General features: G+C 62.1%; 221 protein-coding genes and 6 tRNA genes (2 of these 227 cut by a window edge). 73 read left to right on the top strand and 154 right to left on the bottom strand.

Annotation, left to right across the window (positions count from 1 at the left end; genetic code table 11):
* Positions 1 to 888, bottom strand: partial view of a phosphopyruvate hydratase gene (eno, locus tag AB7813_RS02865; protein WP_439063784.1) — the 5' portion only. Its footprint begins 396 nt before the window's first position; the window shows 888 of its 1,284 coding nt (coding positions 1–888); it begins with the start codon at positions 886 to 888; its stop codon lies beyond the left edge, outside the window.
* Positions 889 to 1,016: 128 nt separating this feature from the next.
* Here eno and queF point away from each other — a divergent pair, with 128 nt between their 5' ends.
* On the top strand, positions 1,017 to 1,496 hold the full coding sequence (queF, locus tag AB7813_RS02860) for a preQ(1) synthase (RefSeq protein ID WP_439058247.1): 480 nt from the start codon (positions 1,017 to 1,019) through the stop codon (positions 1,494 to 1,496).
* Here queF and AB7813_RS02855 read toward each other — a convergent pair.
* The 3 genes from AB7813_RS02855 to AB7813_RS02845 form a co-directional block, all read right to left on the bottom strand.
* Complete coding sequence (locus AB7813_RS02855; RefSeq protein WP_439063783.1) at positions 1,493 to 2,668, bottom strand: MFS transporter; 1,176 nt, start codon at positions 2,666 to 2,668, stop codon at positions 1,493 to 1,495. The two genes, queF and AB7813_RS02855, sit on opposite strands and share 4 nt — an antisense overlap.
* Before the next feature lie 37 nt (positions 2,669 to 2,705).
* Positions 2,706 to 3,563, bottom strand: a complete 858-nt coding sequence (gene kdsA / locus AB7813_RS02850; RefSeq protein WP_116663696.1) for a 3-deoxy-8-phosphooctulonate synthase — start codon at positions 3,561 to 3,563, stop codon at positions 2,706 to 2,708.
* A gap of 164 nt (positions 3,564 to 3,727) precedes the next feature.
* Positions 3,728 to 4,054 carry an NIPSNAP family protein gene (locus tag AB7813_RS02845; protein WP_089264511.1) on the bottom strand — a complete coding sequence of 109 codons (327 nt, stop codon included), beginning with the start codon at positions 4,052 to 4,054 and terminating at the stop codon, positions 3,728 to 3,730.
* 131 nt (positions 4,055 to 4,185) lie between these two features.
* Between AB7813_RS02845 and AB7813_RS02840 the strand changes: the two genes are divergently transcribed.
* Both AB7813_RS02840 and AB7813_RS02835 read left to right on the top strand, forming a co-directional pair.
* On the top strand, positions 4,186 to 4,500 hold the full coding sequence (locus AB7813_RS02840; RefSeq protein WP_439063782.1) for a PAAR domain-containing protein: 315 nt from the start codon (positions 4,186 to 4,188) through the stop codon (positions 4,498 to 4,500).
* 12 nt (positions 4,501 to 4,512) lie between these two features.
* On the top strand, positions 4,513 to 7,215 hold the full coding sequence (locus AB7813_RS02835; protein ID WP_439063781.1) for a CHAT domain-containing protein: 2,703 nt from the start codon (positions 4,513 to 4,515) through the stop codon (positions 7,213 to 7,215).
* Between the two features lie 57 nt (positions 7,216 to 7,272).
* Here AB7813_RS02835 and AB7813_RS02830 read toward each other — a convergent pair whose 3' ends face one another.
* Entirely contained in the window at positions 7,273 to 8,319 is a 1,047-nt protein-coding gene (locus AB7813_RS02830; protein ID WP_439063780.1) for a histone deacetylase family protein, read from the bottom strand.
* On the opposite strand from AB7813_RS02830, the gene AB7813_RS02825 reads away from it, so the two are divergent.
* A complete protein-coding gene (locus AB7813_RS02825; RefSeq protein ID WP_158596801.1) occupies positions 8,318 to 8,473 on the top strand; it encodes a hypothetical protein in 156 nt (51 codons plus the stop codon). The two genes, AB7813_RS02830 and AB7813_RS02825, sit on opposite strands and share 2 nt — an antisense overlap.
* Before the next feature lie 68 nt (positions 8,474 to 8,541).
* Here the strand turns inward: AB7813_RS02825 and AB7813_RS02820 are convergent, their stop codons facing one another.
* The 5 genes from AB7813_RS02820 to AB7813_RS02800 form a co-directional block, all read right to left on the bottom strand.
* Positions 8,542 to 10,173 carry a CTP synthase gene (locus AB7813_RS02820; RefSeq protein WP_068730833.1) on the bottom strand — a complete coding sequence of 544 codons (1,632 nt, stop codon included), beginning with the start codon at positions 10,171 to 10,173 and terminating at the stop codon, positions 8,542 to 8,544.
* Between the two features lie 166 nt (positions 10,174 to 10,339).
* On the bottom strand, positions 10,340 to 10,720 hold the full coding sequence (secG, locus tag AB7813_RS02815; protein WP_068730834.1) for a preprotein translocase subunit SecG: 381 nt from the start codon (positions 10,718 to 10,720) through the stop codon (positions 10,340 to 10,342).
* 151 nt (positions 10,721 to 10,871) lie between these two features.
* Positions 10,872 to 11,645: a triose-phosphate isomerase gene (tpiA, locus tag AB7813_RS02810; RefSeq protein ID WP_439063779.1), complete on the bottom strand. Its 774-nt coding sequence runs from the start codon at positions 11,643 to 11,645 to the stop codon at positions 10,872 to 10,874.
* Between the two features lie 57 nt (positions 11,646 to 11,702).
* On the bottom strand, positions 11,703 to 12,290 hold the full coding sequence (locus AB7813_RS02805) for a general stress protein (RefSeq protein ID WP_439083576.1): 588 nt from the start codon (positions 12,288 to 12,290) through the stop codon (positions 11,703 to 11,705).
* A gap of 16 nt (positions 12,291 to 12,306) precedes the next feature.
* Positions 12,307 to 12,636 carry a hypothetical protein gene (locus AB7813_RS02800; protein WP_439083577.1) on the bottom strand — a complete coding sequence of 110 codons (330 nt, stop codon included), beginning with the start codon at positions 12,634 to 12,636 and terminating at the stop codon, positions 12,307 to 12,309.
* Positions 12,637 to 12,869: 233 nt separating this feature from the next.
* Between AB7813_RS02800 and AB7813_RS02795 the strand changes: the two genes are divergently transcribed.
* The 4 genes from AB7813_RS02795 to moaC all read left to right on the top strand — a co-directional run bounded on the left by AB7813_RS02795 (position 12,870) and on the right by moaC (position 17,259).
* Positions 12,870 to 14,783 (top strand): SurA N-terminal domain-containing protein, encoded by a 1,914-nt coding sequence (locus AB7813_RS02795; RefSeq protein WP_439088897.1) that lies wholly within the window; start codon positions 12,870 to 12,872, stop codon positions 14,781 to 14,783.
* A gap of 118 nt (positions 14,784 to 14,901) precedes the next feature.
* Complete coding sequence (gene trpD, locus AB7813_RS02790) at positions 14,902 to 15,921, top strand: anthranilate phosphoribosyltransferase (protein WP_439083579.1); 1,020 nt, start codon at positions 14,902 to 14,904, stop codon at positions 15,919 to 15,921.
* Positions 15,922 to 15,928: 7 nt separating this feature from the next.
* Positions 15,929 to 16,735 (top strand): indole-3-glycerol phosphate synthase TrpC, encoded by an 807-nt coding sequence (gene trpC, locus AB7813_RS02785; protein ID WP_175367073.1) that lies wholly within the window; start codon positions 15,929 to 15,931, stop codon positions 16,733 to 16,735.
* A 2-nt stretch (positions 16,736 to 16,737) separates the two neighbouring features.
* The gene (gene moaC, locus AB7813_RS02780) at positions 16,738 to 17,259 is read left to right on the top strand and encodes a cyclic pyranopterin monophosphate synthase MoaC (protein ID WP_175367074.1); all 522 of its coding nucleotides are present in this window, start codon (positions 16,738 to 16,740) and stop codon (positions 17,257 to 17,259) included.
* A 6-nt stretch (positions 17,260 to 17,265) separates the two neighbouring features.
* Here moaC and AB7813_RS02775 read toward each other — a convergent pair whose 3' ends face one another.
* The 5 genes from AB7813_RS02775 to AB7813_RS02755 all read right to left on the bottom strand — a co-directional run bounded on the left by AB7813_RS02775 (position 17,266) and on the right by AB7813_RS02755 (position 20,986).
* Positions 17,266 to 17,631: an H-NS histone family protein gene (locus AB7813_RS02775; RefSeq protein ID WP_309944031.1), complete on the bottom strand. Its 366-nt coding sequence runs from the start codon at positions 17,629 to 17,631 to the stop codon at positions 17,266 to 17,268.
* Positions 17,632 to 17,863: 232 nt separating this feature from the next.
* Positions 17,864 to 18,040 carry a hypothetical protein gene (locus tag AB7813_RS02770; RefSeq protein ID WP_231080800.1) on the bottom strand — a complete coding sequence of 59 codons (177 nt, stop codon included), beginning with the start codon at positions 18,038 to 18,040 and terminating at the stop codon, positions 17,864 to 17,866.
* Positions 18,041 to 18,224: 184 nt separating this feature from the next.
* Positions 18,225 to 19,439: an ABC transporter substrate-binding protein gene (locus AB7813_RS02765; RefSeq protein WP_439063776.1), complete on the bottom strand. Its 1,215-nt coding sequence runs from the start codon at positions 19,437 to 19,439 to the stop codon at positions 18,225 to 18,227.
* Between the two features lie 67 nt (positions 19,440 to 19,506).
* Complete coding sequence (locus tag AB7813_RS02760; protein ID WP_231080802.1) at positions 19,507 to 19,830, bottom strand: 2Fe-2S iron-sulfur cluster-binding protein; 324 nt, start codon at positions 19,828 to 19,830, stop codon at positions 19,507 to 19,509.
* A 7-nt stretch (positions 19,831 to 19,837) separates the two neighbouring features.
* Positions 19,838 to 20,986 (bottom strand): cytochrome P450, encoded by a 1,149-nt coding sequence (locus AB7813_RS02755; RefSeq protein WP_439064618.1) that lies wholly within the window; start codon positions 20,984 to 20,986, stop codon positions 19,838 to 19,840.
* 233 nt (positions 20,987 to 21,219) lie between these two features.
* Here AB7813_RS02755 and AB7813_RS02750 point away from each other — a divergent pair, with 233 nt between their 5' ends.
* Both AB7813_RS02750 and AB7813_RS02745 read left to right on the top strand, forming a co-directional pair.
* On the top strand, positions 21,220 to 21,768 hold the full coding sequence (locus AB7813_RS02750) for a MarR family winged helix-turn-helix transcriptional regulator (protein ID WP_439063775.1): 549 nt from the start codon (positions 21,220 to 21,222) through the stop codon (positions 21,766 to 21,768).
* A 244-nt stretch (positions 21,769 to 22,012) separates the two neighbouring features.
* The gene (locus tag AB7813_RS02745) at positions 22,013 to 22,639 is read left to right on the top strand and encodes an HAD-IA family hydrolase (protein ID WP_439063774.1); all 627 of its coding nucleotides are present in this window, start codon (positions 22,013 to 22,015) and stop codon (positions 22,637 to 22,639) included.
* Here AB7813_RS02745 and AB7813_RS02740 read toward each other — a convergent pair.
* The 3 genes from AB7813_RS02740 to AB7813_RS02730 form a co-directional block, all read right to left on the bottom strand.
* Positions 22,636 to 23,361 carry a CbtA family protein gene (locus tag AB7813_RS02740; RefSeq protein WP_439063773.1) on the bottom strand — a complete coding sequence of 242 codons (726 nt, stop codon included), beginning with the start codon at positions 23,359 to 23,361 and terminating at the stop codon, positions 22,636 to 22,638. The two genes, AB7813_RS02745 and AB7813_RS02740, sit on opposite strands and share 4 nt — an antisense overlap.
* Positions 23,362 to 23,364: 3 nt before the next feature.
* The gene (locus AB7813_RS02735) at positions 23,365 to 23,547 is read right to left on the bottom strand and encodes a CbtB domain-containing protein (RefSeq protein ID WP_089264725.1); all 183 of its coding nucleotides are present in this window, start codon (positions 23,545 to 23,547) and stop codon (positions 23,365 to 23,367) included.
* A 63-nt stretch (positions 23,548 to 23,610) separates the two neighbouring features.
* A complete protein-coding gene (locus tag AB7813_RS02730; RefSeq protein WP_439063772.1) occupies positions 23,611 to 23,895 on the bottom strand; it encodes a hypothetical protein in 285 nt (94 codons plus the stop codon).
* A gap of 108 nt (positions 23,896 to 24,003) precedes the next feature.
* Between AB7813_RS02730 and AB7813_RS02725 the strand changes: the two genes are divergently transcribed.
* The 4 genes from AB7813_RS02725 to lexA all read left to right on the top strand — a co-directional run bounded on the left by AB7813_RS02725 (position 24,004) and on the right by lexA (position 29,344).
* The gene (locus AB7813_RS02725; RefSeq protein WP_120289987.1) at positions 24,004 to 25,212 is read left to right on the top strand and encodes a molybdopterin molybdotransferase MoeA; all 1,209 of its coding nucleotides are present in this window, start codon (positions 24,004 to 24,006) and stop codon (positions 25,210 to 25,212) included.
* A gap of 158 nt (positions 25,213 to 25,370) precedes the next feature.
* On the top strand, positions 25,371 to 27,728 hold the full coding sequence (locus AB7813_RS02720) for an Orn/Lys/Arg decarboxylase N-terminal domain-containing protein (RefSeq protein WP_441227880.1): 2,358 nt from the start codon (positions 25,371 to 25,373) through the stop codon (positions 27,726 to 27,728).
* A 21-nt stretch (positions 27,729 to 27,749) separates the two neighbouring features.
* Entirely contained in the window at positions 27,750 to 28,319 is a 570-nt protein-coding gene (locus AB7813_RS02715) for a GNAT family N-acetyltransferase (RefSeq protein ID WP_256461303.1), read from the top strand.
* Between the two features lie 302 nt (positions 28,320 to 28,621).
* Positions 28,622 to 29,344 carry a transcriptional repressor LexA gene (gene lexA / locus AB7813_RS02710; protein ID WP_068730850.1) on the top strand — a complete coding sequence of 241 codons (723 nt, stop codon included), beginning with the start codon at positions 28,622 to 28,624 and terminating at the stop codon, positions 29,342 to 29,344.
* Between the two features lie 18 nt (positions 29,345 to 29,362).
* Here lexA and AB7813_RS02705 read toward each other — a convergent pair whose 3' ends face one another.
* Together AB7813_RS02705 and AB7813_RS02700 are read right to left on the bottom strand one after the other, a co-directional pair.
* The gene (locus AB7813_RS02705; RefSeq protein ID WP_439063771.1) at positions 29,363 to 31,645 is read right to left on the bottom strand and encodes a ComEC/Rec2 family competence protein; all 2,283 of its coding nucleotides are present in this window, start codon (positions 31,643 to 31,645) and stop codon (positions 29,363 to 29,365) included.
* A gap of 102 nt (positions 31,646 to 31,747) precedes the next feature.
* Positions 31,748 to 33,418 carry a glutamine--tRNA ligase/YqeY domain fusion protein gene (locus AB7813_RS02700; protein ID WP_439083580.1) on the bottom strand — a complete coding sequence of 557 codons (1,671 nt, stop codon included), beginning with the start codon at positions 33,416 to 33,418 and terminating at the stop codon, positions 31,748 to 31,750.
* A gap of 199 nt (positions 33,419 to 33,617) precedes the next feature.
* Here AB7813_RS02700 and gltX point away from each other — a divergent pair, with 199 nt between their 5' ends.
* Positions 33,618 to 35,042, top strand: coding sequence for a glutamate--tRNA ligase (gene gltX / locus AB7813_RS02695; protein WP_175367087.1), 1,425 nt, complete (start codon positions 33,618 to 33,620; stop codon positions 35,040 to 35,042).
* A gap of 154 nt (positions 35,043 to 35,196) precedes the next feature.
* Positions 35,197 to 36,501, top strand: coding sequence for a citrate synthase (gene gltA / locus AB7813_RS02690; protein ID WP_089264726.1), 1,305 nt, complete (start codon positions 35,197 to 35,199; stop codon positions 36,499 to 36,501).
* Positions 36,502 to 36,593: 92 nt separating this feature from the next.
* Here gltA and lpxB read toward each other — a convergent pair whose 3' ends face one another.
* The 15 genes from lpxB to dnaE form a co-directional block, all read right to left on the bottom strand.
* Positions 36,594 to 37,748, bottom strand: a complete 1,155-nt coding sequence (gene lpxB, locus AB7813_RS02685; RefSeq protein WP_439063770.1) for a lipid-A-disaccharide synthase — start codon at positions 37,746 to 37,748, stop codon at positions 36,594 to 36,596.
* Entirely contained in the window at positions 37,745 to 38,626 is an 882-nt protein-coding gene (locus AB7813_RS02680) for an LpxI family protein (protein ID WP_089264538.1), read from the bottom strand. The genes lpxB and AB7813_RS02680 overlap by 4 nt, the downstream gene beginning before the upstream one ends.
* 23 nt (positions 38,627 to 38,649) lie before the next feature.
* Positions 38,650 to 39,453, bottom strand: a complete 804-nt coding sequence (lpxA, locus tag AB7813_RS02675) for an acyl-ACP--UDP-N-acetylglucosamine O-acyltransferase (RefSeq protein WP_439063769.1) — start codon at positions 39,451 to 39,453, stop codon at positions 38,650 to 38,652.
* A 191-nt stretch (positions 39,454 to 39,644) separates the two neighbouring features.
* A complete protein-coding gene (fabZ, locus tag AB7813_RS02670; RefSeq protein WP_068730861.1) occupies positions 39,645 to 40,124 on the bottom strand; it encodes a 3-hydroxyacyl-ACP dehydratase FabZ in 480 nt (159 codons plus the stop codon).
* Entirely contained in the window at positions 40,121 to 41,206 is a 1,086-nt protein-coding gene (lpxD, locus tag AB7813_RS02665) for a UDP-3-O-(3-hydroxymyristoyl)glucosamine N-acyltransferase (RefSeq protein WP_439063768.1), read from the bottom strand. Before lpxD ends, fabZ begins: the two co-directional genes overlap by 4 nt.
* A gap of 32 nt (positions 41,207 to 41,238) precedes the next feature.
* Positions 41,239 to 43,797: an outer membrane protein assembly factor BamA gene (bamA, locus tag AB7813_RS02660; RefSeq protein WP_439063767.1), complete on the bottom strand. Its 2,559-nt coding sequence runs from the start codon at positions 43,795 to 43,797 to the stop codon at positions 41,239 to 41,241.
* 173 nt (positions 43,798 to 43,970) lie between these two features.
* Positions 43,971 to 45,122, bottom strand: a complete 1,152-nt coding sequence (rseP, locus tag AB7813_RS02655; RefSeq protein WP_439063766.1) for an RIP metalloprotease RseP — start codon at positions 45,120 to 45,122, stop codon at positions 43,971 to 43,973.
* 43 nt (positions 45,123 to 45,165) lie between these two features.
* Positions 45,166 to 46,389, bottom strand: a complete 1,224-nt coding sequence (gene dxr, locus AB7813_RS02650; protein ID WP_093758765.1) for a 1-deoxy-D-xylulose-5-phosphate reductoisomerase — start codon at positions 46,387 to 46,389, stop codon at positions 45,166 to 45,168.
* Positions 46,390 to 46,393: 4 nt separating this feature from the next.
* Positions 46,394 to 47,104, bottom strand: coding sequence for a phosphatidate cytidylyltransferase (locus AB7813_RS02645; RefSeq protein WP_439064617.1), 711 nt, complete (start codon positions 47,102 to 47,104; stop codon positions 46,394 to 46,396).
* A gap of 5 nt (positions 47,105 to 47,109) precedes the next feature.
* Positions 47,110 to 47,865: an isoprenyl transferase gene (locus AB7813_RS02640; protein WP_068730865.1), complete on the bottom strand. Its 756-nt coding sequence runs from the start codon at positions 47,863 to 47,865 to the stop codon at positions 47,110 to 47,112.
* 90 nt (positions 47,866 to 47,955) lie between these two features.
* A complete protein-coding gene (gene frr / locus AB7813_RS02635) occupies positions 47,956 to 48,513 on the bottom strand; it encodes a ribosome recycling factor (protein ID WP_374725665.1) in 558 nt (185 codons plus the stop codon).
* A gap of 70 nt (positions 48,514 to 48,583) precedes the next feature.
* A complete protein-coding gene (pyrH, locus tag AB7813_RS02630; RefSeq protein WP_068730867.1) occupies positions 48,584 to 49,300 on the bottom strand; it encodes a UMP kinase in 717 nt (238 codons plus the stop codon).
* Positions 49,301 to 49,367: 67 nt separating this feature from the next.
* On the bottom strand, positions 49,368 to 50,291 hold the full coding sequence (gene tsf / locus AB7813_RS02625; RefSeq protein ID WP_093758766.1) for a translation elongation factor Ts: 924 nt from the start codon (positions 50,289 to 50,291) through the stop codon (positions 49,368 to 49,370).
* Between the two features lie 200 nt (positions 50,292 to 50,491).
* A complete protein-coding gene (locus tag AB7813_RS02620) occupies positions 50,492 to 51,484 on the bottom strand; it encodes a 30S ribosomal protein S2 (RefSeq protein WP_068730869.1) in 993 nt (330 codons plus the stop codon).
* A gap of 201 nt (positions 51,485 to 51,685) precedes the next feature.
* Positions 51,686 to 55,168: a DNA polymerase III subunit alpha gene (gene dnaE, locus AB7813_RS02615; RefSeq protein ID WP_089264548.1), complete on the bottom strand. Its 3,483-nt coding sequence runs from the start codon at positions 55,166 to 55,168 to the stop codon at positions 51,686 to 51,688.
* Between the two features lie 714 nt (positions 55,169 to 55,882).
* On the opposite strand from dnaE, the gene AB7813_RS02610 reads away from it, so the two are divergent.
* Complete coding sequence (locus AB7813_RS02610) at positions 55,883 to 56,182, top strand: DUF3551 domain-containing protein (RefSeq protein ID WP_175367092.1); 300 nt, start codon at positions 55,883 to 55,885, stop codon at positions 56,180 to 56,182.
* 59 nt (positions 56,183 to 56,241) lie between these two features.
* On the opposite strand, the gene AB7813_RS02605 is transcribed toward AB7813_RS02610, so the two are convergent.
* The 26 genes from AB7813_RS02605 to AB7813_RS02480 all read right to left on the bottom strand — a co-directional run bounded on the left by AB7813_RS02605 (position 56,242) and on the right by AB7813_RS02480 (position 80,211).
* On the bottom strand, positions 56,242 to 56,940 hold the full coding sequence (locus AB7813_RS02605) for an ABC transporter ATP-binding protein (RefSeq protein WP_068730961.1): 699 nt from the start codon (positions 56,938 to 56,940) through the stop codon (positions 56,242 to 56,244).
* 9 nt (positions 56,941 to 56,949) lie between these two features.
* A complete protein-coding gene (locus AB7813_RS02600; RefSeq protein WP_439058219.1) occupies positions 56,950 to 58,230 on the bottom strand; it encodes a lipoprotein-releasing ABC transporter permease subunit in 1,281 nt (426 codons plus the stop codon).
* A gap of 76 nt (positions 58,231 to 58,306) precedes the next feature.
* Positions 58,307 to 59,626, bottom strand: a complete 1,320-nt coding sequence (proS, locus tag AB7813_RS02595) for a proline--tRNA ligase (RefSeq protein ID WP_439058218.1) — start codon at positions 59,624 to 59,626, stop codon at positions 58,307 to 58,309.
* A gap of 570 nt (positions 59,627 to 60,196) precedes the next feature.
* Positions 60,197 to 60,577: a hypothetical protein gene (locus tag AB7813_RS02590; protein WP_089264551.1), complete on the bottom strand. Its 381-nt coding sequence runs from the start codon at positions 60,575 to 60,577 to the stop codon at positions 60,197 to 60,199.
* Between the two features lie 56 nt (positions 60,578 to 60,633).
* Positions 60,634 to 60,909: a DUF1467 family protein gene (locus AB7813_RS02585; protein WP_175367093.1), complete on the bottom strand. Its 276-nt coding sequence runs from the start codon at positions 60,907 to 60,909 to the stop codon at positions 60,634 to 60,636.
* A 7-nt stretch (positions 60,910 to 60,916) separates the two neighbouring features.
* Complete coding sequence (gene mce / locus AB7813_RS02580) at positions 60,917 to 61,339, bottom strand: methylmalonyl-CoA epimerase (protein ID WP_068730877.1); 423 nt, start codon at positions 61,337 to 61,339, stop codon at positions 60,917 to 60,919.
* A gap of 31 nt (positions 61,340 to 61,370) precedes the next feature.
* Positions 61,371 to 63,035: a ribonuclease J gene (locus AB7813_RS02575; protein WP_089264553.1), complete on the bottom strand. Its 1,665-nt coding sequence runs from the start codon at positions 63,033 to 63,035 to the stop codon at positions 61,371 to 61,373.
* Positions 63,032 to 63,850 carry a biotin--[acetyl-CoA-carboxylase] ligase gene (locus AB7813_RS02570; RefSeq protein ID WP_120290019.1) on the bottom strand — a complete coding sequence of 273 codons (819 nt, stop codon included), beginning with the start codon at positions 63,848 to 63,850 and terminating at the stop codon, positions 63,032 to 63,034. Before AB7813_RS02570 ends, AB7813_RS02575 begins: the two co-directional genes overlap by 4 nt.
* Positions 63,851 to 65,287, bottom strand: a complete 1,437-nt coding sequence (gene nuoN, locus AB7813_RS02565) for an NADH-quinone oxidoreductase subunit NuoN (RefSeq protein WP_439083581.1) — start codon at positions 65,285 to 65,287, stop codon at positions 63,851 to 63,853.
* 25 nt (positions 65,288 to 65,312) lie between these two features.
* The gene (locus AB7813_RS02560) at positions 65,313 to 66,818 is read right to left on the bottom strand and encodes an NADH-quinone oxidoreductase subunit M (RefSeq protein ID WP_414716891.1); all 1,506 of its coding nucleotides are present in this window, start codon (positions 66,816 to 66,818) and stop codon (positions 65,313 to 65,315) included.
* Between the two features lie 14 nt (positions 66,819 to 66,832).
* Positions 66,833 to 68,917 (bottom strand): NADH-quinone oxidoreductase subunit L, encoded by a 2,085-nt coding sequence (gene nuoL / locus AB7813_RS02555; RefSeq protein ID WP_439083582.1) that lies wholly within the window; start codon positions 68,915 to 68,917, stop codon positions 66,833 to 66,835.
* Positions 68,918 to 68,924: 7 nt separating this feature from the next.
* Positions 68,925 to 69,233, bottom strand: coding sequence for an NADH-quinone oxidoreductase subunit NuoK (gene nuoK / locus AB7813_RS02550; protein ID WP_068730883.1), 309 nt, complete (start codon positions 69,231 to 69,233; stop codon positions 68,925 to 68,927).
* A complete protein-coding gene (locus AB7813_RS02545) occupies positions 69,230 to 69,868 on the bottom strand; it encodes an NADH-quinone oxidoreductase subunit J (protein WP_068730884.1) in 639 nt (212 codons plus the stop codon). Before AB7813_RS02545 ends, nuoK begins: the two co-directional genes overlap by 4 nt.
* A gap of 9 nt (positions 69,869 to 69,877) precedes the next feature.
* Positions 69,878 to 70,366, bottom strand: coding sequence for an NADH-quinone oxidoreductase subunit NuoI (nuoI, locus tag AB7813_RS02540; RefSeq protein ID WP_089264557.1), 489 nt, complete (start codon positions 70,364 to 70,366; stop codon positions 69,878 to 69,880).
* A 7-nt stretch (positions 70,367 to 70,373) separates the two neighbouring features.
* Positions 70,374 to 71,399, bottom strand: a complete 1,026-nt coding sequence (nuoH, locus tag AB7813_RS02535) for an NADH-quinone oxidoreductase subunit NuoH (RefSeq protein WP_089264558.1) — start codon at positions 71,397 to 71,399, stop codon at positions 70,374 to 70,376.
* Between the two features lie 4 nt (positions 71,400 to 71,403).
* Positions 71,404 to 73,473 (bottom strand): NADH-quinone oxidoreductase subunit NuoG, encoded by a 2,070-nt coding sequence (gene nuoG, locus AB7813_RS02530; protein WP_439064616.1) that lies wholly within the window; start codon positions 73,471 to 73,473, stop codon positions 71,404 to 71,406.
* Between the two features lie 11 nt (positions 73,474 to 73,484).
* Positions 73,485 to 74,810, bottom strand: coding sequence for an NADH-quinone oxidoreductase subunit NuoF (gene nuoF, locus AB7813_RS02525; protein WP_439063762.1), 1,326 nt, complete (start codon positions 74,808 to 74,810; stop codon positions 73,485 to 73,487).
* An 11-nt stretch (positions 74,811 to 74,821) separates the two neighbouring features.
* A complete protein-coding gene (locus tag AB7813_RS02520; protein WP_439063761.1) occupies positions 74,822 to 75,037 on the bottom strand; it encodes a hypothetical protein in 216 nt (71 codons plus the stop codon).
* Complete coding sequence (nuoE, locus tag AB7813_RS02515; protein WP_231080814.1) at positions 75,034 to 75,840, bottom strand: NADH-quinone oxidoreductase subunit NuoE; 807 nt, start codon at positions 75,838 to 75,840, stop codon at positions 75,034 to 75,036. The genes AB7813_RS02520 and nuoE overlap by 4 nt, the downstream gene beginning before the upstream one ends.
* Before the next feature lie 10 nt (positions 75,841 to 75,850).
* The gene (locus AB7813_RS02510) at positions 75,851 to 76,819 is read right to left on the bottom strand and encodes an FkbM family methyltransferase (RefSeq protein WP_439063760.1); all 969 of its coding nucleotides are present in this window, start codon (positions 76,817 to 76,819) and stop codon (positions 75,851 to 75,853) included.
* Positions 76,816 to 78,009: an NADH-quinone oxidoreductase subunit D gene (locus AB7813_RS02505; protein WP_089264562.1), complete on the bottom strand. Its 1,194-nt coding sequence runs from the start codon at positions 78,007 to 78,009 to the stop codon at positions 76,816 to 76,818. The genes AB7813_RS02510 and AB7813_RS02505 overlap by 4 nt, the downstream gene beginning before the upstream one ends.
* Positions 78,006 to 78,620 (bottom strand): NADH-quinone oxidoreductase subunit C, encoded by a 615-nt coding sequence (locus AB7813_RS02500; protein ID WP_439058211.1) that lies wholly within the window; start codon positions 78,618 to 78,620, stop codon positions 78,006 to 78,008. Before AB7813_RS02500 ends, AB7813_RS02505 begins: the two co-directional genes overlap by 4 nt.
* A 26-nt stretch (positions 78,621 to 78,646) precedes the next feature.
* Positions 78,647 to 79,234 carry a NuoB/complex I 20 kDa subunit family protein gene (locus AB7813_RS02495; protein ID WP_089264564.1) on the bottom strand — a complete coding sequence of 196 codons (588 nt, stop codon included), beginning with the start codon at positions 79,232 to 79,234 and terminating at the stop codon, positions 78,647 to 78,649.
* Positions 79,225 to 79,590 carry an NADH-quinone oxidoreductase subunit A gene (locus tag AB7813_RS02490; protein WP_068730894.1) on the bottom strand — a complete coding sequence of 122 codons (366 nt, stop codon included), beginning with the start codon at positions 79,588 to 79,590 and terminating at the stop codon, positions 79,225 to 79,227. Before AB7813_RS02490 ends, AB7813_RS02495 begins: the two co-directional genes overlap by 10 nt.
* A gap of 232 nt (positions 79,591 to 79,822) precedes the next feature.
* On the bottom strand, positions 79,823 to 80,032 hold the full coding sequence (locus AB7813_RS02485) for a hypothetical protein (RefSeq protein ID WP_439063759.1): 210 nt from the start codon (positions 80,030 to 80,032) through the stop codon (positions 79,823 to 79,825).
* Complete coding sequence (locus AB7813_RS02480; protein WP_320443975.1) at positions 80,020 to 80,211, bottom strand: hypothetical protein; 192 nt, start codon at positions 80,209 to 80,211, stop codon at positions 80,020 to 80,022. Before AB7813_RS02480 ends, AB7813_RS02485 begins: the two co-directional genes overlap by 13 nt.
* 74 nt (positions 80,212 to 80,285) lie before the next feature.
* Between AB7813_RS02480 and AB7813_RS02475 the strand changes: the two genes are divergently transcribed.
* Positions 80,286 to 80,561 carry a DUF3072 domain-containing protein gene (locus AB7813_RS02475; protein ID WP_439063758.1) on the top strand — a complete coding sequence of 92 codons (276 nt, stop codon included), beginning with the start codon at positions 80,286 to 80,288 and terminating at the stop codon, positions 80,559 to 80,561.
* Positions 80,562 to 80,670: 109 nt separating this feature from the next.
* Here AB7813_RS02475 and AB7813_RS02470 read toward each other — a convergent pair.
* Positions 80,671 to 80,747 (bottom strand) — tRNA-Asp (locus AB7813_RS02470).
* Between the two features lie 254 nt (positions 80,748 to 81,001).
* Between AB7813_RS02470 and AB7813_RS02465 the strand changes: the two genes are divergently transcribed.
* The 6 genes from AB7813_RS02465 to AB7813_RS02440 all read left to right on the top strand — a co-directional run bounded on the left by AB7813_RS02465 (position 81,002) and on the right by AB7813_RS02440 (position 84,674).
* Positions 81,002 to 81,322, top strand: coding sequence for an HU family DNA-binding protein (locus AB7813_RS02465; protein WP_068730898.1), 321 nt, complete (start codon positions 81,002 to 81,004; stop codon positions 81,320 to 81,322).
* Between the two features lie 96 nt (positions 81,323 to 81,418).
* Complete coding sequence (gene pepT, locus AB7813_RS02460) at positions 81,419 to 82,678, top strand: peptidase T (RefSeq protein WP_439063757.1); 1,260 nt, start codon at positions 81,419 to 81,421, stop codon at positions 82,676 to 82,678.
* Positions 82,679 to 82,882: 204 nt separating this feature from the next.
* Positions 82,883 to 83,617 carry a helix-turn-helix transcriptional regulator gene (locus tag AB7813_RS02455; protein WP_089264570.1) on the top strand — a complete coding sequence of 245 codons (735 nt, stop codon included), beginning with the start codon at positions 82,883 to 82,885 and terminating at the stop codon, positions 83,615 to 83,617.
* An 82-nt stretch (positions 83,618 to 83,699) separates the two neighbouring features.
* Positions 83,700 to 84,314: an acyl-homoserine-lactone synthase gene (locus AB7813_RS02450; protein WP_158596803.1), complete on the top strand. Its 615-nt coding sequence runs from the start codon at positions 83,700 to 83,702 to the stop codon at positions 84,312 to 84,314.
* Entirely contained in the window at positions 84,314 to 84,499 is a 186-nt protein-coding gene (locus tag AB7813_RS02445; protein ID WP_089264572.1) for a hypothetical protein, read from the top strand. The genes AB7813_RS02450 and AB7813_RS02445 overlap by 1 nt, the downstream gene beginning before the upstream one ends.
* Before the next feature lie 98 nt (positions 84,500 to 84,597).
* Positions 84,598 to 84,674: transfer RNA gene (locus AB7813_RS02440), tRNA-Val, on the top strand.
* 16 nt (positions 84,675 to 84,690) lie between these two features.
* Here the strand turns inward: AB7813_RS02440 and AB7813_RS02435 are convergent.
* The 6 genes from AB7813_RS02435 to AB7813_RS02410 all read right to left on the bottom strand — a co-directional run bounded on the left by AB7813_RS02435 (position 84,691) and on the right by AB7813_RS02410 (position 92,202).
* A complete protein-coding gene (locus tag AB7813_RS02435; protein ID WP_439064615.1) occupies positions 84,691 to 85,107 on the bottom strand; it encodes a GFA family protein in 417 nt (138 codons plus the stop codon).
* Positions 85,108 to 85,203: 96 nt separating this feature from the next.
* On the bottom strand, positions 85,204 to 87,630 hold the full coding sequence (gene lon, locus AB7813_RS02430) for an endopeptidase La (RefSeq protein WP_093758782.1): 2,427 nt from the start codon (positions 87,628 to 87,630) through the stop codon (positions 85,204 to 85,206).
* 306 nt (positions 87,631 to 87,936) lie between these two features.
* Positions 87,937 to 89,211, bottom strand: a complete 1,275-nt coding sequence (gene clpX, locus AB7813_RS02425) for an ATP-dependent Clp protease ATP-binding subunit ClpX (RefSeq protein ID WP_089264575.1) — start codon at positions 89,209 to 89,211, stop codon at positions 87,937 to 87,939.
* Between the two features lie 446 nt (positions 89,212 to 89,657).
* Positions 89,658 to 90,293: an ATP-dependent Clp protease proteolytic subunit gene (locus AB7813_RS02420; protein WP_089264576.1), complete on the bottom strand. Its 636-nt coding sequence runs from the start codon at positions 90,291 to 90,293 to the stop codon at positions 89,658 to 89,660.
* Positions 90,294 to 90,603: 310 nt separating this feature from the next.
* Entirely contained in the window at positions 90,604 to 91,956 is a 1,353-nt protein-coding gene (tig, locus tag AB7813_RS02415) for a trigger factor (RefSeq protein ID WP_439063756.1), read from the bottom strand.
* 161 nt (positions 91,957 to 92,117) lie between these two features.
* Positions 92,118 to 92,202: transfer RNA gene (locus tag AB7813_RS02410), tRNA-Leu, on the bottom strand.
* 150 nt (positions 92,203 to 92,352) lie between these two features.
* On the opposite strand from AB7813_RS02410, the gene AB7813_RS02405 reads away from it, so the two are divergent.
* Positions 92,353 to 93,669: a multicopper oxidase family protein gene (locus tag AB7813_RS02405; protein WP_439063754.1), complete on the top strand. Its 1,317-nt coding sequence runs from the start codon at positions 92,353 to 92,355 to the stop codon at positions 93,667 to 93,669.
* 7 nt (positions 93,670 to 93,676) lie between these two features.
* On the opposite strand, the gene AB7813_RS02400 is transcribed toward AB7813_RS02405, so the two are convergent.
* Positions 93,677 to 95,173: an NAD(P)H-hydrate dehydratase gene (locus AB7813_RS02400; protein ID WP_439063753.1), complete on the bottom strand. Its 1,497-nt coding sequence runs from the start codon at positions 95,171 to 95,173 to the stop codon at positions 93,677 to 93,679.
* A 442-nt stretch (positions 95,174 to 95,615) separates the two neighbouring features.
* On the opposite strand from AB7813_RS02400, the gene AB7813_RS02395 reads away from it, so the two are divergent.
* A complete protein-coding gene (locus AB7813_RS02395; protein WP_068730910.1) occupies positions 95,616 to 95,954 on the top strand; it encodes a P-II family nitrogen regulator in 339 nt (112 codons plus the stop codon).
* A gap of 187 nt (positions 95,955 to 96,141) precedes the next feature.
* Positions 96,142 to 97,551, top strand: coding sequence for a type I glutamate--ammonia ligase (gene glnA / locus AB7813_RS02390; protein ID WP_068730911.1), 1,410 nt, complete (start codon positions 96,142 to 96,144; stop codon positions 97,549 to 97,551).
* A 72-nt stretch (positions 97,552 to 97,623) separates the two neighbouring features.
* Here the strand turns inward: glnA and AB7813_RS02385 are convergent, their stop codons facing one another.
* The gene (locus tag AB7813_RS02385; RefSeq protein ID WP_439063752.1) at positions 97,624 to 98,310 is read right to left on the bottom strand and encodes a hypothetical protein; all 687 of its coding nucleotides are present in this window, start codon (positions 98,308 to 98,310) and stop codon (positions 97,624 to 97,626) included.
* Positions 98,311 to 98,432: 122 nt separating this feature from the next.
* Here AB7813_RS02385 and AB7813_RS02380 point away from each other — a divergent pair, with 122 nt between their 5' ends.
* Complete coding sequence (locus AB7813_RS02380; protein WP_439063751.1) at positions 98,433 to 99,572, top strand: AI-2E family transporter; 1,140 nt, start codon at positions 98,433 to 98,435, stop codon at positions 99,570 to 99,572.
* A 140-nt stretch (positions 99,573 to 99,712) separates the two neighbouring features.
* Here AB7813_RS02380 and AB7813_RS02375 read toward each other — a convergent pair whose 3' ends face one another.
* The 6 genes from AB7813_RS02375 to AB7813_RS02350 all read right to left on the bottom strand — a co-directional run bounded on the left by AB7813_RS02375 (position 99,713) and on the right by AB7813_RS02350 (position 103,373).
* A complete protein-coding gene (locus tag AB7813_RS02375; protein ID WP_439063750.1) occupies positions 99,713 to 100,009 on the bottom strand; it encodes an antibiotic biosynthesis monooxygenase family protein in 297 nt (98 codons plus the stop codon).
* Positions 100,010 to 100,087: 78 nt separating this feature from the next.
* A complete protein-coding gene (locus tag AB7813_RS02370) occupies positions 100,088 to 100,324 on the bottom strand; it encodes a hypothetical protein (protein WP_093758790.1) in 237 nt (78 codons plus the stop codon).
* 36 nt (positions 100,325 to 100,360) lie between these two features.
* The gene (locus tag AB7813_RS02365; RefSeq protein WP_439063749.1) at positions 100,361 to 101,605 is read right to left on the bottom strand and encodes a diguanylate cyclase; all 1,245 of its coding nucleotides are present in this window, start codon (positions 101,603 to 101,605) and stop codon (positions 100,361 to 100,363) included.
* A gap of 244 nt (positions 101,606 to 101,849) precedes the next feature.
* A complete protein-coding gene (rpsI, locus tag AB7813_RS02360) occupies positions 101,850 to 102,326 on the bottom strand; it encodes a 30S ribosomal protein S9 (RefSeq protein WP_089264585.1) in 477 nt (158 codons plus the stop codon).
* Positions 102,326 to 102,790: a 50S ribosomal protein L13 gene (gene rplM, locus AB7813_RS02355; protein ID WP_089264586.1), complete on the bottom strand. Its 465-nt coding sequence runs from the start codon at positions 102,788 to 102,790 to the stop codon at positions 102,326 to 102,328. The genes rpsI and rplM overlap by 1 nt, the downstream gene beginning before the upstream one ends.
* A gap of 151 nt (positions 102,791 to 102,941) precedes the next feature.
* Complete coding sequence (locus AB7813_RS02350) at positions 102,942 to 103,373, bottom strand: PaaI family thioesterase (protein ID WP_068730919.1); 432 nt, start codon at positions 103,371 to 103,373, stop codon at positions 102,942 to 102,944.
* Positions 103,374 to 103,449: 76 nt separating this feature from the next.
* Here AB7813_RS02350 and AB7813_RS02345 point away from each other — a divergent pair, with 76 nt between their 5' ends.
* From AB7813_RS02345 to AB7813_RS02335, 3 genes are all read left to right on the top strand, one after another.
* A complete protein-coding gene (locus AB7813_RS02345) occupies positions 103,450 to 104,271 on the top strand; it encodes an enoyl-CoA hydratase (RefSeq protein WP_439063748.1) in 822 nt (273 codons plus the stop codon).
* A 5-nt stretch (positions 104,272 to 104,276) separates the two neighbouring features.
* A complete protein-coding gene (locus AB7813_RS02340; RefSeq protein ID WP_231080828.1) occupies positions 104,277 to 104,873 on the top strand; it encodes a CoA-binding protein in 597 nt (198 codons plus the stop codon).
* Positions 104,874 to 105,021: 148 nt separating this feature from the next.
* Entirely contained in the window at positions 105,022 to 106,302 is a 1,281-nt protein-coding gene (locus AB7813_RS02335; protein WP_439083584.1) for an O-acetylhomoserine aminocarboxypropyltransferase, read from the top strand.
* A gap of 182 nt (positions 106,303 to 106,484) precedes the next feature.
* Here AB7813_RS02335 and AB7813_RS02330 read toward each other — a convergent pair whose 3' ends face one another.
* Entirely contained in the window at positions 106,485 to 107,294 is an 810-nt protein-coding gene (locus AB7813_RS02330) for an FTR1 family iron permease (protein ID WP_439063746.1), read from the bottom strand.
* A 119-nt stretch (positions 107,295 to 107,413) separates the two neighbouring features.
* Positions 107,414 to 108,505 carry a COX15/CtaA family protein gene (locus AB7813_RS02325; RefSeq protein ID WP_439063745.1) on the bottom strand — a complete coding sequence of 364 codons (1,092 nt, stop codon included), beginning with the start codon at positions 108,503 to 108,505 and terminating at the stop codon, positions 107,414 to 107,416.
* 141 nt (positions 108,506 to 108,646) lie between these two features.
* Here AB7813_RS02325 and AB7813_RS02320 point away from each other — a divergent pair, with 141 nt between their 5' ends.
* Positions 108,647 to 108,871, top strand: a complete 225-nt coding sequence (locus AB7813_RS02320) for a DUF2842 domain-containing protein (RefSeq protein WP_175367111.1) — start codon at positions 108,647 to 108,649, stop codon at positions 108,869 to 108,871.
* Here the strand turns inward: AB7813_RS02320 and AB7813_RS02315 are convergent.
* Positions 108,868 to 109,845, bottom strand: a complete 978-nt coding sequence (locus tag AB7813_RS02315; RefSeq protein WP_439064614.1) for a polysaccharide deacetylase family protein — start codon at positions 109,843 to 109,845, stop codon at positions 108,868 to 108,870. The genes AB7813_RS02320 and AB7813_RS02315 overlap by 4 nt on opposite strands.
* 186 nt (positions 109,846 to 110,031) lie before the next feature.
* On the opposite strand from AB7813_RS02315, the gene AB7813_RS02310 reads away from it, so the two are divergent.
* A complete protein-coding gene (locus AB7813_RS02310) occupies positions 110,032 to 111,213 on the top strand; it encodes a GNAT family N-acetyltransferase (protein ID WP_439063744.1) in 1,182 nt (393 codons plus the stop codon).
* Positions 111,214 to 111,344: 131 nt separating this feature from the next.
* Here AB7813_RS02310 and AB7813_RS02305 read toward each other — a convergent pair whose 3' ends face one another.
* Positions 111,345 to 113,648, bottom strand: a complete 2,304-nt coding sequence (locus tag AB7813_RS02305) for a GumC family protein (RefSeq protein WP_439063743.1) — start codon at positions 113,646 to 113,648, stop codon at positions 111,345 to 111,347.
* 234 nt (positions 113,649 to 113,882) lie between these two features.
* Between AB7813_RS02305 and AB7813_RS02300 the strand changes: the two genes are divergently transcribed.
* The 3 genes from AB7813_RS02300 (at position 113,883) to AB7813_RS02290 (ending at position 117,994) form a co-directional block, all read left to right on the top strand.
* Positions 113,883 to 115,016 (top strand): glycosyltransferase family 4 protein, encoded by a 1,134-nt coding sequence (locus AB7813_RS02300; RefSeq protein WP_439063742.1) that lies wholly within the window; start codon positions 113,883 to 113,885, stop codon positions 115,014 to 115,016.
* 108 nt (positions 115,017 to 115,124) lie between these two features.
* On the top strand, positions 115,125 to 116,663 hold the full coding sequence (locus tag AB7813_RS02295) for an undecaprenyl-phosphate glucose phosphotransferase (RefSeq protein ID WP_439058192.1): 1,539 nt from the start codon (positions 115,125 to 115,127) through the stop codon (positions 116,661 to 116,663).
* A gap of 62 nt (positions 116,664 to 116,725) precedes the next feature.
* Complete coding sequence (locus AB7813_RS02290; RefSeq protein ID WP_439063741.1) at positions 116,726 to 117,994, top strand: O-antigen ligase family protein; 1,269 nt, start codon at positions 116,726 to 116,728, stop codon at positions 117,992 to 117,994.
* 64 nt (positions 117,995 to 118,058) lie between these two features.
* Here the strand turns inward: AB7813_RS02290 and AB7813_RS02285 are convergent, their stop codons facing one another.
* Entirely contained in the window at positions 118,059 to 118,301 is a 243-nt protein-coding gene (locus AB7813_RS02285; RefSeq protein ID WP_439083585.1) for a hypothetical protein, read from the bottom strand.
* Between the two features lie 184 nt (positions 118,302 to 118,485).
* Here AB7813_RS02285 and AB7813_RS02280 point away from each other — a divergent pair, with 184 nt between their 5' ends.
* Positions 118,486 to 118,656, top strand: coding sequence for a hypothetical protein (locus AB7813_RS02280; RefSeq protein WP_439063740.1), 171 nt, complete (start codon positions 118,486 to 118,488; stop codon positions 118,654 to 118,656).
* A 345-nt stretch (positions 118,657 to 119,001) separates the two neighbouring features.
* A complete protein-coding gene (locus AB7813_RS02275) occupies positions 119,002 to 119,283 on the top strand; it encodes a hypothetical protein (RefSeq protein WP_184516113.1) in 282 nt (93 codons plus the stop codon).
* On the opposite strand, the gene AB7813_RS02270 is transcribed toward AB7813_RS02275, so the two are convergent.
* The 8 genes from AB7813_RS02270 to AB7813_RS02235 all read right to left on the bottom strand — a co-directional run bounded on the left by AB7813_RS02270 (position 119,280) and on the right by AB7813_RS02235 (position 124,837).
* Entirely contained in the window at positions 119,280 to 119,534 is a 255-nt protein-coding gene (locus AB7813_RS02270; RefSeq protein ID WP_441227879.1) for a hypothetical protein, read from the bottom strand. The two genes, AB7813_RS02275 and AB7813_RS02270, sit on opposite strands and share 4 nt — an antisense overlap.
* A gap of 446 nt (positions 119,535 to 119,980) precedes the next feature.
* A tRNA-Pro gene (locus tag AB7813_RS02265) sits at positions 119,981 to 120,058 on the bottom strand.
* Between the two features lie 80 nt (positions 120,059 to 120,138).
* The gene (locus AB7813_RS02260) at positions 120,139 to 120,951 is read right to left on the bottom strand and encodes a MerR family transcriptional regulator (RefSeq protein ID WP_184516111.1); all 813 of its coding nucleotides are present in this window, start codon (positions 120,949 to 120,951) and stop codon (positions 120,139 to 120,141) included.
* Positions 120,952 to 120,988: 37 nt separating this feature from the next.
* A complete protein-coding gene (locus AB7813_RS02255; protein WP_068730933.1) occupies positions 120,989 to 121,324 on the bottom strand; it encodes an integration host factor subunit alpha in 336 nt (111 codons plus the stop codon).
* A gap of 145 nt (positions 121,325 to 121,469) precedes the next feature.
* Positions 121,470 to 122,447, bottom strand: coding sequence for a beta-ketoacyl-ACP synthase III (locus tag AB7813_RS02250; protein ID WP_068730934.1), 978 nt, complete (start codon positions 122,445 to 122,447; stop codon positions 121,470 to 121,472).
* Positions 122,444 to 123,505, bottom strand: coding sequence for a phosphate acyltransferase PlsX (plsX, locus tag AB7813_RS02245; RefSeq protein ID WP_093759130.1), 1,062 nt, complete (start codon positions 123,503 to 123,505; stop codon positions 122,444 to 122,446). The genes AB7813_RS02250 and plsX overlap by 4 nt, the downstream gene beginning before the upstream one ends.
* Before the next feature lie 202 nt (positions 123,506 to 123,707).
* Entirely contained in the window at positions 123,708 to 124,298 is a 591-nt protein-coding gene (locus tag AB7813_RS02240) for a YceD family protein (RefSeq protein ID WP_441227878.1), read from the bottom strand.
* On the bottom strand, positions 124,295 to 124,837 hold the full coding sequence (locus AB7813_RS02235) for a ubiquinol-cytochrome C chaperone family protein (protein WP_184516102.1): 543 nt from the start codon (positions 124,835 to 124,837) through the stop codon (positions 124,295 to 124,297). Before AB7813_RS02235 ends, AB7813_RS02240 begins: the two co-directional genes overlap by 4 nt.
* Positions 124,838 to 124,977: 140 nt before the next feature.
* On the opposite strand from AB7813_RS02235, the gene AB7813_RS02230 reads away from it, so the two are divergent.
* A complete protein-coding gene (locus AB7813_RS02230; protein WP_170849688.1) occupies positions 124,978 to 125,448 on the top strand; it encodes an outer membrane protein assembly factor BamE in 471 nt (156 codons plus the stop codon).
* Positions 125,449 to 125,605: 157 nt separating this feature from the next.
* Positions 125,606 to 126,610 carry a Bug family tripartite tricarboxylate transporter substrate binding protein gene (locus AB7813_RS02225; RefSeq protein WP_441227877.1) on the top strand — a complete coding sequence of 335 codons (1,005 nt, stop codon included), beginning with the start codon at positions 125,606 to 125,608 and terminating at the stop codon, positions 126,608 to 126,610.
* Positions 126,611 to 126,684: 74 nt separating this feature from the next.
* Here AB7813_RS02225 and AB7813_RS02220 read toward each other — a convergent pair whose 3' ends face one another.
* The 4 genes from AB7813_RS02220 to AB7813_RS02205 form a co-directional block, all read right to left on the bottom strand.
* Complete coding sequence (locus tag AB7813_RS02220) at positions 126,685 to 126,927, bottom strand: DUF2171 domain-containing protein (protein WP_089264607.1); 243 nt, start codon at positions 126,925 to 126,927, stop codon at positions 126,685 to 126,687.
* 82 nt (positions 126,928 to 127,009) lie between these two features.
* The gene (locus tag AB7813_RS02215) at positions 127,010 to 127,165 is read right to left on the bottom strand and encodes a hypothetical protein (RefSeq protein ID WP_165826963.1); all 156 of its coding nucleotides are present in this window, start codon (positions 127,163 to 127,165) and stop codon (positions 127,010 to 127,012) included.
* A gap of 88 nt (positions 127,166 to 127,253) precedes the next feature.
* Positions 127,254 to 128,087: an arylamine N-acetyltransferase family protein gene (locus tag AB7813_RS02210; protein ID WP_441227876.1), complete on the bottom strand. Its 834-nt coding sequence runs from the start codon at positions 128,085 to 128,087 to the stop codon at positions 127,254 to 127,256.
* Between the two features lie 980 nt (positions 128,088 to 129,067).
* Positions 129,068 to 129,868 (bottom strand): hypothetical protein, encoded by an 801-nt coding sequence (locus tag AB7813_RS02205; RefSeq protein ID WP_093758807.1) that lies wholly within the window; start codon positions 129,866 to 129,868, stop codon positions 129,068 to 129,070.
* A 158-nt stretch (positions 129,869 to 130,026) separates the two neighbouring features.
* Between AB7813_RS02205 and AB7813_RS02200 the strand changes: the two genes are divergently transcribed.
* From AB7813_RS02200 to AB7813_RS02190, 3 genes are all read left to right on the top strand, one after another.
* Positions 130,027 to 130,509: a YaiI/YqxD family protein gene (locus AB7813_RS02200; RefSeq protein ID WP_439083587.1), complete on the top strand. Its 483-nt coding sequence runs from the start codon at positions 130,027 to 130,029 to the stop codon at positions 130,507 to 130,509.
* Between the two features lie 9 nt (positions 130,510 to 130,518).
* A complete protein-coding gene (locus AB7813_RS02195; protein WP_184516090.1) occupies positions 130,519 to 132,330 on the top strand; it encodes an ABC-F family ATP-binding cassette domain-containing protein in 1,812 nt (603 codons plus the stop codon).
* Positions 132,331 to 132,443: 113 nt separating this feature from the next.
* The gene (locus AB7813_RS02190; RefSeq protein ID WP_439063692.1) at positions 132,444 to 133,523 is read left to right on the top strand and encodes a D-TA family PLP-dependent enzyme; all 1,080 of its coding nucleotides are present in this window, start codon (positions 132,444 to 132,446) and stop codon (positions 133,521 to 133,523) included.
* 127 nt (positions 133,524 to 133,650) lie between these two features.
* On the opposite strand, the gene AB7813_RS02185 is transcribed toward AB7813_RS02190, so the two are convergent.
* The 9 genes from AB7813_RS02185 to AB7813_RS02145 form a co-directional block, all read right to left on the bottom strand.
* Positions 133,651 to 134,835 (bottom strand): TIGR03862 family flavoprotein, encoded by a 1,185-nt coding sequence (locus AB7813_RS02185; protein WP_439064613.1) that lies wholly within the window; start codon positions 134,833 to 134,835, stop codon positions 133,651 to 133,653.
* Positions 134,836 to 134,919: 84 nt separating this feature from the next.
* A complete protein-coding gene (locus AB7813_RS02180; RefSeq protein ID WP_439063691.1) occupies positions 134,920 to 135,837 on the bottom strand; it encodes an SDR family NAD(P)-dependent oxidoreductase in 918 nt (305 codons plus the stop codon).
* Between the two features lie 12 nt (positions 135,838 to 135,849).
* The gene (locus AB7813_RS02175; RefSeq protein WP_439063690.1) at positions 135,850 to 136,311 is read right to left on the bottom strand and encodes a MaoC family dehydratase; all 462 of its coding nucleotides are present in this window, start codon (positions 136,309 to 136,311) and stop codon (positions 135,850 to 135,852) included.
* A 106-nt stretch (positions 136,312 to 136,417) separates the two neighbouring features.
* On the bottom strand, positions 136,418 to 138,160 hold the full coding sequence (locus tag AB7813_RS02170) for an AMP-binding protein (protein WP_439063689.1): 1,743 nt from the start codon (positions 138,158 to 138,160) through the stop codon (positions 136,418 to 136,420).
* 13 nt (positions 138,161 to 138,173) lie between these two features.
* Positions 138,174 to 139,061: a 3-hydroxyisobutyrate dehydrogenase gene (gene mmsB / locus AB7813_RS02165; RefSeq protein ID WP_439063688.1), complete on the bottom strand. Its 888-nt coding sequence runs from the start codon at positions 139,059 to 139,061 to the stop codon at positions 138,174 to 138,176.
* Between the two features lie 82 nt (positions 139,062 to 139,143).
* Positions 139,144 to 140,214: an enoyl-CoA hydratase/isomerase family protein gene (locus AB7813_RS02160; RefSeq protein WP_439063687.1), complete on the bottom strand. Its 1,071-nt coding sequence runs from the start codon at positions 140,212 to 140,214 to the stop codon at positions 139,144 to 139,146.
* Positions 140,211 to 141,356 (bottom strand): isobutyryl-CoA dehydrogenase, encoded by a 1,146-nt coding sequence (locus AB7813_RS02155; protein WP_309944179.1) that lies wholly within the window; start codon positions 141,354 to 141,356, stop codon positions 140,211 to 140,213. The genes AB7813_RS02160 and AB7813_RS02155 overlap by 4 nt, the downstream gene beginning before the upstream one ends.
* 88 nt (positions 141,357 to 141,444) lie before the next feature.
* A complete protein-coding gene (locus AB7813_RS02150; RefSeq protein WP_120290210.1) occupies positions 141,445 to 142,941 on the bottom strand; it encodes a CoA-acylating methylmalonate-semialdehyde dehydrogenase in 1,497 nt (498 codons plus the stop codon).
* A gap of 163 nt (positions 142,942 to 143,104) precedes the next feature.
* A complete protein-coding gene (locus AB7813_RS02145; protein WP_439063686.1) occupies positions 143,105 to 143,800 on the bottom strand; it encodes a TetR family transcriptional regulator in 696 nt (231 codons plus the stop codon).
* A 176-nt stretch (positions 143,801 to 143,976) separates the two neighbouring features.
* On the opposite strand from AB7813_RS02145, the gene AB7813_RS02140 reads away from it, so the two are divergent.
* The 4 genes from AB7813_RS02140 to fabF all read left to right on the top strand — a co-directional run bounded on the left by AB7813_RS02140 (position 143,977) and on the right by fabF (position 148,724).
* Positions 143,977 to 144,747 (top strand): enoyl-CoA hydratase, encoded by a 771-nt coding sequence (locus AB7813_RS02140; protein WP_089267272.1) that lies wholly within the window; start codon positions 143,977 to 143,979, stop codon positions 144,745 to 144,747.
* 109 nt (positions 144,748 to 144,856) lie between these two features.
* The gene (locus AB7813_RS02135; RefSeq protein ID WP_439063685.1) at positions 144,857 to 146,053 is read left to right on the top strand and encodes an acetyl-CoA C-acyltransferase; all 1,197 of its coding nucleotides are present in this window, start codon (positions 144,857 to 144,859) and stop codon (positions 146,051 to 146,053) included.
* 74 nt (positions 146,054 to 146,127) lie between these two features.
* Positions 146,128 to 147,411 carry an MFS transporter gene (locus AB7813_RS02130; protein WP_175366060.1) on the top strand — a complete coding sequence of 428 codons (1,284 nt, stop codon included), beginning with the start codon at positions 146,128 to 146,130 and terminating at the stop codon, positions 147,409 to 147,411.
* A gap of 50 nt (positions 147,412 to 147,461) precedes the next feature.
* A complete protein-coding gene (gene fabF / locus AB7813_RS02125; RefSeq protein WP_439063684.1) occupies positions 147,462 to 148,724 on the top strand; it encodes a beta-ketoacyl-ACP synthase II in 1,263 nt (420 codons plus the stop codon).
* A gap of 1 nt (position 148,725) precedes the next feature.
* Here the strand turns inward: fabF and AB7813_RS02120 are convergent, their stop codons facing one another.
* Together AB7813_RS02120 and AB7813_RS02115 are read right to left on the bottom strand one after the other, a co-directional pair.
* Positions 148,726 to 150,282 (bottom strand): acyl-CoA carboxylase subunit beta, encoded by a 1,557-nt coding sequence (locus tag AB7813_RS02120; protein ID WP_439063683.1) that lies wholly within the window; start codon positions 150,280 to 150,282, stop codon positions 148,726 to 148,728.
* Entirely contained in the window at positions 150,212 to 151,180 is a 969-nt protein-coding gene (locus AB7813_RS02115; protein WP_320443935.1) for an IclR family transcriptional regulator, read from the bottom strand. Before AB7813_RS02115 ends, AB7813_RS02120 begins: the two co-directional genes overlap by 71 nt.
* Positions 151,181 to 151,418: 238 nt before the next feature.
* On the opposite strand from AB7813_RS02115, the gene AB7813_RS02110 reads away from it, so the two are divergent.
* The 3 genes from AB7813_RS02110 (at position 151,419) to AB7813_RS02100 (ending at position 155,220) form a co-directional block, all read left to right on the top strand.
* Entirely contained in the window at positions 151,419 to 151,640 is a 222-nt protein-coding gene (locus AB7813_RS02110; protein ID WP_068730696.1) for an acetyl-CoA carboxylase biotin carboxyl carrier protein subunit, read from the top strand.
* A 178-nt stretch (positions 151,641 to 151,818) separates the two neighbouring features.
* The gene (locus tag AB7813_RS02105; RefSeq protein WP_439063682.1) at positions 151,819 to 152,970 is read left to right on the top strand and encodes a TAXI family TRAP transporter solute-binding subunit; all 1,152 of its coding nucleotides are present in this window, start codon (positions 151,819 to 151,821) and stop codon (positions 152,968 to 152,970) included.
* A 45-nt stretch (positions 152,971 to 153,015) separates the two neighbouring features.
* Entirely contained in the window at positions 153,016 to 155,220 is a 2,205-nt protein-coding gene (locus tag AB7813_RS02100; RefSeq protein ID WP_120290224.1) for a TRAP transporter permease, read from the top strand.
* Positions 155,221 to 155,255: 35 nt separating this feature from the next.
* Here AB7813_RS02100 and AB7813_RS02095 read toward each other — a convergent pair whose 3' ends face one another.
* Both AB7813_RS02095 and ilvA read right to left on the bottom strand, forming a co-directional pair.
* Positions 155,256 to 155,708: a hypothetical protein gene (locus tag AB7813_RS02095; RefSeq protein WP_439063681.1), complete on the bottom strand. Its 453-nt coding sequence runs from the start codon at positions 155,706 to 155,708 to the stop codon at positions 155,256 to 155,258.
* A gap of 160 nt (positions 155,709 to 155,868) precedes the next feature.
* Positions 155,869 to 157,386: a threonine ammonia-lyase, biosynthetic gene (gene ilvA, locus AB7813_RS02090; protein ID WP_439063680.1), complete on the bottom strand. Its 1,518-nt coding sequence runs from the start codon at positions 157,384 to 157,386 to the stop codon at positions 155,869 to 155,871.
* Between the two features lie 228 nt (positions 157,387 to 157,614).
* On the opposite strand from ilvA, the gene AB7813_RS02085 reads away from it, so the two are divergent.
* Entirely contained in the window at positions 157,615 to 158,688 is a 1,074-nt protein-coding gene (locus AB7813_RS02085; RefSeq protein WP_439063679.1) for an acyltransferase family protein, read from the top strand.
* Here AB7813_RS02085 and AB7813_RS02080 read toward each other — a convergent pair.
* On the bottom strand, positions 158,685 to 160,115 hold the full coding sequence (locus tag AB7813_RS02080; protein ID WP_439083588.1) for an O-antigen ligase domain-containing protein: 1,431 nt from the start codon (positions 160,113 to 160,115) through the stop codon (positions 158,685 to 158,687). The genes AB7813_RS02085 and AB7813_RS02080 overlap by 4 nt on opposite strands.
* Before the next feature lie 105 nt (positions 160,116 to 160,220).
* Here AB7813_RS02080 and AB7813_RS02075 point away from each other — a divergent pair.
* Positions 160,221 to 160,297 (top strand) — tRNA-Arg (locus tag AB7813_RS02075).
* A gap of 46 nt (positions 160,298 to 160,343) precedes the next feature.
* On the opposite strand, the gene AB7813_RS02070 is transcribed toward AB7813_RS02075, so the two are convergent.
* Positions 160,344 to 161,267, bottom strand: a complete 924-nt coding sequence (locus AB7813_RS02070) for a hypothetical protein (RefSeq protein WP_439063677.1) — start codon at positions 161,265 to 161,267, stop codon at positions 160,344 to 160,346.
* Between the two features lie 275 nt (positions 161,268 to 161,542).
* On the opposite strand from AB7813_RS02070, the gene AB7813_RS02065 reads away from it, so the two are divergent.
* The 3 genes from AB7813_RS02065 to AB7813_RS02055 all read left to right on the top strand — a co-directional run bounded on the left by AB7813_RS02065 (position 161,543) and on the right by AB7813_RS02055 (position 162,614).
* A complete protein-coding gene (locus AB7813_RS02065) occupies positions 161,543 to 161,854 on the top strand; it encodes a pilus assembly protein PilZ (protein ID WP_089267262.1) in 312 nt (103 codons plus the stop codon).
* Positions 161,855 to 162,012: 158 nt separating this feature from the next.
* Positions 162,013 to 162,231 (top strand): hypothetical protein, encoded by a 219-nt coding sequence (locus AB7813_RS02060; protein ID WP_093759133.1) that lies wholly within the window; start codon positions 162,013 to 162,015, stop codon positions 162,229 to 162,231.
* Between the two features lie 44 nt (positions 162,232 to 162,275).
* Complete coding sequence (locus tag AB7813_RS02055; RefSeq protein ID WP_320443929.1) at positions 162,276 to 162,614, top strand: hypothetical protein; 339 nt, start codon at positions 162,276 to 162,278, stop codon at positions 162,612 to 162,614.
* Here the strand turns inward: AB7813_RS02055 and AB7813_RS02050 are convergent.
* Positions 162,583 to 162,822, bottom strand: a complete 240-nt coding sequence (locus AB7813_RS02050) for a hypothetical protein (protein WP_093758827.1) — start codon at positions 162,820 to 162,822, stop codon at positions 162,583 to 162,585. The genes AB7813_RS02055 and AB7813_RS02050 overlap by 32 nt on opposite strands.
* 497 nt (positions 162,823 to 163,319) lie before the next feature.
* On the opposite strand from AB7813_RS02050, the gene AB7813_RS02045 reads away from it, so the two are divergent.
* Positions 163,320 to 164,519, top strand: coding sequence for an MFS transporter (locus AB7813_RS02045; protein WP_439063676.1), 1,200 nt, complete (start codon positions 163,320 to 163,322; stop codon positions 164,517 to 164,519).
* 4 nt (positions 164,520 to 164,523) lie between these two features.
* Here AB7813_RS02045 and AB7813_RS02040 read toward each other — a convergent pair whose 3' ends face one another.
* Positions 164,524 to 164,976 (bottom strand): hypothetical protein, encoded by a 453-nt coding sequence (locus AB7813_RS02040; protein ID WP_439063675.1) that lies wholly within the window; start codon positions 164,974 to 164,976, stop codon positions 164,524 to 164,526.
* Between the two features lie 402 nt (positions 164,977 to 165,378).
* On the opposite strand from AB7813_RS02040, the gene AB7813_RS02035 reads away from it, so the two are divergent.
* On the top strand, positions 165,379 to 165,738 hold the full coding sequence (locus AB7813_RS02035) for a GrlR family regulatory protein (protein WP_089267259.1): 360 nt from the start codon (positions 165,379 to 165,381) through the stop codon (positions 165,736 to 165,738).
* A 9-nt stretch (positions 165,739 to 165,747) separates the two neighbouring features.
* On the opposite strand, the gene AB7813_RS02030 is transcribed toward AB7813_RS02035, so the two are convergent.
* Positions 165,748 to 168,429, bottom strand: a complete 2,682-nt coding sequence (locus AB7813_RS02030; protein ID WP_439058168.1) for a PAS domain S-box protein — start codon at positions 168,427 to 168,429, stop codon at positions 165,748 to 165,750.
* A 102-nt stretch (positions 168,430 to 168,531) separates the two neighbouring features.
* Positions 168,532 to 170,592 (bottom strand): PQQ-dependent dehydrogenase, methanol/ethanol family, encoded by a 2,061-nt coding sequence (locus AB7813_RS02025; protein WP_439063674.1) that lies wholly within the window; start codon positions 170,590 to 170,592, stop codon positions 168,532 to 168,534.
* 363 nt (positions 170,593 to 170,955) lie between these two features.
* On the opposite strand from AB7813_RS02025, the gene AB7813_RS02020 reads away from it, so the two are divergent.
* The gene (locus AB7813_RS02020; protein ID WP_441227875.1) at positions 170,956 to 172,524 is read left to right on the top strand and encodes a long-chain-fatty-acid--CoA ligase; all 1,569 of its coding nucleotides are present in this window, start codon (positions 170,956 to 170,958) and stop codon (positions 172,522 to 172,524) included.
* A gap of 9 nt (positions 172,525 to 172,533) precedes the next feature.
* On the opposite strand, the gene AB7813_RS02015 is transcribed toward AB7813_RS02020, so the two are convergent.
* The 9 genes from AB7813_RS02015 to AB7813_RS01975 form a co-directional block, all read right to left on the bottom strand.
* Positions 172,534 to 173,334 carry an NUDIX hydrolase gene (locus AB7813_RS02015; protein ID WP_439063672.1) on the bottom strand — a complete coding sequence of 267 codons (801 nt, stop codon included), beginning with the start codon at positions 173,332 to 173,334 and terminating at the stop codon, positions 172,534 to 172,536.
* A 161-nt stretch (positions 173,335 to 173,495) separates the two neighbouring features.
* A complete protein-coding gene (locus tag AB7813_RS02010; RefSeq protein ID WP_439064612.1) occupies positions 173,496 to 174,452 on the bottom strand; it encodes a dihydrodipicolinate synthase family protein in 957 nt (318 codons plus the stop codon).
* Between the two features lie 79 nt (positions 174,453 to 174,531).
* The gene (locus tag AB7813_RS02005) at positions 174,532 to 175,410 is read right to left on the bottom strand and encodes an SDR family oxidoreductase (RefSeq protein WP_439063671.1); all 879 of its coding nucleotides are present in this window, start codon (positions 175,408 to 175,410) and stop codon (positions 174,532 to 174,534) included.
* Positions 175,411 to 175,602: 192 nt separating this feature from the next.
* Positions 175,603 to 176,463, bottom strand: a complete 861-nt coding sequence (locus tag AB7813_RS02000) for a MaoC/PaaZ C-terminal domain-containing protein (RefSeq protein WP_439083590.1) — start codon at positions 176,461 to 176,463, stop codon at positions 175,603 to 175,605.
* 143 nt (positions 176,464 to 176,606) lie between these two features.
* A complete protein-coding gene (locus AB7813_RS01995; protein WP_089267252.1) occupies positions 176,607 to 176,996 on the bottom strand; it encodes a Zn-ribbon domain-containing OB-fold protein in 390 nt (129 codons plus the stop codon).
* Positions 176,996 to 178,144 (bottom strand): thiolase domain-containing protein, encoded by a 1,149-nt coding sequence (locus tag AB7813_RS01990; RefSeq protein ID WP_068730675.1) that lies wholly within the window; start codon positions 178,142 to 178,144, stop codon positions 176,996 to 176,998. The genes AB7813_RS01995 and AB7813_RS01990 overlap by 1 nt, the downstream gene beginning before the upstream one ends.
* Positions 178,145 to 179,182: 1,038 nt before the next feature.
* Positions 179,183 to 179,620, bottom strand: a complete 438-nt coding sequence (locus AB7813_RS01985) for a DUF1489 family protein (RefSeq protein ID WP_068730674.1) — start codon at positions 179,618 to 179,620, stop codon at positions 179,183 to 179,185.
* A 50-nt stretch (positions 179,621 to 179,670) separates the two neighbouring features.
* Complete coding sequence (locus AB7813_RS01980; RefSeq protein ID WP_439058160.1) at positions 179,671 to 180,624, bottom strand: hypothetical protein; 954 nt, start codon at positions 180,622 to 180,624, stop codon at positions 179,671 to 179,673.
* 228 nt (positions 180,625 to 180,852) lie between these two features.
* A complete protein-coding gene (locus AB7813_RS01975; protein ID WP_120290250.1) occupies positions 180,853 to 181,509 on the bottom strand; it encodes a glutathione S-transferase family protein in 657 nt (218 codons plus the stop codon).
* Between the two features lie 128 nt (positions 181,510 to 181,637).
* On the opposite strand from AB7813_RS01975, the gene AB7813_RS01970 reads away from it, so the two are divergent.
* A complete protein-coding gene (locus AB7813_RS01970; RefSeq protein WP_081421764.1) occupies positions 181,638 to 182,354 on the top strand; it encodes a DUF599 domain-containing protein in 717 nt (238 codons plus the stop codon).
* Here the strand turns inward: AB7813_RS01970 and AB7813_RS01965 are convergent.
* On the bottom strand, positions 182,329 to 183,231 hold the full coding sequence (locus tag AB7813_RS01965) for a hypothetical protein (protein ID WP_439083591.1): 903 nt from the start codon (positions 183,229 to 183,231) through the stop codon (positions 182,329 to 182,331). The two genes, AB7813_RS01970 and AB7813_RS01965, sit on opposite strands and share 26 nt — an antisense overlap.
* Positions 183,232 to 183,347: 116 nt before the next feature.
* Between AB7813_RS01965 and AB7813_RS01960 the strand changes: the two genes are divergently transcribed.
* The gene (locus tag AB7813_RS01960; protein ID WP_175367311.1) at positions 183,348 to 183,659 is read left to right on the top strand and encodes a DUF3253 domain-containing protein; all 312 of its coding nucleotides are present in this window, start codon (positions 183,348 to 183,350) and stop codon (positions 183,657 to 183,659) included.
* A 4-nt stretch (positions 183,660 to 183,663) separates the two neighbouring features.
* Here the strand turns inward: AB7813_RS01960 and AB7813_RS01955 are convergent, their stop codons facing one another.
* The 7 genes from AB7813_RS01955 to mgtE all read right to left on the bottom strand — a co-directional run bounded on the left by AB7813_RS01955 (position 183,664) and on the right by mgtE (position 190,504).
* A complete protein-coding gene (locus tag AB7813_RS01955) occupies positions 183,664 to 184,467 on the bottom strand; it encodes a YdcF family protein (RefSeq protein ID WP_439083592.1) in 804 nt (267 codons plus the stop codon).
* An 86-nt stretch (positions 184,468 to 184,553) separates the two neighbouring features.
* Positions 184,554 to 185,372 (bottom strand): aldo/keto reductase, encoded by an 819-nt coding sequence (locus tag AB7813_RS01950; protein ID WP_439083593.1) that lies wholly within the window; start codon positions 185,370 to 185,372, stop codon positions 184,554 to 184,556.
* 96 nt (positions 185,373 to 185,468) lie between these two features.
* Positions 185,469 to 185,801 carry a helix-turn-helix domain-containing protein gene (locus tag AB7813_RS01945; RefSeq protein ID WP_089267244.1) on the bottom strand — a complete coding sequence of 111 codons (333 nt, stop codon included), beginning with the start codon at positions 185,799 to 185,801 and terminating at the stop codon, positions 185,469 to 185,471.
* Positions 185,802 to 186,153: 352 nt separating this feature from the next.
* Positions 186,154 to 186,507, bottom strand: a complete 354-nt coding sequence (locus AB7813_RS01940) for a hypothetical protein (RefSeq protein ID WP_439083594.1) — start codon at positions 186,505 to 186,507, stop codon at positions 186,154 to 186,156.
* A 173-nt stretch (positions 186,508 to 186,680) separates the two neighbouring features.
* Entirely contained in the window at positions 186,681 to 187,073 is a 393-nt protein-coding gene (locus AB7813_RS01935; RefSeq protein ID WP_439083595.1) for a hypothetical protein, read from the bottom strand.
* Positions 187,074 to 187,602: 529 nt separating this feature from the next.
* Positions 187,603 to 188,826, bottom strand: coding sequence for a CaiB/BaiF CoA transferase family protein (locus AB7813_RS01930; protein WP_439083596.1), 1,224 nt, complete (start codon positions 188,824 to 188,826; stop codon positions 187,603 to 187,605).
* Between the two features lie 247 nt (positions 188,827 to 189,073).
* The gene (gene mgtE / locus AB7813_RS01925) at positions 189,074 to 190,504 is read right to left on the bottom strand and encodes a magnesium transporter (protein ID WP_175367319.1); all 1,431 of its coding nucleotides are present in this window, start codon (positions 190,502 to 190,504) and stop codon (positions 189,074 to 189,076) included.
* Positions 190,505 to 190,639: 135 nt separating this feature from the next.
* Between mgtE and AB7813_RS01920 the strand changes: the two genes are divergently transcribed.
* Positions 190,640 to 191,449, top strand: a complete 810-nt coding sequence (locus AB7813_RS01920; RefSeq protein WP_439063660.1) for a polysaccharide deacetylase family protein — start codon at positions 190,640 to 190,642, stop codon at positions 191,447 to 191,449.
* A 117-nt stretch (positions 191,450 to 191,566) separates the two neighbouring features.
* Positions 191,567 to 192,865, top strand: coding sequence for a polysaccharide deacetylase family protein (locus tag AB7813_RS01915; protein ID WP_439063659.1), 1,299 nt, complete (start codon positions 191,567 to 191,569; stop codon positions 192,863 to 192,865).
* A 27-nt stretch (positions 192,866 to 192,892) separates the two neighbouring features.
* On the opposite strand, the gene AB7813_RS01910 is transcribed toward AB7813_RS01915, so the two are convergent.
* Positions 192,893 to 194,005 carry an alkene reductase gene (locus tag AB7813_RS01910; protein ID WP_439063658.1) on the bottom strand — a complete coding sequence of 371 codons (1,113 nt, stop codon included), beginning with the start codon at positions 194,003 to 194,005 and terminating at the stop codon, positions 192,893 to 192,895.
* A 43-nt stretch (positions 194,006 to 194,048) separates the two neighbouring features.
* Here AB7813_RS01910 and AB7813_RS01905 point away from each other — a divergent pair, with 43 nt between their 5' ends.
* Positions 194,049 to 194,180 (top strand): hypothetical protein, encoded by a 132-nt coding sequence (locus AB7813_RS01905; protein WP_439063657.1) that lies wholly within the window; start codon positions 194,049 to 194,051, stop codon positions 194,178 to 194,180.
* A gap of 34 nt (positions 194,181 to 194,214) precedes the next feature.
* Here AB7813_RS01905 and AB7813_RS01900 read toward each other — a convergent pair whose 3' ends face one another.
* Positions 194,215 to 194,601 (bottom strand): nuclear transport factor 2 family protein, encoded by a 387-nt coding sequence (locus AB7813_RS01900; protein ID WP_175367321.1) that lies wholly within the window; start codon positions 194,599 to 194,601, stop codon positions 194,215 to 194,217.
* 132 nt (positions 194,602 to 194,733) lie between these two features.
* Between AB7813_RS01900 and AB7813_RS01895 the strand changes: the two genes are divergently transcribed.
* Positions 194,734 to 195,366 carry a TetR/AcrR family transcriptional regulator gene (locus AB7813_RS01895; protein WP_175367322.1) on the top strand — a complete coding sequence of 211 codons (633 nt, stop codon included), beginning with the start codon at positions 194,734 to 194,736 and terminating at the stop codon, positions 195,364 to 195,366.
* A gap of 25 nt (positions 195,367 to 195,391) precedes the next feature.
* Here AB7813_RS01895 and AB7813_RS01890 read toward each other — a convergent pair whose 3' ends face one another.
* A complete protein-coding gene (locus tag AB7813_RS01890; RefSeq protein WP_175367323.1) occupies positions 195,392 to 195,766 on the bottom strand; it encodes a hypothetical protein in 375 nt (124 codons plus the stop codon).
* Positions 195,767 to 196,214: 448 nt separating this feature from the next.
* Between AB7813_RS01890 and AB7813_RS01885 the strand changes: the two genes are divergently transcribed.
* A complete protein-coding gene (locus tag AB7813_RS01885) occupies positions 196,215 to 197,411 on the top strand; it encodes an MFS transporter (protein WP_439063656.1) in 1,197 nt (398 codons plus the stop codon).
* A 124-nt stretch (positions 197,412 to 197,535) separates the two neighbouring features.
* Positions 197,536 to 197,964 (top strand): hypothetical protein, encoded by a 429-nt coding sequence (locus AB7813_RS01880; RefSeq protein ID WP_184515913.1) that lies wholly within the window; start codon positions 197,536 to 197,538, stop codon positions 197,962 to 197,964.
* Between the two features lie 27 nt (positions 197,965 to 197,991).
* On the opposite strand, the gene AB7813_RS01875 is transcribed toward AB7813_RS01880, so the two are convergent.
* From AB7813_RS01875 to AB7813_RS01865, 3 genes are all read right to left on the bottom strand, one after another.
* Positions 197,992 to 198,399: a hypothetical protein gene (locus tag AB7813_RS01875; protein ID WP_139285848.1), complete on the bottom strand. Its 408-nt coding sequence runs from the start codon at positions 198,397 to 198,399 to the stop codon at positions 197,992 to 197,994.
* A 366-nt stretch (positions 198,400 to 198,765) separates the two neighbouring features.
* Positions 198,766 to 198,850, bottom strand: a tRNA-Leu gene (locus AB7813_RS01870).
* 101 nt (positions 198,851 to 198,951) lie between these two features.
* Positions 198,952 to 199,194, bottom strand: a complete 243-nt coding sequence (locus AB7813_RS01865) for a FliM/FliN family flagellar motor switch protein (RefSeq protein ID WP_068730739.1) — start codon at positions 199,192 to 199,194, stop codon at positions 198,952 to 198,954.
* Between the two features lie 81 nt (positions 199,195 to 199,275).
* On the opposite strand from AB7813_RS01865, the gene lipB reads away from it, so the two are divergent.
* The gene (gene lipB / locus AB7813_RS01860) at positions 199,276 to 200,004 is read left to right on the top strand and encodes a lipoyl(octanoyl) transferase LipB (RefSeq protein ID WP_175367326.1); all 729 of its coding nucleotides are present in this window, start codon (positions 199,276 to 199,278) and stop codon (positions 200,002 to 200,004) included.
* A 15-nt stretch (positions 200,005 to 200,019) separates the two neighbouring features.
* Here lipB and AB7813_RS01855 read toward each other — a convergent pair whose 3' ends face one another.
* The 3 genes from AB7813_RS01855 to AB7813_RS01845 are packed head-to-tail and all read right to left on the bottom strand — an operon-like array spanning position 200,020 to position 203,198.
* Complete coding sequence (locus AB7813_RS01855; RefSeq protein ID WP_175367327.1) at positions 200,020 to 200,319, bottom strand: acylphosphatase; 300 nt, start codon at positions 200,317 to 200,319, stop codon at positions 200,020 to 200,022.
* Positions 200,320 to 201,126 (bottom strand): isocitrate lyase/PEP mutase family protein, encoded by an 807-nt coding sequence (locus AB7813_RS01850; protein WP_175367515.1) that lies wholly within the window; start codon positions 201,124 to 201,126, stop codon positions 200,320 to 200,322. It abuts the gene before it with no gap.
* Between the two features lie 56 nt (positions 201,127 to 201,182).
* Entirely contained in the window at positions 201,183 to 203,198 is a 2,016-nt protein-coding gene (locus tag AB7813_RS01845) for an acetyl-CoA carboxylase biotin carboxylase subunit (protein ID WP_439063655.1), read from the bottom strand.
* Positions 203,199 to 203,354: 156 nt separating this feature from the next.
* On the opposite strand from AB7813_RS01845, the gene AB7813_RS01840 reads away from it, so the two are divergent.
* The gene (locus AB7813_RS01840) at positions 203,355 to 205,184 is read left to right on the top strand and encodes an alkaline phosphatase family protein (protein ID WP_439083597.1); all 1,830 of its coding nucleotides are present in this window, start codon (positions 203,355 to 203,357) and stop codon (positions 205,182 to 205,184) included.
* Between the two features lie 48 nt (positions 205,185 to 205,232).
* On the opposite strand, the gene AB7813_RS01835 is transcribed toward AB7813_RS01840, so the two are convergent.
* From AB7813_RS01835 to AB7813_RS01820, 4 genes are all read right to left on the bottom strand, one after another.
* Complete coding sequence (locus AB7813_RS01835) at positions 205,233 to 205,604, bottom strand: helix-turn-helix domain-containing protein (protein WP_439063653.1); 372 nt, start codon at positions 205,602 to 205,604, stop codon at positions 205,233 to 205,235.
* A 10-nt stretch (positions 205,605 to 205,614) separates the two neighbouring features.
* Positions 205,615 to 205,917 carry a type II toxin-antitoxin system HigB family toxin gene (locus tag AB7813_RS01830; RefSeq protein WP_439083598.1) on the bottom strand — a complete coding sequence of 101 codons (303 nt, stop codon included), beginning with the start codon at positions 205,915 to 205,917 and terminating at the stop codon, positions 205,615 to 205,617.
* Between the two features lie 95 nt (positions 205,918 to 206,012).
* A complete protein-coding gene (locus AB7813_RS01825) occupies positions 206,013 to 206,579 on the bottom strand; it encodes a hypothetical protein (RefSeq protein WP_089267327.1) in 567 nt (188 codons plus the stop codon).
* 100 nt (positions 206,580 to 206,679) lie between these two features.
* Positions 206,680 to 206,895 carry a hypothetical protein gene (locus AB7813_RS01820; RefSeq protein ID WP_231080894.1) on the bottom strand — a complete coding sequence of 72 codons (216 nt, stop codon included), beginning with the start codon at positions 206,893 to 206,895 and terminating at the stop codon, positions 206,680 to 206,682.
* Positions 206,896 to 206,962: 67 nt separating this feature from the next.
* Here AB7813_RS01820 and AB7813_RS01815 point away from each other — a divergent pair, with 67 nt between their 5' ends.
* Entirely contained in the window at positions 206,963 to 207,622 is a 660-nt protein-coding gene (locus tag AB7813_RS01815) for a peroxiredoxin (protein ID WP_089267220.1), read from the top strand.
* 99 nt (positions 207,623 to 207,721) lie between these two features.
* Here the strand turns inward: AB7813_RS01815 and AB7813_RS01810 are convergent, their stop codons facing one another.
* Positions 207,722 to 207,943, bottom strand: a complete 222-nt coding sequence (locus AB7813_RS01810; RefSeq protein ID WP_309944384.1) for a hypothetical protein — start codon at positions 207,941 to 207,943, stop codon at positions 207,722 to 207,724.
* Positions 207,944 to 207,966: 23 nt separating this feature from the next.
* Here AB7813_RS01810 and AB7813_RS01805 point away from each other — a divergent pair, with 23 nt between their 5' ends.
* Positions 207,967 to 209,463 carry a cryptochrome/photolyase family protein gene (locus AB7813_RS01805; RefSeq protein WP_441227874.1) on the top strand — a complete coding sequence of 499 codons (1,497 nt, stop codon included), beginning with the start codon at positions 207,967 to 207,969 and terminating at the stop codon, positions 209,461 to 209,463.
* 74 nt (positions 209,464 to 209,537) lie between these two features.
* Complete coding sequence (locus AB7813_RS01800) at positions 209,538 to 209,900, top strand: hypothetical protein (protein WP_068730647.1); 363 nt, start codon at positions 209,538 to 209,540, stop codon at positions 209,898 to 209,900.
* Between the two features lie 82 nt (positions 209,901 to 209,982).
* On the opposite strand, the gene AB7813_RS01795 is transcribed toward AB7813_RS01800, so the two are convergent.
* The gene (locus AB7813_RS01795) at positions 209,983 to 210,870 is read right to left on the bottom strand and encodes a DMT family transporter (RefSeq protein ID WP_439063650.1); all 888 of its coding nucleotides are present in this window, start codon (positions 210,868 to 210,870) and stop codon (positions 209,983 to 209,985) included.
* A gap of 101 nt (positions 210,871 to 210,971) precedes the next feature.
* Here AB7813_RS01795 and AB7813_RS01790 point away from each other — a divergent pair, with 101 nt between their 5' ends.
* Positions 210,972 to 212,099, top strand: a complete 1,128-nt coding sequence (locus tag AB7813_RS01790; RefSeq protein WP_120291114.1) for an S-(hydroxymethyl)glutathione dehydrogenase/class III alcohol dehydrogenase — start codon at positions 210,972 to 210,974, stop codon at positions 212,097 to 212,099.
* Between the two features lie 80 nt (positions 212,100 to 212,179).
* On the opposite strand, the gene AB7813_RS01785 is transcribed toward AB7813_RS01790, so the two are convergent.
* Positions 212,180 to 213,190, bottom strand: coding sequence for a bile acid:sodium symporter family protein (locus AB7813_RS01785; protein ID WP_439083599.1), 1,011 nt, complete (start codon positions 213,188 to 213,190; stop codon positions 212,180 to 212,182).
* 98 nt (positions 213,191 to 213,288) lie between these two features.
* Here AB7813_RS01785 and AB7813_RS01780 point away from each other — a divergent pair, with 98 nt between their 5' ends.
* Positions 213,289 to 214,152 carry a LysR substrate-binding domain-containing protein gene (locus AB7813_RS01780; protein WP_320443890.1) on the top strand — a complete coding sequence of 288 codons (864 nt, stop codon included), beginning with the start codon at positions 213,289 to 213,291 and terminating at the stop codon, positions 214,150 to 214,152.
* A 42-nt stretch (positions 214,153 to 214,194) separates the two neighbouring features.
* On the opposite strand, the gene AB7813_RS01775 is transcribed toward AB7813_RS01780, so the two are convergent.
* From AB7813_RS01775 to AB7813_RS01735, 9 genes are all read right to left on the bottom strand, one after another.
* Complete coding sequence (locus AB7813_RS01775; protein WP_439063649.1) at positions 214,195 to 216,273, bottom strand: acetate--CoA ligase family protein; 2,079 nt, start codon at positions 216,271 to 216,273, stop codon at positions 214,195 to 214,197.
* A complete protein-coding gene (locus tag AB7813_RS01770) occupies positions 216,270 to 216,638 on the bottom strand; it encodes a Zn-ribbon domain-containing OB-fold protein (protein ID WP_439063648.1) in 369 nt (122 codons plus the stop codon). The genes AB7813_RS01775 and AB7813_RS01770 overlap by 4 nt, the downstream gene beginning before the upstream one ends.
* Entirely contained in the window at positions 216,635 to 217,771 is a 1,137-nt protein-coding gene (locus AB7813_RS01765; protein ID WP_439083601.1) for a thiolase family protein, read from the bottom strand. The genes AB7813_RS01770 and AB7813_RS01765 overlap by 4 nt, the downstream gene beginning before the upstream one ends.
* Before the next feature lie 166 nt (positions 217,772 to 217,937).
* Positions 217,938 to 219,104: an acyl-CoA dehydrogenase family protein gene (locus AB7813_RS01760; RefSeq protein ID WP_439063646.1), complete on the bottom strand. Its 1,167-nt coding sequence runs from the start codon at positions 219,102 to 219,104 to the stop codon at positions 217,938 to 217,940.
* Between the two features lie 3 nt (positions 219,105 to 219,107).
* Positions 219,108 to 220,331: a CaiB/BaiF CoA transferase family protein gene (locus AB7813_RS01755; RefSeq protein ID WP_439063645.1), complete on the bottom strand. Its 1,224-nt coding sequence runs from the start codon at positions 220,329 to 220,331 to the stop codon at positions 219,108 to 219,110.
* Positions 220,332 to 220,475: 144 nt separating this feature from the next.
* Positions 220,476 to 222,029 carry a class I adenylate-forming enzyme family protein gene (locus tag AB7813_RS01750; protein ID WP_439063644.1) on the bottom strand — a complete coding sequence of 518 codons (1,554 nt, stop codon included), beginning with the start codon at positions 222,027 to 222,029 and terminating at the stop codon, positions 220,476 to 220,478.
* A 21-nt stretch (positions 222,030 to 222,050) separates the two neighbouring features.
* Positions 222,051 to 223,220, bottom strand: a complete 1,170-nt coding sequence (locus AB7813_RS01745) for an acetyl-CoA acetyltransferase (RefSeq protein WP_439063643.1) — start codon at positions 223,218 to 223,220, stop codon at positions 222,051 to 222,053.
* A gap of 49 nt (positions 223,221 to 223,269) precedes the next feature.
* Positions 223,270 to 223,932, bottom strand: a complete 663-nt coding sequence (gene eda, locus AB7813_RS01740; protein WP_439063642.1) for a bifunctional 4-hydroxy-2-oxoglutarate aldolase/2-dehydro-3-deoxy-phosphogluconate aldolase — start codon at positions 223,930 to 223,932, stop codon at positions 223,270 to 223,272.
* Positions 223,933 to 223,945: 13 nt separating this feature from the next.
* Positions 223,946 to 223,960, bottom strand: partial view of a sugar kinase gene (locus AB7813_RS01735; RefSeq protein WP_439063641.1) — the final stretch only. It continues 909 nt past the right edge of the window; the window shows 15 of its 924 coding nt (coding positions 910–924); its start codon lies off the right edge, out of view; the stop codon is at positions 223,946 to 223,948.

Below are 223,960 nucleotides of genomic sequence, written 5' to 3'. Positions count from 1 at the left end.
CCAGCCGTCCATGTCGTCTTCCGACATACCGTCCTCGATGGAGACGATCGGATAGTTTGCGACGAGCTGGGCGAGATACTTGGCCTGCTCGGAGATGTTGCGGGTCTTGTTCTCGCCGCCATAGACGTAAGCGCCGTCCTTGAAGAATTCGGTGGCCGCACAGTCCATCGCCAGCATCACGTCCTTGCCGGCGGAGTAGCCGGCCTTGCCGATGGCGGCCATAACGAAATCGAGTGCTGCTTCGGCCGAGCCGATATTGGGCGCGAAACCGCCTTCGTCGCCCACATTGGTGTTGTGGCCGGCCTTCTTCAGCTCGCCCTTCAGCGTATGGAAGATCTCGGCGCCGCAGCGCAGGCCTTCGGCGAAGGAGGATGCGCCCACCGGCATGATCATGAATTCCTGGAAGTCGATCGGATTGTCGGCATGCATGCCGCCATTGATGATGTTCATCATCGGCACCGGCAGCGTGCGGGCTGACGTCCCGCCGACATAGCGATACAGCGGCATATCGAAGGATTCAGCAGCCGCCTTGGCAGCGGCCAGCGAAACGCCGAGGATCGCATTGGCGCCGAGGCGCGACTTGTTCGGGGTGCCGTCGAGCTCGATCATGATCTCGTCGAGCTGGACCTGGTTCTCCACGTCCATGCCGCCGATGGCGTCGAAGATCTCGCCATTGATGGCATCGACCGCTTTCTGCACGCCCTTGCCGAGATAGCGGGACTTATCGCCGTCGCGCAGCTCGACCGCCTCATGGGCGCCGGTGGAGGCGCCCGACGGAACCGCGGCGCGGCCCATCGACCCGTCTTCGAGGACGACGTCGACTTCAACCGTGGGATTGCCGCGGCTATCGAGAATTTCGCGGCCGATGATGTCGACGATGGCGGTCATGAATGCCCTCTTTGTGCTGGGGGTGGGTCGTTGGCGCCGCTTCTACAGCAAGCCTCCCGGCGGGAAAACCCCGCCTGACGTGACGACTGGCCCGGGATTGGCTATGAACCGCCATAACGGAGATATTTATGTCAAAAACACCCCGCAAATCCCCGAAATTGCCAGATGACCTGCAGCTCGGCCGCGCTGTGGAATGGCCGACCTCCCCCGAACAGGCCAAGCTCGACCGTGTACCGAACCCGCAGAAGGACACCAATTACGTGGTGCGCTTCACGGCTCCGGAATTCACCTCGCTGTGCCCGATCACCGGCCAGCCGGATTTCGCCCATCTGATGATCGACTATGTGCCCGGCCAGTGGCTGGTCGAGTCGAAGTCGCTCAAGCTGTATCTCGCCTCGTTCCGCAATCACGGTGCCTTCCACGAGGATTGCACCGTGGAGATCGGCAAGCGCGTCGCCTCCACCATTAAGCCGAAATGGCTGCGCATCGGCGGTTACTGGTATCCGCGCGGCGGCATCCCCATCGACGTGTTCTGGCAGACCGGAACGCTGCCCAAGGGCGTCTGGGTGCCCGAGCAAGGTGTCGCGCCGTATCGTGGGCGGGGCTAGGCCTTCGCGTCCGTGGGCTTCATCGGCCTCAGCAGTTTTGCGGCGGCGAAACCGAGCGCAAAGACAATCGCGGCGCTGATCAGCAGCGTCGGCATCTTGCCCGCGTGCGCCAGACCGAAACCATAGGCGATCGGGCCGACCGACTGGCCCATGAAAAAGCAGAAGGCGTGCAGCGACATGGCGCTGGCGCGGGCTTCCTGCGAGAGCTCCGTCGAGAAGATCTGCAGCGAGCCATGCAGCATGTAGAAGCCCCAGCCCATCAGCAGCAGGCTCAGTGCCTGGATCTGCCAGTTTGGGCTGAAGGCGGTGGCGGCAAGCTGGATCGCGATCACGATGCCGCCATAGATCATCATGCCGTTGATGCCGAGGCGCGCCAGCATGCGCGACACAGTCGCCGTATAAAACAGGCCGCCGACGGCAAAGCAGGCGATCACGAGGCCCGCGATCGAGAGACTTGTGACGCCGCGGTCGAACAGGAACGACGAAATATAGGGAAACAGGCCGAGGATGCAGCAGCCTTCGACGAACACGGCGCTGTAAACGATCAGCGTGTTCGGATTACGGAAAATGACCTTGTAGCCCTGGGCAAGCTTGCCGAAGTCGGCCTTCACGGTCGGCTTGATGATCGCGGCGCCCTTGAAGCCATACGCCACCGCGACCGATGCGACGATCGCGAGGCCGCCGAGGATGACCAGCACGCCGCGCCAGCCGAAGAAATCGCCGATCACGCCGGATGCAGTCGAACCCAGCAGATTGCCGGTCATGGCGCCGGCCATCACACGGCTCAGCGCCACCTGACGCAGCTTCGGCCCGACCAGATCGCTGGTGAGACTGAGGGTCACCGGAAACACCCCGCCTGCCCCGATGCCGGCCAGCACGCGTGTCGCCAGCAGCAGCGGATAGTCGGTTGTGATGGCGCCGAGAATATTGGCGACGCCGAGCAGCACCAGACAGACGATCATCAAACGCGGCTTGCCGAACAGGTCGGCGGCAGCACCGAGCGCCGGCTGCACAATGGCGAAGGTAAAGGCCAGTGCGGATGCCAGACCGGCGGCAATTGCCACCGTAATGGACAAATCGTCGGCGACATGCGGCAGCACCGGATCCAGCGCGCGCATCGACAACGCGGCGGCAAAGGATGCCAATGCGATGATATTGAGGACCGGAGGCATCAGCGCGCCACCAGCGCCGCGGCAGAGGGCTGCATGATCAGGCCTTGGCCGCCGTCTCTTTGGCCAGCGCGTCGAACGCCATCAGGTTCTTCACCAGCGCCTCGAAATCGCGGAGCGGCACCATGTTCGGCCCATCGGACGGCGCATTATCCGGATCGGGATGGGTCTCGATAAAGACACCGGCGACACCGACGGCCACAGCCGCACGCGCCAGCACCGGCACGAATTCGCGTTCGCCACCCGATGATGTCCCTTTGCCGCCCGGCTGCTGCACCGAATGGGTCGCGTCGAAGATCACAGGCGCGCCGGTGGTCCGCGCCAGGATCGGCAGTGCGCGCATGTCGGAGACCAGCGTGTTGTAGCCGAAGGACGCACCGCGTTCGGTGACCAGCACCTTGTCATTGCCTGACGATGTCAGCTTGCTGACGACATTGGCCATGTCCCAGGGCGCCAGGAACTGGCCCTTCTTCACATTGACCACCTTGCCGGTGGCAGCCGCGGCCAGCAGCAAATCCGTCTGCCGGCACAGGAAGGCCGGGATCTGCAGCACGTCCACTGCCTCGGCAGCGCGGGCGCATTGATCGTTCTCATGCACGTCCGTGAGAACAGGCAGGCCAAGCGTCTCGCGGATCTCGGCAAAGATCGGCAGCGCGTCGTCCAGGCCGATGCCGCGCGCGGCGGAGGCGCTGGTGCGGTTGGCCTTGTCGAACGAGGTCTTGAAGACGAGACCGATCTTGAGCCGCGTCGCGATCTCCTTCAGTGCCTGCGCCACTTCGAGCGCATGAGCCCGGCTTTCCAGCTGGCATGGCCCGGCGATCACCGAGATCGGCAGAGCATTGCCGAAGCGGACGGTGCCGAGAGCGACGACGGGCGCGGCTGTGGAGGATGCGGTCAAAATGGTCTCCTTATGCCGGCGACCATGACCGCAGGACCGGGCGGGATGCAAGCCGGATCAGGCCCATCCCGCCGGTCGGAATATCAGGGTTGCGGCGGGAGCCGCCTCCAAACTGACCAGGGCGGCCTCCGCACCGGGCGGACCGGCCTGCCCCGGGACCAGGCTTACTTCAGCGCCGAGAAGGCCGTCGGCGCCAGCAGCTGGCTGACGATATTGCCAACGATCTGGCCGTCCTCTTCGGACTTGGCGCGCGCCGACATCCATTCCGGGTCGGACATGAAGGCGGTCCACACCTTCTCGCGCTCGGCGAGCGATTCCCATTTGAGGATGTAGGTCAGTTCCTGATTGGATTCGCCGATCACCGTGGTGAAGAAACCGGACTGCCGGATGCCGTGCTTCTCCCAGAGCTTCAATGTGACAGATTCAAATCGCTTGATCAGCGCCGGCAAACGTCCCGGCAAACAGCGATAGACGCGTAATTCATAGATCATCGGCTTTGGTTCCTTCCCTTTTTGTCAGCCTTGAAAGACTCTAACGCATGGCTTGTTGCGGCATCGTCCCTTGCCTGCGCAACGTCAGGCTTACATCATGCCGCCTGTGACGCAACCGACTTGGATCCACGATGCAAAAGCCCCTTTTGTCGCTAGTCGCCCTGATGACACTGACCGTGTCTGCCACCGCTCAACAGCCCGGCAAGATCACGTCGGGCGCCACCGGCGTGATGGTCGATGGCAAGCCGGCGGCACGCGTCGGTGACACCACCACCGACGGCAAGATCATCGAGGGTGCGAAGGGCGTCTACATTAACGGCAAGCCTGCAGCCGTCGTCGGCGGCAGCACCGAATGCGGCGGTAAGACCATCTCGGGCAGCAACGGCGTGTTCATCAACGGCAAGCCGATGGCCCGTGCCGGAGATAGCACATCGGGCTGCAAGTAGGACTTGCCGGACATGTCTTTGTCATCCCGGGTGCAATGGGCAGCCGGCGTTGCCGGCCGGCTGGCCATCGCTATCGCCGGTGGCCTCATCGTGCTGCCAGTCCTCCCCCCTGTCGCCGAAGCGCAAAACAGCCGCGCACCCAGCGAGCGTGAACTCACGGCGAAGATCCAGGATGCGTTCAACGCGCTGCGCGCAGGCAATGATGGTAGTGGCCGCGAACGGCTCAAAAATGCACTGCGCGAGGTCACGCAAAGCAACTATTACAGCCTCACGATCACGGCCTATCTCAATGCCGCCAGTTCGTTCGAGCGGCGGCGCGACAACGCGACCGCGTCGGAGCTTTTTGCCGAAGCGGCCAAGACCCGTGCCGCACGCGACGGCGGCCGCGATGCGGTTACATTCTGGTTCGAATATGCGCGCTTCCTCGAACGCAGCAATCAATACGATCTCGGCATCCCCGTGGCGACCGAAGCTCGCAAGCGCATGCGCGCGGAATACGGCCCGAACTCAGCGCAGGACATTGCCGGGGGCGACATCCTCGCGACGCTGCTGACCAATAACGGCGCCGTCGCATCCGGCCTCAATCTGTCCGAAGAGACTTACCTCAACGCACGAAAGGCACTTGGCGACAGGGAGCCGCTGACGTGGCGCACCGAGAATAATTATGCCGAAGCGCTGCGCATGGTCGGGCATCCCGACGTCGCCGCGGGGATCGACGAACCACTGCTGCGCAAGCGCATCGCGCATTACGGCTATGGCAGCATCCAGGCGCTGGTGAGCGCCAGCAATCTCGCGCTCAACCATCTGGCCATGGGCAACGAAGCCGAAACGCTCCGCGCGCTCGACTTGCAAAAGCGCTGCGCGACCGAACTCGCCGATCCCCGCTCTGAACATGTCCAGCAGGCCAATGTCTGGATCGCCTATACAAAAGCCTATTTCCATCCCGACCAGCAGATGAGCCGCCCTGATCTGGAAGCCATGGCCAAGGTCAAGGACTGGAACGGCGCACCGGATCTCCTGCGCATCAAGGCGGCACAACTCGCTGCCGATCAGTATGAGACACATGGCGAGACCGACCGCGCCCTGGCGCTGCGGATCGACGCCTATCACCGTTCGCAGACGACCATTGCGCGTCAGCATCCGATCACGTTTGATGCCTTGCTCGGTGTCGCGATGACTCGAATGAAGCGCGGCGACAAGGACACGCTGGCAACCTTCAAGGACGTCGAGCAGCAGGCGTTCCGCTGGATGCTGCGTGAGGTCGGCACTGCCGGCAACCGTTACGTCGCCGAGACCATGCGCAAACTGGCCGATGATATCCTGTATGAGTTCGGCCGCTACGCACTGGTCGAACCAGCCGCCGCCATCGCCTATGCCGACGCAGTGTCGCGCTGGAAGACGATGGAAGATGGCGAACGCACCATGCTGCGCCTGACGGCCGACCGGCTGCCTGACGACGCCACCAAGGCACTGGCACAGACCGTGCTGCGACTGTCCGGCCAGCAGCAGGAATTGCTGTCGTCGGGCAAGATCGATGACGACGCGCGCGACGTGCTCAGGCAGTTGCAGGACGCGCGGCAGGCGCTTGCGGCGAAGATGGGTAACAAGGCGCCGACCGATCTCCAGCTCCCATCCATCGAGGAAAGGCTCGAACGCAGCGACGCGCTGGTCGACTTCTTCGTCAGCGGCCGCCGTAACCGCGTCAATCCGATCGCGCCAAAACCGGAGATGCGGCTGCAGGCCGTGATCCGCCGCCACGACACCGCGCCAGCACTGTTCGATCTCGGCCCGCTCGACAGCTTCCTCGCAGTCGATGCGACGTCGCCGGATCATGCAAAGCTCTTCCGTCGCCTCCATGACACGCTGCTCGAACCGCTGAAGCCGCAGCTCGCCGACGTGAGACGACTGTTTCTTGTCCCCGATGCCGAACTCTACAGCCTGCCCTTCGCGATGCTGCAGGATGCGGGCGGCCGCTATCTCGACGAGATTTACGACACCCGGATCATGACGCGCGCCGACGCGCTGTTCTTTGCGAACAACGACAACAGGCTTGCATCGGGCGACAAGGCGCTGTTGGTCGGCGGGCTCGACTATGCCGGCGCCGCCAATGAGCTACCCTCGACGAAGACCGAAGTCGATACGGTCAGCGCCGACCTGAAGAAGCGCAACCTTGTCGTTACCACCCTCTCGGGCAGCGACAGCGGCGAAGCGACGATCCGCGCCGACGCCAAAGGCGCGTCCCTGATCCATCTCGCCACCCACGGCTTCTACAAGACCGCCTCTAACCGCACCGACGCGCTCTGGCGCAGCGGCCTCGTTGCCTCGCGCCCCAATCTCAGCCGCCCGCCGCAGCGCGACGACAATGACGGCGTACTTTATGCGCACGAGCTGATGAACTGGGATTTGTCGTCGGCCAACCTTGTCGTGCTGTCCGCCTGCCAAACCGCGCTCGGCGATCCCAGCCGGATTGGCAGCGTGCGCGGCTTGCCCACCGCCCTTGCCATCGCCGGCGCCCGGCGTTCGCTGCTGACATTGTGGGAGGTCGCAGACGAAGGCACCGCCAACTTCATGGCGCGGTTCTATCAGGTGCTGGCCGACGAGAAACTCGATTACGCCAGCGCGCTCCGGAAGGTCCGCATCGAAGCGATCCAGGGCAAGATCACGGCCGCCAAAGACCCGTCGGTCTGGGCGGCGTTTGTATTCTTCGAGAGCTGAAACCTGTGGCTGAGCCGTAGGGTGAAGCATAATCCGCCCTACGTGATCCCATCCGAACTACGCTTGCCTGAAGCCAGTCAGGAAGGAATCGAGGCAGTCCTGGATCGCATCGATGCCGTATCCGCCTTCCTGAACGACGAGCGTCGGCAGACCCAGCGATTGCATCTTGGCCCCGACGCTTCCGAAGTCTTTTGCATGCAGCTTCAGGATGCCGATCGGATCATCCCGATGGGCATCGAAGCCGAGCGCCACCACAAGGGCCTCGGCGCCAAATGCGCGAACGCGTTCGATCGCCGTGTCGAGCGCTGCATTCATCTCAGCGCCACCGGCACCGGGCGGTAAGGGTAGATTGAGATCGAAGCCCTCGCCGGCACCATGGCCGGTCTCGCTTGCATAGCCCGTATAGAACGGCACGAAATTCGTGGGGTCGCCGTGGATCGAGATCGTCAGCACATCTGGACGATTATAGAAAATCTGCTGCGTGCCATCGCCGTGATGAACATCGACATCGATGATCGCCACCTTTCCAAAGCGACTGCGCAATCGCTGCGCGGCAATCGCGCTGTTATTCAGGTAGCAGAAGCCTGTGCCGCGATCGGCGCGCGCGTGATGGCCCGACGGCCGGCACAGCGCATAGGCAGCGCGGTCCCCGCCGACGATAGCGTCTGCGCCAGTGACCGCTGTTTCTGATGAGCGCAGGATGGAACGCCAGCTATCGGGGCCCATCGGCACCGACAGATCGCCGAGATACCAGCCCACCTGAGCGATAAATCCGGTTGCCGGGCAATCCCGCCGTGCAGCCTCTTCCGGGCGCCCGCTCCAATACGGGAAATATTGCGGCCACACTTCCGGTCCGTGGTCAGGCAGTTGCGCCCAATTATCCCACGCGGTTTCCAAGAAGCGTACGTAAGCCGGCGTATGCACCGTCAGCGCGGGCGCAGTGCCGTACTCCGCCGGCTTTTCAGGCGTGATCTCGTGCCGCGCCAAAGCGCCGATCAGTCGTTCGGTGCGAACCGGCGAATCCTTGATGGGCACGAAGCGGCCGTAACGCATGAATTGCTGCGGCGAATGAATTGCCTGATCCGGGTGATAGAAAGCGCGCATGGATCATCCCTCTGTCCGTTCGGCCGGTCAGAAGACCGACGCCTCAGGGATCATTCGCATGATTGGTTTCTGCCGATCAATCGGCAGTCTGCGCAGCCCTTATGAGCGCAGCGACATGGGCAACTCGGTCGTAGGGCGGATTGATGAAGCGTGATCCGCCATCCTTCCGTCCCACACACGCCGACGGCGGATTACAGATTCGCCAAATCCGCTCCTCCGGTCTCACACCAGCCGGCTCTGCGCCGCCGCAGCCTTGATAAACGACGCAAACAGCGGGTGCGGTTCGAACGGGCGCGACTTCAGCTCGGGATGATACTGCACGCCGATGAACCACGGATGGTTCTCGTATTCGACGATTTCGGGCAGCACGCCGTCCGGCGACAGGCCGGAGAACTTCAACCCATGCTTTTCAAGACGGTCTTTATAGGCCGTGTTGACCTCGTAGCGATGGCGATGGCGTTCGGAGATTTCGGTGGCGCCGCCATAGACGTCCGAGACCTTGCTGCCCTTGGTCAGCGTCGCCGGATAGGCGCCGAGCCGCATGGTGCCACCGAGATCGCCGGCATTGTGGCGCTTCTCGAGTTCGTTGCCGCGCAGCCATTCGGTCATCAGGCCGACGACTGGCTCCTTGGTCTCGCCGAACTCCGTGGAGTTGGCGTCCTTGATGCCGCCAAGGTTTCGCGCCGCCTCGATCACCGCCATTTGCATGCCGAAGCAAATTCCGAAGTAAGGCACGTTACGCTCGCGCGCGAACTGCGCCGCGCGGATCTTGCCTTCGGCGCCGCGCTGGCCGAAGCCGCCCGGGACGAGGATGCCGTTGACGTGTTCGAGGAACGGCGCCGGATCCTCGTTCTCGAAGACTTCGCTTTCGATCCAGTCGAGATTGACCTTCACCTTGTTGGCGATGCCGCCATGAGACAGCGCTTCGGTCAGCGACTTATAGGCGTCCTTCATGCCGGTATATTTGCCGACGATCGCGATGGTCACTGCGCCTTCCGGATGGCGGATACGCTCGTTGATGGTGTTCCAGGTCTTCAGCTCGGGCAGCGCCTTCGGCGTCATGCCGAATGCGGCCAGCACTTCGTCGTCGAGCCCGGCGACGTGATAGGCCTCGGGCACCGCATAGATGTTGTCGACGTCGCGGGCCTCGATCACGGCGCTTTCGCGGACGTTACAGAACAGGCCAAGCTTGCGGCGCTCTTCCTTGGGAATATCGCGATCGCAGCGGCACAGCAGAATGTCCGGCTGGATACCGATCGAGCGCAGCTCCTTGACGGAGTGCTGGGTCGGCTTGGTCTTCAGCTCGCCGGCGCTCGGGATGTAAGGGAGCAACGTCAGATGCACGAACACGGTGTCGCCGCGCGGCAGATCATTGCGCAACTGGCGGATCGCTTCGAAGAACGGCAGGCCTTCGATGTCGCCGACAGTGCCGCCGATCTCGACCAGCACGAAGTCGTAGCCGTCATTGTCCGACAGAACGAAGTCCTTGATGGCGTTGGTGACGTGCGGGATCACCTGGATGGTAGCGCCGAGATAGTCGCCGCGGCGTTCCTTGGTGAGGATGTCCTGATAGATTCGCCCGGTGGTGATGTTGTCCTGCTTGGTGGCAGGCCGTCCGGTGAAACGCTCATAATGGCCGAGATCGAGATCGGTCTCGGCACCGTCATCGGTCACGAACACTTCGCCGTGCTGATACGGCGACATCGTTCCGGGATCGAGATTGAGATAGGGGTCAAGCTTGCGAAGCCGGACCTTGTAGCCACGCGCCTGCAACAGCGCGCCTAACGCCGCTGAAGCCAGACCTTTACCGAGCGAGGAAACCACGCCGCCGGTGATGAAAATGTACCGCGCCATGGGACTTAACCTTTAAGGCTCCGAAACCGATTCGCCAAAACGAATCGCAGCCGTCAGCCGAGAATCGGTGAGGCTGTGGGTGACTTGAAAAACGAAATGATTGCAGCCCCTTGATGGGATCTGCTGATGCAGGACGGTAGTCCCCGTCCTGCATGGCGCCTCTGCTTTATTGCGAGCGTGGCGGTGCCGGGGCTGCAGGAGCCTGCTGTTCGTCGGATTTCTTCAGCGTATCCAGCAGGCCGCCCGAGGTTGGCGGAGCCAGCGGCGAGCCCGGCTGCGACACCGGCGCAGTATTGCCCGGCAGGATCGAGGTCGGCTTGCGCTCATAGGTGGCCAGCCAGGACAGGAACAGACTGGTCAGGAAGAAGCCCACCGCAAGAACGCCGGTGGTGCGTGTCAGAAGGTTCGCCGTGCCGCGGCTGGACATGAAGCCGCCACCGCCGCCGCCACCGACGCCCAGGCCGCCGCCTTCGGATTTCTGCAGCAGCACCGTCCCGATCAGAGCCGCGACGATCATGAGGTGGATAACGATAATGACGCTTTGCATCGTGTCCTTCCATCGCAAGCACGCCGCGCCGATCGCCGGCTGCAGTCATGGCTTGCGGGGTTTGAATCCAGCGGTGTCTACACGATCGAGCGGGGGATTGTCACCCCCGCGCCGACCGGTCTGGACCGCAAATTCCAGCATTCCGTGGGAGTTAGGGACAGCCCGCCGCGATCGCAAGGAAATCGGCGGCCTTCAGGCTGGCGCCGCCCACCAGCGCACCGTTCACATGAGGAACCGCCATCAACTCCGTGGCGTTGGATGGCTTGACCGAACCGCCATAGAGTATCCGGATCGAGGCCCCCTCGTTCTTAAAGCGTTCAGTCAAACGATCCCGGATAAACTTATGAACTTGCTCGACATCTTGAGCTGTCGGCGTCAGTCCGGTGCCGATCGCCCAGACCGGTTCATAGGCCACGATCAGGTTGCCTGAGGTGGCATCGTCCGGCAGCGAGCCCTGGAGCTGGGTGCCGCAGACATCGAGCGTCTTGCCGGCATCACGTTCGGCCTGGGTCTCGCCGATGCAGACGATCGCGGTGAGCCCGGCGCGCCAGACGGCCAGCGCCTTTTCGCGAACCACGGCATCGGTCTCGCCGTGATCGGCGCGGCGCTCGGAATGTCCAACAATAACAGCGGTCGCGCCGGCATCAGCCAGCATTTCGGGCGCAATATCGCCGGTATGCGCGCCTGAGACGTTCTTGTGACAATCCTGCGCCCCGACTGAGACGACGTGGCGGCCCTCCTGCCCGAAGCTCGATGCCTTCGACGCGAAACTCGCCAGCAGCGTGACCGGGGGACAGACCAGTAGGTCGACCTTGTCCAGCACATCCGGCGCGCCGCGCAGCATCGCTTCGAACTCGGTCATCGACGCCTTGAGGCCGTTCATTTTCCAGTTGCCCGCGATCAGCGGCCGAACGGCATCAGTCATGAGGATATCCTGTCATTTGAAAGAGGTTATTTGAGCTAACAGAGGCGATCCATCAGCTCAAGCTGGCTTGGCGCCACGCTGGCTCCGCTCCCGTTTGATCTCATCGGCGGTGAGGTCAGGCGCCGAGGGATCGAACTTGCTCCAGCCCGAGGACGCGAGGTCGCTGCGGCGCTTGGCGATATCGACCGAGGATGGGTGCAGCAACGCCTCGAGGCGGTCCTTGTCGGCCGCCTCGACCTTGGCACTGACGAGGCTACCGCCGCGGCGGATGCTCTCGGCGTAGACCTCGGCATCGTTCACGGCGACCCCCGCTTCCGCCAACATCCCGATCACGCCACCGGCCGCGCCTGCAGCCACCGCGCCCGCCGCTGCAGCGGCGAGCCATCCGGCTGCGACCACCGGCCCTAGGCCGGGAATCGCCAACAGGCCAAGGCCTGCGAGAAGTCCACCAAAACCACCGAAGCCCGCACCAATCGCGGCGCCCTTGCCGGCGCCCGCGGCATAGTCGGGCGCGTACCATTTGTCGGCGTTGTTGGCGATGATGCTGATGTCGTCCTCGGGCACACCGGCTTCACGAAGGTTGATAACGGCCTTCTGCGCGTCGGCGTAGTCGTCGAACAGCCGGGAGATCGTCACCTTGCTCATCGCGCTATCCCCACGGTCATTCCGGCTTCGCCGAGACGTTGCCCTTGTAGTCGACGCTGACATGGACCTTCTTGGATCCGCTCATCGCAGTGCCGCGCCAGATCCCCTGGCTGTCGTTCACCAGCGGCGACACGTCGACATAGCCTTGTGACTCCAACGACTTGCGAGCCTGACCTTCAGTGAAACTATTGGCGCCGGGAAGTGGCGGCGTTTCTGTTGTCGGCTGCGAATTCGTCGACTTCGTCACCGTGGGATTCTGCATCGCCGGATTTGGCTGCGCGCCTGCCGGCGCGAGCGCCATCCAGATGCCCCAGGCGGCAACTCCCGATCGCCAACCGATGCGCATGATGTCTCCCGGCAGGCCTGAACGCCCGCTCAACAAAGCAGCAGCGGGCCGGAAAGTTCCATCTGCCGTTAATGCCTCGCGGTAGCGCCGGAAACCGCTTCAATCCGCCCCGCCCCAGCCGGTTGCGACCCGGCTTTTGCCACTTTATGATGCGCCTCCTATTTGGCGACGCCCTCCGGCCCCATGGGCTGCTGGTGCGAGCCGATTCCCCTCCTGACAGATAAGAAGACCCTATGCTTCGAGGAATGCGCAAAGCCTCATCCAACTGGATTGGCAAGACGATTATGGCCGTCGTGATGGGCGTGCTGATTGTCAGCTTCGGCATCTGGGGCATCGCCGACGCGTTCAAGGGCTATGGGCAATCCAAGCTCGCCACCATCGGCTCGACCGAGATCACGACCGAGCAGTTCCGCCAGCTTTATAACGACAAGCTGCAGCAGATCGGCCGCCAGTTCGGCCGCCCGCTGACCTCCGATCAGGCCCGTGCTTTCGGCCTCGACCGCCAGGTCCTGCAGCAGGTCGTTGCCGAAGCCGCTCTGGATGAAGACGCGCGTCGCAAGGGTCTCGGTGTCGGCGACGCCGAGGTGATGCGGCAGATCATTGCGGATCCGAACTTCCAGAGCCCGACCGGCGGCTTCGATGCGCCGCGCTTCCAGCAGCTGATCCGCTCGCTGGGCTTCACCGAACAGCGCTACATCGCCGAACAGCGCAAGGTGTCGCTGCGCCGCCAGATCGCCGGCACCGTCACGTCAGGCGTCGAGCCGCCGAAGACGATGATCGAGGCGCTGAGCCGCTATCAGAACGAGACCCGCACCATCGATTACGTGAAGCTCGATGCTGCACAGGCCGGGACCATTGAGGCGCCCTCGCCCGAAGCCCTCGCCGCCTATTTCGACGAGCGCAAGACCCAGTTCCGCGCTCCCGAATATCGCAAGATCGCCTTCCTCGCCTTGACGCCTGATGAGATGGCGAAGTGGTCGACGGTGTCGGACGACGACGCCAGGAAAGTGTTCGAGGAGCGCAAGGACAAGCTCTCCACGCCGGAACAGCGCCAGATCTCGCAGATCGTCTTCCCGAATGCAGCGGACGCTGAAGCCGGCCGCGCCAAGCTGAACGATACGTTCAAGTTCGAGGACCTCGCCAAGGAACGCGGCCTGTCCGCCTCCGACATCGATCTCGGCATGGTTGCCAAAGCGGGCATCATCGATCCCTCCGTCGCCAATGCTGCCTTCTCGCTGGCACCGGATGGCATCAGCCAGCCGATCACCGGACGGTTCGGCGTGACGCTGGTCAAGGTCGGCAAGGTTCAGGCCGGCACGACGCCGAGCTATGACAGCGTTGCCGCCAACCTGAAGCGCGATATCGCCATCGAGCGCGCCCGCGCCGTCGTGTCCGACATGCATAACAAGATCGAGGACGAACGCGGTGGCGGCGCCAATGTCGTCGATACCGCCAAGAAGCTCGGCCTCACCGCCGTCACCATCGAGGCGGTCGATCGCTCCGGTCGCACCCCCGACGGCCAGCCCGTTGCCGGCCTGCCCACGGGTGTGGACGTCGTGACCCAGGCCTTCAACAGCGATGTCGGCGTCGACAACGACGCATTGCAGGCCGGCGGCGGTTACATCTGGTACGACGTGCTCGGCATCACGCCGGCGCGCGACCGTACGCTCGACGAAGTGAAGCCGCAGGTCGAGGCACGTTGGCGCGAAGAGCAGATCACCACGCGTCTGCGCGACAAGGCTGTCGACATGGCGAAGAAGCTCGAAAGCGGTGCCAAGCTCGCCGACGAAGCCGCGGCAGCCGGACTCAAGGTCGTGACCTCCGCGCCATTCAAGCGCGACGCGAGCGATCCGGCTCTCTCGGCCGGCGTCATCCAGTCCGTATTCCGCGGCGTCAAGGATTCGGCCGGACAGGCGCAGGGTGCCACGCCGTCGGAATGGATCGTCTACCGGATCACCGATGTCACCGCGCCTGCGGTTGATATGGCCTCCGAAGATGCCAAGAAGCTCAAGGAGACGCTGCAGCGCGGGCTGACCGACGAACAGGTCGCGCAGTATGTCACCAGGCTCGAGACGCAGATCGGCACCAAGATCAACGCGGAAGCCGTTGCGATCGCCACTGGTGCCGCGAACAGCAACACCAATTAGGAAACCCACGTCGTCATTGCGGGCGCAGCGAAGCCATCCAGAAGCAACAAGCAAAGGCTGGATGGCTTCGTCGCAGATGTCGCCTGCAATGACATGTGCATCACTCTGAAAGCATCCGATGGACAATCTCAGGGCAATCATTGCCAAGGTCGCGACCGGCGCCTCCCTCTCGCGTGAGGAAGCCTCGGCGGCCTTCGACAGCATGATGTCGGGCGAAGCCACGCCTTCGCAGATGGGCGGCCTGCTGATGGCGCTGCGCGTGCGCGGCGAGACCGTGGACGAGATCACCGGCGCGGTTGAGGTGATGCGCGCCAAGATGCTGCGGGTCGACGCACCGGCCGGCGCTGTCGATGTGGTCGGTACCGGCGGCGACGGCTCCGGCTCCGTGAACGTCTCGACCTGCGCCTCCTTCATCGTCGCCGGTTGCGGTGTGCCGGTGGCCAAGCATGGCAATCGTGCGCTGTCGTCGCGCTCCGGCGCGGCGGACGTGCTGGCGGCCCTCGGCGTCAGGATCGATCTCACGCCCGACGACGTCAGCCGCTGCCTCAAGGAAACCGGCATCGGCTTCATGTTCGCGCCGGCGCATCATCCGGCCATGAAGAATGTCGGCCCGACCCGTGTCGAGCTCGCCACCCGCACGATTTTCAATCTGCTTGGGCCGCTGTCCAATCCCGCCGGCGTCACCCGGCAGATGGTTGGCGTGTTCTCGCGGCAGTGGGTGCTGCCGCTGGCGCAGGTGCTGAAGAACCTCGGTTCGGAGTCCGCCTGGGTGGTGCACGGCTCCGACGGCCTTGATGAGATCACGCTCACCGGCCCGACCTTCGTGGCGGCGTTGGAGAACGGCAATATCCGCAGCTTCGAGATTTCACCCGAGGACGCGGGTCTGTCGCGCACCGGTCCGGATTCCCTGAAGGGCGGCGACGCGCAGGAAAACGCCGCCTCGCTGCAGGCCGTCCTCGACGGCAAGCCGAGCGCCTTCCGCGACGTCGCGCTGCTCAATGCTGCCGCGGCGCTGATCGTGGCCGGCAAGGTCAAGGACGTGAAGGAAGGCGTGGCACTCGGTCAGAAGTCGCTCGACAGCGGCGCGGCGCTGGAGAAGCTGAAGCGACTGGTCGCCGCCTCCAACGCAAACCTGTGAGACGACGATGTCCGACATCCTGACCAAGATCGAAGCTTACAAGCGCGAAGAAATCGCGGCGGCGAAACGCGCCCATCCCATCGCTTCCATCGAAGCGCTGGCCAAGGCTGCGCCGGCGCCACGCGGCTTCATGACCGCGATCCACAAAAAGCTCGACAAGAACGAGTTCGCGCTGATCGCCGAAATCAAGAAGGCCTCGCCGTCCAAAGGGCTCATTCGCGAGGACTTCGATCCGCCGACGCTGGCCAAGGCCTATGAAGCCGGCGGCGCCGCGTGTCTCTCCGTCCTGACCGATACGCCGTCGTTTGAAGGGCATCTCGACTTCATGGTCGCGGCGCGCGCCGCGACCAAACTGCCGGTGCTGCGCAAGGACTTCATGTTCGACACCTATCAGGTGGTCGAGGCCCGCGCCCATGGCGCCGATTGCATCCTGATCATCATGGCTGCACTCGACGATGCGCAGGCGCGTGACATCGAAGACGCCGCCATCGACCACGGCATGGATGTGCTGATCGAAATCCACGACCAGCCGGAGCTGGAACGCGCGCTGAACCTGCGCTCGCCGATGGTCGGCATCAACAACCGCAATCTGCGCACCTTCGAGACCACGCTGACCGCCAGCGAAACGCTGGCGCCGATGATCCCCCGGGATCGTCTCAAGGTCGGCGAAAGCGGCATCTTCACGCCAGACGACCTCGCACGCCTCGAGCGCGTCGGCATCTCCACCTTCCTGGTCGGGGAAAGCCTGATGCGGCAGGCGGACGTGACGGCTGCAACGCAAACGCTGCTCAAGCGCGCGAACGGAACGCATTGATCATGTCCGGCAAGACGAAAAAATCGAAGCAGGCCCCGGCCCTCACCCACATCGATTCCTCGGGCGAGGCCCGCATGGTCGATGTGTCGGAGAAACCGGCGACCGAACGCATCGCGGTTGCCGAAGGTCTGGTGATCATGAGCAAGGCGACGCTCGACATGATCGTCTCCGGCAATGCCAAGAAGGGCGATGTGCTCGGCACGGCGCGTATCGCCGGTATCATGGCGGCAAAGCGCACATCGGATCTGATCCCGCTGTGCCATCCGCTGGCGCTATCCAAAGTCACGCTGGACATCACGCCCGACAAGAAACTGCCGGGCTGCCGCGTACGTGCATCAGTCAAGGTCACGGGCCCCACGGGCGTCGAGATGGAAGCGCTGACGGCCGTCTCCGTCGCATGCCTGACAATCTACGACATGATCAAGGCCGTCGAGCGCGGTGTCCGCATCGAGGGCATCCACCTCGTCGAGAAAAAGGGTGGCAAGTCCGGGCACTATCTGGTGACGGACAACGCCGCCGACTGATTGCGATCAGGCGCTCTTGTGCGCCTGCGGTACATTCGATGGCATTCGGAAGATGCTGTCAGGCTCGACCCGAAACTCATCCAGCGAGCGCCCCGCGGTGAGCTGAAACACCAGCCAGCGCGGACGCAGACCTCTGCCCGACCAGATCTGCGACGGCTGCTCCGGATTGCGATAGACCGGACCGGCCTTCGGCCGCAATGCTGCGACAGCACGCCTCGATGAGGTTGAGAACTGCTCGAGATCGCGCAGACGCTCGTCGAGTTCCTGTCGCTGCTCAGCCATCTTCGCGGCGAGCACGACGCGCAACTTCTCATGAAGGTCCCAGAGCGCGTCCACCGACATCACTGTGAAATCGTGATCCTGCGCCATCATCGATCCCTCATGTTCTTGTTTACAAACAATAACCGGGACCGCGCGCGACATGGGGGGTGTTTGGCGGCGGTCCCGGGCCACATCAAGCAACCAACCGGACGGATGAGACATCCAGGCTGGTGCTCGTGGCGGGATCAGCACTACCAAGCAGGGCGAGGCCAAGTGTGAATGCGCACTACTTAGTTACGCGCGCGCATTGTAAGTTTTGCGGTAACCTGAATAGGGGCGGATTTCAGCAATCGCTGTCATCACGGTGCTCGCGCACGAGACGCTGCCGGCTGCGCTGCGGCTTCATCTCACTGACGATCCACGGCCCGATCTGCGCATCGAGATGACGCTCATATCGTTTGACCAGCAACCACGCAGCAGGCGGCAGCAGCAAGACCATCCATCCAACCATAATCGACATTCCAAATCCTTTAAATCAAAGGGGTTCGATGTCATTAGGTACGTGGAATAGCCTTTTAGGTTTGAAATAGCCCGCATGTATTTTCTGCGGAGCAGCAAGTTACCTACCAATCCGCCAACTCCCGCAACTGGACCCACATCGATACCGGGAACGACTGATGTTGCCGGTATCGATGCGCGATAGGCTACTTGATCATCGGACAACCACCCTCGGCCATCGGCCGGAACGCCTTTTCGGCTGGGATCGTCGAGAGCAGCTTGTAATAGTCATACGGCCCCTTCGACTCTGCCGGCTTCTTGATCTCGAACAGATAGATCGGATGAATGACACGGCCATCGGCGCGGATCGTGACCTCACCGAACAGCTTGTCCTTGCCCTTGAAGGTCTTCATCTGCGGTACGACGACACTGGCATCGTCGCTGCCCTTGGCGGCCACGGCATTGAGATAGGCCAGCGTGGAGGCATAAACGCCCGCCTGATTGGCGCTCGGCATCTTGCTGTTCATGCCCGGCCGCGCCGCAAAGCGTTTGCCAAAGGCGCGGGTGTCATCATCCATGTCCCAGTAGAAGGATTCCGTCAGCAGCAGACCCTGCGCGGTCTTCAGGCCCATGCCGTGAACGTCATTGATGAAGATCAGGAACGCGACCAGCTTCTGCGGGCCGTCCTGCATGCCGAACTCCCCGGCCTGCTTCACCGCATTGATGGCATCGGCGCCGGCATTAGCCAGGCCGATCACCTTGGCCTTGGAGCTCTGCGCTTGCAGCAATAGCGAGGCGAAATCGGAGGTGCCGAGCGGGTGCTTCGATGACCCCAGCACCTTGCCGCCGTTCTTCGTGATATAATTGGTGGCTTCGGCTTCGATGCCCTGCCCCAGCGCGTAATTCACCGTGAGAAAGTACCAGTCGTCGCCGCCCCGCTGCATCATCGCTGCCGCGGTGGTGTTGCCGGTGGCCCATGCGTCGTTGACCCACTGGATGGTGTTCGGCGAACAGTCCTTGCCGGTCAGGTCCGAGGTCGCTGTCGACGAGGCCAGGAACGTCATCTTGGTGTTGCGGGCGATATTGTTGATGGCGAGACCCACCGATGAATTCGGCACGTCGACGATGGCATCGACCTTTTCGACATCGAGCCATTTGCGCGCGATGGCGGAGCCGACATCCGCCTTGTTCTGATGGTCGGCATAGACGATCTCGACCTTGATGTTCTTGCCGCCGCCGTTGAAATCCTCGGCCGCCATCCGCGCGGCTTCCACCGAGCCCATGCCGTTGGTATCCTGAAACACGCCGGAAATATCGTTGAGCACGCCGACCCGCACCACATCGTCGGACACCTGCGCCTGCACTGCCGTCGCCATCACGCAGGATGCCGCAGCAGCCAAAACTGTCTTGAAGCCCTTCATTGTCGTCTCTCCCCTCTACCTTGATTGCGCGGGTCCGGACGTTGCCGGTCGCGGTCTTGCTTGCGAGTTATACCTGTCGCTCCGGCAGCCGGAGCACGAGGCCATCGAGCGCCTCGGTGATCTTGATCTGGCACGACAGCCGGCTGTTCGGCAGCCGCTCGCTGGCGACACCTTCCAGCAACTCATCCTCGTCGGCACCGACTGCGCCAACTTTGCCCAGCCAGTTGTCGTCGACATAGACGTGGCAGGTGGCGCAGACCGCGCCGCCGCCGCATTCGCCCGTAATGCCGTCGATGCCATGCAGCAGCGCCGTATACATGGCGCTATCGCCATCATTGGCGCGGACTGTCTCGGCACGGGTGTCGTGATGAATGAACGTAATGCTCGGCATAGGATCCTCAGGCAGGCGTGAAGGTAATCGGCAGGCTCTCCAGCCCGCGCAGCGTGTTGTTGTAGCGGCGCTTGACCTCGCCGGTGATCTCGATCGATGCGACCTTGCGCGCCAATGCGGACAGCATCACCTCACCCTCCAGACGTGCCACGAGCTGGCCGACGCACATGTGGATGCCGGAGCCGAATCCGACATGGCCGGACGTCTTGCGGGTGATGTCGTAGCGTTCGGGATCGGCCCAGCGGCGCGGATCGCGGTTGGCGGCGGCCAGGAACATCAGCACCTTCTCGCCCTCACCGACACGACATCCACTGATCTCGACGTCGCGCGTCGTGGTGCGGAAGAAGGTCTGCACGGGGCTTTCGTAACGCACGGCCTCCTCGAAAGCATTGCGCGCCAGCGACAGGTCGCTGCGCAGCCGCGCGAATTCTTGCGGGTAGCGCGCCAGGCAATAAACGGCAGCGCCGATACCGTTCACCGTCGTGTCCAGCCCTGCCGACAGCAATGAGCGCACCAGCAGCGGCGCCTCGTCGGCGGTGATGTCGCCGGTGTCGACCCGCGCATGGATGCAGGCGCCGAAACCGCCGGGCGCGAGATTGTCGCGCTGGCATTGCGCAGCGACATAGGCCTGATGCGGCGCAGAGCGTTCGATGGCGTCCTGGCGCAGCTGGTTCGGCGGACCGAAAGCATTGAAGACAAGACCGGCATAAGGCAGCAGGTTTTCGCGGCCCTCCTTCTGCAGTCCCATCGCATCGGGGAACACCGAGAGTGGATAGGCTTCGGCAAGATCCGCGACCGCGTCGAAACTGCGCCGCTCCAGCAGTTCGTCGACCTTGGCATCGGCGGCCGCGGCAAAGCCATCACGCAGTTGCTTCATCACCGCGGGCGACAGCACTTTATTGAGCACGGCGCGCGTGCGCGTATGCGCCGGCGGGTCGGCTTCGAGGATGAGGCTCTGCGGGCGCCACGGCTTCTCCCTGGCAAAGTCGCTGAGGCCCACGCCGCGGCTCGAGCAGAACGTCGCGGGATCGTTCAGGACTGCATGAACTTCGGCATAGCGCGCGACCGCGTAGACGTTCCATTTGTCGAGATACACCACGGGCCCGGCTTCACGCAGCACCTCGTGGGTGGGGTGAGGATCGGCAAAGAAGTCCATAGCGAAGGGATCGACGTCGAGGTGGACGACGGGCTGAGACGATAAGTCGTTCGGCAGGGCTCCGCCGAAGGACAGCACCGGCGGGGTGTGGGGCGATGCCGTCGTGACCGTGGCAACCATGTGAATCTCCCATATTTTCTTGTTGGCAATTGCGGCTGCGTGTCTCTATTCCTCAGGACCACGTGATCTCGCCGATTTCGACGACGTCACGCTGGCAGGCAGGATCGTGGTGCATGAGCAAGAATGGATCGGGAAAAACGGTTCGAAAGCCCGCCAAGGCGAAAGCGACAAAGGTCAATGTCAGGACTGTCGCCGCGAGAGCGCCAGCTTCCAAAGGCGGGCAGTTGCTCGATCTCGAGCGCTATGTGCCGGCCTTCATCACCTTCATTGCGAACAAGCTGTCGCGCAACGCGACCGCGCTCTATCAGAAGCGCTTTGGCGTGAATGTCACCGAGTGGCGCATCATGTCGCTGCTGGCCATCGAGCCCGGCATTCCCGCCTCGCGCATCTGCCACGTCATCGGCTTCGACAAGGGACCGGTCAGCCGCACGCTTGCCATGCTGGAAGAGCGCGGCCTGGTCGCCATCAACGCCGACCCGGACGACGCACGCACCCATTCGATTACGCTGACCACGAAGGGTCGCACGACCCATGACGCCGTCATCGTGACCGCGCTGGAACGCGAGCGAAAGCTGCTGTCCTGTCTGGATGAAAGCGAACGCGAAGTGCTGATCGACTTGCTGCGACGCATTCACGGCAATCTCGGCGCGGTAACCGGCTAGACCACCACGCGTTACTCGCGCGTCATCAATCGCCGTCCCGCACAAGCGGTCCACCATCGTTTCTCTCCCTGCAGGGCCCGGCAGTTGACTGCTCTAAGTAGCGCCCTCTTTGGAAAGGCTCTCACGAATTAGTTGCCTAGGCAACAGAAATATCGGGGCGGTTTGTCACGCGGAGGCAAGGATTTTCTGCCACCATCCGCTAACCTGCGCCGCACATGTTCAATCGTTGAGCCAAAAGATACAGATGACGATGTCGCTTACGCCAAATTCCGCAGACGCCCTGCTGTTTGATCTCGGCCGCGTCGTGCTGGATATCGATTTCACGCGCGTGCTGAAGGTCTGGTCGGACTACGCGCAGTGTACACCGGACGACATCGTGAGCCGGTTTGCGCGCGGCGACGTCTATATGCGACACGAGCGCGGCGAGATTTCCGACGACGCATTCTTTGCGCATCTGCACGACACGCTCGGTATCGATCTGACGCCGGCACAATTTCTCGAAGGCTGGAATGCGATCTTCGTCGGGGAGATGCCGGGCATCGCCGAACTCCTCGCGCATGCCTCGAAGCGCTGGCCGCTCTACGCGTTCTCAAACACCAATGTCGCGCATGTCACGCATTTCTCGGAACACCATGCCGATCTGCTCAGTCACTTCCGCACGGTGTTTCTGTCGTCCTCGATCGGGCTTCGCAAGCCCGATGCAAAATCCTATGAGCACGTCATCGCGGAAATCGGCATCCCCGCCGACCGCATCGTGTTCTTCGACGATCTTGCCGACAATATCGAGGCCGCCCGTGCTTGCGGATTGCAGGCCGTTCACGTCACCTCGCCGACATCGGTCGCCGAGGCGCTCAAGGCACTCGGGCTTTAGGTCCGCGAGATGCGCTGGAAGGCGATGCTGGTGAGGACGCCGAGCAGTGCCCAGAACAGCAGGCTGGTCAGGACCGCTGCAACGACGAAACTGTGCGACAGGGCTTCCGGGACATCCGTATGGCCAGCGGGCGCCAGCGGGGCTCCGATCAGATGCGGCAGGATGATCAGGCCAAGGCCGAGAATGGCGGCCCATGACGCCTTGCGGAAGACCAGCAGGCCGAGCCCCGCCGCGGTGGCGCAGGCAGTGCCGATCCACCAGGTCTGGCGCAGTGTGAGGTCGGCTACAGGCATTCCAGGCAGCTCCGGCGGCAGGCCGAGGCCGGGCGCCGCCGTGAAGACGACGAAACCGCCGAGACCCCAGAACAGCCCTTCCCGCCAGCTCACGGCCCGGCCACGCAGCGCGAAGATGCCGGCCAGTAGCAACGCGAAGCCGATGGCAGTCAGGATATTGGCGCCGGTGGTGAAGGCATTGCGCTGCAAGCCCTCGGCAGGCTCCCATTCAGCCTCATGGCTATGGGCGGCGGCGCCATGGTCGTGCGTATGGGCGGGCTGGGCAGCAGCCGTCGGCGCAACAGCGGCCGGAGCTTCCGCCTTGCGCTCATAAACTTCGCTTTTCTGGATCAGGGGAATGGTCCCGACCATCTGGGCGCCGGTGATGGCAGCGCCAGAGATCACGCCAGCCAGCGCTGCCGAGAAGACGATCGACCTGAAGACGGACATGTCTCAGTGGCAGGGGAATGCGTTGGCGTGGCGCGTGTCGTGGGCCGCATTATGGACCGCGCTGATATGCGAGAAACCGACCACCCCGACGATAAACAGACCGAGCGCCATGGCCAGAACGGCCTGCACGACGACATTAACGTCAGTGGTGACGGCGGAGATCTGGGCGGTCTGGGTCTGTTGCATCGGAATCCTCGCGAAATAGAGGGCCAATTTAGCCGAGTTGCTCCGGCGGCGCGACCGTTAATTTTACATCGCGCGGGCGAGATCGCGGCTGGTCAGATGAAAGTTCGCATCTGCCGCTACCGACGCACGCACGAGCTTGGCGCTAGCCGCCGCCTGGAACACCGCTCTGTGGTCTTGAAAATAGGCCGCGCAGTCCTCCGGCGACGGGTAGCGCCGGAGCAGCGTCCGGAACGCATGACGGTGCACCATGCATAGCCCGCGATGGCCGGACGGCCGGAACGCCAGCGCATCCACATCCGCCCGCCAGATAGGCGCTTCATCGGCGGTTGCGGCGTGGTTGTCGGTCATGATCGCCGATGTCTACCGTGTTTCCCTGCCCTGCCAAAGCGCCGGTGGTTTTGCGTCCGCTCCCGCTCTCCGCTATGACGGGCGCCCACACTGCCGGAGATCCCCGCGATGGCCCTGATGCCGGTTACCGATGCCATGGCCGCGATTCTCGCGGGCGCCGATGCGCTGCCTGAGGAGATGGTGCCGCTGGAAGACGCGTTCCACCGCGTGCTCGCCCGCGACATCGCTTCGCTGCGCACCCAGCCACCGGAGCCCATGTCAGCGATGGACGGTTATGCTGTGCGCGCCGCCGATGCGACGTTGGGCGCCAAGCTCCGCGTCATCGGCGAGATCGCCGCAGGCAAGCCATTCGACCGCCCGCTGCAGACCGGCGAAGCCCTGCGAATCTTCACCGGCGGCGTTTTGCCCGCTGGCGCCGACGCCGTGGTAATCCAGGAAGATACTACGCGCGATAGCGATATCGTCGGGATCAACGAGGCCGCGATTTCCGGCAAGCATATCCGCCCGGCCGGCGTCGATTTCAATGAAGGCGATGTACTGCTGCGCGCCGGCACCCGCCTCACCGACCGCGATCTGGCGCTTGCCGCCGGCATGAACCATCCGTCACTGCCCGTGCGGCGACGGCCGGTCGTTGCCGTGCTCGCCACCGGCGACGAACTGGTCATGCCCGGCGCGGTCCCCGGCCCCGGCCAGATCGTGCTCTCCAATGGCTTCGCGCTGCGTGCACTGGCCCGTGCCGAAGGCGCCGAGGTGATCGATCTCGGCATCGCCGTCGACACGTTGGAGGCGACCACATCGGCCATTCAGCGCGCGATCGATCTGAAGGCGGACGTGCTGATCACCACCGGCGGCGCGTCGGTCGGCGACCACGACCTCGTGCAGCAATCCCTGATCAATGCCGGCGTCGAGATGGCGTTCTGGCGCATCGCCATGCGGCCCGGCAAGCCGATGATGCACGGACGCCGCCAGGGCATGCGCGTGATCGGCCTGCCCGGCAATCCCGTCTCGTCCTATGTCTGCGGCTTCCTGTTCATGGTGCCGCTGCTGCGCGCGCTATCCGGCCGAATCGAGGTCGCTCACGCGCTCGAACCCGCGGTGCTTGGCCGCGACCTCGCCGCCAACGACCAGCGCGAGGACTATCTGCGCACGCGTCTGGAAACCCGCGCCGACGGCACCGTGGTGGCGACGCCGGTGATGAAACAGGACTCGTCGCTGCTGGGAAATCTGGCTGTTGCCGAAGGACTTCTGATCCGCAAGCCATTCGCTCCCGCCGCCGCCGCTGGCGATTCCTGCGCGATCATGCGACTGCCTGTTTAAAGGCCGAGATGCGCGATGGGATGCCGGGCCACCGGAACTTCCGCCGCGCGGCATGTTCTCTGAGCTTTTTTCTGACTGAGATACCTTAACGCGGCTTCAGTCACTGAATTGTCACGTAACGCAGCGAGACATCGCTGCGAAACAAGATCGGTGCACAAATGGACTATTTCAAACGCTTCAATTTCCTGTTTGCGATGCCAACATTCGACGCCGACGATCTCGAGGGCATTCGCCTCAATCAGATCGTCGATGAGATCGAGCGTTCCGGCTTCGAGGTCGTCAAGGCGCGCAAGCTCGAAGACGCCACGATCGCGGTCCAGACCGACGCGGCGATCGGCTGCATGGTGGTCGACTGGGGCAAGAGGGGCCTCGAAGGCAAGACCGCGGCGCTGATCAACCTGATGCGCAAACGGGGCCTCGATTTCCCCATCATCCTGCTGATCCGTCGCAAGCGGTTTGAAGACGTCCCGGTCGAGGTGCTCGATTTCATCGACGGCTATGTCTTCCTGTCGGAGGAAACACCGCCGTTCATCGCCAAGAATCTCATCAGCCGGTTGAAGCAATATGCCGAGACGCTGAAGACGCCGTTCTTCGGCGCTTTGGTCGACTATGCCGAGGAAGGCAACCAGCTCTGGACCTGCCCGGGCCACAATGGCGGCGTGTTCTACAGCCGCAGCCCGATCGGCCGGGTGTTCATGGAACATCTCGGCGAAGCCGTGTTTCGCGACGACCTCGACAATTCCGTGCTCGATCTCGGCGATCTGCTGACTCATGAGGGCCCTGCGCTGCAGGCGCAGAAGGAAGCCGCGCAGATTTTTGGCGCGGAGAAAACCTATTTCGTGCTCAACGGCACCTCGACCTCCAACAAGGTCGCGCTATCGGCTCTGGTCACCGATGGCGATCTGGTGCTGTTCGATCGCAACAACCACAAGGCGGCCCTGCACGGCGCATTGATGATTTCAGGCGGTGTGCCGATCTATGTGCCAACGACGCGCAATCCCTGGGGCCTGATCGGCCCGATGAACTGGGATGCGCTCGACGAGGACGCGCTGCGCGAGCGCATCCGTATCAATCCGCTGGTCACGGATCCCGAGGCCTGGAAGCGTCCACGCCCGTTCCGCGTCGCCGTGGTCGAACAGTGCACCTATGACGGCACCATCTACAGCGCCGAGATGATCATCGCGCGCATCGGCCATCTCTGCGATTACATCCTGTTCGACGAAGCCTGGGCGGGTTTCATGAAATTCCACCCGCTTTATGCCGGCCGGTTCGCCATGGGACTCAAGGACCTTGGCCCGGATTCGCCGGGTATCATCGCGACGCAGTCGACCCACAAGCAGCTCGCGAGCTTCTCGCAGGCGTCGCAGATCCACATGAAGGATCGTCATATCCGCGGCCAGAAACGCCGCGTCGAGCATCGGCGCTTCAACGAAAGCTTCATGCAGCACGCCTCGACCTCGCCGTTCTATCCGCTGTTCGCATCATTGGATGTCGGCGCGCAGATGATGAAGGGCCGCTCGGGCGAAGTGTTGTGGGACGACACGATCCGCCTCGGCATCGAACTGCGCAAGAAGATGCGCGCTGTGCGCCGCGAATTCGAGGAGAAGGAAACCCGCGCCGAGCGTCGCTGGTTCTTCGAACCCTTCGTGCCCGAGCGCGTCGCGATTCCCGACGCAGCCAGCGAAGGTGCTGTTCACAATGTGCCCTGGGAAAGCATCGGCACTGACCAGCTGGCCACCAATCCGGCTTATTGGCAGCTCGCGCCGGACGCCGCCTGGCATGGCTTCCCCGGCATGGAAGCCGGTTTCACCATGACCGATCCCAACAAGCTGACGGTGCTGACACCCGGCTTCGACCGCACCACCGGCGGCTATGCGGAACACGGCATCCCCGCGCCCGTGGTGGCGCAGTTCCTGCGCGAGAACCGCATCGTGCCGGAGAAAAACGACCTTAACTCGCTGCTCTTCCTGCTGACGCCCGGCGTGGAAGCCAGCAAGGCCGGCACGCTGATATCGGGCCTCGTCGCCTTCAAGAAGCTTCATGACGACAACGCCCTGCTCGAAGACGTCATCCCGGAATTCGCACGGCGCAGGCCCGCGCGTTACGCGGGCATACGCCTGAGGGATCTATGCGGCGACATGCACCGGTTCTTCCGCGAGGCCAATGTGAGCGAACTTCAGACCAGGCAATTCTCCGCTGACCATCTGCCGGAGATTGCCATGTCACCCCATGATGCCGCGCGCTGTCTGGTGCGCAACGACGTCGATTACCTCCCGATCGATGAGATCTTCGGGCGCGTCGCGACGACGCCGTTCGTGGTCTACCCGCCCGGCATCGCCACGATCGTCCCCGGAGAACGGCTCACCGAACGGTCAAAGCCGATGATCGATTATCTCAGGATGTTCGAGACCTGCTTCAACACCTTCCCGGGCTTCGACGTCGAAATCCAGGGCATCTACCGCAAGGTCGACGCCAATGGCCGGATCCGACTTTACACTTACGTGGTCTCCGAATAGGGAGCACGTAAGGAGCCTGATTTGCCAACGGAACTCGAACAGCCGGTCGTCATCCGACCATCACGCGACACCGACGTCGATGCCATGCTGGCGATCTATCGCCGGCACATCCGGCAAGGCGTCGAGGAAGGCGTCAGCGACGCCGACACGCCGCAGCCCGACGATCTCAGAGACCGGCGCAAGAACCTGCGCAGCAAACGGTTCCCGCATCTCGTCGCCACGCAAGGCGGCGAGGTCGTCGGCTACGCCTATGTGGTGCTGTTTCGGAAGCGACCGGCCTATCGCTACACGGTCAAGCATTCGATCTATATCCACCACGGACATGTCGGCCGGGGCATCGGCCGGCTGTTGATGCGCGAGTTGATCGATGTCTGCGCGGCGGCCGGCTTCCGGCAGATCATCGGCTATATCGATGCCGACAACACGGCCTCGCTCGGCTTGCATGAGAGCTTCGGCTTTGCCCGCGTCGGCTTGCTGCCCGGCGTCGCCTATCGCTCCGGCCGCTGGGCCGACACGATCATGGTTCAGCGCTCGCTGGCGACCGGCTCCACGACTCCGCCGCCGCCCATTGGGCGCGTGACGTCCGCGTAGCCCAAGCGACCGCGGAAGCATTTTCCATGTCCGTCGAGGATCGACGACTGGTGAGGAACAGCCTCCTCAAACCTCACTCAACGTGCGTTCTGTTGACGGCAAATTAAGCATTGCAGAACACATATGGAACATATAGTGTTCGTTCATGATTTGTTTCGAGATTCTGTGGCTTTGAGTAGTTTGAGAGTGCCCGAACTCGCGCAACCGATCTTCGAACGATCGTCTCAGGATTGAGACTCACCGTTCGAAGGCCCTTTGAAACGCACGCGGCGGCCGACACCGTCAACTGAGGATGGCTTCAGATGCTCACGCGCAAACAATACGAACTCCTGCGATTCATCGATCAACGGCTGAAGGAAGCCGGCGTCCCGCCGTCCTTCGACGAGATGAAGGATGCGCTCGACCTGCGCTCGAAGTCCGGCATCCATCGTCTGATCACGGCGCTGGAAGAACGCGGCTTCATACGCCGTCTGCCCAACCGCGCCCGTGCCATCGAAGTCATCAAGCTGCCAGAGCTCGGCGCGCCGGTCACCGGCGGCACCGGGCGCCGCGGCTTCACGCCCAGCGTCATCGAAGGCACGCTTGGCAAGGTGCGTTCGGCCGCCAGCATCGCCAGCAACAGCGGCGATGATGACAATGGCCGCACGGTTGCCATCCCGGTCATGGGCCGGATCGCGGCAGGTACGCCGATCGAGGCGCTGCAGACCCGCAGCCACACCATCAGCATGCCCGCCGACATGCTCGGCTCCGGCGAACATTACGCGCTCGAAGTGCGCGGCGATTCCATGCAGGACGCCGGCATTCTCGATGGCGACACGGTGCTGATCCAGCGCAACGAAAGCGCCGACACCGGCGACATCGTGGTGGCCCTGATTGACGACGAGGAAGCCACGTTGAAGCGCTTCCGCCGCCGCGGCGCGTCGATCGCGCTAGAGCCAGCGAACGACGCTTACGAAGTTCGCATCCTGCCGCCTAACCGGGTGCGCATTCAGGGCAAGCTGATCGGCCTGTATCGCCGCTACTGAGATTTGCGCCTCGGCGGATTACTGATCTTCGGGTTGAAGATCGGCTTCCGCCGGCGTCGCATCCACCGGCCGATTTTGTGGCGTACGACTGTTCGGGATCAGATCGTGCTGGGGCTCATCAGGAATGGCGCGCGACCACGGACGGTCCAAGCCCCGTGGCCGGACGGCATCGATGGTAAAGCCGTTCGCAGTTCGGTGCAGGCTCACCGCGCCATTTCGTTGCAAGCGATCCTGATCGATCACCAGCGCCCTGCAATCCCTCGGCGATTGTCGCGCCGTGACGATGAGCGCCGCTTTCTCGCAATCATCTGCGAAGGCATCCGGCTGTAAGACCAGCGCCACCAAAGCCCCATCGGCCAGCGCCGTGATGCACCCGTCGCGGTCGCAGGACACACCGTGGCTGAGGGAGGCATCCGTTGGCAGCCGGGCGTCGGCATCACCGGCAAGCCACTCCTTCGCGAGAAACGCATCCTTGGCGCTGCGCATCATATGCAGGCGCCCCTCCCTGCCCCGTACCGCAACGCTGTGACCGTCACCCGAAATCAGGACATCCGGCTGCTTGACCAGCAACGCCCAGACAATCGAGAGCGCAAGCACACCAAGCCCTGCGAGGCGCAACGGCGTGCGCAGCAATCCCAGCACGATGATGCCGATACTGGCTGATATCAGCGGTCCCGTCCCGAAGGCCGGCATCCGGCCGATGGCGCCGGGCAAGGCTGCCACCCATTGCGTGACGACAATCATCCACTGGATGCCGACATCCATCAGCCGCCAGAACACACCGTCAAAGCCAAACGGCATGGCCACCAAACCGAGAATGCCCGCCGGCATAACCAGTGCCGAGACCACCGGCATCGCCAGGAGATTGGCGACGACGCCATAAGGCGTGACGCGATGGAAATGAAAGGCAGCATAGGGCGTGGTGGCAAGGCCCGCGACCAGCGAAGCCAGTACGAGCATCGCGATCTCGCGTCCGCCCCATAGCGCCACGCGCGCGGTCGCGGAATGATCGGGCGAGGCAAACAGCGCGGGCATGCCTATCTGCACCAATGCGACCAGCCCCAGCGTCGCCGCGAATGACATCTGAAAACTCGGATGCACCAACGCTTCCGGCGAAACGATCAGCACAACCATTGCTGCCACCGCCAGCGTACGGAACGTCACCGCCCGGCGATCGACCATGACAGCGATTAGCACGACGGCCGTCATGAAGAACGAACGCTGCGTGGCGACCTCGGCGCCGGACAGCAGCAGATAGAACAGCGCAGCCAGCAATGCCGCAGCAGCAGCGACTTTCTTGATCGGGAACGTCACCGTCAGCACGGGGATCAGTGCCAGCAGCGCGCGGATCGCAAAGAACACGACGCCGGCGACAACGGCCATGTGATAGCCGGAGATCGACAACACATGACCGAGGCCGGAGATGAACATCGCATCATTGACGTCAGCCGAAATCGCATCGCGGCGGCCCGTGAGCAGCGCCGTGGCAATGGCGCGGCTATCACCCGAGAGCACGGTGCGGATCCGCGCGTCGATGGCGTCGCGTAGCCCCTGCATGGTCGCCGAATAGCGTAGCGCCACACTCGGCTGTATCGGCGGATCGACTGCCTTGATGCCGCCCATCACAAAACCGGACGCGCCGATCCCTTGAAAATACAGATCCCGTCCGAAGTCGTAGCTCCCCGGCCGGAGCGGCGGCAGCGGCGGCTGCAGCCTTGCCTTCAATTCGACGAAGCTGCCGACGGCAGGCGCCATGCCCTTCTTCACCGACAGCCGCACACGGGTGAGCTTCGGTGCGGCGCGCGGGCTGTCCATCGTGGCAACGCGCAGCACGAAGCGATCCGTGCGCTCCCGTTCCTCGTGAGTTTCAACGAAGCCGGTCAGCGCGACGGAATAGAGCGGCTTCGCCAGAACCTCATGAGCCACGCGCGCGGTTTTCATTGCAGCCATCGCAAAGCCGGCCGCGATTGCCGCAATGAGCAAGATCAAGGGAAACCATCGCTGCCGCCGCAGCAAAAACGCAGCCACGCAAAGAAGGCCTGCCGTCGCAGCGGCAACCCAGGCCACCGGCTCATGCTCAGCGGCAAAATACAGCGCGATGCCGGTCCCGAAAGCGATCGGCACCCAAGGCAGCAAGCGACCGGGACCAGCTTCGGCCCACACCCACGTCCAGAGCGTCTCGAAGCCCGACGTTGATGACGTCGGTGACGGGAGAGCGACGCCTGCCGTGGCCGGCGGCGGCCATGTGGTCGCCGTGCCGGATCGGCCCCGCCGCTGTTGCTGATCCCCGCCCCGCGCCATCGAACGCCCGCACGCCAAGCTTGTCCTTCCGAATGCTATCGGAAGGGCAAGCGGCGGCTAGCGGAACGGATGCAGAATACGAAAACTAATCCCTAGGGTTGCTCAAGCGAGCTTGGCGTAGCTGTCGCGCAGACCGACGGTACGGTTGAAGACCAGCTTGCCCGGCGCTGAATCCTTGTCGCGACAGAAATAACCCTGGCGCTCGAACTGCACGACATCGCTTGTGTTGTCGCTCGCCAGCGCTGGCTCAAGCATGGCGCCGGTCAGCTTCTCCAGCGAGTCCGGATTGAGCTGCGATGCGAACTCGGTCGCATTGGGCTGCGGATCGGCGAACAGCTGATTGTAAACGCGCACTTCCGCCTGCACGGCATCTGCAGCGCTCACCCAATGGATCGTCGCCTTGACCTTGCGGCCGTCCGGCGCATTGCCGCCCCGGGTTTCCGGATCATAGGTGCAGCGCAGTTCGACCACCTCGCCGGCAGCGTTCTTGATCACGTCCTTGCAGGTGATGAAATAGCCGTAACGCAAGCGGACCTCGCGGCCCGGCGCCATGCGGAAGAACTTCTTCGGCGGCTCTTCCATGAAGTCGTCATGCTCGATGTAGAGCTCGCGGCCGAATGAAATCTGCCGGTTGCCGAGCGACGCATCATCGGGATGGTTGATGGCTTCGAGCTGCTCGGTCTGTCCTTCCGGGTAGTTCTCGATCACCACCTTCAGCGGCTTCAGCACCGCCATGCGGCGCTGCGCCGTGCGATTCAGTGTCTCGCGCACGGCGAAATCGAACATCGAGATATCGACGGTCGAGTTGGCCTTGGCGACACCGATGCGCTTGACGAATTCGCGCAGTGCTTCGGCAGGAATGCCGCGGCGCTGCAGGCCGGCCAGCGTCGGCATCCGTGGATCGTCCCAGCCGGTGACATGGCCGCCGCGGACAAGTTCGGTCAGCACGCGCTTCGACAGCAGCGTGTAGGTCATGTTGAGGCGCGCGAATTCATACTGATGCGGCCGCGATGGCACCGGCAGATTTTCCAGGCACCAGTCGTAAAGCGGCCGGTGATCCTCGAATTCGAGCGTGCAGATCGAATGCGTCACGTGTTCGATGGCGTCGGATTGGCCGTGCGCGAAGTCGTAGCTCGGATAGATGCTCCAAGCGGTGCCCGTGCGCGGATGGTGCGCATGCAGGATGCGATAGATCACGGGATCGCGCAGGTTGATGTTGCCCGACGACATGTCGATCTTGGCGCGCAGCACGCGGGCGCCGTTCGGGAATTCGCCGGCGCGCATCCGCGCGAACAGATCGAGGTTCTCGTCGACCGGGCGATCGCGGAACGGGCTGTTCTGGCCGGGCTCCGTCAGGGTGCCACGCTTAAAGCGGATTTCTTCCTGCGACTGGTCATCGACATAGGCCTTGCCCGCGCGGATCAGAAGTACCGCCCAGTCATAGAGCTGCTCGAAATAGTCCGAGGCGTAATGCAGGTTGCCCTCGCCCCACTCGAAGCCGAGCCAGCGCACATCGCGCTGGATGGCGTCGATATATTCCTGCTCTTCCTTGGTCGGATTGGTGTCGTCGAAACGCAGGTTGCAGTGACCGCCGAATTCCTCGGCGACGCCGAAATTCAGGCAGATCGACTTGGCATGGCCGAGATGCAGGTAGCCGTTGGGCTCCGGCGGAAAGCGCGTCACCACGCTCTTGTGTTTGCCGGATTGCAGGTCCGCCGCAACGATGTCGCGGATGAAGTCACGGCCTGCGTCGGATACCGATTCGTCTGTCATTTGCTGCCTTTCAAGCTGCGCCCTATGTGCCAAATCCGGAAGGCCGCGCCAAGGCCGGATCAGGGGCCGGGTCCCGCGAAAGGGCCTTTTCCGATGCGGTTCCGGCCCCAAATCCGCGTTTATTCGCCGTGAGACAGCGCCCTGTCGTTGTGATAAACGCCCGCCAACACTCACACCGAACTCGATCGAACCCGCTGATATGACCGCTCCCGTCGTTACCCGTTTCGCCCCCTCGCCGACCGGCTTCCTCCATATCGGCGGTGGACGCACCGCGCTGTTCAACTGGCTCTATGCCAAAAAGACCGGCGGCAAGATGCTGCTGCGGATCGAGGATACGGACCGCGAGCGTTCAACGGATGCCGCGATCGACGCCATTATCGACGGGTTGAAGTGGCTGGGCATCGAATGGGATGGCGACACCGTCTTCCAGTTTGCCCGTGCCGGCCGGCACCGCGAAGTCGCCGAACAGCTGCTCGCCGAGGGCAAGGCGTATTACTGCTATGCCAGCGCCGAGGAACTGCAACAGATGCGCGAGACCGCCCGCGCCGAGGGCAAGTCCAAGCTCTATAACGGACTGTGGCGCGACCGTGATCCGTCGGATCCGCGCCCCGACGTCAAACCGACGATCCGCCTGAAGGCGCCGCTCACCGGCGAGACCGTGATCGAGGATCAGGTACAGGGTCGTGTGGTCTGGCAGAACGAAAATCTCGACGACCTCGTGCTGCTGCGTGGCGACGGCAATCCGACCTATATGCTGGCGGTGGTCGTCGACGACCATGACATGGGCGTGACGCACGTGATCCGCGGTGACGATCATCTGATCAACGCCGCGCGCCAGAAGCAGATCTACGACGCGCTCGGCTGGACCGTGCCCAGCATGTCGCATATTCCGCTGATCCATGGGCCTGATGGTTCGAAACTCTCGAAGCGCCACGGTGCGCTCGGCGTCGAAGCGTATCGCGCGCTGGGCTATGTGCCGGCTGCCCTGCGGAATTACCTGGTACGCCTCGGCTGGAGCCATGGCGATCAGGAAATCTTCTCGACCCAGGAGATGATCGACGCCTTCGACCTGTCGGGGATCGGCCGTTCCGCCGCGCGCTTCGATTTCGCCAAGCTCGAAAATCTCAACGGTCACTACATCCGTCACACCGACGATCAATCCCTCGTGACCATGTTCGAGGACGTGCTGAATTACGTGCCCGGCGGCCCCGAACTGAAGGCGAAGCTCAACGACACCACGCGCGCCCAGCTGTTGCGCGCCATGCCCGGCCTGAAGGAACGCGCCAAGACGCTGATCGAACTGATCGACGGCGCCAATTTCATCTTTGCCGATCGCCCACTGGCGATGGAGCCGAAGGCGCAGGCCGCGCTGACGCCGGAAACCCGTGTGTTGATTGGCAAGTTGCGCACGGCACTGGAAGCCGTCACCGACTGGACCGCAGCAAATGCCGAAGCCGCCACCCGCGCCTTTGCCGAGGAAGCTGGCATCAAGCTTGGCGGGGTTGCGCAACCGCTTCGCGTGGCGCTGACCGGCAAGACCACATCGCCCGGCATTTTCGATGTTCTGGCGGTATTGGGACGGCAGGAATGCCTGGACCGGCTCGCCGATCAGGCATCTATTTAGCATAGCTGTAGGCTGCTTTTGCCCGCCTTGCAGCGCACACAGCAATACGCTACGCATTCTGGCGAATGCTCTGGAATTCCCGGCTAGCCTCCCCATTTCTCCTGAAATGTCGGTGGCTTGCCGGCCCCTCAACGATCTCATCGGGGACCACGCGATGGACGCAAAAACCAATACCAAATCCGCAACGCTGACAGTCGACGGCAAGAGCTTCGAACTGCCGATCCACAGCGGGACCGTCGGCCCTGATGTCATCGACATCGGCAAGCTCTACGCCCAGTCCGGGATGTTCACCTACGATCCCGGCTTCACCTCGACGGGCAGCTGCCAGTCCAAGATCACCTATATCGATGGCGATGCCGGTATCCTCGAATACCGCGGCTACCCCATCGAGCAGCTCGCCGAGAAGGGCGACTTCCTCGAGACCTGCTATCTGCTGCTATACGGGGAACTCCCGACCAAGGCGCAGAAGGCAAAGTTCGACGCATTGGTCACGAACCACACCATGGTTCACGACCAGATGAGCCGCTTCTTTCAGGGCTTCCGCCGCGACGCGCATCCGATGGCCGTGATGGTCGCATCGGTTGGCGCCCTCGCCGCTTTCTACCACGACTCAACTGATATCAACGATCCGAAGCAGCGCGACATCGCGTCGATCCGCATGATCGCCAAGATCCCGACGCTCGCGGCGATGGCCTACAAGTACACGATCGGTCAGCCCTTCGTGTATCCGACCAACTCGCTCGATTTCGCAGCGAACTTCATGAAGATGTGCTTCGCCGTGCCGTGCGAGGAGTACAAGGTCAATCCGGTGCTCGCCAAGGCGCTGGACAAGATCTTCACGCTGCACGCCGACCACGAGCAGAACGCATCGACCTCAACGGTCCGCATCGCCGGCTCATCGGGCGCCAATCCGTTCGCCTGCATCGCCGCCGGCATCGCCTGCCTGTGGGGTCCGGCGCATGGCGGCGCCAACGAAGCCGCATTGCAGATGCTCGCCGAGATCGGCACCGTCGACAAGATTCCGGAATTCATCGCCAAGGTGAAGGACAAGAATTCCAGCGTCCGCCTGATGGGCTTCGGTCACCGTGTCTACAAGAACTACGATCCGCGCGCCAAGCTGATGCAGCAGGCCTGCCACGAGGTTCTCAAGGAAACCGGTCACGGTGGCGACGAGATGCTCGCCGTTGCGATGGAGCTCGAGAAGATCGCGCTGTCGGACCAGTACTTCATCGACCGCAAGCTGTATCCGAATGTCGATTTCTATTCGGGCATCACGCTGAAGGCGATGGGCTTCCCGACCTCGATGTTCACCGTGCTGTTCGCGGTTGCCCGCACCGTTGGCTGGATCAGCCAGTGGAGCGAGATGATCGGCGATCCGCAGCAGAAGATCGGTCGTCCGCGCCAGCTCTACACGGGTGCTGCCCGCCGCGATTACGTAGATATCGCCAAGCGCGCCTAAGACCTCGTTTCGCAGAGTGCGAAAATCAAAACGGCGGATCGCAAGATCCGCCGTTTTTGTTTATTTCGCTGCAATCTCTTGAATTGAGGTCTTCAACTCTTCCGCATCGTAGCCAGCACGACATTGGCCGCACCGACGCTCGGCGACGCTTCGCCCGTCGCCATGATCCCGTCGAGCCGCGCCAGGGCTTCAATCTGACGGCGCCGCATGGGTGTGTCTGCCAGCACCTCTTGCAACGACGCCGCGAGCTTCTCCGGCGTGCAGTCTTCCTGGATGAACTCCGGAATGACGTTCTCGCCGATCACCAGATTGGCTAGGATGACCGACGATGATGTGATGCGGCGGCGGATGATCCAGGCCTCGACACTGCCGGCCTTGTAGGCGGTGACCATCGGCACGCCCGACAAGGCAAGCTCCAGCGTCACCGTCCCCGATTTGGCAAAGGCCGCATGCGCGATGCGGAACGCGGCGCGCTTCTCTGTTTCGCCCACAACGATTCGCGGCTGCACCGGCCACGCCTTGAGCGCTTCGGCGATGACCTCGACGAGATGCGGCATGGTCGGCAGGATCAGTTCGAATTGCGTGCCCTGCTTTTGCAGCAGATCGAGCGTGGCACCAAAGGTCGCCATGTGATGACGGATCTCGCTCCGACGGCTACCCGGCAGCACCAGCAGCACCGGCGGCTTCGTTTCGCGACGCGCCTGCTCTTCCGCATTAGGACGCAGCGCATCGATCTGCTCGATCAGGGGATGACCGACATAGGTGCATGGTGGACCACCGAGCCGCCGATGCGCCTCCGGCTCGAATGGCAGCAGCGCCAGCACATGGTTGACATAAGCACGCATCGCCTTCGCGCGCCCCGGCCGCCACGCCCACACCGTTGGCGACACATAGTTGACGACGGGAATGGAGGGATCGCGCTGGCGCACACGCTTGGCGACGCGATGGGTGAAGTCCGGGCTGTCGATGATGACCAGCACGTCGGGTCTGGCCCGCAAGACGTCCTCGGTCGCGAGCGTGATGAGCTTCAGGATCGACGGCAACTTCCGTAGGACGGCGGCAAGGCCGATGATGGAAAGCTCTTCGATAGGGAACAGTGACTGCAGACCTTCACGTGCCATCGACGAACCACCAACGCCTTCGAAGCGCACATCGTCGCCGAGCCGCTGGCGTAGCACCTTCATCAGCGCGGAGCCGAGACGGTCGCCGGATTCTTCGGTGGCGATGAGATAGATCGTCTCCGTCACGTCGGAAGTCCCGTTACGAAAAGACCTGCGGCATCGGCAGCGACAATCATCTGCTGCGGTTCGGCGACGATCGTATTGCCTGCGACGATGGCGATGCCGGCGAGCTTCGCAGCGGCAGCACGCTCGATGGTCCGCGGTCCCAATGTCGGCAGATCGAAACGCAGATCCTGACCGCTCTTCGGCGCCTTCACCAGTACACCCCGCCCTGCCTTGGCGCGAATACGTCCCTGCTCACGCAAGAGCGCCACGCGGGCCAGCAATCCATCGGTGCCTTCGATATCCTCGATCCCCACCACATGGCCGTCGATCACCACGGTCGCCTGGCCGATATCGAACGGGCTCAAGGCGCGCAAGACGTCGCGCCCACGCGCGATATCGGCTTCAGCATCTTGATCCGGTACGGCACGCGTCACGCTGCCTTCCGGCATCAGCACATCGGACGCGACGTCCTTGATCCCCAGCAGACGAAAACCTTCATGCTCGAACAGGCGGCTGATACTCGTCAGCAAATGATCGTCACCGCCGCGAAACGCGCGAAACACTTTCGGCATCACGCGAAGCGTTGCCCAGTCCAGCCTGATCTCGGAGATTGCCGGCCGTACCAGCGTGCCGATGAACGTGAGATCCCGGCAATTTTCGCTGCGCATCAGCTTCAGCAAACGGCCGAACTGGCCGATGGGAATCCAGTGGTGCTGAAATCGCGCCACCAGCGCCGGATCGCAGAACCCCTTCAGCGCGAACACGACAGGCTTGATGCCACGCGCCTGCAGCGAGTCCGCGACAGCGAAGGGCAACGAGCCGCCGCCGGCGATGATGCCGAACGGCGAGCCTATCGGCGGATGTGATTGCGGGTGCTGTATTTGAGCCTGGTCAGTCATGCTTCGCCCCGCGATACTCGAATTCAGGAACTGCTCTTGCTATCCTCGGGCAGGCACAGCGCGCGGTGCTTGGCGCCGGCGATGAATGTCAGGATTTCTGCAATCGCCGGATCGTCATTTGCCAAGGGCTGCACGCGCTCAAGCCGCTCGGCGAAGACGCCCGCGCCATGGAACAGCTTTTGATAGAACGAGCGCACGGCGGCGACGCGCTCCTTGGTGAACTTGCGGCGCTTCATGCCGATGATGTTGAGGCCTTCCAGCGCCGCATACTGACCATTCACAAGCCCGAACGGGATGATGTCACCGCGCACGCCGCAGATGCCGCCGACCATGACCTGGGAGCCAATGCGGGTGAACTGGTGCACGGCCGACAGCCCGCCCATGAAAACGAAATCGCCGATCTCGCAATGACCGCCAAGCGTCGCCGAGGTCGCGAAGATCACGTCGTTGCCGACGTGACAGTCATGGCCGACATGGGCGCAGTTCATGAAGTAGCCGCGATCGCCCACCGACGTAATGCCGCCACCGGCGACAGTGCCCGCATTCATGGTCACGGACTCGCGGATGGTACAGCCATTGCCGATGGTCAGCCTGGTCAGTTCTCCCTTGTAGCTGAGCGACTGCGGGGGCGTGCCTAATGACGCGAACGGATAGATTGTGCAGTTCTCGCCGATGCTCGTCTGCGCCGTCACGTTGACATGCGACAGCAGCTTTGTGCCTGCACCGATCGTGACATGCGGTCCGATAATGCAGAAGGGTCCGATTTCGGCGCCCTCGCCAATGACAGCACCATCCTCGATCCGCGCCGTCGGGTCGATCTTGCTCATCGAAACAGTCCAATCCCAGCCATCAAGCTGCCTACAAATATCTAGGTTTTTCCGTTGGTTAACGTGGGTTCCCGAGCCTGTCCAGTGACGTCTGATTGCGATCTGTTACGACACGTCTCATACCATGACTTACAAACGCATGATGCCATCGAGGTCTTCGATGGCATCATGCGCGTTCAGGTAGGTGCCAATCAGTCTGTCAGCATTGCACCGACATCGGCCTCGGCGACGACCTTGCCATTTACTTTGGCATCGCCATGGAACCACCACATCGCCTTTTTCCGGCCGATCAGGTGCAGATGATATTCGATCGTATCGCCAGGCATCACCGGCTTGCGAAACTTGCACTTGTCGATGGTGAGGAAATACACCGCACGCGGCTTCTCGGTGCCTTCGACGGACGAGATGCCGATCACGCCCGCTGTCTGCGCCATGCCTTCGATCATCAACACGCCGGGATAGACCGGGCGATCAGGGAAATGCCCGAGGAATGCCGGCTCGTTGATCGTGACGTTCTTGATACCAATGCCGCTGAAGTCCTTGCGGATGTTGACGACACGATCGATCAGAAGAAACGGATAGCGATGCGGAAGGGTCTTGAGGATAGTGTTGATGTCAACCGTCTCGATGATGATCGGCGATGCGCCATCGCTTGGTAAATCCTGGCTCATTCCCGCCCCTCGTCTTTCGTATCCTGCGTCGCCGCATCCGTTCCCGGCATGCTCTCGCGGGCGAGTTTCTCAACCGCGAGGATCTCGCGGAACCATTGCTTCGTCGGCCGGGCAAAGATGCCACCCCACCGCGCGCGCGGCGGAATGCTGTCTTTCACTCCGGCCATTGCGGCGACCTGCGCGCCATCGCCAATCGTAATGTGATTGTTGAGGCCCACCATGGCGCCCAGCGCGACGTTGTCGCCGATGGTCAGGCTGCCTGCAAGGCCACATTTCGCAGCGATCACACAGTGCCGTCCAATTGTCACATTGTGGCCGATCTGGACCTGATTGTCGATTTTGGTCCCCTCGCCAATCACGGTATCGCGCAGGCTGCCGCGGTCGATGGTGGTGCCGGCGCCGATCTCGACGTCGTTCTGGATCAGGACACGACCGGTCTGCGGGACCTTGATGTGCTTGTCCCGGCCGAATACGAAGCCAAAGCCGTCCTGGCCGAACTTGCAGCCGGGATGAACGAGTACGTTGTTGCCGATCAGTGTGAACTGCAGCGTGCTGCCAGCGCCGATATTGCAATCGCGGCCGATCTTGACCCCGGCCGCGATCACCGCGCCCGAGCCGATGACGGTGCCGGAACCGATCTCCACGTCCGGGCCGATCACGGCCAGCGGATCTACCGTAACGTCATCCTCGAGCTGAGCAGAGGGATGGATGACGGCGGATGCGGCGATGCCAGTAATGTCAAAGCCGGAGACCGGACGCAGCGTGTCCGCGTGCAGTTCACGCGCCAATTCCACGAAAGCCGCAAATGGCCGCTTGGCGCGCAGCACCGCCACGTGAGCCGGAATATCGCCCTTGAAGCTCTCGCTGACCAGGCAGGCACCAGCCTTGGTGTGGGTGAGCTGGTCGATGTAGCGGAGATTTTCGAAGAAGGTCAGGTGATGGGGGCCGGCCTCGTCGAGCGAGGCTACGCCAGTCACGACCTGGTCGGCCCGCGTCGGGTCGACCAGTCGTGCCTTCGTTGACGCGGCTATTTCAGCCAGCGTCAACGAAGGCGATTGCTTGAAGAACGTCGGCAGAACCATTCCACCCGTCGCGGTCCGGCCGGAGATCAAACTCAGAACGAAGTTCCGCCGCCGAACTTGAACTGCTGCACGCGATCATAGGCGCCCTTGGTGATCGGCACTGCGTAGTCGAAGCGCAGCGGACCAAACGGCGACTGCCAGATCAGGCCCACACCGACCGACGACCGGACGACATTGCCGTCGTCATAGGTCATACCGCTGCAGTTACCGACCGACGTCTGGGATGCCGGAGCGCAAACGCCAGGCATGCTTCCAGCCTTGAACGATTGCAGTTCACCCGTCTGCGCCCAAGTCGTCGGTCCCTGATAATCCCAGAGGCCGCCAGCATCGGCATAAACCGCGCCCTTGATGCCGACTTCCTTGGGCAGGAACCAGAACGGCATCTGCAATTCGGCCGAAGCACCCCAATACTTCGTGCCGCCAAGCGCGTCACCGTAGGATCCCAGCGCAACGTAGCTGATGTCACGCGGACCGATACCGTTCTGCGCGAAACCACGCACCAGGTTCGGACCCATCTGGAAGTGATCCAGCATGCGGATGTCTTCGCCGACCTTGTTCAGCATACCGCCCTGGACACGCAGCAAACCAACGATGTCGGCCACCAACGGGGTATAGTATTTCGCATCGATCGTGGTCTTGAGGTAGGTCACGTCGCCGCCGACGCCAGCGTAGTCCTGCTTGAACTCCAGGAACAGACCGTCGGTCGGGTTCTTGTTGTTGTCGAGGGTGTTGTAGTTCAGCGTGTAGCCGAGTGCCGAGGTCAGCGTCTTGCCACTGGCCAATTCGCGGCGAACCGGCAGCGACGACTCGCCATCGGCGTAACAGCCCCAAGTTCCGGAATTGGCCGCGTTAACGAAGCCGTTGCCAAACAACGAATTCAGATAGCCAGGCGTATTGGTCGCTGTCGGGCTGCCAGGCAGGTTGTTACAGTTGCTCAACGTCGCCGGGAGCGAAATCTCCTGCTGATAGACGGAGTAGCGCAGCTGCAGCGCGAGATCTTCACGCAGCTGGAAGCCGAGACGCGGGCTAAAGCCTAGCGTCTTGGTGTTGTACGAAATGTAGCTGTTGGACAGCTGCTCGCGCTGATAGAAATCGAGGCCAAGGGCCACGCGGTAGTCGAGCAGGTAAGGCTCGACGAAGGACAGCGAGTAGCCACGGGCATACTGGCCATACTGGACCGACGCCTTGGCAAACAGGCCACGACCGAGGAAGTTACGTTCCGAGACGCTGACTTCGCCGAGTGCACCGTCGGTGGTCGAGTAACCACCCGAGACCGAGAAGTCGCCGGTGGATTTTTCTTCCAGATCGACAACCAGGATCACGCGATCGCTGGATGAACCAGGCTCGGTCGTCACCTTCACGCTCTTGAAGAAGTCGAGGTTCTTCAGGCGGCGTTCGGCACGATCAACCAGCGCGCGGTTGTAAGCGTCGCCTTCTGCCAGATCGAATTCGCGGCGAATGACATAGTCACGGGTACGCGTGTTGCCGCGCACATTGATACGCTCGATATAGACGCGCGGGCCCTCTTCCACCGTGAAACCGATGGTGACGGTGTGAGATTCGAAATTGCGATCGCCACGCGGACGCACGACGGCAAAGGCGTAGCCGCGGCGAGACATTTCGATCTGCATTTCCTCGACCGACTTCTCCAGCGCTTCCGCGTTGTAGAGCGAACCGACGCCAACGCGCGAGAAGCTGCGGAGCGAGTTGGGATCGAACTGCGGAATGGTGGACGAGAAGTCGACCGACGACACGCGGTACTGCTGGCCTTCTTCGATCTTGAAGGTGACCAGGAAGCCCTTCTGGTTCGGGTCGTACTCGGTGAGCGCGGCGACGACCTGAACGTCGGCGAAGCCGTTCTTCAGGTAATAGCGGCGGATCAGGTCGCGATCGGCTTCGATACGGTCCGGATCATAGATATCGCCCGAAGCCAGGAAGCTCAGGAGATTCGATTCACGGGTCTTGATGACGTCCTTGAGGCGGTAGGACGAGTAATAGTTGTTGCCGATGAACTGGATCGACTTCACGCCGGTCTTCGCACCTTCGTTGATCGTGAAGATCAGGTCGACGCGGTTGTTCGGCTGCTCGATGAATTCCGGAACGACGCTGACGTCATAACGGCCGGAGCGACGATAGATTTCGGAGATGCGCTGCGCGTCTGCCTGCACCATCGGGCGCGACAGCGTCCCGCGCGGCTTCGACTGCACTTCGGCGTTCAGCTGGTCGTCCTTGACCTTCTTGTTACCTTCGAAGGCGACACGGCCAATGACCGGGTTTTCGACGACGCTGACGACCAGACGGCCACCGGCCTGATTGATCTTCACATCCTGGAACAGGCCGGTCTCGATGAGCGACTTGAGGCCGTCATCGATGGTGCCCTGATCCAGCCGGCCACTCGGGCCCGGACGGAAATAGGAGCGGATGGTCTCCACATCCACGCGACGATTGCCTTCAACAACAATCGAAGCGGCGGTCTGAGCCACGGCAGTCGAAGAAACGAGCGCAGCAGTCGCTGTAACGGCGACCGGCATGGCGACCAAGATCGAAGCAGCAAGAAGGCCGCCCCGGAAACCCCGCAAACCAAAAATCATGCGCAAAGCGCCCTTATCATTCCATCGCCAGCCCGCACCCCTACGGTCTGACAGAATCCCTTTAGTGGCCCAGCTTGTAGCCAATTTTACCTGACTGGCAAACGACCTTTCGCGCTGCAATTCTAATTTCATTCCAAGACGTTGCCCATCGGCCACGTTACCCCCAGCCTCGATCATGACGAAGCCAGGTGAAGAATGTCGTTATAGGTCGCAAATACCATCAACATCAGCACTAAACCGAGGCCAATGCGGAAGCCCATCTCCTGCGCGCGCTCCGACAGCGGACGCCCACGAACGGCTTCGACGGCATAGAACAAAAGATGACCGCCATCGAGAAGTGGCACCGGAAACAGGTTGAGAAGGCCGATCGAGATCGACAGAACCGCCGCCAGGTGAATCAGGGCGGTCAGGCCGATTGTCGCAACCTGCCCCGAGATCTGGGCGATTCGCATCGGACCGCCGATCTGGTCGGCCGCCTCGCGTCCGGTGAATACACCGCCGATATAGGCGATGGTGCGGTCCACGACGAACCAGGTTTCCTTGACGCCCAGCACGAAAGCGGTCGCCGGATTGACCCGCTCGGTGGTCGCTTCGCCAGCCGCTGTCGCGCGGGTAATGCCGAGGACGCCGAGACGATGGACGTTACCGAAGCTGTCTTTGACTTCGCGAAGTTCTGGCGTGCCCTTCAGCTCAACCGTGGCTTCGCCGCGCTTGACGCTGAAGGCCAGCTGCTCGCCAGCCTTGGTGCCGACGATGCGCTGCATGTCAGAGAAGCTGCCAATGACCTTGCCATCGATGGCCTTGATGATGTCGCCCGACTGGAACCCAGCCTTCTCGGCCGCGCTGCCCGCCTGAATGCTGTCGACCTTGGCGGTCGTGCTCGGCTTGCCAAAGAACGTGAACAGGCAGGTGAAAATGACGATCGCGAGGATGAAGTTGGCGATCGGACCAGCAGCCACGATGGCCGCACGCTGGCCAACCCGCTTGTGATGGAAGCTGCCCTTGCGCTCATCCGCCGTCATGCCTTCCAGCGCGGCGCTTGAGGGGGTCGAGGCTTCGCTCTCGTCGCCGAAGAACTTCACGTAGCCGCCAAGCGGAATCGCGGAAATCTTCCAGCGCGTGCCATGGCGATCGTTGAAGCCGGCGAGTTCAGGACCGAAGCCGAGCGAGAACGTTAGGACCTTAACGCCGTTCCAGCGGGCGACCAGGAAGTGGCCGAGTTCGTGGAAGAACACCACGATCGTCAGGACAAACAGAAAGGGGATGATATAGCCGATAAAGCCGTGGCTTAACGTATTGAAACTATGTTGGAAAAACTCAAGCATCCCGATCCCCTAACGCGAGGCCAAAGGCCTCGTCCCCAATGCTCTAGGATGCCTTTGCGGCAATTTGAGGCAAGAGGGTGGCAGCCATTTTTCTCGCTTTATGGTCAACAGCGATGGCGTCATCCGCCGACGACAACGGCGCCAAATTCCCTGCCCGCACCCATTCATTCATGGTGGCTTCGACCAGCCGTGCAATGGCGCCAAAGCGGATCTTCTGGGCGGTGAAGGCAGCCACGGCAATCTCGTTGGCCGCGTTGTAGACGGTGGTCGCACCGCTGCCGGTGCGCAGCGCGTCATAGGCCAGCTTCAGGCCAGGAAAGCGCGCGTAATCCGGTGCCTCGAAGGTCAGCGACCCGATCTTGGCAAGGTCGAGCGGCGCCGCCCGGCCCGGAATGCGGTCCGGCCAACCCAGGCAATGCGCGATCGGCGTGCGCATGTCGGGCGAACCGAGCTGCGCCATGACAGAATAATCGCGGAACTCCACCATGCCGTGGATGATCGACTGCGGGTGCACCAGCACGTCGATTTCGTCCGGCGCCAGCGCGAACAGATAGGACGCCTCGATCACTTCGAGACCCTTGTTCATCATCGACGCGGAGTCGATGGTAATCTTCTGCCCCATCGACCAGTTCGGATGTTTCAGCGCCTGCGCCAGCGTTGCCTGCTCGATATCGGCAGCAGCCCAGGTGCGGAACGGTCCGCCCGAGGCGGTGATGATGACGCGGGTCAGTTCCTCGCGGCTGCCGGAAGCCAGCGCCTGGAACAGCGCATTGTGCTCACTGTCCGCCGGCAGGATGCAGGCGCCGGCCTTGGCGGCGCGATCCATGAAGAAATCGCCGGCGCAAACGAGGCATTCCTTGTTGGCCAGTGCAACGGTGGCACCGCGATCAACGGCGGCGAGCGCGGGCTTTAAGCCGGCGGCGCCTGACACGGCGGCCATCAGCCAGTCGGCCGGCCGCTCCGCAGCCTCGACGATCGCGCTATCCCCTGCCCCGCTGGCGATGCCGGTGCCGGCGAGTGCCGCGCGAAGTTCGTCCAGCTTGGATTCATCGGCGACGGCCACGAAGCGCGCGTTGAACTCCTTGGCCAGCTTGACTACGCCTTCGACGTTCCCGTTCGCCGTCAAAGCCTCCACCTGGTACCGCTCGGGCGAGGCTCGTAGCAGATCCATGGTGCTGTCGCCGATCGAACCGGTCGCACCGAGGACAGTGATGCTGCGCAGACTGGACGCGGCGGGCTTGTTATTTCGCAGGGGAACAGCGCTCATCAAATCACCAAACCATAAGACCGCGGCCGACGCCATCTGCGCCGCCGCGTAAAAGACCGATCACCGCGGCAGCAACCACCGCGAACACGTAGCCATCCAGGCGATCCAGCAGACCGCCATGGCCAGGAATGATCTGGCTGGAGTCCTTGACGCCGAATTTGCGCTTCACTGCGGACTCGAAGAGATCACCAAGTTGCGACAGCACCGTCAGCACGGTTGCGATCATGAGCAGCGGCAGCAGGCTGCCCAAACCATTCATGGCAAAACCGGCAGCCACAGCAAGGCTGAGAACAAAACCGCCGATAGCGCCGGCCCATGTCTTCTTCGGACTGACGCGCGGCCACAGTTTCGGGCCGCCGATGCCGCGCCCGGCGAAATAGCCGCCGATATCGGTCATCCAGACCACCAACAGAATGAACATCAGGGCCGAGAAGCCCCAGACAGGATCGAGGCGCACGACAATGGACGCCGCAAACGCAGCCAAGGCATAGACGACGCCGAGCCCAATCCAGCCGACATGATTGCCGACAATGGTCCGCCATTCCAGGAAGAGACCAACCGACACCAGCGTCACGAGGCCGAACCACAGCCAGCCACCGGTATAGGCGGCGAAAATCGCGACGGGGATCAGCACCAGCGCGGCCAGGATGCGCATCAAGAGATTGCGCAGCCCCCGGTCATCCGCCTGCTTCGGCGTGCTGTCGTCCTGGGGCACGCCGGTCACGAACCGGTTTTCGCGGCGAGACCACCGAAGCGCCGCTCGCGGCGGGCATATTCGGCAATGGCGCTTTCCAGCGCGGCCTTATCGAAATCCGGCCAGTGGATCGGCACGAATACGAACTCGCTATAGGCAGCCTGCCACATCAGGAAGTTCGATAGCCGCTGTTCACCCGACGTGCGGATGATCAGGTCCGGGTCCGGAATATCAGGCGCGTCGAGATACTGGCCGAGCGTATCGACATTGATGCTTTCGGGCGTCCGCTTGCCCTCGGCAACCTCGCGCGCAAGGCGCTGCGCTGCCGTGGCGATCTCGTGCCGCGAGCCGTAGTTGAAGGCGACCACGAGATTGAGCTGAGTGTTGCCCCGCGTCAGGTCCTCGGCCTCTTTCAGCAATGACGCGATATCGGAATCGAGACCCTGGCGCTCTCCAATCACACGGACCCGCACGCCGTCGCGATGCAGGGTGGCAAGGTCGTTGCGGATGAAGCGACGCAGCAGGCCGAACAGATCGCTGATCTCGGATGCGGGCCGCGACCAGTTCTCGGAGCTGAACGAGAAGATCGTCAGATACTGGATGCCGAGTTCGTTGGATGCCCGCACCACACGGCGAAGTGCCTCGACGCCGCGGCGATGGCCTTCGGCGCGCGGAAGCCCCCGCGCTGCAGCCCAGCGCCCATTGCCGTCCATGATGATCGCGACATGCAAAGGCGTGGATCGGTCCGATCCATCATTTGCGGGCGCGGCGGCATTCGACATCGATTAAAATCCCCAGCCTATGGTCCGGCACATATGTGACCAATTTGCGGACCATACGCTTTTCAACAGCTTAAAAGCGGCTTCTGACGCTTAAACCGTCATGATTTCCTTTTCCTTAGCCGCCAGCAACTGATCGATTTCAGCGATTATGCTGTCCGTGACCTTCTGCACTTCGGTATCGTGGCGCTTCTGGTCGTCCTCGGAAATCTCGTGAGCCTTCTCGAGCTTCTTGATGATGTCGAGACCGTCGCGGCGGACGTGGCGCACGGCGACCTTGGCTGCCTCGGCATATTTATGCGCGACCTTCACGAGTTCCTTGCGGCGCTCGGTGTTCAATTCGGGAATGCGTAGCCGCAGAATCTGGCCTTCGGTTGCCGGGCTAAGGCCGAGATTGGAATCGACGATCGCCTTTTCCACCGCCTTGACCATCGACTTGTCCCAAACCTGCACCGACAGCAGGCGCGGCTCGGGAACGCTGACGGTCGCAACCTGGTTCAGCGGCATGTGGCTGCCATAGGCTTCCACCTGGACCGGCTCCAGCATCGAGGCTGCCGCACGTCCGGTGCGCAAGCCGCCAAGCTCATGCTTCAGCGACTGGGTCGAGCCCTGCATACGGCGCTTGAGGTCGTTGATGTCGAATGGGGCCATGGTGGCCATGCAGCTCTCCCTTGTATCCTGCTGGTGCGAAGCGGGTATGGCGCTCCGAACCCGTCTAAAATCAGCCCGCGACGATGGTGCCGCGGCCAGTACCAGTCAAAATGGCGCCGATCGAACCCGGTTCGGCGATCGAGAACACAATGATAGGCAGCGAGGTCTCGCGGGCAAGCGCGAAAGCCGTCGCATCCATGACTTTGTAGTTCCCCTCCACCGCCTGCGAATGGCTGAGACGCTCGAAGCGCGTCGCGTTAGGATCCTTCTTTGGATCGGCGCTGTACACGCCGTCCACATTGGTCGCCTTCAGCACGGCCGATGCGCCGATCTCGGCAGCGCGCAACACTGCGGTCGTGTCGGTGGTGAAGAACGGATTGCCGGTACCGCCGGCCAGCAGCACGATCCGGCCCTCGGACAGGTATTTGTGTGCGGCAGCACGTGTGAAGAGTTCGCAGACCTGCGGCATCACCATCGCCGACAGCGTGCGGGCCGGCACGGCGTGGCGCTCGATCGCAGCTTCCAGTGCCAGGCAGTTCATAACGGTAGCGAGCATGCCCATGCTATCGCCGGTCGGGCGCGACACACCACGCGAGGAGACTTCGACGCCGCGGAAAATATTGCCGCCACCGACGACGACCGCGACTTCGACACCAAGTTTCTGGGCTGCAATGAGATCGACGGCGATGCGGTCGATGGTCGGCTGATCGATACCGAATGACTGGCCTCCGGCGAAAGACTCACCCGAGACCTTGATCACGACGCGACGATAGAGCGGCTCACCCATGATGCGATCGCTTCCTTTCGAGGCGGCAGCTCCCGGCGTAGATCGCCGGGAGGTATTCCAATTCGTCTTACTTCTGGCCGCTGGCGGCGGCAACTTCGGCAGCGAAGTCCGAAGTCTGCTTCTCGATGCCTTCGCCGAGCGCGTAGCGCACAAAGCCAGCGAGCTTGATCGGCGCGCCAACCTTGCCTTCGGCTTCCTTGACGGCCTGCGCCACCGACTTACCGGTGTCGTGGATGAAGGCCTGATCCAGCAGGCAGACTTCCTTGTAATAGGTCTTCAGGCCGTTCTCGACGATCTTCTCAATCATCGCATCCGGCTTGCCCTGCTGGCGATACTTGTCCGCCATCACTTCCTTCTCGCGAGCAACGACGGCCGGATCGAGGCCGGCGGAGTCCAGCGCCTGCGGATTGGCAGCAGCGACATGCATCGCGATCTGTTTGCCGAGGGTGGCGAGCTCGTCAGCCTTGCCGGTGGATTCCAGCGCGACGATGATGCCCATCTTGCCGAGACCTTCGATCACGGCGTTATGCACGTAGCTCGACACGACGCCGGCCGAGACTTCCAGCGTCGCGGCGCGGCGCAGGGTCATGTTTTCGCCGATGGTGGCGATGGCCTCGGTGATCGCGGTCTCGACAGTGACGTCGCCAACCTTGTGCGCCTTGATGGCCTCAACATCGGAGCCGACCTTGAGCGCGACCTGGGCGATCATCTTGACCAGGCCCTGGAACTGATCGTTGCGCGCGACGAAGTCGGTCTCGGAATTGACTTCGACCACGACGCCCTTGTTGCCGGCAGTGAGAACGCCGATCAGGCCTTCGGCCGCGACGCGGTCAGCCTTCTTGGCGGCCTTGGACAGACCCTTCGCGCGCAGCCAGTCGATTGACGCCTGCATGTCGCCGTCATTGGCAGCCAGTGCGTTCTTGCAATCCATCATGCCGACGCCGGTGGTTTCGCGGAGGTCCTTGACCATCGCTGCAGTAATCGTTGCCATCGTTGAACCCTTTGCCTGTCAGGGCGCCTGCGAGCCAGCCGGTGCTGGTCAATCGCGTTACGCCGCAGGAACTATCATCGAGAGAAGTGTAGAGATGGAAAGTGCGGCCGGGATGACGGCCGCACAATAGTTTCTTGGCTGTCGCATCGGCATGATTTTGTCCGGAACCGGGACACCGGTTCCGGGATCACGCCTGCGCGTTACTCAGCTTCCGCCGTCAGACCCTTGGCCTGGGCGACCCAGCCGTCGGCACGGGCCGGAAGACCAACTTCTTCGCCAATCTTGTGGGCGGTGTCGTGATCGAGTTCGGCCAGCTGCCAGTAGTGGAAGATGCCGAGGTCGTTGAACTTCTTCTCGATCGCACCGGATACGCCGGTGAGCTTCTTGAGATCGTCGGCGGTGCCGCGCGGACCGGCCAGGCCCTGGAAGCCTGCTTCCGGAGCCGGGATGGCCTCAGCCACCGGGGCAGCCGATGCACCGATATCGAAGCCCGAGTCGCCCTGGGCACGCGAGATGCCGTCGATGACAGCGCGTGCGATCAGATCGCAATACAGCGACAGCGCACGGCCGGCGTCGTCGTTGCCCGGGACAACATAGGTGATGCCCTTCGGATCCGAGTTGGTGTCGACGATCGCCGCGACAGGGATACCCAGACGCTGGGCTTCCTGGATCGCGATGTCTTCCTTGTTGGTGTCGATCACGAAGATCAGGTCGGGCAGACCGCCCATGTCCTTGATGCCGCCCAGCGAGCGATCGAGCTTGTCGCGCTCGCGCTGCAGCGTCAGACGCTCCTTCTTGGTGTAGGCCGACGCGTCGCCGGAGTTCAGCACTTCGTCGAGGTGACGCAGACGCTTGATCGAACCGGAGATGGTCTTCCAGTTGGTCAGGGTGCCACCGAGCCAGCGCGAATTGACGAAGTACATCGCCGAGCGCTTCGCAGCTTCGGCAACGACGTCCTGCGCCTGGCGCTTGGTGCCGACGAACAGGATGCGGCCGCCCTTGGCGACGGTGTCGCTCACAGCCTTCAGCGCGGTGTGCAGCAACGGCACGGTCTGCGCGAGGTCGATGATGTGGATGTTGTTGCGTGCGCCGAAGATGTAATTCGCCATCTTCGGATTCCAGCGATGCGACTGGTGGCCAAAGTGGACGCCAGCTTCGAGCAGTTGACGCATAGAAAATTCGGGTAGTGCCATAGTATCAATTCTCCGGTTGTTTCCTCCGGAAGCGTGTGAGCAAACGAGCGTTCGGGCAGAGGATTCTGCCGTGCAGCCCGGATGCCACCGGACGGCGATTAAGCCATGCTTCCGTGTGAGATGGGCCGGCTTATAGCCGGATTCCCGGGATAAGCAAGGAAATCTGGTGGCTTCGGCCGGTTTACCGCGCGGGTTGCCAGCTCAAAGCGTTTCGACCATTTCCACCCCGGAAACCGCCTTGATGGCTCCGGCGATCTGCGGGGACACCTGGAACCGGCCTTCGAGCTTGAATTCGACCTCGGTTTGCAGGTCGAGGCGCAGGATCAGCGAGACGTCGCCTCCACCGGCGGCATTGCTCGGCTGCGGTTGGAGGCGTTTTACCAGCGAATCCAGTGCCTTGGTGTCCTTCATGGTCACCCTGAGCCCCTTCTGGGTCTTGGCAGCGGCGGCATCCAGAGGTTCCGCATGGAGAACCCGGGCCCGAACGTCCTCGCCCTGGAGTTCGGCACCGAGTTGCAGCAGCACCGCGGTACCTGGTTCCAGCACGTCGCGGTATTGGGCGAGCCCTTCGGAGAACAGCACCGCCTCGAAATGGCCGGTCGGGTCGGACAGACCCATGATGCCCATCTTGTTGCCGGTCTTGGTCCTCCGCTCCATGCGGGACACGACGGTAGCCGCCACCCTGCCCGCCGTAGCGCCGGTTTTGACCGCGCGGCAGAACTCGGCCCAACTCTGCACCCGCAGTCGCTTCAGGGCGGTCGCATAGTCATCGAGCGGATGGCCGGACAGGAAGAAGCCAATAGCGTCGTATTCCTTGCGCAGCTTCTCCGCCGCCAGCCAGTTGTCGATCTGCGGCAGCATGATGGTCGGCGCATCGGCCGCGCCGCCAAACATGTTTCCCTGACCGATTGTCGTATCCACGTGGGCGCTCTGGCAGGCGGCCAAAATAGCATCCGCGCCGCCATGCACGCGGGCACGATGTGGATCGAGCGTATCGAAGGCGCCGGCCGCAGCGAGTGTTTCGATGATGCGCTTGTTGACGGCGCGTGGGCTCACGCGCGACGCAAAGTCGGCAAGCGACGTGAACAAACCATTCTTGTTGCGCTCGGCGACGATCAGCTCGACGGCGCCAGCGCCGACGCCTTTCAACGCGGCCAGCGCATAATAGATCGTGTTGTCGCTGACCTCGAAGGTGACGCCCGAACGATTGATGTTTGGCGCCTCGACCTTGATACCGAGCCGCTGCGCCTCGGCGCGAAATTCCGACAGCTTGTCGGTGTTGCCCATGTCGAGCGTCATCGACGCCGCAATGAACTCCACCGGATAATGCGCCTTCATATAGGCGGTGTGATACGACACCAGGGCATAGGCCGCCGCGTGGCTCTTGTTGAAGCCATAGTCGGCGAATTTTGCCAGCAGATCGAAGATCGTATCGGCCTGCCCCTTCGGCACGCCGTTCTTGACAGAGCCTGCAACGAAGATCTCGCGCTGCTTTTCCATTTCGGCGCGGATCTTCTTGCCCATCGCGCGGCGCAGCAGGTCGGCGTCACCGAGCGAATAGCCGGCCATGACCTGCGCGATCTGCATCACCTGTTCCTGATAGATGATGACGCCGAAAGTTTCCTTCAGGATCGGCTCGATGATCGGATGCAGATATTCCGGCTCTTCATCGCCATGCTTGCGCGCGCAATAGGTCGGGATGTTCGCCATCGGGCCCGGACGATACAACGCGACGAGCGCGATGATGTCCTCGAAACGGTCGGGCCGCATGTCCACGAGCGCGCGCCGCATGCCCTGGCTTTCCACCTGGAACACGCCGACCACTTCACCGCGCGCCAGCATCTCGTAGCTCTTGGCGTCGGTAATCGGCGTGGTCGCAAGATTGACGTCAATATTGCGCTGCTTGAGTAGCTTCACGGCGACATCGAGCACCGTCAGCGTCTTCAGGCCGAGGAAGTCGAACTTCACGAGACCTGCTGGCTCAACCCATTTCATGTTGAACTGGGTGACCGGCATGTCCGATTTTGGATCGCGATACATCGGCACGAGCTGCGACAGCGGCCGGTCGCCAATCACGATGCCTGCGGCGTGGGTCGAAGCGTGGCGCGTCAGGCCCTCGAGACGCTGGGCGATATCGAAGGCTTTGGCGACGATTGGATCCTCGTCGCGGAGCGCCTGCAGCTTCGGCTCGCCTTCGATCGCCGCAGCCAAGGTCACAGGGGCCGCAGGATTTTGCGGCACCAGCTTGGTCAGCTTGTCGACCTGGCCATAGGGCATCTGCAGCACACGGCCGACGTCGCGCAACACGCCGCGCGCCTGCAGCGTACCGAAGGTGATGATCTGTGCGACCTGATCGCGGCCGTAGCGCTGCTGCACATAGGAGATCACCTCGCCGCGACGATCCTGGCAGAAGTCGATGTCGAAGTCCGGCATCGAGACGCGTTCCGGATTGAGGAAGCGTTCGAACAGAAGATTGAACTGCAAGGGATCGAGATCGGTGATGGTCAAGACCCAGGCGACCAGCGAGCCGGCGCCCGAACCGCGGCCCGGCCCCACCGGAATGCCCTGTGCTTTCGCCCATTTGATGAAGTCGGACACGATCAGGAAGTAACCCGCATAGTTCATGCGGGAGATGACGTTAAGTTCGAAGTCGAGCCGCGCGTGGTATTCCTCCTCGCTCTTGCCCTGTGACACGCCGTGGATCTCGAGACGCTTGCGCAGCCCCTCCTCGGCCTGACGGCGCAACTCGTCGGATTCCTCCTGGGCCGCGCCTTCGGCGTTACTGCCGGCACCGACCGTGAAGCGCGGCAGGATCGGCTTGCGTGTCTTCGGCCGGAACGAGCAGCGCTCGGCGATTTCGACGGTTGATGCCAATGCCTCGGGAATGTCGGCAAACAGAACCGCCATTTCGGCGCGGGTCTTGAAACGATGATCGGTGGTGAGCTGCTCGCGGTCCGTTTCGGCAATGATCCTGCCGCCGGCAATGCACAGCAGTGCGTCATGGGCCTCGTAATCGTCGGCCGCAGCAAAGTACGGCTCGTTGGTCGCCACCAGCGGCAGACCCTTGGCGTAAGCCAAGTCTATCAAACCCGCTTCGGCGCGGCGCTCCTTCTCTGCGCCATGACGCTGCAGTTCGATGTAGAGCCGATCGCCGAATAGCGATGCGAGTCGGTCGCAACGCGCAGCGGCAAGCGCGGATTGATCGGCAAGCAGCGCCTGATTGATCGGACCGTCAGGACCGCCACTCAACGCGATCAGGTCTTCTGTTTCCTCCAGCAGCCATTCCAGCTTGATGTGGGGCGCATGATTGACCGGGGTTTCCAGAAACGCGCGCGAGTTGAGTTTCATCAGGCTCTGATAGCCGCGCTCCTTGGCGGCCAGCAGCACAATGCGCGGCATCACGGCGTTCAGCGCGTTACGGGCGTTGGGATCTTGGTCGCCGAAATCGATGGCGACCTCGCAGCCGGTGATCGGCTGAATGCCGTAGCCCACCAGCTTCTCGGAGAATTCCAGCGCGCCAAACATGTTGTCGCTGTCGGTCAGCGCCAGCGCCGGCTGGTGGTCGGCCTTCGCCAGTTCCGCCAGTTTCTGGATCTTGATCGAGCCCTTCAGCAGCGAATAGGCCGAATGCACGTGCAGATGGACAAATCCGGCATTCGACGCGGCGGCGGGCTTCTGACTCATGGCGTGGGGCGTTCCGGACTTTGCAGCGCCCGATCTGGGCAGTCATCGACACTGGGGATCGCGGCAGCCTGTTCAGGCCGACTCGCTGCCCTATGGTGATGCCTGCCCCCGGCCAAGTCCATGTGAAACCCGCTCGGGCCCGGAAGCGTCCCCGCATTCCCAAGGGAATGCCTGTCATTTCCTAGGGAATACTTGTCATTCCCCGGGAGCGTTCCCGTATCCGCCGGAGAGTGCTTCCCCGGTGTTCCGGCGCCAGCTTCGCAGCCAGCGTCCGGGAGCAGGATCACAGCTGGGGGATCAGTTGCGCCCAAACTGCGATCATGCCGACGAACAGAACGATCGATGCCAGTGCAGCGGCTTCTTCAACAAAGGTCTTCAACATGGTGGCCTCCGTGATCTCTGGAACATATGAAGAACACTGTTCTCATTCTGTTCCTGAGTCAAGCAGCCGATCCGGGCGCGTCGCGCCTCATATTCCGAATGGTTAAGACGGCGAGCCGGCACGCTTTGCGCCCAGCGAGCCAATTCCCTCCTCGCCGGAATCACCTGCGCCGTATTGCGTCGCCTGTGCCGAACAAGCCCTGTTACGGCATGTTTCCGGCGCCAGATGCGGAGCGGAATCCGGCTTTGTGAGTTGACGAATACCTCTCGGACCGGCTTTGTGCCGGTCAGAGATCACATGCAGCCGGCCATCTGAGTCGGCAGGAGAATTCGATGCGCGCAGCCCTGCTTGCTCTGGTCGCCCTCGGCGCCCTCTCGGCCCTCACCGTTACGCCCGCCGCAGCACAGCGCACCGATCCCGGCCCGTTCTCGTTCAACACGCCGAGCGGTTATCCGTTCTGCATGCGCTCCCTCTATGATGACGACGACTGCAGCTACCGCACCTATGCGCAGTGCGCCGCGACGGCATCGGGCATCGGCCTGACCTGCTTTGCCAATCCGGCGCTGGCCTATGCGCAGACCTACGCGCCGCAGCAGCCGCGCGTGAAGCGCAAGCGTAAGAGCAGCTACTGAGCGACGGCGCCGTCCGCGGCGCCTCGCTTTTTCCCTCTCAAATGAAACGAGTGGCGGGGTCAGTCGAGTTCGACGACCTTGCCGTTTTCCAGCGACACCCGCCGATCCATACGGCCGGCCAGTTCCATGTTGTGGGTCGCGATCAGCATCGCCACCTTGGTCGCCTTCACCAGCTGCATCAGCGCCTTGAAGACGTGATCCGCGGTGTGCGGATCGAGATTGCCCGTCGGCTCGTCGGCAAACAACACGCGCGGTGCATTGGCCACCGCGCGGGCAATCGCAACGCGTTGCTGCTCGCCGCCCGACAGCTCCGCAGGGCGATGGGTGATGCGTTCGGCCAGACCCAGATAGGCCAGGATTTCCTTGGCGCGGGCGACCGTCTCGGAGCGCTTCAAGCCACGGATCATCTGCGGCAGCATGACGTTTTCCAGCGCGGTGAATTCCGGCAGCAACCGATGTGACTGGTAGACGAAGCCGATATCGGTGCGGCGGATCTGGGTGCGCTCGGTGTCCGACAGGCCCGAGGTCGCGGTGCCGCCGACATAGACCTCGCCGTCATCCGGGCTCTCGAGCAGGCCGGCAATATGCAGCAGCGTCGACTTGCCCGAGCCGGACGGCGCCACCAGCGCGACAGACTGCCCCGCCCACAATGCCAGCTTGGCATTGTCGAGAATGGTCAGAACGCTTTCGCCCTGGGTGTATTGCCGCTTGATGTCGTGGAGATAGACCACCGGTACATCATCTGCCCCTTGCGCCATATCAGTCACTCACTCGTATCTTAGCGCATCGACGGGATCGAGGCGCGCGGCGCGCCACGACGGGTAGAGGGTCGCCAGGAACGACAGCGTCAGCGCCATGATGACCACCGCGCTGGTTTCGCCGACGTCGACCTCGGCCGGCAGCTTGGACAGGAAATACAGTTCCGGCGAGAACAGCTCCGTGGATGTCATCCAGGAGATGAATTGCCGGATCGTCTCGATGTTGAAGCAGACCAGTAGTCCAACGAAGAAGCCGACCAGCGTGCCGACCACGCCGATCGCAGCACCCGTGATCAGGAACACCCGCATGATCGAGCCTTGAGAGGCGCCCATGGTGCGCAGGATCGCGATGTCGCTGCCCTTGTCCTTCACCAGCATGATCAGGCCGGAGACGATGTTCAGCGCCGCCACCAGTACGATCAGCGTCAGGATCAGGAACATGACGTTGCGCTCGACCTGCAGCGCATTGAAGAAGGTCGAGTTGCGCTGCCGCCAGTCGACGATGAAGATCGGCCGCCCGGCCGTCTCGGTCACGAGCTTGCGATACTCGTCGATCCTGTCGGGATTGTTGGTGTAGACCTCGATGGAGGTCACGTCAGAGGGGCGATTGAAGTATGTCTGCGCCTCGGCCAATGGCATGAACACGAAGGTCGAGTCATATTCCGACATGCCGATCTCGAAGACGGCAGCAACCTTGTAGGGCTTGATGCGCGGGGTCGTGCCCATCGGGGTCACCGCCCCCTTCGGCGAGATCAACGTGATCATGTCGCCGGCATGGATCGAGAGTTGATCCGCCAGCCGCCGACCGATCGCTACACCCTGCCCGTCATCGAAGCCTTCGAGCGTGCCCTGCTTGATGTTCTTGGCGATCGACGTGAGGTTATTGAGATCGCCAGAGCGGATACCGCGGATAAAGATGCCGGCAGCACCGAACGCGGATGATCCCAGTCCCTGGCCATCCACGACCGGCGCCGCGAGACGAATGCCATTCACGCCGCTGATGCGGTCGGCGACATCCTTCCAGTCGGTCAGCGGGCTTTCCAGAGGCTGCACCAGCAGATGCCCGTTGAGGCCGAGGATCTTGTCGAGCAGTTCCTTGCGGAAGCCGTTCATCACGGCCATCACGATGATCAGCGTGGCAACGCCGAGCATGATGCCGAGGAACGAGAAGCCGGCAATGACAGAGATGAATCCCTCTTTACGGCGCGCACGGAGATAGCGTCCGGACAGCAGCCATTCGAAGGCGGCGAAGGGTGGGGTTCGAACTGGCTCGCTCATGGCATCATCCATCGCCCGACTCCCATACGAATCGGGCTTATTCTAGCCGCATCGTGAGTGATGCGGCGACCACGCAGTGGATAAGTCGTCAGGACGTCAGCTTTGCGACGACCTCAGCGGCACTGATATTCTCACGCGAACCGTCATCGCGCCGCTTCAGCTCGACCTTGCCTTCGGCCAGCCCCTTCGGGCCAACGAGGATCTGCCAGGGCACACCGATCAGGTCAGCGGTGGCAAACTTGCCGCCGGCGCGCTGGTCGGTGTCGTCATAGAGCACATCGACGCCCTTGGCCGAGAGCTCCTTGTAGAGCGCCTCGCAGGCCGCATCCGTATCGGCCGAACCCTGCTTCAGGTTGAGGATGGCGGCGCGGAACGGCGCCACTTCCTCGGGCCACTTGATGCCGTTCTCGTCGTGGCAGGCCTCGATGATCGCGCCCAGCAGACGCGACACGCCGACGCCGTAGGAGCCGCCATGGATCGCCGTCTCCGCACCATCGGCGCCGGCGACGGTCGCCTTCATCGCGTCGGAATATTTGGTGCCGAAGTAGAAGATCTGGCCGACTTCGATACCGCGGGTGTTGAGCCGCCGCTCGGCCGGCACTTCGCTTTCGAACCGCGCGGCGTCGTGGACGTCTTCAGTCGCCGCATAGATCGAGGTCCACTGATCGATGATGCCCGTGAGATCACCGCTATAATCGACATCGGCCGGCGGGATCGGCAGATCGAGCACGTTCTTGTCGCAGAACACGCCGGACTCGCCGGTCTCGGCGAGCACGATGAATTCGTGGGAGTGATCGCCGCCGATCGGTCCGGTTTCGGCACGCATCGGGATCGCTTTGAGGCCCATGCGCGCGAAGGTGCGCAGATAGGCGACGAACATCTGATTGTAGGAATGCTTCGCCGCGGCTTCGTCGATGTCGAACGAATAGCCATCCTTCATCAGGAATTCGCGGCCGCGCATCACGCCGAAACGCGGACGCTGCTCGTCGCGGAACTTCCACTGGATGTGGTACAGGTTCAGCGGCAGGCTCTTGTAGGACTTCACATAGCCGCGGAAGATCTCGGTGATCATTTCCTCGTTGGTCGGCCCGTAGAGAAGCTCCCGCTTGTGGCGGTCCACGATGCGCAGCATCTCCGGCCCATAGGCGTCGTAGCGCCCACTTTCGCGCCAGAGATCGGCGAGCTGCAATGTCGGCATCAGGAGCTCGATGGCGCCTGCCCGGTTCTGCTCCTCGCGGACGATCGCCTCGATCTTCTTCAGCACCCGCAGGCCCAGCGGCAGCCAGGCATAGATGCCAGCGGCTTCCTGACGGATCATGCCCGCGCGCAGCATCAGCCGGTGCGAGACGATCTCGGCTTCCTTCGGCGTTTCCTTGAGAATGGGCAGAAAATAGCGCGACAATCGCATGGTTAGGCCTGGGAATCGGAGGGACACGGGAGAACGCGAGTGAAACCGGATCGGCCGCCAAAATACAAGGGCGACAGGTCGGACGCCGGACAGTCTAGGACATGGAGCCGGCAATCGGGGCTTAATTCCGTTCGCCTGGCGAATTGCTTCCCAGGCTGTCAAATATCTCCATTTCCGATGCCGGCCAGGGCGACCCAGCGTGACCGGAAATAGCGTGAAAGGCCGCGATTCTACCCTTGGCCTAAATTTTGAACACACATTGCTGAAATTGGTGACAAACAAAAAAAGTTGAGCTACGACTCACAGCTCAGGCGGTTCGTAAGGACAGAGTCTGGTGGTCCAAGTCTCGGGAGGAGCCCTGACGCGCTCAAGCAGCGTCAACCCGCTAAGCAAGGATAAAATCCAAAGTTTGGGGTAATAGGGTCGACACAATTTTCCGAGCAGGGCTGCGGCCCTGCTCTTTTTTTTCGGCAGATTCCCGACAACGACCGCGACGCTTCATATCGTCCGAGACGCAAAAAAGGCCGGCATCCATGCCGGCCTTTTTTCGGAGATGCAAAGCGCCGCGTATTACAGCGCACCACCCTTCGGCTTGATGCCCGACAGCCACGAACAGACCAGGCCCTGTACCGCGCCGACGATCCCGAATGTAAGAATCTGACGCAGCGGAATCGACACCGACGTCCAGATCAACATCATCCCGATACTCACGACATAGCCAGTCAACGCCGAGGTCAGCACCTTCGGCCACAGCTGCATCTTGTCTTCAAGGAACCAGTCCTCAAGCCACATCACCAGCGACGGGATCAGCCCGAACCAGTAGGCAAAGGGCAATCCCATAATGAAGCCGGGAAAGCCGCCGATGATCCTGCCGCTGGCAATTTCGCGCAGCTCGAAAACCGCGAAACCGACAGCCGGCCCAAGCAACAGAAAAAGCAGAAAGCGCTTCATGCGTCAGCTCCGTATCGACACCTGAAAGGACAGACTCCGCAGGTTAAAGATCGCTCTCAGATCGGCACGCCCATCAGCTTCGAGAGCCGCTCGATGTTGAAGTAGTCCATGCGATACGCATACATGCCGCCCGCGAACAGCACGGCGGAAATCACCGTGGTCCAGATCAGCTTGCGCCCCATCCGGGCCAGCACAGGCGCACCGGGATCGGTGCCGTCGGTGCCCTCGCCATCCTCATGCTGGCTGCGCACGCCGAACGGCAGCGTCAGGAACAGCGTGATCCACCAGATGACGAAATAGACCGCGAGCGACGTCGAGATCGTATAGGCCATCGCGTCCTCAGGACTGTTCGATTTCGGAAGCTTGTTCGATCTCTACCAGCGCGCCCGAGAAATCCTTGGGATGCAGGAACAGCACAGGCTTGCCATGGGCGCCGATCTTCGGCTGGCCGTCGCCAAGCACGCGCGCGCCTTCCTTGATCAGGTTGTCGCGTGCCGCGATGATGTCAGGCACTTCGTAACAGATGTGATGAATGCCGCCGTCAGGATTGCGCTCGACGAATTTAGCGATCGGCGAATCCGCGCCGAGCGGCTGGATGAATTCGATCTTGGTATTCGGCAGCGTCGCGAACACCGTGATCACGCCATGCTCCGGCAGCGGCACGGTCGCGGAAATCTCGGCACCGAAGGCGGTGCCGTAGATCTTCGCAGCTTTCTCCGCATCCGCGACGGCAATCGCCACATGATTGAGCCGGCCCAGCATGGTGTCCTCCGTAGTCTTTGTTTCTTTGCTTTTAGTCTTCGACCTGCAGGATGTGAACGTAGCACATCGTCTTCTTGCCCCATTGATCGGCGAGTGACGAGCGGACGGCGCGTCGCACCGACTCCGCCATCGCATCGGGATCCCGCTTGCGCGCCTTGGGCAGGTTCTCGACGATGTTGACGACGATGTCGAACACGACATCCTCCATCACCTCGCCCTTGAGGTTCTTTTCGGGAATGCCGATTAGGTCGACCGCAGGGTCATCGACCAGTTCGCCCTTCATGGTCACGGCCAATGCCACGAACGCACAGCCGGCAAAGGACAGCCGGCGCCGCTCGCTCACCGCGCGGGACTTGGAGTCCTCGAGGATGAGGCCGTCCTTGAACATGCGGCCCGACGGCAGTTCGTCGATGACGGCAGCATCGCCTGGCGCCAAGCGCACGAGGTCGCCGTTCTTGACGATCATGGTGCGCGGCACGCCGCAGGCGCGCGCGAGCTTGGCATGCTCATGCAGATGCAACGCCTCGCCATGGACGGGGATCAACAATTGCGGCCGCACCCAGGAAATCATGTCGCGTAATTCGTCGCGGCGCGGATGGCCCGACACATGCACCAACGCATCGCGATCGGTGATCACCTCGATGCCCTGCGTGACAAGACCGTTGATGATGGTGCCGACCGCCTTCTCGTTGCCTGGAATGGTCCGCGACGAGAAGATCACCGTATCGCCCTTGTTGAGGGTCACCATCGGATGATCGTCGCTGGCGATACGTGCCAGCGCCGCGCGCGCTTCACCCTGGCTGCCCGTGCACAGCGCCACCACCTTGTCCGGCGGGAAATGGCCGTAATAGTCGGCGTTACGGAAAGCCGGCAGTCCATCGAGATAGCCGCATTCGCGGGCCACCTGCACGACGCGCTCCATAGCGCGGCCGACCAGCACCACTTCGCGGCCCGCGGCCTGCGCCGCTTCGGCAACGGCCCGCAACCGCGCCACGTTCGATGCGAAGGTCGTGACGGCGACGCGGCCCTTGGCAGCCTTCACCAGTTTGGTGAGCGTCGCGGCAACCTCCGTTTCGGACGGTGAGCGGCCATCGCGCACCGCATTCGTGGAGTCGCCGATGATGGCCAGTACGCCGGCATCACCGAGTTCGCGCAGCCGCTTTTCGTCGGTTGGCAGGCCGATGATCGGTGTCGGATCGATCTTCCAGTCACCGGTATGCAGCACGGTGCCGAGCGGTGTGTGCAGCGCGATCGCATGGGATTCCGGAATCGAATGCGCGACCGGAATGAACTCGATATCGAACGGGCCGAGATTGATGCGGCCGCCCGACGGCACCACGGTGACGGGGATCTTCGGCGGGTTGCGCTCGCTGGCGCATTTGGCTTCGAACAATGCGGCGCTGAACTGCGTCGCATAGATTGGGCATTTCAACTTGGGCCACAGATCAATGATGGCGCCGAAATGGTCCTCATGGGCGTGGGTGAGCACGAGACCGACGAGATTCTTCTTTTCCTTTTCCAGGAAGCGCACGTCGGGCATCACCAGATCGATGCCGGGCAGATGCTCCTCGTCACCGAAATAGACGCCGAGGTCGATCGCCAGCCACTTCCCGGCCAGGCCATAGATCGACAGGTTCATGCCAATCTGGCCGACGCCTCCCAGCGGTGCGAAGGTCAATTCGTTGGGTCGCGTCATTTGCGTACTGTCCTTGTCGACGCGGCCGATCCGAAATGAACGTCGCCGGCGGTAATAGGGATTCGCCGGCGATCCGCTGTCGCGACAATCATACAACCGGCCTCATCAATGGTGTCGAAAATTCCCGAAATCGTCTGTACCCCGTTGTCCACGGACACCGGCTGACCGATCCCTGCTGCACGCTCCAGCCACTGTCGCCGGATCTCGGCAAACCCGCGGCCGGAATCCCAGATGCCGCGCATCTCCTGCCAGGTGTCCGAAAGCGCCGCAAACAGGTCTTCGGCGCTGGCGCTGACGCCCATCGCATGCAGGCAAGCAACCGGATAAGGCATATTGTCGGGGGCCGCCACCACATTGGTGCCGATGCCGACGACAACAGCAAGCTGGCCGTTCGGCGCTGCCTCCGCCTCCAGATTCATTCCGACAAGCTTGTGCCCGCCCGCCAGAACGTCGTTCGGCCATTTCAGCCGATAGTCATTCGCGGCCGACTGCGGCGCCCGCATCGCGGCTTCGACGCTGATCTGTCGGAGCGCCTTCTCAACGGCAACGCCGGCGGCGAAGCCCAGTGTCGCCGCAACTGAGGGCGTCACATCAAGAACTTCGAGAACCGAACTGGCGAGGTTCCCGCGGGGAGCGACCCACGGCCGATGCCGTCGCCCACGTCCCGCGGTCTGTTCCGTTGTGACAAACCACATCGGACCGCGCTCGCCTGCGCGCGCGCGGTCCATGGCTTCAGTATTGGTCGAACCGGTTGAGTCGAATGCGGCGAGCTTCGTGCCCGCCGCGAGGGCTCGGGGACCGAGCGAAAATGCCATCTAGAACAGCGACTTCGCTGCGAATGCCGCCGCGCTGACCAGAGGCGCCGGATAGACGAAGAACAGCACGTTGAAGAGACCCGCCACTGCCAGCACCGTGCGCAGTTCAACGCGCATCGGATCGAGCTTCCCGACCGGCTCGTCGAAATACATCAGCTTCACGATGGACAGGTAGTAGAACGCACCCACCACGCTGGCCAACACACCGACCACGGCCAGTACGAACAGGCCCGACTTGATGGCCGCCATGAAGACGTAGAACTTGCCGAAGAAGCCGGCCAGCGGCGGCACGCCTGCCAGCGAGAACAGGAACATCGCGAAGAAGAAGGCGATGATCGGATTGGTGCGCGACAGGCCGGCGAAATCCTTGATCGTCTCAACGGGCTGGCCATTGCGCTTCATGGTCAGGATGATGGCGAAGGTGCCGAGGGTCATCGCGACATAGATCGCGATATAGACCAGCACACCCTGCGCACCCTCCTGCGTGCCGGCGGCAAGGCCGACCAGCGCGAAGCCCATATGGCCGATCGACGAATAGGCCATCAGGCGCTTGATGCTGGTCTGGCCGATGGCGGCGAACGAGCCCAGCACCATCGAGGCCAGCGACACGAACACCACGACCTGCTGCCATTGCACCACGATGCCCGGGAACGCGGTCAGCGTGACGCGGGTGAACACAGCGAGTGCTGCAACCTTCGGGGCCGAGGCGAAGAAGGCCGTGACGGGCGTCGGTGCGCCTTCGTAGACATCGGGCGTCCACATGTGGAACGGCACGGCCGAAACCTTGAAACAGAGGCCGGCGAGCAGAAACACCAGGCCGAACACCAGGCCGATATTGCCGGTCTTGGCTTCGGCGGCGATGCCGGCGAAGGACACCGTGCCGGTAAAGCCGTAGATCATAGAAGCGCCGTAGAGCAGCATGCCGGACGACAGCGCGCCCAGCACGAAATACTTCAGGCCGGCTTCGGTCGACTTTGCATTATCGCGGTTAGAGGCTGCGACGACATAGAGCGCAAGGCTCATCAATTCGAGGCCGAGATACAGCATGATCAAGTCGCCGGCCGAGATCAGCACCATCATGCCGAGCGTCGAGAGCAGCACCAGGATGGCGTATTCGAAAATACGACGGGACTGGTCCGCGAGGAATTCACGCGACAGGATCAGCGTCACGGCCGACGCGATAATCGCCAGCACCTTCAGGAAGCGCGCATAATCGTCGACGATGAAGCTGCCGCCGAAGGTGACATGCTTGCCCGCAGGCAGCATGATTTCAGCCGCGCCGACCACCACCAGCAGACAGACGGCGAGCGTGGTGACCAAGCCCGTGACCTTCGGTCCGTTGAAGGCACCGATCATCAGCAGCACCATGGCGCCAACCGCGAGCATCAGCTCCGGCAGTACGGGCAGCAGGGAATATCCGGCGGTCGTAATCGTCATTGCGCGTTATCCTGATCTGCTGCGGTCATTGCAGCAGCGCGGCTGCCTTCACGGCAGACGTTGCAGCAGCGTAATTGTTAACGAGGAGCTGGATCGAAGCCGCCGACATGTCGAGCACCGGCTTCGGATAGACTCCGAACAGAATGGTGAGAATGACCAGCGGCACCAGCACCAGGCCTTCCCGGAACGTGATGTCCTTGATGCCCTGCAGCGCAGGCTTGGTCAGTTCACCGAACACGACCTTGCGGTACAGCCACAGTGCATAGGCCGCCGACAGGATCACGCCGATGCTGGCGAATGTCGCCGTCGGGATCGAGACCTTGAAGGTGCCGATCAGCGTCAGGAATTCACCGACGAAGCCGGAGGTGCCGGGCAGACCGACATTGGCCATGGTGAAGACCATGAACAGCGCCGCATAGATCGGCATCCGGTTGACGAGGCCGCCATAGGCCGCGATCTCGCGGGTATGCAGGCGGTCGTAGACGACGCCGACGCAGAGGAACAGCGCGCCCGACACGATGCCGTGCGACACCATCTGGAACACCGCGCCGGAGACGCCCTGCGTCGTGCCGGCGAAGATACCCATAGTGACGTAGCCCATATGCGCGACCGACGAGTAGGCGATCAGCTTCTTGATGTCTTCCTGCATCAGCGCGACCAGCGACGTGTAGACGATCGCGATCACGGAGAGCGTCCAGACCATCGGCGCGAAATAGAGAGAGGCATCCGGGAACATCGGCAGCGAGAAGCGCAGGAAGCCGTAACCGCCCATCTTCAACATGATCGCGGCCAGCACGACTGAACCTGCCGTCGGCGCTTCCACGTGTGCGTCAGGCAGCCAGGTATGCACTGGCCACATCGGCATCTTGACCGCGAAGGACGCGAAGAATGCCAACCACGCCCATGTCTGCAAGCTGCGCGGCACGGCCGTGTGCATCAGCGTCGGGATGTCCGTGGTGCCCGCATTCCAGTACAGCGCCATGATGGCCAGCAGCATCAGCACCGAGCCAAGGAACGTGTAGAGGAAGAACTTGAACGAGGCGTAGACGCGGCGCGGGCCGCCCCAGATCCCGATGATCAGGAACATCGGGATCAGGCCGCCTTCGAAGAACAGATAGAACAGCACCAGATCCAGCGCCGAGAAGGTGCCGATCATCAGCGTTTCCAGGAACAGGAACGCGATCATGTATTCGCGGACACGCTTGGTGACCGACTTCCAGCTGCACAGGATGCAGAACGGCATCAGGGCCGTGGTCAGGATCACGAAGGGCAGCGAAATGCCGTCCACACCCATATGGTAGTTGATGGTCGCGGCCAGCCAGGGCGCCTTTTCGACAAACTGGAAGTCGCCGTTCGACGGGTCGAAGCGCATCACCAGGATCAGCGAGACCGCAAAAGTGATCAGCGTGGTCCAGAGCGCGATCCAGCGCGCATTGCCCTGCGCAGCCTCATCATCGCCGCGGCTGAGATAGATCAGGATCGCGCCGACGATCGGCAGGAAGGTGACGACCGAAAGAACCGGCCATGTCATGACGGACGCCATTGTTACTGGCCCCCCAGGCCGAAGATGAACCAGGTGATCAACCCGGCGACGCCGATCAGCATCGCGAAGGCATAGTGATAGAGGTAGCCGGTCTGCAGCTTGACCACGCCGCGCGTGACATCGATGACGCGGGCCGAAACACCGTCAGGACCGAGGCCGTCGATGATCATGCCGTCGCCCTTCTTCCACAGGAAGTGGCCGATCCATTTGGCCGGGCGAACGAAGATGATCTCGTAAAGCTCGTCGAAGTACCACTTGTTGAGCAGGAACTTGTAGAGCAGCGGATGCTGGTTCGCGAGTTCGACAGGCAAATACGGCTTGCGAACATAGAACAGATACGAAATCAGGAAACCGAGCACCATCATCACAGTCGGCACATAGGGCACCCAGCCCGGGATGTGATGCATCTCCTCGATGATGTGCGGGTTCATCTTCAGCGATTCCCGGAAGAACTCGCCGACGTGATGACCGGCAAACAGCTCCTTGAACGGGAAGCCTGCGGCGAACGATCCGATGCCCAGCACGGCCAGCGGGACCAGCATCCACAGCGGCGCTTCATGTGCTGCGTCGTAATGCTTCTTGTCGTGCGGCTCGCCATGGAACGTCTTGAACACCAGACGCCATGAATAGAACGAGGTCAGCAGCGCAGCGACCACGGTCATCAGGAAGCCGTAGAAGGCGAACTGGGTGTGCGAGGCGTAAGCCGCTTCGATGATCGCGTCCTTCGAGAAGTAGCCGGCCGTGAACGGGAAGCCGGTCAGCGCCAGCGTACCGATGGTCATCATCGCGTAAGTGAACGGGATCTTGTTCCACAGGCCACCCATCTTCCGGATGTCCTGTTCGTGATGCATCGCGTAGATCACCGAGCCCGAGCCCAGGAACAGCAGCGCCTTGAAGAAGGCGTGCGTGAACAGGTGGAACATGGCGATGGAGTAAGCCCCCGTCCCCAGCGCCACGAACATGTAACCGAGCTGCGAACAGGTCGAGTAGGCGACGATGCGCTTGATGTCGTTCTGCACCAGACCGATGGTCGCGGCGAAGAATGCAGTGGTCGCGCCGACCAGCATCACGACGGCCTGCGCATTCGGCGCGAGCTCGAACAGCGGTGACATGCGCGCCACCATGAACACACCCGCGGTGACCATGGTCGCCGCGTGGATCAGCGCCGACACCGGCGTCGGGCCTTCCATCGCGTCCGGCAACCAGGTGTGCAGCAGGAACTGGGCCGACTTGCCCATCGCGCCGACGAACAGCAGCAGACAGGTCAGTGTCAGCGCATCGGCGTGCCAGCCGAAGAAGTTGATCGTCTTGCCGGTCAGGCCGGGCGCGCTGGCGAAGATCGTGTCGAGATCGGTCGAGCCGACCAGCATGAACAGCGCGAAGATGCCGAGCAGGAAGCCGAAGTCGCCGACGCGGTTAACCACGAAGGCCTTGATCGCCGCCGCATTGGCCGAGGGCTTCTTGAACCAGAAACCGATCAGCAGGTAGCTGGCCAGACCCACGCCTTCCCAGCCGAAGAACAGCTGCAGCAGGTTATCCGCGGTCACCAGCATCAGCATCATGAAAGTGAACAGCGACAGATACGCCATGAAGCGCGGCCGGTTCGGATCATCTTCCATATAGCCGAGCGAATAGATGTGCACGAGCGACGACACCGTGGTGACGACGACCAGCATCACGGCGGTCAGCGTATCGACGCGCAGCGTCCAGGATAGCTGCAGGTCGCCCGAATTGATCCAGTTCAGCAGCACGATACGGGCATCGTGATGCATGAAGGCGACGTCCACGAAGGTCATCCAGGACAGCACCGCCGACACCACCAGCAGACCGGCGGTGATCAGCTCGGCTGCACGCGAGCCGAGCGCGGCCGGCTCGGCAACGTGGTGATGGTCGTCGTGATCATCGTGACCATGATCGTCATACCCATGCGCAGCATGTGCATGCGCGTTGGCATCGCCGTGACCGTGGTCGTCATGCGCATGGTCCATCTCGTCGCCGCTCGGGTTACGCCCATGCGCACCCAAGATGGCGATGAAGCCTGCGATCAGCGCGCCGATCAGCGGCAGGAATACAAGAGCCTGGATCATAACTGGCTCAGCCCTTCATCAGATTGACGTCTTCAACCGCGATCGAGCCGCGGTTGCGGAAATAGACCACCAGCACTGCGAGACCGATCGCTGCTTCCGCAGCGGCCACGGTCAGCACAAGCAGCGCGAACACCTGCCCGACGATGTCGCCGAGGAAGGTCGAGAACGCCACCATGTTGATGTTGACGGCGAGCAGGATCAGCTCGATCGACATCAGGATGACGATGATGTTCTTGCGGTTCAGGAAGATGCCGAGAATGCCCAGCGTGAACAGGATCGCTGCGACCGCCAGATAGTGTCCGAGACCGATCGTCATTTGACCCAGCTCCCCGCGTCGGCGTCCTGCAGGCCCTGCCCGGTCGCGACCTTGCGCACTTCCATCGCCAGTTCCGGATTGCGCGCGTTCTGAACATTGATGTCCTGGCGCCGGACTTTGACCTTGTGACGCAGCGTCAGCACGATCGCGCCGATCATCGCCACCAGCAGCACCATGCCGGCCAGCTGGAAGTAATGGATGTACTTCGTATAGAGCACGAGGCCGAGCGCCTCGGTATTGCTCACATTCGTCGGGATGGCCGCCGTGATCGACTTGGTGACGTTCGGGTTCATTACCCAACCACCTGCGACCAGCAGCAATTCGGCGAGGAAGATCGCACCGATCACGAGACCAAACGGCAGATACTGAATGAAGCCTTCACGCAGCTGCGTGAAGTCGACGTCGAGCATCATGATGACGAACAGGAACAGCACCGCGACGGCGCCGACATAGACGACGATCAGCAGCATCGCCAGGAATTCGGCGCCCATCAGCACAAACAGGCCCGAGGCGTTGACGAAGGCCAGGATCAGGAACAGCACGGAATGCACGGGATTGCGCGAGGCAATCACCATGACCGCGGAAGCCACGCAGATGCTGGCGAACAGATAGAAGAACAATGCGGGAAGGATCATCTGGTCACCTTACCGGTACGGCGCGTCGAGTTCGATTGACTTCGCAATCTCGCGCTCCCAGCGGTCGCCGTTGGCGAGCAATTTCGCCTTATCATAATAGAGTTCCTCACGCGTCTCGGTGGCGAACTCGAAGTTCGGTCCCTCGACGATCGCATCCACCGGACAGGCCTCCTGGCACAGTCCGCAATAGATGCATTTCACCATATCGATGTCGTAGCGCACGGTACGGCGCGTACCATCGTTGCGGCGCGGGCCGGCTTCGATGGTGATGGCCTGCGCCGGACACACCGCTTCGCAGAGCTTGCAGGCGATGCAGCGCTCTTCACCGTTCGGATAGCGGCGGAGCGCATGCTCACCGCGGAAACGCGGCGAGATCGGCCCCTTCTCGAACGGATAGTTCAGCGTCGGCTTCGGCTTGAAGAAATACCGCATGGCGAGGACGAACGCCGAAACGAACTCCGCCAGCAGAAGCGAGTGAGCTGTTGCCCTGATATTCATAGTGACCTCATTTCGGAGCAAGGCCCCCGAATTGCAGCACGGCAGCGACGATGATGACGTACGCCAACGACAGCGGCAGAAACACCTTCCAGCCCAGACGCATCAGCTGGTCGTAGCGGTAGCGCGGCACGATCGCCTTCGCCATCGCAATCAGGAAGAACATGAACATCACCTTGATGGCGAACCAGATGATGCCTGGCACCCAGGTGAATGGCGCGAACGGGATCGGCGACAGCCAACCGCCCAAAAACAATATCGTTGCCAGCGCACACATGGTGACGATGGCAACATATTCACCGAGCATGAACAGCAGATACGGGGTCGAGCCGTATTCGGTCATGAAGCCCGCGACCAGTTCCGATTCCGCTTCGACGAGGTCGAAGGGTGGACGGTTGGTTTCAGCCAGCGCCGAGACGTAGAAGATCACGAACATCGGGAACAGCGGGATCCAGTACCAGCCGAGAATGCCCCACTTCGAATCCTGCGCGGCAACGATGGCCGTCAGGTTCAGCGAACCGACGCAGAGCAAGACCGTGATGATGACGAAGCCGATCGAGACTTCGTAGGACACCATCTGCGCGGCGGCGCGCAGCGCCGACAGGAACGGATATTTCGAGTTCGACGACCAGCCGGCCATGATGATGCCGTAGACCGACAGCGACGAGATCGCGAAGATATAGAGCACGCCGACATTAATGTCGGAGATCACCCAGCCGAGATCCATCGGGATCACCGCCCAGGCCGCCAGCGCGAGCACGCAGGACACCAGCGGCGCCAGCAGGAACACGCCCTTGTTGGAGCTGGAAGGAACCACCGGCTCCTTCAGCACGAATTTCAGCAAGTCCGCGAAGGATTGCAGCAGGCCGAATGGCCCGACCACGTTGGGGCCACGGCGGATCTGTACCGCCGCCCAGATCTTGCGGTCAGCCAGCAGGATGTAGGCAATCGCAATCAAGAGCACCACGAGCACAAGGAGGCTCTGCGCGACCATGATGATCAGCGGCCACAGGGTGCTTGTCCAGAATTCAGCCATCGGTTTACTCCGCCGCCGTCAGCATCTGGCCGGAGGCCAGGCGGGAGCATTCCGCCATGATGGCTGACGCACGCGCGATCGGGTTGGTCAGGTAGAAGTCCTCAACGGAGGCCTTGAACGGTGTCTTGTCGACGGTGCCGCCCTTGCCCGCAAGGGTCTTGATCGCACCGGCATCGCCGGCCTCGATCTGATCGATGCGCATCAGGTGCGGTGCAGCCTTGAAGATCGCCTGCCGCAGCGCAGCCAGCGAGTCGTAAGGCAGCTTGTGGCCGAGCACGTCGGACAATGCGCGGATCACTGCCCAGTCCTCGCGGGCATCGCCCGGCGGGAAACCGGCGCGCTCCGCCATCTGCACGCGGCCTTCGGTGTTGACGAAGATGCCGGACTTTTCGGTATAGGCCGCACCCGGCAGGATCACGTCGGCGCGATGCGCACCGCGGTCACCATGGGTGCCGATGTAGACGACGAAGGTGCCGTCGGCGACTTTCACGTCGTCGGCGCCGAGCGAGAACAGCACGTCGAGCGAACCGGCCGACGTCATCTGCGCGAGGCTCAGGCTGCCCGAGGTCGGCGCGAAGCCGATATCGAGCGCGCCGACCGTCGAGGCTGCTGTCTGCAGCACCGCAAAACCGTTCCAGCCGTCCTTGATCACGCCGAAGTCCGACGCGAGCTTGGCAGCCGCCGCCAGTACCGCAGCGCCATCGGCACGTGCGGCTACACCGGCGCCAACCAGCACGATCGGGTGCTTGGCGTTCTTCAGCACATCGGCGAAGGCGTTCTTGCCGGCGGCGAGTTCGGCCAGCGAGTCCGTGCCGGCGCCGAGATAGTCGTAGCGATAGGTCAGATCAGCCTTCTCGCCGATCACGCCGACCTTCAATGCACCGGTGCGCCATGCCTTGCGGATGCGCGCGTTGAGAACGGCGGCTTCCTTGCGCGGATTGGCGCCCACGATCAGCAGCGCATCGGCCTGCTCGATGCCGGCGATGGTCGGGTTGAAAATGTAGGACGCGCGGCCAGTGGCCGTGTCGAACGCGCCCGCGCTCTGGGTCGCCAGATTGGCAGAACCCATGCTTGCGAGCAGTTGCTTCAGCGCGAACATTTCCTCGACGGCGGCGAGATCGCCAGCGATGGCGCCGATCTTCTTGCTGCCGGCAACCTTCGAAGCGATGGCACTGAACGCTTCAGCCCAGGTCGCAGCGCGCAGCTTGCCGTTGTCGCGGATATACGGACGATCGAGGCGCTGCGTGCGCAGGCCGTCGACGATGTGGCGCGTCTTGTCGGAGATCCATTCCTCGTTCACGGCCTCATTGACGCGCGGCAGGATGCGCATCACTTCGCGGCCACGGGTATCGACGCGGATCGCCGAACCGACGGCATCCATGACGTCGATGGACTGGGTCTTGCCGAGCTCCCACGGACGCGCGGCGAAAGCGTAAGGCTTCGAGGTCAGCGCACCGACCGGGCAGATATCGACCAGGTTGCCCTGCAGCTCCGAGGTCAGCGCCGTTTCGAGGAACGAGGTGATTTCCATGTCCTCGCCGCGACCGGTGGCACCCATTTCCGGCACGCCGCAGATTTCTGCAGCAAAGCGGACGCAGCGCGTGCACTGGATGCAGCGATTCATCGAGGTCTTCACCAGCGCGCCGAGATACTTGTCCTCGACGGCACGCTTGTTTTCGGCAAAGCGCGACGTGTCGACGCCATAGCCCATGGCCTGGTCCTGAAGATCGCACTCGCCGCCCTGATCGCAGATCGGGCAATCCAGCGGGTGGTTGATCAGCAGAAATTCCATCACGCCTTCGCGTGCCTTCTTGACCATCGGCGAACGGGTCGAGATTTCCGGCGGTTCTCCCTTGGGACCAGGCCGGCAATCACGCACGCCCCAGGCGCAGCTCGCGACCGGCTTCGGTCCGCCCTTCACCTCGACCAGGCACATGCGGCAATTGCCGGCGATCGACAGGCGCTCGTGGTAGCAGAAGCGCGGGATTTCGGCGCCGGCGGCTTCACACGCCTGCAGCAGCGTGTATTCCGCGGGGACCTCGATCTCTTTGCCGTCGATGATCAGTTTCGTCATAGCCATGCGCCCTACTCCGCCGCGACCAGATGCGCGGGATCGAGGATGCCCTGATCATCGAGCGTGGCCTTGCGGCTGAACTCTTCGATGCGGCGTTCGATCTCCGGGCGGAAGGCGCGGATCAGGCCCTGCACCGGCCACGCGGCGGCATCGCCGAGTGCGCAGATGGTGTGGCCTTCAACCTGCTTGGTGACTTCGAGCAGCATGTCGATCTCGCGCTTGTGAGCGCGGCCTTCGACCATGCGGCTCAGCACGCGCCACATCCAGCCGGTGCCTTCACGGCACGGCGTGCACTGGCCGCAACTCTCATGCTTGAAGAAGTAGCTGATGCGGGCAATCGCTGCGACGACATCGGTGGACTTGTCCATGACGATGACGCCGGCGGTGCCGAACGACGACTTCACCGCGCGGGTGCCGTCGAAATCCATGATGAGTTCTTCGCAATCCGCAGCCGGGATCAGCGGGCACGATGCGCCGCCCGGGATGATCGCGAGCAGATTGCCCCAACCGCCACGAATGCCGCCGCCGTGCTTCTCGATCAGTTCACGGAACGGAATGCTCATGGCGTCTTCAACGACGCAGGGCGTGTTGACGTGGCCGGAGATGCCGTAAAGCTTGGTGCCGACATTGTTCGGACGGCCGATCGAGGCGAACCACGCCGCGCCGCGGCGCAGGATGTCCGGCGCAACGGCGATCGACTCGACGTTGTTCACCGTGGTCGGGCAGCCGTAGAGACCGACATTGGCCGGGAATGGCGGCTTCAGGCGCGGCTGGCCCTTCTTGCCTTCGAGGCTTTCGAGCAGCGCGGTCTCTTCGCCGCAGATATAGGCGCCGGCACCGTGCGCGACATAGAGGTCGAACGGGAAGCCGTGAATGTTGTTCTTGCCGATCAGATTGGCCTCATAGGCCTGATCGATCGCCGCCTGCAGATGTTCGCGCTCCCGAATGAATTCGCCGCGCACATAGATGTAGCCGACATGAGCGCCCATGGCGCAGCCGGCGATCAGACAGCCTTCGACCAGCGTATGCGGATCGTGCCGCATGATCTCGCGGTCCTTGCAGGTGCCGGGCTCGGACTCGTCGGCATTGACGACGAGATAGCTCGGGCGGCCGTCGGCATTGTCCTTCGGCATGAAGGACCACTTCATGCCGGTCGGGAAACCTGCACCGCCGCGGCCACGCAGGCCCGACGCCTTCATCTCGTTGACGATCCAGTCGCGGCCCTTGTCGATGATGGCTTTGGTGCCATCCCAGCCGCCGCGGCGGCGTGCGCCGGCGAGGCCCCAGTCGTCGAGGCCGTAGAGATTGCGGAAGATGCGGTCGTTGTCGTCGAGCATGGCTTCCTCGATCAGCGATTGGATTGCTTGTAGGCGAGCATCGCGGCGCAACCGCCGAACACAACGGCCCACAACAGACTGGATTCAAGCGTGGCGTTCAAAAAGAAACGCTGCAGCGAGAAAATGAACGCAGCTGCGACCATCGTATGCAGTGCGATGTAGAGCCACTTGTTCATTGCCGCGTCCCCCGACTGCGTTGCAAATTTCATCGACAGTGCGCGCGTCATTTCTTCGGCTCCTTCGGAGTCTTCGGCTCCTTGGGAGCGCCAGCTTTCGGCGGATTAGCCTTGGTCGCATCAGCCGCTGGCGGCTTCGGCGCCGGGCGCTCCTGCACATTGGCCGACTCGGTCTGCTTCTTCGGCTCGGCATCGGCGAGCGCGGGTTCCTTCGGCATATCCAGAACCTTGGTGTAACTGGCGGCGCCACCGCTCGTCATCACGCGCGCGCCGCCTTCGGGCGCCGCAAACTGACGGCCGATCTGCGAACCCGGCTTCGGCGGCGTGCCGGCAGCGAAACCGTCGATCAGCTTGTTCATGCTCTCTTTGGTGAGGTCTTCGTAGGTGTCGCTCCAGATCATCGCCATCGGGGCGTTGACGCAGGCGCCGAGGCACTCGACCTCTTCCCACGAGAAGTCGCCATCTGCGGACAGATGGAACGGGTCGTGATGGATGCGATGCTGACAGACGTCGATCAGATCGCCGGCGCCGCGCAGCATGCAAGGCGTGGTGCCGCAGACCTGAATATGAGCCTTCTTGCCGACCGGCTGCAACTGAAACTGGGTATAGAAGGTCGCGACTTCGAGCACGCGGATATATGGCATTTCCAGCATGTCGGCGACGACGCGGATCGCGGCTTCCGACACCCAGCCAGCCTGCTGTTCCTGCGCACGCCACAGGATCGCGATCACGGCGGATGCCTGACGACCGGGCGGATAATGCGTGATCTGCTCTTTCGCCCACGCCAGATTCTCAGGCGTGAATTCAAACGAAGCGGGCTGAACTTCTTTCGGAGCCAAACGGCGGACGGACATGTCTAGTCTCTCAATGAGTGCGGCGCGCCGCGCTCGCATTCAGGCTGTTGATGCGGTCGAGCCAGAACGCACTCGATGTGCCAAACACGTTGTAGCCAACATGTGTGGACACCTTGATGCGATCGAGGATCGACAACTCGGTCACGGTTTCGAAACGGTTGGTGGCGGGATCATGCACGATCAGCTTGAGCGGCGTTTGATCCAGGATAAAGCGTGAGACGGTGTGATACGGGTCATTGCCGTGCTCTTCACACATGATGACCGAGTCGCCCTGCAGCAATCGTGCGCCGCCCTTGATAGCCTCGATCTCGACGCCTTCGACGTCGAGCTTGATCAGATATTTGCCGGACATCGACACCTTGCCGTCGTCGAGCAGATTGTCGAGCGAGATCACCGGCACTTCCTCGCCGCCGGCATTGGGATCGCCGGCGATGCTGAAAGCTTCGTGCTTGGTGCCCGACAGATGCGCCGTACCACGCTGCGAGCCGATCGCGCATTTGATGACGTCGAACCGGTCACCATTGATCCTGGCGTTAGTAGCGAGCTTGGCGAAATTGTCGAACGACGGCTCGATCGCAATCGCCTTGTGCGAGCCGAACGGCCCGCTCGACACCAGCACCGACCAGTATCCGTAATTCGCGCCGCAATCGAGCAGCGTGTAATCGACATCGATCGAGTTCCGGAACAACACCTCAAGCTCGTCTTCATAGGAGAACGTGCGGTTGAGCAACTTGCTCCAGTAGCCATCGCCGAACGGGAATGCGAACAGCGCATCCGCATTCAGCTTCACCACGAGATCGCGCGCCGGCAGCACAGTCCTGCGCATCAGATTGGCGCACATGTTGTAGCCGCGATGCGAGAACGACGACGAGATCTTCGAGCCAACCACCAGCGCACAGGCCATCGCACGTTCCCAGAGATTCACGCTCTGGAGAACGCCGGACGCCCGGTCAAACTGTATGGGAGGCGTCAGCGTCACCGATCGACCTCTCCGAACACGATGTCGAGCGAACCGAGAATGGCGGAGACGTCGGCGAGCAGATGGCCGCGGCACATGAAATCCATGGCCTGCAGATGAGCAAAGCCCGGCGCGCGGATCTTGCACTTGTACGGCTTGTTGCTGCCGTCGGAGACGAGATAGACGCCGAACTCGCCCTTCGGCGCTTCGACGGCAGCATAGACTTCGCCTTCCGGCACACGAAAACCTTCGGTGTAGAGCTTGAAGTGATGGATCAGCGATTCCATCGAACGCTTCATCTCGCCGCGACGCGGCGGGAAAATCTTGTTGTCTTCGACCGCAACGGCGCCCTGCCCGTCCGGCGCGCGCATCTTGGCGATGCACTGCTTCATGATCTTGGTCGACTGTCGCATCTCTTCGACACGAATACAGTAACGATCGTAGCAGTCACCGTTCTTGCCGATCGGAACGTCGAAGTCCATTTCGGCGTAGCATTCATAAGGCTGCGACTTGCGCAAATCCCATGCAGCGCCCGAGCCGCGCACCATCACGCCGGAGAAGCCCCACTTCCAGGCGTCTTCCAGCGACACCACGCCGATATCGACGTTACGCTGTTTGAAAATACGATTGCCGGTGAGCAGCGTTTCGAGATCGTCGAGCACCTGCGGGAAGGCATCGCACCAGGCATCGATATCGTTGATCAGCTTGGGCGGCAGATCCTGATGTACGCCGCCGATGCGGAAGAACGCGGCATGCATGCGCGAGCCCGAGGCGCGCTCATAGAACACCATCAGTTTTTCGCGCTCTTCGAAGCCCCACAGCGGCGGGGTCAGCGCGCCGACGTCCATCGCCTGCGTGGTGATGTTGAGAAGATGCGACAGGATGCGGCCGATTTCGGAATACAGCACGCGGATCAACTGGCCGCGGCGCGGCACGGTGACGCCGAGCAGCTTTTCGGCGGCCAGACAGAATGCGTGTTCCTGGTTCATCGGCGCGACGTAATCGAGCCGGTCGAAATACGGGATCGCCTGCAGATAGGTCTTCTGCTCGATCAGCTTCTCGGTGCCGCGGTGAAGCAGGCCGATATGCGGATCGACGCGCTCGACGACTTCACCGTCGAGTTCCAGCACAAGGCGGAGCACGCCGTGCGCGGCCGGATGCTGCGGTCCGAAGTTGATCGTGAAATTGCGAACGTTGGGTTGTTCGGTCATGGCTTGACCTCTGCCTTCTCGTCACCCGGCAGCACGGGATAATCCGCGCCTTCCCAAGGCGAGAGGAAATCGAATTTGCGGAATTCCTGGTTGAGCCGGACCGGCTCGTACACCACCCGCTTCTCCTGGTCGTCGTAGCGAACCTCGACGAAGCCAGTGAGCGGGAAGTCCTTGCGCAGCGGATGGCCGTCGAAACCGTAATCGGTCAGCAGCCGGCGCATGTCGGGATGGCCGACAAAGATCACGCCATAGAGGTCATAGGCTTCGCGCTCGAACCAGTCAGCGCCGGGAAACACCGAAATGATCGACGGCACCTGAGTTGTTTCGGATGCCAGACCTTTCAGACGGATGCGGGTGTTCAATGTCGGCGACATCAGATGATAGACGACGTCGAAGCGCTTCTCGCGCCCCGGGTAATCCACAGCCGTCGCATCGGTGAAATTGACGAAGCGGCAGCGCGGATCGTCACGCAGGAACTGCGCGACCTCGACGATCCTCGATGTTTCCACCGCGATCGTCAGCTGGCCAAACGCCACCTCATGCGCGAGTGCGGCACCCGGCAGGGCGCCGACAATCGTCTGACCCAGTGTGTCGAGCCTCACATCGTCCATGACAAAGCCTTAAGCGTTCGCGAGTCTTAGCGTTCAATCGTGCCGGTGCGGCGGATCTTCTTCTGCAGCAGCAGCACGCCGTAGAGAAGCGCTTCTGCGGTGGGCGGGCAGCCCGGGACATAAATGTCGATCGGCACGATACGGTCGCAGCCCCGAACCACCGAATACGAGTAGTGATAGTAGCCGCCGCCATTGGCGCAGGAGCCCATCGAGATGACGTAACGCGGCTCCGGCATCTGGTCATAAACCTTGCGCAGCGCCGGGGCCATCTTGTTGGTCAGCGTGCCGGCGACGATCATCACGTCGGACTGACGCGGCGACGCGCGCGGCGCGAAACCGAAGCGCTCGACGTCGTAACGCGGCATCGACACCTGCATCATCTCGACCGCACAGCAGGCGAGACCGAAGGTCATCCACATCAGCGAGCCGGTGCGCGCCCAGGTGATCAGATCGTCGGTCGCAGCAACGAAGAAGCCCTTGTCGGACAGCTCGGCATTGACCTCGAGAAAATACGGATCGTTCGCGCCGACCGGCTTGCCGGTGGACGGATCGATGATGCCTTTTGGCGCCTGCGCGATGGCGGGAGCCGAGGCAATGACTGGGCTCAATCCCATTCGAGCGCGCCTTTCTTCCATTCGTAGGCGAAACCGATGGTGAGCACGCCAAGAAACACGATCATCGACCAGAAGCCGGTTGCGCCAAGCTTGCCGAAGGCCACTGCCCACGGAAACAGAAAGGCGACTTCCAGATCGAAGATGATGAAGAGAATCGCCACCAGATAGAACCGCACATCGAACTTCATGCGCGCATCGTCAAAAGCGTTGAATCCGCATTCATAGGCGGACAGCTTTTCCGGATCTGGCTGCTGGTAGGCGACGAGAAATGGCGCGATCAGCAAGGCCAGACCGATGACGGATGCGATGCCGATAAAGACCACAAGTGGGAGATAATTATGCAAGATGCCGTTCATCGGCGAGCCTTACTCCTGCGGCCCTGACTTTGCCACAGATTCGAACATTGGAATGGTTCTGAGGCTTAGCGCAGCGCAACAAGCCATGCAAGACAAGGGATGTTGACAGTTTTATGCCCTGCCATGCGCGGCGCGACGATTGAAACGCAACCTTGCCGATGCATCGCCGGCTGCGACAAACCTCCCGCAGATTCTCAAAAAATCCGGCATGACTTCTCAACCGCCGGGACCGTCAAACCTCGCCCGTCGGCGGGGCGGACCTGACGTTCCTTCCCTGCCACAACATGCCATCCAATTCGGCGCGTTTCCGTACCAGCAGCAACTCCGCGGCGGCGTTGTCCATGCCCGCCTGTCGCAACAGGCGGATCGCCGCGCCGAGCTCGGCGATCTGCGCCCGCAATGTGATGATCCTGAGTTGCGGCGGCTCGCTCACGCCGGACATGCCAGCGCCTCACGTTCCGCAATGAGCGCCAGCAGGTCGGCCTGCATCCGCCGCAGGCGCATGGAGGCATTGGCACAGTCCAGCCCGGCATTGGTCAGCAGCCGGATATCCGACTGCACCCCTTTCATCTGGTAGCGCAGCCGGGCGATTCTGAAATTCAGGTTGGCAAGCTTGGTCATTTGCGATATAGAACAAAAAGAGAACAAATTGACAAGCCATTGTTTCGACCCAGATCGGATTTTTGGAGGTTCCCATGACCCTTGCTTTGAAGGCCCTGGCTTTGAAGACCCCGGCTTTGAACGCCCGCGGTGAGATCGTCGTCCCCGCGATTGCCGCATCGGTATCGTCGTATGAGAGCCTGCCGGATCGCCTCTCCGGCCCGATGACCCGCGGCCAGGCGCTGACGCTGAAATCGCTGGCGATCGAGGCCTATCAGCCCAAACAATTCGAAAAGGACCTGACGCGCGCTGAAGCCGCGCGGCGAATCGAGGCGCTGAAGCAGGAAATCGCGCTCGCAGATTCGTTCTGAGCGCTGGCACGTCAAATGCCGCGCGAGACGTCTGCAACTCTATAGTTCTCTTGAAGAAACTTGTTGGGACAACCGCGGATGGACCTGAATCCCGCCATTCCCGATGGAATGGCGCGAGAGACGGGACTCGAACCCGCGACCTCTGCCGTGACAGGGCAGCGCTCTAACCAACTGAGCTACTCCCGCGTGGATCGTCTGCAATCCCGCAGTGGGGCTGGACATAAAGGGACGTCCTTTTGAAGTCAAGGACGTTGCAGAACCATTCCGGGGGACATCACAAGAAGGCGTCGTTGCAGGCTTGCGAGAAGGCCATTTTAAGGCCGGAAATGCAAATAAGCCCCTGTTTGCAGGCAAAACAGCGGGGCGGCATCGCTCCGAATCGTTTAAGCCCTGCTGCGTCACAGGTTTAAGACAGACCACCAACGAGAAGGGCCAGATTCATGGCAAAAGCTGCAACCACCACCGCCGCGAAAGCGGCCACTCCTCCCACCATCACGCTGAAGCATCTCGCCGCGGCCCTGGCTGAAGATCACGAGCTGTCGAAGAAGAAGGCCGAAGAAATCCTCGGTGACATGGTGGAGCGCATCACCAACCACCTCAAGAATGGCGAGCGTATCCGCATCGTCGGCCTTGGCATCCTTCAGGTCCGCAAGCGCGCCGCCCGCATGGGTCGCAACCCGGCGACCGGCGAGCAGATCGAGATCGCGGCCAGCAAGAAGGTCGCGTTCCGGCCGGCCAAGGAACTCAAGGAAGCCGTCTGATCGACCGCTTGAACTTCTCATTCCGGGCCGCGTCCTCGTGACGGCCCGGAATGAAACTTCTAAGCTGTGAGGACTTCTGCAATCAGATGGTGACCTTTGACAGCAACTCTCCCCTTCGATTTCGCCCATGACGTGACTGCGTGCTTCCTGCGCTATGTGGTGATCGACACCCAGTCCGACCCCGCCTCCCCCACCTGCCCATCGACCGAAAAGCAGAAGGATCTCGGCCGCGTACTCGCGCAGGAGCTGCGGGACCTGGGGCTCAGGGACGCGCATCTCGACGAGCATGGCTATGTCTATGCGACGATCCCCGCGACATCGGACAAGAAAGTGCCGGTGATATGCTTCTGCTCGCATATGGACACTTCGCCCGACTGCAGTGGCAAGGACGTCAAACCGCAGATCGTCAAGAACTATCGGGGCGGCGATATCGTGCTGCCGGTGGACACAACGCAGGTCATCCGCGTCGCCGACAATCCGGCGCTGAAGGACCAGATCGGCCATGACATCATCACCACCGACGGCACCACTTTGCTGGGTGCCGATAACAAGGCTGGCCTTGCCGAGATCATGGACGCGGCACGTTTCCTGGTTGCCAATCCACAGATCAAGCACGGCACCATCAAGATCCTGTTCACGCCCGATGAAGAGATCGGCCGCGGCGTGGACAAGGTCGACCTGACAAAGCTGGGCGCCGACTTCGCCTACACCATGGATGGCGAGACCGCCGGCTATGTCGAAGACGAGACTTTCTCGGCCGACGGTGCCGTCATCACCATCGAAGGCGTCAGCGCGCATCCCGGCTTTGCCAAGGGCAAGATGGAGCACGCCATCAAGATCGCCGCCGCAATCGTCGAGCGACTGCCGAAAGACACCTGTTCGCCTGAGACCACCGACGGCAAGCAAGGCTTCCTGCATCCGATCGGCATTTCTGGCGCGCTTGAAAAAGCGACGCTCAGTCTGATCGTGCGCGACTTCACAGATGACGGCCTTGCCGAGAAGGAAACGCTGCTGCAATCCATCGTCGACGACGTGATGACGGCCTATCCGCATTCGACGGCGACACTCGAAATCAAGCAGCAATACCGCAACATGAAGCAGGTGATCGACCGCTATCCGCAGATGGTCGAATACGCCGTGGAAGCGATCCAGCGCGCCGGGCTCAAACCCGTCCGCAGCAGCATCCGCGGCGGCACCGACGGATCGCGGCTGTCCTTCATGGGCCTGCCCTGCCCCAATATCTTCGCCGGCGAACACGCCTTCCATGGCCGTACCGAATGGGTCAGCGTTCAGGACATGGAAAAAGCCGTGCAGACCATCGTGCATCTCGCGATGATCTGGGAAGAAAGGGCGTAGTGGTAACAAAGAACCATTCGCGGCACAAAGCAGCGAGGGACGGGCGTTCCGGCAGTGACGGAACGGTGTATAGTTGTACTGTCAATCGAATGGCGAATTGCGCGCCGTGACGGCGACGATATCCTCCCCAGTACATATTATAAATTATAACAAGAATAATTTCCCAAAAACATAGCTCCATTTCAGCTGATATGCAGGCGCGCCATGGGGTCATTCAAAGGCAAGCATTTTCAGACCGCGTTGTCGGCCATCGAAAGCATTGCCAATGCCGCCTCCATGTCTGCGGTTGGCGATGTCGTGGCCGCTACGGCCAAATCGTTCGGCTACAACCACATCTGCTTTCTGGCCTCGACCGGCGTCAACCAACCGTTCGAAGATCGCGTGTTGCTGAAAGTATGGCCCAAGCCATGGGCCGAACAATATAGCGCGTCCAATTTCTATGCCTCGGATCCCGTTGCGCCGCGGATCCGCCGGCAACCCGAGCTGTTCACCTGGTCCGACATCCGGCTCGATGAGGTCAGCCCGATATCACGGACCATCATGGAGATCGCGTCTGTCGATTACGGATTGAAGTTCGGCCTCTGCGCACCGGTGCACGGCATGAACGGCTATCAGGCCGGCCTCTCGCTGGCAGGCTACGAAGTCGAAAATACCGAGGACGCGCACGGCGCCATCGAGCTCGTCACGATGTATGCGTTCAACCGCTTTGCAACGCTTCGCTCTCATCAGCGTGCGAAGTTGATCGCCCTCACCTTGCGGGAGCGCGAGGTCGTCAGCTGGGTCGCTGCCGGAAAGACCGCCTGGGATACGAGCGTCATTCTCGGTATCTCCGAGGATACGGTGAACAAGACTGTCACCGCTGCCATGCACAAGTTGAATGCGCATACGCGCGCGCAGGCCGTGGCCGAAGCGATCACACAAGGACTGATCGCTTTCTGAATTGTCAATCCCCTGCCCACGGAATATCGCGACCAAACTCATCATGAGAACCCTCCACGCAGACGAGCGTGGAGAGCTTTTTATGATCGAGGTCATTCACAGCGGTAATGCTGGGCAGTTCGGCGATCTCCTGGACAAGCAATTTCGGTTACGGCACGAGGTCTTTGTCGGAGAGCGCGGCTGGACCGCCTTCGATGTCGATGGCGAGCACGAGAAAGACCAGTATGACGATGATGCCGCCGTCTATCTGGTCGCGGCCGACGACGCAGGCACTGTCGCAGGCGGCTTCCGGCTCTATCCAACCGTCTTGCCTCACATGCTCAGCGAGAATTTTGCGCAGCTTGTCGATGGCGCGCTGATCCAGCGCCGCGATGTGTTCGAGCTGACACGCTTTGCCATGCGCAAATCCGAACGCCGCAGCCATCACTATTTCGAACTGCTGCTCGCGATTCAGGAATATGGCCTGATGGAAGGCCTGTCCGGTTTCACCTCGGTCATCAATCCCTTGCGCATCCCGATTCTTCAGGGCTTCGGACTGGAGATCGAGCCGCTGGGATTGCCAGCCATGATCGATGGCGAGGCCACCATCGCCGTGCTGTTTCATGTTAGCGAAAAGTGTCTCGCTCGCGTCAGCAAGAGTGTCGCCATCAAAGACAGCGTCTTTGCACTGCCTCAGACATCCCGGCGGATCGCCTGATGCCGATGTCCCCCAATCAGTTCCAGGTCATTCAGGGCGGCAAGGACAGCGACGAGCTGATCGTCACAATGCTGCAAGCTTTGCGGCTGGCGAACGCATGCGGGTCCGAGACGACCTATGATCTGCTGCGCATGGCGCTGTTGAACGAAGGCGTTCAGCTCGCCAAGGTGCTGGCGGCGCGCTAGGCGAAACACCTGAGGGCGAGATCGGAATATCCGCGCGGGAACGCCTTGCCGCGACGGAGTGCTGGCGTTAAAGAGAGGCCGTGAGGGTGATTGCCCGAGGGCGGCTAGCTCAGCTGGTTAGAGCATCTCGTTTACACCGAGAGGGTCGGGAGTTCGAATCTCTCGCCGCCTACCACCACCTCCATGGGCCGCTATGGATCGTTCGATCCCTTCGGCCGCGCTGGTAGTTCCGCAAGATCATGAATCCAGGACGCGGCTGACCGGCACCAGATCTGTCGTCGTGGCGGCAGCTCGGCGCGCTGGCGGATACTGCCCCAGCGAATACCCCACTCGTTATCCTCAGCCGCCTCGCCACTGGCGAATATCGGCGTGCCGCAGTCCCCGCAAAAATGCTGCAGCCGGTTGAGACCGTTGTCGCCGCGCTTGACGTAGACCTTCGGCGCGCCGCCCGTCATCTCGATCGTGTCGGCCGGCGTCAGCACCGTGACGCGATAGGCCGAGCCGGTCATGGTCTGGCAATCCGTGCAATGGCAGATCGACACCCGCTGGGGATCGATTGTCGCGCGATAGCTGATGAAGCCGCAGTGGCATTGGCCGTCGATCTGCATCGCGCCTTCCTTCGCTACGTCTTTGCCCGCCGCCATGATGCCACAAAAAAACGGCGCCCCGAAGGGCGCCGCTGATTGCTATCGAGGATGTCGGCCTTAGTGAGCCGTCAGGCCGCTGCCGGCCTCTTCCGCGCCGTCGGCCTTCACCGGCAGCTTGGTGTCCTCTTCCCAGACGATCGCCTTCGGTGCCCGCACCAGGGCGTTAGCGATCACCTCGTCCATCCGGGCGACCGGGATGATATTCAGCCCGCCCTTGATGGCGTCGGAGATCTCGGTGAGGTCCTTGGCATTGTCCTCGGGGATCAGCACCGTCTTGATGCCGCCGCGGGCCGCTGCCAACAGCTTCTCCTTCAGACCACCGATCGGCAGGATCCTGCCGCGCAGCGTGATCTCGCCGGTCATGGCGACATCGTGACGGATCGGAATGCCCGTGAGCACGGACACGATCGTCGTCGCCATCGCCACGCCTGCGGACGGACCGTCCTTCGGCGTTGCACCCTCGGGCACGTGGACGTGGATGTCGCGCCGCTCGAACAGCGGCGGCTCGATCCCGAAGTTGATCGCACGCGAGCGGACGTAGGATGCCGCCGCCGAGATCGATTCCTTCATCACGTCACGCAGGTTGCCGGTAACAGTCATGCGGCCCTTGCCGGGCATCATGACGCCTTCAATGGTGAGCAATTCACCACCGACATCCGTCCATGCCAGACCGGTGACGACACCGACCTGATCGTCGCTCTCGATCTCGCCGTAGCGATACTTGGGCACGCCCAGGAACTCTTCGAGATTCTTCTCGGTGACCTTCACCACCTTCTTCTTCGAGAGCATCAGCTCCTTCACGGCCTTGCGGGCCAGTGTGGAGAGCTCGCGCTCCAGATTACGCACGCCCGCTTCGCGGGTGTAGCGGCGGATCATCAAGAGCAAGGCGTCGTCGTCGATCGACCATTCCTTGGCATCCAGACCGTGCTTCGAGAGCGCGATCGGAATGAGATGCTTGCGGGCGATCTCGACCTTCTCGTTCTCCGTGTAGCCGGCGATCCGGATGATCTCCATACGATCCATCAGCGGGCCCGGAATATTCAGGGTGTTCGCCGTGGTGATGAACATCACGTTCGACAGATCGTAGTCGACCTCCAGATAGTGATCGGCAAAGGTGCCGTTCTGCTCGGGGTCGAGGACCTCAAGCAGAGCCGACGACGGATCGCCGCGGAAATCGGCGCCCATTTTGTCGATCTCATCCAGCAGGAAGAGCGGATTCGTCGTCTTGGCCTTGCGCATCGACTGGATGATCTTGCCGGGCATCGAACCGATATAGGTCCGGCGATGTCCGCGAATCTCCGCCTCGTCACGCACGCCGCCGAGCGACACGCGCACGAACTCACGTCCGGTCGCCTTCGCGATCGACTTGCCGAGCGAGGTCTTGCCGACGCCGGGAGGACCGACGAGGCACAGGATCGGCCCGCTCAGCTTGTTGGCGCGGGTCTGCACCGCGAGATACTCGACGATGCGGTCCTTGACCTTCTCGAGCCCGTAGTGATCGTCGTCCAGCACGGCCTGCGCCGCGGCGAGGTCCTTCTTGACCTTGGACTTCTTGCCCCACGGAATCGACAGCAGCCAATCGAGATAGTTGCGCACGACGGTCGCTTCCGCGGACATCGGCGACATCTGGCGCAGCTTCTTCAGCTCATGCTGTGCCTTCTCGCGGGCTTCCTTCGACAGCTTGGTCTTGGCGATCTTCTCTTCGATGTCGGCCAGCTCGTCGCGACCTTCGTCGTCGCCGAGCTCCTTCTGGATCGCCTTCATCTGCTCGTTGAGATAATACTCGCGCTGGGTCTTCTCCATCTGGCGCTTGACGCGCGAGCGGATGCGCTTCTCGACCTGCAGCACCGAGATCTCGCTCTCCATCAGGCCGAGCACCTTCTCCAGGCGCGCGGTGACGGACAACGTTTCCAGGATGCCCTGGCGATCCGCGATCTTGACGGCGAGATGCGACGCGACCGTGTCGCCGAGCTTGGCGAAGTCAGTGATCGCCTGCACGACACCGACGACTTCGGCGGAGATCTTCTTGTTGAGCTTCACATAGCTCTCGAAGTCCGAGACCACCGAACGCGACAGCGCTTCCGCCTCGACGCTCTTGGCATCGGTATCGGCCAGCGCGACCGCCGTCGCTTCGTAATATTCGGTGCGATCGGAATACTTCTCGACCTTGGCGCGCTCGAGCCCTTCCACCAGCACCTTCACGGTGCCGTCGGGAAGCTTCAAAAGCTGCAGCACGCTGGCGAGCGTACCGATCTCGTAAATCGAGTCCGGCGATGGATCATCGTCCGACGCATTCTTCTGCGTGGCGAGCATGATGAGCGCATCATTCTTCATCACCTCTTCGAGCGCGCGGATCGATTTCTCGCGGCCAACGAAGAGAGGCACGATCATGTGCGGGAAGACGACAATGTCGCGCAGCGGCAACACCGGATAGGAGTGGCTTTCGCCGTGAACAATGGTTGGCCGGGGTTTGGAGGCAGTCATGGCCCATTCCTTTTGCTGTGCCCCCTTGCAAGCAGTCCGCCCGATGGCGCAACCGCACAAGGTGCCGATTTTCCGTCTTTGCTCGGCCGTCTCAGGCTCTACGTGTCCGGATCGTTATGGCGAATCTTGAGGGAGATTTTGTGTTCGCCGAGAGCATTAGGTGGCTATGGGCCGGGGGGGTGTCAAGTCGCGGAAATACCCATGAACAAGGGCGGTTTACAGAGCGTAGCAGCAATAAAATAGGCGGCTGCCGATCACCGGCAGCCGCCTATTGAACTTAAGTCGATGGGCCCGAAAGCCGCCCGATCAGGCGCTTGCGCTGCTCTCCGCCGTCCGGTCCGAACGGTCGGCGTAGATGTAGAGCGGGCGAGCCGTCCCATCCACAACCTCCTTGGAGATGACGACTTCCTCGACACCTTCCAGACCGGGCAGATCGAACATGGTTTCGAGCAGGATGCTCTCCAGGATCGACCGCAGACCACGTGCACCGGTCTTGCGTTCGATAGCCCGGCGGGCCACCGCACCCAGCGCCTCGTCGGCGAAGGTCAACTCGATGTTCTCCATCTCGAACAGGCGCTGGTACTGCTTGACCAGCGCGTTCTTCGGCTCGATCAGGATCTTCTTCAGCGAGGTCTCGTCGAGATCCTCGAGCGTCGCGACCACTGGCAGACGGCCGACGAATTCGGGGATCAGGCCGTACTTCAGCAGATCTTCCGGCTCGACGTGGCGGAAGATCTCACCGGTGCGGCGATCTTCGGGTGCCAGAACCTGCGCTGCGAAGCCGATCGAGGTGGTCCGTCCGCGCGACGAGATGATCTTCTCGAGGCCCGAGAACGCACCGCCGCAAATGAACAGGATGTTCGTCGTATCCACCTGCAGGAATTCCTGCTGCGGATGCTTGCGGCCGCCCTGCGGAGGCACGGAGGCAACGGTGCCTTCCATGATCTTCAGCAGAGCCTGCTGCACGCCCTCACCCGACACGTCACGGGTGATCGACGGATTGTCCGACTTGCGCGAGATCTTGTCGATTTCGTCGATATAGACGATGCCGCGCTGCGCACGCTCGACATTGTAGTCGGCAGCCTGCAGCAGCTTGAGGATGATGTTCTCGACGTCCTCACCAACATAACCGGCTTCGGTCAGCGTCGTCGCGTCGGCCATCGTGAACGGCACGTCCAGAATGCGGGCGAGCGTCTGCGCGAGCAGCGTCTTGCCCGAACCGGTCGGACCGATCAGCAGGATGTTCGACTTCGCGAGTTCGACGTCGTTGTGCTTGGTCTGGTGGTTGAGGCGCTTGTAGTGGTTATGCACCGCGACCGAGAGAACCTTCTTCGCATGGAACTGACCGATGACGTAATCATCGAGCACCTTGCAGATTTCCTTCGGCGTCGGAATGCCGTCGCGCGACTTGACCAGCGAAGACTTGTTCTCCTCGCGGATGATGTCCATGCAGAGTTCAACGCATTCGTCGCAGATGAAGACGGTAGGACCCGCGATCAGTTTGCGAACTTCGTGCTGGCTCTTGCCGCAGAACGAACAATACAGCGTGTTCTTGGAGTCGCTGGTACCGACCTTACTCATTCCTATCTCCGTCCGCCGTTCGATCTTTGTCTGCCGGTCGCCCAGTTACGGGACATATCCCGTAGATAGAGCAAAATCCGTACCAAAAAAGACCTCGTTCCAGAATGCCGCTCGAATCACGGCTCACTCGAATCCCCGCGATACTAACCGATCCGCATCAGCGAACCATGCTGACAGCCGATGATCAAGAATTCGCTAATCGGCTCCATCGCCTGGAGCGTGACAATAGCGTGATTTGCGGCATTTGCGCGGGAGAACCCCGAAAATTGGGGGAACGTTGCGTGAATGACACCACCCGACCAGCACGAAAGCGGAACTCTCGCGTCTGCTGGCGTCGGCACATAGTACCAATTCGGGAATAACTTGATCGATATGGCTGGCTTGGGACAGGCGGCGCGCGGGCGCCGTCTGTCTCGGTCTCGATATGTTCGCCGAAACGGCGTCGTTTAGGCGGGCTTCGCCGGGGTCGATTCTTCAGCGCGCTTGTCGATGACCTTGTCGATCAGCCCGAAATCCTTCGCCTGATCCGCGGTCATGAAGTTATCGCGCTCGAGCGCATTGTGAATGTCCTCGTAAGCACGTCCCGTGTGCTTCACATAGATCTCGTTGAGCCGGCGCTTCAGGCTCTCGACTTCCTTGGCATGGATCAGGATGTCGGTGGCCTGGCCCTGGAAGCCGCCTGACGGCTGATGAACCATGATGCGGGCGTTCGGCAGCGCGAAGCGCATGTCCTTTGCGCCAGCCGTCAGCAACAGCGAGCCCATCGACGCGGCCTGACCGACGCACAGCGTCGACACCGGCGGACGGATGAACTGCATCGTGTCGTAGATCGCCAGACCCGACGTCACCACGCCACCGGGCGAGTTGATGTACATCGAGATTTCCTTCTTCGGATTCTCGGCTTCGAGAAACAGAAGCTGAGCAACGGTCAGCGTCGACATGCCATCTTCGACCGGACCGGTCACGAAGATGATGCGCTCCTTCAGAAGGCGCGAAAAGATATCGTAAGCCCGTTCGCCGCGGTTGGTCTGTTCGACCACCATCGGGACGAGGTTCATGTAGGTTTCTACCGGATCGCGCATTGATCACCCGAAAGGTTGGAGGAGACACACGTCCATCGGCAAGACTGGAACCGGTTACGGTTTGCCGGGAGAGGACGAACGTCCCGTGATGCAGGAACAACAAACAGAGCCCACAGATATGGACCAATCGAGCGGCAACAAGACCACCGGTCCACATGCCACCCTGAACCTCAGTTCAAGCCGATTCGGACGGCCACCGCAAAGCGCTGGAGCCCTTTTGGAACCTGTTTCGAGCGGTATCCTTAACGTCAAAACGCCGGCTGGAGGACCCGGCCGGCGCTTCTTTTAACGTCTTCTAAGAAGAAGCGGCTCAGGCCGCAGTCTTCTCGTCCTCGTCCTTGTAGAGGTCGTCCTTGGACACCTTCTTCTCGGTCACATTGGCCAGTTCGAGGATGAAGTCGACGACCTTGTCCTCGTAGATCGGTGCACGAAGCTGGGCCAGCGCGTTGGGATTGCTGCGGTAAAAGTCCCACACTTCCTTCTCGCGGCCCGGCATCGAACGGGCGCGCTCGATCACGGCACGGCTGACCTCGTCATCGCTGACGGTGATCTTGTTCTTCTCGCCGATCTCCGAGAGCACGAGACCGAGACGCACGCGGCGATCGGCGATCTTGCGGTACTCTTCCTGCGCGGCTTCTTCGGTGGTGTCCTCGTCGGCGAAGGTCTTGCCCGACGATGCCATCTCCTGCTGGATCGAATTCCACATCAGCTTGAACTCTTCATCGACCAGCGACGGAGGCGCATCGAACTTGTGGGTCTCGTCGAGACGGTCGAGCAGCAGGCGCTTGACGCGCTGGCGGGTCGCACCGGCGAATTCGGCAACCAGACGCTCGCGTGCAGCTTCCTTCAGCTTGTCGAGGGACTCGAGGCCGAGGGTCTTGGCGAACTCGTCGTCGATCACGGTGTCGACCGGCGATTCCACCTTGGCCGCAGTGGTCTCGAACTCGGCGGCCTTACCGGCCAGCGTCTCGCTCGCATAGTTGACCGGGAACGACACCTTGAGGGTGCGGGTCTCGCCGGCGGCGATGCCGATCAGCTGGTCCTCGAAGCCCGGGATGAAGGTGTTGGAGCCGATCGCAACCGGGATCTCCTCGCCGGTGCCGCCCTCGAAGGCGACGCCGTCGATGGTGCCCTTGAAGTTGACCGTCACGCGGTCGCCCGACTCGGCCTTGCCGGTCTTCTCGGTGAACGAACGGTTCTGGTCGGCGACGCGCTTGATCGCTTCATCGATGTCCGCATCGGTCACTTCGGCCACCGGCTTCTCGACGGTGAAGCTCTTGAAGTCGGCGAGCGCGATCGGCGGCACGACTTCGATGGCGACGGTGTAATTCAGGTCCGACTTGCCCGACAGGATGTCTTCGACTTCCTTCTGCTCGGTCGGCATCGTGATCTTCGGCTCGGAAGCGAGCTTGAAGCCACGCTCGGTGAAGATCTGCGTGTTGGTGTCGCGGATCAATTCATCGACGGTCTCGGCGGCAACCGAGCGACCATAGAGACGCTTCAGGTGACCGACGGGAACCTTGCCCGGGCGGAAGCCGTTGAGCTTGACCTTGCCCTTCATGTCATCGAGGCGCGCATCGACCTTGGCTTCGATGTCGGCAGCCGGCACGTTGACCGAGAACTCGCGCTTCAATCCCTCGGAGAGGGTTTCATTCACCTGCATGGCGTCAATCTTCTTCCCGCTTGGTCCGGCCCAATGGCCCGGACATTGTAAATCTGTGCGGCATCAGGCCAGAGCCTGCGCCGGTGGTGCGAACTGTCTCTGCAAGGCCAACCTTGCGGAAACACGTCCGAAAATCGTCATGGTCAAACGCTATGTGCGCTTGGTGCGGGCGGAGGGACTCGAACCCCCACAACTTTCGTCACTGGAACCTAAATCCAGCGCGTCTACCAATTCCGCCACGCCCGCGAAAAACATCATGTCCGGCCGCGATGTCGCGAGCGGCGGGCTTATAACATGGGGACCGTGGTTCGCAGCAAAAAAATGGTCACATAGCGGCTTACTTGCCGCAGCCCCGGCAACTGGACTTTGGCGCGGCAAAATGGTCGGGATTTGGGCATGACGAACCGCTTTCTCCCCCTCACGCGCCGGACCCTGCTTGCAGGCGCCGGAAGCGCGCTGATCGCCCCGATTCTGCCCCGGGTCAGCCTCGCGCAAGCCGTCGCCGCGCTGGAACTACAGGCCAAGGCTGATCCCTTCCCGGTGAAGCCCGGCGCCTCCACCGAGGCCTGGACGCTCCATTCGGCCCAGAAGGGGCCGCTGCGCTTCAACCGCGGCGACGAGATCACAGTTCAACTCGCCAATCAGCTGCCGGTCCCTATCGTCTTGAACTGCCGAGGCATTAACGGCACGTCCGGGATCGGCCCGCTGCTCGACCGCAAGCCGGTCGCGGCCGGGGCCAAGGACGCGTTCAAGCTGCAGATGCGCAGCGCCGGAACGTCGTATCTGGACATGCGCCTGCTCGGCGACGGTCAGGCGCTGCCGTCTCAGGTCCGCAGCGTGGTCGTCCAGGAGAGCGATCCGGTCGAGGTGGACCGCGACGAGGTGCTGCTGATCGAGGACTTCCGCCTCAGGCCGGACGGCGGTCTGCTCGCCCCCGCCAGTGATCCGAAAGACGCCGCGGCGCTGTTCCTGATCAACCGGAAATCCACGCTGGAGCTGTCGGCCCGCGTCAACGAACGGCTCAGGCTCCGTCTCATCAATGGCTGCCAACGCAATGTGGTTGCTATAAAATTTGACGATCACGAGGTCCGTGTGATGGCCATCGACGGTCAGCCCTCGGAGCCATTCCCTGCCCGTAATAATCAGGTGGTGCTGGCGCCCGGAACGCGGGTTGACGTCTTCCTCGACGCCGTCAGGCCGGCGGGATCGACCTCGGCGATCCTGCTCCATGACGGCAAGACAGCCCGGCCGATCGGCCAGATCCAAATGTCCAACGATCCACCGCTACGGGCCACGCCCCTGCCGGCCGCCGCGCCGCTGCCCTCCAACGGTTTGCCAGCTCAGCTCGATCTCAAGGGCGCGCTGCGCGTCGATATGGCCCTGAGCGCCGTCAGTCCCGAATGGGTGAAGCCGGTCGACCTGTCCGCCGGCACGCCGCCGGCATTCCGGACCAAGCCCGGCCGCACCGTGGTGCTTGCGCTGACCAACCGGGCCACCAGCCCGATGGTATTCCAGATCCACGGCCATCACGTCCGCCTGCTCGACAGGCTCGATGACGGCTGGAAACCGTTCTGGCTCGACACCCTGGCGCTGGACGTCGGCCAGACCCAGCGCATCGCCTTTGCCGCCAACAATGTCGGGCGCTGGCTGATGGAGGCCTTCGTCGCTGACTGGGCCGCCCCGCGGCAGGTCCGCTGGTACGGCGTCGACTGAGAGGTCGTCAGTACTGGATACCGAGCTGGTCGTAGACCCGACGGAACACCGCCGGCAGCACCTCGGTCAGATCCTCGGCGATCAACCCGGGGCCAGCTTCGCTGCCCGCCTCGCCATGCATCCAGACTCCGATACAGGCGGCCTCATAGGCAGGAACGCCTTGCGCCAGCAGCGCGCAGCTGATGCCGGCCAGCACATCGCCGGAACCGGCAGTCGCCAGCCATGGCGGCGCGTTGGCAGCGATGGCGGCTCGGCCATCCGGCGATGCCACGACTGTATCCGGCCCCTTCAACAGCACGATAGCACCCGACTCTTGCGCCGCCAGACGAACCCGCTCCAGTTTAGATAACGCTGGATGTTTCCCGTCCACCTTACTGAAGATGCGTGAAAATTCACCTTCATGAGGCGTCAACACGACGCCGGATTCCGGGCTGGCCTTGATCAGACCGAACAGCTGCTCGGGCGCCTCTGCGAAGCTGGTCAGCGCATCGGCGTCGAGCACCGCATGTCGCTTCGTGGCCAGGATGGCCTCCACGAACATGCGCGTCCGTTCGCCAACACCGGCCCCCGGCCCGATCACGCAGGCTGACACCTTGCCGCCGATCAGCGCGGCGAACTCCGCCGACGTATCCACCGGCCGCACCATCACCGCCGTCAGCGCGGCGGCATTGACCGCCAGCGCATCGCGCGGCGACGCCACAGTCACCAGCCCCGCCCCGCCCCGCAGCGCTGCGCGGGCGGACAGCCGGGCAGCGCCCGTGGCGGCGATGTCGCCGGAGACCACCACGGCATGGCCGCGCGAGAATTTGTGGCTGTTGATTTTCGGCACCGGAAACGCGTCGGCCCACAGGTCCGGATTGTTCTCGAAGGTCTGCGGGCGGATTTCCGCCAGCACATCCTCGTCGATGCCGATGTCGATCACCCGGAGCCGGCCACAATGCACCCGGCCCGGCACCAGCAGATGGCCCGGCTTGGGTCTGAAGAACGTCACGGTCTCGGTCGCCCTGATAGCGCCGCCCATCACGGCCCCTGAATCGCCGTTGATACCGCTCGGCAGATCGACAGCCAGCACGGGCACGCCGGCCGCATTGATGGCGTCGATCATGATCAGCGGATCGCCCTTGACCGGACGATTGAGCCCGGCGCCGAACAACGCATCGATGATCAAAGCCGGCTGCCCGATCAAGGAGGGATCACAGGGCAGCACCTCGCCCTTCCATCCCTTGGCAGCCAGCGCCGCATCGCCCTTCAGCGTTGCCCGGTCGCAGAGCAGGATCACCGAAACGTCACGCCCCTGCGCCGCGAGCTCGGCCGCCGCGACGAAGCCATCGCCGCCATTGTTGCCACGACCGGCAACGACCAGGATCACCCCCTCCTCGGCCAGTTCGCCCGCCACGTCCGCGACCGCCCGTCCGGCGGCGCGCATGAGTTTGAAGCCTGGCGTGCCCGACGCAATCGTGAGTTGATCGGCGCGCGCCATCTCGTCGGTCGTTAGAATATCCATCTCGCTTCTCACTACGCCTTTTTGGAAGGCACTCGCGTCACACGCGAACGCAGCAGAGTAAAACTGCACATCATGCGATCACTTTGATCACTATGTAGGCAAAAGTAATCGAATACTCTTGATGCGAACCTCGTCAGGTGCGATGTAATAACCTGATAATGCTTCAAAAATAGCCGAGGAGCGAACTTGGCACGGACCCTGCTTTTAGGGAAGCCAGCTTCGGGTCCGTCGCGCTCACCGGCAAATGTTGAAAGACACCTGTTTAAGAGACAGGGGTGGCCGACCGTCTACCGCATCGGGCGAGATTTCGTCTGTGCGGCGTGGCGGCAGCGCAATAACGCCCGAAATTGGGTATCGAACAGTGTGCGCACAACGCGCAATGGTCAAAGCTACTTGAGGCAAATAACTTGCGGCCTGATTGGAAGTGCCGGGGAGACGTTCAGTGAAAAAGATCGAAGCCATCATCAAGCCCTTCAAGCTGGACGAGGTGAAAGAGGCTCTTCAGGAAGTCGGGTTGCAAGGCATTACCGTCACGGAAGCCAAGGGCTTCGGCCGTCAGAAGGGCCACGCCGAACTTTATCGCGGCGCTGAATACATTGTCGACTTTCTACCCAAGGTGAAGATCGAGATCGTGATTGGCGACGACCTCGTCGAAAAGGCGATCGATGCCATCCGTCGCGCCGCACAAACCGGCCGCATTGGTGACGGCAAGATCTTTGTGTCGAACATCGAGGAAGCCGTGCGCATCCGTACCGGCGAGTCCGGACTCGACGCGATCTGACGGACTGGACGCTCTCCAAGCCGGGTGCTATCCGACATTCAACGCTTCAAGGCGTCACCAAAAAGGCTGCTTCGGCAGCCTTCTGTTGTTGACGGTTTGTCTTGTTGAAAACGTGCCGTTGTGACCTGATCGTCACGACAGATTGTTACGTCCCGGAAATCGGCCCGCAAAAAAGGTAGGGAGCCCCATGACGACCGCCAAAGAAGTCCTGCAGTCCATCAAGGACAATGACGTCAAGTACGTCGACCTGCGTTTCACCGATCCCCGCGGCAAGTGGCAGCACGTGACCTTCGACGTCTCGATGGTCGATGAAGAAATGTTTGCCGAAGGCACCATGTTCGACGGTTCCTCGATCGCCGGCTGGAAGGCGATCAACGAGTCCGACATGATGCTGATGCTGGATCCGGCAACGGCGACGATCGATCCGTTCTTCGCAGAGACCACCATGGTCATCACCTGCGATATTCTCGAGCCCTCCACCGGCGAGCCCTATAACCGCGACCCGCGCGGCATCGCCAAGAAGGCCGAAGCCATGGTCAAGTCCATGGGCATCGGCGACACCGTGTTCGTCGGTCCGGAAGCCGAATTCTTCGTGTTCGACGACGTCCGCTTCTCGAGCGACCCATACAACACCGGCTTCAAGCTCGACTCGTCCGAATTGCCGACCAACTCCGGCACCGAATATGAAGGCGGCAATCTCGGCCACCGCATCCGCACCAAGGGCGGTTACTTCCCCGTCCCGCCGCAGGACTCGGTGCAGGACATGCGCTCGGAAATGCTCGGCGCGATGGCGCGCATGGGCGTCAAGGTCGAGAAGCATCACCACGAAGTGGCGTCCGCCCAGCACGAACTCGGTATGAAGTTCGACACGCTGACCTACATGGCCGACCAGATGCAGATCTATAAGTATTGCATCCATCAGGTCGCGCACATCTACGGCAAGACCGCCACCTTCATGCCCAAACCCGTTTTTGGCGACAACGGCTCGGGCATGCATGTGCATCAGTCGATCTGGAAGGACGGCAAGCCGACCTTCGCCGGCAACAAATATGCCGATCTCTCCGAGACCTGCCTCCACTACATCGGCGGCATCATCAAGCACGCCAAGGCGATCAACGCCTTCACCAATCCGTCGACCAACTCCTACAAGCGTCTGGTCCCCGGCTACGAAGCCCCGGTGCTGCTCGCCTACTCCGCGCGCAACCGTTCGGCCTCCTGCCGCATCCCCTACACCACCAACCCGAAGGCCAAGCGCGTCGAAGTCCGCTTCCCGGATCCGATGGCCAATCCGTATCTCGCTTTCGCCGCGATGCTGATGGCCGGTCTCGACGGCATCAAGAACAAGATCGATCCGGGTCCGGCCATGGACAAGGACCTCTACGATCTGCCGAAGGAAGAACTGAAGTCGATCCCGACGGTGTGCGGTTCGCTCCGCGAAGCCCTCGAGAACCTCGACAAGGATCGCGGCTTCCTCAAGAACGGCGGCGTATTCGATGACGACTTCATCGACAGCTATATCGAACTGAAGATGACCGAAGTGATGCGTTATGAAATGACGCCGCACCCGGTCGAATTCGACATGTACTACTCGCTGTAATCCCGTCAGGGATTGCACGAACGATCAGGGCGCTCCGGCAACGGGGCGCCTTTTTCGTTGGCCGCATGGCGCCTATTTGCGGGCGAGCGCCATCACCGGTTCGGGCGCGTTCGGGAAGCCTATCGCCGCAAGCGCCCTGGCTGCCTCCCCTTCGCTGGCGGCCCACGGCAGCTTCGCGGTGACGCCCCGCGTGACGGGTTCGCCGAGACCCCCGCCGAAATCGATCGGCCACAGACCATTCGGCACCGCCTCCACAGTGACTCCGCGCAGCCGCGTGCCAGCGCCGAGGGGCGACAGATCATCCGGTTGCAGCCGCCGCGCCGTCGATGCATCCCGGGGGTCTGTGAAACTGGCCAGCACCGGCATCAATTCGCCGGTGACCGGCACGGCGCCGGTCTGGCTGCTGACGTCGCGGAACGCGATCTTGCGCCCCGCCGCCTGATAGGCGCGCATCGCCACGAAATTGGCGCCGTCGAAATCGGCGCTGCCCTTGTCGTCGTGCAACATCAGCGCGGCGAGATTCCTGCCGCCGCCGAGATCGACGACCACGGCATCGCCCCGTGACGTCACCTTGCCGGAAGGTTGGTAGCCCCGATAGGGATGCACGGAGACGACATGCGAGGCCGACTTCACGCCGTCCGGCGTCTCGACCTCCATGGTCAGCCGATATTTGTGCGCGGGCCGGTTGATCCGGATCTGATCGCCGATCACCAGGGCAGCGAGCAGTCCGAGCGGACCGACCCATTTCAGCATGTTCATTATTATTGGCCTCCCCCATCGGCCATGCACGATCGCGACGGAGACGTCAAAGCGGCGATATGTCTTGATCCCCGATGCAATTGACGGAACAGTGAAAGTCCGATCGATGCAGAGGATCCACCGTGCCCGCAGAAGCCAATGTCCAGACGCGCAGCGACCTGACCTGGGCGATCACGGCGGGCGGCATCGCCACGGTGTCCTTTGCGATCCTCATAGGCTTCGCCTGGTACTTCTCGGGAACGCTATTCCTGATCTTCGCAGGCATTCTGCTCGGTGTAGCGCTCAATGCGCTGACGGAATTATTCGGGCGCTTCATGGGCGGCCCGCATCCGATGCGGCTCGTCATGATCTGCATCGTGCTCGCGGCGATGCTGGTGGGCGTGATGTATCTGGGCGGGTCGACCATCGCCAATCAGGCCAAGACGCTGTCCGGCACCCTCAAGTCACAGGTCGTCAACGTAAAGACCTATCTCGAGCAGCACGGTGTCGACACCAGCTATTTCGATTTCAACAGCATCACGTCGGATCCGCCCGCCGAGCCCGGCACGTCGCCCGCCACCTCAACGCCGAAGTCGAGCAGCGGCCTGCCGAGTGCCGGCACCATCGCATCATCAGGTGGCGCCATTGTCAGCCAGACACTGAAGATCCTGCTCGGCACCGTCGGCGCGGTCGGCAACTTCTTCATCGTGCTGTTCTTGGGATTGTCGTTTGCCGCACAGCCCAGCGTCTATCGCAAAGGACTCTTGCACCTGACGCCGCGAAAACATCGCGGGCCGATGACGGTCATCGTCGATCGCATCAGCGACACGCTGCAGCGCTGGCTGATCGCGCAGATGCTCACCATGGTGGTGGTCGGCGCCATTACCTGGATCGGGCTGAAGCTGATCGGGATTCCCAGCGCCTTCATTCTCGGCGTTCAGGCCGGCCTGCTCGCCTTCATTCCCACCGTCGGCGCCCTGCTCGGCGGGTTGATCGTCGTGCTCGCCAGCCTCGCCTCGGGCTGGGTCGCCGCCGCGTCAGCCTTTGCGCTGTTCATGGGCGTGCATGCGCTGGAGAGCTACATCCTGACGCCAATCCTGCAGCGGCAGGCGCTCGACATTCCGCCGGCCACGCTGTTCGCGTTCCAGATCCTGCTCGGCGTCGTCTTCGGCGTCTGGGGCCTCGCACTGGCGCTGCCGGTGCTGGCGATCGTCAAGGTCGTCATCGACTTCATGCGCGAAGAGGACGAAGCCTCCGCGCAGGATAAGGCGATGGCGGCTTAACCTGATCCCTCATCCTGAGGAGCGCGCCGAAGGCGCGCGTCTCGAAGGACGGCCACAGGCTTCGAGCCAAGTCAGCTCATGGTTCGAGACGGCGCTGAAGAAGCGCGTCCTCACCATGAGGGACTGAGTTTGGGTTACCCCTACGTGGTCAGCACAGTCTCGGTGTGCTCGACATAAGGCGGCGTTTCGAAATACGGGCCGACCAGCGCGCGCCATTCAGCGAAATCGGGCGAACCACGGAAATCGACGGTGTGGTTTTCGAGCGTTTCCCACTTGGCGACGAGACGGTAGCGCGACGGCATCTCGACCGACTTGTGCAGCTCGAAGCCCTTGCCGCCCCTGGCGCGGAGGAACAGCGGCTTCGCCTTGGCGACGGCCGCCTCGAAATCCTTCTCGGTGCCCGGCTTGACGTCGATCTGTGCGATTTCAGTGATCATGGTTTCCCGACCCTTTGTTTTGCGGTCGGTGTCTTTACCGCAAAGTCGGGGTTCGGTGAAGGAGCCGCCGAAAAGTGATCAGGCGAACAGCAGAACCGTGCCGACGACCATGACGCAGCAGCCGATGAAAGCGATGACCGGCAGCTTGCCGTGCTGCGCGCCGTAGCGCCCCTGCGCACGACGCTCGGTGATCAGCGCGGTCTCGTATTCGTCCGAGCTCGAAAACATGCAGGCAAAGCCCGCACGGGCCGAAGCGGCAGCCGCTTCGAGCGACATCAAAGCAGTATTGGAAGTCGAGTCAGGCGAGGTCATCATGCGATGACCATAGGGATCGAATGGTAAACGGATCCTTTATCGCGCGCCGCTTGCCGTCATCGTGACCGCAGCCCGCACGACGCTCGGCTTCGCCGCTTGCCCGATCGCCGCAGCGCGGCGCCCCTGCTCCAGCGACAGCGGTTCTTCTTCCGCGGCCTGCACGCGGTTACGTCCGCTGCGCTTGGCCTGGTAGAGCGCGGTGTCCGCGGCAGCCAGCAGGACGTCGAGTTCAGTGCCGGCCGGTCCGCCGGCCACGCCGATACTCACGGTGGTCGCGACCGGTGCCTCGTCGACCTGGATACCGCAAGTCGCAAACGCCTCGCGCACGCGCTCGGCCGCCTGCATCGCCTCGTCCAGGCTGCAGGGCAACATCGCCGCAAACTCCTCGCCGCCGATGCGGCCCGACAGGTCGGTGATCCGCAGCGTATGCGTGATGACCGTGGCGAACAGTTTCAGCACCTCGTCGCCTGCGGGATGCCCGAAGCGATCGTTGATCGACTTGAAGTGATCGATGTCGAAGATCATGACTGTGACCGGGCGGCCGGCCTTCGCCTCGCGCTCGATCATCCGCGCCGTCGCCTCGGAGAAGCCGCGGCGGTTGAACAGGCCGGTGAGCGGATCGCAGGACGCGGCGACCTTGTGCGCCGTGACCGCACGCTCGGACACCAGCATGAAGATCAGGAACACCGTGCCGACCGCATAAAGCACGAGTTCGACGGCAAAGGCCGTGACCCAGATGCTGTTGCCGAAATTGCTGTGATCGCCATGCAGCAGATCGCCGAGCAGGATCGGCAGCATCAGGACGAAACCATGCAGCATCGGCACCAAAATGGTCGGCCACCGCCGTTGCACCGCCTTGCGACGCTCGTTCCACAATTCATGCGCCGTCAGCATCGCATAAAGCGCGACGATACCGGCGCCGATGGTCATGCGCAGCGACGCAGCCTCAGCCGGCAGGGAGAAGATCACCGCGATCCAGGCGATGGCGCCGAGAAACAGGCCGGCCCAGCTCGGGCTGCGGCCGTGGAACACGCGCGCAGCGTTCCACACCATGCCGCAGGCCACGAAGCCCACGGCATTGAATGCCAAAGACAGCACGTCGCCCAGGAGCGACGCGGCAAGTGTCCACAATGCGACCGATACGGCGCCGAGCAGGTAAGCCAGCCCCCACCAGTTGAGGGCCGCGATCTTTTCCTGTCGTCCGAAAAACAGCAGCATCCCGCCCAACATCGCCGCAACCAGGGTTGCCACCAAATAGAGCGTGGAAGAATCGAGCGACATATTTGAGCACCGGCAATTGTTGCGAGATTTCCAAACCATCATGATTCGGAGTGGCCTCTTCGCCATCATCGAACATACGAGTGTACCGATTGGAAATCCGTTTGCGCGCCTGCACAAGTTTTCACGAAAAACTGCATCAATCTGTCGGTATCCGGAATGTCCCGGAACGCAAAAAGGGCGCCCGAAGGCGCCCTTTTCAAAATTGTATTCACCGCATTTGCAGCAAATTTTATCGAAGCAGAAATTAGCGCTTCGAGAACTGGAAGGACTTGCGGGCTTTCGCCTTGCCGTACTTCTTGCGCTCGACGACACGCGAGTCGCGGGTCAGGAAGCCGCCCTTCTTGAGGACGCCGCGCAGATCCGGCTCGAAGCAGGTCAGAGCCTTGGAGATGCCGTGACGCACGGCACCGGCCTGGCCCGACAGACCGCCACCGGCAACGGTGCAGATCACGTCGTACTGGCCAGCGCGGGCTGCAGCGACCAGCGGCTGCTGGATGAGCATGCGCAGCACCGGACGCGCGAAGTACACTTCGACTTCACGGGTGTTGACGACAACCTTGCCGGCGCCCGGCTTGATCCAGACACGAGCGACAGCGTCCTTACGCTTGCCGGTCGCATAGGCGCGGCCCTGCTTGTCGACCTTCTTGACGTACTTCGGGGCATCCGGAGCGGACACCTTCAGCGACGCCAGCTGATCGAGAGACTGCATGGTATCCGACATTATGCGGCCCTCTTGTTCTTGCGGTTCAAAGCGCCGACATCGAATGCTTCCGGCTGCTGGGCCTCGTGCGGGTGCTCTGCACCGGCATAAACACGCAGATTGCCGAACTGGACGCGACCGAGCGGGCCGCGCGGGATCATGCGCTCAACAGCCTTCTCGACAACGCGCTCCGGGAAACGACCTTCGAGGATCGACTTCGCAGTACGTTCCTTGATGCCGCCGATGAAGCCGGTGTGGTGATAGTAGACCTTGTCGTCGCGCTTGCGGCCGGTGAAAACCACCTTGTCCGCGTTGACGATGATGACATGGTCGCCGCAATCAACATGCGGGGTGTAGGTCGGGAGGTGCTTGCCGCGCAGCCGCATTGCGACCAGCGTGGCCAGCCGGCCCACCACGAGACCAGTGGCGTCGATGACGATCCACTTCTTCGTGATCTCGGCGGGCTTTGCCGAAAACGTCTTCATTGTGAATATCCATGAAAAGGGGATATCGGCGGTGATCCGCCGAACTGAGGGCGTTTCTAAATAAGCGACCGGATTCCGTCAATGCCAAATACGACAGAATTCATCAATTAAATCATCGCGTTATAATTACGGTTATATAATACCTTAGTAATTACCCAACGTTCGGAATGGAATAGGTCGACGTCACATGGGCGATCGGATCTGCCGAAGTGCCTGATAACAGGGTCACTTCGCCCACGGCGAGGCGTTTTCCGAGCTTCAGCAGCTTGGCGGCCGCCAGAACGTCCTGTCCCGGCAAGCCCTTGCGCAGGAAATTGATGTTCAGGCTGGTGGTCACTGCGAGGCCCACGGGGCCGATCGCCGACAACAGCACGACGTACATGGCGAAATCGGCCAGAGCCATCAGGGTCGGACCCGATACCGTGCCGCCCGGCCGCAGCATGCGTTCGCCATAGGTCTGGCGCAGCAGGCAAGTGGTACCATCAGCGCTTTCAATCGCGATATCGCCGGCGCCAAAGGCCTGCGGGAACTCGCGCTTCAGAAACGCCTCGAGTTCAGCCACGCTCATTTTCGCAGTCGCCATGTCTCTACCCTGCTCTCGCTTGTGCCGTCCTGTTACAATATGGTGACGGTCCTGCCCAGCGATGGAATCTCAAGTCATGGTTCAACCAGCACGCGCGGAAACAGCGCGGCCATCCATTCTTCTGCGTGAAACGGTCGGCAGCATCGGCGTGTTGACGCTGAATCGTCCGGCTGCCCGCAACAGCCTCTCCGAAGGACTGATCGGCGAGCTGCACGCCGCCCTCGATGACATGGCCGGCGACAAGACCCTGCGCGCCGTGGTGATCGCCGCCAGCGGCCCGGTCTTCTCCGCCGGACATGACCTGAAAGAACTCACCGCGCGCCGCACTGATGCCGATCGTGGCCGCGCCTATTTCGCGCATATGATGACGATCTGCAGCGCCATGATGCAGGCCATCGTGCGGCTGCCGAAGCCGGTGATCGCCGCCGTGCAAGGCGTCGCCACTGCTGCAGGCTGCCAACTCGTGGCGAGCTGCGATCTCGCTATCGCCTCCGAACACGCAAAATTCGCGACGCCCGGCGTCGATATCGGCCTGTTCTGTTCGACGCCCATGGTGGCGCTATCGCGCAACGTGCCGCGCAAGCAGGCGATGGAAATGCTGCTGACGGGCGAGCCCATCTCCGCCGAACGCGCCCGCGAGATCGGCCTGGTCAACCGCGTGGTGGCCGCCGGCACCGAACGCGATGCAGCGATCGCGCTGGCAGAACAAGTGGCGCACAAGTCGGCGCATACGGTGAAGATCGGCAAGGAAGCGTTCTATCGCCAGGCCGAGATGAATCTCGCGGATGCCTATCGCTTCGCCGCTGAAGTGATGACCGAGAACATGATGGCCCGCGATGCCGAGGAAGGCATCGGCGCGTTCATCGCAAAGCGCGAGCCGAAGTGGGAAGACCGGTAATTGAAATGAACCACGACAGCTATAACGACGCCTATATCCGCGAGATCCTCAACACCGTCAAAACCGTCGCGATGGTCGGCGCCTCCCCGCAAAACGTGCGGCCGAGCTATTTCGTGTTCAAGTATCTCGCCGAACGCGGCTACGACATGATCCCGATCAATCCGGGCCAGGTCGGCAAGAGCCTGCTCGGCAAGCCGTTCGTCGCCTCGCTGCAGGAGATCGGTCGCCCTATCGACATGATCGACATCTTCCGCAGCGCCGATCACGTGATGCCGATCGTCGAACTCGCGCTGACGCTTAATCCGCTGCCCAAGGTGGTGTGGATGCAGCTCGGCGTGCGCCATGACGAGGCCGCCGCCAAGCTTGAAGCCGCAGGCATCAAGGTGGTGATGAACCGCTGCCCCAAGATCGAATATGGCCGGCTGTCGTCGGAGATCCAGTGGATGGGTGTCAATTCGCGCACGCTCAGCTCCAAGCGCGCGCCAATCCCGACCCAGGGCATGCGGCTGTCGCTGAATCGCAGCAGCCTTGGCGGTGGTAGCACCGCTGCGGCCGATCGCGTTGCGCAGCAAAATAACAAGGACAAGAACGACACCGCCTGACGGTGCGTTTCGCGATTTTATTTCCTTTGAAATGACACAGCGCAGCACGACTGTTGCGAAGTCAGGGCAAAATGCCGCCTCGCCTTGACGGCAGCGCTGCGCCCGATCAGGTTGGCGCCAACAAACCGCTATTCGACAGGGAGTGATGATGAACGATCGTATTCCAGGCTTCGGCACCCTCGCCGTCCATGCCGGCGCGCAGCCCGACCCGACCACCGGTGCCCGCGCGACGCCGATCTATCAGACCACTTCGTTCGTCTTCAACGATGCGGATCACGCCGCCTCGTTGTTCGGCCTGCAATCCTTCGGCAACATCTATACGCGCATCACCAATCCGACCACGGCCGTACTGGAAGAGCGCGTCGCAGCGCTGGAAGGCGGCACGGCCGCCCTCGCCGTCGCGTCCGGCCATGCCGCGCAGCTGGTGGTGTTTCAGCAGTTGCTGCAGCCCGGCGACGAATTCATCGCCTCGCGCAAACTCTATGGCGGTTCGATCAACCAGTTCAGCCACGCCTTCAAGAGCTTCGGCTGGAACGTGGTGTGGGCCGATCCCGATGACGTCCCGTCGTTCGAGCGCGCGGTGACTGACAAGACCAAAGCGATCTTCATCGAGTCCATCGCCAATCCTGCCGGCTCGATCACCGACATCGAGGCGGTTGCTGCCATCGCCCGCAAGGCCGGCGTTCCGTTGATCGTCGACAACACACTGGCGACCCCCTATTTGATCAAGCCGATCGACCACGGCGCCGACATTGTCGTGCATTCGCTGACCAAGTTTCTCGGCGGCCACGGCAACTCGCTCGGCGGCATCATCGTGGACGCGGGCACCTTCGACTGGTCGAAAGGCAACAAATATCCGGTGCTGTCAGAGCCGCGCCCGGAATATCATGGCATCAAGCTGCAGGAGACCTTCGGCAACTTCGCGTTCGCCATCGCCTGCCGCGTACTCGGCCTGCGCGATCTCGGCCCGGCGCTGTCGCCATTCAACGCGTTCCTGATCCAGACCGGCATCGAAACGCTGCCGCTGCGCATGCAGCGCCACAGCGACAATGCTAAGGCGGTCGCCGAATGGCTGTCGGCCCATCCGAAAGTGGCGGCGGTGAATTATTCGGGATTGTCGGATAACCGCTATCACACCCTCGCGCGCAAATATGCACCGAAGGGCGCGGGCGCCGTGTTCACCTTCAGCCTGAAGGGCGGCTATGACGCCGGCGTGAGTCTCGTGTCGAACCTGAAACTGTTCTCGCATCTGGCCAATGTCGGCGACACCCGCTCGCTGGTGATCCACCCGGCGTCGACCACCCACAGCCAGCTCGACGACGAAGCCAAGACGCGCTCCGGCGCCGGACCCGACGTTGTCAGGCTGTCTGTCGGCATCGAAGACAAGGAAGATCTGATCGCGGATCTCGAACAGGCGCTGAACGCTTAAGTTCTTTCCTCGCCCCGCCAAGGCGAAGCAAAGCTTCGCTGGGCGGGGAGAGGGTGGCGCGGACGCAGTCCGCGTCGGGTGAGGGGGAGCCAGTGTTTCACTCACTGGCTCCCCCTCACCCGGATTACTCGCTTCGCTCCTAATCCGACCTCTCCCCGCAAGCGGGGCGAGGTTAAGAAGCGCTAGGCCTGACCGCGCATCGCCTTGTCTTCCCGCACCAGCCGCGCATTGCGCTGGAATACCGAATAGGTCGCCAGCGCGAACAGCACCACCAGCAGCTGGATCGACAGCGCTTCCAGCGTCGGATTGAAACCGATCGCCGTCAGGAATGCGCTGCCTGGCGCGTCGGTGACCCCGATCATCGCCTGTTCCTGGAATTCCTGGATCGCTTCGCCGATGAACTTGATGCCCATCACGAACAGGAAGGCCGAGGTGATGATGAACAGCGGTCGCAGCGGGATGCGCTGGGCGATCATGTTGATGAAATAAAAGAGCACGACGAGACCGGCGGTCGCCGCCGCCAGACCCCCGAACAGTCCGACGCTCCAGCCGCCTTCGGTGGTCGCGAGCGTGTTGATGAACAGCACCGTCTCGGCGCCCTCACGAAACACCGCGAGAAATGCCAGCATCGCGACGGCCAGACCGGTATCCTGCGCGAGCGCCTGATCTGCCTTCGCCGCCAGATAATCCTGCCAGCCGCGCGGATCCTGCTTCACCATCAACCAGCCGCTGACATAGAGCATCAGGCCCGCCGCAAACAGGATGACGATGGCCTCGAAGACATCGCTGTGATCGCCGGAATTGAACACTGCGAACGCCCATGCTGCGACCAGGCTGGCGAGGATTGCCGCCAGCGCGCCCAGATAGAGCGCGGTCACGCGATGGTCGCCGCCGGATTTCCTGAGATAGCCGGCCAGCGCCGCGATCACGAGCATGGCCTCAAGGCCCTCGCGCAACAGAATGACAGCAGCCTGAATGAATGCGGAGGACATGACCCAATCCCGTGTGGTGGTGCGTAGTATCTATTGCGCGGTGCGCATGAGCGAAAGCCGCACAGCCACACGACTGCGTCAACTCCGTTACAATCGTTCTAGTCGGTAACGCGCAACAGCTAGGCGGCCTTGCCGACCGCGAGGTCGAGCTGACGCTCCGTCAATGCCGCCCCGCGCGGCTTCATCCGCTCCACCTGCAGGATCGCCAGCGTCAGAACCACGATCGCGACCGCCTGATGGGTCAACGCCAGATCGATCGGCACCTGATGCAGCAGCGTGAGAATGCCGAGCGCGGCCTGCATCGCGATCGATGCCGCCAGCCACAGCGCGCCATTGACGACGGCAGTCCCTGCCCGCGCGCGGATCGCATCGATCACATGCCAGATCGCGAGTACGAACAACACATAGGCGGTCATGCGATGCTGGAACTGAACCGTCAGCGTGTTGTCGAACATGTTGCGCCACCACGGCTCCTCGAAGAACAGCCGCGACGCAGACGGGATCAGCGCGCCGTCGATCTCCGGCCAGGTGTTGAAGACGCGACCGGCGCGCAGACCCGCAACCAGCGCACCGAAATAGATCTGCAGGAAGGTCAGCCCCAACAATACCCAGCTCGTCACGCGCAAGCGACTTGCCGCCAGCACCGGCGCACGGTCGCTCAGGCGGCGCAGCGTCCAGACGATGGCGGCGAAGATGATCAGTGCCAGCATCAGATGCGCCGCGAGACGATATTGCGAGACTTCCACGCGCTTGGTCAGGCCCGAGGCCACCATCCACCAGCCCACCGCGCCCTGCAGGCCGCCGAGACCGAAGATCACCCACAGCCGCTTCTTCAGTTCCGAGGTCAGGATACCGCGCCACAGGAACCAGAGGAACGGCAACAGGAACACCATGCCGATGACGCGGCCGAGCAGACGATGGCTCCATTCCCACCAGAAGATGGTCTTGAACTCATGGAGCGTCATGCCGCTATTCAGTTCGCGATATTGCGGGATCTGCTTGTAGGCCTCGAAGGCCGCGATCCAGTGCGATTCATCGAGCGGCGGAATGGCGCCGGTCACCGGCTTCCATTCGACAATCGACAGGCCGGATTCGGTGAGCCGTGTCGCGCCGCCGACCAGCACCATCGCCACGATCATCGCGGCGACGGCAATCAGCCACCAGCGCACCGGGCGTAATTCCTTGGGGCGGGTTTGGGACAAAGCGGTCATCGCAGGGGTCTCGGGAACAGCCGCAAAATCAGCGCCTTGAATGAAATTTCGAGCCCCTTATAGTCCGCCCGCGAAGGCCTGCAAAGTTGGGCACTTTGCCTAACCCGATCTCAAGCCGACTTTGGACCGCACATTTCCGTCATGACCATCCGCACCCGCAAATTCTTCGGAACCATCTTTCTGCTGATCCTCGTGGTGGTGTGGTCGCTGCTCGGCATGACCATCGCGCAGACCCCCTGGCTGGCCAATAACGGCTGGCTGCAGGCAGCCTTCTATGTCATCGCCGGTCTCGGCTGGGTGCTGCCGGCGATGCCGATCATCAGCTGGATGGGCAAGGCCGATCCTGTGGATCCCGAGGTCGGCTAGCGCTGCGCGCCCGCACCAAGCATCACGCCGGATACCATCACCCGCAAGGCACGCAACGATTGTCGGCGGCCGTCCCAGGCCAGCCGCGGCAGCGCATGCAGATCCGATCCACCATTGGCCTCGATGATACCGGGGAGCGATGTCACGGCACTGGCGAACCCGGCCTGCGTCACCATCGCGACGTGACGCCTGTCGAATGAGGCCTTATCGCCGAACGGATAGGCGAAATGTCGCGGCTCATAGGGCAGCGCGGCTTGCGCCACGGCCCGCCCCATGGCGATCTCGCGCGACGCCGCGCTATCACCGAGATTGGCGAGCGCCGGATAGTTAACCGTGCTGCTGCCGATGGTCGCCCGCGGATTCCCAGCAAACGTGGCCACATCGTCCCAATGCATCGCCGCATGATGTGACAGGGTCGCAGTATCGACCGAATAGCGTTTGCAGAGATCGTCCGCCGCAACGGCCAGTTCGTGCGGCGGCAACGTCCGCAGCCAGCTATCGAGATAGTAATAGGCGCGATATTTGTCGGCGATAGTGGCCGTCTCGAAATGCCGCTGCCGGTGATCGATGATCAGGCTGATGCGATCATGCGTTGCGATCGCCTGCTCCAGCGCCAGCCACCACATGGCGCCGAGCCCGTCGGCAAAGGCGCTCGGCAGATAGAGCGTGAACGGCACCTCATGCGCCGCCAGTAGCGGATAGGCGAAATCGACGAAGTCGCGCGTGCCGCCATCGAAGGTCAGCGCAACGAAGCGCCGTCCTGTGCGGGGTAAGCTGGCGCGGCGACACACCTCGTCCATGCCCACGATATCGACGGGCCAGCGCTTCAGCGCGCGGATCGTTCGATCGAGAAACCACGGCGTGATCTCGTGGGCTTTCAGCGGCTGGAATGCATCCTGCCGGGGCGGTCGCACGCGTTCGAATTTGAGGATGATACCGGCACCGCCCCGGCTGCGTTCCAGCAGACGGTGCATGCCGCTGAGATAAGTCAGCTCGAAGCCCAGCGCCAACAGCCAACCGGTCTTGTATGACACCGCAGATTCCCCCAAGCGGCGTCATGCCTCTCGCCAGTCGGCTATTGTCATTACTGTTTGTTGACATTTCTTTGCAAAGGTCGCCCCAAACCTAAAAATCTAAACAAAATCTGAAACAGGCTCGCGATGACCATGGCTGCTGTGATGGAAACACCTGTGGCGATGGCAACTGCGAGCCACATCGCGCGCGTCGATGTGATCAGCGATTTCAGCGCCGCCGAAGCCATCTGGCGCAGCCTTGAGACGTCCGAACAGCTCTCCACGCCCTATCAGCGCTTCGACTTCCAGTCGGCCTGGCAGACCCATATCGGCGTCCAGGAAGGCTTGAAGCCCTTCATCATCGTCGCCTATGACGCCGCACATCAGCCGCTGATGTTGTTGCCACTCGCCGTCAGCCGCGAAAACGGCATGCGCGTCGCCGGCTACCTCGGCGGCAAGCACGTCACCTTCAACATGCCGCTGTTCCGCCGCGACTTCGCGGCGCAGGCGACAAAGGCAGATATCGACGCCTTACTGCGCGGAATTCAAAAGCACACCGAGACAGTCGACGTCCTCGCGCTGGTCCGTCAGCCAAAAAGCTGGATCGGCATCGACAATCCGCTCGCGCTGCTGCCAAGCCAGGCCTCGACCAATGATTGTCCGGTGCTGAAGATGGTGCCCGGCGAAGCGGCGACAGATCGCATCAGCAGTTCGTTCCGCAAGCGCCTGAAGACCAAGGAAGGCAAGTACCGAAATCTTGCCGGCTATCGCTACATGCACGCAAAGACGGACGCCGAGGTCAAGCGCGTGCTCGACGCCTTCTTCGCCATCAAGCCGCTGCGCATGGCCGAACAGAACCTGCCCAACGTATTCGCCGAGCCCGGCGTCGAAGCCTTCATCCGCCAGGCCTGCATGACGCCGCGCTCGGATGGCTACACCATCGATATCCACGCGCTCGCATGCGACGAGGAAGTGATCGCGATGTTCGCCGGTGTCGCCGACGACAGCCGTTTTTCGATGATGTTCAACACCTACACCATGTCGGAGAATGCCAAATACAGCCCCGGCCTGATCCTGATGCGCACCATCGTCGACGCCTATGCCGAGCGCGGCGTGACCTCGCTGGATCTCGGCATCGGTGGCGACGACTACAAGCGGATGTTCTGCAAGGATGACGAGCCGATCTTCGACAGTTTCGTGCCGCTCACCACGCGCGGCAGGCTCGGCGCCATGGGCCTGTCGTCCTTCGCCCATGCCAAGCGGATCGTGAAACAGACCCCGGCCCTGCTGCAGATGGCGCAGATGCTGCGCCACGCGTTTCAGCGGTAACGAATACCTTCAATTGGCAATTGAAACGACGTCATGCCCGGGCTTGACCCGGGCATCCACGTCTTAGTCGTTGCGTTGAGGCGAAGGCGTGGATGGCCGGGTCAAGCCCGGCCATGACGAGGGTTCGTCGACTACGCCGCAAACACGCGGCCGCCCGGCCCGACCGGGTCGTTGGCCGGCGGCGTTGAGCGCAACATCTTCACGTCGGCGAAGCCCACGGCCTTGAGCTGTTCGGCCATCAGCTCGCGTGCATCCATGCTCATGGTGACTTCCGGCACCACCACGGCGCGGGCCTGGTCGGTCAGAAGTCCCGCCGGGAGATCGGCCGCGGTGCCGGCATCCAGCAGCACGTGATCATAGACGCGCAGCAGCGCATCGAGCGCCATTGTCAGGCGCGGCGACTGCAACAGCGAACGATCGGCGCCGGCGCGGCCGGCGGCGACCATATGCAGGCCCGACATCCGGTCCTTGGTGATGACCTGGCCGAACGTCGCCTCGCCCAGCATCAGCTCCGCCAGTCCGGGCGCACGCGGATCGTTCGATACGGCTTCCAGCGTCGGCGACGACGAGGCCAGATCGACCAGAACGACTTTCGCGTCACGCGACAGGATGCGCGACAGCGTCAGCGCGGTGAGCGCGATGTTGTCGTTGTGGCCGGTGCCGAGGATCGTGATCTTCCGCGCCGATTTCCCGGCGGCGCGAAACTCCTGCGCAAGCTGTTCGATTTCGCTGACGCCGGCGGCCAGTTCGGGATGGGTATCGCGCACCACGGGTTGCGGCGCGGCAACGGGAGCCGGCTCGGGCACGATGCCCGGCGCAACGACAGTTTCCGGCTCACGCACGGCAACAGGCACCTGATCCACGAACGGCTTGAACGCCGGCTCGGTGACGCGGGCCTGCGCGACCGGCACCATCGGCGCAGCGCCGCGCGGCGCGGTCATGCGCAGCAGCTCGCTGGTCACGATGCCACCGGCGGTCAGCATCAGCGTCGCCAGTGTTGCGATCAGCACGATCGGCAGCTTCTTCGGATAGGCCGGCGTATTGGACACGATGGCCCGAGAGATGATGCGACCATCGGTCGGTGCCGCCTCGATATTCTCACGCGTGGACGCCTCGCGGTATTTCGCCAGATAGGATTCGAGCAGATCGCGCTGCGCCCTCGCCTCACGCTCCAGCGCCCGCAACTGCACATCCTGGCCGTTGCTGGATGTCGCCTGACGCTTCAGCTGTTCGAGATTGTTGGTGAGGCCATCGACGCGGCCGCTGGCGATGCGCGCATCGTTTTCGAAGATGCGCGACAGTTTCGCGGCTTCGTCGCGCAATTGCTTGTCGAGATCGCCAAGCTGGGCCCGCAGCTCCTTGATGCGCGGATGCGCGTCGAGCAGCGTCGAGGACTGTTCGGCGAGCTGCGCACGCAGCGTCACGCGCTGCTCGGACAGGCGGCGGATCAGGTCGGAATTCAGCACTTCCGAGAATTCGATCGGCTTGCCGGTCTGCAGCATGTCCTTGATGAGCCGCGCCTTCGATTCGGCGTCGGACTTCAGCGAGCGCGCATTGTTGAGCTGGCTGTTGATCTCGCCGAGCTGCTGGTTGGAGAGCGACGTATTGTTGGTGCCGATGAACAGGCTGGACTTGGAGCGGAATTCCTCCGCGCGCGCTTCCGCCTCGACGACCTTCTTGCGCAGGTCATCGATCTCGCCGGACAGCCATTGCCCGGCCGATCGCGCCTGGTTCTGCCGCGCGTTCTGCTGCATCACTAGGTAGCCGTCGGCAATCGAATTGGCGACGCGCGCGGCGAGTTCAGGATCGCGCGACTGGAATTCGACGACCATGACGCGCGACTTGTCGACCGCATAGGCCGTCAGGCGCTCGTAATACGCATCGAGCACGCGCTCTTCGGGCGTCATCGAGAACGGATCGCGGCCAATGCCCATCAGGCCGAGCAACGACCGCCATGGCTGCGCGCCCTGCAGCACCGGATCGAATTCCGGGCGCTCCGCGAGCTTGTTCTTCTTGATGATCTCCCGGGCAAGATCGCGCGACAGCAACAGCTGCACCTGGCTGGTCACGGCTTCTGCGTCGAGAGAGGTACGCTCTTCGTTGCGCTCGCCGCTGGGTCGCAGGAAAACGTTTTCACGCCCGTCGATCAGAATGCGTGCTTCCGACTTGAAGCGCGGCGTGATCATGTTGACGATGACGAGCGAGCCGACAAGTGCCAGCAGCGTCGGAACGAGGATCCACATCTTGCGGCGGATGAGCGCCTGCCACAGCGCGCGCAGATCGAGGTCGCCGAGATCGGGCGCCGGCGCAGCGATCACGCGCTCTGCTTTCTTCTCCGGATTTTTGCGAGAAACCGGGTTTGGCATGGTTGGCGCCTTGATGGCCCGTTCGACCGACGCATCGCCCTTGCCTGCACGCCAGAATGCCAAACGCATCGCCTACCCCACCCAAACGCCACTGCGTCTACTCACCGGAATCGATTAAAGACGATTAAGGTTGCCGCGCGGTTAATTGGCAGGCTGATACCGGGACGTTGCAGCGGAAGCCTGAATCCACACGGTTTTTTAACGACGAAGGCTCTTATTGGATTCAATTGCTTCAGGGATTTTTCCGATGTGCGTCCCAGCTCCCGGCGACGCCCTCCTCGTCAGTGAATGCCGATTCTGATCATGAGCGCACCTTCGGACACGCCGCTTCGCATCCTGCACGCTGTCCGCGCGCCGGTCGGCGGCATCTTTCGCCACATCATCGATGTCGCCAACGGCCAGGCCGATCGCGGCCATGAAGTCGGCATCGTCGCCGACAGTCTGACCGGCGGCGACCGCGCCCGCGATGCACTGGCCGAGATCGCCCCACGCCTGAAACTGGGCACCTATCGCCTGCCGATCCACCGCGAGCCACATCCGGGCGACGTTCTGGTCTGGATGCAGTTCATGCGCCTCGTCAGCCGGCTGAAACCAGACGTGCTGCATGGCCACGGCGCCAAGGCCGGCGCCTTCGTGCGCCTGAAGGCAAAGTCGAACAGCGTCATCCGCATCTACACGCCGCATGGCGGTTCGCTGCATTATCCGCAAAATACGGCGAAAGGCGCCTTCTACAGCCGCCTCGAACGCGCGCTGATGAACCGCACCGAACTGTTCCTGTTCGAGAGCGCATTCGCCCGCGACACCTATCAGCGCATGATCGGCACACCGTCAGGCCTCGTGAAATGCGTGTTCAACGGCGTAACATCTGGCGAATTCGACCCCGTCGAGCCCGCCGATGACGCCACCGATATCTGCTATGTCGGCGAGTTCCGCCGCATCAAGGGCGCGGATCTGCTGGTCGATGCCGTCGCGCGCCTGCGTGCCGACGGCCAGCCAGTCACCTTGACGCTGGGCGGCGACGGCGAAGAGACCAACGCATTGAAGGCTCAGATAACGCGCCTCGGTCTCACCGACGCCGTCCACTTCATCGGCCATGTCAAACCGCGTTACGGCTTTTCGAAAGGACGCCTGCTGGTGGTTCCATCGCGCGGCGACTCGATGCCCTATGTCGTGATCGAGGCCGCCGCTGCGGGCATTCCGATGATCGCCGCCAATGTGGGCGGCATTCCGGAAATCTTCGGATCGCACACCTCCGCTCTGTTCCAGTCGAACAATGTCGACGCCATGGCCGCGGCGATCAAAACTGCTCTCGATGACATCGCCGCTGCGCGCGCCCGTGCACAATTGCTCCGTGAGCGCATCGCGGAACATTTCTCGCAGGACGCAATGGTCGAGGGTGTCATCGAAGGCTATCGCAGCGCATTTGCGAAACGTTAACTCTCCTTAACCTGTAACCAAATCTTCCGATTTGTCCGGTAATTCTCACGAAAAGCGGTAGGCTTGACGTGCGACATCGCATGCCAGCGCAACAACGGACATTTCACCTTGGACCCGATCAACGCACGTTCAATGATCGACGCGGCCGCGACGGACGCGCCCGGCGAACGCCGGTTCGAACGTCGTCGCAGACTGACGCCCGCGGCTCTCGCCGTCGCCGATCAGAAGGTGCGCGCCGCCTACTCGCCCGTCGTCATCACCGGCGTCGTACGCGTGGTCGATTTCCTGATGCTCAGCATCATCGGCATTGCGCTCAACCTGCTCTATGTCGCGCCAGAAGCTGGCTTCAGATGGGAATACTTCGCTGCGATCGTCGCGATGGCGGCTGCTGCTGTGGTGTGTTTCCAGTCTGCCGATATCTATCAGGTGCAGGTGTTCCGCGGCCACATCAAGCAGCTCACGCGCATGATGTCGGCATGGGCCTTCGTGTTCCTGCTGTTCATCGGCGTCTCGTTCTTCGCCAAGGTCGGCGGCGCGGTGTCGCGTGTCTGGCTCTCCTCGTTCTTCTTCGTTGGTCTCGTCGCCCTGATCGCGGAACGTGCTGTCGTGCGTGCGCTGATCAAGCGCTGGGCGCATCAGGGCCGTCTCGACCGCCGTACCATCATCGTCGGCGCCGATTCCAATGGCGAGACGCTGATCAGAGACCTCAATGCACAAGAAGATTCCGACATCCAGATCCTTGGCGTGTTCGACGACCGCAACGACAAGCGCTCGATGGACACGATCTCCGGCGCGCCGAAGCTCGGCAAGGTCGATGACATCATCGAATTCGCGCGGCGCACCCGCGTCGATCTCGTGCTGTTCGCGCTGCCGATCTCGGCCGAGACGCGCATTCTGGAAATGCTGAAAAAGCTGTGGGTGCTGCCGGTGGATATCCGCCTGTCCGCGCATACCAACAAGCTGCGCTTCCGCCCGCGCTCCTATTCCTATTTGGGCAAGGTGCCGACCCTCGACGTGTTCGAGGCGCCGATCACCGACTGGGATCTGGTGATGAAGTGGCTGTTCGACCATATCGTCGGCGGCCTGATCCTGCTCGCTGCATTGCCCTTCATGGCGCTGGTGGCCATCGCCATCAAGCTCGACAGCCCCGGCCCGGTGCTGTTCCGGCAGAAGCGCTTCGGCTTCAACAACGAGCGCATCGACGTCTTCAAGTTCCGCTCGCTCTATCACGACCAGGCGGACCCGCTGGCCAAGACCGTGGTCACCAAGGGCGACAAGCGCGTCACCCGCGTCGGCCGGTTCATTCGCAAATCCTCGATCGACGAATTGCCGCAGCTCTTCAACGTGGTGTTCAAGAACAACCTGTCGCTGGTCGGCCCCCGCCCCCACGCCGTTCAGCAGAGGGTGCAGAGCCAGCTGCTGGACGAGGCCGTCGACGGTTATTTCGCTCGCCACCGCGTCAAGCCCGGCATCACCGGCTGGGCGCAGGTCAATGGCTGGCGCGGCGAAGTCGACAGCGAGGAGAAACTGCAGAAGCGCGTCGAGTTCGATCTCTACTACATCGAGAACTGGTCAGTGCTGTTCGATGTCTACATCATGCTGAAAACGCCGGTTTCAATGCTGACGAAGAACGAGAACGCGTATTGAGGCAGGCCTCAGCCTCTGCCTTACACCACTCGTCAACCCTGCCTGCGTAGAGTGATGCCACGATGAGCACTCACGCCTCGGCCGATCATTACATCGCCTCGCCCGCGGCGCCTCCCGCCGTGGTGACGCTGCAGCGCGCACTGCTGTGGGCGATGGGCTTTGGCGGCGCCATCGTCTTCATCGAGCCGAGCCCCTTCGAGATCGCCACCCTCACCGCGATGGTGGTGTTCTTCGCGTCGGGCCTGCGCATGCGGCTGGTGTTCATGCCGCTGCTGCTCATGCTGTTCCTGGTCAATCTCGGCTACACGATCTGCGCCGCCTATCTGCTCGACAAGGCGCCAATCGTAAACTGGATCCTGACCTCCTGGTACATGGCCATCATGGCGATCTTCGTCGCGCTTGTGATGTCCGAAGACACGCTGGCGCGCATCGACCTCTTGCGCCGCGGCCTGATCGTCGGCGCACTGGTGGCATCGCTGGCCGGCATCCTAGGCTATCTGCACCTGATCCCCGGCGCGGAGATGTTCACGCTCTACGGCCGCGCCGCCGGCACGTTCAAGGATCCCAACGTGCTGGGCGCGTTTCTGGTCCTGCCGGCGCTGTTCTGTCTGCAGAGCGTCGTCAGCGACGGTTTCGGTCGCTCGCTCCGCAGTGCCATCGCGCTCGGCATCATTGCGCTCGCCGTCCTGCTCGCCTTCTCCCGCGCCGCCTGGGGCCTGTTGGCGATCACCTCGGCCTTCATGCTGATGCTGATGGTGCTGACCAGCCAGTCCAACAAACAGCGCTCGCGCATCATCATCATGGCGCTGGCGGCCGTGGCCGTCGTCGCGCTGGTGATCGTGATCCTGCTGCAGTTCGACTTCATCGCCGACATGTTCAAGCAGCGCGCCTCGTTTGATCAGAAATATGACGAAGGCCGCTTCGGCCGTTTCGGCCGGCATGTGCTGGGCGCGCAGATGGCGCTCGATCTGCCCTTCGGCATCGGCCCGCTGCAATTCACGCGCTTCTTTCCGGAAGACACCCATAACTCCTATCTGAACGCCTTCATGTCCGGCGGCTGGATTTCAGGGGTATGCTATCCCGCGCTGGTGTTCATCACCGCTTTGCTCGGCTTCCGCTACATCTTCGTGCGCGTGCCATGGCAGCGCGCCTATCTCGCGGTGTTCGCAGCCTATCTCGGCACGGTCGGCGAGGCCTTCATCATCGACACCGATCACTGGCGCCATTTCTGGATGATGCTCGGAATCATGTGGGGCATGTTCGTCGCCACGCAGCAATATATGGCAACGGCGCAATTGCGTGCGGCGTCCGGACAGCCAGGCAGCGTCTGACAAGCTCAGAAACGAAAACAGCCCCGCTTGCGCGAGGCTGCCTCGTTAAGACGACCGATTGCTGTTAGCGAACGATCACAGTCTTGGTGCGCGAACCGCGGCGATCCCAGCCATGATGGCGGTGACCGTAGTCGCGGCGCACATAGGCGCGGCTCTGGCGATAGCCATGGCCGCGATGGTAGCCACGATCCTGATGGTGATAACCACCGCCGATCTGCACATTGATGCCCTGCGCAGACGCGGGGCCTGCAGGTGCTGCGACATAGAGAACGGCCGCAGCCGCCAGCAAAGCCAGTTTCTTGATCATGACAATTTATTCCTTCCTTTAAAAGTATCGCGGGACAAGCCATTACCGCCCGGAAGGTTCCGCGCGAAATGAAGCACATCGACAAAGGACCCGCGCATGTTCGAGCCGTGCCAGATTCTCTTGTGATTTTCGATGGACATCATCACCACAGGGAACACGCGAGGAACTGAGCCGTTCTCTTTGCATGACACAGCAAGCAAAGAACCGCGCCTTCGACAAACAGCCGAAGCCCGATCAGAAGATTCCGCCGGCCGGCCCGCACGACAAGCCGGAGCTGACCGACGAGACCAAGACGCCAGGCAGCGGCATCTTGCCTGACAAGGATCACAAGGAAGTTGAAGGCCCGACGGGATGACCGCGATTGGTCATCATGTCGTCACGCATCGACGTTAGACATTTATTAACCTTCTCGACTCACTGTGGAGTCAAGGAAGCGCAGACCGGATGTACGTCTGCGTTTGATGGCTCGGAGTTCGCTCCGGGCCATTATCTTTTCTGGACCACCATGAGCTGCGAGATGATCGACGCTGCACGCGCATCTCGCTTTCGGTTGCAACACGTAAAGCGGAACGCCGCTCGCTGATCGAGCAATATTATTCGTTCCCTTATCGCGGCAAAATTTGTGGTCGATATGCCATGAATTGGAACTGAACCTTCAAAACACCGACACGTTGACTTCTCGATACGAAGGAGAAGCAGCATGAAGAAGACAGCACTTATTCTTGCCACCGTCGCTGCCGTCGGCGCGGCGTCGATCGCATCGAAACCCGCAGAGGCCCGTGGCGGTCGCGGCGCCGCGATCGGACTCGGCATTGCAGCCGGCGCATTGGCGGCCGGTGCCTATGGCGCTTACGGCCCCGGTTACGGATATGGTTATGGCCCGCGCCATTACGGCCCGCGTTATGCCTATGGTCCGCGCTACGGTTACGGCGACGGCTACTATGGCGGTCCGCGCTACTATCGCAGCTACGGCTACTACTAACCGCGGCTGACTGAATTGACGAAGGCCCGGAGCATATGCTCCGGGCCTTTTTCGTCACCATCATTCAGCGTTCGCGCGCATCGCTGCTGCGTTGTCGCAAGGGCTTCAGTTACGCAGTGGGCTAGATACCAAACAGCCGTGATGGTCGCAACCACCGCTAACCCGCTGATGGTCCAGCCACCGTAGTAGCCGATATCATCGTCATGCCGGATCTCCGATGGGCCATCTGCGGTATGCCAGTGACTTGCCATGCGAGCCTCCTGTTTTCAGGATAATCGGCCCGATGACCAAGAGTTCCATTGGCGCAAAAAAGACATGTCGGCGCCACCTGCCTGGCCGCCCTTAGGCGACATCGGATTCGTGGTCACCGGCATCTGTGGCCAAAGAGTCACGACGGCAAGGATTCATTAAGGAGTGCGGCCGGGGCAATTGACGGAACCCGGAGCCGGGAGAAGTCTAATGTTTTCAGCGTAGAGTAGATATTATGTTAGAGATTATTGTCCTCGGCTTCCTTATTTGTGCAGCGGCCTATGTCGGGCTTCTCTGGTTCGCCGGACGGAAAGACGACGTGATTCACGGTGATTTCGTCGAACCGAAATCGTAAGGCTGGCGTCGCGGGCGCTTGATCGAGGCCACCCTATTCAGGCGGCACCGCTCGCGTGCGAGACTACTAATATCTTGAAATGCTTTGAATAAATGGTCGGAGCGAGAGGATTCGAACCTCCGACCCCTAGTCTCCCAGACTAGTGCGCTAACCGGGCTGCGCTACGCTCCGATGGGGCATCGTGTAGCTTCGATCCGTCCGAGGCGCAAGAAGGCTGAGCGGATTGAAACGGATTGGTTGTGGGACGGTGGCTAGCCGTCCTTCATCGCCGTATCGAGCGCCCGGCGCGCCGCCAGCAGCTCCTCGAGCACGGCTTCGAGCCGTTCGCGCTCCAACCGGCGCTGCGGGTTCGGCCTCGGGCTCGCGACCGCAGCCGGTCTTGCGCTCTGCGTCGGAGCCGGCATCGCCGGTTCGGGCCGCCCCGCAACAGGATTTGCCAATACGGGGTTTGCCCGCGACGGCGGCCGCTGCAGCTGTGGATCCACACGCGGCGACGTCGATGTCATCGGAGGTTCGCGGCGGCCGGCGACGGGAGCAGCAGCTTCCTCCTCGTCTTCTTCCTCAGCCTCTTCGTCCTCACCCTCTTCGCCGTCGTCTTCGTCGCCCTCTTCTTCTTCCTCGTCCTCGGCGCCTTCGGCGTCAGCCTCGTCTTCGGCTTCTTCCTCGATCTCCTCGTCGCGTTCAGCCTCGTCCTCGGCTTCTTCTTCCTCATGATCCTCTTCGGCCACGGGACGCTTCGCCTGGACGCGCGGCGCGATAGCGGCAGAGGTCGGCGCGAAGCTCGGCGCAGCGTGGCCATCGACCAGCCCCTGCACCGACTTGATGCCGTTCTCTTTCAGGATTCGTTGCACGCCGCGGATGGTATAACCTTCGCCGTAGAGCAACCGGCGGATGCCGCGCAGCAGATCGACATCGTCCGGACGATAATATCGCCGGCCGCCCGATCGCTTCATCGGCTTGATTTGAGTGAACCGCGTTTCCCAGAACCGCAGAACATGCTGCGGTATATCGAGATCGTCAGCGACCTCGCTTATGGTTCGAAACGCATCCGGCGCTTTGTCCAAGTGCAGGATCCCTGTGGTTCGCCCTGTGTTTCTCTAGTTAGTCGTCGTGATCTTTACCGTTGCCCACTGCGGTACTGTCGCCATTGATCCGCTGTTTCAGGATCGCCGACGGCTTGAATACCATCACCCGCCGCGGCGAGATCGGTACTTCTGTGCCCGTCTTCGGATTGCGGCCGATGCGCTCGCCTTTTTTGCGCACCATGAAGGAGCCGAACGACGACAGCTTCACTGTCTCGCCCTTCTCCAGACAATCCGTAATTTCTTTCAAAACCAGTTCAACAAACGCGGACGACTCCGTGCGCGAGAGACCTACCTTTTGGTAGACCGCTTCGCACAGATCAACGCGTGTGACTGTTTTTCCCGTGCCCGTCATCGCCTGCCCCAACTACTCTCGGCGAACCAAATTCGCGTCAGAAATTAGGAGGTTAACGCGCTCCGGTCAACAGTCACCATCGATGCAAAGGCATGGAAAATCATGACAATTTGAGATGTTGTCGATCTGCATCAGCACCAGCGCATCACCAGCGAATGAGTGCAGACCCCCAGGTGAAGCCGCCGCCCATGGCTTCGAGCAGCACGAGGTCGCCCTTCTTGATGCGGCCGTCATTGACCGCCACCGATAATGCGAGCGGAATCGACGCCGCCGACGTGTTGCCGTGAAGATCCACGGTCAGCACCACCTTTTGCGGTGCAATATGCAGTTTATGCGCCGACGCATCGATAATGCGCTTGTTGGCCTGATGCGGCACGAACCAGTCGATGGTTTCGGCGCTGGCGCCGGTAGCTTTGAATGCATCGACGATCACGTCGGTGATCATACCCACCGCATGTTTGAAAACCTCGCGGCCTTCCATGCGCAAGTAACCCACTGTCTGCGTCGAGGACGGGCCGCCATCGACGAACAGCTTTTCCTTGTGCCGGCCATCCGAGCGCAGATGCGTGGTCAGCACGCCGCGATCGCTGGCTTCGCCGGGCTGGGTCTGTGCTTCCAGCACCACTGCACCGGCGCCGTCGCCGAACAGCACGCAGGTTCCGCGATCGGTCCAGTCGAGAATGCGCGAGAACGTCTCCGCGCCGATCACCAGCGCACGCTTGCCGGCGCCCGTGCGCAGCAGGCTGTCGGCGGTGGTCAGCCCAAAGATGAAGCCGGAACACACCGCCTGCAGGTCGAATGCCGCGCCGTGCGTGATGCCGAGCGCGTTCTGCACCGCAACGGCCGTTGCCGGGAACGTATTGTCCGGGGTCGAGGTCGCCAGCACGATCAGGTCGATGGACTGGGCGTCAACGCCGGCATTGGCCAGCGCCGCCTGCGCGGCCTTGATCGCCAGATGCGAGGTGAACTCGCCGTCCGCAGCGATGTGGCGCTGCTTGATACCGGTGCGCTGGACGATCCACTCGTCCGACGTGTCGACCTTGGATGCCAGTTCGGCATTGGTCAGGATCCGCTCCGGCAGGTAAGAGCCGCAGCCGAGCACGACCGAACGTATCGCAGTCACGAGACAGCCTCCTGCGCAGCCGGGCTCGCAGGGAGCGCTTGGCCGTCGCGGTTGAGCATTTGATTGATCTTGGTGAGAAGGTCGTAGCGGACCATGTCGTAACCGACATCCACCGCATAGGCGAAACCATCAGCATTGGTGCCACCGTGGCTCTTCACCACGATGCCGCGTAGGCCGAGAAACACCGCGCCGTTGGACTTGTTGGGATCGACCTTGTCGCGCACCGCCTTGAAGGCGTTCTTGGCGAATAGATAGCCGATACGCGAGCGCCAGGTGCGGGCCATGGCATTGCGCAGATATTCGGCGAACTGCCGCGCCGTGCCTTCGGCCGCCTTGAGCGCGATATTGCCGCTGAAGCCTTCTGTGACGATCACGTCGGCATCGCCGCGGCCGATGCCGTCGCCTTCGACGAAGCCGATGAATTCGAGCTGCGGCAGATTGGCGGTGCGCAGCAGTTCGGCGGCATCGCGGATTTCGTCGCCGCCCTTGATTTCCTCGACGCCGATATTGAGCAGACCGACCGTCGGCCGGGCCAGATCGAACAGCGCGCTGGCCATGGCGCTGCCCATGACAGCGAGAGTCTTCAGGTGGTTGGCGTCGCCGCCGATGGTGGCGCCGAGATCGAGCACGACGGAATCGCCGCGCGTGGTCGGCCAGATCGCGGCCAGGCCGGGACGCTCGATACCGTCGAGCATGCGCAGGCAAAAGCGCGCCATCGCCATCAGCGCACCGGTATTGCCGGCGGAGATCGCGACATCGGCCTCGCCCTTCTTCACCGCCTCGATCGCCAGCCACATCGACGAGACCTTGCGGCCACGGCGCAGCGCCTGGCTCGGCTTGTCATGCATGCTGACGGCAACGTCGGTATGGATCACCTTCGATACAGCCTTCAGTGCCGGATGATTGGCGAGTTCTTTCTCGATCAGCGCGCTGTCACCGAACAGCAGGAACTCGCTGTCGGGATGCCGGGTCAACGAAATCGCGGCGCCGGGAATGACCACCGATGCGCCGATGTCGCCACCCATGGCGTCTAGCGCGATGCGAACCTTTTTCGGCATGGACGTTCCGGAAACCTGTCTCTTGCGGCCTGTGACGCTCGTGGCCGCGGACGAAGTCTGCCGCATTTGGCAGCAGACGGCGAAGTTATGGCATTAACCCGATTTCGGCCGGGGACAATAGCGTTTCCGTGACCCGATACAACATCTTGACCGGTCGCTTTTGTCCCGCCAGCCGCACGGGGCGTGGAATCGGACCTCGGTCTCAGCCCTTCCCGGGCTTTTTGGATTTGGGCGTCTCAGGGGCGGTTTTCAGCGCTTTCAGGGCCGCAAACGGGTGCTCTTCCGGGTCCGGAACCTCGACCACCGGCTCGAACACGGCATCGGGCTTACGGGGATACGGGTCCAGCCCCAGAAACAGCGCGTCGGTCGCCAGTTTGCCGAGGTCGATGAAGCCGTTTTCGATCGGCTCCGGCGGATCCGGGGTCTCCTCGTCGCTCTCGACGTCCTCGTCCACCGATTCGGCGAGTTCGCGAATCTGCGACGGCGGCGCGAAAATCACGTCGATCTCTTCCTCGAAATCGGCAGCCAGCGGGTCCAGCGTCACCACGCAGGTCTGCTCGACCTTGCCCCAGATGCGACCGGTCACATGCACCGTACCGCCCTTCACGGGGCTCAGCAGGAGTTCGCCTTTCACGGCGCCCACGCTGACGAGGCCGCCGAGTTCGGCGATCCGCTTGCGCTCCTCGGGCGTGGCCTCGATGTCGCGCGCCAGCCCCGTTTCCGGGATCTGGATCACGGCGATGGGCACGCTCCAGGGCGGCGCGAGATCCACGGTGCGGTCGGGTTTGTTCATGTCGTTACCAAGGTCTCCGCAGGCGACGGGAAATGCCACGCGCCTGATGTCAGTGTCGTTGCATCCAGCGTGCCCAGACGGGCATTCGCCGCTTCGACATAAACAGCGAGACGCCGGGCGTTCTCGATGTCCATGCCATAATAGATATTCTTCGACAGCGCCGCCGCCAGAGGCTCCCTGCCTGCGCCAAGCGCTGCGTCATAGGCGCCTGTCCGGCCGTAAAACGCGTCGCCGAATTCCCGCATTTTCTTCGGCACCTTCATGTCGCTGGTGCCGAGTTCGCGCAGGTTATCGTCCATATCGCCGCAGAACCTGTCGAAAAGTCCCTGCGACAACTCATCCTTCGGACTCATCCGGCGCAGCACCAGCCACAGGTGCAGCAGCAACATATCGAAACGCCCGTTTACCGTATCCGGTGCTCCCAAGTCCCGATAAAACAAGGGTTCTCGCGCCTGCGCCACGATCATGCCATAGATGGCTTCAATGGTGCCGCGCAACGGCGCCGGGGGCTTTCTGAAGTGACTGAACGGCCAGACCATCTTGGGTTCCTCAGGCGGGCCCCTCGGGCACGCGCATGTTGCATTCAGAGGTTCTGCCCGGTACGTCAACGCCTTCCGGGATGCAAGTCTTTCGGAAGCAAGGCCTTCCCGAGAATCAAGAGGATGGGACCCCCTCCGCTATGACAATTTCGACCTCCATCAGCGCGAAGGCGCGGCTGACACGTGGCTGGCGCGGCATGCGCGCCGTACTCGCGGTCGCGGCCCTCTGCGTCACGCTGGGCGCCTGCGCCGAGCAATTCCAGAAGGGCTACATCCTGCCCCCCGGTGCGCTGGAGCAGATCCCGATCGGCGCCAGCCAGGATCAGGTCCTGATCGTGATGGGCACGCCCTCCACCGTCGCCACGCTATCGGGCGAAGTGTTCTATTACATCTCGCAGCGCGCCGAACGCGCCGTGGCGTTCATGCCGCAGAAGGTCACCGACCAGCGCGTCATCGCGATCTATTTCGACAAGAACCGCAAGGTCATCCGGCTCGCCAATTACGGCCTGCAGGACGGCAAGATCTTCGACTTCATCAGCCGCACCACGCCGACCTCCGGTCAGGAAATGAGCTACCTCACGCCGCTGTTCAAGCTGATCAGCTTCCGCTAGGCGGAACTATCAAATCGCTGAATTGCAAAAGCCCCGCAGCACACGCTGCGGGGCTTTTCTTTACGCTGTGGCCAAGGTCGGCTTGCCCGCCACCATCTGCCTCACTACGATTTCAGCAAGATCAAAAACCAAAACGACACCATCGAGGGAAGAAGCTATGACCAATCTGGTTACCCGTCGCCATGTACTCACCGGCGCCGCCGCGATCACCAGCGCCGCGATCCTGCCGCGCGCGAGTCTCGGCGCCGGCGAATGGAAGCCCACCGAAACCGTCCGCGTCATCGTGCCTGCCGCAGCCGGCGGCTCCACCGACGTGATGGGCCGCATGCTCGCCGCGCATCTGCAGCCGGTCTGGGGCCAGTCGGTGGTGGTGGAAAATCGCTCGGGCGGCGGCGGCACCATCGGCACCGCCGAAGTCGCGCGCCTCAAGGGCGACGGCCACACCATTCTGCTCGGCAATCCCGGCCCCAACGCCATCGCCTACAGCATCTTCAAGAACCTCACCTACAAGAGCGATCAGTTGCAGGCGGTCTCCAACATGATCAAGATTCCGAACATCGTCTGCGCGCATCCGAGTGTGCCGATCAAGACGATCCCGGAGCTGATCGCCTATATCAAGGCCAATCCGGACAAGCTGAACTATGGCTCGTCGGGCGTCGGCCAGAGCCCGCATCTCACCGGCGCATGGTGGCTGCAACTCACCGGATTGAAGATGCAGCACGTGCCGTTCCGCGGTGCAGGCCCCGCGCTGCAGGCCGCGCTCGCTGGCGACATCCAGATCCTGTTCGACAATCTCTATCCGTCACTGCCGCAGGTGCTCGACGGCAAGCTCACCGGCCTCGCCGTCACCACGCAGCAGCGCAATGCGCAGGCGCCAAACGTCCCAGCGATGCGCGAGACCGCGCCCGAGCTGGAGAAGTTCGACGTCGCGTCATGGTTCGGCGTGTTCTATCCGAAGAGCACACCGACCGAAGCCGTGACCTCGCTCAATGAGCAGATCAAGGTTCTGCTCGGCACCGACGCGACCAAGAAGACCATCGCAACCATGGGCGCCGTGTCGGACTACGGCACACCTCAGCAATTCCAGACCTTCGTCGAGGCCGAGACGGCCAAGTTCAAGACCATCATCGACAAGGAAGGCCTGCAGATGGAGGTGAAGTGAGGCGCGCCTCACCTCGCTCCATCTGAGTGATCTGAACGAAAACCCCGCGGTTCACACCGCGGGGTTTTTCCGTCTTACTTCTCTTCTTCCATGGCAAAGGCGACGTCGCCATTGGCCGAGAGCCGCACCTTGTCGCCCTCAACCTCGGCGACCAGACCGCCATCAATAAAGTGATGATGACCCTTGTGGCTGCCCTCGCCGCTGTCCTTCTTGGTCAGCTTGATGCGGTTGCCCTCGACCTTGTCGACCGTGCCGACGTGCACGCCGTCGGCGCCGATGACTTCCATATGTTCTTTGATCTTGCTGAGCGCGCTCATGTCGTATCCTCTTATGTGGGGAATACTGAACGTACGGCTGCGCAATAGGTTCAATCGCGATCCGGTGAGATCGGCGTCCCGATCATGCGCCCTTGTTCATCTTCTTGATCTTGGCGTCCTGCGCCTCGATCGCCAGTGTCAATTCCATGATCGCCTTGGACAAAAGCTCGGTGGCCTCCTTCTGGTCCTGCGATTTGGCGGCGCGCAGCGCGTAGTTCTTGGCGGATGACAGCGACATTTGACGTTCCTCGTGATGATCCCGGGGGCGAATTAGCCGAAGGCGTCATTCGCTGCAATCGGGTCGAAATGGAGAGATTACGCAGCAGTCAACGGCGCCCTGCGTTTGCGATGATGACCGCGAAAATCTCGTCGGCGGATGCCGGCGGCGTGACGCCGAAGGTCTCGTCGAGAACCTGCTGCAACTCCGCAGCGCTGCCGAGCACGCGTTCAGACACCGGTTCGCCGTCGCGTCCCTCCGTGATCAGGTGGCGATTGACCAGTTTATAACGCCGGCCGTTGCTGACGCGCTCCATCACCAGCGTCGAGGTGAAGGGCACGAAGGGACTGGTCAATGTGTACCAGTTGCCGAGCTCGTAATCCGACGGCAGTTGCGGCGCGAGGTCAAACACATACATCGTCCGCCAGCCGTCTGCCCGCTTCGCGCTCAGCGACAACAGGCCATCTGTTTCAATCAGCCGATAGGTCCCCATCGCCGTTTGCTGCTCGGTCCCCGCGAGGAGCCGTAGAGGTGCATCGAGTACGCAGGCGCCAAAGCCGGTATCGGCGAGATAGGGTCCGTCCGGAAGATCGACCTTCAGGAGCATATGCGTTCTGGGGCCAAGTGGACTGTCCGGCGGCGCATTCCAGCGCACCCGGGCGCCGAGGCCAGTGACCTTGAAGCCGATCGTCTCGAGCGCGGCCCGCAGCATCGCGTTCAGCTCATAGCAATAGCCACCACGTCGGCCATCGATGAGTTTCTGCTGCAGCGACGCCATGTCCAGTTTGACCGGCAGATGAAGAAACGGATTGAGACCCTCGAACGGCAGTGCATTGATGTGAGCGACATGAATGGCCGTCAGTGTCGCCAGATCCGGCGCAACCGATCCGCCAAAGCCGATCCGCGCGAGATAGCGATCCAGCCGAAAAACATCCGTCATCATTTCTGCCTCTTCATCATCTCGCCCCTGACATAGCCCATCCGACAGCAGCGGGCGACAACGTACCGCCTAAGCTGTCATTCCGGGGCAGGACGGACCGCCCAGCGGGCCGGACTGAGCCCGGAATCTCGAAGTGTTTTGCGCTGTCGGAGACTCCCATGTCGAGATTCCGGGTTCGCGTGCGCAAAGGTGCGCCCGCGCCCCGGAATGACAGTGTGGGGCGGCAAGACAGCACCCAAACATTTTTTCCTATCTCTCATTGACAGCATCCCTATCAGGCTTATATTCCCCTTTGTCCTGCCCCACCGAGAGGGGCGATCGCGATCGTCACGTTCGCGGGGTGGGATGCGGTGGACGCCGGAGATGCGGCGTTACGCGGTTTGGGGGTAACGTCTGTCTTCGGGCAGGACGGATCTGCGCCAGCACTGCCACTGGCAAGGACACGGCCGACCTTGAGATGGAAAGATCCCTGGACAGTGTGACGGACGACCAACTCGAAACGCGTTCGGCCAAGTGCTTTGCGGCTACCCTGTCCCTCCGCCCTGGGACATTAATTTTGGTGATGGGAGCGTTCGCCATGGCAGATGTGCAGGCAACCGAAAAAACACCGCAGGCGGAACGCCGGGCACTTGCTCGGCGCCTCCGAAAGTCCTGATGCACTCTCAATTGCGGAAGACCGCATCGCATCAGGCCCAAGGGTGCAACGGGCACCCGGCGTTCCGCACGCCCTCTCACAGGAGGGTGGGAATGCAAAGGACGACGGCGCCCCCGCGCCGCAAACAATGGGGGCGATGACGCATGTCTGATGAGCAGTGGCTGTTTGACAGTTGAATCCGTGAAGACGTGACGCGCTATCGGCGCCACACACGCCGTCATGCGCGGGCAGCGCGAAGCGAGCTTCACTAGATGTCCCGCGTATCCACGTCTTGGCGACAAAGGAAGACGTGGATCGCCGGAACAAGTCCGGCCATGACGAGCCTCGCTTACGCCGCCACGACCTCGCGCGGCTGAGTGATCGCGATATGCTGGCAATGCGCTACGGGTGTCGTGCCGTTGGCCACGATGATCGCATCGAGCTCGACGAACCGATGCCCCTTCTTCTCGTAATTGGCGGTCACCTTCGCCCGCGCGATCAACTCGTCATCGGTATTCGCGGTCGCCAGCAACTGCATCCTGCTGCCGACGTGAATCCACGGCCCGAGCAGCGCATTGTCCACCAGCACCTTGTTCATGATCCGCTGCAGCACGCCGGGATGCACGATACCCTCGCGCAAATACCGATCGTCGGCCTCGCGAACCTCACCCAGATATTCGGCAAGTCCATCCTCCGGCCAGACCCGCGGCGCCGTCCCGAGCCACTTGTCGAGCGCGTAGGAATTGGCATCCACCGGCAGCCGCTTCGACACAGCCGCCGTATCCGGGAATTTATCCAGCGACGGCACCACCGGGAAGGCCGTCAGCGATGCGGTCCCGGCCGCACGAATCTCGCCGCCGCCCTCAACACTCAGCGCGAGCCCCTCGCCGGCTTCCTCGGCGATCACCTCGACTGTCTCGCCGTCATAGACCGGCTTGGTGAAACGGGCCTCGATCAGGCCACGCTCCAGAAAGTCCCGTCCCCAGTGCTGCACCGGCGGATGGATCATATAGGCCAGCACGTCGACGCCAGGCACCAATCCACCGCTGAAACCGAATTTCCGGGCGACAGAATCGTCATGCATCTTGTTTTCGGACTGTTTGGCGGTGTTAAACGCCTCAACACGATACGGTTCGAGCCGTTTGGTCATGATTCCTCCCGAAAACTGCGCGAAATTGAGTGTTCGCCTTGGCAGGAGATGATACCCGTCACCATGTTCGAGGCAAGGCGACGGGCGGGGAACTGTCCCGCGTCAGCGCCACATCGCCCACCCGCAAATGACTGCCTTTTCGTGGAACTTGTGCTCCCTTGACCACACGCATCTATATCGACGCCGACGCATGCCCGGTCAAAGACGAGATTTACCGCGTCGCCGCCCGCTTCAGCCTGCCCGTCAGCGTGGTCGCCGGAAACTTCATCCGAGTGCCTCACGATCCCCTGATCGAGCGGATTGCCGCAGGTTCGGGCATGGATGCGGCCGATGACTGGATTGCGGAACGCGCCCAGAAGGGCGATATCGTGATCACGGCAGACGTTCCGCTGGCCAGCCGCTGCGTCAAGGCGGGCGCCGCGGTAATTGCCCCTAACGGCAAGCCGTTCACAGAACAATCCATCGGGATGACGCTCGCAGTACGCAACCTGATGACCGATTTGCGGTCGTCAGGCGAAATCACCGGTGGTCCCAAATCATTCGCGCCGCGCGATCGCTCGGCGTTCCTGTCGGCCTTGGATCAAACCATCCGCCGCATCCAGCGCGACCCGGCCTTTGCGCCCGCGCCGAAACAAAGTTGAACTGACCTTATGGCTCCTCCGCTTATCCAGCTGAAAGACATCTTCCTGACCTTCGGCGGCACGCCGCTGCTCAACGGCGTCGAACTGTCGGTGTCGCAGGGCGAGCGCGTCTGCCTGATCGGCCGCAACGGCTCCGGCAAGTCGACGCTCCTCAAGATCGTGGCGGGGATCGTTGAAAACGACAAAGGCAGCCGCTTCGTGCAGCCCGGTGCCACCGTCCAGTATCTGCCGCAGGAGCCGGACTTCTCCGGCTATGCGACGACGCTCGCTTATGTCGAGGCCGGCATGGGCGACGGCCACAACATCTATCAGGCGCAGTATCTGCTCGAACAGCTCGGGCTCACCGGCCACGAAGATCCGAACAATCTGTCCGGCGGTGAAGCGCGCCGCACGGCGCTCGCCCGCGTGCTGGCGCCCGAGCCCGACATCCTGCTGCTCGACGAGCCCACCAACCATCTCGATCTCACGACGATCGAGTGGCTGGAAGGCGAACTGGCCAGCCGGCGCTGCGCGCTGGTGCTGATCAGCCATGACCGCCGCTTTCTCAGCAACCTCTCACGTGCCACCGCCTGGCTCGATCGCGGCCAGATCCGCCAGATCGATCGCGGCTTCTCGGCTTTCGAACAGTGGCGCGATGACGTGCTCGCGGAAGAAGAGCGCGACCAGCACAAGCTCGACCGCAAGATCGTCAATGAAGAACATTGGCTGCGCCACGGCGTCTCCGGCCGCCGCAAGCGCAACGTCAAGCGCCTCGCCGGCCTGCATGAGTTGCGCGCACAGCGCCAGGACTATCGCGGCGCCGCGGGCAACGCGACGCTCGCCGCCGCCGAGGCGGAAAAGTCCGGCAAACTGATCTTCGAGGCCAAGAACATCTGCCGCACCTATGGTGACCGCAAGATCGTCGACGACTTCTCGATCCGCGTGCAGCGTGGCGATCGCATTGGTGTGGTCGGCCCGAACGGTGCGGGCAAGACCACGATGATCAACATGCTGACCGGCACCGAGCCGCCGGATTCAGGCACCATCCGGTTCGGCGCCAATATCGAAATGGCGACGCTGGACCAGCATCGCGAAAGCCTCAACCCGAAGACCACGCTGGCGGAGGCCCTCACCGGCGGCCGCGGCGACCATGTGATGGTCAACGGCCAGCCCAAGCATGTGGTCAGCTACATGAAGGACTTCCTGTTCTCGCAGGAACAGATGCGCACGCCGCTCGAAGTATTGTCCGGCGGTGAACGCGGCCGGCTGATGCTGGCCCGCGCATTGGCCAAACCATCCAACGTGCTGGTGCTGGACGAACCGACCAACGACCTCGATCTCGAAACCCTCGACGTGCTCGAGGAAATGCTCGGTGATTACGAAGGCACCGTCATCCTGATCAGCCATGACCGCGACTTCCTCGATCGCGTCGTCACCTCGGTGATCGTGCCGGAAGGCAACGGCAAGTGGATGGAATATGCCGGCGGCTATACCGACATGCTGGCGCAGCGCGGCGCCGACCTGAAGCGCGAGGCGAAGACCGAAGCCGTGGCTGCCAAGAGCAACGGCAGCAAGTCGGACGCGTCGAAGCCCGCCGGCAAGCGCAAGCTGAACTTCAAGGACAAGCACGCGCTGGAAACCCTGCCGAAGGCGATGGACAATCTGCGCTCCGAAATCGCCAAGCAGCAGCGCCATCTCGACGATCCCAACCTCTACAAGAAGGATCGCAAGAAGTTCGATACCGCGACCGCTGCGCTGTCAAAGGCACAGAAGGAATTGCAGGATTCGGAAGAGCAATGGCTGGAGCTGGAGATGCTCCGCGAAGAAATCGAGAACGCGTAACTGTCAGTCGTCATTGCGAGCGAAGCGAAGCAATCCAGAGGCAACAAGCGAAGACTGGATTGCTTCGTCGCTTCGCTCCTCGCAATGACGGTGGAAATGCCGGAGACGACACAATGACCACCACACTCGCCGCCAAGATCTCCAACGACTACGGCACGCCCGCCCTTGTCATCGACATGGACCGCGTCGAGCGCAATATCGCGCGTATCCAGAAGGTCTGCGACGATGCCGGCGTTGCCAATCGTCCGCATATCAAGACGCATAAGAGCCCGGTCATCGCGAAGATGCAGATCGAAGCCGGTGCCAAAGGCATCACCTGCCAGAAGCTCGGCGAAGCCGAGATCATGGCCAATGCCGGGATCGACGACATCCTGATCAGCTACAACCTGCTCGGCGACGAGAAGATGGCGCGGCTCGGCGCACTGCAGGCGAAGGCGAATGTCACCGTCGCCGCCGACAATTCCGTCGTCATCGGCGACTTGCCGAAAGCCGCCGCGATTTCGGGCCGGAATGTCAACGTCGTGGTCGAATGCGATACCGGCCGCAAGCGCGCCGGCGTCGAGACGCCCGCGGAAGCCATCGCTCTCGCCAAGGAGATCGCGGCCTCGAAAGGCCTCACCTTCGCAGGCTTCATGCTGTACCCAACGGAAACCGGCTGGCCGGACGCACAGAAATTCTACGACGAAGCGCTGGCCGGCGTTCGCGCACTCGGTCTGGAGCCCACGATCGTCTCGACCGGCGGCACGCCAAACCTGAAGAACGTCGGCAAGCTCAAGGGGGCCACCGAACATCGCTTCGGCACATATATCTATAACGACCGTATGCAGGTCGCCGCCGGCTCCGCGACCTGGGACGATTGCGCGCTGAATGTCTATTCGACCGTGGTCAGCCGCGCCGGCCCGGAACGTGGCATTCTCGATGCCGGCTCCAAGACGCTGACGCCCGACACCGGCGGTCTCGATGGCTACGGCCTGATCCTCGAACATCCCGAAGCGAAGATCGCGCGCTTCGCCGAGGAGCATGGTTTTCTCGACCTCGGGCGCAGCAACACCCGACCCAATGTCGGCGATGTCGTCCGCATCGTGCCGAACCACGTCTGCGTGGTCGTCAACATGTTCGACGAAGTGGTGATGGTGCGCGGTGACGAGATCATCGGCACGCTCCCGGTAGCCGCGCGTGGGAAGCTGCGGTAACGCGACAGCGCTTACACTCGGGACCTCATCCTGAGGAGGCGCCGCTTGGCGCCGTCTCGAAGGATGGACACACATTCATGGTTCGAGACGCGCGCAAGAGCGCGCTCCTCACCATGAGGTCGGCGTTCTATCGGGGCGAAAAAGCCAGCCACCTCAAAACGCCCTCGCCCGCTGCAGCGCCTGTCGCAAACGACGCCTGCAGCAGATAGCCGCCGGTCGGCGCTTCCCAGTCGAGCATCTCGCCGGCGACGAAAGTGCCCGGCATACGCTTCAGCATGAAGGCGTCGTCGATCTCATCGAACGAGACGCCCCCCGCCGTCGAAATAGCACGCGCGATCGGCGCGACGCCATTGAGCGTCACCGGCACGACGTTGATCAAGGCAGCCAACTTCTCCGGCGGCAATGACGCCAGTTGAATGCCCTCTGGGACAGCGACTTCCTGCAGCAGCCCAATGGCCACCGGCGACAGATGGATCGCCTTGCGCAGGAAATTGGAGAAAGACTGCTTGCCACGCGATGCTGCCAGCTTCGTGGTCAGCTCCTTCGCATCGAGGTCCGGTCTAAGAGCAACGCACAGCGTCGCGTTGCCATCCGCAATGACCGCTTCGCGCAACAGAGACGACAGCGCATAGATGCCACCGCCTTCGATACCGCCACGCGTGACCATCGCCTCGCCGCGCACGCTGTGTGCACCGAACGACAGCGCAACAGCCTTCAGCGGCTGACCTTCGAAACGGTCCTTGAAGATCTCCGACCACGCGATCGTAAAACCGGAATTAGCCGGGCGCAGCGGTGCGATACTCACGCCCTTCGCAGCCAGCACACCGGCCCATGCGCCGTCCGAGCCAAGCCGCGGCCAGCTTGCACCGCCAAGCGCAAGAATCGCGCTCTTGCAGGCGATCGCCCGCGACCCGTCCGGCGTTTGGAATGTCAAACGCCCATCGCCGTCCCATCCTGTCCAGCGGTGACGAAAGGCAAACCGCACGCCACTCTCATCCAGCCGCCGCAGCCACGCGCGCAACAATGGCGATGCCTTGAAGGCCTGCGGAAACACCCGGCCGCTGGACCCAACAAAAGTCGGCTGCCCAAGCGCCTCGCTCCAGTCGCGTAGCGCGGTCGGCGTGAAAGCCGAGATCGACGGCGCAAGCTGCGCCTCCGCCGCGCCATAGCGCTTGAGGAATTCCGGCAGCGGCTCACTATGAGTGAGATTGAGTCCGCCGCGTCCGGCCATCAGAAACTTGCGACCAGCCGATGGCATCGCGTCATAGACCGTGACGGCAGCGCCGCCACGGCTCAGAACCTCGGCCGCCATCAGCCCGGCAGGGCCGGCACCGATCACCGCAACTTGGTTCTTCACAGGCTCAGTCAAGGTCACACGCAGTGGCGAAGCCGCCGATCAGGCCTTCACGCCCAAGCGAATGGCGGCCTGCTCGACATACTTCTGGGTCTGATGGAAAGCGCCTTCCAGCGCCTTGGCCTTGGACATATCACTAATGTCCGCGAAATGCGCGGCAATCGTATCCGGGCTCCAGTCAGCTTCGGCGAAATTGACACCTTCGCTTTCGAGAATCTTGATGACCGCGAAGGAGCCTGCGCCGGCGCCCATGATGGTCTTGGTCGGTGCATTCTCGCTCAGGAGATATTCGACCGCCGGCGTGATCGCTTCCGGCTTCATCAACTGCAGCGCCTGCGCTGGCAACAGTTCCTCGGTCATGCGCGTGGCTGCCGTGGGTGACACGATGTTGACGCGGATGTCCGTCTTGCGACCTTCCTCGGCGAGCACATTCATCAGGCCGACCATGCCGGTTTTGGCCGCGCCGTAATTGGCCTGACCGAAATTGCCATAGAGGCCGGACGACGAGGTGGTGAGCACAATGCGCCCGTAGTTGCGCGCGCGCATACCTTCCCAAACGGCCTTGCAGCAATAGAAAGTGCCGGTGAGATGCACGTCGAGCACCTTGGCGAAGTCGGCGAGCTCCATCTTGGCGAAGGACTTGTCGCGCAGGATACCCGCATTGGCGCACATCAGGTCGACGCTGCCCCACTCCTTGGTCGCCTTGTCGACCATCGCCTTAACCTGTTCGAAGTTCGAGACATCAGCGCCATCGGGCACCGCCGTGCCGCCGGCCGCTTGGATTTCCTCGACAACGGATTCCGCCGCCGTCAGCGAACCGCCGGTGCCGTCGCGCGCGCCGCCGAAATCGTTGACGACGACCTTGGCGCCGAGCTTCGCAAGGCCCAGCGCATGGGCGCGGCCCAGTCCATTGCCGGCGCCAGTGACGATGGCAACGCGGCCGTCAAATCGAATGGTCATGTGGCATGCTCCTCAATTGAAATAGACAAGGCCGAGCCAGTCGGCGACCAATGCCGGCTTGTCCTCGCCTTCGATCTCGACACTCACGCTGGTGCGCGTGAACAATTCCTTCGGCTTGCGCAACGTCGCCTCGGTCAGCGTGAAGCGGCCGCGGATGCGCGATCCTGCTTTGACCGGCGACACGAAGCGCACTTTGTCGGTGCCGTAATTGACGCCCATGGCGACATCGGCGAGTTGCGGCAGCGCCTCATAGGAAAACGCCGAGAGCATCGACATGGTCAGGAAGCCATGAGCGATCGTCGTGCCGAACGGCGTTTCGCGCGCACGCGCGGGATCGACATGGATGAACTGAAAATCCTCCGTCGCCGCGGCGAACGCATCGATGCGCTTCTGGTCCATGACATGCCAGGGCGACACGCCGACTTCCTTGCCTACCATGGCGATATAGGCATCACGTTCAATCATCGCGCTCATTCAGTCTCAGTCCTCAAAATCCAGTTGCGTTGCGGGCGCAGATTCCACAGCGCACACCCTGACGCCAAGCGAAATTGTGCGCTGCAGCCATGCAAAGCGCGACAAATTACCGCTCGCCCTCTTGCGATCCCGCCGCGCGGAGCGCCTGCAATTCGGGGAAATCCTCTTCGCGAAACTCGACACCGCGCAAGGGATCGCTGCGATCGTCGGCCTGTTCGAGCCGACGCAGATGGACCCTGCGAATCTTGCCCGAAATCGTCTTCGGCAGCTCGGTCACGAACTCGATCCGGCGAATGCGTTTGAACGGCGCCAGACGCACATGCAGATGCTGATAGATCGACAGCGCCGTCGCCCTGGACGGCGCGGTATCGCCGATCAGCAACACATAGGCCTTGGGGATGGCGAGCCGGATCGGATCGGGGCTCGGCACAATGGCGGCCTCAGCCACGGCATCGTGTTCCAGCAGGATACTCTCCAGCTCGAACGGGCCGATGCGATAGTCCGAGGATTTGAACACATCGTCGGAGCGACCGACGAAAGTGAGATAGCCATCGTCATCGGAAAATACGACGTCGCCGCTGCGATAGATCTCACCGCTTGCACCGCTGACACTACCGTCTTCGGCCTGATAGCCCTGCATCAATCCTGCCGGGCGATCGACGCCAAGCACGAGACTGACCTCGCCCTCCTTCGCCGGATTGCCATCGGCATCGACAACGCGAACCTTCCAGCCCGGCAGCGGACGGCCCATGGAGCCCACCTTGACGGTCTGGCCCGGCGAATTGCCGGCCAGCGCGGTGGTCTCGGTTTGGCCGTAGCCGTCGCGAATGGTGAGGCCCCAGGCCGCCTTGACCTGATCGATCACTTCCGGATTGAGCGGCTCACCGGCGCCGCAGACCTCGCGCAGCGCGACCTTGAAGGTCGCCAGCTTCTCTTGAATGAAGAGCCGCCACACGGTCGGCGGCGCGCACAGCGTCGTCACACCGCAGCGGCCGATGGTGGCAAGCAGGCCCTTGGCGTCGAAACGCGGCTGATTGACGACAAACACGGTGGCGCCGGCATTCCATGGCGCAAAGAAGCAGCTCCAGGCATGCTTGGCCCAGCCCGGTGAAGAGATGTTGAGATGGACGTCGCCCGGCTGCAGTCCGATCCAAAACATCGTCGAGAGTCCGCCGACGGGATAGCTGCGCTGGCTGTGCCGCACGAGCTTCGGCTTCGCCGTGGTGCCCGAGGTGAAATAGAGCAGCATCGGATCGTCAGCCCTGGTCGGGCCATCCGGCGTGAATGTGTCAGGGAATTCGGCCGAGGTCTCGAAAGCCAGCCAGCCGTCGTGAGACGATCCGGCGTTGACGACGATCTGCCCGATGCCTTCGGTCTTCAGGCTGCCGAACTTGGCGACCTGATCCTCTGCCGCCACAACAAGCTTGGCGCGCCCACGGTCGAGCCGGTCCTGCAACTCATCCGGCGTTAGCAGCGTGGTTGCAGGAATGATGACAACGCCCAGCTTGATCGCCGCCAGCATGGTCTCCCACAGCGGCACCACATTACCGAGCAGCAGCAACAGATGATCGCCGCGCCGCAGCCCCTGCGCGCGCAGGAAATTGGCAACCTGATTGGAGCGGCGTGACAGCACCTCGAACGACAGCTTCGTCTCGCGGCTGGCCGCCGCATCGACGATCCAGAGCGCGGTCCGGTCCTTGCTGACGGGATCATGGGCGAGTTCGGCATCGAACCAGTCGAGCGCCCAGTTGAAGTCGACCGGATCGGGCCAGCGAAAGCCGGCAACGGCGGCGGCGTAGTCGGTGCGGTGTTCGAGGAGGAAGGCGCGGGCCTGCTTGAACGTGGTCATGCCGACGCTCCCGCTATTTCGGTATCAAATGCCGCAGATGATGAATGATCCCGGAAAAGTCATCGCCGCCGTGACCTTCCTTCTCATAGGTCTCATAGATGCTCTCGGCATGAGCGCCGAGCGGCGTCCTGGCGCCGGCGGCCTTGGCGGCCTCCTGCGACAGCCTGAGATCCTTGAGCATCAGTGCTGCGGCAAAACCCGGCTTGTATTCATTGTTGGCCGGCGATGTCGGCACCGGTCCCGGCACCGGGCAATAGGTGGTCAGCGACCAGCACTGGCCCGACGAGGTCGAGGCCACATCGAACAGCGCCTGATGCGACAGGCCGAGTTTCTCGGCGAGCACGAAGGCTTCGCTGACGCCGATCATCGAAATGCCGAGGATCATGTTGTTGCAGATCTTGGCCGCCTGCCCCGCACCGGCATCGCCGCAATGGACGATCTTCTTGCCCATGGCTTCGAGGACCGGCTTGGCCGACGCGAACGCCTTGGCATCGCCGCCAGCCATGAAGGTCAGCGTCGCGCCCTTGGCGCCGCCAGTGCCACCGGAGACCGGCGCATCGACCGACGGCAGCTTCTGCGCAGCCGCCAGTTCATGCGCCTTGCGTGCGCTTTCCACGTCGATGGTCGAGCAATCGATCATCAGCGCCTCCTTGGCGGCAACGGGAATGACCTCGCTCCAGACCGACACCACGTGTTTGCCGGCCGGCAGCATGGTAATGATGACCTCGGCGCCCTTCACGGCATTGACCGCCTTGTCAGCAATGGTCACGCCATCCGCCCTCGCCTGCGCGCGGGACGCCTCGACGAGATCGAAGCCCGTCACCTTGTGGCCCGCCTTGACCAGGTTGGCGGCCATCGGGCCACCCATATTGCCGAGACCGATGAATGCAATGCTGGTCATGTCCTGCCCTCGTGATCGTTTGTCTGTTTTTAAAGCCTGATGAAAACGGCGAAATCCAACTTTCGTTCAGAACGCTCGACCTTCAGAAGGTCAGCTCAACATCCCGTTTGGCCAGATAGCGCGCGACAATCTCCGGTGTCACGCCCTCGAGATCCGGTGGCTGCCATTTCGGATTGCGATCCTTGTCGATGATGGCCGCACGCACGCCCTCGACGAAATCGGCGCTATCAAACACCTCCAGCGCCGCGAGATATTCGCGCGACAGACATTCCTCGAGCGACTTCGACGCGCGCGCTAGCCGCAACAGCTTCAGGGTAACCTTGAGCCCCCGCGGTGATTTGTCGGACATGGCCTTGATCGTCGCCAGCGCGAAATCTGAACCGTCCTGCTCAAGCGCAGCCACGATCTCCTCGACGCTGTCATGGGCGAAAGCGCGATCGATCAGCGCACGCTGCGCCGTGACCGGACCGGTTTGTTCCGGAGCTGCAAACTTCTTGAGTGTCGTCATCACCGACGCCGCATCGGCACCCGCCGACAGCTTTGTGAGCGCCTCGCGCAATGCCGGCCAATTGGCGGTGTCGATCAGGACGTCCGCCATATGTGCAGCAAGCGCATCGGCACCATTTGCCGTCAGTCCGGTCAGACCGAAATACGTCCCGAGTTCGCCCGGCGCACGCGACAACAGCCAGGTGCCGCCAACATCGGGGAAGAAGCCAAGGCCGACTTCCGGCATCGCCATCCTGGTCTTCTCGGTGACGATGCGATGGCTGGCATGGCCGGCCAGACCGACGCCGCCGCCCATCACGAAGCCGTCCATATAGGCCACATAGGGCTTCGGGAATTTCGCGATCCGCGCGTTGACGATATACTCCTCGCGCCAAAAGATCTTGCCGAGATCGCCTTTGACCCTGGCGCTCTCATAGAGGCCACGGATATCGCCGCCGGCACAAAGCCCGCGTTCGCCTGCACCTTCCAGAATGATCAGCGCGACTTTCGAATCTTTCTCGAACGCGTCGAGCGCCGTTGCGATCTCGCGGGTCATCTCCAGCGTCAGCGCGTTCAGCGCCTTCGGCCGATTCAGGCGGATCACACCAGCCGCGCCTTCGCGCGCGACGATCAGTTCGCCGGCCTCGGTCGCTACCTCCGAACTCATCGCGCGCCCTCGATCAATTTGCGCGACACAATCAGCCGCATGATTTCATTGGTGCCTTCGAGGATCTGGTGCACCCGCAAATCGCGCACGATCTTCTCGATGCCGTATTCGGCGAGATAGCCGTAGCCGCCATGCAGCTGCAGCGCGTCGTTGGCGACCTCGAAACCGATATCGGTGCCGAAGCGCTTGGCCATCGCGCAGAGCATGCCAGCATCGGCATCCTTGCGGTCGAGTGCCGCCGCCGCTCGCCACAGGAAGGTGCGTGCGGCTTCCAGTTCGGTCGCCATGTCGGCGATACGAAACTGCAGCGCCTGGAATTCGTCGAGGCGCTTGCCGAACGCCTTGCGCTCTTTCATGTAGCTCAGCGACTTATCGAGCGCAGACTGCGCGCCACCGAGCGAACACGCCGCGATGTTGAGACGGCCACCATCAAGACCGGACATGGCGATCTTGAAGCCGATGCCTTCGTCACCGAGCCGGTTGGCGATCGGCACGCGGCAATTTTCGAAGATCACGGCGCGTGTCGATTGCGCGTTCCAGCCCATCTTGCGTTCGTTATTGCCAAAAGAGAGACCCGGCGTGCCCGCCTCCACCACGATGGTGGAGACGCCGCCAGCGCCCTCTCCGCCGGTGCGCACCATCACGACATAGACATCGGTGTCGCCAGCGCCGGAGATAAACTGCTTCTGACCATCGAGGACGTAGTGATCGCCATCCACGACAGCACGCGTGCGCAGCGCCGCTGCATCCGATCCCGAGCCGGGCTCGGTCAGGCAGTAGCTCGCCAGCAGCTCCATGGTGCAAAGTCGCGGCAGCCACTTCTGGCGCTGCGCTTCGCTGCCATATGAATCAATCATCCACGACGCCATATTGTGGATCGAAATGAAGGCCGAGGTGGTCGGGCAGCCGGTCGCCAGCGCCTCGAAGATCAGCGCGGCATCGAAACGCGTCAGCGCGGAGCCACCGACATCGTCACGGATATAGATGCCGCCCATGCCGAGCAGCGCCGCCTCGCGCATCACCTCTTTCGGAAAATGCTTGTCCTCGTCCCATTTGAGCGCAAAGGGAGCGATCTTTTCCGCAGCGAATTCGCGCGCCATGTCGCGAATAGCGGTCTGTTCCTCATCGAGAGCGAATTGCATCACGCCCTTCTTGTTGATTGTTGATCAGCCGGGAAAATGAAACGGCCCGGTGCACCACCTTTGGGAGCGCCGGGCCGCTTGCGTATTCTTACTTCATCAACGGGATCGAGAACTCGGCGCCTTCCTTGACACCCGATGGCCAGCGCGCGGTCACCGTCTTGGTCTTGGTGTAGAAGCGGATAGAATCCGGACCATGCTGGTTGAGATCGCCGAAGCCGGACTTCTTCCAGCCACCGAAGGTATAATAAGCAATCGGCACCGGGATCGGCACGTTGATGCCGACCATGCCGACATTGACCTTGGCGGCGAAATCGCGCGCAGCGTCACCGTCACGGGTGAAGATCGCAACGCCGTTGCCGTAGTCATGATCCGACGGCAGCGCGAGAGCTTCTTCGTAATCGTGGGCACGCACCACCGACAGCACGGGCCCGAAGATCTCTTCCTTGTAGATGCGCATGTCCTTGGTGACGTTGTCGAACAGACAGCCACCCATATAGAAGCCGTTCTCGTAGCCCTGCATCTTGAAGCCGCGGCCATCGACGGCGAGCGTGGCGCCTTCCTTGATGCCGATATCGACATAGTTCTTGACGCGGTCGACGGCTTCCTTGGTCACCAGCGGACCGAAGTCAGCCGAGGGATCCACGGAGGTGCCGATCTTCAGGCTCTCGACGCGCGGGATGAGCTTTTCCATCAGACGGTCGGCCGTGGTCTTGCCAACAGGCACGGCCACCGAGATCGCCATGCAGCGCTCGCCAGCCGAGCCGTAGCCGGCACCGATCAGCGCATCGACGGTCTGGTCCATATCCGCATCGGGCATGATGATGGCGTGGTTCTTCGCTCCACCGAAGCACTGGGCGCGTTTGCCGGTCGCCGCAGCGCGCTCGTAGATGTACTGGGCGATCGGCGACGAGCCGACAAAGCCGACAGCCTTGATGTCTTCGTCGTCGAGGATTGCGTCGACGGCTTCCTTGTCGCCATTGACGACGTTCAGAATGCCCGGCGGCAGACCGGCTTCGATCATCAGTGCGGCGAGCATCATCGGCACGCCCGGATCGCGCTCCGAGGGCTTCAGGATGAAGGCGTTGCCGCAGGCGATGGCCGGACCGAATTTCCACATCGGGATCATCGCCGGGAAGTTGAACGGCGTGATGCCCGCGACGACACCGAGCGACTGGCGCATCGAATAGATGTCGATGCCGGGACCTGCGCCTTCGGTGTATTCGCCCTTCATCAGATGCGGAATGCCGCAGGCGAATTCGATCACCTCCAAGCCGCGTTGGATATCGCCCTTGGCGTCCGGCACAGTCTTGCCATGCTCACGCGCCAGGCAATCGGCCAGCTTGTCGTAGTCGCGATTGGCGAGTTCGAGGAATTTCATCAGCACGCGGGCGCGGCGCTGTGGATTGGTGTTGCCCCAGGCGACCTGCGCCTCGGCAGCATTGAGAACAGCGGCGCGCATTTCGGCCTTGGAGGCCAGCGCAACCTTGGCCTGAACCTCGCCGGTCATCGGCTCGAAAACGTCGGCGAAACGCCCCGACTTGCCCTCGACCTCACGGCCGCCGATGAAATGTCCGATCGTGCGCATGCGTTTCCTCCCGGGAGCCAAATTTGGCCCGATGTTGATCAGGCTTTATGGCGTTTGGAAAGGCCCTGCACGCGCGGCGGATTTGCGAAATTGCAGGCTCGCTGCCGTTTAGCCCTGTCAGAATGTCACCGCCGCGACAATGTCGCAGGCAGTGCGCCGATTATCAATTCTTGGCGGCTGATACGGCCTTGGTTGCCACCTTCTTCGCAGTCGGCTTTCTAGCCGTGCTCTTGGGAGCCACAGCCTTGGACACAGCAGGGTTGGACGCTGCAGGCTTCGGCGCTGCAGCACGGCCCAGCACCGCCTCGCGGCCAGCGCTCAAAAGCTCTTCGGACAACTCGCCGTTGCCGGCGGCGCGGGCGAGCACGATGGTGCCCATCATGGTGGCAAGCGCCGCCATCGCCTGTCTGCGCGCCGACTTGCTCGGTCCGCCATGAAACTGCTCGGACATCATCTCGATCATCTGATCGAGCTTGGTGGCAAACACCTTGCGCGTCTTGGGGCTCTCGCGCGCGATCTCAGCGCCCAGCGCCGGGACGGCGCAGCCATGGCCCGGATTGTCGCGGTGCTGCGGCGACAGGTAAGAATCCACGATCGTGGCCAGGCGCTGATCCGGCGCCGCCTGCCCAGCCAACTGACGCCAGCGATCGGTCGAGCGGTCCATTGCATAGGCGAAGGCTTCGATTACCAATGCCTCGCGCGAATCGAAATGCGCGTAGAAGCCGCCATGGGTCAGACCCGCGTCCTTCATGAGGTCAGCCACGCCGATGCCATGCGCGCCTTTTTCGCGCAGACGCACGGAAGCCTTCTTCACGATCCGCGCATGCGTCTCGAGCTTGTGTTCCTTCGAATAGCGCATCGGCGGTCCATTCAAAACAAATAGATGATGTCGATCATATTACTCACGCTGCTCCGCATGCGCAACGCACACCTGGCCGCAGGCCTTGACAACACCGCAGTTTGACGCGGAATTGATAGGAGCAAGACCGGCGATCCGCGCCGGCCCAAGGAAATGCCAAGGGACGAGACGATTTCATGCATATGCTCAATCCCCATTGCGGTGTCGAACGTGACCCGCGAGGTATAGTTCGGCTGACGATCTGCAACGCCGGCTCACTCAATATTCTCAATTCAGCCGCAATCAAGGGTGTTCGCGAAGGCATTGAGGTATTGGCCACGGAACGCGCCATTCGCGCGCTTGTCATCGCCGGCCAGAGCGAAAAGAGCATGATTGGCGGCGCCGACATCAAGGAAATGGCGACGCTGGATCAGGCCTCCGCCGAGAAGTTCATTTCCGGCTTGCGCGATCTCTGCGAAGCCGCCCGCGCTTTTCCCGCGCCTGTGATCGCCCGCATCCCCGGCTGGTGCCTTGGCGGCGGCCTCGAATTTGCTGCCGCCTGCGATTTCCGGATCGCTTCGCATGATTCCAAATACGCCATGCCCGAGGTCAGGGTCGGTATCCCCTCGGTGATTCACGCTGCCCTCTTGCCGCGCCTGATCGGTTGGGGCCGTGCGCGCTGGCTGATCATGACTGCCGCCACCATCGATGCACCGACCGCGCTCAATTGGGGTCTGGTCGATGTGGTTGCGGCCGAAGGCGCACTCGATGCCGAAGTCGAAAAGACGATCGAAGCCATACTCGAGTGTGGACCCGAAGCCATGCGGTCGCAAAAAGCCCTGCTGAAACAGTGGGAAGAGCTGCCGCTGAAAGAATCCGTCAATCTCAGCGTCGGCGTGTTCGGCGAGGCCTATCTGACCGGCGAGCCGCAGCGACTGATGCAGGGTTTCATCAACCGCAAACGCTAGCAGCTCGACCTCACGAGAATTTTGCACAGGCCGGCATTGCGTATCTTGCAGCGCATCATATGATGAGTGTCATCCAAATGACCCGCGCTTGCGCGAAGGAGCCTCCATCATGTCCGCAGCTTCAGATCCGGTCGTCATCGTCTCGGCCACCCGCACCCCGCTCGGCCGCTTCCAGGGCGAACTATCGCCCTTCTCCGGCCACAAGCTCGGCAGCCACGTCATCGGTGCCGCCGTGGCACGCGCGAAACTGGCACCCGAGCGCATCGACGAAGTCTTCATGGGCTGCGTGCTTCCCGCCGGCCAGGGTCAGGCGCCCGCCCGCCAGGCCGCCCGAGGTGCCAAGCTGCCGGATGCCACCGGGGCCACGACGATCAACAAGGTCTGCGGCTCCGGCATGAAGGCGACCATGCTTGCCCACGACATCATCCATGCCGGTTCGGCCGAGATCGTCGTCTCCGGCGGCATGGAGAGCATGACCAATGCGCCCTATTTGCTGCAGAAGGCGCGCGGCGGTTACCGCGTCGGCCATGATCGCATCATCGATCACATGCTGATGGATGGGCTTGAGGATGCCTATGAGGTCGGTCGCTCGATGGGTGACTTCGGCGAAGCCACCGCTGAGGCCTATCAGTTCACGCGTGGAGATCAGGACGCCTATGCGATCGAGACGCTGACCCGCGCGCGCAAGGCGGTGGAGAGCGGCGCCTTCAAGGCGGAGATCACGCCACTGACCGTCGTCGAGAAGTCCGGAGCTCGCGAGATCGCCAATGACGAACATCCGCTGAAGGTCGATCCCGCCAAGATCCCGAACCTCAAACCAGCCTTCCGCAGCAACGGCACTATCACGCCCGCTGCTTCGTCCGCCAATGCCGATGGCGCTGCTGCCCTGGTGCTCGCCAAGCGTTCCCTCGTGGATCGTGAGGGCCTGCCCGCGCTGGCCGTGATCCATGGCCACGCCACGCACAGCCAGGAACCGCAATGGTTCACGACTGCGCCCATTCCGGCAATCAGCAAACTGCTCGACAAGGTCGGCTGGAGCGTCGGCGATGTCGATCTGTTCGAAATCAACGAGGCCTTTGCCGTGGTGCCGATGGCCGCGCAACGCGACCTTGGAATTCCCCGCGAAAAACTGAACGTCAATGGCGGCGCCTGCGCGCTGGGCCACCCCATCGGCGCCACCGGTGCGCGGCTGATCGTGACGCTGCTGCATGCACTGGAAGCCAGAGGCCTGAAACGCGGCGTCGCGGCACTGTGCATCGGCGGCGGCGAAGCCACCGCGATTGCCATCGAACGCATCGTTCGCTGAACCGCCTTTCCCAGATATGATCGTCGCGGCGATGGTCGTCGCGACGCCTTTTCTCATTGATTGCAGGAAACCCGATGATTTCCGGATGGCTCTCGACTGCCCTCGCCCGCCGCAATATCCATTACGGATGGGCGATGATCGCCGTAACCTTCGTGACGGCGCTGGTCAGCGCTGCCGCGGTTGGCGCGCCCGGCGTGTTCATCGTGCCGCTGCAGAAGGAATTCGGCTGGAGCACCGCGGAGATTTCCTCCGCCATGTCGATCCGCTTCGTGCTGTTCGGCCTGATGGCGCCGTTCGCCGCGGCGCTGATGAACCGTTATGGGTTGCGTAACGTCACGCTGATTGCCCTGCTCGTCGTTGCTGCAAGCCTCATATTGTCGCTTGGGATGACGCAGGTTTGGCAGTTGATGGCGCTCTGGGGCGTCGCCGTTGGCATTGGCACTGGGATGACGGCGCTGGTGCTCGGCGCCACCGTCGCAGCGCGCTGGTTCAGCGCACGCCGTGGCCTCGTCGTGGGTATCCTCACCGCGAGCGCGGCCACCGGCCAGTTGATCTTCCTGCCGATCCTCGCCAGCATCACCGAGCACAGCAACTGGCGCTGGGCACTGGCGCTGATGTGCGTGATGCTGGCCATAGCCGCACTCGGTGTGCTGCTGGTGATGCGGGACCGTCCCAGCGACATCGGCATTCGCCCCTATGGCGACACCAGCACCGAACCGCTGGCCGTTCCACCACCGAACACCTCGCCGATCATGGCGGCAGCGCTCGGTGCCCTGCGCGATGCTGCCCAGACCAAGGTGTTCTGGATCCTGTTCGCCACGTTCTTCATCTGCGGCGCCAGCACCAACGGGCTCGTGCAGGTGCACCTGATCCCGATGTGCCTCGACTTCGGCATCCCGCAGATTCAGGCGGCCGGCCTACTTGCGGCGATGGGCGTGTTCGATTTCGTCGGTACCATCGCGTCGGGCTGGCTATCCGACCGGTATGACAATCGCTATCTGCTGTTCTGGTATTATGGGTTGCGTGGCCTCTCGCTGCTGGCGTTGCCGTTCACCGACTTCTCGTTCTATGGCCTGTCGCTGTTCGCGCTGTTCTATGGCCTGGACTGGATCGCCACCGTGCCGCCGACCGTGCGCCTCACCGCGTCCAAGTTCGGTCCCGAACGCGCGGGTCTGGTGTTCGGCTGGATCTTCGCCGGCCATCAGTTAGGCGCAGCAACGGCGGCATTCGGCGCTGGCCTGTCGCGCACGGTACTGCTCAGCTATCTGCCTGCCTTTTTCGCGGCAGGTGCGCTATGTATTATTGCAGCGCTGATCGTGCTGGCGATTTCAAAGGACAAGAAGGTCGCGACCGCCTGATCCCCGCGGGATCAGGCCGCTCGCCACTCATATCAGAACGGGAATTCATCATGCGCCGCGTTGTCATTACGGGGATGGGAGCGGTGTCGCCGCTCGGTTGCGGCGTCGAGATCAACTGGTCCCGGTTGCTCGCCGGTCAATCCGGTATTCGTCTATTGCCGGAAGCCATGACCACTGATCTCGCCGCCAAGGTCGGCGGCCAGGTACCCGACATCGCGAACGATCCGGAAGGCGGTTTCGATCCTGACAAGGCTGCGCCGCGCAAGGATCAGAAGAAGATGGATCGCTTCATCCTGTTTGCGCTGATGGCTGCCGATGAAGCCATTGCGCAGGCGGGCTGGCAGCCCAAGAATGCGCGAGAACGGCAGCGCACGGCCACGATCATCGCCTCGGGCATCGGCGGCTTTCCGGCAATTGCCGACGCGGTCCGCACGACAGATACCAAGGGCATCCGCCGGCTGTCGCCGTTCACCGTGCCCTCGTTCCTGGTCAATCTTGCGGCCGGTCATATCTCGATCCGCTACGGCTTCGAAGGTGCACTCGGCGCGCCCGTGACAGCCTGCGCCGCCGGTGTGCAGGCGATCGGTGACGCTACACGTCTCATTCGCTCCGGCGAAGCGGATGTCGCCATCGCCGGGGGTGCCGAAGCCTGTATCGACCGTGTCAGCCTCGGCGGCTTCGCCGCCGCTCGCGCGCTCTCCACCGACTTCGTCGCCAATCCGGAGCGCGCCTCGCGCCCGTTCGATCGCGACCGCGACGGCTTTGTCATGGGCGAAGGCGCCGGCGTCGTGGTGCTTGAGGAACTGGATCATGCCTTGGCGCGTGGCGCGAAGCCGATCGCCGAACTGATCGGCTACGGCACGACGTCCGATGCGTTCCACATGACAGCCGGTCGCGAGGACGGCGACGGCGCCAGGCGCGCGATGGATATCGCTCTGGCACAGGCCAACATCACGCCTGCCGATGTCCAGCATCTGAACGCCCACGCGACATCGACTCCGGTCGGCGATCACGGCGAGCTCGAAGCGATCAAGTCGATCTTCGGAACGAACGGCGGAGTCGCTGTAAGCTCGACCAAATCCGCCACGGGCCACCTGCTCGGTGCAGCCGGAGGGCTTGAGGCGGTCTACGCAATCCTCGCGCTGCGTGACCAGATCGCTCCGGCCACGCTCAATCTCGAAAATCCCGATCCGTCTGCCGATGGCATCGATCTGATCCGCGGCAAGGCGCGGCCGATGGCCATGGAGCACGTGCTCTCGAATGGCTTCGGCTTCGGCGGCGTCAACGCCAGCGTGCTACTGCGGCGAATATAGCTTACGGCCGCATCGCGAGCCGTGACGGACCTGCCGTGCGGAGCGGTTCGGCAAGACGTGCAAACTCACACAGCAGCGAGCGCGTCTTCGTGGGGTTGATGACTTCCTCGACCCAGAACTTCTCGGCCGAACGGAATGGCGAGCGCAGCTTGTTGAGGCGCTCCTCGATTTCCTGCTGCTTGAGCTTTGGATCGTCCGCCGCGTCGATCTCGGCGCGATAGGCCGCCTCGATGCCACCTTCCAGCGGCAGCGAGCCCCAATAGGCCGAAGGCCATGCGTAACGCATCGAGAACCGGTCGGCCGGCTGATGCACCACGCCAGCGACGCCGAACGCATTGCGGATGATGATCGTGCACCACGGCACCGTGGTCTGATTGACCGCGGCCATGGCGCGCACGCCGTGACGGATGGTCGCTGCCTTCTCCGCATCGAGCCCGATCATGAAACCCGGGCAATCCATGAGATAGACGACAGGCAGATGGAACGTCTCAGCGAGGTCGACGAAGCGCACGACCTTCTGGCAGGCTTCCGCGGTCCACGAGCCGCCATAGTGGAACGGATCGCTGGCAAGCAGCAGTACCGCACGGCCTTCGAGACGCGCAAAACCGGTGATGATCGGCCGGCCGAAATTCGCCGCCATCTCGAAAAACGAGCCTTTGTCGACGACGGCGTCGATGATCGGGCGCATCTTGTAGACCTGCCGACGATTGCGCGGCACGGCCTTCAGCAGAGATTCTTCCGCACGTTCGGGATCATCATTGCAGGCGATCGTGGGCGGCAAGTCATAGACGGACGATGGCAGATAGGACAGGAAGCGTCGCGCGCAGGCGAAGGCCTCCTCTTCTGTCTCCACGGCGTGATCGACGCCGCCAGCGCGCGTCTGGATATCGGCGCCGCCGAGTTCCTTCTTCTCAAGCGACTGGCCGAGGCGCGCGACAACGGGAGGCCCGGCGACGAACATCGCGGAATTCTTCGTCATCACCGAATAATGGCTGGCTGCGAGCCGCGCAGCGCCGAGGCCGGCGACTGAACCAAGGCCAAGGCCAACGACCGGCACCTGCGCCAGATTGGACGTCGTGTACCAGTACCAGCGCGTGCCCCCGACACCGCCCGGCAGATTGGCTGCGCCCCTGGTCTCGATGGTCTTGACCGAACCGCCGCCGCCAGAACCTTCGATCACGCGAATGATCGGCAGCCGGAAGTCGTGCGCCATTTCCTCGGCCATCAGCGGTTTGGCCGAGATCGACGCATCAGCCGAACCGCCGCGCACGGTGAAGTCATCGCCAACAACGACGACAGGCCGGCCGTCGATCTTGCCACGACCGAACACGCAATTCGCCGGCGTCAGATGCTTCAGCTCGCCAGACGCATCGTATTCACCAATGCCGGAGACTGCCCCGACTTCGTGAAAGCTTTTTGCATCTATCAGTCTGTCGATACGTTCACGAACTGTGAGCCGGCCTTGGTCATGCTGCCGCTTGACCTTGTCAGCGCCCCCCATCTCCCGCGCGAAGGCTTCGCGCCGGGCGAGGTCGTCGAGTTCCGGCTTCCAGTTCATTCATTCCCTCCGGGAGCATTTTTTTCTGAGCTGTTGGCGCGGGAGGCGCATCTGGAACGGGCGCACTGGTCAGGCCGCTATCTGCATTCTGAACCATCATGCTGATCGTGCCGCTAAGCTGACGCAGGATCGGAGCGATCTCGTCCTGCAGGCGCTGCTCGTCATACATGGCGGCAAGCAGACCGATGGTGACGACCACATAGGTCTGATACTGCGGCGACCAGATCGGCGTCGCAATGCCGGTAATATGCGGCGACCAAAGGCCACCTGCGAGGACGTAGCCGTTGTCACGCAGACATTCACGGTTCCCAACGATCTTGCCGCGCAGGATCTTGGCGTCCTCGGGCATTTCGCGCGCAATATCGTTGATCAGAGCATTGCCCACGTCTTCGTCGAGCGCTGCGGTGTAGGCATGACCGGCTGCAGTCCGGCCCATGGCAATGCGGCTGCCGGTGGTCGAATGCAATCCGAGCGCGTGATCGGCGCGGGCATATTCGAGATAGACCATGTGGAAACGATCGGGAATCGTGAAGCCGATCGTGCCAGGTACCTGCTCCGCCACTTCCTGCAAACGCAGGCGGATCAGGTTGCGCACCTGAAGTCCCCGCATCATCGAAGCACTCATCGCGACCGCACTCGATCCGATGCGGTACTTCTGATCTGCCGGCAGATAGGCGAGCTGGCCCATGCGCGTCAGCGTATGCGTCAGGCGCGATACGGTGGAGCGCGGCAGGCCGCAACGATTGGAGATTTCGAGATTACCAAGCCGGGCATCATGGCCCTCGAAGCAGCGAAGAATATCAAAGGCGCGCGAGACCACCTGGATCACATCGCCGTCGCCTGCCAGATCGCTGGCGAGCATGCCTTGTTTGCTGAGCCGTTCCGAACGTCGTCCCATGATGCGTTTCCCTTAAAACGACGCATCTCACGGGGAGCCAATCCGTTGGATTGCCCCGATGTGCGCCGCCGTCCCGTTCCACTCTGCGGAATTATATTCCACTTGCGGGCTACGCTACCTCAGGCAATCTGCGGCGACAACACCAAGCTGCTCGTTTCTTCTCATTCTTAGGGATTGTCCGGTCGCGTCGGCGCTACACCTATAGCGAGCAGCCGCCCGCGTGATCGCGGAGAACACCATGCCAGAGATCAAGATCCTCAGCGAAGTCGCCGGCCGCATCTGCTCACTGCCGCTCGCAACCGGCGATTCCGTAAATGAAGGCGACGAAGTGGCATTTGTCGAAGCCATGAAGATGGAAATTCCGGTCGCCTCTCCTGCCGCAGGTAAAATCAAATCGATGATCGTCGCGGTCGACGACGTGGTCGCGGAAGGACAGTTGCTCGGCACAGTCGAGACGTGAGCAGAATGCACTGACGACCTCGACTGCCTTACCAATGTGCTGCGGCATTCTGTCTGAGATGGTGACCGCTCCCATCATCCAGCGAACGGCCTCAGGACATTGCCAGCGCCTGACGGCGATGACATGATCGCTGAACAATAAAAAGCAATTCGCAAAGCGAATGCATCTGGAGGGGAAAATGCTTCACCGGCTTATCGCGCTGGCGTCCGTTGGCGTGCTCAGTTCGACCGGCGCTGTATGCGCACAGGATATCAAGCTTCCACCGACCATGGCGGTCACCGCCTACGACACCGGCACCGCCGGCTTCAACATCGCCGTCGCTGTCGGCAAGATGATGAAGGACAAATACTCCACCGATGTGCGTGTGCTGCCTGCCGGCAATGATGTCGCGCGGCTGGCGCCATTGCGCGCCGGTCGCGCCACGATCGCCTGGATGGGCTCGGGCATCTACTTCGCGCAGGAAGGCGTGTTCGAATTCGGCGTCAAGGAATGGGGTCCTCAGCCAGCGCAGGTCACGCTGTCGACCATCGACTGTAATGGCGCCTCGCTCGGCGTCGCTCGCGATATCGGCGTGAAGGAGATCAAGGATCTACGCGGCAAACGCGTCGGCTTCGTCGTCGGCTCACCTGCCCTGAACCAGAACTCGCTTGCCATCATGGCGTTCGGCGGTCTCACCAAGGCAGACATCAAGCCGATCGAGTTCGCAAGCTACGGCGCAATGTGGAAAGGCATGGTGAACAACGACGTCGACGCCGCCTTTGCTACCACCATCACTGGCCCGGCCAAGGAAGTTGAGACATCGCCGCGCGGCATCATCTGGCCGCCCCTCCCCGCGGAAGACAAGGCCGGCTGGGAGCGCGTCAAGCGTGTGGCACCGTTTTTCAATCCACATGTCGCGACCTGCGGCGCGGGCATCACGGCATCAGCGCCCGTCAACATGAGCACCTACCCCTACCCCGTCGCGACCGTCTACGGCTTGCAGGCGGAAGATCAGATCTACGCGATCACCAAGGCGATGATCGTCAACTTTGACGCCTACAAGGACAACGCACCAGGCGCGTTAGGCCTCGCCGTAAAGGCGCAGTCCATGAAATGGGTCGTTCCGTTTCATCCCGGCGCCGTGAAAGCGCTCAAGGAAGCCGGCAACTGGACGCCAGAAGACCAGACACACAATGACGGACTGCTGAAGCGGCAGGACGTCTTGAAGGCCGCATGGAGCGAATACGCCAAGGCCAGTGCATCAGCCGGTGAAAAGGAGTTTCTCGACGGCTGGATGACTGCCCGCGCGGCTGCGCTCAAGAAGGCCGGCATGCCGAACGGCTTCGAATAACGTCGTTATTTTTAGCTGTAACCGCGAACAATAATCGGGGCCATTATGTCAATTTCGTCACCCGATCATGCGCGGCCCGCATCCGACATTCCCGTAAAAATGGAACTCGACGATCCCCATGGAGTCGCCGACCTCCAGGAGTCCGAGGTCTCGCGCGTTCGCGCCTTGCACGGCGTGTGGCGCTGGGCGCTGATACTGGCCACGCTCGCAACCATCCTGCTCTGCATCAACCAGCAATTTTCGCTGCGCTTCTTTGTCGATGTCACGCAACTCAACACCGAATATTTCTATCTGCTAATCGCGCTGATGCTGCCGTTCACGTTCCTGATCTTTCCGGGAACGTCGAAGGCCGATCTCGACCGTGTGCCATGGTACGACGTCGTATTGTTCGTCGCCACTTTCGCGGCCGCGATCTTCCTGATGATGAACATCCGCAAGGCCGCGCAATTTGGCTGGGAATTCGACGGCGCACCTAAACCCGTGATCGCCGCAGGCCTCGTGATGTGGTTCGTGCTGATGGAGGCGCTGCGCCGCACCGGCGGCTGGAGCCTGTTGCTCAGCGTCTTCCCCTTCACGCTGTATCCACTGTTTGCCGACGCCAAATGGCTCGGACCGTTCCGCGGCACCCAGTCGACGCTGGAGCAGACCACGGCCTATCACGTGCTATCTGGGGAGAGCCTGCTCGGCATTCCGATCCAGGCCTTTGCCGACACCGTGATCGGCTTCCTGGTGTTCGGCACGGCGCTGATGATGACCGGTGCCGGCAAGTTCTTCATCAACATTGCCTTCGCGATGTGCGGTACCTTCCGTGGTGGCGCGGCAAAGGTGTGCATCTTTGCATCCGGCCTGCTCGGCACCGTCGGCGGCAGCATCGTGTCCAATGTGCTCACCGCCGGAACGATGACGATCCCCGCGATGAAGAAAACCGGCTTCACGCCGTCCTATTCAGGAGCGATCGAAGCCTGCGCGTCCACCGGCGCCGTGCTGGCGCCACCGGTGCTGGGCGCGACGGCCTTCGTCATGGCGCAGTTCATGAACACGAGCTATGCCGACGTCGCCCTCGCCGCCACCATTCCGTCGATCTTGTATTACTTCGGTCTGTTCGCGCAGGTCGACAGCTACGCCGCGCGTCACAAGCTCGAAGGCATCCCGCGCGAGGAACTGCCTCGCTTCATGGACGCGCTCAAGGAGGGCTGGTACTATCTCTTTGTCATCGCGATCCTTGTCGTGATGCTGCTGTACTTCAAACGCGAGAGCCACGCGCCGTTCTACGCCACCGCTTTGCTGGTCATCCTGCATCAATGGTCAGGCCCGGCACCGTGGAAGAAGGGCAACACCGCCGTCCTGGCGCTCTCGATTGTGCTGACCGGATTAATGGTCTGGCTCGATCTGCAGAACGCCTATCTGTGGGGGATGTGCATCCTCGCAGCGCTCAATGAATTCTTCCCCGGCAAGAACTGGGGCGGCGCACGATGGATCCACTTCCTCGAACTCAACGGTAAGACCTTCGTCGAACTGATCGCCATTCTCGCCGGCTGTGGCCTGCTGATCGGCGCGTTCTCGCTCACCGGCGTAATCTCGAGCCTGGCCAACGACCTTCTGGCGATCGCCGGCGGCAACGTCTTCCTGCTACTGATCATGTGCGCCTTCACCAGCCTGATCCTCGGCCTCGGCCTGACGACGACGTCCTGCTACATCTTCCTCGCTATCCTTGTCGCACCGGCGCTGGAGAAGCTCGGCCTCAACAAGATGGCCGTGCACATGTTCATCTTCTATTGGGGCATGCTGTCCTCGATCACGCCACCGGTCGCCATCGCCTCCTTTGCCGCCGCCGGCATCGCCGGCGCGCCGGCGATGAAGACCGGCTGGGAGTCGATGTGGGTCGGCAGCATCATCTATTTTATCCCGTTCTTCTTCGTGCTGAATCCGGCGCTCCTACTGCAGGGCGACAGCCCTTACCTCGAAGCGTTCGGCCTTACCGGCCTTGCCTGTCTCGGCATCGTCTTCATCTGCGGCGGCATTCAGGGCTATCAGGCCTATGTGGGCGATCTGCGCCGTGCGGGCGCAATGGAATGGCCGCTACGTGTGCTGCTGGTGATCGGTGGCTTCGTGATGGCGACACCCGGAGGCGGCATCAATCCGCTGTCGCAGTGGCAGATCATTGCCCTCGCCGCCTGCATTCTCGCACCGACGGTGCTGATCGCGCTGGCGCTGATCAGGCGCGGCGATGCGCGGCTCGCCGTGTTATAATCGCGAAGGCATTCAGGTCGATTGAAGATTGAAAGCTAGAAGAACTCTTCCGGGCAGGGATCGACGATCTTCCAGAGATCCATGCCGTTCTTGATCTTCTTCATTTCCGGCGTGAGACCGCCGTTACGCGCAAGCCAGTCTTTCACCGGCGGCGGATAATAGGCCATCAGGTCCGAGGTGCCCTCGTAGCTGATCACCTTCATGCCGAAGGTGAAAGCCTTGTCGTAATAGGCTTGGTGGAAGCCAAGACTGGCGCGCGGAGTCACGCAGACCTTGTTCATCGGCACGATTCCGAACACCAGCGTGCAGGCCGAATTGCAGATGCCGTCGATGATCACCCGCTCCTTGCGGTCGCGGATGCGCTCATACTTGGCCTTGTATTCTTCGACATAGCCGCCGTGGTCCCGGGTGATGCGCAAATCTGCCCGTGCCGGGGCCACAGACAGCACCAGCAGGGACAACAGGACAGGCAGCAGCGAAAGACGCATCGCGTGATGAAACCGGTAAGGGACCCCAAGCCAACGCCCTTTTTCCGGCGTCAGCACACCGCCCGACTCTGGCCGGACAGTGCTAGTATTCCGTTAAGCATCGCCTTTGAGCGAAAAAAAGGCAGAAACCGGCCCTGCCTCACTCTCTGCCCCACCCGGCCTAGCCGTTCAGGAACATCCGGTAGACCGGATTTTGCGTTTCATCCTCATAGGGATAGCCGAGCGACGTCAGCCGCTGCGTCAGGGTCGGGCGGTCGGCCTGCGGGACTTCAATCCCAACGAGCACCCGGCCGTAATCCGCGCCGTGGTTACGGTAGTGGAACAGCGTGATGTTCCAGTCCGCCCCCATCTGATCGAGGAATTTCAGCAAGGCGCCTGGACGCTCCGGAAACTCGAAGCGCAGGATAACCTCGTCCCGCAAAGCCGGCGGTGCTCGCCCGCCAACCATATAGCGGATGTGCAGCTTGGCGGTTTCGTCCGCGCTGATGTCCAGCACCTTGTAGCCGAGCGCCTGCAACTGCCCGATCAGCTCGCCCTTGTCGTTCTTGGCGCCACTCAGCTTCAGGCCGACAAAGACATTGGCTTCCTTGGCATCGGCATAGCGATAGTTGAACTCGGTGATGTTGTGATTGCCGATGGTCTGAATAAAGCGGCGATAGCTGCCGGGCTGCTCCGGAATGGTCACGCCCAGCAGGATCTCGCGGGCCTCGCCCACCTCCGCACGTTCGGCAACATGGCGCAGACGATCGAAATTCATGTTGGCGCCGCTGTTGATGGCGACCAGCGCACCGGTGCGCGTAGGATTGTTCGCGGCATAGCTCTTCAATCCTGCCAGCGCCAAGGCGCCGGCCGGCTCCGCAATCACGCGCATATCCTCGAAAATATCCTTGATGGCAGCGCACATCTCGTCGGTGTCCGCCGTGATCACGTCATCGAGCAATTCGCGGCAGAGACGGAATGTTTCGACGCCAGCCTGGCGCACGGCCACGCCGTCGGCAAACAGACCGACGCGATTGAGGACGACGCGCTCGCCAGCATCTATCGCGGCTTTCATCGATGCGGCATCGACGGGCTCGACACCGATGACCTTGGTCTCCGGGCGCAGAAATTTGATGAAGGAGGCAACGCCGGCCGCAAGCCCGCCGCCGCCGATCGGCACGAACACCGCCTCGATGGGATCGGGATGCTGCTGCAGGATTTCCATGCCGATGGTGCCCTGCCCCGCGATCACGTCGGGATCGTCATAGGGATGCACGAAGGTCAGCTTCTGCTCGGCCTCGAGCTTGCGCGCATGCGCCGCTGCTTCGTCGAACGTGTCGCCGAACAGCACGGCATTGCCGCCCCAATATCTGACAGCATCGACCTTGATCGGCGGCGTGGTCACCGGCATCACGATGGTTGCCTTGATCCCCAGCCGCTGCGCTGACAGCGCCACGCCTTGCGCGTGATTGCCAGCCGACGCGCAAATCACGCCGGCCGCGCGCTGCTCCGCGGACAACCCCGCAATGCGGTTGTACGCGCCGCGAATCTTGAACGAGAACACCGGTTGCAAATCCTCGCGCTTGAGCAGCACGGGGCTTCCCATGCGCGCGGTCAGCCGAACCATCGGGTCCAGCGGCGTCTGGATCGCGACGTCATAGACGCGGCTGTCCAGGATTTTGCGAACGTAGTCAGTCACAGGTAGCCCTCGAACATGTGGCAGAGACCGAACTGGCCACAGAACGGCTTGCCGACAGCTTGTCGGCGCAGATGGGCACCGAAATGACCGAGAAATCAAGCCTGTTCTCCAGAAAAGCACCTATGAACGCCCGACCGCCATTTCATGGATCGGCGTTAACGATGGTGTACGGCTCTCGGCGTATGTTGTCTTGCTGATCCAGATATTCAGAACCAGCGATGTCCTACGATGCAACTATCGCCAGCCGAAGATGCAGAAGCACCAAGATCGCGGACCGATCGCACGCGTCAGGTCTGGATTGATTTTGCACGCGGTATAGGCGTCATTCTCGTGGTCTATGGCCACGTACTCGGCGGCCTGATACAGCCACATCTGTTTCCTGACGGACCGCTCGCGCAGTGGATGAGCTATACGCTCTATACGTTCCACATGCCGCTGTTCTTCTTTCTCGCGGGCCTGAACGTACAGCACAGCCTCACACGCGGCACTCGCGCGTTCCTCACCAGCAAGGCATGGACGATCGCCTACCCTTATGTGCTTTGGTCGCTGATCCAGGGCAGCGTGATCATGCTGATATCACGCAATGCCAATATTCCCATCACCGCCAGCGACCTCGTGGCGATCTGGTATCGGCCGATGGCGCAATTCTGGTTTCTATATGCCCTGATGATTTGCCACATATTGGCGGTGCTCATTCCCAATCGCACCATCATGATTGTCGTCGCGCTCGCTGGCCTGATCGTGTTCATGCTGTTGCCGATCCGCCCCGATCTTGCGCTCACCATGCATCACCTGCCGTTCTATGTCGCGGGACTCTATGCAACCCGCATCGTGATGGCGTGGCAGCCTCATGGGCGAACGGGCTGGACCATGTTGACCGTGATCGCCACTGCTTTCGCTGCTGCGGTCGCCGTTGGAGGACAGCTCTCCGGCTTCGACGCAAATGGCATAGCATCGTTTCCGGCTTGTATTCTCGGCATCACCAGCACCGTGTTACTTTGCAAATTGCTCGACGAAACAAGGCACCGCTGGCTGGCACTGGTCGGCGTGATGTCCATGACGATCTATGTGCTGCACATCATGGCGGGATCCGGCACGCGGATCATCATGCAGATGCTGCACATGCCGCCAATGCCATGGGTCTATCTCCTCGCAGGCACCGCGGCCGGCGTGATCTTGCCCATGGTAACCCATGTCGTGTTGCAGCGACTGAACCTGCTGGCACCACTCGGGCTTGCGCCACTGCCGAGGCGCAAACCTGCACCCGCTCCGCTTGTCAGCCAGGCGGCCCGATCGGACTAAACTCTGCCGGTCCGCACCTGCTCCAGGGGCATCGCGGCATCCTCGGCAGGTCTGACAGTTTGGTCGTGCGGACAGGCCATCGCGAAAATCATCCAGAACAGAGCGGATATCTCACCTGACGAGATACTGGTCAGGGGCAAGTGAATCAGGATACCGCCGAGCGACAGAGCGCCGAGCACCACGCCTTCTTTGGTCGGCATCCGCCATGCCGCAGACGTGCTCCAGACCCCGACCCAGATATAGGCTGCCAAACAGAGCAGTCCGACGGGAATGCCGAGCGTGAGCCAGCTCGCAATGATCTGGCCATCGACCGGCATAGTGCCCGCGACACCGATATCGGTGAAGCTGAAGCCAGACCCCACCACCATGCTGTCAGGTGTATTCCACAGCGTCACGAATTCTTCGAGACGCTCGTTGCCGCTGCCATCCTCGGAACCGCTGCCGAGCGACTGCAGCCGCTCGGTGATCACATCGCCGAAGGGCGTGAACAGGACCGCCGCCATGGCTGCGCCGACGATGCCAAGTCCGGTCGCAAGCGCCCGCCGCCGTGTGGATTGAAACACCATGCAGAACACCACGGCCAGCGCGAGCGCGATCCAGCCGGTCCGATACAGCGACAGCAACAGGCCCAGTGCAGCGGGCGCCAGGGCAATCAGCGACTGCCATCCCGGTCTCAGGAAGCCCAGCAACAGCAGTCCCGTTGCGGTGAAGGTCGCGTAAGTGGCGGGCCCGTTCATCGTGCTGAAGACGCGCACCATATAGGGCAGCGGATACCCTGCCGACAGGATCGAGGCGTAGTTCATCCAGAACCGATCCCAACTCGGCGGATCGACATATTGCCATATGCCGTAGAGACCCGTCAGCGGCAGCACCACCAGAAAGATACGCGCCATGGCATTGACGAGCTCGCCATCGGACCTTGCGCGCTGCTGCAGAGCGATGCCGTAAAGCACGGGCGCCGCCCACTTCAACGCACCTGTCGCAGCGCTCATCCAGTCATTCTGAAAAACCGACAGCATGGCACCGTAAGCGATGCAGGCCAGCACGATGGCCGGCGCGATCAGCCAGGGATCGCGCAACTGCTCGCGGGAGGACAGCAACGTCCACAGGCTCGGTAACGGCGTCAGGATGAACAACAGCGGCCCGATCAGCATGATGCTGGCCGCGTCGTAGCCGACCGACACATCGACCACGCGCCGCACGAATGGTGCGAAGGCAAACAGCAGGATGGCCGACTGGATATGGGCCGCAGTGCTGCGTTGCCAGGCCAGCCAGCCGGCAGCGGCGCAGCCGACCACGAAGAGCGGACGCGACAATCCGCCCAGCGCGGGACCGACCACCAAGGTCACGATCAGAAGCAGCGCAGTCGGTAGCCACCCGGACAGGACGAAATCCACCGGACCGGATTTGAGTCGGCCTTGATTCATAAAGGCAGACTATAGCGAGCAGCCTCCCCGACGTTAGGCAAAACCGCTGCGCTCCCCCATCGCGGGGCTAGCTTTTGCGACTTTCGCCGCTATGGTGCCGCCGTCGCACTCGTAGCTCAGCTGGATAGAGCATCGGATTTCGATTCCGAGGGTCGGGCGTTCGAATCGCTCCGAGTGCACCATCACAGGTGCCCTTAAACGCCTGTGTCCATTCGGCTTTTCCAGGGACTAGGCGCTCGCTTCGCGCTCGATCGTCCGCAGCCGCACGAATGCCGCCCAAGCTTGGGGAAACTCGGCACTCTTGGCATCAATGGCCATCAGAGCCCGGAGGGCTTCCCGAATTTCGTCCGGCGAAGGCCGCTGAGATGAGGTTCCCGCTTTGGACTTCGCCCAGAGATCTTCAACCGATTTTGCCAGCACCAACGCCTCGGCATTCGTTCGTTTCTGCACATGCTTTGCCAACACGTGGTCCGGCGGAAAGACTGGCCACGCGGTCGGCGGCTTGTCGGCACGCCAGTTGGATTCGGGGCCGGGCGTGGTTTTGAATGTCTGATTTCCCGATTGCTGCCCGCCCGAGCCGGGTTGGCCTGCCAGACGTCCGAGTTGCTGCTCGGTCGTCCCGGCCGGTCCACTGCCCGCAGGTGATAGTTGCGACGCCATATCCGTAAGCACTGACGGATCGGCTGTCGGCAGCGTCTTTTGAACCAGCTTGATCGCCTGGAGCGCACTGGGTGATATGCCGATCTTCTGTTGAGCCAGCTTCTCTTCTTCTTCAGAGACCGGACAAGCCTTGTACGCATCGTGCCGTTGCGCGATCTCTCCATCGTCGTCGATACGCGCAAAGTCGATGGCGACCGTGTAAACGAAAGCTCGATGCCCGGTGTAAGCTCCCGATTTGTCCTTGGCGTTCACGCTGCCGCAAACATATTTCCTGTTATCGACCTGGACCGACCGCAAGCCATCGAATTGCGCAGATGACGGATTGAGCAAGAGTCGCGTGACTGCAGCACGCGCCTTCGAGTTATTGGTTGTCAGGATGGCATCTAGCGCATAGTCGGGCCGAATGAAGGACGGCTGATAATAGAACACGGATGCAGCCGCAAAAAACGCTGCACCCACGCCGGCAGATATCAGGGCAGCTGGCGTGTTCATGCAGTAACGTGCTCCGCCGAGGCCCTTCAACAAGCCAGGGATTCCACTTTACATTGCACCAGCTTGTAACCATTCCGTTAACGCGCACCTCCACAACCGCCGCGTCTGAAACCCGTCGTTGCGGTTGCACGATTCAACCGAATAAGGCTGTGCGCCACGGCGCTCTTTGAAAACAACATCTCGATGGCGTGCTGAACCGCAAAGTCTGCCGTCAGCGGCATTTACCAGCCGTTACCACCATCCAATTTAAAATCCCCGGCGCCAAGGAAGCGTCGATGACCCCTGAAAAACCAAATGCTGGCCGCGTCGCGTTCGAGCGCGGTTTCCCTGTCTGGCTCATGGCCATTGACGGCACATGGCGCCGCAGTTGCCGCATCATGGACGTGTCCGAGACGGGCGCACGCCTTATCGTCGAGAGTTCGATTGAGGGCATCAATCTCAAGGAATTCTTCCTGCTGCTGTCGTCCACAGGACTGGCGTTCCGTCGCTGCGAGCTGGCCTGGGTCAATGGCGAGGAAATCGGCGCGACATTTCTGCGACAGGGCGCCAAGAAGAAAGCCGCTCGGCCGGCCGACACCGAATCCTGACATCCCTGCGACCGTTTCCGGAACCTGGCACCCGACACGCAGCGCTGACGCCCCTCCACGGATCTGCCCAACTTTGCGGCAGGAACATTCGCGCGCCCGAACTCTTGTTATCCCGTGAACAGTTGGGTGCGTTTATCCGTTTGAACCCGGGAGCCACCGTGAAGAATTTTTCCCATGCCGCGTTTCCGCCAGACACAATCTCAGTGATGAAACAAGCGCTGGACGGAGCTGTTTCAACGCTGCCGCATCCCGTCAACTCCGCTCACGTGCAATCCATCGCCGAAAGCATCCTGCGCACCACAAGCGAGGGTGAACGCGATCCCACGATGCTCCAGACCATGGCGCTGCTGGAATTGCGGATTACCCAGCGGGACTGACGGCCGACCGATCATCACGACCTCGTGGATAACGAAAGTGGGGCTTGCTGCAGCGCAACCAGATGCCATATTCCGCGTTATCGCCTCATCACGGAGGTTGCCGCATGCCCTACGCGCTGTTTTCAAATTCGGTCAAAGTCAGTAAGGCCTTCCCCAACAAATCCGATGTCTGGCGGCATGCCGTCGAGAGTGGCTTGGTGATGGAAGTCGGCCTGGGCGAGGAAGATCCGCCGCGTCGTCTTCTCGATATCGGCTATGCGATCCACGCATGTGCTGCCGATCCAGTCGAGAAATCGGCCGTTACAGGCATGAGCGAGCACGACATCAGCCAGATGATTGCCGCCTGTCAGCTCAATCAGCGGTCCGCAGCCGCCGCATCGTAAATTCAATGTCGCCGTCTGGCAGCTCGCGCCAGCGCTCAACTTCACTCATGTAAGCCTGCTTCGGAAACCGGTCCAAAAACGCCCGCGCCGTCTTGCGGGCGTTTTCGCGTGGCTGTGTGAAGCTCTCGCGCACATAGCCGTCATCGATGGCACGCCGCTGCTGGCGCGCGGCCATTCTCTCCGCCAGATCGCGCGGTGTTCCCGGCATTGCTGCTACTCCGGACACAAGCAACGTCTGATAGATTGTCACGGATGACCGGCAGATCAAGCGTCATGTTTCACGGCGCGACAGGTTTGCGCTCAGAAGAAAGGGCGCACCGATCACTCGGCGCGCCCCTTCCCTGTTCTCGCTGAACCAGGCGCCGAGACGCCCTTCCGAAGCTCAAAGAGTGAGCCTAGCGGGCGGCCTCAGCGAGGTGACAGCGCTTGGAATTAGACACTGGACCACCTCCTTTCATTGTTCGTGACAGCCTGAGTATAGGAAAGATTCGCGCCGTGTTAAGGGGCGCGATCCAGACGAGCCATGCAATCTCGCACAGGGCGCGCGAGCCAGCCGCCGTTGTGAAGGCTTGGCCATGCATGCATCATCTTTCTCTGCTGTTGCTCCGCGCATCACCTGAGCGAGCATTGGACAGCGGTAAAATCAATCAAGGACGGAAGCGACCATTGGGCTTGCCCCACCTTGTCCATTAGGTCCCTTCCCCGATGTCCAGCAATCTCGACGCCCGGCCGAAAGGCGTGATGACGCGTCGCGCTGCCATTATTTTTCAGATCGCAACCCTCGGCACTGTCGCCATGTTCGCCAGCGCACCGACACCACTCTACCGGATCTATCAGGACCACTGGCACCTCTCGCCGGTCATGGTCACGACGGTGTTCTCCGCCTATGCGCTCAGTCTGCTGGTTGCGCTGCTGACGGTCGGGGGATTGTCGGATTATATCGGTCGCCGACCGGTGATGTTCTCGGCGCTGATCCTGAATGTCGTGGCACTCCTGGTTTTCATTACCGCAGATTCCGTCGTGGCACTGATCACCGCCCGCACCATTCAGGGATTTGCAACCGGCATTGCCTTCGGCACCATCGGTGCTGCCATGCTCGATCTGAATCGCGCGCACGGATCGTTGATGAACAGCCTGACGCCTGTAACGGGCACAGGGATCGGCGCGTTGCTATCCAGCGTACTCGTCAGCTACGCGCCAATGCCGACGCAACTGGTCTATCTGCTGCTCCTCGTAGCAACGCTCATACAAACCATTCTGCTGTGGTGGATGCCGGAAACGGTTGCGCGTCGTCCCGGCGCATGGGCGTCGCTCCGACCGATCGTGACCGTACCGCCTCACGTGCGACAACCCTTGACCCTGGTCTCGCCGGGCAACATCGCCGTCTGGGCGTTGGGCGGGTTCTACTTGTCGCTGATGCCCTCGCTGCTCCGGCTCATCACCGGATCGAATTCGCCTCTCCTTGGTGGACTCGCCGTGACAGCGCTGACCTTGAGCGGTGCCGCCTCGATGCTGGTGGCACACAAATGGCCCGGCACCACCATTCTGGTCCGCAGCATGGCGTGTCTTATTCTCGGCGTGCTGATCACGCTGGGCGGGGTCTACACACAAAGCGTCCCACAACTATTGGTCGGCACGATCATTGCCGGCTTTGGCTTTGGCGCCGGATTCTTCGGTAGCATCCGGACCGTTGTGCCGCTTGTCCCCGCGCATGAACGCGCTGGATTGCTCTCCGTAATTTTCATCATCTGCTATCTCGCCTTCAGCCTGCCGACTATCGTCGCAGGCTTGGCAATCCCGACACTCGGCCTGCCGCTGACGCTTGATATCTATGGCGCAGTGGTGATCGTCCTCGCGGCGATCTCGCTGATCGCCGCACTCGCATCGAGCCGCCGGGCGTCGTGACCGGCTATGTCATGCTACCTGGCATGAAACAACGGATCACTGTGCCGGACGAACCCTGTATCGGCCACACCATGGTGCGACCGACGCGGTTCGGCACCGTGATGACAGCTTCGTCAGGTACGTCGAGCCACATCCCGTCGATCCGCACCTTGTAGTGCCCGCTGTTGGATTCCCAATCCACATCGCTGACGGCGCTGCCGTCTGCATCGGAACAACACGGACCCTTGCCGCTGCGCAGACTATCGAACCAGGCTTTCAGATCGGGGCTGGTATTGGCGAATTGTCCGCGATCGCGCGCTGCGACCGATTGCATCAGCGGCACAGATAACAGAGCCGCAACACACAAGGTCGGCACTCTCAGCTTCAGCCTGCCTGCACGACGCCGGACGCGTCGATCGTGAGAGATAGTAGTTGGCGAACACGGCGCGTCGGCGCCGGAAGTCATCCAGTCGCTCATTTGCTTGCTCCAGCCCCCGGCCGGCACAATGATGTTCAGGTTTGTCGCGGGCAACGTGCCCGCCTCTTCCGTAGTCACTCACGCAAAGCGCATCATACGACTATCGAAGAACGGCTGCGCTTCAACTTCGCGACAGACGCCCAATCAAACGATAGGCGATTCTCCATTAGCACCGGCAGGCTCTCTTCGCACTGCAGCGAATTTGTGGTGATAACTTCAATGGCAGAGGTATTTAAGAACGCCCTCGTCGCGAAGTGCCAAGGCGGCAAGCGAGCGCACCTGCGTCACTCGGTCTTTCGCTCGTGCACCAACAGCGCCCGCGAATGCGTTGACGTTGGTATACGGTCTTTGCAATACTTCTGATTGCGCAACCAAGGGACGGGTTTGCGCCATCGGGCTATTATGAAGAATGGACTCTACTCGATCCATGTCGAGCTTCTCGACGGGCGTTCAGGCAAGGGCAGCGGTGTTGTAACCTTTCGCGAAGGCGAACTGCTCGGCGGCGACGCGTACCTGTTCTACGTCGGTACCTATGTTCTCAACAAGGAAGCCGGCACCTTCAAGGGCGAGGTTTCCGTCATGCAGCACACGCCCAGCCCTGACATGAGTCCACTGTTCGGTGGCCAGAGCCAACCGGTCGGCATCGGTCTGTCGGGTACTTTCACGGATACGTCGGCGACGATGAACGGCACAGCGCTCGTCGGCAAGCACAGCCAGATATTCCGCGCGACACTGCGCAAGCTTGCGGAATTTCAGCAGTAGCAGCGTCCGCTATTCCGCAGCCATCTCCAGCGGCGCGACGCGCGGCAGGATGATCTGGATGCGCGTTCCCTGCCCCGGGTCGGACTGCAGATGCAGACGACCACCGAGGCGGCTGGTGACGATGCTGTAGACGATGTGCAGACCCAGGCCTGTGCCACCCTGATCCCGGCGCGTCGTGAAGAACGGGTCAAAAGCACGCCGCCGGACCTCCGGGCTCATGCCGACGCCGTTATCCGCAAAAAGAATTTCCACATGATCGTTGCCGGCTTCCTGCACCTTGATCTCGACCGAGCCACCATTGCCATCGGGGAAAGCATGAGCGACGGAATTGAGGAACAGATTGGTCAGCACCTGACCATACGGACCCGGATAGCTGTTCATCGTCAATCCCGGCTTGCAGTCGACCGAAAGCGCCAGCTTCTGTTTCCGTAATCCTGGCTTCAAACTCATCACCACCTGCTCGGTGAGATCGGCGAGATCAAAGACGCGCTGGTCCGAGTAATTGCGGTCAGCGGAAACCTGCTTGAACGACTGGATCAACTCAGCCGCGCGATTAAGATTGGCGACCAATTGTGCCGCCGCGTCGCGGTTGGACTCGATGAATTCAGTCAGGGTCGAGCGGCGCAGCTCGCCGCGCGCAACCTCCTCGCCGAACAGCGCGATCTTGCGTTCCAGCGATGACGCCACGGTCAGGCTGATGCCCACTGGATTGTTGACCTCATGGGCCACGCCGGCAACCAGCCGCCCAAGCGCCGCGAGCTTCTCCGCCTCGATCAGCGAATTCTGCGTCTCACGCAGATTGCGTAGCGCCGTTTCGGCGGCGTCCTTGGCCTTGAGCATCTCCTGCTCGCTGCGCTTGCGCTGGCCGATATCGAGCGCCACGGTCACGATGTTCTGGATATCACCATCGGTCGTCAGCAAAGGCAGCTTGTTGACCAGCCACTGCCGCATCACACCGGCAGCGTCCTTGTACTCTTCCTCGTAGAAACCGAGGCCCTTCCTGGTCGCCAGCACCATCTTGTCAGGCGAGTCGGTCTTCGACGCGCCAAAGCGCATCATCAACTCGCCAGTGGTTTTCCCAATCGCCTCACCGGGCTCGATGCCGAAAATCCCCGCCATATACCGGTTCATCAAGACGTATCGCAGATCGGTGTCTTTTACGTTGATGACGGCAGGAACGGTATCGATGACCTGCTGCAGCAACCTGCGACCTTCCCTGATCGCGGCTTCGGCATGTTTCTGGTTGGTGATGTCGCGAACTGTTCCCTCATAGCGCACAACCTCGCCATTCTCGTCGCGGACCGCCGTGGCGCTGTCGGACAGCCAGAGGACCGTGTCGTGCCGTTGACGGACCTGATACTCGAATTCGCGCACCATTCCGTCGCTTGCCATGCGCTGCTGATACTCGGCGCGCGCCGCGGGATCGACATAGATGTTGCGCGAGATATCCAGCGTGGCGCGGATCAGGTCTTCCGGTGAATCATACCCCATCATCCGCGCCAGTGCCGGATTGGCATTGAGCAACGCACCTGCCGGCGTCGTCACATAGATGCCATCGACGGATCCTTCAAACAGCTTGCGATAACTCTCTTCCGCCAGCCTCTGCTCGGCCAACGCATGCAAGGCCGCCTCGCGCGCGGCATCGGCATCGACCAGCGTCTTGCGGAACACCTCCGCGGCGCGCGCAATGTCACCGATTTCATTCTCCAGATCCATGGCCGGGATCGGCGTGTGCTTGGCGCCGCCAGCTAGTGCACGGATCGACTTGGCAATCGCCTTCAGCGGCTTCACGATCCGCCGCACCACGAACAGTGCCGCCAACAGCCCGACCAGAACGCCCGCCGTGCCAAGGATGATGCTTTGCCATCTTGCCTCGGTCAGCGTGCGCGCGAACTCGCGCGACAGCACCCGGCCACGACGGGCGCTAAGCTCCCGCAACAATTCGGTCACCCGGCCGATCAGGCGGCCTTCCGCCCCGAGCACATCCCTGTCGAGATCGGCGATCTCGCTCTCGGTTTCCGAAATCGATATGATTGCATCGGTGTAGGCATCGGCGGCCGCACGAAGCGCGGGCGTGCTGATCGGCAGCGCACGCATGCGCTGGGCGGCCTGCTCGGCTCCGATCGGATCGCGCGCCAGCAAAGCCGCCGCGATCTCGTTCTGCGCCCGGAACATGGCCTTGGCGGCATTTGAATTCGTCACATCCGGAACGGCGTTCTCGAATTGCTCGCGGAGCGGCGGGAGCGTCGCCAGCATAGCGGAGCGACGTGCGATCAGCGATGAGACGCGCTCGATCCCTTCGCGGTACTTGGTCAACCGCGCGTCGACACCGTCGATCATGTCGCGCTGCTCGGGCGCAAGCTCGATCCGGGTCTTCTTCAGGAGATCGCCGAGCGCCGTGGCAGCCTGCGAGACCTTTTCCGGCTGTGCATCGGGATCGGTGACGAAATCGCGTGCAGCCAGCCGCAGGCTGATGAGGCGGCGGTCGATGTTTTCGGCCAGATCGCCGACGCTCTGCAGCCGCTCAAGCTCGGCGAAGGTATTGTCAATATGACGGATCGCAACCACGCTGGCGATGCTGGTGATGAGGATCACCGTCAACACCAGCAGGAACCCGCTGAAAGTCAGCTGGCCGATCGAGAGCGAGGACGATCGGACCCGCTGAAAGAATGCCGCAATGGCAGAGGACATGGTTGTGGGACCGGACTTCAGAGCGTCCCAATATATCCCGACTTCAGCCGCCGGGGGAACATGCTGGACGGCCCGATCGGGCCGAACCGTCCAGCATGGTGTTTATTTCGGCCTAATCGCGTCGGCTGTACCCTGGATGAAGGCCTGGATCTTGACCACATCCGCTTCCGTGAGCTTGCCGGTAAAATCAGGCATGCCCTTGTCCTTGAATGGCCCGTTGAAGACGATGTCCTTCAGGTTGGTGATGGTCTCGGTGGGGACATAGCCCAGGTTGGGCACATTGCCGCCCTTATCCACGCCGGGCACGCCGTGGCAGGTCGCACAGGCATTAACGTAGATCGAAGTCCCCTCCGGCACGTGAGCGGGATCGTATTTGACCCCGGTCAGCAGATTGCCGATCTGGTACTTGGTAAAGGCTGGCAACGGCGCCTTGCCGCCAATGGCAAAGGTGTAGACCGTGCCGGGCGCCTCACGATCCGTCGCGCGCTGGGTGATGCCGAATACGCCGCCCCACCCGACCGCCACCGAGACGTATTGCACGCCATCGACCATATAGGTCGCAGGTGCGGCCACCACGCCGGTGCCGACCGGCGTCTCCCAAAGCTTCTCACCTGTCTTGGCGTTGTAGGCGATGAAGCGGCCGTCCGCGGTCCCTTGGAACACGAGATTGCCGGCCGTCGTGAGCGTACCGCCATTCCAGGGGGCGATATACTCAGCGCGCCAGGCTTCTTTCTGCTTCACCGGATCCCACGCAATCAGGCGACCGAATGGCGGGTTCTTCGGCGGCGCGGCATTGAGCGAGAAGCCGACATTCCAGCCGGTGGTACCGCCGAACTTGTTCGAGCCCGGCGCATTCTGCACCAGCGTTTTCTCGCCAGTGAGGTTCAGAGGCACGCCCTGCGCCGGCAGATAGACCAGCCCGGTTTGCGGATTGAACGACATCGGATGCCAGTTATGGGCACCGAACGGTCCGGGAATGCTGTCGAAGGATTTGTCCGGCGAGCGGGCTTCCGGGACCTCGATCGGACGACCACTGGCGTCGTAGCCGGTGGCCCAGTTTACATCGACAAAGTTCTTGGCAGAGATGAACTTGCCGTTGGTGCGGTCGATGACGAAGAAGAAGCCATTCTTCGGCGCGTGCAGCACCACCTTGCGCGGTGCGCCGTCGATGGTGAGATCGGCCAGGATCATCGGCTGCGTCGAGGTATAGTCCCAGTTGTCGCCGGGCGTTTCCTGATAGTGCCAGAGATATTTCCCGGTATCGGCATTCAGCGCGACGATCGAGCCGAGATAGAGATTATCGCCGCCTCCCGGACTGCGCAGATTGCGATTCCACGGCGAGCCGTTGCCGGTGCCGATATAGACCATGTTCAGGTCGGGATCGAAGGTGATCGTATCCCAGGCCGAGCCGCCGCCGCCATTGACCCAGTATTTGCCGGCAGGATCCCAGGTCTTCGCCGCGGCAGCCATCGAGTCGTCCTCGAACGGCTTGGCCGGATCGCCGGGCACCGTGAACCAGCGCCATGCCTGATTGCCGGTCTCAGCGTCATAGGCCGTAACGTAACCGCGCACGCCATATTCGGCGCCACCATTGCCGATCACCACCTTGCCGTTGAACACGCGCGGCGCGCCGGTGATCGTATAGGACATCTTGCGGTCGATGACCGTGTCCTTCTCCCAGACCTTCGTGCCGGTCGCGGCATCCAGTGCGACCAGCCGGCCGTCATAAGCCCCCACGAACACCTTGCCCTTGTAGAGCGCGACGCCGCGATTCACGACATCGCAGCAGCCACGATAGCCCTTCTCGCGATCTACGCCGGGATCGAAGGTCCATAGCCGCTTGCCGGTCCGGGTATCGACGGCATGCACCACGCTCCATGGCGCCGACACATACATGATGCCGTCCACCACAAGCGGCGTCGCTTCGACGCCGCGGATGGATTCCAGATTGTACGTCCACATCAAGCCGATATCTTTGACATTCTCGGCCGTGATCTGATTGAGCTTGCTGAAGCGCGTCTCGGCATAATCAAGGCCGTAAGTCGGCCAGTCCTTGGACGTCGCCGTATTGGCTGTGATCGCGGCACTATCGATTGCCGATGTAACCGCCTTTATGTGATCCGGTGTGCCCTTGGTCTGTGCGTTGGCGGCACCGCCCAACAACGTCGCGCCGAGCGCTACTGCGATGGATGTTCGGAGCCAACGGTGCAGTATTCTATGTGAGTTGAGTGTCCCGTTGAAAAATGGACGCAAGGGCGCGCCCCGACGAGCAAGCTGTCTCATGCATTTCACTCCCAATGGCCTCTGGCGGGCCTGTCGCGATGTTACGCGCAGGAGTTGAATCGTCAACAGATGAGAACAGTTCCAGATTTTTCTCTGACGCGTTTTGCATCGCAAAGATCGCGGAGATCTTTTGAACCATCTGGTGAGATATAAGCGATCAACCGCGCTTGCCCGCCCCTCACCCATCGTTATGATCGCTCGACAGAGATGCGCACAGCATCCGCAGTATCGAGGGGAAACGCCATGAACATCACGCAGGGCCTGCGCCGTGCGCTGCAAACCAGCCCGCAGACAATAGCTACTATCGACGGCGTTCGCCGCCGGACATGGCGCGAGGTTGGAGACCGCGTCGCGCGGCTCGCCGGTGCGCTGCAAAAGCTTGGCGTCAAGCATGGCGACCGCGTGGCGGTGCTGATGCTGAACTCTGACCGCTATCTCGAACTCTATCTGGGTATCGCTTGGGCCGGCGCTGTGATCGTGCCGACCAATGTGCGCTGGAGTCAGGCCGAAATTCTCGACTCCCTGCTCGACTGCCGTGCCACGGCGCTCGTCGTCGACAGCGCCTTCGCCGCCATGGGCGTCGAACTCGCTAAGGCCATGCCGCTCACGCTGGTCTATGCGGACGACGAAAAAGGTCCCGCGGAAGCGCACAACTACGATGAGCTGGTCCAATCGACAGAGCCCGTGCTGGATGCGATGCGGACACGCGAGGATCTGGCGGGTATCTTTTACACTGGCGGCACCACAGGCCGTTCCAAAGGCGTGATGCTGAGCCACGGCAATATCATGAGCAACTCGCTGCACATGATGAGCGAAGGCCTGCTGCCCTATGGCTCGGTCTATCTCAACGCCGCACCGATGTTTCACGTCGCCAATGGCGGCGTGATGTTCACCTCGCTGGCCTCTGGCGGCACCAATGTCATCGTCCGGATGTTCAATCCGGAGTTGGTAATGCAGACCATCGCCCGCGAGAAAGTATCGGCGACGTTGATCGTCCCGACCATGATCCAGATGCTGGTCGATCACCCCGCTTTCGCGACCGCCGATCTGTCATCGCTGAAAATCATGATGTATGGCGCCTCGCCGATCAACGACGCGCTGCTGAAGCGTGCGATGGCGGGCATGCCGGGCACCGAATTCCATCAGCTCTACGGCATGACCGAACTGTCGCCGCTGGCGACGCACCTGCCGTGGGATCAACATTTCGGCGAGGAAGCCACCGCCAAGAACCGTCAACGCGCCTGTGGCCGCGCGGCGATCGGCTGCGAGGCGCGTATCGTCGACGCCAATCGCAAGCCTGTGCCGAATGGTGAAGTCGGCGAGGTCGCGGTCCGCGGCCAGAACGTCATGATGGGCTATTGGGAGCGACTGGAGGAAACCGCCAAGGCCGTGATCGATGGCTGGATGCATACAGGCGACGGCGGCTACATGGACGATGAAGGCTACATCTATCTCGTCGACCGGATGAAGGACATGATCATCTCAGGCGGCGAGAACGTCTACTCCACCGAGGTCGAGAATGTCGTCGCACAACACCCGGCCGTGGCGCAATGCGCCGTGATCGGCATTCCCGATTCGCAATGGGGCGAGACCGTACACGCCTTCGTCATTCCGAAACCCGGTGCGAGTGTCAATGCCGGCGAGATCATCGCTTTCTGCAAGGAGAAGATCGCCGGCTACAAGTGCCCACGCAGCGTGGACGTCCGCAGCGAGCCCTTCCCGCTGTCGGGTGCCGGCAAGGTGCTGAAGCGCGAGTTGCGGCGGCCATTCTGGGAGAATGCCGCAGCGGCGCCGCAAGCCAGGGCGGGATAGGCCCGAACTCTACGGCGCACCGGTGAGCTCGAACACCTCGCCGTCATAGCCGGCCTCGATCGGAATCCGCAACTGGCGCTTGTCGCCATCGCGCGTGACGATGGGTGTGACGCTGACGATCGTACTGCGGCTCGCGTCGTCAAGTGCCCCCGCGACGCTGGGCTGCTTGCCGAGCTTGATCAGATTCCGCGTGGTCGGGAACGGCAGCGTGAAACGGCCCGATGCGCCGCCTTCCAGCGCTTCGCGTGGCGACAGCCAGATCGAATCCGTGGACTCCTTGCCGTCATGCATACCGACCTGTTCAGGCGGCGCCTCGGCGAGAAAGAACCAGGTGTCGAATCGCTTCTTCATGCCCTCCGGTGTGATCCAGTGCGCATAGGGCACGAGCAGATCGAGCGCGAGCCCCAGATCGTTCTCGGCAATGATATCGGCGAATTTGACCTTGCCCTCATTCAACGCATCGCGATGCTGATCGGCGATGGTGCTCGCCTTCGTCGCAGCGATCAGGTCGTTAGAGCCGCGCGGTCGCGCCAGCAGGATGCGGCTTTCCTCGAACGTCTCGCGGATCGCGGCGATCTTGAATGCCAGCATGTCGGGATCGAGGCCGTCACCGCCGCTATATAGGTTCGGCTGCGTACCGATCTCGCGATCTCCGGCATCGACGCTGCCGCCGGGAAACACCAGTGCGCCCGATGCGAATTCGATCTGATAGTGCCGCACCATCATGAAGACGTCGATGGCGTCGGTTGCACCCTTGCGCAGCAGGAGGATGGTGGAAGCAGGACGCACAACGCCGGGCTCGCTTGGCATTCAGTTTCTCCCTGATCGGCATTCTTTGATGCCTGTTGTGCCGGCGATCGCCGACCTCTCGTTTGTCATGCCCGGACTTGATCCGGGCATCCATCTTTTACTTGGCAACCCTGAAGATGAATGGCCGGGTCAAGCCCGGCCATGACACCTCTGGGGAGTTATTAACCCGCAGCACTCGACTGCGGCGCGATGTTCGCGCGTTTGTCGTAGCGCGCGACGCGCGAGAGGAGATAATCGACCTCCGCCTTCGCCTGCGCCGTGATCGCCACACCCGGCTTGCGCTGCGCGCTTGATGCAATAACACCACGCTTCTGCAGCACGTATTTGCGGACTGCCAGACCAATGCCGAGCTGCTGCTCGTAGCGGATCAGCGGCAGATGAGCATCGAACAGATCGTGCGCCTTGTCGCGCTCGCCCTTCTTCGAGAGATTGACGACGTCGATCAGAAGTTCAGGGAAGGCATAACCCGTCATCGCGCCATCAGCGCCGCGTTCCATTTCGAAATCCAGGAACACGCCGCCATTGCCGGTGAGGATCGAGGTTTCGCGCAAGCTGCCGTCCTTCTGGAAGTTGCGCAGCGCGGTGATCTTCTCCAGGCCCGGCCAGTCCTCGTGCTTCAGCATCACGCAGGACTTGGAGTCCATGATGATCTTGCGGATCACGGCGGGGGTCATCACCACGGTCAATGTCAGCGGATAATCCTGCAGCACCCACGGAACGTCGTCGCCGATGGCCTCGACAGCGCCCTTGAAATAGTTGGTGATCTGATCGTCGGTGCGCAGATGCGGCGGCGGGGCGATCATAACGCCGGCAGCGCCGGCATCCATCGACTTCAGCGCCAGCGAGCGCATGGCGGCAAAGCCCGGCGCGGAAACGCCGACGATGATCTGCATCTTGTCGCCAGCACGCTTGATGAAGCGGGTGGCCACGGCCTCGGACTCGGCCCCCTCCAGCTTCGGCGCCTCGCCCATGATGCCGAGCACGGTCACACCGTTGCAGCCGACCCGGGCATAGAAATCCGTCAGGCCGTCGATCGATTTGTCGTCGATGCGGCCGTCGTCGAGGAACGGGGTCGGTGCGATGGCGAAGGTGCCGGCGGCTTTGGCGGTCAGTTTCATCATGGGCCTCTGTGAATGGATGCCGGCATTCTACCGGGAAATATCCGGTCTGTCCGCCCGAACCGGACCCAACTGCCCCTCAAAAACGCCGTGCCCCGTGCTGGCTCGCCTCCTCCGAGAAGAATATCTCGCCGGCATGGGTCACCACGTCCTGCGCGCTCCAGCCGTCATGGGGCGGCTTCCAGCCTTCCATTTCCATCATCTTCATCTCGCGAACGCCGCGCGGGCCGGACACGCCGAGAACCTTGCCGGTCTGGCTGCCGGAGAGATCGCTGACCATGTAGAGCACCGCCGGCGCGATACCGTCCGGACCCAGGGCCGCGCCGGGATTTTCGATATAGCGCGGCAGGTCCGCGGTCATCCGCGTCAGCGCGCCCGGCGCCAGCGTCCACACGCGGATATTGTATTTGCGACCCTCGATGGCCAGCACATTGGACAGGCCCCAGATGCCGCCTTTGGCCGCGCCGTAATTGCTTTGGCCGAAGTTGCCGATCAGGCCGGAAGTCGAGGAGGTGTTGACGATGACGCCGCCGCCGTTTTCCTTCATCCATTTGAAGGCCGGCTGGGTGACGCAGAACGTGCCTTTGAGATGCACCTTCATCACCTTGTCCCACGCCGCCTCGGACGCCTTGGCGAAGGTCTGGTCCAGCAGGATGCCGGCATTGTTGACGAGGATATCGACCTTGCCGAACGCCTTGATGGCATCGTCGAACACCGACTGGCCGCCTGATATGGTCGAGATGTCCGAGCCATTGGCGACCGCCTTGCCGCCGGCTTTGGTGACGGCGTCGACGACTTGCTGTGCCATCGAGAGATCAGAGCCTGAACCATCGCGCGGGCCGCCGAGATCGTTGACCACGACGGATGCGCCTTCGCTCGCAAACAGTTTTGCGTAGGCTTCACCGAGGCCGCCACCGGCGCCGGTGATGATGGCGACCTTGCCGTCGAGAAGACCCATGACGTTCTCCCTGCGTGGTTTTTTGTCTTCTACTACGCAATCGACGTTGCGTTTGTTTTGTCGTCCCCGCGAAGGCGGGGACCCATACACGCCGTAGCGCTAGTTGAAGCGAGGTCGTGGTGGCTCCGCCGTTTCGACCGCGCTGCCTGAGGCTATGGGTCCCCGCCTTCGCGGGGACGACAGCCGAGAGGTTTAAGCCAGCACCGTCTTGCCGCTCTTGATCACGGTGACGCCGCGTTCCTTCACCTTGGCCTCAAAACTCACCACGTTGCCGTCCTTCCACAGATCCATGCTGACGGTCTCGCCGGGAAACACCGGCGACGAGAACCGTACCGCATGCTGCTTGAAGGCCGAGGGATCGTAGTCGGCATAGGTCTGCAGCACGCCGCGGCAGGTGATGCCATAGGTGCACATGCCGTGCAGGATCGGCCGCGGGAAGCCGGCGCGCTTGGCGAATTCGGGGTCGGAGTGCAGCGGGTTGCGGTCGCCGCACAGGCGATAGATCAACGCTTGATCGGGCCGCGTGGTGATATCGACCGTCTTGTCCGGTGCGCGCTTCGGCATCGCATGCGGCTCGGGCTGGCCTTCCGATTTGCCGCCAAAGCCGCCATCGCCGCGGGCGAAACGCGAGGCCACCAAGGTCGCCAGCGCCTCGCCGGCTTCATCGCGCAGGATCGTCTGATGCAGGATCACCGCGCCCTTGTCGGCGCCCTTGTCGAACACGCCGAGCACGCTGCTATCGGCGGTGATCTTCGCAGCCACCGGCAGCGGCTTGTGGAAGGTGATGTCGCGCTCGCCATCGACGACGAGCAGCTTGTTGAGACCCATCTCGCCCGGGCCCGAGCCCCATGCGGCAACCGATGCATAGGTCGGCACGACTTTCAGCGGACGCGGCGTATAGGTGCCTTCATTGACGAAAGCCAATTCCTTCTCGTCCATCGGATCGGCGCCCATGCCGATGCCATAGGCGTAGAGCATGACTTCGCGATCGCTCCAGGCATACTTCTGGCCGATGTTCTTCATCGCCATCAGGGCTTCGTAGTTGATGGGCATTTGAGCTCGCTCCCGATTTTCTTGCTTGTTGGGTTTGTCCCGAACTGTCATCGCCCGGCTTGACCGGGCGATCCAGTACAACAGGCCTTTCGGCGTTTACTGGATCACCCGCTTTCGCGGGTGATGACAGTTTGAGTGTGTCGCTACGCCGGCGTGAAGAACGGCAGCGGCGCGCCGTCGGTGGGCTTCCACACGAGTTTCACCTTCTGGCCGATCTTCAGACTGCCCGGATCGCAGTCGACGATGTTGGTCTGCACCGAGGGGCCTTCCTTCAGCGTCACATAGGCGATGACGTAGGGACCGGTCGCCGATTTGCGCATGTGGCTGTAGGTGTAGATTTCGCCCTCGCCCGACGACTGCTCCCATTCGGTCTTGTCGGAGAAACAGAACGGACAGATCGCGCGCGGGAAGAAGTGCGCTTCGCCGCAGGTCGTGCAGCGCTTGATCATGAACTTGCCGTCCTTGGCCGCATCCCAGAACGGCTGCGATTCAGGATTGCCAGCGGGCGTCGGATACTTCTTGGCTTCAGTCATTACACGCGCTCCAGAATAGCGGTCGATGCGGCGTGACGTACGCCGAGCAGGCCTCCGGTGCCATGCGCGATCGCCAGATCGCAATTCGGCACTTGCACCTTGGGATGGGCTTCGCCGCGCAGCTGGCGCACGGCCTCTAAGATCTTGGTCATGCCGCCGCGATTGACGGGATGGTTGCTGCACAACCCGCCGCCATCGGTGTTGAACGGCAGTTTGCCGACGCCCGAGATCAGGTTGCCGTCGGACACGAACTTGCCGCCGTCGCCCTTCTTGCAGAAGCCGAGGTCTTCGAGCTGCATCAACACGGTGATGGTGAAGCTGTCGTAGATCGACGCATACTTCATGTCCTGCGGCGTCACGCCCGCTTCTTCGAAGGCGCGCGGACCGGACCACACGCCGGCGGAGTAAGTGAGGTCGAGATCCTTGCCGCCGCGCGGCCCCTTCATGGCTTCGCCGTGGCCGATCAGGCGGACCAGCGGCTTCTTCAGGCTCTTGGCGATTTCCGGCGTAGTGACGATCATCGCGCCGCCGCCGTCCGAGACGACGCAGCAATCCATGCGATGCAGCGGATCGGAGATCATCGGCGAGTTCAGCACGTCCTCGACGGTGACGACGTCCTTGAGCATCGCGTGCGGGTTGTATTGCGCGTGATGCGAGGCTGCGACCTTGATCCAGGCGAGTTGTTCGCTGGTCGTACCGTAGTCGTGCATATGACGCATGGCACACATGCCATAGGCATTGTGCGTGGTCGCACCGTAAGCGGTCTCGAAATCGGCTTCGGCGCCCTGCAGACGCGGCGGCATCACGCCGGTGCGCGGCTTGCCGGCCAGTGTGACGAGTGCGATCGAGCACTTGCCGGCGGCAATCGCCTGCGCGGCATGGCCCAGATGGATGATGTAGGAGCAGCCGCCGGTCTCGGTGGAGTCGACGTGACGCGGCTTGAGGCCGAGATAGTCGACCATCGGCCACAGGCCCCCTTGCGCATCGCCTGCGCAGAAATAGCCATCGACATCCTTATGCGTCAGGCCTGCATCCTCGAGCGCGCCCTTGGCGACTTCGGCATGCAACTGCGCGATGGATTTGTCCGGCGCATGCCGGGTCGGGTGTTCGTAGATGCCGGCGATATATGCCTTGCCCTTGATGCTCAAACGTCTCTCCGATTGGTGTTTCGTCCCAGTTCAGTTTTTTGTGACCTTTCACGGCAGCCTTGGCAAGCGACAACATTTCACGCTGCGGACGTGAATTTCACAGAGCGGAATGGATGCAACACAGCCGGGGAGCTTTTTCGCCAGTGATTTAGCTGTTTACCAATCTGGTCAGCGAGCTCTCACAAAAGCGGAGGTCAGGATTTCCGGAAGTGGAGGGCTGGACGGCGCCGACGACAGCGCGCGTTACGCGCAGGCCGCGACGCCTGACATGGATTCAACTGTCAAACAGCCACTGCTCTTCAGACATGCGTCATCGCCCCCATTGTTTGCGGCGCGGGGGCGCCGTCGTGGTTTGCATTCCCGCCCCCTTGTGAGAGGGCGTGCGGAACGCCGGGTGCCCGTTGCACCCTTGGGCCTGATGCGAATGCGGTCTTCCGCAGAGTAGTGTGCATCAGGACTTTCGGAGGCGCCGAGCGATTGCCCGACGTTCCGCCTGCGGTGTTTTTTCGGTTGCTTGCACATCTGCCATGGCGAACGGTCCCATCACCAAAATTAATGTCCCAGGGCGGAGGGACAGGGTAGCCGCAAAGCACTTGGCCGAACGCGTTTCGAGTTGGTCGTCCGTCACACTGTCCAGGGGTTTGTCCATCCGAAGGTCGGCCGTCTCCTTGCCAGTGGCAGTGCTGGCGCAGATCCGTCCTGCCCGAAGACAGACGTCCCCCATAAACCGCGTAACGCCGCATCTCCGGCGTCCACCGCATCCTGCCCCGCGAACGTGACGATCGCGATCGCCCCTCTCGGTGGGGCAGGACGAAGGGGAATATAAACCTGATAGGGATGTTGTCAACGGGATATAGGAAAAATATCTGGTCGCTGTCTTGCCGCCCCACACTGTCATTCCGGGGCGTGGCCGGCCCTTGCCGGACGCGAACCCGGAATCTCAGCATGGGAGTCTCCGATGGCGCAAAACACTTCGGGATTCCGGGCTCATTCCGGTCCGCTGCGCGGCCCGGCCTGCCCCGGAATGACGATTGTGGGCTACAGCAGCCCCAATTCCCGCAGCTCGCGCCGCATCGGCTCCGGCATTGCCTCGATACTCGCGGCAGCCTTGCCGAGATCCGGCGGGGCGTCCTTGTCGGTGAGATAGCGCCAGCCCTGGAACGGGCGCAGCGGGCGCGGCGCGACCGTGACCGGTTTCGGCTGCATCACCAGGCGACAGCGGTTGATACCGTCGCTGTCGCGGAACGGTTCGATAGCGAGAATTTTCTCACGCAGCGCGATCTCGCCCTTGATCACCCAGTAGAGCGAACCGCCATCGAGCAGTTCGACATCGCGTTTCGGCACCATGCGGGTGATGTGGATGTGATGCTGAGGTGCGCCGCGCGCTTTTGCTGCGCGCATCCGTTCGGAGAGATAGCTCTTGAAATCCGCGATGGATTCGCAGCCGACGGCGAGCTTGATGAGATGCAGGGGCATGGGTCAGAAATCGGCAGTGCGACACGGTTTTACAAGGCGTTATCCACCGCTCAGTTATCGGCCGGCGGAGCCTCCGGTGCAAGCTGCACGGGCGCTGGGGCGGCAGGCGCCTGTGGACGAGCGGCGGTCTTCGGCGCGGGCTGCTTCTTCGCAGCCGCAGGTGGCGGCGTTGTCGACGCGGCGCGCGGTGCAGGCGCCTGCGCATTGGCGGCCGCCGGTGGCTTCACGGGCGTTTCCGTCATGATCGAGATCGGCGGGATCGAGGATGATGACGGGAAATCGGCCGTGGTCGGCTTTCCGGTCGGAACCGACGCCGGCAATCCGGCCAGCGCGCCCGTCGCTGCGGCCGCAGCCGCAGGCGGCGCGTTCCAGCCGGGCGCATAGCGTGTCACGAGGCCCTCATAGGTGCGCTCTTCCATATTCGCGGCAATCCGCTTGTGATCGGTCAGCGCGGCATAGGCAGCGCAGCTTTCCGGCATGCAGCGATCGCGCGATTGCAGCACATAGGCAATCAGACCGTAGCGATCGCGTTCGATCGCGCGGCGCAGCCCCGCCAATTCAGGCGTCATAGATTTATTCGCTGCGGCGACATCGCCATACGACGTCAAACGATTGATCTGTGCAGCCGAGGCCGATACGGCAGCCGCCACCGAATCCGCCGAGCCAAACAACACCTTCTCGCAGCCCGCGAGCACCATATCGCCGGCGAGATCGTCGAGGCAGGACAGCGCCGGCAGCGAGGCATTCACCTGAGGCACTGCAACGGCGGCGTGCGAGGCGTCCTGCCCGGCGGTTTCGGATTTACGCAACGTCGCCGCAGCAGCAACGCCGATCGCCAGCAGCGTGATCACGGTCAACGCACCATTGGCGACGGACTTCTCGGCGCGCAGCAGCGTCGCCAGCACGATCAGGGCGAAGAAGATGGAGGCAGCCAGCGCGAGCCACATCGGAAGCGTCGGCGCGCGCCAGATTTGATCGAGCGAATTCGCCCATACCCCGTTCATCGAGTCGTCCCCGCATATGTGGAAGCCATATTTTTCCGAAGAAAATGCTCCCGAAGAAAGTCCGGCTGCCATGAACCCGCAATATGCGGTTGTTATGGCACGGCCCCGGTCATGACGAAATCGTGGCGGCGCGGGCCTGGATTCTGATGAAATCAGAACCTTGGCCCGATCTTTTATTTTGACGCGTTTTCTGGACGCGAACCGCTGTCCACTTCGCTCGAAAACGCTTTAGTCATCCTCGAAGCGCGGAATGACGATGGTTTCGGCAAGGCCCTCGTCGGTCCATTGCCGGAACGCCGGCAGCGCCTGCATCGTATCCATATACGCACGGGCTTCCGGCGTGACATCGATGTCGTAGGTCAGGAACCGGTGCACCACCGGCGCATACATGGCATCCGCACCGCTGAAGGCGCCGAACAGATACGGTCCATACTTGCCGTAACGCGCGCGGCAATCGGCCCAGATCTGCTGGATGCGCCGGATATTGGCCTTGGCATCGTCGGACAGCGCCTTCGCCCGGACCGGCCGGTGCAGGTTCATGCCGCATTCGTTGCGCAGCGGCATGAAGCCGGAATGCATCTCGGCGGACACCGAACGCGCATGGGCGCGCGCGGCCCGGTCTTCCGGCCAGAGCTTTGCATCCGGAAAACGCTCGGCGGCATATTCGATGATCGCCAGCGAATCCCACACCGTGATCTCGCCATCGACCAGCGCTGGCACTTTGCCGGACGGGGTCACATCGAGAATGCGCTGCTTGTCGGCGGCATCCGTGTACAGCGGCACAAACACCTCCGCGAAGGGGATGCCGCAGGCCTTCAGCGCAACCCATGGCCGCATCGACCACGACGAATAATTCTTGTTTCCGATCACCAGCGACAGCGACATCAACCACTCCTTGCGAGACCGGTAAATTGCCACGCATGCGCCTCTGCAAGCAAGCCGCGTGCACAGGCTTGTTGCTGCATCACGGCATGCGTGGCAGAAGTGCCAACTGATACAATAGGTGCTTCATGATCAACTATTCCTGGGTCGACGTCTTCGCGCTGGGCTTCTTCATCCTGGAGTGGACGACCTATGCGATCACGCTGGAGCACACCAAATACGGCCGCGACAGCCTGTCCGCACGCATGCACGCCTATCGTGAGGTCTGGATGCGCCGTCTGCTGGAGCGCGAGGCGCGCATCGTCGATACCCACATCATGACGTCGCTGCAGAACGGTACCGCGTGGTTCGCCTCGACCACGCTAATCGCCATCGGCGGCTCGCTGGCGCTGCTGCGCGCCACCAACGAAGTAATGCCGATGATGCAGAACCTGCCGCTCGGCTTCAACACCACGCCCGGCATGTGGGAGATCAAGTGCTTCGGGCTGATTCTGATTTTCGTCTACGCGTTCTTCAAATTCGCCTGGTCGTACCGGCTGTTCAACTACGTCGCGATCCTGATCGGTGCGATGCCGCTGGCCTCGAAGCGCGACACGCCGGAGGCCGAAGCGCATGTGGTGCGCACAACCAGGATGTTTGGCGCAGCGGCCCGGCACTTCAACCGTGGGCAGCGCGCCTTCTTCTTCGCGCTCGGCTATCTCGGCTGGTTCGTCAGCCCCTGGGTGTTTCTGGTCTCGACGGCAGCCGTGGTGATCGTGACCTGGCGCCGGCAGTTCGCCTCCAATGCCTGGCAGGCCATGGCACCAGATGCCGAAATAAGGGTTACCCCGCGAAATCCTGCGGCGTAAAATCGAGATCGAGCACTTTCCACTCGTCGTATTTGTCGGCTGGCAGCATCGCATAAGGCTGGCAGGCTTCCAGCGCCTGTTTGGCCGCCTGCATCAGCAGCGCGGCTTTGGCCGGCCGCCGCACCTCGATCACCGTGGGCTCGGCGACCAGCCGGCCATCCGGCGAGAACACGGCGCGCAGCTTGACCTTGGCGTCATCGCCGCGCGCGACGGTGGTGGGCAATTTCGAACAGGTTTTGAGATGCCGCCGAAAAGCGGCGATATCGAGCTTGGACAGGTCCGCCTGCTCCGATGCGCCGCCGCCAAAGCCTTCAGGCAAGCCTAGCATGACGCCGTATTTCACCGTGATATCGGCCTCGGGCTGCGGCGGCACCTGCTGTGGGCCCGGTTGCGGCGCCGGCGGCTGAGCCTGCAGCGCAGCCTGCTGCTGCAACGGCGGCTGCGTAGCGGGAGGCGCTGACGGAGGCGGCGTTGCGGGAGTGGCCTGCGGCTGTTGCTGGGCTTGCTGCTGAGGTGGCGGCGCGGGTTGCTGCGGCGACGTCTTCTGCGGTTGTGGCGGGGTGTTCTGCGCCGATGACTGCGGTTTGGCGGCGACGGCCTGGGTCTTCTGCTCTTCCAGGGTCGGCTTGTTGGTCAAATCAGGCAGCCGAAATTCCGGCTCCGGCTTCTTCTCTGGCTTTTTCTCGGGCTCCGGCGGCGTCTCCTCGGCCTTCTTTTCGGCCTCTGCGAGCTGCTGCGGCGTCACCAGATCGACGGCAACGCTCTCCTCGTGCAGCTCCATCGGACGTGCATCGGCGAAATAGACCCCGGCCGCCAAAGCAACGTGGCCGACCACCGAGACGGCGATCGCTGCGCGGATGAGGTGCCTTGGTTCCATGGGGCTATTGAGACTTCTGTACGCCGACTGGCCCGATCATAGCGTCGTGCCCTCCCCCGCGCCATGTCCGCCAAGCCACAGCTTGCGTCGTGCTGCCTGATCGGTCATGGCAGTGCATGGCCAAATCCCCTCCGAAGACCCCGAAGCCGTCAGCCGCCAAGCTGGCCCCGAAACCGAAGCCCTTGCCGCTCGACGAGGCGATCCTTGACGCGCTCACCCGCAACGGCGCGGGCACGCTGAGCCCTCCTGAGATTGCGCATGTGATCGAGCCCGAGGGCGATTGGCACGCGCTCTTGATGCCGATCCGCCGCGCCGCCGTGACGCTAGCGCTCGCCGACCGCCTGGTGATCTATCGCAAGGGCAAGCCGGTCGAAGATCCCAACGACTTCCGCGGCGTGTATCGGCTGGGGTTGCCGAAGGCGGAGTGACGCATCACCGCTTCTTCGGCCCCGGCAGCAATTCGCTGCTGCGGCCGGCGAGCCAATAGGTGATCAGCCCGACCCATTCGTGAACCGCGATATCGCTCCGGCCAAGGCCAGCGCTAGCGGAATCGAAGGTCTCGGTAGCGTCGATCCAGCCGCGCGTGCGCCAGTCCACCGGATAGGCGTCGACATCGAAGCCGACCCTGCGGAACGCGCCGATCGCGCGCGGCATATGCCAGGCGGACGTCACCAGCAGCCAGCGCTCGCCGGGCTTCGGCGACACCAGGCCTGCGGTGAAGGCGGCATTTTCGTCGGTGGTGCGGGAAGCGGTTTCGAGCGTGACGCGTTCGGGGGCCACGCCGAAACGCTGCAGCAGCTCGCCGGCAACGGGCGCTTCGGACAGCGACTTTTCAATCAGGCTGCCGGCGCCGCCGGTGAAGACGATACGCGCCTGCGGATAGCGGCGCGCCAGCTCCAGCATCGCCGTTATCCGCTCGCCGGCCGAATTGATCTCCAGCGAGCCGCGTGCCGCGGACGAATCCGAATCGATGGCGCCGCCAAGCACGATGATCCCGTCGGGTGCACGGCCATCGTCCTGCCATTTCGGAAAACGCTCGGTCAGCGACAGCATCAGCACATTGCCAACAGGCGAATAGCCGAACAGCAGCAGCAACAGGATGCCAAAGGTCACCAGCAATGTTCCGACACGCTGGCGCTGCAACAGCACCAGCACAATGCCGACCACGCAGATGATGGCGATCGCATTGGACGGCTCCGTGAAGAAGCCGAGCATCTTGGAGAACGTGAAAAACATGAGGCCCTTGGCTTGCCGGACAGTGTCACTGCATGAGCCATCCTGCCCACAAGATCAATGCGGCAAATGCCGGCTGGCTTGATGGATCAATCCCATTTCGGCGCGAAGCCGTAGTCAGTCAGCCGCCCCTTCGGATGCGCCAGATGCGAAATCCGCGTCATCTCAGTTTCGGACAGCATGAAATCGAACACGTCGATATTCTCCGACAGACGCTCGACCTTGGAGGTGCGCGGGATCGCCACCGCGCCCTGCTGGACCAGCCAGCGCAGGCACACCTGCGCTGCGCTCTTTCCATGCGCCTTGCCGATGTCGGAAAGCGTTTCATCGCCGCGGACATTGCCCTGGGCGATGGGGCTATAGGCGACCATGGCCAGACCATTCTGCCGGCAGGCGCCCTGCACCTTCGCCTGATCGAGATAGGGATGGTACTCGACCTGATCGCAGACCAGCGGCGCGGGACACGCGGCCACAGCCTGTTCGATCAGCGCCACGGTGAAATTCGACACGCCGATATGCTTTGTCAGCCCCATCTGCCGGGCATGCGCCAGTGCGCCAAGGGTTTCCTCCAGCGGCACCTGCGGGTTCGGCCAGTGCAGCAACAGCAGATCGACCTCGGTCATCCGCAGCCTGGTCAGGCTCTCCTTCACGGAGCGTTCGAGATTGTGAGGCGCGAAATGCGTGGTCCAGACCTTGGTCGTCACGAACATCTCGTCACGGCGAATGTGCGACGCGTGGATGCCCTCGCCGACATCGCGCTCGTTCTCATAGACCTGTGCGGTGTCGATGTGGCGATAGCCAAGCCGGATCGCCTGCTCGACGACACGCGCACAAATGCGGCCACGCAATTCCCATGTCCCGAGGCCAATGGCCGGGATGCGGGCGCCGTTTGCTTCCACGAACTGCATCATCTTCTCCTCGGACGGAGGAACGATACGAACGCCGACAAGCTTTTCCCGGACATGGCCGGCGCGTCAGCGCAGGCGATAATCCACAGTGATCGTTCAGGCGTCCGCGGCAACCGGCGCGAGCGCCGCGAACACCGTGTCCGGTGCGTGTGCGATCACCGCCAGCAAGGCACGGGCCGGACCGCGCGGCATGCGCTTGCCCTGCTCCCAATTGCGGATCGTCTCGACGGGAACGCCAAGACGCGCGGCAAATTCCATCTGGGTCAGCTGCGCACGACGGCGCAGATCGCGCACTTCGGCTTCGCCGGGTCGCACCGCGACCGGCTCCGGCACGACAGGCATATCGGGAACCAGCGGCACCTCGTGCCCGTCCCGCAATTCGACGATCCGTCCGTCAGCCTTCAACCGCAAGCGCATGTTCGACCTCATTGCGCGTGATGGTCGTCGATTACCGTTAAGGAGCGGTGAATGTTCCGTACCGCCATGACGAGAAGCCGTGGGGCGTCTCCGTGATGCCAAATGACGTCTTGGCGCTGCCGCGCCTGAGGCACCGATGGCTTGGGCCAACCGTTCTTCGTTCAAGGTCGAACGATCCCGTCGGAGCCGATGAATTCGCGCCGCTATCGAAGCAGCCCTCCGTACATCCGGCAACAGTGTTACGGTCTGGCACTCAGCCCCCATGACCGCGGTATCCCGCGCAATTCAACCCATGCCTCGGAAATGTAGTGGTGGGTGATTTTGAAATTTCCGAATGGACGGCAGCTTTCGACCCATGGCGGACTCATTCAGGATAGGAGCCAGCAATCCTGTAGACGGTGACGCCAGACATTGAGCACTCCTCCTTGGACGCGTCGCTCACAGCGACGGCCTGCACCAGCCTGCCGTCCTTCAAATGGAAGGCAATCTTGAAAACCTGCCGGTAAAGGTCTCTACCTATCCGTTGGCTTGCAATCTGCTGTACAGACGTGCGGCCAAAATCCACCTCGTCGTTTACGAGAACGCCAGCGTTTTTGAGGTGAACAAAGGTCATGCTGGCTGGCCAGCCCTCTGGTCCAGCACATTTCGGATCTGCAAGAGCGGATGAGGCAGAGAGAAGTGCGATGCAGAGGCCCGCGAGGGCGATGTATCTGGACATATGCTGACCACCTGAAAGGCTGTGCTATGGCTCAATTGGAGGGGCGATCGACGCCGCTCCGTAGAAATTTCCAACCTCGATCGGGTCCAGTATATTTGCATGCCGCCAAGTATCGACGAACGCATCGATGAGGAGCTGACTCGCTGAGGCCGGTCGGTGCTCAGGCCAGACGATCAATCGTTCTCGGCAAAATCCGTCAATTTCCAGCCGGAATCATCCTTGCCGAAAACGTAGATGAGCGAGCCGCAGAAAGCAGAATAACTGACCTTACCCTCGTGGGTGTCCTTAACGGGCTTCTGCTTGGCAAGACACGTCCGCTGTGCCGGTTTGAAAGCACCCTTCCAGATCACAGGGAAATCAGCCACTTGCCGTTGATCGATGTAAAAGACCGGATATTTGACCATCTGCGAGACGGCCTGCTGGTCGCTCTTGCCGACGGCAGCATTGAATTGCGTCCAGAACGCTGCGAAACCGTCATCGCTCCCCGCCGCCAGTGCCGATCCTGCCGATATCAGCAAGCCAGCCACAAGCAGTCCCCTGCCGATCACCGATCCGATCGAATTCATGTTCGCCACTCCATACAATAATCGAGACTCCAGGTAGGACGATGGTCGATGAGATTTGGTTCAATGGCACCAACGCGCACAACCCGCGCCAATCGTGATGACATGTTAGCGAGGAAGGAGGTCTAGCTCATCAAGAGCTGCGAACACTGCGATGAAGAAAACCAGCACGAGAACAAGCATCGAAAACTTCAGCGAGTCTACGGTGAGTAGCGAACGAAATGCTGCAGTCATCGAGGGGCATCGCCGGCCCCTGCTCATAGAGATCAGCACTCCGGGCCTCTCATCCTTGCAAGCTTGGTTCATACACCAAGAGGAAACTTCACTCAGGCTGCTGCCGCCAGGACATCCATTGCTGCGCTAGCGGGATGGGCTCTCGCATCCAAAATGAAGGGCGACACATCTTGAGCGCAGTTAGTCGTCTGACGGCGTTTAGCTAAGATTTGATTTGGCTGCACCCGACCGACCTGCGATCCGCCGGAATTGCGATCGAACATGGGAGTGACACGATCGATCGCCTTTCCTGACCGGCCTAGACGATGCCCTTCGTCCTCAGCGCGGCGATCCGTTCGCCGTCGTAGCCGATGGTGGATAGGATTTCGTCCGTGTTGGAGCCGAGAAGTGGCGGCGCGTGATATTCGGTGATCGGCGTGCCCGAAAACATCAGCGGATTTCGCACGAGCGAAAGCGCCGGCTCGAAGGGATGGTTTGAGCTCACGCGCATACCGCGGGACTTCACATGAGGGTCCGCGAAAACCTGATCGAAGTCGTTGATCGGGCCGGACGGTACGCCGACCGCCTCCAGACGCTCCAGCCAGTAGGCGACGGGCTGCTTCAGGAAAAGACCGGCGAAGATGGCCATGATCTCCTTCCCATGAACGACACGGTCGTTGTTCTTCAGGAAGCGCGGATCCTTGGCCAGGTCCGGCTCTCCGAGCACTTCGCATGTCCGCTGGAACTGGCCGTCATTGCCATTCACGAGCATCAACTCGCCATCGGTGCAACGGAAGACACCGGCAGGCATGCCGCCATTGCCCCAGGTTCCGCGCCGCGGCGGGACTTTTCCGCTGATGAGATAGGGTTGGAGCCAATGTGAAAGGGAGGCGATCACCGTATCGAACAGACAAGCATCGATTTGCTGTCCCTCGCCGCCGCCGGCATCGCGATGATAGAGCGCCGACATCACGCCGATGGTGGCATTCAAGCCGGTCATATAGTCCACGATCGAGGGACCGACCTTCATGGGGCCCTCGCCCGGCTCGCCATCGAGATGGCCTGTCACGCTCATGAGACCACCCATCGCCTGCAGGATCGCATCATAGCCGGCGCGTGTGGCGTAGGGACCGGTTTGTCCGAAGCCCGTCACCGAGCAGTAAACGATGCGCGGGTTGATGGCTTTGATCGCGTCGTAGTCGAGGCCATAACGCTTGAGGTCGCCGACCTTGTAGTTTTCCAACAACACGTCGGCGGTCTTGACGAGTTCGCGAATGATCTCCTGGCCTTCAAGCTTGGCCACATTGACGGTGACCGATTTCTTGTTGCGATTGGCGCAAAGATAGAAGGAGTTGTCTCGCCTGCTGCCGTCCGGGTCGTTCAGATAAGGAGGACCGAATGCGCGGGAATCGTCGCCGGTTCCGGGGCGTTCGATTTTGATGACTTCGGCGCCGAAATCGCCAAGCATCTGACCCGCGATCGGGCCGGCAAGCACCCGCGTCATATCGATAACCTTGATGCCCGAGAGCGGCAGAGCCGGCATGTATTCCTCCTGTATGTTGGTTCGTCACGTCGGCCACGGAGAACGTGTGAAGCGAGCGCTTACAGGAAAATCACCCCGAGTGCACCGCTTTGTGAGCATGAGGGCTATCCCATTCAAGAGGGCACAGCTCGTGAAGCAGGTAGAGGCTTATCTGGACATCGGGCTTGCGCAGCCCGATGGCACGGCAGTCGCAAAGGGCAATTGTGCATAAGATGGATCAAGACGGCTGAAACGTCGCGAATGATCCCTACTTCAGCCCGAACCACAGCGTCGCGATCCCCAAGAAAGCGAAGAAGCCGACGACGTCGGTCACCGTGGTCACGAAGGTACCGGAGGCCACGGCCGGATCGGCCTTGACGCGTTCGAGCACCATCGGGATCAGGATGCCACCGAGTGCGCCGGCGATCAGATTGCAGATCATTGCAAGGCCGATGACGATGCCGAGACCGGGCGTCCTGAACCAGGCATAGGCGGCGATGCCGGTGATCACGGCAAAGGCCAGTCCGTTGATCAGGCCGACAAGGCCTTCGCGGATCACGATGCGCATGGCGTTGTTGGGGTTGAGCTGCCGCGTCGCCAATGCGCGCACCGCAACCGTCATGGTCTGGGTTGCGGCATTGCCGCCCTGGCTGGCGACGATGGGCGCCAGCACCGCCAGCGCCACCATCTGCTGCAGCTGATCCTCGAACAGGCCCAGCACCGACGACGCGATGAAGGCGGTGGCGAGATTGATCAGCAGCCAGGTAAAGCGGCCCTTGGCGATGGTCCAGAAATTGTCCGACAGTTCTTCGTCCGACGTGACGCCGCCGAGCGCCTTGAGGTCCTCGTCGGCCTCCTCCTCGATGACGTCGACGACGTCGTCGATGGTGATAACGCCGACCAGCCGGTCATCGGTATCGACCACAGGCGCCGCGACAAGATTGTACTTGCCGAACATCCGCGCCACTTCCTCCTGATCGTCCAACACCGAGACGCGGCGGCGGTCCTCATCGATCAGATCAGCCAGCAGCACCGGACGGCGCGCGCGCAGCAGCGCGTCCAGCGACACTGCGCCCTGCCAGCGCTGATCGGCGCCGACGGAATAGATCTCGTAAAACCGGTCCGGCAGGTCCGGCGTTTCGCGCATATAGTCGATGACCTGACCGACATTCCAGTCCGGCGGGACCGCAATGAACTCGGTCTGCATCCGCCGGCCGGCGGAGTTTTCCGGGTAAGTGAGGCTCCGCTCCAGCGCCACGCGCTCGGACAGCGGCAGCTTCTCGAGAATCTCGTCCTGGACCTCCTCGTCGACGCCTTCGAGCAGTTCGACGGCATCGTCCGAATCGAGTTCGCGAACGCCCTCGGCCACGGTCTCCGGCTCGAGTTCCTCGAGCAGTTCCTCGCGGACGGCGTCGTCGACTTCGTTGAGCGCCGAGAAGTCGAAATCGGCGCCGGTCAGCTCGATCAGGGGCGCGCGCTCGTCGGCATCGAGGGCTTCGATCAGGTCGCCGAGATCGGCCTCGTGGAGTTCGCCGACGATCTCCTTGAGAAATGCGGTATCGGCAACCTGAACCGCGTGCGAGATCGCCTCAACAAATTCGGGGCGGATGTCGCCTTCGGCATCGCGCATCGGCATCTTGTCGAGCGCCGACAATTCCTCGGGAGCGACCGATTGGGCGAGATCGACGTCATCGGCCATGCCGCACCTCGCCTGCTTGTTTGGGGGTGACGGAGCTAGCGCTATCCTGTCGGAAATGCGCTAATCCATCTGTGAACGGAAGCTCGCATCAGGCATTACCCAATGCGCAATGCCTGATGCAATCGGAAAAATGCGGTGCGCGAAATCAGCGGCCGGGAAAGTGTCGTGATCGTGTTGAAGGCCGCCATTCTTGCCTTGATTGCATCGACCGTCGTCGCACATGCCGAAGATTGCCCGCGCAAGGATACGCTCGGGACCGCACGCATTCTCACCGTGGATCCGAAGACCTATCCACGCGTCGGCACCCAGAGCTTTCCGGATACGCTGCCGCTGGAAGACCGCGAGGTTGTGCTGACCTTCGACGATGGCCCGAACGCGCCGACCACGACGAAGATTCTCACGGCGCTGTCGCGCGAATGTGTTCGCGCGACCTTCTTCCTGATCGGCAACAGCGCGACGGCCAATGCGGCGCTGGTGAAGCGCATGGCCGCCGAGGGCCATACCATCGGCCATCACACCCTCGCCCATGCCGACCTCAAGAAGATCAGCAATGCGGCTGCCGTCGAACAGATCGACCGCGGCATCAGCGCCGACGAAATGGCCCTGAACGGCAAGGCGACGACCGTGCCGACCACGCCGTTCTTCCGGTTTCCCTATTTCGAGTCGACCCCGGCCCTGCTGGACATGCTGCAATCCCGCCGGATCGCGGTGTTCGGCGCGGATTTCTGGGCCAGCGACTGGAATCCCATGACCCCGCAGCAGCAACTGGAGCTGATTACCGGCCGGCTCAAGGCCGCCGGGCGGGGAATCATCCTGTTTCACGACACCAAGGCGCAGACTGCCGCGATGCTGCCCGATTTCCTGCGCTATCTCCGGGAGAACCGCTACCGGGTCGTGCATATCGTGCCGCCGGCCGCAGTGTCCGCCCGCTCCAGTTCCCAGTAGAACGCGCGATCATCAGGATGCGGAAAATACCGTCGGCGGGCCGACATGATTAACATTGCGTTCACAGCCGCCCCGGTAACTTCACAGCCGACATCAAAGCGAGTGACGGATCGACCAATGAACAAGGCGACGACTGACCGGGCACAACGCCTTCTGTGCCTGAGCCTGCTCACCGGCCTGACCCTGTTCACCGCCGCCGCAGCCTCCACCACCAGCGCTTTGTCGGCCGAGGCGTGCCCGGGCAATCCCGGCGCGCTCGGCACCTCGCGCACCATCGTGGTCGATCCCCGCGAGCACCCCAAGATCGGCACCATGCAATATGCCGAGACGCTGCCGCTCCAGGACAAGGAGGTCGTGCTGACCTTCGACGACGGTCCGATCCCGAAACACTCGAATGCGATCCTCGATATCCTGGCCTCCGAATGCGTGAAGGCGACGTTCTTCATCATCGGCCGGATGGCGAAGGAACATCCCGAAGGCGTGCGCAAGCTGATCGCGCTCGGCCACACCGTCGGCACCCACAGCCAGAACCATCCGCTCAGCATGAACCGCATGCCGATCGAGAAGGCGCAGCAGGAGATCGAGGACGGCATCGCCAATACCACGGCGGCGCTCGGCGATCCCGCACTGCTGTCGCCGTTCTTCCGGATTCCCGGCCTGCTGCGCGCCAGCGTCGTCGAAGACTATCTCGCGTCACGCGGGATCCAGACCTGGAGCGCCGATTTCCCGGCCGACGACTGGCGGCATGTGTCGTCGCAGAAGGTCCATGACCTCGCGATTTCGCGCATCGCCGCCAAGGGCAAGGGCATCCTGTTGCTGCACGATATCCAGCCGCGGACCGTCGCCGCTCTGCCCGGCATCCTGCGCGACCTCAAGGCCGGCGGCTATCGCATCGTCCATGTCGAGGCGGCCACGCCCGACAAGCCCAAGACCCCCACGGAGCCGCAGCAGTGGCAGTTGCATCCGGTGTCGGAGACCGTGGCCGTCACGCGCTGGCACAAGGTGCCGACATTCGCCTTTGCCCATGACGACATGCTGCCGGCGCCGGCGATCTCGGCCTCCGACCAGATGCTGTCGCTGACCGAGAATTTCGATCGCATGCGCCGGCCGCGCAATGCCGTGCCATTGCCCGAACAGGCTCCGTGGCCGCGCGCCGCGGCGCTGCATGCGATGACCAGCAGTGCCTCGCTGCCGGTACCGGCACAGGACCTGTTCGAGCTCGCCGAACGTCACGGCAAGCCGATCAAGGCACTCGTGCAGCTACCACATCATGCACAACAGACGGCGCCTGCCCGCGGCAGCGATTCAGATGCGATTGCGAAACTGATCTCGATCGACGCCAGCGCCGCCAGACGCACCATCCCCGGCGCCATTCCGCCGGGCCTGCATCCGACGGCAGTTGCCGCCCCGCGCTGAGCGCGACGATATGGTTTCACGTTCCGATTACGATGCGCTGATCGGCCAATCGATATACCCCTTCGCACCGCCACCATAATATGCATCTCGCGGCGCTTGAGCGAGCGCCGCATCATATTGCAGCCGCGCAACCAGATCGGGATTGGCGATGAAGGGACGGCCGAAGGCGACTGCGTCGACCTTGCCCGCCCTGCGGCGATCGATCGCGAGATCGAGATCGTAGCCGTTGTTACCGATATACGGCCCTTCGAACTGAGCCCGCAACGCATCGAGATCAATGCCCGCCGGAATTTCGCGCGTACCGCCGGTCGCGCCTTCGACGAAGTGAAGATAAGCGAGATTGAAGCGATTGAGCGAGCGGATCAAATGGCCGTAGGTCGCCATCACATCGCTATCCATCGGCGTGTTGCCGGCGTCTGGTGTGGTCGGTGACAGGCGTATCCTGACGCGGCCCGCGCCCCATGCGGGCAGCACGGCCTCCACCACCTCCTGTGTCAGGCGTGTCCGGTTCTCGATCGAGCCGCCATAGCGATCGGTCCGCTTGTTGGTGCTGTCGCGGATAAACTGATCCAGTAGATAGCTGTTGGCCGAATGGACTTCGATCCCGTCGAATCCGGCGCGCTTGGCGTTATCTGCAGCACGAACATAGTCGGCGATCAGGCCGGGGATCTCGTCAGTCTCCAGCGCGCGCGGCATCGACACATCGACCATGCCGTCATTCGTGTAGGTCTGCCCCTCCGCCTTCACCGCGGAAGGCGCGACAGGCGCCTGTCCGTCCGGCTGGAGATCGACATGGCTGAAGCGGCCGACATGCCAGAGCTGCGAGACGATCTTGCCGCCGGCAGCATGGACGGCTTCGGTCACCTTCTTCCAGCCCGCGACCTGTTCGTCGCTCCAGATGCCGGGCGTCAGTGCATAGCCGCGCCCCTGCGGCGAGATGTTCGTCGCCTCGGCGATGATGAGGCCGGCGGTGGCGCGTTGCGCATAATAGGTGGCGTGCAGTTCGGTCGGTACGCCATCGTCACCCGCGCGGCTGCGGGTCAGCGGCGCCATGACGATGCGATTGGCAAGGTTGATGTCGCCCAGACTGACGGGCGAAAAAAGGTCGGTGCAGATCGAATTGTCGGTTATCGGTTTCATTTTCAAAATCTGGTTCAAGGCGGGTTAGGACATCAGTCAGCGTATGCGGCCACCGGCCGCGAATGATCTCAAGCTGTTCAGATCAATCGTGGCCGAGCCGGACGTCGAACGTGCAGTTCAGCGCATCAAGCTTCGCGGCGTGCCGGTGATCGGCACGAGGCTCACGGTGGGGTGACAATCGTCAATCGGCAGCGACGCCGCATCGATGATCAGCCCTCGTACTGGTGATAGACCTTCGCGACGATCTTCCAGCCGCCTGCATCCTTCAGCAGTGTATGGAAGTCGGTATAGTCGGCGCCAATCGCGTCCTTCTCCATGTCGACCCGGACGACCGCCGTAGTGGGCGTGATCGCCAGCACGTCGATCCGCGTCTTGATGTCTGGTGCTTTGCCGCTCTTGTCCACGAACTCGTAGAGATTGCGGATCGTGCCGGCCATCGGCGAACCATTGGTGAAGCCGTACATCACGGCATCTTCGTGAAACGCGCCACCGACATCCTTGGCGCTGCCGACGCGAAGACCGTCCACATAACTTTGCGCGACCGCAACAACGGCGTCGAAGTCGGCGGTTGGGACGGTCTTGATATTCCTGGTCATGACTGATCTCCTTTGAAAGCATTGATCTGCCGCGTAAAAATCACGTGACACTTACGGCAGACATATTGTAGTGATCGATACAAAACATATATGTAGCGATCGCTACGGAAAGTCAATCCGGATTCCGAAAAGATGCCTGCTTCCGATCCAGCTCCGAAAATCTCGCCGCACCGTACCAAGGGACGGCCGCGCAGCTTCGATCGCGAAGCCGCGCTGGAACAAGCGTTGAAAGTGTTCTGGGAAAAGGGTTTCGCACCAGCGTCGATCGCTGAGCTTTGTACGGCAATGGGGATCAACCCTCCCAGTCTGTACGCCGCTTTCGGTAACAAGGCCCAGCTCTTCCTGGAAGCTGTCGGCCATTACGAGCGGGTGTTCTGGGACGAGACGTGGGACGCGATGGACGGCGAACCCGACGTACGCCGGGCGATTACCACCTTCTTCGCAGAGGCCACCGCCATTCTAACCAAACCCGAGGCGCCGTGTGGCTGTATCGTGGTGCTGGGTGCAATCAACGTGCCGGCCGAGGCGCGTGACGTGGCCGACGCACTTAAGGCATTGCGGGATGAAGGGCGCCGGCTGTTCCTCGAGCGCCTGCGCCGCGGCGTCGTTGATGGTCAGTTGCCGGCAGACACCAACGTCGAAGCGGTTGCCAACACGCTCAACACGCTGTTGCAGGGCATGTCGATCGAGGCCAGCGACGGTGCTTCACGCGCGCAGCTCGATCAGGTAGCGGACTGCGCTACGGCCCTGCTGGCGAAGCGTTAGGTCGCCGTCACGGAAAAAGATCGCGTTAGTTCGCCACGATCTTGGCGATGCACAGCACCACGATGATGCCGAGGAACAGCAGGTCGATATAGGACTTCATCTCGCCGGCCTGGCGCTGCTCGACCACGTCCTTCACGACAGCCTTGCGCGACGACACGGCAGAAGGGCCTTCACCGGCCAATCCACCAAGCCGGCGTGCTTCGAGTTCGAGCTTCTCGATCGCCTTGAAGAAGACGAAGGAGCGCAGCGCCGAGATCGCCCGCATGCCGGCATAGGCCAGCACCAGCGCCGCCACGATGGCGCGCTGCTGATAGGCGCCGACGAAGTTCAGGCTGAAATAGACCAGCGCCAGAAAGGCAAAGTTGGAGATGAAACGGTAGGCATAGCTCAGATATTTCATGTCCGCTCCGGAAGATCGACGCTACCGGCCATGTCTAGCTGCCGGACGGCGGCGTTGCTACTGGCAAGTCGTTACCCGAGCGCTAAAGGATGATGACAACTGCAATGCATCTGGAGATTTACCCGCAACGCGCCAACGGACTTTTGTCAAACGACGGCGCGTGTCAATCAGCGCGGTACGGCCGGCCGAGGAGCGACTGGCATGCTCGGCCCGGCGCGATGATGTCTGCGGCGGCTTCGATAGCAAGATCACAGCGTCCCGCTCGGACACGGTGCGATAGCGCGACCGTGCGGCAGCGCTTCCCGCGCTATACAACCTTGACAGAGGAACCTGCTTCGCCGTAACCAGCCGCTTGCAGGGTATCTCCCAGCCGTAAGCGTTAACGTCACTCAACGTGCTCAGCTCCGGACAGCCCCAATGTGGCTGGCCGCCTCGAAAGCACGTCGACATGAATCAGAACGCTCCCCCAAAATTCAAAACCGCGTCCAAACCTGCGCCGCTCAACCGCGACGACCGCAAGAGCCTGATCAAGCAGGTGCTGATCGTCTTTTTCGGCTTCCTCTCGGTCGGCTTGCCGCTGCCGCCGATCTCGCTCTACATCCATGACCAGCTCGGTTTCTCAGCCGGCGTGATCGGCTTCGCCATCGGCATCCAGTCGGTGGTGACCGTGCTCACCCGCCACCGCGCCGGCACGCTCAGCGACCATCACGGCGCGCGCTACGCGATCCGGCTCGGCCTGCCGCTATCGGCGCTGGCCGGCCTGTTCTATCTGCTTGCTGCCGCCCTGCCGCTGCCGAGCGAAGGCAAGCTCACGCTGCTGCTGATCGGCCGCGTCGCGCTCGGCTTCGGCGAAAGCCTGTTCATCACCGGCGCCATGAGCTGGTGCATCGGACGGCTCGGCCCGCACCGCACCGGTCTGGTGATGTCATGGCAGGGCATCGCCATGTATTCGGCGATTGGATTGGGCGCACCGATCGGCCTCGCGGTCTATGCATCGATCGGCTTTGCCGGCGTCGGCGTGCTGGCGGCGATCTCGCCACTGATCGCACTGGGGATCGCCTACGCCATCCCCGACGTGCCTGTGTCGGGCAGCACCGAACGCACGCCGTTCTACAAGGTGATCGGACTGATCTGGCGTTCCGGCACGGTCTTGTTTCTGGCCACCATCCCCTTCGCGGGGATCACCGGCTTTCTGGCGCTGACCTATGTCGAACGCGGCTGGTCCGGCGCCGGCATCGCCCTCGCCGCCTTCTCGACCGGATTCATCTTCGTGCGCCTGGTCGGCAGCCACCTGCCCGACCAGTTCGGCGGCGCGCGCGTCGCGATGACATCGCTGGCCATCGAGGCGCTGGGCCAGGCGCTGATCTGGCTGTCCACGAATCCGATGCTGGCGCTGCTCGGCGCGCTGGTCACCGGCATCGGATTCTCGCTGATCTTCCCGTCGATGGGTGTCGAGGCCACGCGCCGCGTGCCCATCGAACAGCGCGGCCGCGCGGTGGCGAATTTTATCGCCTTCTTCGATCTGGCGATCGGGCTGACCGCGCCGGCAGTTGGATATGCGGCGGGCGTTTTCGGGTATGGGACGGCGTTTCTGATCGGCGCCGTCGCGGCGATCTGCGCGCTGGTGCTGGCAATGTCAGGCTGAGAGCTCGCACGGCATTTGCGCATCAACCGTCCCCTCAAGATCGACAGCCGCACTTGCCCTCTCCTTCTGGTTGATATTGGATGGAGAGGTACACTTTTAAGCGACAATCTTTTGGAGGACGGAAATGCTGGAATTGCCCATTGCAGCTTCGGGACTTTCAATACTTGCATCGCTGCTCAGCATCGGGCGTTCAGTGAAAGACCTGATGGCCACCCAGAACCTCAGCACAGATCAGGCACTGGACAAATTTAAGGGAAACGCATCCGGGACCAACGCAGAGGTGCTGGCGATGAAGGGGAGCGACAGCGCAATCAAATCGATTGTCATCATCCCAGGCCAACTCCTTGATCAACTCGTGTCCGAGATCAATGGCTGCGTGGACCGACAGGTCGAAGCACGCAAGAAAGCCAAGAATCAGGCTGGCAAGGACAAGGCCGACCGTGCCGCGGCAGTATGTGTGTGTAGCGGCTTGGGCAGCATCAAGCTGCACAATAGCGGGAAGCTACCAGAGGGCACGCTTCGCGACTTGTGGAAGGCCTATGGCTGCAACTAGCCTTTTGCGACTAGCTCAAGCAAACCTTCATTGCACAAGCCACTCATCCGGATCACGAGCAGTACGATACTGACTGACCATTTCTTCAAGATGCAAGGAAAGCAGGTCTTTCACCGATAGCCGTTCAACCTCTCGGGTCAATGAGGCGCTCGGCCACATCACGCGGCACATGCCATTTCCCAAAAAAGCCACTTCGACCGCTTTCATCTCATCATGCATTTGGACGAGCCACGTCAGAACCAATATTTGTTCTTGTGACGCTGCCGTCGCCCCTGAAATCAACGGGCGATAGAAATTGTCGGGAAGGCTATCGAGATAGTACTCGGCGTCCCTGATCGCGCTTTCGATATTCGGATCATGAGATTTGCGACTGGCGGCCGGGCGACCAGCGATGAAATAGGCTCGGTCTCGAATCATTTTGTGCGGAAGTTGCATTCGACCTGCCTCAGAGCCACAACCTAGATTAAAGCAAGAATCCGTCCAGTCTTGTCACTTTCTTGCAACAGTACACGTTCAAAGTGTTTGCAGAACAAATCACCACAACGGCGATTTTAAGGATTTCCGATTACGAAACTCCCAATCCCCAACCTATACGATTCCGTCCTAATAAACTATCGCTAGTAGTTACAGCGACGTCACACCACCACCGAATGTTCGCTCCTGCTCCGACGGCGCGAGGTCCTGGCCGTCGCCCGGACGGAGTTGTCAGGGCGCAATACAAATCTCAGCTTATCATCCTACGATGAGAAAAGCCGGCTCGTTTACCCGATATGGCAGCAGTCTTTTGATGTGTGTGAGGTGTGGTGCGCTCGGAGGGACTCGAACCCCCACCCTGTTACGGACTGCCACCTCAAGGCAGCGCGTCTACCAATTCCGCCACGAGCGCTAAAGAAATCCGGCGAGGGCAAATCGCCCGGCCGGATCAACCGGCGCCGATGTAACAAACCAATGATGGGGAGACAAGGCCTCTTGGCCTCTCCGGGCTACCTATCTGTGGTCAGGCGACCGTGGCAGCATCTGCTTGACCTCGACCGCAATCCGGTTGCGATCGACCATCACCACGCCTGACGCAACGGGCAGGTTATTGGCAAGAATTTTGACCTCGTCCTGCTCTGTGGCATCCAGTTCGATGATGGCGCCCCGGCTCAGCCGCATCACCTGATGAACGGGCATCGACGTGGTGCCGAGGACCACCATGATATCGACGGTAATTTTATCGAGGGTTGGCACGTCGGCCTCAAATTCCCAGATGCAGGATCGCACAGATGCAAGATTGCGGTGCCTGCGAGATCAACATGTTATGGTTAGCCAATGGTTAATGATCGCCAAACCCTCGATTTAACAGTGTTTTCTCGCGGCCTCCCCGGCCGGCCGGTGGAATGGCGGGTATCCGATGGTCCGATTCCCTATCCGGACGCCGTGGCCGAGATGGAAGCCCGGGCGGCGGCCATTGCCGACGGCACCGCGCCGGAACTGGTCTGGCTGCTGGAACACCCCCCGCTCTATACGTCCGGCACGTCAGGCAAGTCTGACGACCTGCTGGATGCCCGGTATCCGGTGTTCGAGACCGGCCGCGGCGGCCAGGTGACCTATCACGGCCCCGGCCAGCGGGTGGCCTATGTGCTGCTCGACCTGAAGGCGCGCCGGCCGGACGTTCGGGCCTATGTGGCGGCGCTGGAAGACCTGATCATCCGGACGCTGGACGCCTTCAACGTGAAGGGCGAACGGCGCGAGGACCGGGTCGGCGTCTGGGTCGCCCGGCCCGACAAGGGCGCAGGATATGAGGACAAGATCGCCGCCATCGGCGTGCGGCTGCGGCGCTGGGTCTCGTTCCATGGCATCGCCATCAATGTGGAACCGGACCTCGCGCATTTCGACGCCATCGTGCCCTGTGGCGTGGTCGATCCGCGCTACGGCGTCACCAGCCTAGTCGATCTCGGCCTGCCGGTAGCCATGACGGATGTGGACGTGGCACTGCGGCATGCGTTTGGGGAAGTGTTCGGCGAGAGCGAGCAGTTCGCGGCAGAAGCGGCGGTCTGAGCGACGCAATCCGAATTACAGCGTCGGCAATTGCGAGAACACCTCGCCGTTGACGCGTAGGGCAAGCATGTCTGGCGTGGCATCGCTTGTCACGACGCTATCGACGCGGGCGGCCGTTGGACCACGGCGACACGCCTCGATCATGTCAGTGACAATATCGGCGGGTCCCGCAAACACCGCTTCCACGCTGCCATCACGGCGGTTGCGCACCCAGCCTTCGAGGCCGAGCAACGAGGCTTGTTGGCCGGCCCAGTAGCGATAGCCAACGCCCTGCACGCGGCCGAGGATCATCACGTGACGGATCACGCCACACATCTATTTCTTGAGTCCCAGGAAATCGATGCCGCGCTGTTTCACGACGGCACCGCGGGTGACGCTCTCCATCAACTCGCTTGAGGCAAGATTCTTCAGCTCCTTCGGCCCCGCACCTTCGCGTACTGCTTTAAGAGTCGCATGGACGGCAGCGGTCGCCGCGGAGATCGGCGCATGGCCCTGAATGGCGATGCGGACGCGCTGGGCGCTGAGGAAATCCCAATCCATGTCGTCAGTGGGACTGCCGAGCACGATCGGCAGCGTGGTCGCAGCGCTTGCCGCTTGCAGTTCGGCGCGGCTCTTGAGGCCGGTGAACATCACTGCATCGACGCCGGCGGCTTCATAGGATTTGGCACGCGCAATCGCGTCATCCACGGATGTGATGGAGGCGGCGCCGGTGCGGCCCACAATCACCAGCGCCGGATCCTGTCGCGCATTCAGTGCAGCCTTGACCTTGCCGAGCCCCTCTTCCGGAGAGATCAGCTGCGCCTTCGCTTCGCCAAAGGCGGCGGGCAGCAGCGTGTCCTCGATGGTCAGGCCGGCGGCGCCGGCGGCTTCCAGCTCTTCCACCGTGCGGCGGACATTAAGCGCGTTGCCATAACCGTGATCGGCATCGACCAGCACCGGCAGCGAGCCGGCGCGCGACATCCGCCGCATCTGCTCGGTGAGTTCGGACAGCGTGATCAGCGCGATGTCGGGATCGCCGAGAATGGCGAGCGACGCCGCCGAGCCCCCGAACATGCCGACCTCGAAACCGAGGTCTTCGGCGATGCGCACCGATATCGCGTCATAGACCGATCCCGGACGCATGCAGCGATCGCCGGACAGGATCGCCCGCAATCCGTAACGGCGTTGCCGGAAGGTCGTCACGCGAATTCAAGAATGAGCGCATCCACCGCCAGCGTTGCGCCAGCAGCGGCATGGATTTTCTTGACGGTGCCGTCGCGTTCGGCGCGGAGCACGTTCTGCATCTTCATCGCCTCCACAACGGCGAGGGTCTCGCCGGCCTTGACGTCCTGACCTTCGGTCACGGCAATCGAGACGACGAGGCCCGGCATCGGGCACAGCAGCTTCTTGCCGGTGTCGGCCTTGACGCCTACCGGCATCAGGCGCGCAGCGGTAGCCTCCGCCTCGGTGAAGACATTGACCGCGACTTCATAACCCTGATGCGCGATGCGGATGCCCGACGTCTGAGGGCGCACCTGCATGGCGACGTTATGGCCATCGATGGTGCCTTCCCAGACCGGCACGCCCGGCTTCCAGGACGACGAGAGCTTATGCGGCGCACCCGTCTTGCCGTCAGCACCGACGAAGGCCACCGTCACGACATCGCCGTCACGGGCCACGTCGAGCGCGATCTCCTCGCGCTCCAACCACACGGCGCGGCGACCCGCACGGGTCACCGGACGGCCGATCAACTGGCCGGAAATCTGCCGCTTGCGTTCGCCGTAGATGGAGTCGACGGCCGCGGCCACCGCGGCGATACGGCGGGCGACTTCGCCCTCCGGCGCCCTGGCGGCGAAGCCCTTGGGGAACTCCTCGGCGATGAAGCCGGTGGAGAGATTGCCCTCCCGCCAGCGCGGATGGCTCATCAGCGCCGACAGGAACGGAATATTGTGTCTGATACCGTCGATATAAAACGCGTCGAGCGCATGAGACTGCGCCTCGATGGCGGCGGCGCGCGACGGGGCGTGGGTGACAAGCTTGGCGATCATCGGATCGTAATAGATCGAGATCTCGCCGCCCTCCTGCACACCGGTGTCGTTGCGCACGGTGATGTTGTCGGACTTGCTCTCGGCCGGCGGACGATACTTCACGAGGCGGCCGATGGACGGCAGAAAGTTGCGGAACGGGTCTTCCGCATAGACGCGGGACTCCACAGCCCAGCCGGTCAGCGTGACGTCCTTCTGCGCAAGCTGCAGCTTCTCGCCGGCAGCGACACGGATCATCTGCTCGACGAGATCGACGCCGGTGACGAGCTCAGTCACGGGATGTTCGACCTGCAGACGGGTGTTCATTTCGAGGAAGTAGAAGCTCTTGTCCTGGCCGGCGACGAATTCCACCGTGCCGGCGCTGTCGTAATTCACGGCCTTGGCGAGAGCCACGGCCTGCTCGCCCATCTTGCGGCGGGTGGTCTCGTCGAGCAGCGGCGACGGCGCCTCCTCGATGACTTTCTGGTTGCGGCGCTGGATCGAGCATTCGCGCTCGCCGAGATAGATCACGTTGCCGTGCTTGTCGCCGAGCACCTGGATTTCGATGTGGCGGGGATCGACGATGAACTTCTCGATAAAGACACGGTCGTCGCCGAACGACGACTTCGCCTCGGCCTTGGCGAGGTTGAAACCCTCGACCACTTCCGAAGTCGAATGCGCGATGCGCATGCCCTTGCCGCCGCCGCCGGCGGAGGCCTTGATCATCACGGGATAGCCGATCTCGTCGGCGATCTTCACGGCGTGCTTGTCGTCGGTGATGACACCGAGATAGCCCGGCACGGTTGAGACGTTGGCCTTGGCTGCCGCCTTCTTGGATTCAATCTTGTCGCCCATGGCGGCGATGGCGCCGGGATTGGGGCCGATGAACACGATACCGGCGGCCTCCAGCGCGCGTGGGAAGGCTTCTCGCTCGGACAGGAAGCCGTAGCCGGGATGCACCGCTTCGGCGCCGGTCTTCTTGCAGGCTTCGACGATCTTCTCGATCATGAGATAGCTCTCGGCCGCGGCCGGAGGTCCGATGAACATGGCCTCGTCGGCCATCTCGACATGCAGCGCATCGCGATCGGCTTCGGAATAGACGGCGACGGTCTTGATACCCATCTTGCGGGCGGACTTGATGACCCGGCAGGCGATCTCGCCGCGATTGGCGATCAGAATTTTTTTGAACATGAGCTGTCTTACTTGCAACCTTGAGGCGGGATCGGAAAGATGGGGTCGACGGTACAATGTGGCATGGCGCCGCAGTCGTAACAATTCTGTCGCGGACAAAAACTAGAGAAGACGTCTGGACCGGATCGGCCGAGTTCTTTCGAAGCGAGGTTTTTCATGCGCTGCGCCACCATCCTCTCCCTCAGTCTTACTCTTATATCCGCAACAACGGCTTTCGCCCAAAACAGCCCTCCCCGCAACCTCATTTTGTTCGTACCTGATGGGCTTCGGGCGCTGAAAGTGACGCCGGAAACGGCGCCTGCGATGTCCGCAGTGCGGGATAAGGGCGTCAATTTCCGGAACTCGCATTCGCTGTTTCCGACCTTCACCATGGCCAATGCGTCGGGCATGGCGTCCGGCCATTATCTCGGCGATACCGGCGTATTCTCGAACTCGATCTATACCGGCCACCCCACCCCGGTGCAGAACAACAGCCCGATCCCCTTCATCGAACACGACCAAGTACTGGGCGATCTCGACGAGCAGTTCAACGGCGACTACCTCAATGAGGAAACGCTGCTGAAGGCCGCGCGCAAGGCCGGCTATTCCACCGCCGCGATCGGCAAGGTCGGCCCGACGCTGATGTTCGATCACACCGAACGCACCGGCAAGGAGACGATCACCATCGACGACCAGACCGGCGGCATCGACAAAGCAGGCAAGCTGCTCGGCATCCCCCTGTCGGATGAGATGAAGGACGCTCTCGCGAAGGCTGGCCTCGCGGTGGAAACACCCGGCCGCGGCGACAATGGCAAGGCGGGCGACGCCAAGACGCCCGGCACCACGGAAGCCAATATCAAGCAGCAGGCCTATATGGCCGATGTCGCGAGCAAAATGGTGCTGCCGATGTTCAAGGCGCGCAACAAGCCGTTCGTGCTCATCTTCTGGTCGCGCGATCCCGATGGCACCCAGCACAACCAGGGCGACAGCCTCAACAAGGTGACGCCCGGCATCAACGGCCCTTCCTCACTCGCCTCGATCAAGAACGCCGACGACAATCTCGCGCAGCTGCGCAAGACGCTCGACGATCTTGGGCTCAGTGCCAATACCAACATCATGATCTCGGCGGATCACGGCTTCTCGACGATCTCCAAGGAGAGCAAGACCTCGGCGACCATCAAGGGCACCTATGCGGATACGCCGGAAGGCTTCCTGCCGCTGGGCTTCCTGGCCATCGATCTCGCCAAGTCGCTCGACCTGCCGCTGTTCGATCCCAACGACAAATTCGCCGCCGTTGCCGACAATGCGTATCCGAAGGCCGGCAACGCCTATATCGGCAAGGACAAGGACAAGCCCGAGCTGATCATCGCCACCAATGGCGGCTCCGACCTGATCTATCTGCCGACCGGCGACAAGGTCCTCGCCGGCCGCACCGTGAAGGCGCTGCTGAAGCAGGATTACATCAGCGGCATCTTCGTGGAGGACTCGCTGGGCTCCTTCCCCGGCGCGCTGCCACTGTCGTCGATCAACCTGTCCGGCAAAGCCGTCACGCCGCATCCCGCGATCGTCGTCTCATTCCGCTCCTATTCGGAGGGCTGCGAAGAGCCGGCGGCGTGCCAGGTCGAGATCGCAGACACCGTGCTGCGTCAGGGTCAGGGCATGCATGGTTCGTTCGGGCGCGGCGATACCCACAACTTCATGGCGGCGATCGGTCCGGACTTCAAAGCCGGCTTCGTCGATCCCCTGCCGGTCAGCAATGCCGATACCGGCATGACTGCCGCGCATCTGCTCGGCCTCAAGCGCGAGTCCAAAGGCAGCCTGATCGGCCGCGTGATGAGTGAAGCGACGGTGACTGGCGAAACGCCGACGGCAACGACCGACGTGATGCGTTCGGCGCCTGACGATCAGGGTCTGGTCACGGTGCTGCAATTGCAGAAGGTCGGCGAGCACAAATATTTCGATGTCGCCGGTTTCCCGGGCCGGACTGTCGGCCTCGACGCGAAGTAATCGACAGCCCAAACAAAAAACGGCGGAGCCACGCTCCGCCGTTTTCTGTCAAGCGGCAGATCGGATAGGCCGCACCAGAAGCTCGGCAGGAATCTTCCACGCTTCGCTGATCTTGTGGATCATCTCGACCGTCAGCGGTCGACGGCGATTGAGCAATTCGGACGCGCGTGATCGCGAGCCGAGCAGTTCGGCCAACTCTGCCTGAGTATGACCGAGTTCATCGATCGCATAATTCAACAGATCGACGGGATCGGATGCGTCGACAGAAGGCCAGCGCGTCTCTTCATATTTCTCGACGAGTGTTGCGAGGACATCGAGCTTATCGCCGTCATCCGTACCTGTGGCAGCGCCCCACAGTCTCTCGATCTCGCGCAAGGCGGCCATATGATCGTCGTCATTCCGAATGGGGCGGATATCCATGGCCTGCTTCCTAGAACTGCGAAACTGTCAAAGCATCGATGCGATCATATTCGGCGTGCGAACCAATGAATTTGATGAACGCGATGCATCTGCGAAAATCGAAAGCGACGATCATCCGAAAATTGCCGCCAGTAACTTCAAACCTGACGCGTTCTCCATTTAGAATCTTCGCGCCCGGAGCTGCCAACCGGACATCCTCCATCGAGCCCCATGCGGCAGCACGCACCAGCGATCTCCACCGGTGCAGCGATGCCTTGGTCTCGGGATGCGTTTGCGCATATGAGGCAAGAACGCTCCACGCAATGATCCTCATGATTATAAATTATGTTCCCAAAACGGGAACCTCGCAACAAAAAAACGGCGGAGCCACGCTCCGCCGTTTTCGTATTCTGACGATCTTCGACCGGCTTACATGCCGATGTCGAACACGTTCGGCAGTTGCAGCGTCGCGGCGCCGACCACGGTCGTGACCAGTGTCATGACGGCGGCATTGCTGACGCGCTTGGCGCGCATCTGCGACGCGATCCATTCGAGCACTTCGATATTCACGCCAACGGCCTTGGTCGGCGCCCAGGTCTCGATGGCAACATCGGGCGACAGCGCCACCGCACGCGGCGGCACCGGCAGGCCCGACGCGGACGCAGCGTGATGCACGACAGCCTTGGCGAACAGGTCATCGAAACGTCCGTCATCGCTGCGCTCGGCCGCCGCTTCGTTGATCGCAAACAGTGCCTCGGCCTCGTCGCGGCTGACCGGCTGGCTGGCCAGTGCCGACGCACCCAGGATGCGCTCGCACCAGGCGGCGTCATCGGCATCGAGCGCACGGGAGAAATGGATACGGCCACGGGTGGTCGGGCCTTCGCCGGTGATGACGCCGTCGCGCACGACGGCGAGGGCCTGCGCCGCAGCGCGATGATCGTTGATGGAGGACGTTTCGATGGCGCCGAATACGTCGGCAGCGGCAGCGGATGACATTTCAAGCTCTTCTGTTTGCAGCATATTTCTCAACATAGCCCAGCAATTCCATGGGCGACTTAACGCTCGGTTAAGAGATGGACAGGAGTTCTTCTTATCCCTAACCGTTGCAGTTCAGTCGCGCCGAGACGCTGCTGGGTTCGATCAGATGTGGCGATGCGGTCAGGCGGGATTGCGCCGCGCGGGAGGCAACATCACGGCATCCGATAACATCATGTTGCGTGGGTATTTTGCCGCAGCCGCCTTGCGTGAAACTGAATGCCAGTGCGCGCCAAATTTGAAGAAAGTTCTTGTCCTTTTTGCCGGACAGTTCCATTTACCAGCGTGCGCCTTTATAATGGCCCACGAAATTCATCTGTAATCAGAATGACATGAGGTCCATCATGACGCTCCAGATCAACGCCGTCGCCCCCGATTTCGAGGCCGAAACCACGGCTGGCCGCATCAAGTTCCATGACTGGATCGGCGATAGCTGGGCTCTTTTGTTCTCGCATCCGAAGGACTTCACCCCGGTCTGCACCACCGAGCTCGGCGCGCTTGCCAAGCTGCAGCCGGAATTCGACAAGCGCGGCGTCAAGCTGATCGGCCTCAGCGTCGACCCCGTGCACAAGCACGCGCTGTGGGTCGACGATATTAACGAAACCCAGGGCGCCCGCCCGACCTTCCCGATGATCGGCGACACCGACCTCAAGGTCTCGAAGCTCTACAACATGCTTCCCGCCGACGTGGCGGGCGATGCCGACAGCCGCACCGCCGCGGACAACGCCACCGTGCGCAACGTCTTCATCATCGGACCGGACAAGAAGATCAAACTGGTGCTGGTCTATCCGATGACCACCGGCCGCAACTTCCAGGAAATCCTGCGCGTAATCGATTCACTGCAGATGACCGCCAAGCATCGCGTCGCTACGCCGGCCGACTGGAAGCATGGCGAGGACGTCATCATCGCCGGCTCCGTCACCAACGACGAAGCCAAGACGATCTATCCGAATGGCTGGAAAGAACCGAAGCCTTATATCCGCATCGTGCCGCAGCCGAAGTAACGCTGCGACTGATTTGCAAGAACGAAAGAGGCGTCGCGAGAGATCGCGGCGCCTCTTTTCTTTGCCCCGTCGAATCGATGCTGCAGGCACTCTCCGTCGTCATGGGGGCGCCTTCTCCACGTCCTTGCGGGGAGCTCTCGCGACGAAACCGAGGAAGAGCAGATCCAGCGGCGGCATGACGATCGACGTCGTCACCCAGAGAACGGCGTATCGGTTCGAAATAACTTCCAGTACCAATTCGGTAATAAATGTCCTGATACTACGCGCCAGCACGCGCAGGGTTGCAAAGCCTCTCGCGGTATTCGCGGCCGGATCAATCACCCGACATCCGCGTTGGATGAGTGATGACCGATCAATCTTCGACCTCAACACCGACGCAGGCACCTATCGTCGTCTGGTTTCGCGACGAACTTCGTCTGTCCGATCACCCTGCCCTTCATGCCGCAGCCAGACGTAATGCGCCGGTGATCTGCCTTTATATCCTCGATGAACAGAGCAAGGCATTGAAGCCACCGCAGGCGCGGCCGATGGGCGGCGCGACGAGGTGGTGGCTGGCGCAGTCGCTGCGCGCACTCAGCGCAAGCCTCGACGCCATCGGCGGCACACTGGTGCTGCGCAAGGGCGCTGCGGCCGACGTCATTGTCGATGTGGCGCGCGCAGTCGATGCCAGCCACGTCTTCTGGAACGAGATCGCGCAGGCGCCGCATCTCGCGGTCGCCGATGGCGTTACCGAAGCGCTTGCCGATCTCGATATCGGCACGCAGAGCTTTCCGGGTGACCTGCTGGCGCATCCTGCGACAATCCGCGCCAAGGAGACCGGCAGCAAGGAGAGCCGCGGCCTGCGCGTGTTCACACCGTTCTGGCGGCGCGTTCAGGCGATGGGCGAACCGGCGAAGCCGGTACCGGCGCCGAAGAAACTCATACCCGCACCGAAAGTGAAGAGCGACAAGCTCGCCGACTGGGCGCTAGAGCCATCGAAGCCCGACTGGGCCGGCGGTCTGCGTGAGACGTGGAGGCCCGGCGAAGCTGCGGCGCAGAAACATCTCAAGCGTTTCCTCAAGGAGATCGCGGGCTATAGCAGCGACCGCGATCGGCCCGACCGGGAGATCACGTCGCGCCTGTCGCCGCATCTACGCTTCGGCGAGATCAGTCCGCGACAGATCTGGACTGCCGCGCATTTCGCAGCTGCAGAACATCCGCCGCACAGCAGCGACATCGCAAAGTTCATGAGTGAAGTCGGCTGGCGCGAGTTCTGCCGCCATCTGCTATTCGATGTTCCCGATTTGGCCACGCGCAATCTGCAATCATCGTTCGATGAGTTCCCATGGAAGACCGATCGCAAGGCGCTGCGCGCGTGGCAACGCGGTCTGACCGGCTATCCGATCGTCGATGCGGGCATGCGCGAGCTCTGGCACACCGGTGTGATGCACAATCGCGTACGCATGGTGGTCGCATCTTTCCTCGTCAAACATCTGCTCATCGACTGGCGCGAGGGCGAGAAGTGGTTCTGGGATACGCTTGTCGACGCCGATGCAGGCAGCAATCCCGCCAACTGGCAGTGGGTCGCAGGCTCCGGCGCGGACGCAGCACCCTACTTCCGCGTCTTCAATCCGATCCTGCAGGGTGAGAAGTTCGATCCCGGTGGTGTCTATGTCAGGCGCTGGATACCCGAACTGACAGAACTATCCACAAAACAGATTCATCAGCCTTGGACGGCTTCACCGCTCGAACTCAAAAACGCGGGAATCACTTTAGGCAAAGACTATCCGTCGCCGATCGTCGATCACAAAGTCGGTCGCGAGCGCGCATTAAAGGCGTACACAACGATACGAAATAGTTGACTGTCGATGACACACTCTTCAACACGCGCCCGAATCGGACTAACGTGAAAAAGTCGACAATGTTGGGGGATGCTATGAACGACGACACTCCAGTCCTGGAGCAAGTGACGGACGCGCTTAGCAGCGCAGCCGACGCGACTAAGGAAGTCGCCACCTCGGTGGCGAAGAAGGTCAAGAAGGCCGCAAAGAAAGTCGCAAAGAAAGTGACCCCGGCTAAGAAGACGAAGAAGTCCACCAAGAAAACTTCTGCGAAGAAATCTTCAAAGAAGAAAACCCAGAAAGCGAGACCAATGGCTAAGAAAGCAGTGAAGAAGACCGTCAAGAAGGCCGCCAAGAAGACCGTGAAGAAGGCTGCCAAGAAGACCGTGAAGAAGGCCGCCAAGAAGGCCGCTCCGAAGAAGGCCAAGAAGGCCAAGAAGGCTGCCAAGAAGAAGTAAGCTTCTTCGCAGATGTGAAAGCCTCCGGGTCCAAGCCCGGAGGCTTTTTCATGTCCGGGGTCTGGATTGACGCAGGATGGCGTCAGGCCCTGGCGCGGTTGACCAGCAATACCGCAGCGCCGCAGGCAATCATGCCGATGATGGCAACGGCATCGAGCTTTTCACCAAACAGAACGAACGCCATCAGCGCCGTCACGGCCGGCACCAGATAGAACAGACTCGCCACCTGGCTCGAGGCCTGGCGCCGCAGCAGCCAGTAGAGCAGCCCGACGGTGCCGATCGACAGCACCACCGCGAGCCACACCACCGACAGCACGAACTCCGCCGACCAGTGGATCACATTGGTCTCAAGGGCCCACGCGCCGATGCCGAGCATGACCATTGCTGCGAGTTGCTGAATGAAGCTGCCCGTGCGCCAGTCGATGCCGCCGCAATAGCGCTTCTGATAGAGCGTGCCGACGGTGATCGTGATCAGCGAAATGGCGGACGCGAACCAGCCCCAGCCCGCCTCGCCCGTCATCGGCCGACCATGCAGGATCAGCAACACGCCGGCGAGACCGAGCGCCACCCCGCCCCATTGCAGCGGCGTGACGCGCTCGCCGAGAAACCGACTGGCGAGGATCGAGGTGAGGATCGGCTGCAGGCCCGGGATGAGCGCCGACAGACCGACCGGGACCTTGTGCGCGACCGCAAACACAGTGCCGGCGAGATAAAGCCCCTGCACCAGCAGCCCGGCGATGATGCTGTGGCCGATGACCGCGCGATCCGGCCACGCCGGACGCACCCATGCGACGATCACCGCCATGATCGCGACCACCAGCATCATGCGCACGGTGAGATAGGTCAGAGGTTCAGCGCCGTTCAGCACATACTTGGTGCCGATGAAACCGGTGCTCCACAGCAGCACGAAGACGATGGGTGCGGCGCGTCCGATCAGGATTTCAAGATCGCTTTTCTGAACCTGTTTCATGGGCTGCTCAGTGCCCCATCATGTGCTAAGCGGCAATGGCTGTTTGCGCGGACCTGCCGCCTGACATCACGACACCGAGACCATTACCGAAGGAATTTGCCATGGACGTTCGCGCCGCCGTTGCCATCAGTGCCGGGAAGCCGCTGGAGATCACCACCGTTCAGCTCGAAGGTCCGCGCGACGGCGAAGTGCTGATCGAGATCAAGGCCACCGGCATCTGCCACACCGACGAGTTCACCTTGTCGGGCGCCGATCCCGAAGGTCTGTTTCCGGCGATCCTCGGCCATGAAGGCGCCGGCGTCGTCGTCGATGTCGGCCGCGGCGTCACCTCCGTGAAGAAGGGTGACCATGTCATCCCGCTCTACACGCCGGAATGCCGCCAGTGCCCGTCATGCCTGTCGCGCAAGACCAATCTCTGCACATCCATTCGCGCGACGCAGGGTCAGGGCCTGATGCCCGACGGCACCTCGCGCTTCTCGCTCGAGGGCAAGCCTGTTCACCACTATATGGGTACCTCGACCTTCGCGAATTACACCGTGCTGCCCGAGATCGCGGTGGCGAAAATCCGCGAGGACGCGCCGTTCGACAAGGTCTGCTATATCGGCTGCGGCGTCACCACCGGCATCGGCGCTGTGTTCAACACCGCCAAGGTCGAGCAAGGCGCCAAGGCGATCGTGTTCGGCCTCGGCGGCATCGGCCTCAACGTGCTGCAGGGCCTGCGGCTCGCCGGCGCCGACATGATCATCGGCGTCGACATCAATAATGACCGAAAGGCCTGGGGCGAGCGCTTCGGCATGACTCACTTCGTTAACCCGAAGGAGTTGGGCAAGGATCTGGTCCCACATCTCATCGACATGACCAAACGCGGCGCTGACCAGATCGGCGGCGCCGATTACACCTTCGATTGCACCGGCAATGTCACGGTCATGCGTCAGGCGCTGGAAGCCTGCCACCGCGGCTGGGGCGAATCCATCGTCATCGGCGTGGCGCCGGCCGGCGCTGAAATCTCGACACGCCCGTTCCAGCTGGTGACCGGCCGCGTCTGGCGCGGCTCGGCTTTCGGCGGCGCCCGCGGCCGCACCGACGTGCCGAAAATCGTCGACTGGTACATGCAGGGCAAGATCCAGATCGACCCGATGATCACCCACGTGATGCCGCTCAGTGACATCAACAAGGGGTTTGATCTGATGAAGCGCGGGGAGAGTATCCGCGGTGTGGTGACGTTTTAAGCGCATCTGCCGCTCTGAATAAGGATGGCGCACGCAGCCAACGAGCTTCGCGCGCCATCATCAACCCAGCGAGCGACGCCTCACGTCGGCAGCATCGCGGCTTCGCCTTCGATACCCTGCTCAGCCCGGCGCCTCGCATAGCGCCGCGCAAGGATCGCGCAGACGAACAATTGAGCCTGATGAAACAGCATGATCGGCAGCACGATCAGGCCGAGGGCGTGACCCGGGAAAAGGATCGCGGCCATCGGAATGCCGCTCGCCATGCTCTTCTTTGATCCGCAGAAGACAATGGCGATCTCATCCTCGGTCGAGAAGCCCATCCAGCGGCTAGCCAGCATTGTCGAGACGATCACAACTGCAAGCACCGCCAGATCGATGGCGAGAACCCCTGCGAGAGTGCCGACCGAGAGCTGGCCCCAGATTCCCTCGACCATGCCGGCGCTGAAGGCGGCATAGACGATGAGCAGCACGGAGCCGCGATCGACCGCCGAGGTGAGACGCGAATGGGAGAGCAACCACGCACCGACCCAGGGGCGGATCAACTGCCCGACCACGAAGGGCGCGACGATCTGCGCGGCAATCTCCTCAAACGCCACGATGGAGAATCCGCTGCCTGCCGAAGACAGCAACAGCGCAACCAGGATCGGCGTGAGCACGACGCCGAGAAGATTGGAGACTGATGCGCTGCACAACGCCGCCGGGACATTCCCGCGCGCGATCGCGGTGAAGGCGATAGATGATTGTACGGTGGACGGCAGCAGACACATGAAGAGAAGACCGGTGGCGAGGTCGGCTGGCAAATACGGACGCAGCGCGAGACTCGCCGCAACGCCAACGAGCGGAAACAGAAGATAGGTGCTGGAGAACACCATCGACTGCAGCCGCCAATGCAGCAGGCCCTCCTTCACGGCGGTCGGCGACAGGCGCGCGCCATAGAGCAGGAAGAGGAGCGCCACAGCAGCGGTGACGATGTGATCGACATAGACAGCGGCATCGCCGCGCGCGGGCAGCACGGCAGCCAGCGCGACTGTTGCTGTCAGCCACAACAGGAATTGATCGACCGGTAATTTGATATGGCGGCGTGTGATCATAGCGATGAGCCTCTGGTTGATGGCCCAGATCTAATTTCTTCCGCCTTAATGCAAAATCCCCATAACAGCGATATCAATCATCATGTATCGTGATGATCATGGATCATGTGCCAGTCGACCTGTTGCAAAGCTTCGTCGCGGTTGCCGATGCCGGGAGCTTCACCGGCGCGGCCCGTCTCCTCGGGCTGCAACAATCGACCGTCAGCCAGCACATCCGGCGCCTCGAAGAGCAGACCGGCCGTCGCTTGTTCGACCGCAGCACCCACCGGGTGGGCCTCACTCCAGATGGCGATGTTCTGCTCGATCATGCGCGCTCGATCCTGGAACGCTATGCCCATCTGCAGCAGTACCTGTCGGCTGCGCCGCTGCGCGGCCGGTTGCGGTTCGGCGCATCGGAAGATTTCGTGTTGTCGGCATTGCCGAACGTGCTCGCCGCTTTCGCGCGCCGGCATCCGGAGCTTGATATCGAACTGCATTCGGGACTGAGCGAGGATCTGCGCACGTCATTCGATGCGGGTCGACTGGATCTCGCACTGGTGAAGCGGCGAGATGGCGACAGCCGGGGCAGGATTGCATGGAAAGAGCCGATCGAATGGATGGCGCATCCCGAATTCCGGCTCGATCCCGACAGTCCCTTGCCGCTCATCCTCTACCCGCCGCCCAGCATCACGCGCGTCGGCGTGCTGGAGACTCTCGAAGCGGCGGGGCGACGATGGCGTATCGCATTCACGAGCGCCAACGTCTCCGGCCTGAGCGCTGCGGCGCGTGCCGGCATCGGCCTGTTGCCACATTCAGTCCGTTTAATGCCGCCCGGTTTGACGATCCTGCCGTCTCGTGAAGGCCTTCCGAAACTGCCCGACATTCAGTTCGCGGTGATCTTACCGGACCACCCACCACCTGCCGTCGAAGCGCTCGCTACGACCATCATGAACTGGGCCGGTCCGCGCGATCGGCAGAGCTGACGGATCGTCCTTCTCTCCGGCTGGCCGATCTGTCCAGGCGCCCTACTCGCCCTTGAACACCGCGGCGTCCACCACGACGCAGCCGTTCGTATTCAACATCACCGGATTGAGGTCGATGCTCATCACCTTGGCGGACGTATCCGCCATCAACTCTCCGATCTTCACCATCGCATCGACCAGCGCATCCACATCCATCGGCGGCTCACCGCGGACGCCTTCGAACAGTGGCGCGATGCGCAGCTTCGCCAGCGCGCGCTTGGCATCGTCCCTGATGAAAGGCGGCAGCAACAGTGTGGTGTCCTTGAACACCTCGACATATTTGCCGCCGTCGCCAACCATGACCACCGGGCCGAAGACGGGATCACGATGCGCGCCGATCACGATCTCGCGGCGACCGCCGGTCATGGCGGCGACGATGACGCCGTCGAAGCGCGAACCCTGCTTACGGATGATCTCTTCCATCTCGGCATAGACCTCACCGACCGCCTCGCGCGAGGCGGCGCCGAGCTTGACCAGTCCAAGTTCCGACTTGTGGGCGATGTCGGCCGAGCAGCCCTTCACCACCACTTTGCCGCCTATGGTATCGAATGCCGCCTCGGCTTCAGCGCGAGAATGCACGAGCCGATACGGCACCACCGGGATGCCGCGCGATGCCAGCAGAGCGAGGCTGTCGGCTTCATTCATCATCACGGTCTTGTCGGCCGAGATCAATGTGGACGACGGAACGCGCTTGCGCGCCTTCACGCGCGCCATCAGCTCATGATGCGACACATATTGATTCAGCGCGGTGACCGCCTCGACCTCGGTCGGGAATACCGAGACACCCTGCGCCTGGAACTCCTTGGCGACGCTGGGCTGCGTCGCCGCGACCACCAGCGGCTTGCCGGTCTGCTCAGCGAAAGCGGCACTGTCGCGCGCGAAGGCCGGGACGTCGTAGCCCGGGCCCGCCACGGGCACGCCAATGACAAAAGCATCGGCCGCAGGATCTTCGGCGATCACCGGCAGGATGTCGCCGAACAGCCGGCTGTTCGACAGCAGCGCCGCGGTGAGATCGATCGGGTTGGTCGTGGTGGCGAAGCTTGGCAGGATGCCCTTCAGCTTCTTGTCGGTCTCGGGTGCCAGCTTGGCCATCGGCATGCCGACGGTCGAAGCAGCATCCGCGGTCATCACGCAGACCGCGCCGGAATTGCTGATCGCGACCAGGCGACGGCCCTGCGGCTTCCAGCCCTTGAGATAAAGCTCGGTGGCCTCGACGAGGCCGCGCATATCCGGCGCGCGCCAGATGCCGTGATGTTCGAGGAAGGCGTCGACGACGCGGTCTTCATTGGCGAGCGCGCCGGTATGCGACTGCGCTGCCGCCTTGCCGGCATCGGTGCGGCCGGATTTCAGCGCGATAATCGGCAGGTTGCGATGGAGCGCGACTTCGGAGAGTTCTTCCAGATACTTCTTCTCCGGAATGCTCTCGAGATAGAGCAGCATCAGCTTCACTTCCGGATCTTCGGCCACCGCGATGGCAAGTTCGCCGACGGTGATGTCCGAGTCATTGCCGGTGGCGTGGCTGTGACGGACGCCGATGCCCCGCGGATTGAGGAAGCCGACCGGCACCGTGGACAGCGCGCCGCTCTGGCTGAGCATGGCGACATGGCCTTCAACGCGCTCGAATTCCATGAACATGGTGGAGAAGGACGCGATGATGCCGGTGCCGAAATTGGCGAGGCCCTGTGTATTCGGGCCAACGATGCGCATGCCGTGCTTATGCGCGATCTCGACCATGCGGCGCTCTTTCGCCTTGCCGGCGATCGCATCGACTTCGCCAAAGCCCGAGGCCATCACCAGTGCGATCTTGACGCCAGCCTTGGCGCAATCCTCGACGGCGCCGATGGCATTGTCGCCGGCGACGGCGACGATCACCATTTCCGGCGCTTCCGGCAGATCGGCGAGGCTCTTGTAACACTTCTCGCCCTGGATCTCCGTGCGCGACGGATTGATCGGGTAGATCTTGCCCCTGAAGCCGAACTTCTGGAGATAGTGGACCGGACGGCCGCCGACCTTGTTGGGATTTTCCGAGGCGCCGATGATGGCCACAGATTTCGGATCGAGGGCGAAGTGCAGACGGCTCATTGAGGAGTCTTTTCGAAGAACGGTACGAGGCGGCCGGTGAATCGCCGATAGCCGGCTTTTACCTTGTCGCCGATGACGAGATCGTTGGCGCCGTGGGCCATCATGCGAAAGCCTTCGACGGTGTCGATGAGCAGGATATTGTAGGGCACATGCTCGCGCGCTTCCGGCGTACCGGCGCGCAGCACGAGGGAGGCCGCATAGACGGTGCCCTCGCCGCTCGCGATTTTGTCGTCGAGATCGGACGACCCGCAGGCCGCGCAAAAGCTGCGGCGGAAATACTGGATCGATTGGCAGGCACGGCAGGACTGATAGCCGATAGCTTCAGTCCCGGTGGTCCAGTCGGCGGCAGGCTTGAGCTCGCTCATGATACGCGCTCCAGGAACATGCTGACATGGGACGACAGCACACCGCCGTCACCGTGCAGCAGCGCGACGGAAGCATCCCTGACCTGACGGTTCTCGGCCCTGCCTGTCATCTGCAGATGTGTTTCGACGAGATGCGCCATGGCGCCACCGACGCCGCAATGACCGTAGCTCAGAAGACCGCCATGGGTGTTGAGCGGCATTGTGCCGTGCTGGCCGAAATGGCCGGCACGCACTTGCGCCGCTGCCTCGCCGCGGCCGGCGAGACCGAGATCTTCCAGCAGCATCGCCAGTGTGATGGTGAAGCTGTCATAGACCGCGGCATAACGGACGTCAGAGATTTCGATGCCCGTCGCCTTCTTCGCGCGCGCAATGGCGATCTCGGCGCCGAGTTCGGACAGCGCCGGCGCGGCGGTGATGTGCTGGTGGGTATGCGCCTGCGCAGCGCCGCGCACGCGGATTTTCGTTGGGCTGGTCGGCTCATAGCTGACAACGAAGGCCGCGCCGCCATCGGACACCGGGCAGCAGTCGAGCAGTTTGAGCGGCGTGGCAATGGTCTTCGAGGCCATCACGTCGGCGACGGTGATCGGTTCGTGAAACTGCGCACCGGGATGAGTCAGTGCATGCTTGCGCATCAGCACGGCGAATTCGGCAAGGTCTTCCTGCGTCACGCCGTATTCGTGCATGTAGCGGTTGGCAACGAGGCCGTAATAGGCCGGGATGGTCGGGCCGAGCGGCACTTCATAGGTGGGATGACCGACCTGCGCCAGCGCCTGGATCGAGGCGTCGCGGCTTTGACCGGTCAGTCGGTTCTCACCGCCGACCACAAGTACGTGTTTGGCGACACCGCCCTCGACCAGTTGATGCGCCAGCATGGCCATCGCCATGCCGGTGGCGCCACCGACCTGGATGGCATGGGCATAGGATGGCGTGATGCCGAAATGCTCGGCGAATACGGTGGCCAGCATGATGTGCGGCATGGTGGTGGAATAGCCGCACAGGAAGCCGTCGATGTCGCCGCGCTTGAGGCCGGCGTCAGTGAGCGCCAGCTCGGCGGCGCGGGACATCAGGTCGATGGTCGATGAGCCCTCGTGCTTGCCGTAAGGGAGGAGACCGACGCCGGTGATGTAGCTCATGCGTCGCTCCAAACTCGATTGTCGTCCCCGCGAAGGCGGGGACCCATAGCCTCGGTAGACAAGATCAACACACAGCCATCGCCACAGCGCCCCTCCACAACATTATAGGTTATGGGTCCCCGCCTTCGCGGGGACGACATGCGGAGCGTGTTGGCGCTGTCACGCATCAATACGACTTCGGCAAACCGAGCGCCTTCTCGGCGATGAAGCTCAGGATCAGTTCGCGGCTGATCGGTGCGATACGCGGGATCAGTGACTCCCGGAAATAACGCTCGACGTGATATTCCTTGGCGTAACCAAAGCCGCCATGGGTCATCACCGCCTGCTCGCAGGCGTGATAGCCGGCTTCGCCCGCGAGATACTTCGCCGAATTCGCGGCAGGACCACAGGGCAGTCCCTGGTCATATTGCCAGCCGGCCGACAGCACCATCAGCCAGGCGGCTTCGAGCTCCATCCAGTTCTTGGCGAGCGGATGCTGGATCGCCTGGTTCTGGCCGATCGGGCGGTTGAACACGTTGCGCACCTTGGCGTAGTCGGCCGCCTTCCTCAGTGCAGCCTTGCCGAGACCGACGGCTTCCGCCGCGATCAGGATGCGCTCGGGGTTCATGCCGTGCAGGATATATTCGAAGCCGTGGCCCTCTTCGCCGATGCGATCCTCGACCGGAATTTCAAAATCGGCAATGAACAGCTCGTTGGAGTCGACGGCCTTGCGGCCAAGCTTTTCGATCTCGTGCACGGCGATCTTGGAGCGGTCGAGATCCGTGTAGAACAGGCTGAGGCCGTGGGTCGGGCTCTTGACGTCTTCCAGCGGCGTGGTGCGCGCCAGCAACAGGATTTTTTCGGCGACCTGCGCGGTGGAGATCCAGACCTTCTGACCGTTGACGATGTAGCGATCGCCCTTGCGCACGGCACGGGTCTTGAGCTGCGTGGTGTTGAGGCCGGTATTCGGCTCGGTCACCGCGAAGCAGGACTTCTCGGTGCCGTCCACGATCGGCGGCAGCATGCGCGCGCACTGTTCGGGCGTGCCAAACACCACCACCGGATTGAGGCCGAACACATTCATATGCACGGCAGACGCGCCCGACATGCCGGCACCGGATTCCGAAATCGCGCGCATCATGATCGCGGCCTCGGTGATCCCCAAGCCCGAACCGCCATATTCCTCGGGAATACAGATGCCGAGCCAGCCGGCATCGGCCATCGCCTTGTGGAAGTCGATGGGGAAACCACCCTCCTTGTCCTTCTTCAGCCAGTAGGCATCGTCGAAACGCGCGCAGATCTTCTCGATGGCGTCGCGGATGGATTCCTGGTTGGCGTCGAGGGCGAAATCCATGCGTCACAGCTCCGACGTATCTGGGATAGCGGCCTGTCGGAGCACGCCATCCTTGTGCATTTTCTCGATCTGCTCGGCCGTATAGCCGACCTCGGCCAGCACCTCGGCATTCTGCTCGCCGAGATGCGAGGCAAGGCGCGTCGGATTGACCGGAGTCTTCGACCAGGTCGCCGAAACCTTCATGCTGCGGATCGCGCCTTCGGTCGGATGCACGACCTGCTGGAAGAAGTCGGTCGCCAGCATATGCGGGTCCTGCATCATACTTTCGAGCGTGTGCATCGGGGTCGACGGCACGTCGGCGTCATCGAGCAGCTTGGCCCATTCCGCCGTCGTCCTGGTTTTGAAGATGCGCGACAGTTCGGCATTCACCGTGTCGATATGCTGGATGCGCTGCGGGAAGGTCGCGAAGCGCGGATCGTCGAACAGCTCTTCGCGGCCGACATGCTTGAGGAAGCTCTTCCACTGCTTGTCGTTATACACCATCGCGCAGATATAGCCGTCCGAGGTCTGGTACGGCCGGCGATCCGGCGACAGGTGTCGGCCGTAACCGCCCTTGTCGAGCGGCGGATCGTAAGTGAGGCCGCCCATGTGGTCGCCCATCATGAAGCTCGCCATGGTTTCGAACATCGGGATGTCGACGCGCTGGCCCTCGCCGGTCTTGTCGCGATGCACGACGCTGGCAAGGATGGCGCCAAGCGCGGTGAGCCCGACGATGCGATCGACCAGCGCATTGGGCACATAGCGCGGCACACCGTCACTGCTGATGCGCGCATTCAACGCGGGCAGCGCGGTGGCGCCCTGGATCAGGTCGTCATAAGCGGGCTTGGCGGCATAGGGGCCGGCCTGGCTGAAGCCGAATACGCCCGCGTAAATCAGCCGCGGATTGATCTTGGCCATGACCTCATAGCCGAGATTGAGCCGCGCCATCGCCGCCGGGCGGACATTGTAGACCAGCACGTCGGCGGTCTGGACCAGTTTCAGCAGCGCCGCACGCCCCTCTTCCTTCTTGAGGTCGATGCAGACGCAGCGCTTGCTGCGATTGGTATTCAGGAAAATCGGGCCCATCCCGGGATTACGCATCGGCCCGATTGACCGAACCACGTCGCCATCGGGAGACTCCACCTTGATCACATCGGCGCCGTAGTCACCCAGCGTCTGGGTGCAATAAGGCCCCATCATCACCGAGGTCATGTCGATGATCCTGATCCCGTGAAGTGGTCCCGTCAAAGTCGTTTGCTCCCGAAAAGCGTGTGGTCAGGCGCCAGTGCGCCCCTGTTGCCTTCGTCTTAGCGGGAGCGGCTTTGCGGACGCAAGGGCGCCAGACGCGGGGCCGTATGCGCGGGATGCCGGTACGCGTCAAAGTGGTAACGACTAGCCGGCCCCCGCCGACGCCGAAGCGCGCATCATTTCCCGCAGCTCGGTCTTCAGCACCTTGCCGTAATTGTTCTTCGGCAGCGCATCGAGATAAACATAGCGCTTGGGGCGCTTGAAGCGGGCGATATTGGCGAGGCAATGCGCGTCGAGTGCCGCATCGTCGGCGGATGCGCCTGGCTCCAGCACCACACAGGCGACGACGACCTCGCCCCAGTCCGGCTCGGGCACCCCGATCGCCGAGACTTCCCGCACGGCGGGATGGGTCAGCAGCGCCTCCTCGACTTCGCGCGGATAGATATTGGTACCGCCGGAGATGATGACATCCTTGGAGCGGTCGGACAGCGTGAGAAAACCGTCGTCGTCGAGTCGGCCGACATCGCCGGTGCGGAGCCATCCGTCCTTCAGCGTTTCGGCATTGGCCTTGTCGTTGTTCCAGTAGCCGAGCATCACAGCCGGCCCCTTGGCCTCGACCTCGCCGGTCTCGCCAACCGGCAAAGGCTTGCCATCGGCATCGGTAATCCGCACCGACATCACGCTCTGCGCCGGACCGACCGAAGCCAGCCGTTCGAGATAGCGCGGGTGTTCGGTATCGGCATGGAAGGCGCGCGGCAGCGAGGTGATCGTCATCGGCGATTCACCCTGGCCGTAGATCTGCACGAAGCGCTGCCCCATGGTGGCAATGGCATCGCGGATGTCGGCCAGATACATCGGCCCGCCGCCATAGACGATGGTGCGCAGCCCCTCGCCGGTCTCGCCGCGCTTCTTCGCCGCATCGACCAGACGGCGCACCATGGTGGGCGCCGCGAACATCGCGACATCGCCGAGTTGCTTGCCGAGATCGAGCACTTCGTCGGGCTCGAAGCCCTGGCTCTCCGGCACGACGTGGCGGGCAGCCATACGGATATGGATGAAATTATAGAGACCGGCGCCATGCGAGATCGGCGCGGCATAGAGGATCGCATCTTCCTGATGGACCTGATCCACATCGGCGAGATAGCACATGGACATGGCCACCAGATTGCCGTGGCTGAGCATCACACCTTTGGGCCGGCCGGTGGTGCCGGAGGTGTAGAACAGCCAGGCGAGATCGTTGTCTTCGCGGGACAGCGGGACCGCGGACACCGGCTCGCCATGCTGCAATTCATGAAACGTTGCGCTGTCGATGGACAGCATCTGCATGCCGGTCGGCAGGTCTTCCTCGACCTGAACGAGCGCGCCACGGCTGTCGTCGTCGACAAAGGCCAGCCTCGTGCCGGCATTGTCGCAGATCCATGCCGCTTCGCGGCCATGCAGCTTGGCATTGATCGGGATCACCACCGCGCCGATCCACCACACCGCGTACATGCATTCGAGATATTTGGTGCAGTTTGACGCGAACAGTGCGACGCGGTCGCCAGGCTGAATGCCGTAATCGCGCACGAGGCCAGCACCGATGGCCGCGGCGCGGCGCGCAAAGGTTTTGTAGTCAGCCTGGACCGTGGTGCCGGTCAGCAGCGCCGGCGCCTGCGGATGCAGACGCGCCGACGATGCCAGCCATTGTGCGACATTCATGGTGTCGCCCTCGCTTGCGCGTTACTTCGCCGGCTCGAGGATGGAGACGTAGTTCGCCACTGCGGCGCCGCCCATATTGAAGATGCCGGCGAGTTTTGCATTTTTGATCTGCATGCCCTCGGGCGCCTGACCCAGCAATTGCATTGCGCTCAGCACGTGCATCGACACACCGGTGGCGCCGATGGGGTGACCCTTGGCCTTGAGGCCTCCGGACGGATTGATCGGCAGCTTGCCGTCCTTCTGGGTCCAGCCTTCCTTGATGGCGCGTGCGCCCTGCCCGCGCGGCGTCAGGCCCATGGCTTCATATTCGATCAGTTCGGCGACGGTGAAACAGTCATGCGTCTCGACGAAAGAGAGATCGCCGATCTCAACGCCGGCGGTTTTCAGCGCCTGCTGCCAGGCCACGGTGCAGCCCTCGAATTGAAGGATGTCGCGCTTCGACATCGGCAGGAAATCCTGCGCATGGCCGGTGGCCTTGATGTTGACCGCCTTGCCCATGGTCTTCGCGGTCTCGGAATCCGTGAGCACCAGTGCCGCGGCGCCGTCGGACACCAGCGAGCAGTCTGTGCGCTTCAAGGGGCCGGCGACGAACGGGTTCTTGTCGCTTTCGGAGCGACAGAATTCGAAGCCGACATCCTTGCGCATCTGCGCATAGGGATTGTGGACGCCATTGGCGTGGTTCTTGGCGGCGATCATCGCCAGCGCATCGGACTGGTCGCCGTATTTCTGGAAGTATTTTTGCGCGATGCCGCCGAACACGCCGGCGAAGCCCGCAGGCGTCTCGCCGTCTTCCGGCAGATAGGACGCGCGGAGCAGGTTCTTACCGATCTCAGGTCCCGGCGTGCGGGTCATCTGCTCGACGCCAACCACGAGCACGATCTTGGCAGCGCCGGCGGCGATCGACTTGATACCCTGATGCACGGCAGCCGAACCGGTGGCGCAGGCATTCTCGACGCGGGTGGCGGGCTTGAAGCGCAAAGCGGGATCGGCCTGCAGCACCAGCGATGCGGTAAAGTCCTGCGGCGAGAAGCCGGCGTTGAAATGACCGAGCACGATTTCATCGACATCACTGGCGGAGATGCCCGCATCGGCCATGGCTTCGGTCGCGACGCGAACCACCATGCTCTCGACGGTCTCGGCGTCGAATTTTCCGAACGGCATATGCGCCCAACCAACGATGCTGGCAGTCATGGTCGTCTCCCTGATCGATTTCAAATATTGAGCCCGTTATAGCCCGGCTTCATGGCGCTTGCAGGCTTTTCATGGTCCGCGCGCACATGGCCGTTATGCCTGCCCAATCGCCAGAACGTATCATTGAGGACGGACAGATCCAGGACCCGCCGACCGCCAGAACCATCGGCTCGGTGAGCCAGCTCGCCACATTGGCCTCGCCGACCCCGCCTGTAGGGCAGAATTTCACGTCAGGAAACGGTCCCGCCCAGGCGCGCAGCATCGCGATGCCACCGGCCTGTTCCGCGGGGAAGAACTTGAGCACATCAAAACCGCGTTCGCGCGCCTGCATCAGTTCCGAGGCCGAGGCGACGCCCGGCAGGAAATGCAGATCGCTGGAAGCTGCAATGTCCAGCAATTCGCGCGTCGCGCCGGGACTGACCGTGAAGCGCGCCCCGATGGCATAGGCCTTCTGGAAATCCGCCGGCGTGAGCACCGTGCCGATGCCGACGATGGCCTCCGGCACTTCGGCGATGACGGCCTTCGCCGCTTCAACGGCAGCATCGGTGCGCAAGGTGATTTCCAGCGTGCGGATACCACCGGCGACTAACGCCCGCGCCAGCGGCACGGCGTCGGAAACACGTTCGATCGTGAGCACGGGAACGACGAATGCTGCCTTCAGCAGCTTTCGCAGATGATCCTGACGCTGACCGATATCGAGAGGCTTGTTCATGCGGATGGTCCTCTCATGAGGGTGTGTC

The sequence above is a fragment of the Tardiphaga sp. 20_F10_N6_6 genome (assembly GCF_052076045.1).
GTDB lineage: Bacteria > Pseudomonadota > Alphaproteobacteria > Rhizobiales > Xanthobacteraceae > Tardiphaga > Tardiphaga robiniae.
Note: the sequence above shows the minus strand (reverse complement) of the source record. Positions and strands in the feature narration are given on the sequence as shown.

Excerpts from the sequence above, each read along its gene's own strand:
- AB7813_RS02095 (WP_439063681.1), bottom strand. The coding sequence starts at position 155,708 with ATGCGTCTTTCGCTGCTGCCTGTCCTGTTGTCCCTGCTGGTGCTGTCT.
- AB7813_RS02005 (WP_439063671.1), bottom strand. The coding sequence starts at position 175,410 with ATGGGTCTTCTCGACGGCAAGGTCGCCATCATCACCGGCGCCGGTGGC.
- AB7813_RS01790 (WP_120291114.1), top strand. The coding sequence starts at position 210,972 with ATGGACGTTCGCGCCGCCGTTGCCATCAGTGCCGGGAAGCCGCTGGAG.
- AB7813_RS02270 (WP_441227879.1), bottom strand. The coding sequence starts at position 119,534 with ATGGCAAGTCACTGGCATACCGCAGATGGCCCATCGGAGATCCGGCAT.
- AB7813_RS01760 (WP_439063646.1), bottom strand. The coding sequence starts at position 219,104 with ATGGATTTCGCCCTCGACGCCAACCAGGAATCCATCCGCGACGCCATC.
- AB7813_RS02495 (WP_089264564.1), bottom strand. The coding sequence starts at position 79,234 with ATGGGATTGAGCCCAGTCATTGCCTCGGCTCCCGCCATCGCGCAGGCG.
- frr (WP_374725665.1), bottom strand. The coding sequence starts at position 48,513 with ATGGCCCCATTCGACATCAACGACCTCAAGCGCCGTATGCAGGGCTCG.
- AB7813_RS02735 (WP_089264725.1), bottom strand. The coding sequence starts at position 23,547 with ATGCAACAGACCCAGACCGCCCAGATCTCCGCCGTCACCACTGACGTT.
- AB7813_RS02080 (WP_439083588.1), bottom strand. The coding sequence starts at position 160,115 with ATGAATCAAGGCCGACTCAAATCCGGTCCGGTGGATTTCGTCCTGTCC.
- AB7813_RS01945 (WP_089267244.1), bottom strand. The coding sequence starts at position 185,801 with ATGAGGTCGAACATGCGCTTGCGGTTGAAGGCTGACGGACGGATCGTC.
- moaC (WP_175367074.1), top strand. The coding sequence starts at position 16,738 with ATGTCCGGCAAGACGAAAAAATCGAAGCAGGCCCCGGCCCTCACCCAC.
- AB7813_RS02835 (WP_439063781.1), top strand. The coding sequence starts at position 4,513 with ATGTCTTTGTCATCCCGGGTGCAATGGGCAGCCGGCGTTGCCGGCCGG.
- AB7813_RS02120 (WP_439063683.1), bottom strand. The coding sequence starts at position 150,282 with ATGAACTGGAAGCCGGAACTCGACGACCTCGCCCGGCGCGAAGCCTTC.
- nuoK (WP_068730883.1), bottom strand. The coding sequence starts at position 69,233 with ATGACGATCGGTCTCGGACACTATCTGGCGGTCGCAGCGATCCTGTTC.
- AB7813_RS02575 (WP_089264553.1), bottom strand. The coding sequence starts at position 63,035 with ATGACGCGACCCAACGAATTGACCTTCGCACCGCTGGGAGGCGTCGGC.
- AB7813_RS02455 (WP_089264570.1), top strand. The coding sequence starts at position 82,883 with ATGGGGTCATTCAAAGGCAAGCATTTTCAGACCGCGTTGTCGGCCATC.
- AB7813_RS02065 (WP_089267262.1), top strand. The coding sequence starts at position 161,543 with ATGACCCCTGAAAAACCAAATGCTGGCCGCGTCGCGTTCGAGCGCGGT.
- AB7813_RS02150 (WP_120290210.1), bottom strand. The coding sequence starts at position 142,941 with ATGCGCACGATCGGACATTTCATCGGCGGCCGTGAGGTCGAGGGCAAG.
- AB7813_RS02420 (WP_089264576.1), bottom strand. The coding sequence starts at position 90,293 with ATGCGCGATCCGGTAGAAACCTACATGAACCTCGTCCCGATGGTGGTC.
- AB7813_RS02340 (WP_231080828.1), top strand. The coding sequence starts at position 104,277 with ATGAACCACGACAGCTATAACGACGCCTATATCCGCGAGATCCTCAAC.
- AB7813_RS02680 (WP_089264538.1), bottom strand. The coding sequence starts at position 38,626 with ATGACTGACCAGGCTCAAATACAGCACCCGCAATCACATCCGCCGATA.
- AB7813_RS02640 (WP_068730865.1), bottom strand. The coding sequence starts at position 47,865 with ATGTCGAATGCCGCCGCGCCCGCAAATGATGGATCGGACCGATCCACG.
- AB7813_RS02110 (WP_068730696.1), top strand. The coding sequence starts at position 151,419 with ATGCCAGAGATCAAGATCCTCAGCGAAGTCGCCGGCCGCATCTGCTCA.
- AB7813_RS02180 (WP_439063691.1), bottom strand. The coding sequence starts at position 135,837 with ATGACCATTCGATTTGACGGCCGCGTTGCCATCGTCACTGGCGCCGGC.
- AB7813_RS01795 (WP_439063650.1), bottom strand. The coding sequence starts at position 210,870 with ATGAAACAGGTTCAGAAAAGCGATCTTGAAATCCTGATCGGACGCGCC.
- AB7813_RS02155 (WP_309944179.1), bottom strand. The coding sequence starts at position 141,356 with ATGCAATTCGCTCTCGATGAGGAACAGACCGCTATTCGCGACATGGCG.
- AB7813_RS02795 (WP_439088897.1), top strand. The coding sequence starts at position 12,870 with ATGCTTCGAGGAATGCGCAAAGCCTCATCCAACTGGATTGGCAAGACG.
- AB7813_RS01915 (WP_439063659.1), top strand. The coding sequence starts at position 191,567 with ATGAACAAGGCGACGACTGACCGGGCACAACGCCTTCTGTGCCTGAGC.
- AB7813_RS02385 (WP_439063752.1), bottom strand. The coding sequence starts at position 98,310 with ATGAACATGCTGAAATGGGTCGGTCCGCTCGGACTGCTCGCTGCCCTG.
- AB7813_RS01900 (WP_175367321.1), bottom strand. The coding sequence starts at position 194,601 with ATGACCAGGAATATCAAGACCGTCCCAACCGCCGACTTCGACGCCGTT.
- AB7813_RS02045 (WP_439063676.1), top strand. The coding sequence starts at position 163,320 with ATGTCCAGCAATCTCGACGCCCGGCCGAAAGGCGTGATGACGCGTCGC.
- AB7813_RS01965 (WP_439083591.1), bottom strand. The coding sequence starts at position 183,231 with ATGGAACCAAGGCACCTCATCCGCGCAGCGATCGCCGTCTCGGTGGTC.
- AB7813_RS02775 (WP_309944031.1), bottom strand. The coding sequence starts at position 17,631 with ATGATGGCGCAGGATCACGATTTCACAGTGATGTCGGTGGACGCGCTC.
- AB7813_RS02255 (WP_068730933.1), bottom strand. The coding sequence starts at position 121,324 with ATGACGGGCACGGGAAAAACAGTCACACGCGTTGATCTGTGCGAAGCG.
- AB7813_RS01835 (WP_439063653.1), bottom strand. The coding sequence starts at position 205,604 with ATGGATATCCGCCCCATTCGGAATGACGACGATCATATGGCCGCCTTG.
- lipB (WP_175367326.1), top strand. The coding sequence starts at position 199,276 with ATGGTTAATGATCGCCAAACCCTCGATTTAACAGTGTTTTCTCGCGGC.
- AB7813_RS02280 (WP_439063740.1), top strand. The coding sequence starts at position 118,486 with ATGACACAGCAAGCAAAGAACCGCGCCTTCGACAAACAGCCGAAGCCC.
- AB7813_RS02190 (WP_439063692.1), top strand. The coding sequence starts at position 132,444 with ATGACCACCACACTCGCCGCCAAGATCTCCAACGACTACGGCACGCCC.
- AB7813_RS01745 (WP_439063643.1), bottom strand. The coding sequence starts at position 223,220 with ATGACTGCCAGCATCGTTGGTTGGGCGCATATGCCGTTCGGAAAATTC.
- AB7813_RS01975 (WP_120290250.1), bottom strand. The coding sequence starts at position 181,509 with ATGTCGCTGTCGCTGGTGATCGGAAACAAGAATTATTCGTCGTGGTCG.
- AB7813_RS02475 (WP_439063758.1), top strand. The coding sequence starts at position 80,286 with ATGACCCTTGCTTTGAAGGCCCTGGCTTTGAAGACCCCGGCTTTGAAC.
- fabF (WP_439063684.1), top strand. The coding sequence starts at position 147,462 with ATGCGCCGCGTTGTCATTACGGGGATGGGAGCGGTGTCGCCGCTCGGT.
- AB7813_RS02050 (WP_093758827.1), bottom strand. The coding sequence starts at position 162,822 with ATGCCGGGAACACCGCGCGATCTGGCGGAGAGAATGGCCGCGCGCCAG.
- lpxD (WP_439063768.1), bottom strand. The coding sequence starts at position 41,206 with ATGGTTCTGCCGACGTTCTTCAAGCAATCGCCTTCGTTGACGCTGGCT.
- AB7813_RS02845 (WP_089264511.1), bottom strand. The coding sequence starts at position 4,054 with ATGATCTATGAATTACGCGTCTATCGCTGTTTGCCGGGACGTTTGCCG.
- AB7813_RS02730 (WP_439063772.1), bottom strand. The coding sequence starts at position 23,895 with ATGACCGACAACCACGCCGCAACCGCCGATGAAGCGCCTATCTGGCGG.
- AB7813_RS02285 (WP_439083585.1), bottom strand. The coding sequence starts at position 118,301 with ATGATCAAGAAACTGGCTTTGCTGGCGGCTGCGGCCGTTCTCTATGTC.
- trpC (WP_175367073.1), top strand. The coding sequence starts at position 15,929 with ATGTCCGACATCCTGACCAAGATCGAAGCTTACAAGCGCGAAGAAATC.
- AB7813_RS02030 (WP_439058168.1), bottom strand. The coding sequence starts at position 168,429 with ATGTCCTCTGCCATTGCGGCATTCTTTCAGCGGGTCCGATCGTCCTCG.
- pyrH (WP_068730867.1), bottom strand. The coding sequence starts at position 49,300 with ATGGGTGAGCCGCTCTATCGTCGCGTCGTGATCAAGGTCTCGGGTGAG.
- AB7813_RS01775 (WP_439063649.1), bottom strand. The coding sequence starts at position 216,273 with ATGAGCCGTCTGCACTTCGCCCTCGATCCGAAATCTGTGGCCATCATC.
- lon (WP_093758782.1), bottom strand. The coding sequence starts at position 87,630 with ATGACTGCCTCCAAACCCCGGCCAACCATTGTTCACGGCGAAAGCCAC.
- bamA (WP_439063767.1), bottom strand. The coding sequence starts at position 43,797 with ATGATTTTTGGTTTGCGGGGTTTCCGGGGCGGCCTTCTTGCTGCTTCG.
- AB7813_RS01855 (WP_175367327.1), bottom strand. The coding sequence starts at position 200,319 with ATGTGTGGCGTGATCCGTCACGTGATGATCCTCGGCCGCGTGCAGGGC.
- AB7813_RS02700 (WP_439083580.1), bottom strand. The coding sequence starts at position 33,418 with ATGACAGACGAATCGGTATCCGACGCAGGCCGTGACTTCATCCGCGAC.
- AB7813_RS02830 (WP_439063780.1), bottom strand. The coding sequence starts at position 8,319 with ATGCGCGCTTTCTATCACCCGGATCAGGCAATTCATTCGCCGCAGCAA.
- AB7813_RS01815 (WP_089267220.1), top strand. The coding sequence starts at position 206,963 with ATGACGCTCCAGATCAACGCCGTCGCCCCCGATTTCGAGGCCGAAACC.
- mce (WP_068730877.1), bottom strand. The coding sequence starts at position 61,339 with ATGCTGGGCCGGCTCAATCATGTGGCGATTGCCGTCGCGGATGCGGAG.
- AB7813_RS02465 (WP_068730898.1), top strand. The coding sequence starts at position 81,002 with ATGGCAAAAGCTGCAACCACCACCGCCGCGAAAGCGGCCACTCCTCCC.
- AB7813_RS01750 (WP_439063644.1), bottom strand. The coding sequence starts at position 222,029 with ATGAATGTCGCACAATGGCTGGCATCGTCGGCGCGTCTGCATCCGCAG.
- AB7813_RS02220 (WP_089264607.1), bottom strand. The coding sequence starts at position 126,927 with ATGAGCGCGCTCAGCAAGATCAAAGAACATATGGAAGTCATCGGCGCC.
- glnA (WP_068730911.1), top strand. The coding sequence starts at position 96,142 with ATGACGACCGCCAAAGAAGTCCTGCAGTCCATCAAGGACAATGACGTC.
- AB7813_RS02570 (WP_120290019.1), bottom strand. The coding sequence starts at position 63,850 with ATGGCATTTTCGCTCGGTCCCCGAGCCCTCGCGGCGGGCACGAAGCTC.
- nuoF (WP_439063762.1), bottom strand. The coding sequence starts at position 74,810 with ATGCTCGACGACAACGACCGCATCTTCCGCAATCTCTACGGCCTCGAC.
- AB7813_RS01895 (WP_175367322.1), top strand. The coding sequence starts at position 194,734 with ATGCCTGCTTCCGATCCAGCTCCGAAAATCTCGCCGCACCGTACCAAG.
- AB7813_RS02345 (WP_439063748.1), top strand. The coding sequence starts at position 103,450 with ATGGTTCAACCAGCACGCGCGGAAACAGCGCGGCCATCCATTCTTCTG.
- AB7813_RS02770 (WP_231080800.1), bottom strand. The coding sequence starts at position 18,040 with ATGTCGATTATGGTTGGATGGATGGTCTTGCTGCTGCCGCCTGCTGCG.
- AB7813_RS02825 (WP_158596801.1), top strand. The coding sequence starts at position 8,318 with ATGGATCATCCCTCTGTCCGTTCGGCCGGTCAGAAGACCGACGCCTCA.
- AB7813_RS02370 (WP_093758790.1), bottom strand. The coding sequence starts at position 100,324 with ATGATGACCTCGCCTGACTCGACTTCCAATACTGCTTTGATGTCGCTC.
- AB7813_RS02230 (WP_170849688.1), top strand. The coding sequence starts at position 124,978 with ATGACAATTTCGACCTCCATCAGCGCGAAGGCGCGGCTGACACGTGGC.
- lexA (WP_068730850.1), top strand. The coding sequence starts at position 28,622 with ATGCTCACGCGCAAACAATACGAACTCCTGCGATTCATCGATCAACGG.
- nuoH (WP_089264558.1), bottom strand. The coding sequence starts at position 71,399 with ATGGCTGAATTCTGGACAAGCACCCTGTGGCCGCTGATCATCATGGTC.
- nuoI (WP_089264557.1), bottom strand. The coding sequence starts at position 70,366 with ATGAATATCAGGGCAACAGCTCACTCGCTTCTGCTGGCGGAGTTCGTT.
- rplM (WP_089264586.1), bottom strand. The coding sequence starts at position 102,790 with ATGAAGACGTTTTCGGCAAAGCCCGCCGAGATCACGAAGAAGTGGATC.
- AB7813_RS02760 (WP_231080802.1), bottom strand. The coding sequence starts at position 19,830 with ATGCCGAGCATTACGTTCATTCATCACGACACCCGTGCCGAGACAGTC.
- AB7813_RS02040 (WP_439063675.1), bottom strand. The coding sequence starts at position 164,976 with ATGAGCGACTGGATGACTTCCGGCGCCGACGCGCCGTGTTCGCCAACT.
- AB7813_RS02405 (WP_439063754.1), top strand. The coding sequence starts at position 92,353 with ATGACGAACCGCTTTCTCCCCCTCACGCGCCGGACCCTGCTTGCAGGC.
- AB7813_RS01880 (WP_184515913.1), top strand. The coding sequence starts at position 197,536 with ATGCTGGAATTGCCCATTGCAGCTTCGGGACTTTCAATACTTGCATCG.
- AB7813_RS01885 (WP_439063656.1), top strand. The coding sequence starts at position 196,215 with ATGAATCAGAACGCTCCCCCAAAATTCAAAACCGCGTCCAAACCTGCG.
- AB7813_RS02225 (WP_441227877.1), top strand. The coding sequence starts at position 125,606 with ATGACCAATCTGGTTACCCGTCGCCATGTACTCACCGGCGCCGCCGCG.
- rpsI (WP_089264585.1), bottom strand. The coding sequence starts at position 102,326 with ATGTCGGATACCATGCAGTCTCTCGATCAGCTGGCGTCGCTGAAGGTG.
- AB7813_RS02560 (WP_414716891.1), bottom strand. The coding sequence starts at position 66,818 with ATGACATGGCCGGTTCTTTCGGTCGTCACCTTCCTGCCGATCGTCGGC.
- AB7813_RS01930 (WP_439083596.1), bottom strand. The coding sequence starts at position 188,826 with ATGCCGGCTCTGCCGCTCTCGGGCATCAAGGTTATCGATATGACGCGG.
- AB7813_RS02300 (WP_439063742.1), top strand. The coding sequence starts at position 113,883 with ATGAGCGCACCTTCGGACACGCCGCTTCGCATCCTGCACGCTGTCCGC.
- AB7813_RS01820 (WP_231080894.1), bottom strand. The coding sequence starts at position 206,895 with ATGGAACTGTCCGGCAAAAAGGACAAGAACTTTCTTCAAATTTGGCGC.
- secG (WP_068730834.1), bottom strand. The coding sequence starts at position 10,720 with ATGCAAAGCGTCATTATCGTTATCCACCTCATGATCGTCGCGGCTCTG.
- AB7813_RS02160 (WP_439063687.1), bottom strand. The coding sequence starts at position 140,214 with ATGAGTTCGGAGGTAGCGACCGAGGCCGGCGAACTGATCGTCGCGCGC.
- AB7813_RS02610 (WP_175367092.1), top strand. The coding sequence starts at position 55,883 with ATGCGCGCAGCCCTGCTTGCTCTGGTCGCCCTCGGCGCCCTCTCGGCC.
- AB7813_RS02855 (WP_439063783.1), bottom strand. The coding sequence starts at position 2,668 with ATGCCTCCGGTCCTCAATATCATCGCATTGGCATCCTTTGCCGCCGCG.
- AB7813_RS02240 (WP_441227878.1), bottom strand. The coding sequence starts at position 124,298 with ATGAACAAACCCGACCGCACCGTGGATCTCGCGCCGCCCTGGAGCGTG.
- AB7813_RS01950 (WP_439083593.1), bottom strand. The coding sequence starts at position 185,372 with ATGCAGTTCGTGGAAGCAAACGGCGCCCGCATCCCGGCCATTGGCCTC.
- AB7813_RS01830 (WP_439083598.1), bottom strand. The coding sequence starts at position 205,917 with ATGAGGATCATTGCGTGGAGCGTTCTTGCCTCATATGCGCAAACGCAT.
- AB7813_RS02800 (WP_439083577.1), bottom strand. The coding sequence starts at position 12,636 with ATGCGCATCGGTTGGCGATCGGGAGTTGCCGCCTGGGGCATCTGGATG.
- nuoG (WP_439064616.1), bottom strand. The coding sequence starts at position 73,473 with ATGACGAAACTGATCATCGACGGCAAAGAGATCGAGGTCCCCGCGGAA.
- AB7813_RS01935 (WP_439083595.1), bottom strand. The coding sequence starts at position 187,073 with ATGAATTCGATCGGATCGGTGATCGGCAGGGGACTGCTTGTGGCTGGC.
- mgtE (WP_175367319.1), bottom strand. The coding sequence starts at position 190,504 with ATGGCCGATGACGTCGATCTCGCCCAATCGGTCGCTCCCGAGGAATTG.
- gltA (WP_089264726.1), top strand. The coding sequence starts at position 35,197 with ATGGACGCAAAAACCAATACCAAATCCGCAACGCTGACAGTCGACGGC.
- AB7813_RS02375 (WP_439063750.1), bottom strand. The coding sequence starts at position 100,009 with ATGATCACTGAAATCGCACAGATCGACGTCAAGCCGGGCACCGAGAAG.
- AB7813_RS02720 (WP_441227880.1), top strand. The coding sequence starts at position 25,371 with ATGGACTATTTCAAACGCTTCAATTTCCTGTTTGCGATGCCAACATTC.
- proS (WP_439058218.1), bottom strand. The coding sequence starts at position 59,626 with ATGCGATTGTCGCGCTATTTTCTGCCCATTCTCAAGGAAACGCCGAAG.
- AB7813_RS02590 (WP_089264551.1), bottom strand. The coding sequence starts at position 60,577 with ATGAAGCGCTTTCTGCTTTTTCTGTTGCTTGGGCCGGCTGTCGGTTTC.
- AB7813_RS02485 (WP_439063759.1), bottom strand. The coding sequence starts at position 80,032 with ATGTCCGGCGTGAGCGAGCCGCCGCAACTCAGGATCATCACATTGCGG.
- AB7813_RS02445 (WP_089264572.1), top strand. The coding sequence starts at position 84,314 with ATGCCGATGTCCCCCAATCAGTTCCAGGTCATTCAGGGCGGCAAGGAC.
- fabZ (WP_068730861.1), bottom strand. The coding sequence starts at position 40,124 with ATGAGCCAGGATTTACCAAGCGATGGCGCATCGCCGATCATCATCGAG.
- AB7813_RS02545 (WP_068730884.1), bottom strand. The coding sequence starts at position 69,868 with ATGATCCTTCCCGCATTGTTCTTCTATCTGTTCGCCAGCATCTGCGTG.
- AB7813_RS02335 (WP_439083584.1), top strand. The coding sequence starts at position 105,022 with ATGAACGATCGTATTCCAGGCTTCGGCACCCTCGCCGTCCATGCCGGC.
- AB7813_RS02450 (WP_158596803.1), top strand. The coding sequence starts at position 83,700 with ATGATCGAGGTCATTCACAGCGGTAATGCTGGGCAGTTCGGCGATCTC.
- plsX (WP_093759130.1), bottom strand. The coding sequence starts at position 123,505 with ATGCCGAAAAAGGTTCGCATCGCGCTAGACGCCATGGGTGGCGACATC.
- trpD (WP_439083579.1), top strand. The coding sequence starts at position 14,902 with ATGGACAATCTCAGGGCAATCATTGCCAAGGTCGCGACCGGCGCCTCC.
- AB7813_RS01940 (WP_439083594.1), bottom strand. The coding sequence starts at position 186,507 with ATGTCCAGATACATCGCCCTCGCGGGCCTCTGCATCGCACTTCTCTCT.
- AB7813_RS01780 (WP_320443890.1), top strand. The coding sequence starts at position 213,289 with ATGGATCATGTGCCAGTCGACCTGTTGCAAAGCTTCGTCGCGGTTGCC.
- dnaE (WP_089264548.1), bottom strand. The coding sequence starts at position 55,168 with ATGAGTCAGAAGCCCGCCGCCGCGTCGAATGCCGGATTTGTCCATCTG.
- AB7813_RS01765 (WP_439083601.1), bottom strand. The coding sequence starts at position 217,771 with ATGAGCTACATCACCGGCGTCGGTCTCCTCCCTTACGGCAAGCACGAG.
- AB7813_RS02400 (WP_439063753.1), bottom strand. The coding sequence starts at position 95,173 with ATGGATATTCTAACGACCGACGAGATGGCGCGCGCCGATCAACTCACG.
- AB7813_RS02505 (WP_089264562.1), bottom strand. The coding sequence starts at position 78,009 with ATGACCGAACAACCCAACGTTCGCAATTTCACGATCAACTTCGGACCG.
- AB7813_RS02620 (WP_068730869.1), bottom strand. The coding sequence starts at position 51,484 with ATGGCACTACCCGAATTTTCTATGCGTCAACTGCTCGAAGCTGGCGTC.
- AB7813_RS02725 (WP_120289987.1), top strand. The coding sequence starts at position 24,004 with ATGGCCCTGATGCCGGTTACCGATGCCATGGCCGCGATTCTCGCGGGC.
- AB7813_RS02755 (WP_439064618.1), bottom strand. The coding sequence starts at position 20,986 with ATGGACTTCTTTGCCGATCCTCACCCCACCCACGAGGTGCTGCGTGAA.
- AB7813_RS02805 (WP_439083576.1), bottom strand. The coding sequence starts at position 12,290 with ATGAGCAAGGTGACGATCTCCCGGCTGTTCGACGACTACGCCGACGCG.
- AB7813_RS02500 (WP_439058211.1), bottom strand. The coding sequence starts at position 78,620 with ATGGACGATGTGAGGCTCGACACACTGGGTCAGACGATTGTCGGCGCC.
- clpX (WP_089264575.1), bottom strand. The coding sequence starts at position 89,211 with ATGAGTAAGGTCGGTACCAGCGACTCCAAGAACACGCTGTATTGTTCG.
- AB7813_RS02035 (WP_089267259.1), top strand. The coding sequence starts at position 165,379 with ATGAAGAATGGACTCTACTCGATCCATGTCGAGCTTCTCGACGGGCGT.
- AB7813_RS02010 (WP_439064612.1), bottom strand. The coding sequence starts at position 174,452 with ATGAAACTGACCGCCAAAGCCGCCGGCACCTTCGCCATCGCACCGACC.
- AB7813_RS02205 (WP_093758807.1), bottom strand. The coding sequence starts at position 129,868 with ATGACCAAACGGCTCGAACCGTATCGTGTTGAGGCGTTTAACACCGCC.
- AB7813_RS02170 (WP_439063689.1), bottom strand. The coding sequence starts at position 138,160 with ATGACCACGTTCAAGCAGGCCCGCGCCTTCCTCCTCGAACACCGCACC.
- nuoE (WP_231080814.1), bottom strand. The coding sequence starts at position 75,840 with ATGTCCGTCCGCCGTTTGGCTCCGAAAGAAGTTCAGCCCGCTTCGTTT.
- AB7813_RS02130 (WP_175366060.1), top strand. The coding sequence starts at position 146,128 with ATGATTTCCGGATGGCTCTCGACTGCCCTCGCCCGCCGCAATATCCAT.
- eda (WP_439063642.1), bottom strand. The coding sequence starts at position 223,932 with ATGAACAAGCCTCTCGATATCGGTCAGCGTCAGGATCATCTGCGAAAG.
- AB7813_RS01770 (WP_439063648.1), bottom strand. The coding sequence starts at position 216,638 with ATGAGCGAGCTCAAGCCTGCCGCCGACTGGACCACCGGGACTGAAGCT.
- AB7813_RS01955 (WP_439083592.1), bottom strand. The coding sequence starts at position 184,467 with ATGTTTTTCACGTTCTCCAAGATGCTCGGCTTCTTCACGGAGCCGTCC.
- AB7813_RS02215 (WP_165826963.1), bottom strand. The coding sequence starts at position 127,165 with ATGTCGCTGTCATCCGCCAAGAACTACGCGCTGCGCGCCGCCAAATCG.
- AB7813_RS02320 (WP_175367111.1), top strand. The coding sequence starts at position 108,647 with ATGACCATCCGCACCCGCAAATTCTTCGGAACCATCTTTCTGCTGATC.
- AB7813_RS02210 (WP_441227876.1), bottom strand. The coding sequence starts at position 128,087 with ATGATGACGGATGTTTTTCGGCTGGATCGCTATCTCGCGCGGATCGGC.
- AB7813_RS01800 (WP_068730647.1), top strand. The coding sequence starts at position 209,538 with ATGAACGACGACACTCCAGTCCTGGAGCAAGTGACGGACGCGCTTAGC.
- lpxA (WP_439063769.1), bottom strand. The coding sequence starts at position 39,453 with ATGAGCAAGATCGACCCGACGGCGCGGATCGAGGATGGTGCTGTCATT.
- tsf (WP_093758766.1), bottom strand. The coding sequence starts at position 50,291 with ATGGCAACGATTACTGCAGCGATGGTCAAGGACCTCCGCGAAACCACC.
- AB7813_RS02115 (WP_320443935.1), bottom strand. The coding sequence starts at position 151,180 with ATGGGACGACGTTCGGAACGGCTCAGCAAACAAGGCATGCTCGCCAGC.
- AB7813_RS02290 (WP_439063741.1), top strand. The coding sequence starts at position 116,726 with ATGAGCACTCACGCCTCGGCCGATCATTACATCGCCTCGCCCGCGGCG.
- gltX (WP_175367087.1), top strand. The coding sequence starts at position 33,618 with ATGACCGCTCCCGTCGTTACCCGTTTCGCCCCCTCGCCGACCGGCTTC.
- AB7813_RS02840 (WP_439063782.1), top strand. The coding sequence starts at position 4,186 with ATGCAAAAGCCCCTTTTGTCGCTAGTCGCCCTGATGACACTGACCGTG.
- AB7813_RS02185 (WP_439064613.1), bottom strand. The coding sequence starts at position 134,835 with ATGGCGGCCGAGGTTCTGAGCCGTGGCGGCGCTGCCGTCACGGTCTAT.
- AB7813_RS02600 (WP_439058219.1), bottom strand. The coding sequence starts at position 58,230 with ATGGATGATGCCATGAGCGAGCCAGTTCGAACCCCACCCTTCGCCGCC.
- AB7813_RS02020 (WP_441227875.1), top strand. The coding sequence starts at position 170,956 with ATGAACATCACGCAGGGCCTGCGCCGTGCGCTGCAAACCAGCCCGCAG.
- queF (WP_439058247.1), top strand. The coding sequence starts at position 1,017 with ATGTCAAAAACACCCCGCAAATCCCCGAAATTGCCAGATGACCTGCAG.
- AB7813_RS02435 (WP_439064615.1), bottom strand. The coding sequence starts at position 85,107 with ATGCAGATCGACGGCCAATGCCACTGCGGCTTCATCAGCTATCGCGCG.
- AB7813_RS01805 (WP_441227874.1), top strand. The coding sequence starts at position 207,967 with ATGACCGATCAATCTTCGACCTCAACACCGACGCAGGCACCTATCGTC.
- AB7813_RS02140 (WP_089267272.1), top strand. The coding sequence starts at position 143,977 with ATGCATATGCTCAATCCCCATTGCGGTGTCGAACGTGACCCGCGAGGT.
- AB7813_RS01995 (WP_089267252.1), bottom strand. The coding sequence starts at position 176,996 with ATGACTGAAGCCAAGAAGTATCCGACGCCCGCTGGCAATCCTGAATCG.
- AB7813_RS01845 (WP_439063655.1), bottom strand. The coding sequence starts at position 203,198 with ATGTTCAAAAAAATTCTGATCGCCAATCGCGGCGAGATCGCCTGCCGG.
- AB7813_RS02745 (WP_439063774.1), top strand. The coding sequence starts at position 22,013 with ATGACGATGTCGCTTACGCCAAATTCCGCAGACGCCCTGCTGTTTGAT.
- AB7813_RS02105 (WP_439063682.1), top strand. The coding sequence starts at position 151,819 with ATGCTTCACCGGCTTATCGCGCTGGCGTCCGTTGGCGTGCTCAGTTCG.
- AB7813_RS01960 (WP_175367311.1), top strand. The coding sequence starts at position 183,348 with ATGGCCAAATCCCCTCCGAAGACCCCGAAGCCGTCAGCCGCCAAGCTG.
- AB7813_RS02585 (WP_175367093.1), bottom strand. The coding sequence starts at position 60,909 with ATGGCCTATACGATCTCGACGTCGCTCGCGGTCTATTTCGTCATCTGG.
- mmsB (WP_439063688.1), bottom strand. The coding sequence starts at position 139,061 with ATGACCAGCATTGCATTCATCGGTCTCGGCAATATGGGTGGCCCGATG.
- AB7813_RS01785 (WP_439083599.1), bottom strand. The coding sequence starts at position 213,190 with ATGATCACACGCCGCCATATCAAATTACCGGTCGATCAATTCCTGTTG.
- tig (WP_439063756.1), bottom strand. The coding sequence starts at position 91,956 with ATGCAGGTGAATGAAACCCTCTCCGAGGGATTGAAGCGCGAGTTCTCG.
- AB7813_RS02305 (WP_439063743.1), bottom strand. The coding sequence starts at position 113,648 with ATGCGTTTGGCATTCTGGCGTGCAGGCAAGGGCGATGCGTCGGTCGAA.
- AB7813_RS02000 (WP_439083590.1), bottom strand. The coding sequence starts at position 176,463 with ATGCCCATCAACTACGAAGCCCTGATGGCGATGAAGAACATCGGCCAG.
- AB7813_RS01910 (WP_439063658.1), bottom strand. The coding sequence starts at position 194,005 with ATGAAACCGATAACCGACAATTCGATCTGCACCGACCTTTTTTCGCCC.
- nuoL (WP_439083582.1), bottom strand. The coding sequence starts at position 68,917 with ATGATCCAGGCTCTTGTATTCCTGCCGCTGATCGGCGCGCTGATCGCA.
- AB7813_RS02315 (WP_439064614.1), bottom strand. The coding sequence starts at position 109,845 with ATGCACCGTCTGCTGGAACGCAGCCGGGGCGGTGCCGGTATCATCCTC.
- AB7813_RS01875 (WP_139285848.1), bottom strand. The coding sequence starts at position 198,399 with ATGCAACTTCCGCACAAAATGATTCGAGACCGAGCCTATTTCATCGCT.
- AB7813_RS02350 (WP_068730919.1), bottom strand. The coding sequence starts at position 103,373 with ATGGCGACTGCGAAAATGAGCGTGGCTGAACTCGAGGCGTTTCTGAAG.
- AB7813_RS02015 (WP_439063672.1), bottom strand. The coding sequence starts at position 173,334 with ATGCCAAGCGAGCCCGGCGTTGTGCGTCCTGCTTCCACCATCCTCCTG.
- dxr (WP_093758765.1), bottom strand. The coding sequence starts at position 46,389 with ATGAGCGCTGTTCCCCTGCGAAATAACAAGCCCGCCGCGTCCAGTCTG.
- AB7813_RS02175 (WP_439063690.1), bottom strand. The coding sequence starts at position 136,311 with ATGAGCGCGATGATTGAACGTGATGCCTATATCGCCATGGTAGGCAAG.
- AB7813_RS01890 (WP_175367323.1), bottom strand. The coding sequence starts at position 195,766 with ATGAAATATCTGAGCTATGCCTACCGTTTCATCTCCAACTTTGCCTTT.
- AB7813_RS02145 (WP_439063686.1), bottom strand. The coding sequence starts at position 143,800 with ATGCGCTATTCGAAGGAACACAAGCTCGAGACGCATGCGCGGATCGTG.
- AB7813_RS02750 (WP_439063775.1), top strand. The coding sequence starts at position 21,220 with ATGAGCAAGAATGGATCGGGAAAAACGGTTCGAAAGCCCGCCAAGGCG.
- AB7813_RS02085 (WP_439063679.1), top strand. The coding sequence starts at position 157,615 with ATGCAACTATCGCCAGCCGAAGATGCAGAAGCACCAAGATCGCGGACC.
- AB7813_RS02365 (WP_439063749.1), bottom strand. The coding sequence starts at position 101,605 with ATGTCGCTCGATTCTTCCACGCTCTATTTGGTGGCAACCCTGGTTGCG.
- AB7813_RS02330 (WP_439063746.1), bottom strand. The coding sequence starts at position 107,294 with ATGTCCTCCGCATTCATTCAGGCTGCTGTCATTCTGTTGCGCGAGGGC.
- AB7813_RS01985 (WP_068730674.1), bottom strand. The coding sequence starts at position 179,620 with ATGCCCCTGCATCTCATCAAGCTCGCCGTCGGCTGCGAATCCATCGCG.
- AB7813_RS01850 (WP_175367515.1), bottom strand. The coding sequence starts at position 201,126 with ATGCGTCCGGGATCGGTCTATGACGCGATATCGGTGCGCATCGCCGAA.
- AB7813_RS01840 (WP_439083597.1), top strand. The coding sequence starts at position 203,355 with ATGCGCTGCGCCACCATCCTCTCCCTCAGTCTTACTCTTATATCCGCA.
- AB7813_RS02480 (WP_320443975.1), bottom strand. The coding sequence starts at position 80,211 with ATGACCAAGCTTGCCAACCTGAATTTCAGAATCGCCCGGCTGCGCTAC.
- AB7813_RS02605 (WP_068730961.1), bottom strand. The coding sequence starts at position 56,940 with ATGGCGCAAGGGGCAGATGATGTACCGGTGGTCTATCTCCACGACATC.
- AB7813_RS02235 (WP_184516102.1), bottom strand. The coding sequence starts at position 124,837 with ATGGTCTGGCCGTTCAGTCACTTCAGAAAGCCCCCGGCGCCGTTGCGC.
- AB7813_RS01905 (WP_439063657.1), top strand. The coding sequence starts at position 194,049 with ATGCGGCCACCGGCCGCGAATGATCTCAAGCTGTTCAGATCAATCGTG.
- AB7813_RS02100 (WP_120290224.1), top strand. The coding sequence starts at position 153,016 with ATGTCAATTTCGTCACCCGATCATGCGCGGCCCGCATCCGACATTCCC.
- nuoN (WP_439083581.1), bottom strand. The coding sequence starts at position 65,287 with ATGACGATTACGACCGCCGGATATTCCCTGCTGCCCGTACTGCCGGAG.
- AB7813_RS02310 (WP_439063744.1), top strand. The coding sequence starts at position 110,032 with ATGACCATGGCTGCTGTGATGGAAACACCTGTGGCGATGGCAACTGCG.
- AB7813_RS02195 (WP_184516090.1), top strand. The coding sequence starts at position 130,519 with ATGGCTCCTCCGCTTATCCAGCTGAAAGACATCTTCCTGACCTTCGGC.
- AB7813_RS02325 (WP_439063745.1), bottom strand. The coding sequence starts at position 108,505 with ATGACCGCTTTGTCCCAAACCCGCCCCAAGGAATTACGCCCGGTGCGC.
- AB7813_RS01825 (WP_089267327.1), bottom strand. The coding sequence starts at position 206,579 with ATGTCATCCGCTGCCGCTGCCGACGTATTCGGCGCCATCGAAACGTCC.
- AB7813_RS02490 (WP_068730894.1), bottom strand. The coding sequence starts at position 79,590 with ATGAACGGCATCTTGCATAATTATCTCCCACTTGTGGTCTTTATCGGC.
- AB7813_RS02820 (WP_068730833.1), bottom strand. The coding sequence starts at position 10,173 with ATGGCGCGGTACATTTTCATCACCGGCGGCGTGGTTTCCTCGCTCGGT.
- rseP (WP_439063766.1), bottom strand. The coding sequence starts at position 45,122 with ATGCTTGAGTTTTTCCAACATAGTTTCAATACGTTAAGCCACGGCTTT.
- AB7813_RS02520 (WP_439063761.1), bottom strand. The coding sequence starts at position 75,037 with ATGACGCGCGCACTGTCGATGAAATTTGCAACGCAGTCGGGGGACGCG.
- AB7813_RS02740 (WP_439063773.1), bottom strand. The coding sequence starts at position 23,361 with ATGTCCGTCTTCAGGTCGATCGTCTTCTCGGCAGCGCTGGCTGGCGTG.
- AB7813_RS02275 (WP_184516113.1), top strand. The coding sequence starts at position 119,002 with ATGAAGAAGACAGCACTTATTCTTGCCACCGTCGCTGCCGTCGGCGCG.
- tpiA (WP_439063779.1), bottom strand. The coding sequence starts at position 11,645 with ATGACTGATGCCGTTCGGCCGCTGATCGCGGGCAACTGGAAAATGAAC.
- AB7813_RS02070 (WP_439063677.1), bottom strand. The coding sequence starts at position 161,267 with ATGAACACGCCAGCTGCCCTGATATCTGCCGGCGTGGGTGCAGCGTTT.
- AB7813_RS02135 (WP_439063685.1), top strand. The coding sequence starts at position 144,857 with ATGTCCGCAGCTTCAGATCCGGTCGTCATCGTCTCGGCCACCCGCACC.
- AB7813_RS01980 (WP_439058160.1), bottom strand. The coding sequence starts at position 180,624 with ATGAACGGGGTATGGGCGAATTCGCTCGATCAAATCTGGCGCGCGCCG.
- AB7813_RS02705 (WP_439063771.1), bottom strand. The coding sequence starts at position 31,645 with ATGGCGCGGGGCGGGGATCAGCAACAGCGGCGGGGCCGATCCGGCACG.
- AB7813_RS02765 (WP_439063776.1), bottom strand. The coding sequence starts at position 19,439 with ATGAAGGGCTTCAAGACAGTTTTGGCTGCTGCGGCATCCTGCGTGATG.